The organism is Brevundimonas sp. TWP2-1 (assembly GCF_049897645.1).
In the GTDB taxonomy this organism is placed as follows: domain Bacteria; phylum Pseudomonadota; class Alphaproteobacteria; order Caulobacterales; family Caulobacteraceae; genus Brevundimonas.
Window position 1 is genome coordinate 445,354 of sequence record NZ_JAFCWR010000002.1, and the last position, 220,050, is coordinate 665,403.

Consider the following 220,050-nt stretch of genomic DNA (forward strand, 5'->3'; position numbering starts at 1 on the left):
GCGGGCTCCGCTCGGCTTGCGGCGGATATTCACGCGCAGTGATGGCACGATGCTCGCCGCACCATCGGGTTCGTTCGTCCGTAAACAGCAAGGTGTGCGAACCAAGCTCATCCTGGGCCCGGGCGCCGAGGTGGAGTTCGTGCGTCGAATATTCGCGCTCTATCTTCGTCCGAAGGCGACCACTGTGAGCGTCGCGCGAAAACTGACGGCAGATCCGGGCGCGAATGCTGAGTGGGGTGATTGGTCAGCCAGACGAGTGCGGTACATCCTCGATAACCAGGCCTATATCGGCAAACTCATCGGCGGGCGTTACTCCAGACCAGTCGGCGTCAAGTCTGGGGGCGCCCTGCCTCGCGCCGACTGGATCGTCGTAGATGACGGCGTCCCCCCGATCGTGACAAAGGATGTCTTCGAGGCCGCACAACGAAAGCGGCAGCGCAACCGAACTCCTGTTGCTTGTAAAGCCGCGCTCGCAGATCTGCGGCGCGTTGGCGCCGACCATGGCTACATCAGTCAGGGCCTCATTCGACGCTTCGGCCGATGGAGCCCCGGCGTTTACTACCGGCAAGTCGGCCCTATGCCGGTCATTCGCGATCTACTGAACCTGCCTATGCCGTCCAAGTTCGCGAACCATCACCTTTTTAAGGGCGACATGAACCGCCACGGTCGAGGCAAGCCGAGATATTCGATGGAGGATTTGCACCAGCACCTGAAACGGGCCTTTGCCGAGCATGGCAGCCTGTCGCGTGAGATACTGGACGCTTACGGTACGCCCAGCACCTACACGATCTACCGTCGCTACGGCTCAATGGCCGCCGCGTATCTGGCCGCTGGTTATCAGCCGAGTGGGCTTCAACTCCAGAAAATGGCGGAGCATCACTCCTCGGAAATCCTGACCGCCCGCGCGAGGCGAGCAAGTGCGGCAGCAAATGCCGCCTCCGCAGCCTCCGGGGCTATCCCAAGATGCGATCCGATCTCGCCGTAGGTGAGCCCCCCGAAACGATGGAGAACGAACACGTCGCGAAGGTTGGTAGGCAGTCGCAGGATCGCCGCCTTAAGGACATCCGCAGAGCTTCTTGCACGTCGGCGTTTTGGCCGGGACTTCGGCGTTGTCATCCCGCTCGTCCTCCAGTCGATTCCTATGATGGCTCCATCATTAGCAGCACGTAGTCGATCGCCTTCCGGCTAGGCGTTCAACAAGTTCCTTGGGAAATCGCGATGAGGTCCATCCGCGATCTCGTGATCATTGCGTGGGCCTCCGGATGGTCCTCGGGCCAGACCAGACGCTCAACGACTGCCAGCCGCGCAACGATCGCCTCCAAGGTCGCCGCGCTGGAATCAGGGATCGCCTCTAGAAGACGCTCACGCTTGTCGAATAGCGTGGCCAAGATGCCGTCTATGTCGCGAAGCTCTTTGGACCATGGCAAAGCCTGCTGTTCAGTCGGCGTGAGGTTGCACCACGAATGCTCCCGGATCAGCCAGCCTTCCAGCTTCGCCCAACGGGTCTGGAGACGCTCTATCTGGTCATCGACGGCCAGCCAGTTTCTGCACCGCCGCGTCGCTACGTCCGAAGCGGCATCGGCGGCGGGAATCAGGGCAGCGGAAGCGGCAGCCGGATTGGCGGCCCCAAACGCAACGGCCGATGTGCCGGCGATGAGCGCGCGCCTGGAAAGTGCAGGCAGGCGCGCGTCCTCGATGCCCGTCTTTCGACGCGAGCCCATGACTAAAGCCTTCTAATCACCTATGATTATTTCATGATCGCCGAAGGCAAGTATCGCGTCAATAGAAAATAGTCTTTCATGATAATAAAATCATCATCGCTGTGCTGACATCCCCACAAATCAAGGCCGCGCGCGCCCTCCTTAGTTGGAGCCAGCCTTCGTTGGCGAAGGCGTCGGGCCTCTCGCTGCCCACCATCGTGCGTATGGAGAGCCAGCTCGGTCCGGGGCGTAGCTCTGCCGCTAATGTCGAAGCTGTTCAGCTGGCTCTTGAAACCGCTGGGGTCACCTTCCTGGAAGGGACAAGCGAGTCGGGGCCGGGAGTGCGCCTAAAACGTGGACTTGAAGGATCATGACTTAGTTAGACGCCGCTGGAAGGAGACCTCCCTTCTGTCGTCTACGGGTGGTTTGCGGACATGGGCTCGAACCATGATCAAAGTCGCCTATGCGCCAGATTCAGACATTGGCGACACGCCGGAAACACGACATTCAGATGGGCTTCAAAGGCCCGATTCCAAGCCCAATGCAAAAGTCGTCGTCCGACACATATCGGACCTTAGCGGCGTCGCTTTTGAAACAGACGCTAGTGTCTAGCAACCACCTACAAGCTTAAGCGTTTGGAGCTTGCTGCAACCGTGGAGCTGCAAGACGCCGCCATGCGCAGACAGTCGTCTTTTCGGTTGCTCCAGCGCATCCCGAACGAGCGCGAAATGGATCGGATGAAGTCCGACCACCCCTTCTAGGGCGTCTTTGCCTCGGACCTGATGGGTTTCACGATATTCGACGTGCGCTCGGAACAGACTCTCGCGATCAACGATCGCTTTCTCGCTATGACCGGTCACACTCGGGCAGACTTTGAGGAAGGTCGGCGGGATTGGCGTGCCTTCACACATGACGAATACCCTGTCACGCCTCCATCGCGGCACGCGGACAATGCGCCCACGTAGTCGCACCCGGCCAGCTCTTCATAGGGCAAATGGAACCCCTCCCATCATGCTCGACCAACTCCTGCCGCTGGCCTGATACTTTTGCTTGGCACACGGACAACACGTGCCTGTGTCAATTAAGGTCGCTGCCCGGCCGCCCCCCGCGGGGAGCTTCGGCCGGGTGCGAACCGTAGGTCAGTTGGGCTCGAGGTTGTCGATGCAGGTCTGCGGGTCATCGGTGCTGAAGCAGGCCTGGTAGTCGATCTCATTCTGGACTTCGGCGGGGGTCGGCTCGCCCAGTGAGGGGAAGCTGAACAGGGCGGCGAGGAAGCTGAGCAGGAACATGGTTTGTCTCCATTGCTAAGGACCGGTGTTCCGGTCCCATGAACCTCTAGTCAGCGACGCGGCAATCGGATGCGGCAGGAGCGCATTATTTAGTCCCCTGGGCGCGGCCGGAGGTTTGTCACAACAGCGAGCAGTTCCTGATGCTGACCGTGCTTTGGTTTAGCACATCACGGAACAATGTTATCAACAAAGCGGCGTGGACTATCAACGAAGCGGCGTGGACAAGGTGTCTGATCCACAGTCGGATTGACGCGATCAGGATGAAGCCCGGGAGCTCATCCGTTGGACCGGGCATCTCGGCGAGGGCCGGGGCACTGTCCCGGCTGCCCACCGACCGCCCCTCTTTCGGCCGTCACCGCCAAATCCACATGGCCGCTGTCGTATAGAGGGCGATGCCGATGGTCAGATTGAAGGGGAAGGTGATGGCCAGGGAGGCCGTGACGAACACCCCCGTATCCGCCTGGGGCGCGGCCAGCCGCATGGCGGCGGGCACGGCGATATAGGAGGCGGAGCCTGCCAGGATGGTCATGAGGGCGGCATCTCCGACTTCCAGCCCTATGACGCGCGACAGGCCCAGAGCCAGTGCGGCCGACAGCAGGGGAAACCCGATCGCGAAAGCGACGATGCCGACACCGAGTTTGCGCCCGCCTTCCATCAGCCTACGGGCTGCGATCAGACCTGTGTCGAGCAGGAAGACGCACAAAGCTCCCTGGAAGAGCGGACCGACGAAGACATCGAGCTTGGCCATGCCGGCCTGACCTGAGATGACCCCAACCAGGAAACTGCCCAGCAGCATCACAGTCGCAGCCCCGACGAAAACTTCGCGCAGGATGGTGCGCCGCCGCCCCGGCTCGCCGCGCGCCGCGCCGTTCAGCAGGATCAGGGCGGTCAGGATGGCCGGCGTTTCCATCAGCGCCAGCACGGCGGCCATATAGCCTCCTGATGCCAGCCCTAAGCTCGCCAGATGCTGCTGGCCGGCCGCGAAGGTGACGACCGAGACCGACCCGTAGGTGGCCGCCAGAGCGCAGACCGTGCTCCGGTCGATGCGCGGGATCCGCCGCAGGAGCCACACCGCCAGAAGCGGCATCAGGGCGCTGAGCGCGATCCCCAGAACCGCAGCCGACAGAAAGTCACTGTTCAGCCCTGCGGCCCGGGCCTCGACCCCGCCCTTGAAGCCGATGCAGAGCATCAAATAGAGCGACAGCGCCTTGGCCACGGGCTCCGGGATCGTCAGGTCCGATCGCGCGAAGGCGGCGGCGGCCCCGATGAAAAAGAACAGGATGGCGGGCGAGGTCAGTAGGGCCAGACTGGCCGAGAAATCAGGCATGAGGGGGTCCTTCGGGGCGCGGACCTTTCGTCTCGACCGTCATAGCAATCCAGTTTAATGGCGTTATGCAACCCATAACGGATGCTGATGACCGTGAGCGGACGCCTGACCAATCTGGACATCGACCTGCTGCGGACCTTCGTGGCCGTGGTCGAGAGCGGCAGTTTCACACGAGCCTCGGCGGAGCTGGGGCGGACGCAGCCAGCCGTGAGCCTGCAGATCCGGCGCCTGGAAAGCCAGCTGCAGGCGCCTCTGATCGATCGCGGCGCCAAGGGCATGGGGCTGACCACGGAAGGCGCCGCCCTTCTGCCGCAGGCGCGCAAACTCCTGCGGGTCAATGACGAGATCGTCGCGGCGCTCGGCGAGGGCGACCTGGAGGGCGAGGTCCGGTTCGGCGCACCGGAGGATATCGCCACCATGCATCTGCCCGGCATACTCGGGGCCTTCGCGCGCAGTCACCCGCGGATCCGGCTGTCGGTGATATGCGACTACACCGCCAATCTGCTCGACCAGATGTCGCGCGGCATGCTCGACCTGGCCCTAATCAAGCGAGAGCCGGTCGGGCCGGATCTGGGCGTCCGGGTCTGGCGCGAGCCTCTCGTCTGGGTCGCCCTGGATGCCTCGATCGTCGAGCTGGAGCCGCTCCCGCTGATCGTCGCACCGGCTCCTGATATCTATCGCAAGCGCGCGCTCGGCGCGCTCCAGGACGCGCAGATCGCGTTTCGCGCCTCCTTCACCTCGCCGAGCCTGGCCGGCCAAATGGCGGCCCTGCGCGCGGGGCTGGGGGTGGGCGTCCTGCCCTCGGCCATGGCCCCGCGCGATCTCACCGTCCTGGGGGAACCCCTGCCGCCGTTGAGCGAGAGCGAGATCGCCCTGGTGTCCGCGCGGGGTGCGAGCGGGCCGACGGGCCTTCTGGCCCAGGAGGTGCTGCGAAGCCTGGAGCGCGGGCCGGCACACCCATAAGCGAACCTTATGGCCCGCATGAACGCTTCTGATTGGCGGGATGGGGCTGGCGGGATCAGTGTCTTGGAGCGGCCCGGGCCCCTCTGACGATCGATGGCGATCGTGATGTCGGACCGCATCGGGTGCGCTCGATAACGGGGTCCGCGTTTCAGACCAGATCGAACCGGATGCCTTGTCATAAGGCGCGCCCCTTCAGAGATGGAGAGGCTCAATGTCTATTGTACTTGCGAACCGTCTGCGGGGCGTTCACGCCCTGCTCGAGATGGCCCTGAAGGACGAGCGGGCGCGTCCTCGCCCGGACGACCTCACCCTGGCACAGATCCGCAAGAAGAAGCTGGCAATTAAGGACCGGCTGGCGATCTTCGAGCGATCGCTGGCCTCGGCCGCGTCCCGGTAGAGCCCGGGCGCTGCCTCACCGCGGTCAACGTGCCCTCCTCCCTCTTGCATCCCACGTCCATCGCGAACCGATGGCGGACAGGACAGACATGCCCAGATCTCTCAAACACCACCGCCGCCGTACCATCCATCCCGACGATGTCTGGACGCCCGGCGACATGGTTCAGATGGACGCCGTGGTGGCCGCCTGTGCCCTGGTCGCCCAGGCGGACGGCTGGGTCACACCGAGAGAGCGCAACCGCATGGTCGAGCGCATGCGGCAGGCCTCCGCCGTCAGCTTCTTCGGAGCGCACGAGGTCATCGATGCCTTCGAGACCCTGAACTTGAGGTTCGAGCGCGATCTGGACGATGGCGAAGCCACCGCCCGAACGGCGGTCAGCCGGTTGCGCGGGCACGCGGGACCCTCGCGTCTCCTCGTCGAGACCGCCTGTTCGGTCGCTGCGGCCGACGGCGGCTTCGATTCGGAGGAACGCGCGGTTATCCTCGATCTGTGCCGCTGGCTCGGCCTGAACGCCGCAGAATTCGACCTGGTGCCCGAGCCGGCCCGGCCCCCCCGATGAGAGTGCCCCCCAGCCAGGGTGCCGGCCAGGCTTGGGCGACCCTCCTCGCTCAGACCACCTGCCGCGTGGCGGCCCACCGCAGCAGCCCCACCGACAAGCCGGTCACGGCACCGGACGCGGTATCGGCCGACACCGTGACGCGGCCGCCGAGCCGCCACACCTTCGACATTCGCGTCTGAGCGACGCACTGACAACGGATTGATCTCTATGGAATTTCTGACCCAGGACTTCCTGACCAAACCGGTCTGGATGTGGGCGGCCTTCCTCACCCTCGTCGTAGTCCTTCTCGTGCTGGACCTGGGCGTCCTGCATCGCAAACACCGCGAGATCGGTGTGCGCGAGAGCCTGCTGATGTCGCTCGGCTATCTGACCCTGGGCGTCGCCTTCGGCGGCTGGGTCTGGTTCAGTCTGGGCCAGCAGTCCGGCATCGAGTATCTGACCGGCTTCGTGGTCGAGAAGTCGCTGGCGATGGACAATGTCTTCGTCATCGCGATGATCTTCAGCTATTTCGCCATCCCCCAGAAATATCAGCACCGGGTGCTGTTCTGGGGCATCCTGGGCGTCATCGTCCTGCGCGCTATCATGATCGCGGGCGGCGCGGCCCTGGTCTCCGAGTTCGGCTGGGTCCTGTACATTTTCGCCGCCTTCCTGATCCTGACCGGTATCAAGATGATCGCCATGGCCGACAAGAGCCACGACATCGGGGACAATCCGCTGCTGCGGCTGCTCAAACGGCGCCTGCGCGTGACTGATCAGCTGCATGGCGAGCGGTTCTTCGCCAAACTGCCGGACCCCAAGACCGGTCGGCTGGCGACCTATGTCACCCCGGTGTTCCTGGCCCTGGTCATGATCGAGATCGCCGATGTGATCTTCGCCGTCGATTCCGTCCCGGCCATCTTCGCCATCACCACCGATCCCTACATCATCTACACCTCCAACATCTTCGCCATCCTGGGCCTCAGGGCGCTGTATTTCGCCCTGGCCGCGATCATCCACCGCTTCGCCTATCTCAAACAGGCCTTGGCGATCCTGCTGATCTTCATCGGCTCCAAGATCTTCGTTGCCGATCTGGCGGGCTGGGAGAAGTTCCCGCCCGCCATCTCCCTGGGCATCACCTTCATCATCCTGACCGCCGGCATTGTCTGGTCTCTGTGGCGGACGCGCGCGACATCGCCGGACCAGGTGGCGCCATGACACTGCCACCGGACGATCCGCTGGTCGTGGGCTATCGCCGTTTCCGCGCTGGCCATTGGCCGGCACAGGCGCGGCGATACGCCGGACTGGCCAAGCGGCGCCAGGCACCGACGACCGCCGTCATCGCCTGCTCCGATGCCCGCATCGATCCGCAGACCATTTTTGATGCAGCGCCCGGCGAGCTGTTCGTGATCCGCAACGTGGCCGGCCTGGTCCCGCCCTATGCCCCGGACGGCGGGTGCCACGGCACGAGTGCGGCTCTGGAGTATGCCGTCAAGATCCTCAAAGTCCGGCGGATCGTGGTCCTGGGCCACACCAACTGCGACGGGGTCCACGCCATGATCCACGGGCCCCTGCGCCATGCCCAGGACTTCCTGGGCCCCTGGATGGATATCGCCGAGCCGGTGATGTGGCCGATGCCCGAACAGGGTGCCGGTCAGGCTTTCGAAGCGACGATCGAGGACGCGGTGCTGCGCCTGTCACTCACCAATCTGAGGTCCTTCCCCTGGATTCGCGATGGCGAAAAATCAGGACATCTGACACTTCAGATCTGGCGGTTCAGCATCGCCACCGGCGAGCTGCAGACCCTGTGAATGGCCAGGGTCAGCGTGTCCGGCGTCGGCCGCACGATTGTGCGGCATGCACCAGAGGCGCGGAACCGAAAGAGGACGCTGATGGCTTGCCCCCGCTGCGAGCAAACGGTCCGCCATGAACCTGTATGCTTGCACCGGCCACCATCGACCCGGACTTGGGCCTCATCAAACCGCGGTCACAGCGACCGCCGGTTTAATGGGATACGCCGTCAGACTAAGTGTCGATGTCTCGACGGTCACGGAAGCCCGTCACTTGACTTGATGCGCCGCGGTCCCGGAAAGGGCCGCCCTCTCTTTAGCCGAAAGCCTCGCGCCCGTGTTTAACGATACCCTGTTGCTGCTCATTGGTCTCGTCCTGCTGATTGCCGGCGGTGATCTTCTTGTCCGGGGGGCGGTTCGGATCGCCGAGCGACTGCGTCTGTCGCCCATGCTGATCGGTCTGACCGTCGTCGGCATGGGGACCTCGATGCCGGAGTTGGCCGCAAGCCTGCAGGCCAGCTTCGCCGGATCTCCAGGCATCGCGATTGGCAACATCGTCGGATCGAACATCGCCAATGCCTTGCTGATCCTGGGGACCGCGGCGGTCATCTCGCCGATAGCTGTCAACGCTCGAACGCTGTGGCGCGACGGTGGCGTAGGGTTCTTGGCAGCGCTATTGCTGCTGGCCGCGGGCGCGACAGTCGGTCTGTCCCGAGAGGCGGGTCTTGTCTTCCTGTTCCTGATGGTCGGCTATGTGTACCATGCCTACCGGCAGGAACGCCGCGGGGCGCCTCACACCGCAGCCTACGATCGGGCCGTGGCGATGGAAGAGGTCGATCCCGACTTTGTTCCGCACGATCGACCTTCGGGACGTCTCGGGGTCGCTCTCGTGCTCTTCGTGCTGGGGCTCGCCCTGATCGTCGGCGGGGGTAGCCTGCTCGTCGATGGAGCCATCGGGATCGCACAACAGCTTGGCGTCAATGATGCGGTCATCGGGCTTACGATCGTCGCGGTCGGCACCTCCATGCCGGAGCTGGTCACCTCCGCCGTGGCGGCCTGGCGCAAGCAAGGTGATATCGCCCTGGGCAATGTTCTGGGCTCCAACATCTACAACATTCTGTTCATAGGCGGACTGACCGGCGTCATCGCTCCGACAACTATACCGGCCACCATGATGGCGTTCGATCTCTGGGTCCTGATCGTTGTGTCCGTGGCGGTGATGCTCCTCGCCCTAACAGGCCGACGCCTGAGCCGGGGAGAAGGCCTTCTTCTGGCTGTCGGCTATCTCGGCTACGCCGGTTACACTGCGGGCCTGATCTAGGCCGGTCGCCGCCTGTCGACGCCGAGCGCCGAAAACCGCCTAACACCGCGCGCGGACCGAGGCCGGGGTCATGGCCCGATCAAGGTCTAATCCGAGGGGGCAAGCGGGCTTGATCTCAGCTCCCGTTGCGGTCACGACCAGGTGGCTGCGACAGACGACGCCGCCGATCCGGGCCCCGCGATGTCGTCATCCGCGCGCTTCGCGCCCCGCGGTTACCCATGTCGTGCCGTTATCGGCCGCATGACCATTCCTCATTGGCCACCGGATCAAGGCCCTGGCAATCTGCTCATGCGGGCCGGGCCCCTCTGGCGATCATGGGATCGCGATGTCGGACCGCATCGAGCGCGCTCGATGCCGGGTCCCAACGCCACCCCCTTCGGCCCGACCATCCGGTGCTCTCTTTGATAGGAGGAGAGGCCAATGACCTACCGTACCCAACGCAAGTTCCGGCGCTACAGCACCATCATGGCGCTCAATCTGATGACGGCCTGCCTGCGGCTGGCCCGGTTCTTTCGCGCCTTGCGACCGCGCCCGTCGCGGCGCGCGTAATCCCCCTTCCCGCTTCCCATCGTTCCGCCCAGGAGACACGGTCCCGATGAACGCCTTCGACACCCCCTACAGACCGCGCCGGACGGTGAGACCCGACATGGCCGTCGATACCGGGCTGCGCGACTTTATGCTCGGCGTCTATAACAAGATGGGCTTGGGCCTGCTGGTTTCGGCTGGCCTGGCTTGGGCCAGCGCCGCCTACGGTCCTTTGCGCGACAGTCTTTTCGTCATTTCTGACGGCCGGCTGACCGGCTATACGCCGCTCGGCCTGGCGCTGACATTCGCCCCGCTGGTTGTGCTCCTGGGGTCGGCCCTCCTTTTGCGGAATGCCACGCCTCGCCTGGCCAGCCTACTGTACTGGTGCGTGGTGGCACTCATCGGGGCATCGCTGGGGGCCCTGGCGCTCCGCTACACCGGCCAGAGTCTGGCCTCCACCTTTCTGGTGACGGCCGCCGCCTTCGGCGCGCTCAGTTTTTACGGCTATACGACAAGGCGCGATCTCAGCGGACTGGGGACGTTCCTGATCATGGGGGTGATCGGCCTGATCCTGGCCGGACTGGTCAATCTGTTCCTCCAGTCCTCAATCCTGATGCTGGTCATTAGTGGCCTGGGCGTACTGATCTTCGCCGGACTGACGGCGCACGACACCCAGCGGCTCAAAATGACCTACTACCAGCTAGGTGGCGACCGGGCCGCCCTCGGCTCAGCCACCAGTTTCGGCGCGCTGAGCCTGTATCTGGATTTCATCAATCTGTTCCAGTTCCTGCTCGTCTTCCTGGGCCAGCGCCGCTGACCCTCCGCCCCTATCCCACGGAGATCCTTCATGCCCCTGCTGCTCTGCCCCAACGACAATGCCGCCATGAGCACCGTCACCCGAAACGGCATCGAGTTCGACATGTGCCCGACCTGCCGGGGCGTCTGGCTGGATCGCGGTGAACTCGAGAAACTGATCGAGGCCGGCTCGGGCCCGGGCGCTCCGCCGCTGGCCCCAGCCAGCCCGCCGCCTCACTACTCCGACCGGAACGATCGGCACGGTCGGGACGACCGCTACGACCGGGATGACGGTTACCGCAAGAAGAAGCGGCGGGACATCTTCGACATCTTCGACTGACCCTTCGTGCGATTACGACCGTGATCACCGCCTCCCCCCGGCGACCGCCACCAGGAGCCTCGACAGGATCCGGAAATACGAATCGATGAGCGAGACCCTGTTTGCCGAACTGATCCTTGACAGCGAATGTCATACCGCAACCTACACGCCAGAGGGGTACATCCTGTCCTGCCGTCGCGGTCAGGCGAGGGCCTTCACCACCATGATTGATGACGCCATAGACCAGCTTGGGGATGACTATGTGTTGTTTCCCAGTGACATCCGCATCGGCCAGGACGGATACGATCATGCGATCCTGACGCGGCTCGCCGAGCCTTGAGCTCTAACGGCCGGGTGAGGGCCGGGCCGGGTCCCGGGAGGATCAACCGCCGCTCTCCCGCTGCTGGCCGAAAGCGGATGGGGCCAGACCGTGATAGCCGCCGGGAAACACGCCCATCGGCTAGGCCATCCGGCATAGGCCACAGAGGTATGCCGGGCAGCCGACGTCGCCAGCGCGGCATGGACGTAAACAAGGAGGGTCACTGGACGCACGCGCCCCCGCATCGCGCCAATCCTGGCCCCACCGTCACCCAAGGATGCCCATAATGAAGTTTACCTCCCCGCTGGCCGCCATGGCCTTGGCTCTGCCGCTTATGGCGGGCGCCCTGCCCGCCCTGGCCCATGCCAATGACACCTATGCTTCTGCCAGCCTCAACACCTCAGCCGTCGCGCCAATTACCACAGCCGAGGTCGAGGCCGCCCAGCGTGCTTGGGGCGATGCGCTCGTGGCCATCTCCACCGAATATGAGCGAAACGGCCAGGAGGCGGCCAAACGCCTGGCGGGACAGGTTATCGACGCCGCCTATGGCTATGATCTTGGGCCCGTCGCCTTCAAGCCCACCCTGGCGGCCGCGCCCCAGACCTTCCGCACGACTCGAGAAGGTGCTCTGGCGTATTTTGTCGGCGGCGACGCCCGCTTCGCGGCCGACACGGGCTTCGCGCTGAAGAGCTGGCGCGCCTATGAGATCGACAACGCCGCCATCGTGATCAACGGCACCACGGCCATCAGCACCGGAAACGTCATGTTCACCAACGCAGACGGCGTTGTCACGACCGTGGACAAGACCTGGGGCTATGTGCGGGACGCCGAAGGCAAGCTGCGGATCGTGCTGCACCACTCCTCGCTGCCTTACAGCGCCAACTGACCGCCACACCGAACGGCGGCGGGACAGGCCCGCCGCCGTTCATTCAATTCACCCCCCAGCTTCTGTGGTCACACACCGGTCTTTGGGGCCGGTCGCCCCGCTAGGGGTGGCAAACCCACGGCGCCGTGACTTTGCCGGTAGCCCGACGGGCGGGTCTTCCGCAGGTCGCGCATGCCCTGGTCCTGTTCCGGGCCGACGTCGGACTCGACTGCGAACGGGCGCGTACGAAAGCCATCGGCCGCACCGAACCATCGGGACCAGGACCAGCGGGTCCGCAACGGCAACGCTGCGGACCCCAGCCTGATCGAGTCAGGCGTGCAGCCCCTCGCTTGCCGCCTTCAACTCCATGGCCCGCACCCGATCCTGCAGCTCAAGCTTGCGCTTCTTGATCCGGGCCAGGGTGACGGCATCCGGCACCGGTCGGCGCTGCTCCTGTTCCAGCGCCGCTTCCAGCAGCGCGTGGCACCTGCGCAGTCTCTGCAGGAAATGACCATTCATGGTTTACTCCTCTCGTTGCCCATGGAACGCATCTCTCTGCCGACCGCCGCAGCGGAATCTACTTCAAGATGCGCCAACGGAGTCCGACATCAAGATCATTGAGATCGTCAGAGGGGCCCGGACCCCGTCATAGATTTGCGGGCGCTGACGCCGACAGCCAATGAAAAGGCGCTATATCGCCGATAAGGGTGGATGATGGAGCGCACGAGCTGATGGTGGTCCTCTTCCTGCTCGCGGTGCCTCTGCTGCGCGGGTGGGATCAGGAAGACATCGGCTGGCGGCGCGGTTTTCGGGCGACCTTCGCCTTCCCCAGTGCCTGGACCCTTCCGATGGTGCCTCTGTCCGGGTGGTTCTATGACACGGGTCCTGCGGGCATGGTGACGGCTATCATCATGGTCAGCGTGTCTATGGCGCTGTCGATCACAATGTATGCGGCCCGTCTGATCGACATGGTGCTGGTTCTGAGCATCGCGATCCTGGGCGCCCGGTTCCCGGGCTACCGATCCATGACGTCCCGGTGTCTGCATCGCGCGTCGCGCGGGCCCGCCCGCGAACCGCGGGAACTCCAAGCCTTGCGCTCGCCGTCACGCGCCCCGCGGCGAGAAGGTCGGGTTCCACCGAGGGAGTCCCGATCGTCGTGGCCGGATCCCTGCGACAGGTCGGTCGCTTTGTGCCCGAATCCAGCCAGCCCCTAAGTCCCCGATTGCAATCGCCGGTAAAGCGCGCCGGTTTCCAGCACATTCGTCACACGCAGCATGACCTCGATCAGGTCCAGCGGTTTGGTCAGGAAATCCTTGGCGCCCAGGGCCAGGGCGCGGTGCCGCGCCGTCGGCGTCCGATCGGCAGTCAGCACGATCACGGGCTGGAACCGGTCGGGCGGGGTCAGCCGGCGAAGGGCATCCAGCAGCTCGTAGCCGTCGGTCCCCGGCATCATCAGATCCAGCAGGATGAGATCAGGCTGGAGCGCGACGACCCGGTCGATCACCTGGGCGGGGTCGGTCACGCCGTGAAGCTGGGTCAGACCCTCGCGGCGCATCAGGGTCTCGAGCAGAAGCACGTTCGCCGGCTCGTCGTCTACGATCAGGATGCGGCTTTCGGACAGGTCGGGCGGGGTCATGGATTCGCGGCGTCCGGGTCAGGGTTCGGGGTCGATTCGGCGCGGCGGAGCCGGATCCAGAAGATCGTACCCTCCCGGCCGTCCGGCCGGGGTCCATAACCGATCGCGCCCTGCATGGCCTCGACCAGCTGTCGCGACAGGGCCAGGCCCAGACCGGTGCCGCGCACCGCGCCGATCCGCTCCTGACCGAGCCGGTCGAACGGCGAGAATGCCCGCTCGGCGTCGTCGGGATTGAGCCCGGGGCCCTCATCCGAGATTCGCAGGGTCACGTCTTCGGGTCCGGCCTTCACCTCCAGGTCCACCCGGCCGCCCAAGCGATTGTATTTCGTGGCGTTGGAGACCAGGTTCAGCAGAACCTGCAGCAGGCGCCGCCGATCCGCCAGAACGGACAGGGATGAAACCGGTTCGAGGTCGATCGTGATGCCGCGCGCGTCCGCCTCACCGCGTGACAGCGCCACCACCTCGTCCACGACGCCGGCGAGGGCGACGGATCCAACCTGGAGTGCCACCTGTCCGGACTCGACGCTGGATATGTCCAGGACATCGTCGATCAGGGCTTCGAGATGCCGGCCAGCGGCGCGGATCTGATCTACCGCCACGGTCTGCTCGGAGGTGAGCGTGCGCCGATCCATGTCGAGGAGCTGCGCGAAGCCGAGGATGGCGCCGAGAGGTGTCTGGAGCTCATGGCTGGTGCGGGACAGAAAAGCGGACTTGGCGGCATTAGCCGCGACCGCCGCCGCCCGGGCTTGCAGCAGGCCCTCCTCGGCGCGCTTGCGGTCGGTCATGTCGCGGGTGACCTTGGAGAAGCCCCGCAGCCGGCCGGTCTCGTCGCGCAGGGCCGTGATCACGACATTGGCCCAGAATCGGCTACCGTCCTTGCGCCGCCGCCAGCCCTCGTCTTCGGCGCGGCCGTCTGTTCGCGCGCGCTCGAGCAGGCGGGGCGGCAGGTGGCGGCGCGTTTCGGACGGATAGAAGGTCGAGAAGTGATGGCCCAGGATCTCGTCCGCCGACCAGCCCTTGATCCGCTCCGCCCCGGCGTTCCAGGAGACGACATGGCCTTGGGGATCCAGGGCGAAGATGCCGTAGTCACGCACCCCCTCCACCACGAGCCGGAACCGTTCCTCGCTCTCGCGCAACGCCTGTTCGCGGCCGCGCAGGAGACGTCCCGCCTCGTCCATGCGCCGGGCCAGCCGTCCCAGTTCGTCTGCCTCCTCCGGCAGGCTTTCCAGCGGCTCGCCGCGCTCCAGGCGGCCGGCGTTGATCTCCAGCCGACGCACCCGCCGGACGATCCCCACGGTGAACAGATAGACCGCGCCCAGACTGCCGAGAATCCCCAGCACGGCGCACAGGGCGGTCAGCTGCAGGCTGCGGTCACGGAACCGGTCAGCCCGTTCCAGTCTGGCGTTCAGCAGGGCCGCCTCGCGCGTCTGCATGGCATCGATCTCCGCCCTGAGCAGATCCAGCACGGCCTTGTTGGCGTCCAGGCCGACCTGCAACGCCGCCGGATTAGGCGCCCGGCCCTCCTGGGCCTCGGCGAGCAGTCCGGACAGACCCTCGCGCTTGCGCAGCGACAGGACGCGGACCCTCTCGAAGCGGCGGCGGATTTCCGCGTCGCGGATCTGCCGGTCCAGACGCTCGAGGGTGGCGGGCAGGCGCGCCTCCGCGTCCCGGTATGGCGTCAGGAACCGGTCCTCCCGACTCAGCAGATAGCCCCGGACGCCGCTGGCGGCCTCCGCCAGAAGGGCATGGACCTCGTGGATGTCGCGCTGGATGGCGACGGCGGCACGGACGTCGGCCTCGGCGCGCGCCTCGGCCCGGCCCGCCCAGTGTAGGGCGAACAGGGCCAGCAAGAGAACGGCCAGCGGCAGGGCCACCACCACCAGCCCCTTGATGGCGAGCGGCTGGTCGGCCCATAGGCCTCGCACACCCGGCCTGGAGCGGGACGCCGTCACGCGGGGCGCAGAGCCCGCGTGACCAGCACCGCAGCCTGGGTCCGATCGGTGACACCCAGTTTGCCGATGACCCGCTCGACATGGACCTTGACGGTGCCGGGGCTGATGCCGAGCGCCCGGGCGATGGTCTTGTTGGTGGCACCGGAGGCGACGAGGTCCAGGATCTCGCGCTCGCGCACCGTCAGCCGCGCCAGGCGCGCCGTATCGGTGTCGACGGACCGGACCGGCGAGGCGAGGGCCTGGGTCACCAGGTCCATGGGGAACACCGGCCGCCCGGCCAGGACGTCCTCGATGGCCGCGACGAGGTCATCGACGCGCGCGTCTTTCAGGACATAGCCGGTGGCTCCGGCCTCGACGGCCGCGCGCACATAATCGGCCGTGTCGTGCATCGTCAGCATGAGGATCCGGGTCGCGGGGCTCTGTTGCCGGATGCGGCGCGCGGCCTGCAGGCCGTCGGGCCCGGAGCCCAGACGAATGTCGAGCAGGACCAGGTCCGGCCGCAGCGCCGTGCACAGCCGCACCGCCTCCTCGGCATCCGGCGCCGATCCCACGATATCCAGCGCGGTCCGGCGCGACAGGACGGCCCGCAGACCCTCGCGCGCCAGGGGATGGTCATCGACGATGACCACGGTGCTGGACGTCATCGCGGCATCTCCCGGGGAATTTCAGCCGTAATCTGGGTGCCCCCGCCGGGAGCACTTGTGACGCCAAGCGATCCGCCCAGAACGGTCATCCGTTCCTCCATGACTTGGAGACCGATCCCGTAACCCGGCTCGGCCGAACCATCCCCTGGCGGGACCGGGGCGAACCCGCGCCCCTCGTCACGCACCCGCAGCCGATAGCCATCGGGCAGGGTCTCCAGCGACAGGACGACGGCGGTCGGGCCGGCGTGTTTGCGAACATTGGCAAGCGCCTCCTGGGCGACCCGGTACATCGCGGTCTCGACCAGATCCGGCCAGCGGTCCTGCACGGCCAGCGTCAGGGTCACCTCAAAGCCGTCCGCGATCAGCGGCTCGGCCAGGGCCTTCACGGCCGTCGCCAGTCCCAGGTCGTCCAGCGCGGTCGGGCGCAAACCCGAGATAACGGCACGCAGCTCGCGCATCAGCGTCAGCGACGTGTGGGTCGCCGGCTCCAGCTTGGCGCGATCCTGGGGCTCCAGATCGTGGGCGCAGGCCTCGATCTGGCGGAACAGAGCCCCGGCCAGTTGGGCCACCCCGTCGTGGAGGTCCTGTGAGACCCTGCGGCGCTCGTCCTCCTGACTGGTGAACAGCCGGTCCAAGACACGCTCGAGACGCGCCTCCCGGTCCCTCAGCAGCGCCAGCAGAGCCGCGCGATCGCGATCGCGTTCGACCCGATCGATGGCCGCCCCCATGCCCTGCATCAGTACCTCAAGGACCCGGCCGTCCTCGGGATCGTCGTCGCCGACGCTCGCCTCGCCGTCGGCCGGCTCGAACACGAGGCGACCCACGATCCGCCCTTGCGGCCCCGGGGCGGACAGCGCCCGACCGACGAACGCGTCGGCGTCCCGGATGACCCGCCCGCGGGTCCGGCCCATGAAGACCGCGCCACGCTGAGCCGCCAGCGACAGCACCGCATCCAGACCCTCCGGCGCGGCCTCGGCGAGGTCGCGAGCGGTCTCCAGCAACAGGCGCAGACGGGTCCCTCGCGCTTCCGCGTCGCGGAACATCGCACGCAGCGTGCCCACCGTGTCGGGCAGGCCGGTCAGGGGAGCGGGAGCACCATCCATGCGCCGACCCTTAGCAGCCTCGCAGGCTCTGGGCATATGCCGTCCGGCCTAGGCCGGACGGCCCGCCGGACGGCAGACGCAGCCAACGCACGCGCTCGGCAGGTTGCCGCTGACCGTATCGCAACTCCGAGAGACTGGCCCTTGATGATCAGACCCCTTGTTCTTGGCCTTGTGGTCGCGTGGTCTTGTGTGGCCACGTCCGCCCGGGCCGACGACACCGAACTCTGGCTCAATCCGCGCGCCTCGACCGAGCTCCGGAACGGTCTGGGGCTCGAACTCGAAACGGCCCAGCGGTTCCGCGCGGAGCCGCGCCAGGACACGGTGTACTTCCGGCTCTGGGTTCACAAGCAGGGTTCGTCCGGGCTGAAGTACAGCGCAGGGGCCGAACAGCGGTTCAACGGCCCAGACGAGCGCGAGACGCGCCTGCTGCAGCAGGTCAGCTACGGCTGGGGGCCGGTTGACCTGCGCACCCGCGTCGAACAGCGCGATGTCTCCTCGGACGACCGATGGGGCCTTCGCGCGCGCCAGCGCGTGGGCACGACCATCCCGCTGACCGATGACGAGACCGGCTGGTCCATTGCGGTCAATGCCGAGGCCTTCGTCACCGCCCGCAGCACCTCGGTCGACGGGGACACCGGGCTGACCGGACTGCGGACCTTCGTCGGGCTGGAGCGTCCTGTGGGTCGGGCCGAGCTTAGCGTCGGCTATCTGCGCCAGCAGGACATCCGTCCCGGGCGCGACCGGGTCGCCCATGCCCCCTTTCTGGGCCTCAATCTGACCTTCTAGATCTCAAGGACCGTCGCATGCTGACCGCTCTCGTCCTCTCGGTGTCGCTCGCCGCCGCATCCGCGGCATCGGACCCGCACCCCGCACCGCGACTGGAGGGCGCGCCGGGCGCGGTCCCCTGCCCCGCGCTGTCCAGGCAGCTGAGGACCTTCGATCGCTTGGACCGGGACCGGGACGGCGTCCTGACATCCCAGGACACCCAGCGGCGCCAGGTGGGCCGCGATCGCGGCCGACGCAGTCTTCATGATCCCCTGTTCAGGCCGCTCGACCTTGATGGCGACGGCCGGGCGACCCGCGCGGAGCTGACGGAACCGACCGCCTGCGCGGGTTCTGCCATGGACCCGGCACAACCCTGACAGCGGGCCTGTCTCGTCGCGCCTGAACGCGGTGTGGCGAGCCCCTGATCTGGCTTGGCATCCACCCCGGCGCGGTGCCAGATAGCCGCGCGACCGCAGTGGTCGGACAGTGAGAGGGCCCGCCGGGTTGAGCTTAGCCGCGAGCATCAGGACATCCTCGACGCGGCCGGGCCGTCAGGGGCCTATCCCTGCGGTCCAGACCCCTAGGTCTCGCCGGCGCGGCGCGCTGCGTCTGCTCCGTATCGGCTCCCGCGGCTCGTTCTGGTCTGCGATCAGCCCCGTTTCCTGCTGTGGGAGCCGGACCGAACCCCCTCGCCAATCCCGCTTCAGCTTGGTCAACAGGCCAGAAAGCGGTCATTGCCAACCGCCGCTATGAGTCAGTCACGGACCTCCAGACCGACTCCCCGGAATGGCCGCATCGGGTCGATGTCAGTCATGTTTATCAATGCCCGAAGCAGACTTCTGCCAAGCCCCTAAGAGATTACGGGTGGCAGCACTAGGCTGCTACTCTGATAGCGGTCTGCTACCGAATCCTTCGGCGGCGCCACCGTCACCGTGCACCGCTGCACCTTCCCGCTATCGATCGCCGCCGCCCGGCACGCCTCAAGGGCGTCCCGGTTCTCGTCGGCAAGCCGGGCGTCCGCGACGATCCGAGCCCAGCCCATCGGGTTCGCCGCCCGCATTAACGCTCCGCCGGCCGTCCAGCGATCCTCCCGCATCACCAGAGTCGCCACTCGTGTGTTCAGCTCGAACGGCAAGACGCCGGCGAGGATCGGCGAAAGCAACAGCCCGACCGCGAACGCCAAGCCCCCGATCCAGCCCAGCAACCGGGCTTGCATATCCTTCGCCCAGGCCTGACCGATGAGGCCGGAGAGCCGTGACCGCTCGCGCTCCGCCTCCTGCGCGGCGCGGTCCAGCCTCTGCGCCGCCTCCCGCACCAGCGCCGAACCCGCCCTCGCGATACCTTGGCCCTGCTGCTCAGGCGTGAGGTTAAGCGCAGGCGAGGTCAGCACCGTCTCCAACGACTGACCGATCTCGTCGAGACCCTTGCCGAGTATCGCGAGATCCTGACTGTAGTCAGGCGGCCGGTTCTCCCGGATCGCCGCTGGAAGGCCCTCGATCGCGCGGCGCAGCACCGAGACCTCGGCCCGCAGGTCCTCGAACGCCTGGGCCGGGTCGCCCGCCTGATCCTCCGCCATCCTCGCCTCCTGACTTCGTTACAACGACAGGCCCCGATACAAGTCCCGCCTGATCTGCTGGGTCGCCTGCTGCACGCTACGCGCCGAGATCACCCGACCGAGGGTCGAACTCTGGCCCATTCCCAAGTCCTGCGCCCGCGACCGCACCAGTGATGCCAGCTGCGGATCGCGCTTCAGCGTGCCCGCCATCGCCTTCATGCGCGCTTCCACGCGTTGGCGTTCGCCTCTGTGCCGCCACCCGTCCAGCCGGTCATGCTGCGTTTCCAGCCGCTTCCAATCCTTCACCAACCGGTCGGCCTTCAACATCGGATCATGCCGGACCCGCGCTTCGCGGCGGATGGCGCCCGCCAGCTCGGCACCGCGTTCAGACCCGCGAAGATCCCGCATGGCGAGCCAGGTTGAGGGCTCATGACGCAAGGCGTTATGCAGGTCGCGCGTCGCCCCCGGCCTCGTCTGATCCAGCACCGCCCCGGCCTCGCGCAGTTCGCGCTTCTGATATTCAAGCACGGGCAGCTTCTGGGCGCGCATCCGCTCGGTATCGTCCATGGCCCGCGCAAAGCGCTCCACCGAAACCTCCAACGTCTGCGCGAGAACGGGAGCCGTTCGCCCCGGCCCGGACGACGACAAGCCTTCCACGCGGCTGAACTGCGGCGGTGCCGCGCGCTTGTTCAGGGTCAACCCGTCGAACAGGCCCCGTTTGCGAGATTCGGCGTCGTGACCCGTGGCGCGGGTCGGCGCTTCGAGGCCGCGCCGTGCGGCATAGTCCAGCGTGGTTTCCTTGAGCCCCGTCCGCGAAAGCCGCGCCGACAAAGCGTCCAGATCCTTGAACTCATTCCGGTTGGCATAGAGCGTCACTGCCTCCCGGTGGCGGGTCATGGCCACATAGGTCAGGTGCCGGTCCATCGTGGCGGACGCCAGCACATAGGTTCGATCCACCGTCGCGCCCTGAGCCTTGTGGATGGTGGTGGCGTAGCCGTGATCCACGGCGGCGTAGTCCGCCATAGACACCGAGACCGCGCGGCCCTGGCCCGGCTTTTTGGCGCTGTCCAACCGCACCTCCAGCCGACCGGCCTCGGCCCGTTCCACTGTGCCCAACATGCCGTTCTTCACCCCGAGGTCGCGATTGTTCTCCCTGAACAGGATCCGGTCCCCGGTGGCGAAGGCCCGTTCGCCCTCGGTCGTTTGGTAGAGGTGCTCGCCGCGAAGCTCGCCCCGGTCCTGCCGCGCGGCCCGGATCGCGTCGTTCAGTTCCGCCACGTCCAGACGGCGGTGCGCCAGCACCAGCCGCGAGCCGTCCGGCCGGGCGACCATGTCGGCGATCACGTCGGCGACGATCGCCTGATGCGCCGCGCCCGTGTCGGCCTCGAAACGGACCGCACCGCGCTCGGCATAGGCGGTCAGACCCTCATGGGTGCGGTGCCGCGCGAGGTTCACGGAGGCGTCGCGCTGCCAGTTCTCGCGCTGGCGACGGATCTCCCCCAGCTCCACAAAGCCAACGCGTTCAGCCACCGCACGGAACGCCGCGCCGGGACCGATCGGCTGGAGCTGCTCGGGATCGCCCACCAGCACCACCTTGGCACCGGACCGGTCGGCCTCTTTCAACACGCGCGAGAGCTGGCGGCTCCCCACCATCCCCGCCTCGTCGATCACCAGCACGCTGCGAGGCCCGAGGGTGTCGCGACCGCGCTCCCAACTCCGTTCCCAGCTCGCGAGCGTCCGCGAGGCGATCCCCGAGGACTCCTCCAGCCCTTCAGCCGCCTTGCCCGCCAGCGCCGCGCCCATCACCCGGTAGCCGTCGGCCTCCCACGCCTGACGCGCGGCGCTGAGCATGGTGCTCTTGCCGGCGCCCGCCATGCCGACCACGGCCCCGATCCGTTCGGGACCGGTGAGGTGTCTGACCGCCTGGCTCTGCTCCCCGGACAGGAAGGGCCGCTCGACGAGGGCGCGCTCGGTGTGCTGTCGGCCGACGCCGAATGTCCGGCTGTCCGCCATCCGGTCGGCGCTGTCGGCCATCGACTGTTCGACGGCGATCATCTCCGTGGTGGAGTAGCTCGCCGGCTTCAAAGTCCGGCCGAACTCATCCCTTTGCTCGGGGCGCAGTTCGACCAGGGCGGGCGACGCCATGGCTCTGGCGAAGGCCCGCTGGAAAGCGTCGGGATCATCGACGTAGCGGTGAATTACCCTGGCCACATCGGTGCGGTCGAACACGCTCTTCTCGTTCGTGACCAGGGTCAGCGCCTGCTCGGGTTTCTCGCGGATCAGTCGGGCGTTGCGCTGCTCCTGTTCAGCGTCCTGACGGGCGCGCGCCACGGACTTGCCGCGCCGGTCCATCTGGGTGGCGTGGACGCCCATATGCTGGGTCGGTTCGATCTCCAGACCACAGGCCTGATGAGAGCGATGATCGATGCGCAGGTCGTGACCCGCCAACGCCAGATGGCGGTTGGCCCGATCCTCCCAATCCAGACGCAAATCGCGCAGCTGATCGTGCGAGGTCGGCAGGCCGAGCGCGATCAGCCGCTTGTTCTCCAGCTCCATCTCGGACTTCTCACCGAGGCCCTCGCGTTCGACCTTGCGGGTGGTCAGCAGAATGTGGGCGTGGTGGTTGCGCACGTCGGTGTCGCCGTGCGGACTGTGGATCGCAAAATCCACTGCCACCCCGTAGCGATCGGCCAGCCCTTGAGCGAACTCCCTTGTCAGCGCGAGCCGCTGCTCGGGCGTCAGTTCATGCGGCAGGGCGACCTCGACTTCGCGGGCCACCCGGGCGTCCTTGCGGTTTTCCGCGAACTCCGCCGCATTCCACAGGGTCGAACGGTCCTGCGCCCACGCGACGTCCACGCCGTCCGGCAATACGATCTCGGTGTGCTCCACGCCGCGACGGGCCGTAAAGTCGTGGGTCTGGCCGTCGCGTTCGTTGGTCAGCTTCTGCGAGGCGCGATAGGCCGCTGCGGCGACGGCGCTGCGCCCGCTCGAACGGCTGATCGGCTTCATCGCCAGATGATAGATCGCCATGGCGACCTCCAGGGAACCGCCGTGAGGGCGGCCAGACTGGCGGGCCGAGGAAACGCAAAGCCACGCCGTCGCCCGGGTCCGTCGATGGGAAAATATCAAGCCCTGAGTTGCACAGCAACTCGTAAGTGCGCCCTTCGCCAATCTTCACTTCGCTCGATAGGCTCGGTGAGGCGCGCTTGTGAACAAGCGATGTAGGAAATCTAAGCCGCCATTCAGCAACGGGTGGACAGCCGCCAAGCGAATCGGTTCGCCAGCTTTGGGTGAGCATGGCGAGGCTTGCAATCCGCCGCAATGACGCGGGGAAGACCGGGGTGTTGCTGGAACGTTGCTGGACGGTACGCCGGGGTGCCTCGCTGGAAACGATGACGGCTCGGTGCTCTTGTGCTACCTTGGGTTTCTGCAACGGAGTGGCGACACGGAGGAAACGATGGCGAGGCGGTCAATCGCCGAGCGGCTGGCTCAACTGGAGGCCCAGCGAAAATCGCTACAGACCAAGCTCGGCAAACAGGAGCGGGCCAGAGATACGCGCCGCAAGATCCTGCTCGGCGCCTTGGTCCTGCACCGGCTGGAGAAGGGGCAGGACGCCTTCTCCAAAGAGCATCTTCCCCACTGGCTGCGGCGCGAGCTCCCCGGCTTTATCACCCGCGACGACGACGCCGCCCTGTTCTCCGATCTGATCGGCGAGAGTGGCGCGGTGCCGCTGCCCGACAAGACCTGATCGGGCGCTGAGGTGCTGCGCCGGCTCTTCGGACTCGTCGGGCTGATCATCACCCTGATCAGTGGCTACCTGATGGGCACCATCATCGGTCTGGTCTTCATCATCCCGTTCATCCTGATCCGGCACACCAATGAGACTGAGCAGAACTGGCTTTTGCTCGCGGCCGGATCGGCGGGAGCCCTCATCGCCTGGCTAAAACGACGGGCGCCGGGCGCGGGACTCGAAGACACTGGCGACGTGCATGGCTCGGCCCGATGGGCGAGCGAGCGGGAGGTCCGGGCGTCGCTGGGCGGGGCGGACGGGTTGATCGTCGGGCGGGAGAACCGGCGGGGCGGCCAGCTTCTGCGCTACGATGGCGAGCAGCATCTGATCACTATCGCGCCTACCCGGTCTGGCAAGGGCGTCGGCGCCATCATTCCCAATCTGCTGACCGTCAACCGATCGATCCTCTGCATCGACCCCAAGGGTGAGAATGCGCGGCTCACCGTGCGGGCGCGGCTCGGCTTCGGGCCGGTTGAGGTGCTGGACCCGTTCGGTGTGTCGGGTATGCATTCCGCCGCCTTCAATCCGTTGGACTCTCTCGATCCGGACAGTCTGGAGCTGGCCGAGGACGCCGCCCTGCTTGCGGACGCACTGGTTTACGATCCGCCGGGCCAGACCGGCGAGGCGCACTGGAACGAAGAGGCCAAGGCGCTGATCGCCGGCGTCATCCTCCATGTCGTCTGTTCCGAACACGCTGGCGCCCGCAACCTTGTCACCGTGCGCGACATGCTCACCAGCGCCCCCGAGGCCTTCGACAAGATGCTGGCGGTAATGCAGAAATCTAAGGGCGCCGGTGGCCTCGTCGCGCGGGCAGCCAATCGTCATCTGAGTAAAAGCGGTCGGGAGGCGGCGGGGGTGCTGTCGTCGGCCCAGCGCCACACACACTTCCTGGACAGCCAACGGATGTCGGCGGTCTTGAGGCATTCGGATTTCCGGTTCGAGGATTTGAAGGCTGAGGTCTGCACGGTGTTTTTGGTCCTGCCGCCCGAGCGGCTGAGCACGCATGCGCGCTGGCTGCGCCTGCTCGTGGCCCAAGCCATCGGCGCACTGGCCAAATCCACAGAGCGACCGGACGGGCCGGTCCTTCTTCTGCTGGATGAGTTCGCAGCCTTGGGACGGTTGGAGCCGCTGGAACAGGCCTTCGGTCTGATGGCGGGTTATGGCCTGCAACTCTGGCCGATCCTCCAAGATCTGCACCAGCTGAGGAGCGTCTACGGAGAACGCGCGGGGACGTTTCTGTCGAACGCCGGGCTGATCCAAATCTTCAACGTCGGTGATGTCGAGACCGCGAGCTGGGTTTCCCGGTCGATGGGCTCGGGGACCGTCGCATACCGAACGGCGAGCAGCGGAGAATCGCAGTCGCCGGGGCCGATGATGTTCTCGCAGACATCCACCAACACCTCCACGACAGACCATCTCGTGAAGCGCGAACTGCTCACGGCCGACGAAGTGATGCGGCTGGATTCCAGTTTGGAGATCCTGCTGCGTCAGGGCCAGGCGCCGGTCGCCGCACTAAAGGTGCGATATTTTTCTGATCCGGAGTTCGTTGCTATTATCGACTAGACGGAAAGGCGTCAGCGTTCCGTAGGCAATGAGTTAGTAGCCGCCTAGCATCTCCTTGGAGCAGAACCCTTCGACGCTATCCAGCTCTAGGGGCCTATTTAGCGATGTCTCCTGTTCGCCAAGCGCGGACATCAGAACGCCGCCCGATAGCAGACACGAGGTCGCCACGTGTCTGGCGGCCGTCTCGGCTTTGCCGGGGCTCGCGTTCCTCTCCATCGTCGGCTAGGCAGGGGCCTCTTTTAGCTCAGGAACGTCAGCCCTCTCAATGTCGATGAACACGTCGGAACGGCATCTCGAAGAGACGTTTCTCGCCAAACTGCGCGACCTGAAATATGAGTTGCGGGCAGATATCCGTGATCGAGCCGCACTTGAGGCGAACTTCCGGGAGAAGTTCGAAGCGTTGAATCAAGTCGCGCTGACAGACAGCGAGTTTCAGCGGCTTCTCGACGAGATCGTGACGTCGGATGTCTTCACGGCTGCGCGGACCCTACGTGAGCGCAATCACTTCACACGCGATGATGGAACACCGCTCAACTACACGCTCGTCAACATTCGGGACTGGTGCAAAAACTCGTTTGAGGTCGTCAGTCAGCTCAGAATGAACACCCAGAACAGCCATCATCGCTACGATGTGATATTGCTGATCAATGGCGTTCCGGTCGTTCAAATCGAGCTGAAAACGCTGGGTATAAGCCCTCGCCGCGCGATGGAGCAGATCGTTGAATACAAGAACGATGCGGGCAACGGCTACTCAAACACTATCATGTGCTTTCTGCAGATTTTTGTGGTCAGCAACCGGCACCACACCTTCTATTTCGCGAATAACAATGCACGGCATTTCGCGTTCAATGCCGACGAGCGGTTTCTGCCGGTCTACGAGTTCGCCGACGTGGACAACAAGAAGGTCCTTCATCTCGATAGCTTCGCGGAGAGCTTTCTCGCAAAGTGCACTCTAGGCCAAGCCATCTCCCGCTACATGGTTCTCGTCGCCAGCGAGCAGAAGCTTCTGATGATGCGACCGTACCAGGTATATGCGGTCAAGGCGATCGTTGACTCCATCGCCCAAGACTGCGGAAACGGCTACGTTTGGCACACAACGGGCAGCGGGAAGACGCTGACCTCCTTCAAGGCCTCGACACTTTTAAAGGACAACCCTGACATCCAAAAGTGTCTCTTCGTTGTGGACCGCAAGGACCTCGATCGGCAGACGCGCGAGGAGTTCAACCGGTTTCAGGAAGGCTGCGTCGAGGAAAACACCAACACCGCATCCCTGGTTCGACGCCTCTTGTCAGATGATTACGCCGACAAGGTCATCGTCTGCACTATCCAAAAGTTGGGCCTCGCGCTGGACGAGAACAGCAAGCGCAACAAGCAGCAGAAGGCAGCTGGCAGGACGAGTTTCAAAGAGCAGCTGGCACCGCTCCGTGACAAGCGCATCGCTTTTATTTTTGACGAGTGCCATCGGTCGCAGTTTGGCGAAAACCATAAGGCAATCAAGGATTTCTTCCCGCGCGCCCAACTCTTCGGGTTCACCGGCACGCCAATCTTCGACCAGAATGCCGCCCAACAGAAAATCGAAGACGCCCAAGGCAGCATGAAAACGACGGAAGATCTCTTCCAGAAGCGCCTTCACACCTACACCATCACCCACGCGATCGAGGACGGAAACGTCCTTCGTTTCCACGTCGACTATTTTAAGGCGCAAGGCAAAACGGTTCCAAAACCGGGCGAGCCGTTAGCGAAACGAGCGGTCATCGAAGCCATCTTGTCCAAGCACGACGCCGCCACGGGTCATCGGCGGTTCAATGCTTTGCTCGCGACGTCGTCGATCAATGACGCCATTGAATATCATGCGCTGTTCGAGACCATGCAGGCCGAGAGGCAGATCACGGATCCCGACTTTGAGCCTCTGAACATCGCGTGCGTATTCTCTCCGCCTGCGGAGGGTAATCCTGACGTGAAGCAGATTCAGGAGGATCTTCCAACTGAGAAGGAAGACAACGCTGTCGAGCCGGAGAAAAAGAAGGAGGCGCTAAAAGCCATCCTCTCGGATTACAACGTACGCTACGGCACCAATCACAAGATCAGCGAATTCGACGCCTATTATCAGGATGTGCAGAAACGCATCAAGGACCAACAGTGGCCCGAAGCCGACCTCAAGAAGGCCTATCCTAACTTCCCGCACCACAAAATAGACATCACCATTGTCGTGGACATGCTGCTAACGGGTTTCGATTCTAAATTCTTGAACACGCTCTACGTCGACAAGAACCTAAAGCATCACGGCCTGATCCAGGCTTTTTCGCGCACCAACCGCGTGTTGAATGCGACAAAGCCCTACGGAAACATCCTGGACTTTCGTCAGCAGCAATCGGCTGTTGACGCCGCCATTGCGCTCTTCTCCGGCGAGGCCGCCGGTGAGAAGGCGCGCGAAATCTGGCTGGTCGACAAGGCCCCGGTGGTCATACAGAAGCTGGAAGCCGCAGTGGGCAAGCTAGACGCCTTCATGGCGTCGCAGAAGCTCAACAGCGCTCCCGACGCCGTACCCAACCTCAAGGGAGACGCGGCGCGCGCGGCCTTCGTCGAGCATTTCAAGGAGGTTCAGCGCCTCAAAACCCAGCTCGACCAATACACCGATCTGACGCCTGAGAACGCCGAGACCATCGAAAAAATCTTGCCGCGCGAAAACCTGCTGGGCTTTCGTGGCGCCTATCTGGAAACCGCCCAGCGGCTTCGAGCCCAACAGGGCGGAGGGGACGGCAAACCAACCCAAGAGGTGGACCAGCTGGACTTCGAGTTTGTCCTCTTTGCCTCCGCCGTTATCGACTACGATTATATAATGGGACTCATCACCCGCTATTCCGAAGCCACCCCCGGCAAGCAGAAGATGACCCGCGAGGAACTGATCGGCCTTATCCAGTCCGACGCCAAGTTCATGGATGAGCGGGAGGATATCGCGGCCTATATCGCCACCCTGAAAGCGGGCGAAGGTCTAAGTGAGACGACCATCCGCGAAGGCTATTCCCGGTTCAAGGCCGAAAAGAATGCGGCGGAACTGGTCGCAATCGCAGCCCGCCATGGAATCGTCCCGCATGACCTTCAGGTCTTTGTCGACGCTATCCTGCAGCGCATGATCTTTGACGGCGATGCGCTTACCGACCTGATGGAACCGCTCGGCCTTAACTGGAAAGCGCGGCGGGTGACGGAACTGGACCTGATGGCCGATCTGATGCCGCTTTTGCACAAACGCGCCGACGGCCGCGAGATTTCGGGGCTAAGCGCCTATGACCAGTGAGGGGGGACCGGCACACCGGCCCAGGAACCGTGGGGCCACACTGGCCCCCAAGTTGCGCTTTCCGGAGTTCGAGAACGCAGACGGCTGGAAGGAGTCCCCGCTTCATAAGTTGGCCCGTCCCGTAACCGAGAGGGCGACTGACAATGACGCGGATATGGTTCTCACGCTCTCCGGGGAGCACGGGCTTGTGCTGCAGCGCGAATATTTCGGCAAGAAGATCGCTGGCGACTCCACCGATCGCTATCTGAGAATTCTAAGAGACGACTTCGTCTACAACGACCGGACGACAAAAGCGTCAAGCTTCGGAACGATCAAACGCCTTTCCAGATACCCGGCCGGAATCGTCTCACCCATCTACAAATGCTTTCGCTTCCAGCCGAGCGAGAACGCAGCTTTTTGGGAATGGTATTTCGAGTCTGGGAGCCATGACCCGGCATTGGGAAGGCTGATCAACGAGGGTGCCCGAGCAGGCCGCTTCAACATCTCCGTCAGCCAGTTCCTGACTACCGAGGCATGGCGACCGACGGAGCAAGAACAGCAAAGGGTCGCCGACTGCCTGGCCGCTACAGACGCGGTTGTTCGTGCGCAGGCGCAGAAGGTGAAAGCGCTTAGCGCACATAGAAGAGGTTTAAAGCAGAAGCTCTTCCCCCTCAAAGGCGAAGCTGTGCCGCGACTGCGGTTCGGGGAGTTCGGGGGCTCGGGAGATTGGGAGGAAACGCCGCTGTCGGCTCTCGTGAGCGCGTTGAACGCGGGCGTCAGCGTAAATTCAGGTGACCGGCTCGCCAATGGAGATGAAATCGGCGTGCTCAAGACGAGCGCGGTCACCAGTGGCGTTTTCGATCCGCTGGAGAACAAGGTTGTATACGACGATGAAGAAATCAGCCGCGTGAAAGAGCCAGTACGCGCCGACACCATAATCATAAGCCGCATGAACACGCCCAAGCTAGTCGGCGCCAGCGCTTACGTTGAGCGCGAGTTTCCCAACCTTTTTCTCCCTGACCGGCTTTGGGCGGCCAAACCACGACCGTCGACCTGCATGCGCTTCTTAGCTTTCGTTTTGGGGTCCGATGTGGGGCGATCGGCCCTGTCGAACTTGGCGGGAGGAAGTTCGGGCTCGATGAAAAACATCTCCAAGCCGGACGTTCTGGCTATGACGATTAGGGTTCCTTCCCCGTCGGAACAGCAACGCATAACCGACTGCCTGATGTCTCTGGACAACCTCATCGCCGCCGAGACCCGCAAGCTCGAAGCTCTGAACGTCCATATGAAAGGACTGATGCGGGAGATTTTTCCTCGGATGGGGGACGTCGCCGCATGAGCACTTACAAGACCCTAAACACGCTCGTGGGAAGACTTCGCGACGATCTCAACAACCCCACCAAGCCGACCTCGCTGATCCTGATCTACGCCTTCAATAGAACCGGCAAGACACGACTGTCGATGGCGTTCAAAGATGCCGGCAAGCGCAAGAGCAAGAAGAACCCGAACGGCGCGTCCGACACTCTTTATTTCAATGCCTTCACCGAAGATCTATTCATCTGGGAGAACGATCTCGAAGGCGACAGCGTGCGGCACCTGCAGTTGAACGATAAGTCTTCGTTCTTCAACGCGATGACGGAGCTCACCCTGGATCAGACCATCGCCAGCTATCTGTCCCGGTACGCCGATTTTGAGTTCGACTTCGTTTACAAGGACGTCCCGCAGGGCACAGAGACAATCTCCAAGCCGGATTACGTCAGCTTCCGGAAAGGCGACCAGATCAACATCAAGGTGTCGCGGGGTGAACAGAACCTCTTCATCTGGTGCACTTTCATGGCGATCTGCGAACGGATGCTGGATGGCCATGTCTCCTACCAAGGTAAGAAGTACCTTTATATCGACGATCCCATTTCATCGCTGGATGACAACAACGCCGTCTCTGTTGCCTGCGATCTTGCCAAGCTTCTGCGCAGAACAGCCTCGCGCAAGGACGCCAACGGCGAGGCTGCCCCGATCAAGGTGATCTTTTCGTCGCACCACGCACTCTTCTTCAACGTCATGTGCAATGAAATCGGGCGGAAAATTGATGACTCGCCGTCAGTGAACCATAAGCGCTACTTCCTGCACCGCCCGGTTGACGAGGGAACCTACAAACTCCAGCCGACCGGAGACACGCCTTTCTTCCACCATGTCGCAACCCTCGCGGAGCTACAGCGTGCGGCGGATCCCACGAAGGGGACGCTGTACACGTTCCACTTCAACGCCCTGCGCAGCATCATGGAAAAGACGGCTTCCTTCTTCGGGCATTCCAGCATTGCATTTTGCCTCAAGGCGCTCGACAACGATGTAGATCGTGCGCTGTTCAATAGGGCTCTCAACCTGCTGAGCCACGGCGCCTACGCCATCCATGAGCCGACTGAAATGGGCGAGGACAACAAGCAGTTGTTCCGCCGCATCCTGAGTGCATTCATTACCCGATTTGATTTCGCACTTCCTGGCGTGGTGCCCGCGTCGCCCTCCGCTACCCTCGTGCCTGGGCCGCCGCCGACGCCCGCATCCGCGCCCGTGCCCGTCCCCGTGCCCGTGCCCGTGCCATAGAAGTAGCCGCTCAATGAACGACCAAACTCAAAAGCGACTTGGCAAGACCCTTTGGAACATTGCCGACCAACTGCGCGGAGCAATGAATGCGGACGATTTCCGCGACTACATGCTGTCCTTCCTGTTCCTCCGCTACCTCTCAGGCAACTACGAGGCTGCGGCCAAAAGGGAGCTAGGGGCAGACTACCCAAGGCTCCCGACCGATCTGCCAGACACAACTGGAGCAAGCACGCCGTTGCAGGCGTGGTACAAAAGCAATCCGGACGATGTCGCCGAATTCGAAAAGCAGATGCGTCGAAAGGTGCACTACGTAATTCAGCCGCCCTTCCTGTGGAATAACATCGCGCATTTAGCGCGCACACAGAGCAGTGAGCTTCTGCTAACTCTGCACGAGGGCTTCAAATATATTGAGAACGAGTCCTTTCAGAGCACCTTCAGTGGTTTGTTCTCAGAGATTAATCTTTACTCGGAAAAGCTGGGCAAGACCCAGACCGACAAGAATAAGAAGCTCTGCTCGATCATTGCCGAGATAGCTAAAGGTCTGAATGAATTCTCGTCGGAGCTAGACGTCTTGGGTGACGCCTACGAATACCTCATCGGCCAGTTCGCCGCCGGGTCTGGCAAGAAGGCCGGTGAGTTTTATACTCCGCAGCAGGTCTCGGACATCCTGTCGGCAATCGTGACCTTGGATAGTCAGGACCCGGCCACGGGCAAGAAAGAACGTCTCGCCAGCGTCTTCGACTTCGCATGCGGGTCGGGTTCGCTCTTGCTCAATGTCCGAAAGCGCATGGGTCAACACGGGATCGGCAAGATCTTCGGGCAAGAGAGCAATATCACCACCTACAACCTAGCTCGCATGAACATGCTGCTGCATGGGGTAAAGGACAGCGAGTTCGAGATTTTCCACGGCGACACCCTCGCCAATGACTGGGATCTCTTGCGCGAACTCAACCCCGCCAAGAAGCCTGCGTTCGACGCCATTGTGGCGAACCCGCCCTTCAGCCTGCGCTGGGAGCCCACCGATGCGATGGGTGACGATGTACGGTTCAAGAACTATGGCCTGGCTCCCAAGTCAGCGGCCGACTTCGCCTTCTTGCTGCACGGCTTTCACTACCTGAAAGACGAGGGGGTGATGGCCATCATCCTGCCTCACGGTGTGCTTTTCAGAGGTGGAGCGGAAGAGCGCATCCGGACGAAGCTGCTGAAGGACGGCCACATCGACACCGTCATCGGCCTGCCCGCGAACCTGTTCTATTCGACCGGCATCCCCGTGTGCATCCTTGTCCTAAAGAAGTGCAAAAAACCGGATGACGTCCTGTTCATCAACGCAGCCGAGCACTTCAAGAAGGACAAGCGTCAGAACCAGCTTACTGACGCGCACATCGACAAGATCATAGAGACGTACCAGTTCCGGAAGGAGGAAGAACGCTACTCCAAACGCGTGAGCCTGGACCGCATCGCTAACGAAGGGTTCAACCTCAACGTTTCTCGCTACATCAGTACGTCGATCGGTGAGGAAGAGATCGATTTGTCTGCGACGCAGGCCGATTTGGTTTCGATCGAAGGGAGAATTACGGACGCGACGGTCAAGCACAACGAATTTTTGATGGCCCTCGGCTTACCGCTTTTGCCGGTACGCTGACAGCGTCGCATTAGAGGAATCCAATCCTCCGATTTAATAGCGTAATCGGTGTTCGAATACCTCCGCGAGCCAGACGGACTCGTGCGCTTCGAGCACGGGCCGCTTAAGCGCCCGACCGGCGCCCCTTCCCCCGGCGGCGCGCGGTGAGCTCCATCTTCATGATCTTGTTGAACTGAAACTGCCAGTCGGCCGCGTGGACTACCCGGTCAAACTTGGCATCGTGATCGCGCAGGAGGTCGAGACGTGAGCGCTTCGAGATGTCGTCCCAGTCATCGTATAGGATGTACAGAGCGTTGCCATATCGGAGGTTCTCAAACACGACGAGGTCGTCAGCAAACTTGGCACCGAAGTACGAACCGAACTGCCCTGAGCCGCGGATGTAGGACACCGGTTGGAGCTTGTTGAAGGCCGCCGTCCGATCCCGGAGGTGCTTATCGAAGTCCGTAGCTCGCAATCCGGAGCTCGGTTTCGAGGTGTACCATTCCACGACGTCGTCAATTGTTCCGGGCGGGAAGATGTCCCAGTCGAGCTGGATGGTGCCGAGGAAGTCTTCCTTCGTGGCCGTGCTGGCGAAAACATCCGCCACGCCGGTGTTCTCCTGCAGGACATTCACCGCCCAGAGGAGCATGAGCTCAAACTCCGGCTGACTGCGGCTTAGAAGCGGCATCAGCGCGAACTTGACGACGACGTAGTCAGCGGTTGTTTGCGACATGATCACGGGCTCAATCTCCATCCCCTGCGGTTCGAAGACTTGGTGTTGGTAGACCTGTCTCGTCTGATAGTGGGTATGGGTCCCGTTTCTGGCCGCGTCGCCAAAGTTCGGTGACTCGAAGACAAAGCTCTTCGGGGCCATGGGAAGGTCGGGGCGCTTTCGGTCCCAGCCCCGCGCGTTGCGGTACGACCATTTCCCCGCATCCTCCGGCGGCTGCCTTGGGCCATCAGCCTTGGCGGAGCCATCCAGCAAGTCAATATTTAGGCCGAGGTGTGAGTACAGACCGGCCTCAACATCAGCAACGCGAACTGACTTCACGGCCGCAACCGCGACGAGGTCGCCGTCAATCCTGTCCAGTTCGGCCCGGACCTTCGGCGGGATTTTAAGGAAGTTGCCCTTCCACGGAAAACGCTTCTCACCCATGACGATGCCCCCTGCAGCCAAGCTTCAACTATAGATGGGTTCGGTTTAGTTAACGCGCAAGCCACAGGTTGTCCGGTCGGGATGTAGGACCATTGACGCGCACCACGATCTCGCTGACGTTTAGTTCGGGCGAGGGACGAGACATGGCGAGAAGTGCAGCACCGAAAGCGGAAGCCGCTCCCGCGACAGCGGCAGAGAAGACGGCGCGGCGGAAAATTCCGGGCGGGCTTCCGTACACGTCCAGCGCCGGAGTGCTCCGGCGAGTCCTTGGCAAGATTCCCACTTCGGAGAAGCCGAGCATCTTCACAAGCGACTTTCTTGGGACCGTCCTGAATGCCACGGGCGGTGCCGCCCGCCCCATCATCCCGATCCTCAAGTCGACCGGGATGCTTAATCAGAATGGCTCCCCAACCGAGCTTTACTCGCAATTCCAGACCGAAAGCGGCCGACCGACTGCGGCTCTCCAAGCCCTTCGCAACGGTTACGGCGAGATATTCAAGCGCAACACCTACGCGCACAAAGCGGACGAGGCGGCCCTTACCGACGTCATCGTCCAGGTTACCGGCCTGCCCGGAACGGATCAAATCGTCCGATACATCTACTCAACCTTTCAAGCGTTTCAGGAGCTCGCCAAAGGCGCCAAGGAAGCGCAAGGCGATGAAGCCGCCGGGGACGGCCGGACTGGCGGGGACGATAATGATGGGGTCAGCGAGCGCAGTCCGGAAGTTCGGAACGGGAAGCTCAATCTGGCCTACAACATCAACGTTGTTTTGCCCGAGACCACCAATGTCGAGGTCTACAACGCGATCTTTCGGAGCATCAAAGGGAATCTCTTAGGGTGACAGACACCCACACGGTCGAGCTTTTCATATTGAAGTGCGCTGTCATTGAGACGGAGCTGCGGACGAACGTAGCCGCCTCGCCAGACCTCCATGTCCAGTCCCAGTTGCTAGACGACGACCGGATAGACCCGTTCATTAAACAGTTCTCGCTGGAGAACCGGGTGAATGCGTCGAAGATGGCCCGGTACTACGAGATATTCTATATGCTGGAGAACGACATCCGCCGGCTCATTGTTGAGACGATGGAGGAACAGCACGGTGCCGACTGGTGGGACACACACGTCTCACAGCCCGTGAAAGAGGAAGTCCGCAAAAACAAGAGCCGTGAAGCGCAAGCGGGTGTCACGGCGCGCTCCGAAGCGGAGATCGACTACACCACCTTCGGCCAGCTCTCGGACATCCTGAAAGACAACTGGGATACTTTCGCCGGCATGCTCAGTACACAGCCTGCAGTAATGAGGGTGCTTTGGGGGCTCAACATGCTCCGGGGCACGATAGCGCACTGCGGGCTCCTCGCGGACGACGAGGTGGATCGGCTGAAGCTCGCGATCCGAGACTGGTTCCGGGTTCTGGAAGGACCGAAGTAGGTACGGCTGACCCTACCAGGACTAGATCAAGCCTTAACCGCCCGGTTTTTGCATTCAGAGTCAGCTATCAGAGTCAGCTATTCGCGATATCGCCGATCCCTGATCCCCGACGACGTATAAAGCCTTGCTACGCCCCCTCCAAGAGCGCCACGGCGCGCGGGAGCATCGCAGCGGAAGACGCAGGCCGCCGGGCCGCATCGAACTCGACGCGGCTTATTCCACCCGCCTGCTTTGCCAGACGGCCGATCAAGAGCGCAGGCTGCGCATCGGACCTATGGCAGAGGCGCAGACCAGCCTTTCGCCACCAGCGGCGCACCGAACTCGGCGCGTGATCCTCGGCGGCGAAGGGCTGGACATCAATGAGGGTTGCGCGGTTCCGTGCTGATCTTTGCACGCGCGTTTCGTTTGACCTGGATAATTTGATTTTGGTCGGTCGGTGCCAACTCCTGTGGCTCCCAGTCACTCATGCCCTGCAACACGAGGTCGGCATGTTTGATGGTGTCCACGTGGCCGTAGTGCTCCTGAATCATCTGCACTGAGGTTCCCATTTGCTCTGCCAACAGCAGTTCGCTGACGCCTTCCGTCAGGCGGATGGTGGCGTAGGTATGACGGAACGAATAGGTCGAGCGCAGAATGCCGGACGGCCCGACGCGCAGATTGGCGTCTTTCAGAAGGTCGGCGATGAAGGCCTTGTAGAGGGTGCGTTCTATCGTGCCGGTCGCACTGCTGAACACCGGAGCCTCAGGCGCGGTGCTCACCGCGATGGCGCGGATACGGTCGAGGTATTTTCCGACGTTTCCGCTCGGCGCCACAAGCTGGCGGGACTTGCCCTTGCCCCGCACGGACAACACCGTCACCGGCTGACCGTTCTTGTCAGTCGCCTCCATCACGTCGCGCCAACGCAGGTTACGCGCCTCTGACGGCCGCATGCCGGTGTTGCACATGATCAGGACGAACTGATAAACCATGGCCCGGTACCAGTGGGCAGTTACTGTCTTCGCGGCATCCACCCACTTGGTGCGGGCGTGGGTATGGAGGCGACGGTATTCTTCCAGCGAGAAGGCATCCCGGCGCTGCTTCTCCAGCGAGGGCATTCCCTCGATCCGGTGATGAGGCGGGGCCTCCTGTTTTGAAACCGCGTCATTAATGATGGCGCGGTAGATCTTCATCTCGAACCGGATGGTGGCGTCGCTGACGATGATCCAGTCCGTCTGCTCCGCTTTGGTGTTCGCGTTGGGCTCCTTGTCGCTCCGGCGCCGCTTCTCCGCAGCCTTACCCTCGGCGACCTCTTTGGCGGCAGCGCGCTCCACCTCCGTCATGGGTCGCACATTGCCGTGGCGGGTCATGCGGCCCTGACGGAGCGACCGCCGCCAGGACGGATAGTTCTGCCAACGGTCCAGCGCGATCAGGTCGATCTGCGTCTTGCCGACATAGGGGTTGAGTTGGTTCTTCACGACCGACTCGATGAGCTTCACACGGCCCAGCGTGATTTCGCCGCGCTGGGCGCGCAATCTCTGTTCGGCGATATAGTCCTTCGCCACAGCGGAGAACGGGCGATTGAACACCGGCAGATTGCGCTTCAACGCAAAGCGAACTTCGCTTTCGTGGTCGTAGGCAAGGGTGCGCGCCGTTGTGATGTCGGGCGTCTTCAAGGCGATGGTCTTGTAGCGCGTCGCCTTCGGCAGCCGAACGCGGCAGTACCAATCCCGAGTCTGCAAATCGCCTCGCCGGAAGATTACCAATCCAGGCTTCAGCTCTTCCTTGTCCGTGACAAACGCCATGACAGCCTCCATCGTCGTGCAGGTTTCGTGCACATCGCGGCGCTAAGTCATTGATCTGCCGTGACGTGCATACATCGTGTATAAACTTCATAGCATAGAATGTTGTTGTATTCTAGTAAGTTAACACTTTTGCCTTATCCCTCTGGGAGAGGGAGCGCCATCACATCACATCAGCTCGCGCTGAACCTCATCACCTTGATCGCGTCGAAGTTCTGCACCCCGCCCCCGACCCTCTTGGTCGTGTAGAACAGCACATAGGGCTTGGCCGAATAGGGATCGCGCAACACCCGCACCCCCGCCCGATCCACGATCAGATACCCCCGCTGGAAGTCCCCGAACGCGATCGACAGGCTGTTCGCCGCCACGTCCGGCATGGTCTCGATCTCGGTCACCGGATAGCCCAGCAGCGACGCCGTCTCGCCCAGCCGCGTCGCCGGCTGCCAGATGTAGTTGCCGTCCGCGTCCTTGAACTTGCGCACGGCCGAGACCGTCTTGCGGTTCATCACGAACCGCCCGTTCGGCCGGTACTGGGCCTTGGGCGCATAGACCAGGTCGATCAGACGGTCCGCCGGACTGGTCGGGGCGAACCCGCCCGCCGCGCCCGACGCGACATAGCCGATCTGACCCCAGCCCTGGCCCGCATCCGCCACGGTCGGATAGGTCAGGAAGCCCTTCGGCTTGTTCACCCCGTCGCCGTTGACGAAAGCCTGGGTCTCCTGCGCCGCAAAGGCGTCCTCGACCTCGGCCGCCAGCCATTCGTCCAGATCGACCATGGCGTCGTCCAGCAGGGCCTGGGTCGCCGCCGGATTGGCGTACAGATCGGCCGACGGAAACTCCAGCAGGGCCAAGGTCGCCGGGTCCGTCTCCGGCCGCGCGGCCGTCTCCGCCACCCAGCCGCAGGCCACGCCCGCCGTCGACACCGGCTTTCTGAACACCCCCTTCGCCACCGTCCGCACCGTGGCGATCTCGCGCATCGGCGAGGCCGCCATCAACCGACGCTCGATGGCCCGCTCGGTCTCGTACGGCACGACATAGCCGCCCGAGGTGGCGCCGCCCGACAGACCCGCCTTGACCTCCAGCGCGCCAGACTGACCCGTCTTCAGATAGCCGTCCCACGCCGCCTTCGCCTCCGGCGCAGACGCCGGTTCGACCGGCTCGCCGCCGATAGTCGGTCGCCTGTTCTGGCTCATCACGCGATCCAGCCGCGCCTGAGCCGCCGCCATTGCCTGGTCGATGCGCGCCACCTTCTCCTCCAGCAGCACATCGGCCGCCGCCTTCTTCTCGATCTCGTCCAGCCGGACGTCGTTCGCCCCTTTGAACGCCTCGAACGCCGCCATCATCTCATGCACGACAGCGCGCGCCCCATCACTCGCAAGAATGGGCGAGCCGGAAGCCTGTTTGGTCTCTTTCATGGTGTCTCCGGTGAATGCGTCCTCAGAAGACGCGATGATCCGGGCCAGCGCCCGAAACCTGTGATTGAACGGCTGGCAGGCCCGCGAAACCATGCTACCGATCCTGATCTCTCAAGGATCGTTCACATGCTCACGCTTGCTCTGGCCCTTTCAGGCGCGCTTCTTGCTCAGTCGCAACCTGATGTTTCCAACCTGCCTCCCGAACAGGCGGCGCAAGTGAGTCAGGTCTTCGGCGGCATGACCCGATTGTTCGAGACGCTGGGCACTTGCGAGCGTCAGTTCCCGCCCGAAGTCGGCGCGCAGGTGCGGGCGGCTATGGCGAACGAAACCGACCCGCAAAAGCGGGCGGCTTCGGCCTTCCTTCTGTCGGCCTACGACAAGGGCAAGACTTCCGAACGAGCGGAGACGATCACCCAGGAGCAATGCAATACTGAGATTGAAGCCATCTCCAACGAAATGCAGGCGCTCAAGACCGAGATGTAAAAGACAGTAGGCGCCCAAACGGACTGACGCCTGATGTCCCACCTCACGCCGCTCGAAAGCGCCGTCATGGACGCCATGGTCTGGCAGATGGGCGACAGCGTTCCCGATCTGGCGGCGCAGGCGGCGTCCAGCTCGCCGGGCCTGCGTCGCAACACCGGCGCCGGCCTCTATTCCCGGATGATCGTCGATGCGAACCGCGCGACCCGCAATCCGGACGCCACCGGCCTGTTCGGCACAGTCCATGTCATGGTCGGCGACCTGCCCGCCCCCATCGGCTTCCAGATCGAGCTGCGCCAGGGCCGGCTGACGGCCCTGCACGGCCAGAGCTATGGCCAGGACACCCGCGCCATCGACTTCTCCAGCACACCCTTCGGCGAGGTCTTCACCGTCGACGCCCGTGGCCAATCCGTCCTCTACCGCCCTGCCTGGCGCGCCCCCGATCCCGTCGCCCGACCAGCCCCCCAGGCCCAGACCCCGGCCAAGCCCCCGGTCTCCGCCGCCCAGCCTGCAGACCCCGCCCCGGCGTCCGCCGCCGCGCCCAACCTGACCGAAATCCTCGCCAGCGCCTCCAACCCCACGGCCTCTCGCGCCGGAAAGCTGGCCCTGGTCTATCTCGCCGCCTATGCGCTGGCGGTGCTGTTCGTCCTGTTCGCCCAGTTCGTCCTGCATCTCGGCTGGGTCTTCGCCGCCATCGTCGCCGCCTGGGCGATCCGCTACATCCACAGCGCAAAGGGCCGCGCCCAGATGGCCGACCTCACTGACCTTCTGGACCGCAACGGCGCCTTCGAAGCCCTCAAGCCAAACTGAACCTAAAGTTGCGACATCATACCAAAGACGCTTGAAAGCCCGACTTCGCTCCCCAACTCAAGCTTGCAAACTGGGAGGCTGCTGTGTTCGGACTGTTCTTTCATCCAAGACGCTCCGACCCCGGCGGGGCGGTCGCGGTGCGTGTCGTTGCTGGCCACCATTGCGGTGAGACCACCGATGCGCCCCCAATCGTTGTCGCCCATGATCCTGCTCAAACCAAACTGAACCGCGCGCCCGGCAGCATCGGAAACGTCACCAGCGACACCTCCCACAGTTCGACCGCGCTCAGCACTCTCAGCCGCCCCTGACGCCGGGCCCGCGCCGTTCGGTATCCGATCGACAGCCCATCCATCGCCGCCGCCCGGCTCAGGGCGCCGGCGAACCGCGCTTCCGCCGACCAGTCCTCGATCCGTCCGCGCACGAACAGGCCGCGCGCATCCTCGACGATCTGCTCCCAGACCCCGACCGGCGCCCGCGCATCGTGCTGGTTCAGCATCCGCACGCCCTCGGCGCCGGTCTTCGCCAGACTGTTCGCAAACGCCCCCGCCTGCACCACATCCCCGTTCAGATCCGCCACGCCCCACAGCGAGGCGTAGCCCTCGATAAGGATTGGCGAGTGGCGAGTAGCGAGTGGCGAGCGCTTCTCACCTCGCTCTGCTTTCTGGCCACTCGTCACTCGCCACTCGCCACTCATTTCGCCCCCTCCAACCGCCGCTCGATCCGCTCCACCGCCGCCGCCGTCGCCTCGCCCTGGACCTCCAGCCGCGCCAGCCGTTCGGCGACCAGCCTCTGCTCTCCGACCCGCTGCTCCAGAGTCGCGATCCGCGCCGCCGCCCCGCCGGCCCAGACCAGACCGCCGACCGTCTGCACGACCACGGCGATCAGCAGCGCCGTCGGCACGCGCCGGATCTGATGTTCGGTCATCCCCCCCACCCCCGCCATCCGCCTGCGCTCCTCGTCCGTCAGGAAGCTCGCCCCCTCCAGCCGCGCCCACAGGGCGTCCCGCTCAGGCTGCAAGGCCGCCACCGCCTCCAGGTCCGCCCGCACCTCACACCCCGCGAACCGCTCGCCCAGCCAGCCCGTCATCGCCCCCGCCGCCTTCCTGACCAGCGGGATCACCGTCTGTCGCCAGAAGGCCGCGTTGGCCTCGCGATAGTTGGCGTAGGTCGCGTCGCCGGGGATACCCAGCAGCTGCGGCGGAACCCCGAACGCCAGGGCGATCTCGCGCGCCGCCGCATGTTTGCCGGCGGTGAAATCCATCTCCGCCGGCGTCAGACTCAGCGGCTTCCAGTCCATCCCGCCTTCCAGCAGGATCGGCCGCCCGGCGTTCGTCGCCCCGGCATAGACGTTGGACAGCTGGTCCTTCAGCGCCTCGAACTGCCCGTCCGTCAGCCGCTCGCCGTTGCGCGCCCCATAGACCAGCGCCCCCGACGGCCGCGCCGCATTGTCCAGCAGGGCCTTGTTCCAGGCGCCCGCGGCATTGTGCGCATCCACCCCTTGCGCCGCCGCCTCCATCGGCGACAGCCCGTACCAGTCGTCGAGCGGGTGCCACAGCTTCAGGTGCATCACCGGCGCCCAGCCGTCCGCCGCCCGCCCGATCCGAACCGAACGTCCGTCCACGGAATAGTCCCACGCCTCGGGCCAGCCGGACCGGCCGGGCACTACCTTCACCCGGTCCGACCGTAACGCCCACAGCTCGTCCGGCGCCCCGTCCCCGTCCGCATCGCCGGTCGCCTCGACATAGGCGTTGCCCGACACCTGCAACGCCCCATAGACCGCCTCCATCAGCTCGGCCCCCGACTGTTCGGAGTTGGGCCGGCGGATCAGTTTCGCCAGCGGATGCGCCTCGTCGCGCACCCCTTCCACGAACACCGCGAACGGCGCCGCAGCCGCTGCCTCGGCGATCATGCGGATGCAGCGATAGGCCACCGCATTCTTCTGATACCCCTCGCGCGCCAGGCTGGCGTAGTCGTTGGGCGTCCAGCGCGGCCGCCCCACGCCCGACAGGGCGATCACCCCGCCCGCCCGGCTCTCCTTAGCCTCAGGCGCACGCACGCGCCCCGCCTGGCCGAACGGCCACCGGATCGAAACCATCGCAATCTCCTCAGAATTCTCGTCCCTTCTCCCGTTGGGAGAAGGTGGCTCGAAGAGCCGGATGAGGGTCGGTCGGTGGGCCAGTTCGCACCACCTGCCCCTCACCCTTTCGCGTTGACCGATCGCTACGCTCTCGGACGCTCAAGCCCTCTCCCGCCGGGAGAGGGTCGCATCAGCCGCAATAACGGCCGCTCGATCCACAGATGCACCACCACCCCCGCCGCCAGACTCGCCACCACAGTCAGCACCACCACCGCATCCCCCGGCATGGCGACCACACCGCTCTCGAACAGCCGCCCCAGCGCCCGGATGACCAGCACATGCGTCAGATAGATCGAATACGACGCATCCCCCATAAACGCCGCCGCCCGCTCCAACCGCCCCGGCGCCGCGTCCGTCCGCTCCATCCGCACCACGCCGAACACCAGAAGCGCGCTGGGTGCCCCCCACATCACCACCCGCCTCAAGCCGTTCCACGGATCGTTCAGCGCCCGCACATCGTCGATCCCGCCATAGCCGACGACCAGGCTCAGCCCGAACCCGGCCAGCGCCAGTCCGACCGCCCAGGGCCCCGTCCCTCGCGGCGTCCTCCGCCACACCGACGCGATCCCCACGCCCAGCAAGAACTCCAGAATGATCGGCGCGCCCCAGAACCTCAGAACCGGCGCGGCCACGACCAACCCGGCCGCCAGCATCGCCGCATAGGCCCCGACCAGCCCCCAGCCGAGCCGCTTCCCGCCTGCCATCGCCAGGCCGAACCCGGCGTAGAACAGCATCTCGAAACACAGGGTCCACCCCGCCCCCAGCGCCGGAAACGTCATCTCCAGTCCGCTGAACGGCCAGAACAGAAAGGTCGCCGCCGCCACCTCCGGGCTCAGCGTTCCGCCCCGCGCCATCCCGATCAGGATCGGCAGCGACAGCAGCCAATAGATCGGCGCCACCCTGCGAAACCGTCGCCACAGGAACGCTCCGGCCGCGCCGACACCCGTCTGCCCCCGAGTCGTCGTGGCGATGATGAAGCCGCTGATGACGAAGAACACGTCCACGCCCACGGCGCCGAAATCCTCCAGCGTCCCGCCGGCCAAGGCCGTCTCCAGCCCCAGCCGCGTCCCCGCCAGATCCAGCGCATGGGCGACGACCACCGCCGTCGCCGCCACGAACCGCAGCGCCTGCACCCCGTAGAACCGCTCCCCCATCCGCCACGGTTAACACCGCGCGCGCAGAACCGACAACCTCAGATCATCACCCGCGCCCGCACCGCCTCGGCGATCCTGTCCTGCCCCGCCGCATTGGGGTGAACGGCGTCGAACATCAGTCCGCTGGCGAAACCGCCGCCGAACAGAGCCGTCGCGTCGATGGGCGTCGCCAGTCCCCGCACCGCCGCCACATCGACTGCCGCATCCCGGATCGCACCCTGGGCGGTATAGCTCGCCTTGCCCTGCGCGGGATCCGACGGACATCCCGTCATCAGCAGCACGTCCCCCGTCGTCAGGCACCGATCCACCAGCAGCCCCAGCCCGGCCTTGTAGGTCGCCACCGCCGTCCCCGCATTCCAGTCGTTGATCGTCAGGCACACGACCGACAGATCGGGCGCCGCCGCCGGGATCGACCCATAGGCCCGGTACGGCTGGTCCGTCGTGATCCAGTCCGCCACCTTGGCCCCGCCCCATCCGGCGTTGATCACCCGCGCCCGCCGCACGTCCGACCGCCACGCGACCCCGCCCGCGATGAACACCGCCCCGCCCGAGGCCCAGCGCACGCTCACCGGCCCGGCCGTCTCCGGAAAGGCCATGGTCGCAACCTCCATCGACGCCGGCTTGGTCGTGTTCACGCTCGCGCGCACCACCCCATCCGTCTCGACCGTCATCACCCCCAGCGCCGTATTGGTCACGGCCCACAGGTCGAACCGATCGACCGGCCCGTCGGGCTGAAAGCTCCAGACGCCGCCAGACGCCGCCGCACCCGAGAACAGCTTGCCGCCCATCCCCGTCAGCGTATTGACGCCCCACCCGGCGCCCAGCGTCACGCGCGGATCATAGGCCGAATAGCCGCCGCTCGCCCCGTCCGCTGCACCGGCCCCCGCGACCGACGCCGCCGAGGCCGGCAGGCCCCGCCCGCTCATCAAGGCCGCCAGCCGTTCGGGCCAGGCTCCCGCCCGACCGCTCGGCGTCCAGCCGCCGCCGACCCCGCCATAGCCTTGCGTCACGCTGTCGCCTATGCACAGCAGCCGCGCCTCGCGCCCGCCCGCCTGCATCGTCCGCACCGCCGCCGACCAGACCGGCAGGTCGCTCACCGCGAACCCAGACCGCCCCAACACCCCGCCCGGCGCCGCCGTCGCCGCCCCGATCTCGACGCCCGACATCAGTCGAAGGCCGCCACGATCTGTGTCGCCGTCGTGCCGGTCGCCAGCACGCGCCGCACCTGCACCGGCAACCAGCCCACCGGATGATTGGCGAAGGTCACGGCGTCGGCATCCTCGCCGCCAACCGTCAGCACACGGACATTACCCGCCGCGCCGACATAAAGCGCCTTGGCATAGGCTGTCAGATCGACCGTGTCGCTCGGCGTCACCGCCGCCGCGCGCCGCGCCGGCCCGCTCGCATCGCGCCCATGGTTCAGCAATCCGTCCCGCTCGGGAATGGCTGGCATGTCTCTCTCCTGTCGTTGAAATCTCAGGCCCTAGAGCCTGGTGATCCTCGGTCCCGCCGACTGCGGTCCCAGCATCAGCCGCGTGATCGCCCACACCAGGGCGTCGGCCCGATCGGGACTGGGTCCGCCCTCGCACCCCAGGGCCAGCATCTCTTCCTCCAGCGCGGGAAAGGCCTCGCAATGGACCACCCGCCCCTGTTCGTAGAGCAGGGCCACCGGCTCGGCCCGCGCCGCCTTGGACCGCGAGGCATGCACCATCTCGACCGGCGCGGGACAGTCGTTGGTCCTCAAGACCGCCCGCACCATGTCCCCGCCCTGGTTGCCCTCGGCGACCACCTCGTGCGCCCCGAAATCCCGCGCGGCCTGACAGACCGCCGAGGCCCAGCCGCCCGGCGACAGCCCCCGCACCGTCCGGTCCGCCAGCACGAAGGCCTGCCGCCCCTTGCGACCGACCACCACGATCCCGCAGGCGTCGCCGCCCGCCGTCGCCGGCGGATCGACCGCCACCACCACCCGCTCCAGCTCGACCGGCCGCGCGCCCCTGGCCCGTTTCAGATCCTCGATGCGGAACAGGGCCCCTTCGCCCTCGACCACCAGGCCTTCCAGCTCCTGCGCCGCCAGCCGCGTCCCGCCATAGACGTCGTTCAGATGCGCCAGAAATCCGGGCGACAGGTTCTGCGCATTCAACGCCGTCGCCGCCCGCTCCGTCACCGTCCCCGCCTCGGCCATCAGCCGCCTCAGCGCCGGGATCGGCCGGGGCGTCGTCGTCACCGCCAGCAGCGGCTCGTCCCCCAGCCGCAACCCGAAGCGCAGGTTCGACAGCACCATCTCCGGCTTGCGCCAGGCGCAGAACTCGTCCGCCCAGGCCGCATGGAACTGCGGCCCCCTCAGACTGTCGGGATCCTCGGCCGAGAACGCATAGGCCGCCGACTGATTTTTCCACACCAGCCGACGCCGCCCCGCCTCCCAGCGCGGACGGTCGCCCGGTTCCGCCAGCGCCTTGATCCCCGACGCCCCCTCCACCATCACCTCGCGCACGTCGTGCAGGGCGGGGCCGACCAGGGCGATAGTGATGCCCGACAACTTCCGGGCCATCTTGTCGACCCAGACTGATCCGGCGAAGGTCTTACCCGAACCTCGCCCACCCAGCAGGAGCCAGGTCCGCAGGTCGAGATCACGCGGCTTGTGTTGGTGGTCCAGCAGGCGCGCATGATTGCGCTTCAGCCTTAACTCTTGCCCGCTCAGCCGCCTCAGCATCCTTTCTCTCGATGATGCTGTCGAGCCGCTCGTATTCGACGAGCAGTTCTCCTCGGATTCGCTCGTCTTCTGCGGGGTCGTAGGTTCGTCCACCCATCTCGTCCTCTTCTTTGTCGCTAAGGCACATCAGCCGCATCGCCTCGACCGCCTTGGCCGAGCGCGCGATCACGCCGATCTGGCGCGCGACCTTTTCGGCTGCGCCGGCTTCCTTGACGTCCGTCTCGCAGACGCTTTCGGTCGCCTCTTCGATCTTGGCTTTCATCTTCAGAAACAGGGGCTCCATCCACCCGGCGCAGGACGCAGCCGTTGCGCCAGCGCCGCCGCAGCCGCCCTCTCCGTCATCCCGATTTCCCGTCATGCCCAAACCATAGCGCAGCAGCGTCCTCAGGCCGGAAGAACGCCCACATAATTCGCCAACGATTTGTTTTCTAAAGACTTCAACCAGCGTCATTGCGCTGGCTAGAGGGGCCTACCCTAACAGCCTCAGCCCCGCTCCAGCATCCATTCCGGCGCCTCGAAGTCCAGCGCATCCTCCGGCTGGGCCAGCGACAGCTCGGAAATCGTCTGCCCCCGCACCGACACCCCGGCCGTATGCACCGTCTCGCGACTGCCCGAGATCAGATGATGCCACCCCGCCAACGGCCGCCCCTCGTGCAGCCGGCGATAGGCGCACGACAGGGGCATCCACCCCAGCGCCTGGATGTTTCCGGGCGTCAGCTTGATGCAGTCGGGCACCTGCGCGTTGCGGTTCGCATAGTCCGAGCACGAACAGGCCTGGGAATCGAACAGCTTGCAGTGCACCCGCGTCGGAACGACGTCGCCCGTATCCTCGTCCTCGAACCGGATCACGCAACACAGCCCGCACCCATCGCACAGCCCCTCCCACTCGGAAGGCGACATCTCGGCCAGGGTCTTGGTTTCCCAATAGGGCTGCATGGCGCGCCTCATACGCGCCGCGTCGCCGCTTGTCACAGCCTCAATGCCCCACCGTCTTGGAGAACAGGTTGATCACCACCACCCCGCCGACGATCATCGTCAGGCCCGCGATGGCCGGCAGGTCCAGCCGCTGGCGAAACGCCACCGTCCCGATCACCGAGATCAGCACGACGCCCAGCCCGCTCCAGATGGCATAGGCGATCCCCACCGGCATCTGTTTCAGCGCGATCGACAACAGATAGAAGGCCAGGCCGTAGCAGGCCGCCATCCCCGCCGTCGGCCAGATCCTGGTGAACTGCTGCGAGGCCTGAAGCAGCGTCGTCCCCGCCACCTCCAGCGCAATGGCGCCCAGCAGCGCCGCCCAGGTCACGGGACTCATGCCACGGGGCTCATGCGTCGTTCGCGGTGATCGGATGGCCGGGCGTCAGCAGCGACAGCAGCGCCCTCCTTTGCTCAGCGGACACCTCGTGCAGCCCGAACAAATCCGACAGCCACAGCCCGTCCGCAATCAGTCTGAGCATCAGGGCGTCGTCGGCGCCGACCGGATCGCCCGGATCGTCCACCTTCACCCGATCGATCCAGCCGCCCCAGCGCTTCGCCAGCGACGGCTCTATGGCGCAGGCGGCCATGATCACCCGGCCGATGCTGACATCTTGCGGCGTCACCGGCTCCGTCACCGTCGAGCGCAGATAGGCCCGTGCATTGCGGCCATAGGGTTCGGGATCGCGCGCCGCCTCGGCCAGGATGCCGTCGGTATGCATCTGCCCCAGATGATCGACCATCCCCTCCAGCAGGGAGAGCTTGCTGGGAAAATGATGCAGCAGCGCCCCCTTGCTGACGCTCGTCCGCGCCGCCACCGCATCCAGCGTAAAGCCCGACGCCCCCAGTTCGGCGGCGACCTCCAGGGCCTTGTCGATGATCTCGGCGCGGGTGTCGTCGGGCGCGCGGCGGCGTGTAATCGTGTCCATGGCCGCTACATACCAACCGGACGGTAACTGTCAATATCGGCGCAAATCCTCCCCCGCCTGCGGTGGAGGGGGCGAACGTCCCACCGATCTTTACGCCTAAAAACCGCTCCCTTTCGGACGCCTGCGATGCGTCCGCCCCCTCCACCACGCTACGCGCGGTCCCCCTCCCCCGCTTCGCGGGTGAGGATCGGGCTGGCGTCATCGCGCCACAACCCTTAAATCCCCCATTTCCGCCCCTCCCCGCGTCCCGCGCGATCTCCTCCCCATAGGGAGGATCGAAAGTCACATGGCAGCCAGACCCCCCCTCGTCGCACTCAAGGACGTCCGTCTTCAGGACGGCCAGCGCCCCCTCTTCGACGGCGTCGACCTTGCGGTCGAACCGCGCAGCCGCGCCGCCCTCGTCGGCCGCAACGGCGCCGGCAAGTCCACCCTGATGAAGGTCGTCATGGGCATGATCGAGCCCGACAGCGGCGACCGCTCGGTCCAGTCCGCCGTCCGCTTCGCCTATGTGCCGCAGGAGCCGGTCATCACCGGCGAGACCCTGCTGGACTACGCCTCGTCCGGCGAGGCCGAGAGCTGGACCGCTGAATCCTGGCTGGCCACCTTCGGCCTGAACCCCGAGAAATCCACCCAAGGCCTGTCCGGCGGCGAGACCCGCCGCGCGGCGCTCGCCAAGGCCTTCGCCGAAGAGCCCGACCTGCTGCTGCTGGACGAGCCGACCAACCACCTCGACATCCTGGCGATCGAATTGCTGGAGAACGAGCTGATCCAGGCCCGGTTCGCCCTGCTGGTCGTCAGCCACGACCGCGCCTTCCTGAACCGTGTCACCAACACCGTCCACTGGCTGGAAGGCCGCCGCGTCCGCACCCTGAGCAAGGGCTTCGTCGAGTTCGACGAATGGTCCTCCAAGGTCATGGAGGAGGAGGCCGAATCCCTGCGTCGCCTGACCAAGACCATCGAGCGCGAAACCGCCACCTTTTACTCGTCCATCACCGCCCGCCGCAGCCGCAACGAGGGCCGCGCCCGCTCGCTGAACGCCCTTCGCGCCGAACGCGCCGAAAAGATGAAGGACGCCCCGCGCGAGCTCTACCTGGGCGTCGATTCCGGCGGCACGTCGGGCAAGCTGGTCGCCGAGATCAAGGGCGTGTCCAAGGGCTTCAACGGCCGCACCCTGTTCAAGGATCTGACCACCCGCATCATCCGCGGCGACCGTCTGGGCATCGTCGGTCCCAACGGCGCGGGCAAGACCACCCTGGTCAAGACCCTGCTGGGCGAACTGCCGCCTGACGAGGGCACGGTTCGCATGGGCTCCAACCTGGAGTCCGTCTATCTGGACCAGTCGCGCGAGGGGCTGAAGTCGGACATGACCCTTTGGGACGCCCTGACGCCGGGCGGCGGGGACTCGATCCTGGTGCGCGGCGTGTCCAAACACGTCGCCGCCTACGCCAAGGATTTCCTGTTTTCAGAAGCCCAGCTGCGCCAGCCGATCTCGACCCTCTCGGGCGGCGAACGCAACCGCCTGCTGCTGGCCCGCGCCCTAGCCAAGCCAGCCAACCTGCTGATCCTCGACGAACCGACCAACGACCTGGACATGGACACGTTGGACAAGCTGGAAGAGCTGCTGGAGGGCTATGACGGCACCCTGATCCTCGTCTCCCACGATCGCGACTTCATCGACCGCCTGTCCACCTCGACCCTGGCCCTGAACGGGCGCGGCGACATCGTCGAGACCCCCGGCGGCTGGACCGACTTCATCCGCCAGAACCCCGGCTTCCTCCAGCCCGGCTCCAACCCCCGCCCCCAGGACAAGGCCGCCGCCCAGCGCGCCGCCGAGGCTGCACCGGCCGCCGTCGCCCCCAAGAAGGCCGGCAAGCTGACCTTCAAGGACGCGCATCGCCTGAAGGAGTTGGAAGCCCTGATCGACGCCCTGCCCGCCACCATCGCCAAACACGATGCTGCGTTGGCCGACCCCGCCCTCTACGCCCGCGACCCCAAGACCTTCGACGCCACGATGAAGGCCGCCGACAAGGCCCGCGCCGACCTGGAGGCCGCCGAACTGGAATGGCTGGAACTGGAAGAGAAGAAGGCGGCGCTGGCGGGGTGATCAGGCAGTCTGGCCCGTTCTTTCGTCGGCCCAGACCTTGAACGCCTGATCGGCGGCGCTCACCGACCCGCCCATCTGGCGGCCGGCGGGATCCTGGGCGAACCACGGCTCCACGTCCCCGCCTTGGCGGAGATGGATCGTCAACCGGATCAGCGCCGCGTGATCGCCCGTCTTCGCCTCCATGAAGTCCAGGAAGGCGCGCACCCGCGTATAGAAGGCGGACGCCGCATTGATGTCGGTGCCCGTGCGACGCTGGAACTCCTCGCCGCTCATCGTCATGACGCGCGGCCCCGCCCCCGTCGCCGCCCCGTCCGTCAGGGCGGCGGCAGACGCACCCGACGCAAAGGCGGGATGGGTCTCCGCCAACAGCGAGGAGACGGCGTCGGCGCGCGGATTCTCGTTCCACACCTTCTGGAAGGCGGCGCGTCGCGACTCGGTCAGCCCCTCGCCCTCCATCAGGACGGCCGCGGCCTCGTCCAGCCAGTCGGGGGCGGCGCTTCCATAGGCGTCGCCGCCTTGCGCGACCCCGGCCCAATAGGTCTCGATATACCAGAGGTGCCCCAGCTCGTGCGCCATCACGCCCGGCTGAGAGGCCTTGACCACGCTGGCCTCGATCTGCGGCGCCGCGCGCTGGACGGCGGCGGTCATCAGGGCCTCGGCCTGACCGGCTGTCGCCTGTTTCGCCACGGCGTCGCGCACCGCCTGCTCCATCGCGCCGCGACGCGCCGATGCGCTGATCCAGGGCAGGACACGCGAGGCTCCGACGGCGCGCACGTCCTCGACAGGCTGCGCCCCGTCCAGCACCACGGCATAGGCCGGCGGCCTTGCGCCGAACGCCTCGGCCCATGTCGTCTCAGCCATGCTCGCCTCATCGGCGGCCTGCGTCACGGCCTCTTCGGTCGGCCCCACCACGAGGCCGTTGGGCGTCTCGCGACAGGGGGCGGTCGTCGCCAGGGCGCTGCACCGCAGCCTGGGCGACCCTGGCTCTTCAGCCGGCGCCGCGCCCAGAGGCGCGATCAGGGACAAGGTCAGGACAAGGTCTAGCAACGGCATGAACGGTCTCTCTTTTTTTGCGAGCATCTCTGCGCGCCCCGGCGCGTGCAACTTAACTTCCGGTCATGTCCGCCGATCGAACAGGGCCGGCGTCGTCCGGCGCTTCGCCGCAACCCGGCTTTGCCGTAAGCGTTTCGTCTTCCAATCTCGTCACAGTAATCGGCCGTTCGTCCTCCCATGACCCTGCGCACCCACCTCGTCGAGTTCGCCCCGCCCCAGCAGGCGGCGGTGCGGCGGATCAACGCCGTCCTGGCCCGCGCCCCGCGCCTGCGCACCGACGGCTGGCGGATCGATGCGGGTCAGCGGCTGTCGCTGTGGCTGGACGCCGCCGCCGGGCGGGTCACGGTCCCCCGCCTCAGAAAGCGCGGCGTCACGGTCGAGATCATCCAGACCGACGGCGACCATCCCGTCCCCTTGCGCATCCTGCATCCCACGGGCACGCCCCGCGCCGTCATCCTGGACATCCACGGCGGTGGCTGGGTGCTGGGCAGCGCGGGGCTGAACGACCGGCTGAACGCCCATCTGGCGCACCACGGCTTCTGCGTCGTCTCGGTCGATTACCGCCTGCTGTCAGAGCGTCGCCATATCTATGTCGACGCCGCCATCGCCGACTGTCTGGCGGCCGCCTACTGGACCGTGACCAATGTCGATCGGCTGGGCGCCTCGACCCTGTTCCTGACGGGGGAATCCGCCGGCGGCCATCTAGCCGCCCTGACGGCGGTGGCCCTGCGCGACCAGGGGCTGATCGACCTCGTGAAGGGCTGCGTCTTCACCTACGGCGTCTTCGATCTGTCGGGCACCGAGAGCGTGCGTTCGGCCGGTCCCGAGACCCTGCTGTTCAACGGCCCGACCATGCGCGCCGACCTGGCCCGGCTGGCCCCCGACCGGGACGAGGCGGGCCTGCGCCGGCCCGATGTCTCGCCTCTCTATGCCGACCTGACCGGCCTGCCGCCCGCCCTGTTCATCGCCGGCGAGGACGACCCCCTGTTCGAGGACAGCCTCTTGATGGCCACCCGCTGGGGCGAGGCGTCGCAGGCCGACCTGATCCGCGTCCCCGAAACCCCGCACGGCTTCCTGCATTTCGGCGGCCCGGCGGCTCGGGGCGCGCGCAGAGCGATCCGCGCCTGGCTAGATGCGAAACTCTAGGGCGGCCCAGAAGGCGTTCACCACAACGCGCACAACGAGATCACGACGGGAGCGAACCCGCGTCGGCTCCCCGACTCCATGGCCAAGCTGTCGATCACTCTGCGGCTTCGCCGCCGCAGGCCGTCAAGATTTTCCGATCCAGCATAACGCCGTCGTGCTCGCTGTGATCTCGTCGTGACCGCTGTGATCCCCCTTTTCGTCAACTCAGCCGAGTTCTCTAGCTTTCTATCAACTCGCGAATCCGGCTGCCCAGGGCCTCCATGCCGAAGGGCTTGGTCATCACGTGCATGCCGGGGTCCAGGTGCCCGTTGCCGACCACCGCATTCTCGGCATAGCCGGTGATGAACAACACCTTCAGGTCCGGCCGCTCCAGCCGCGCGGCGTCCGCCATCTGACGCCCGTTCATTCCGCCGGGCAGGCCCACGTCGGTGACCAGCAGGTCGATCCGCGCCTCTGAGTTCAGCAGCTTCAGACCCGCCGCCCCGTCCGAGGCCTCGATGCACTGATAGCCCAGCTCGTGCAGGATTTCGGCGACCAGCATCCGCACCGTCGGCTCGTCGTCCACGACCATGACCGTCTCGCCGGCCTGGGCGCGCGGGGCCTGTTCGACCTCGGGAACGGCTTCGCCCTCGTCCACCGCGCCGTGGTGGCGCGGCAGATACAGACAGACCATCGCCCCCTGACCCGCCTCGGAATAGATCCGCACCTGGCCGCCCGACTGGCGCACGAAACCATAGATCATCGACAGCCCCAGCCCCGTTCCCTCGCCCAGCGGCTTGGTGGTGAAGAAGGGCTCGAATGCGCGCGCCGCCACGTCCGGCGCCATGCCGCCGCCGGTGTCGCTGACGCAGATGGAGACATACTGGCCGGGGTCCAGGTCCTGGGCCTTAGCCGTGCGTGCGTCGATCCAGCGGTTGCCGGTCTCGATGGTCAGCCGCCCGCCGTCCGGCATGGCGTCGCGCGCATTGATGCACAGGTTCAGCACCGCGTTTTCCAGCTGGTGCGCATCGATCAGGACGGGCCACAGGCCGGTGCTGGCGATCACTTCCAGATGGACGCTCGGCCCCGTCGTGCGCCGGATCAGGTCCTCCATCCCGCGGATCAGCCGGTTGGGATCGGTCGGTTTTGGATCCAGCGTCTGACGCCGCGAGAAGGCCAGCAGCCGGTGTGTCAGGGACGCCGCCCGCTTCGCCGCCCCCTGGGCCGCGGCGGTGAACCGTTCGACATCACTATACCGACCCTGGGCGATCCGGTTGGTGATCAGCTCCAGACTGCCGCTGATCCCCGCCAGCAGATTGTTGAAGTCGTGGGCGATGCCACCGGTCAGTTGACCGACCGCCTCCATCTTCTGGCTCTGGCGCAGCGCCTCCTCGGCCTTCATCAGGGCGCTGGTGCGTTCGGCGACCTGGTCTTCCAGCGTCTCGTTGAACCGGGCCAGTTCGGCCGACTGGCGACGCAGTTCCTCGATGTCGATGTTGGAGCCGACCCAGCGGGTGATCCGGCCCTCCTCGTCATGCACCGGCTCGGCCCGCACCATGAAGGTGCGATAGACGCCGTCGTGGCGAAGGATTCGGAACTCCGCCTCATAGACCTGACCGCTCGCCAGGGCCTGCGACCAGCGCGCAGTCGCCTTCTCCCGGTCATCGGGATGGACGATCTGGCCCCACCCGTCCGTCCCGTCCAGCGCGCCCTCGATCAACCCGGTATAGGCATAGACCTGGGGGTTGAACCAATACAGCGAACCGTCGGCCCAGCTGGCCCATATCTGGTTCGGCGTGGCCTGGGCGAAGACCCGAAACTGGGCCTCGCTGTCGCGCAGGGCGGCCTCGCTGCGGGCGCGCTCGGTCGCCATCCGCACCCGTTCGGCCACGTCGCGCATCAGCTGCAGATCGCTGTCGGTATAGTGACGCGCCGTCGCGTGATTGACGAACACCAGGGCCACGACCCGACCCTGTTCCATCAGCGGCATGTTGACGAACGATCCGGCGCTGATGGCCTTCAGGGCTTCGGCGGTGTCGGCCGTGCGAGGATCGCGCGTGACGTCGTCGATCGCCACCGTCTCCCCGCGCTTGATGTTCTCGATGTAGGATCCATAGTCGCGGAAGGACAGGACGCCGGCCAGGCTGGTCACCCCCGGCTGATTGAAATCCCGCGCGATGGTGATGGTCTCGGCGAGAGTATCTATGGTACCGTAGCCCGCGCGGCTGACGCCCATCGTCTGCGCCAGCACCTCGGCGGACGCCTGGGCGATCTCCTCGGCGTCGGTCAGGTCGCGAATGGCGTCGTTCAGCTCCAGCAGGGCGTTCTGGCGCGCCTCGCTCTGTTTGCGCTCGGTGATGTTGTTGAACAGGATCGCGACCTGGTAGGCGCCCGGCTGACCGATCCTCAGCGCCTGCACATCGTACCAGCGGCCGAAGATGTCGGCGGGATTTTCAAACCGCGCCGGCTCGCCCGTGCGGGCGACGCGGCCGTACAGATCGAACCAGTGCTGCTCCAGCCCCGGCGCGATCTCGCTGACCCATTTGCCATAGGGATCGACTAGGCCCGTCATCTCCTCGAAGGCCTGGTTGCCCTCGACGATACAGTAATCGATGGGGCGATCCGCCTCGTCGAACTTCATTTCGATGACGCAGAACCCCGTCGCCATGGCCGCGAACAGGGCGCCGTATCGCGACTCGCTCGCCGCCAGGGCCTGGTCGGCGCGGTGGCGATCGGTGACGTCCATGCCTTGGATGAAGATGCCCCAGACCTGACCGTCTTCCTTCAGGGGCTGGAAGACGAAATCGACGTAGCGGTCCACGACGTCGCCGCCGGGTTCGGCCTGAACGGCGTAAAGCGCGCTGTCGGCCCGATGCGCCTCGCCGGTGCGATAGACTTGATCAAGAAGGTCTAGATAGCCTTGCGCCACCGCATCGGTCAGCATCTCGGCGACCGTCCGCCCGATCACCTCGCGATGGCCGATCACCTTCTGATAGTTCGGATTGGTCAGCTCGAACCGATGCTCGGGTCCCGTAACCAGCGCCATGAACCCCGGCGCATGGGCGAACATATGGGCCAGCTGCCCGCGATTGATACCGTTAGACAAGGCGTGGCCAGACCCGGTGATGGACAAACATTTCCCCCAAGGACTCTCATCCGCTGATCACAGAACCCAAAGCGCGCCGGGCGGTTGCAGCGCAATGTGTCCGCCGCCGAACATAAGCCCGCATCATCGTCTTCTTGTGGACAAGACAAACCGCTGATCCGCCAAAGCGAATTTGATCCGTCCACCGATGTTCACAGGCTTGTCCACCGCCGCCGGGCCAGCCGTGCACATCGGGGCGAGATAGGGCGCTTGCCTCATAGCCGCTTTCGTCCGAACGTCAACAGGCCAAGGGACACGGCGGCGCGGAAATCCAGGGGAGACCCCGGACATCAAGCGAACCGGCCCGGCTCTCCGACCCGGCGCGATCGGGCGATCTTCGGATCGTAACGTGCGACAGGCGGGATCCAGGCTCCAGTCCTCGACGGTCTCCGGATCGACGAGGAACGAGAGAACCGGATCGGGATCGACGGACGACGCGGACGCAATGCCGTGGGACGCCCAAGACCAGGAGCGCGACAGGACACAGCCGACCGCCCTTTCGGGTTCGCTCGAAACGGCGCTGACGCCAAGGCCCTGACCCGGACGGCCAAGTCCAACCCGGACTTGGCGAGGGGACGAAGCGCACGGGCTTGCCCGCACGCTTCGTCCCCTCGCTCAATTGGGCGTCGCTCAACTCGGGGGTTGAGTTCACAGACTTGCGCTAGACAGCCGCTCCGACATCTGCATCCATACCGTGCAGTTGGAGACAGTCATGCGTGCAATCCAGACCGCGCTTTGCGCCTTCGCCGTCGGCGTGATTTCAGCGGGTTCGGCCCACGCCGATCAACAGCCCGAGTATGTCGGGCCGCCCATCATCACCCCGACGCCTCCACCCCCTCCGGTCGCCGTCAGGTTCGGCGCTCTGGGCCAGCCGGTCGAGAACACCGTCCTGCGTCTGCCCGAAACGGAATCGACGTGCGAGGGCCTTGCGGTGCAGCCCCTCTACAGCGAGACCCTGCCGGCGCAACAGGCCGCACGACAAGGCCAATCCGACCCCGAAACGGTCCTGGCGTTTTCCGTCGCGGGGGACGGGCGGACGGTCGATATCCGGCCCGCCGACGCAGCGCCTATAGCCTTCGCCAATCTCCAGGCTAGCCTCGCCGTCTGGCGCTTTCCTGCGCGGGCACGAAAGGATTGCCGCCTGACGATCCGCTGGCGCAGTGTTCGACTGGACGAGGCCGAGACGCCGGACCTGTTGAACTATTTCGCTATCAACCGCGATCGGGGCGCCCTGCGCGATGCCGTGGCGAAACGCTTGGGCGGAGAGGGCGCCGACTGCGGCGACCGGTTCGGCGGCCGCCAGCCGGACACTGTCGTGTTTCCCGACTTCGAAAAGGGGCGCAAGCCCGCGCCCGGCGGTCGCAGCTGGTCCGTGACCCGATGGAACATAGACGCCGAAGGCCGCGCGACCGACGTCGAGACCATTGGCTCGTCCGGCGATGCCGACCTGGACTCCGAGGCTCGTCGCGCGACGGCAGAGACGCGGATGCGTCCCGGCCCGGCCAGGAAGGGCTGCGTCTACAACCTCTATCGCTCTGGCGAGACCTTGGCGGCTCCACCCGTGACGCCGGAGGATCAGCGTGAAGACCCGCTGCAGCAATGCCCGGCGACCATCGGCGACCGGTTCTCCGTTCGCGCCAATCCCGTGTTTCCGACCGTCTTCCGCGATCGCTCGGTCGAGGGCTGGGCGCTGATACGCTTCGATATCGCCCCCTGGGGCCAGATCGGCAACGCGTCGGTGATCGAGGCTCAGCCGGCCGCCGCCTTCGGCGTCGATGCCCTGCGGCTGGTGCAGACCAGCCAGGCCACGCCGGGGTTCGAGGCCGGCGTCCGATGCGTGGTTCCGGTGCGCTACAAGCTTCAGGACACCGACAAGCCTGTGGACGCGGATCAGAACTGAACCCGCGCCTTCCCAAGGCCCCTATCCCCCCGTAAGTCAGGCGCATGACTATGCTGGGGAATCGCCTGCTGACCCGCCGCCGCGCTCTGATCGCGGGCGGTGCGGCCGTGGCGGCGGGGGCCGTGGGGCTTCGGGCCTGCGGGCGGGTCGAGGCGCCGGTGGACGAACAGGGTCGCGTGCGCCTGCGTTTCGCCACCGATTGGCGCGCCCAGGCTGAACAGGGCGGCTTCTATCAGGCCCTGGCCAGCGGGGCCTATGAGAAGCGCGGGCTGAACGTCCAGATCGTCCAGGGCGGTCCCGGCGTGAACGTGCCGCAACTGCTGGCGTCCGGCGCGGTTGAACTGGGCATGGGCTCCAACAGCTTCATCCCCCTGAACCTGGTCGCGGCCGGCGCCCCGGTGAAGGCCGTCGCCGCCTTCTTCCAGAAGGACCCCCAGGTCCTGATGGCCCATCCCGATCCGGCGCTGGAGACCATCGCCGACCTGACCGGCCGGCCCTTCCTGCTGGCCGACACGGCGATCAGCACCTTCTGGGTTTGGCTGAAGGCCCGCTACGGCTTCACCGACGAGCAGCTGCGCCCCTACGCCTACGACCCCGCCGCCTTCATCGCCAACACGCGCGCGGTGCAGCAGGGCTATCTGACCAGCGATCCCTACGCCATCGAACAGGCGGCCGATTTCGACCCGCGCGTCTTCCTGATGGCCGACGAGGGCTATCCCTCATACGCCGCCATGGTCCTGGCGCCCAACGCCTTCGCCCGCGACAACGCGGCGGCCCTGCGCAGCTTCATCGCCGCCTCGGCCGAGGGCTGGCGCGACTACATCCGGGGCGACGCCTCGGCCGCCGACGCCCTGATCCGCAAGGACAATCCGGACATGACGCAAGCCGTGCTGGACCAGGCCCGCGACAAGCTTCGTGACAACGCCATCGTCGACGGGGGCGACGCCGCCCTCTACGGCCTGGGCGCCCTGACGACTGAACGCTGGCAGGCCTTCTTCGACGTGACCTCCCAGGCCGGGGTCTATGAGGCGGACCTGAACTGGCGCGACGCCTTCACCGACAACTATCTGCCCGGTCGCGGCTGATACGCCTTCGTTGTCGCAACCTGCCTTGGCGTTAGCGCGGGATTAAGTGGTCGAACCCTAGTGTGCGGGCTGCAATTCCTTACCGGAGAGCCGCCTTGCGCAGCGCCCTCGTCCTTTCGACCCTCCTGACCGCCGCCAGCCTCGTGGCGAGCGGCGCTGTCGCCCAGCAGGCGTCGACCAATCCGTCCGGCCTGCGCTACCTGTCGTGGCCGGGCAAGCCGCCGGTCGCCGCCCGGCCCGCCCCGAGGCCCGCCCCGAGGCCCGCCCCGAGGCCCGCCGTGACGCAGCCTGAGGCCCCGCAGCCGACCGTCGTCGCCGCCAACCGCACCATCCCCGGCGCCATTCCCCTGGCCCGCCTGGCGCCCGCCGCCACCACGCCGCGCAGCAACGGCCTGACGCCCGCCAGCGTCTGGATGGGCCAGCCCGCCCCCGCCCCGACGCAGGTCGCTCCCGTGCAGTCCGCCCCTGCGCCCTACACCCCCGCGCCTCAGCCGCAGGCGCCCGAGCCGGTCCAGAGCCAACCGCAACCTCAACCGCAAGCCGAGGTCGCGCCCGCTCCCGCCCCGCAGCAGACGGTCCAGGCCGCTCCCGAACCCCAGCCAGAACCCCAGCCGCAACCGACCGAAGCCGTCGCCGTCGCCGACCCCATGGCCCCGCGACGCGACGCCCCCATCTATCGCCTGCAACGCCCCCAGGCCGGCGTCCCCCTCGACGGCGCCGCCATCGCCGCCAATCAGCAGGCGGCCCAGATGGCCCCGACCGGCGACAGCAGCGCGCGCTATTATTCGGTTCACCGCCAGGCCGGCCGTCACCCCGACGCCATCCAGGCGCCGCAGCAGACCTATCTGGACGCCCTGCCGGTCGAAATGACCCAGACGCCGCGCTCGAACGACCTGGCCCAGCCGGACGGCCCGCCGGCCCTGATCCGCAACGCCAACGGCTCCCTGCGCGCCGTGCCCCAGACCGAAGCCGACAACCTGCCATGACCGATCAAGTCGTGATCGAACCTGCCGTGATCCCCGGCTCGCGCCTGCCGCAGCTGATCGCCCTTGCGGCTGAGGAATCCAGCGAGAAACGCCGCCTGTTGCTGCGCGAACTGACCGACCACTTCTTCGGCGTTCCCGACCACAACGCCAACGAGACCGACCTCTATGGCTCGGTCCTGGCCAAGTTGTCCGACGAGATGGAGCTGGCGGTCCGCGCCGAACTGGCCGCCCGTTTCGCCGAGGCGCCCAACGCCCCCCACAGCCTGATCCGCCGCTTCGCCGACGACGAGCTGGAGGTCGCCGAACAGGTGCTGCGCGCCTCCAGCGTCCTGACTGACGAAGACCTGATCCACGTCGTGCGCAGGCGCGGCCAGGGCCATCTGCGCGCCGTATCGGAGCGGGCCACCGTGTCCGAGGCCGTGTCCGACATCATCATGGAACGCGGCGACGACGACACCCTGGACGCCCTGTTGCGCAACGACGGCGCCCGCCTGTCGCGCGCGGCGTCCGAGACCGCCGTCGAACGCGCCAAGGCCAATCCGGCCCTGCACGCCGCAACGGTCGAGCGCCAGAGCCTGCCCGCCGACCTGCTGAACGAGATGTATTTCGTCGTCGAGGCCCGGCTGCGTCATCAGATCCTGGAACAGAACGCCCGCATGGATCCCGACCTGCTGGAGGCGGCCCTGGCCGCCGGCCGCACGCGGGTCGCCACCGACGACGGCGCCCTGCCCGCCGACTATGCCGAGAACCTGGCCTATGTGGACGAGCTGAAGGCCGCAGGCCAGCTGACGCCCCAGGTGCTGATCCGATTCCTGCGCTCGAACGGCCGCACGCCCTTCCTGATCGCCCTGTCGAAACTGGCCGACATCGACTTCCACACCGCGCGCGGCATCGTCGAGCGCAAGGACCTGGACGCCCTGTCGGTGGTCTGCAAGGCGGCCGACATGGACCGCGCCGTCTATCTGACCTACGCCGTCGCCGTCCTGGGCTCGGAAGACAATCCGATGGGCAAGGCCGCCGCCTATGGCCGGATGTACGGCGAACTGACTCGCGACGCCGCCCTTCGCACCCTGCGCTTCTGGCGCATGCGCCGGACGGCACAGGCGGCCTGACTGGAATTCTCCCTCCCCTTCATGGGGAGGGACGGCGAGGACATAGTCCGAGCTAGGGTGGGGCAGTCAAAAACCCGCTCTCGCATACTCGACCCCACCCCGATCGCTGCGCGATCACCCCTCCCCATAAAGGGGAGGGAGAAGCAAAAACGCCCGCCTCCTTTCGGAAGCGAGCGTCCCTTTACCGGAAATCTCCGGCTTATTTCTTGGCGCGAGCCGTCGTGGCGGCGCGGGCGGGCTTGCGGCCGCCTTGGCCCAGGCCCATCGACTTGGCCAGTTCCGAACGCGCCTTGGCGTAGTTCGGGGCGACCATCGGATAGTCTTTCGGCAGACCCCATTTGGCGCGGTAATCTTCGGGGCTCATGTCGTATTTGGTGCGCAGGTGGCGCTTCAACGACTTGAACTTGCGACCGTCTTCCAGACAGATCAGGAAGTCGGGCGCGATCGACTTGCGGATCGGCACGGCCGGCTCCTTGGGCTCGGGCTCGACCTCGACCGGACCATTGGAAACGCCCGACAGGGCGGCGTGAATATTGGAGATAAGCGCCGGCAGAGCGTCTGCCGAGACGGAGTTGTTGCCGACATAGGCCGACACAATGTCCGCAGTCATCTCTAGCAGTTCGGGCTTATCTTCCATTATCGACATCGCTTTCATGATCCATATGCGCGCGACTGATTCTCCAGTCGAGTCATCCTTATACCGTCATAGGGTTGTTTTGGCCCGATAGCAAACACGCGCCCAAGCGGTGCGATATGCACGTTACTGAAAATACATGTAGTGGTTAAGATCAGCGGCCGAAGTCTTCGGCCAGCACCATCATCGCCGCGCGCTCGGGCGCCGAATATTCGTCGACCGCATCATCCTCGCCGTCGCGGATCGCGCGCAACAGGCTGGGCGTCAAAGCCGACGACAAAGACCAGTTCCAGTATCGCAACACCGTCTGCGCCCGGTCGACCGCCAGCATCTCATAGGTGATCTGCACCCGCTCCCAGTCGGGATGGATCTTGCCGTCCGCCAGGGTCTCCGGCCGACGCATCGAGCGCCACAGATTGGTCAGGTCCACACGCGACATCCCCGTCGCCTTGCACAGGATCGCCAGCGGCTCCCCGCCCGGATCGCCTAGCAGCTTGGCCCCCGTCAACGGCTTGACCCCCGCCAGGAAGGCGATCTCCGACGCCGTCTCGCGCGTCAGCCCGTCGCGCGCGGCGACCATGACGGCCTGTTCCAGACTGTCGAACGGGCTCTTTTCAATGGCGGCGCGGTTGCGCTGGCGGCGCTCGATGAACTGCAGCGCCTTGCGCGCCACCGGATCGGCCCAGCCCTCTTCGGCGGCCATGGGGAAGACGTCCTCGGACGCCTCCTGCATGACTTCACGCGACACGGCGAACCGCTGCAGGATGGTGCGACGATCCTCGGGCGCGCACCACCAGAACATGACATAGGCGCCCGACGGCCTCAGCTCTGGCCGTTTCAGCAACAGGCCGCACAGACCCGGCGACTGACGGCTCAGGCCCACCACCGCCTCGACCCCGACCTGCGACAGGCGCGCGGTCTTGTTGCGCAACACCGCCTCGATCACCTCCATCTCGCCGAAGGTGAACAGGGTCTCGGTCACGATCTCGGACAGGCCCCGCCGCGCCGCGATCAGAAGCCGATGCTCGAAGCTGGCGTCGCGCGCACAGCCGACGATGTCGGCGTCGCTCAACGACGCGCACTGTTCGATCAGCAGGCCGGCGATCTCCGGCTCGTCGCGCAACAGGATGCGCGCCACGCTGTTGGGCAGTTCAGCCAGAGGCGCCAGGCGCGAGGCGACCCGCCGCCGCTCCTCGCGCGACGCCAGACGCAGCATCTCGACCAGCAGATCGCCGGTGACGGCCCGCTCGAAGGCGTTGATCCGGCTGGCGGGAAGCGACACGACATCGGCCAGCCGCTTCAGCAGCGCACGGCGTGCGCGCAGCGGCGTCTCCGGCGTCGCCTCTTCCCCCATCATGGCTGACAGTTCGCCCATTCGCCCACTTTAGCGAGCAGCGGTTAACCGGGCGTGTGCCGCTTAAAGCCCTTCGAACAATGCCGTCGACAGATAGCGTTCGGCGAAGGACGGGATGATGACCACGATGGTCTTGCCCGCATTCTCGTCCAGGGCTGCAAGCCTGAAGGCGGCGGTCAGCGCCGCGCCCGAGCTGATGCCGACGGGGATGCCTTCGACACGGGCGGCCTTGCGCGCCATGTCGAAACTGTCGTCGTTCGAGACCTGTTCGACCCCATCGACCACCGACGGATCATAGATGGCGGGCGTGAAGCCGGCGCCGATGCCCTGGATCTTGTGCGGTCCGGGCGCGCCGCCCGACAGCACCGGCGAGGCCTCCGGCTCGACCGCGATCATCTTCACCGAGGCCTTCTTCGCCTTCAGCGCCTGGCCCACGCCCGAGATGGTGCCGCCGGTGCCGACGCCGGCGATGACGATGTCCACCGCCCCGTCCGTGTCGTTCCAGATTTCCTCCGCCGTCGTGACCCGGTGGATGGCGGGGTTGGCCAGGTTCTCGAACTGCGACGGGCTGACCGAGTTTGGCGTGGTCTCCAGCAGTTCCTGCGCGCGCGCAATCGCGCCCTTCATGCCCTTTTCGGCCGGGGTCAACTCCAACTGGGCGCCCAGCAGGGCCAGCATCTTGCGACGCTCGATGGACATGCTCTCGGGCATGCACAGGATCAGCTTCAGCCCCTTGGCCGCCGCCACGAAGGCCAGGGCGATGCCGGTGTTGCCGCTGGTCGGCTCGACCAGGACCGTATCCTTGCTGATCTTGCCCGCGTCCTGCAACGCCTCGACCATGGCCACGCCGATCCGGTCCTTGACCGAGGCGATGGGGTTGAAGAACTCCAGCTTGGCCAGCACCGTGGCCTTGGCTCCATACTCCGCCGACAGACGCGGCAGCCGCACGATGGGGGTGTCGCCGATGGTATCGACGATCGAGTCATAGACCTTGCCCCGGCCCTTCTTCAGGTGGCGGGACGCGTCGTAGCTGAAGTCGGTCATGGGGAAGGTCTCCGTGAATCTGTGGCCCGCAAAAGATAAGGCCTCGCTCCACCGCGCAAGGGGGCGAACGCGATCATTTCTGCGCGAGCCTTTCAGAGCGGCTATGTAGGCCTATATGACGCCGTCGCGCGAACCGAGATTTTCTCCCTTGCCCCACACCCGCCCGCCTTCCGACACCGGCCTGACGCCAGAGATCGCCGAACTGGTCGCGGAGGTGTGGGCCGACACGGCCGCAGAGACCCAGATCCGCATGGACGAACCGGTCGCGCCAAAGGTCGAGGCGCCCCCGACGCCCGAGATCCGCTCGACGGCCGACGAACTGCGCTATCGCCTCAAGCAGCAGTCGCTGCTGGCGCGGTTCGGCGAAGTGGCCCTGCGCGAGCGGGACCGCCAGGCCCTGCTCGACGCGGCCTGCGAGGTTTGCGCCGACGGGCTGGAGACGCCGCTTTCCAAGGTGCTGATCCACAACGAGGCGCGCGACCGCCTAGTCCTGGTCGCCGGCGTGGGCTGGAGCGGCGAGGTCGAGGGCCGCGTCTCGCTGGGCGTCGAGCTGGATTCCCCGGCCGGCTACGCCTTCCAGACGGGCAAGCCCCTAATCTCCAACCATCTGGACATCGAGGACCGGTTCCGCACGCCCAAGCTTCTGGCCGACCACGGGGTGCGGCGCGCCATCAACGTGCTGATCCGGCCAGAACTGGACGGCGAACCCTGGGGCGTGCTTGAGGTCGACAGCCCCGACGAGGGTCAGTTCGACGCTCGCGACGCCCTGTTCCTGGACGCCTTCGCCGCCGTCGTCGGCGCCGCCATCGCCCGCCAGCAGACCGAGCAGCGGCTTTTGGCCGCCATCGAGCACCAGGCCCTGCTGACGCGCGAGGTCAGCCACCGCGTCAAGAACAGCCTGTCCCTGGTCTCCAGCCTGTTGTCGATGCAGGCGCGCGGCGCCGCGTCCGACGACGTGCGCGCCGCCCTGGCCACGGCCGGGTCGCGCATCCAGGCCATCAGCCAGGTCCACGACCAGCTGTGGCGCGGCGCCGACGTCCAGACCGTGATCCTGTCCGACTTCCTGTGCCAGCTGTGCGCGGCCATCGACACCGGCAGCGATCGTCACGTCATCACCTGCGAGGCCTCCGACGCGCCTCTGGGCGCCGACATCGCCATTCCGCTGGGCCTGATCGTCAACGAACTGGTCACCAACGCCATCAAATACGCCTATGGCCCCGATGGCGGCGGCATCACCGTGACCGGCCGGATCGCGGATGGGCGCCTGACGGTGACGGTGGCCGACCAGGGCAAGGGCTTCGACCTGATCGCCGCCCGCAGCGACCGCAGCCTGGGCATGCGCGTGATCGACAGCCTGGTGCGCCAGATCGGCGGGACCATCGTGAACCAGGCCCCACACTCCGGGAAAGACGCCGGGGAAGGCGAAGGCGTCGGCGCGATCCTGGTGGTCGAGGCCTCGGCGACCTAGGTCCGCCCCTAGAACTCTTCCCAGCCGTCGGCCTGCGCCGTCGGCGCCAGCGCCGCGCCGCCGCGACCCACCGTCTTCATCGCCGTGACCGTGCGCTGTGCGGCGGGTGCGGCATGTCTCGCCGGAGCCGGCCGCGCCGCCTGGCCTTGAGGCGACCCGACCTGGAACCGGGCCACCGCCGCGTTCAGGCTGTCGGCCTCCTGCGACAGGGAATGGCTGGCGGCGGTGGATTGCTCGACCATGGCCGCGTTCTGCTGGGTCATCTGGTCCATCTGGTTGACGGCCGTGTTGACCTGCTGAAGGCCCGTTGCCTGTTCGGCCGCCGAACCCGAGATGTCCGTCACCAGGGTTTCGATCTGGGCGACATGGGCCGCGATCCGCTCCAGGCTCGCGCCGGTTTCGCCGACCAGACGCACGCCCGATCCGACCTGATTGGCGGACTGGGTGATCAGGGACTTGATCTCCTTGGCGGCCTGGGCCGACCGTTCCGCCAGCGCCCGGACTTCGGACGCGACGACGGCGAAGCCGCGCCCGCTGTCGCCCGCCCGCGCGGCCTCGACCCCGGCGTTCAGGGCAAGCAGATTGGTCTGGAAGGCGATCTCATCGATCACGCCGATGATCTGGCCGATCTCGTTGGACGACCGTTCGATCTCGCCCATGGCCGTGATGGCGTCGCGAACGACGTCGCCGCTCTTGTCGGCGTCGCCGCGGGCCGCCTGGACGGCGCCAGCCGCCTGAACGGCGCCCGCCGCGGTCGCCCGCACGGTGGCGGTGATCTGATCCAGGGCGGCGGCGGTTTCCTCCAGAGACGCGGCCTGCTGTTCGGTGCGGCGCGACAGGTCGTCGGCGGCCTGGGCGATCTCTCCGGCGCCGGCGTTGATGGCCCCGGCGTTGAAGGCGATCGAGCCGATGGCCTCCTGAAGCCCGTCCAGGGCGGCGTTGAAGTTCGACCGCAGCTGCTCATAGGCGGCGGGGAAAGGCTGGACGATCCGGTAGGTCAGATCGGCGGCGGCCAGCGCCTCCAGACCCTGGCTCAGGCCGGTGACGACCGTGGCCTGCTCGCGAGCAGAGGCCTGACGCGAGTGCTCGCCAGCGATCCGGTCCTCATCCTCCTTGAGGCGCTGCTGTTCGGCCTGGGCCGCTTCGGCCTCGGCGCGTTTGACGATCAGCGCCTGAATGCCGACCACGGCGCGGGCGATGTCGCCGACCTCGTCCTTTCGCCGCGCCTCGCTCAGTTGCACCTCGGTCTTGCCCTGGGCCATGGCGCGCAGGTCGGCGGTCAACCGCCGGATCGGCGCGACCACGCCGCGCGTCCCGCCCAGGATCAGGCCCAGGCTGATCAGCAGGCTCAGGATCACAGCCCCGATCATGACCATTCGACCACTGGCCGCCGACGCCTCTGCGGCGTCGTGATTGCGCAGGGCCTCGGCCTCGATCTTGTCGGCCGCCGCACCCATGGCGGTCTCCAGCGTCGTGAACTGGGTCAGGAAGTCGGGCATCAGCCGCTGCGCCTCAGCCGTATCTCGCCCGGCGGCGTCGATCACATTCCCCGCCGCCTCGACATAGGTCGTCAAGGGCGCGTCCACCGACTCCAGGGCCGCCTTGATTTCAGGGTCCGTCACCAGGGCGGTGTTGTCCGCCACCGATTTTTCGAAGATCGCGCGGTGTTCGGCCAGGGCTGCTCGAACATCGTCCAAGGCGACGCCGTTGGCAGGATCGGACGAGAGCAAGGCCGCGAACACATCCGCCCGCAAGGCGTCATGCATCATGTCGGCCTGCATGTGGTTGCGCAGAATGTCGGACGATACCGACGCCCGATCCAGCGCGCCGCCCAACTGGGTGTTCATCATCAGGCCGACGCCTGCCGTGCCGACGGAGAGCAGCAGCACGCCGAGGCCGGTGGCCGTGACTTTCTTGCCTATGGTCCAGATCATGATCGCACTCCCGATACAGGTCGAGAACGTCGATAGCCGAATTATGGTTAAGGCTTCGCTTTCGTGGCGGCGGGCATGACCGGCCTTCCGATAGGCCGATCTTCACCTTTTCGGATTACGACGATTTCCGATAGACGGGAGACCCGGCCATGCAGAACGCTAAGCCAAAAGCCACGACATATCTTTCCGCCGCGCTCGCGCTCGGCTTCGCCCTCCTCGCTGCACCAGCTGATGCCCGCGTCGCCGATCCAGCCTGGACGGTCTCGGCGGAGTACACGGCCGACGTTTCCGGCGTGGTCTCGGGCGGCGTCTCGCGCGCTGGCCGCTACCTGGACAATCTGTTGGTCGCGCTGGACGGCGACCTGGAACAGGCCGTCGGCTGGCGTGGTGCACGGCTGCATGTGTCGGGCCTCTATAACGGCGGCGGCGAGCCCAACGCCCTCGCCGGCACCCTGCAGGGCGTCGACAACATCGAGGTGGGCGCCCAGGGCGCGCGACTGTTCGAGGCCTGGATCGAACAGGACCTGGGCGGATCGGCCTCGCTTCTGGCGGGCCTGTACGACCTCAACAGCGAATTCTACGCCACCGAGGCGTCCGGCCTGCTGCTCGCGCCGCCGTTCGGCATAGGATCGGAACTGGCCTCGACCGGCCCCAACGGCCCGGCCATCTTCCCGTCGTCGTCTCTGGCGGCGCGGCTTCGCGTGGGCGACAGCGAGGCGCTGTACGGCCAGGTCGCGGTCATCAACGCCGACGCCCGGACCCTGGGCGACCACGGCGGGGTGGACACCAGCCTGGACGAAGGCGTGCTGGGCATCGCCGAGGCGGGCGTCGGCGGCCCCGTCCGCTATGCGTTCGGCGTCTGGCGCTATGATCAGCGTCAGGAGGACATCCGCGACCTGACCCCCGCCGGCGACCCCGCCCACAGCCGGGCCCAAGGCGCCTATGCGCTCGCCGAGGGCCGCATCTACGGCGCCGCCGCCCCGGACGGACCCCAGATCGACGCCTTCGCCCGCCTGGGCCTTTCGGACGGCGACACGACGGATTTCAAGGGCGGCTGGCAGGCCGGCGTCCTGATGCGTCAAATCTTCGCGTCACGGCCTGAGGGTCAACTGTCTTTCGGCCTCCACCAGGGATGGCTGTCGGACAAGGCGCGCGCCAACTTCGCCGACGCCGGCCTGAATCCCGGCCGCCACGAAGAGGGACTGGAACTGACCTATGCCGACACCATCGGCCGGTTCGGCGTCCAGCCTGACATCCAGTTGATCCGCAATCCCGGCGGTCTGCGCGACGCCGACAACGTCGTGGTCGTCTCGTTGCGCGTCACCGTGCCCCTGTTCTGAGGCCTCAACGCTCCAGCACGGCGCGCGCTGGATCGAAGCCGACCACCTCGCGGATCACGATCATGCTCTTGAAGCCGCGCACGCCCTTTTCGGGGATCAGTTCGCGGATGCCGAACGCCTCGTAGTCCTGCATCGAGCGGACGGCGACCGTCAGCAGATAGTCGGTCTCGCCGGTCACGTCCCAGGCGCCCTGGACCTCGGGACTGGCCTTCATGGCGCGCTGAAAGTCGTCCATCACCTTGCGGTCCTGGGTGTTCATCTCGACCTGGACATGCAGGACGATGCGCGGCTCGACGCGGGCGGGATCGATCACGGCGACATCGGCGGCGATGACCCCTTCCGCCCGCAGACGACGCAGCCGGCGCAGCACGGCGGATTCCGACAGGCCCACCGCCTCGGCCGTCACCCGCGCCGGCTCCAGATTGTTGCGCCGGACCCGCGCCAGCAGCCGATGGTCGAAATCGTCGAGGGTGACGAAATTCGTCATTGCATGGCCTTTCGCGACGATTTCCGGCGCATTCAAGCGGAAAATCGCCGGGAAGCGCAAGCCGCATTAGAGTAGTTTTACGCCATGACTTCCGTGGCCCTGAAACAGCACCTGACCTCCCCCTTGGCGATGCGCCTGATCCCCTATCTGGCGCTGTTCGCGGGCATGGTGACGCTGGCGGGCGGCACCTCCTTCGCCAAGACCCTGTTCCCGATCATCGGGGCGGAGGGGACCTCGGCCTATCGCGTCGGGATTTCGGCCCTTGTGCTGGTCGCGGTGTTCCGGCCGTGGCGGTTCCGGCTGGCCCGCGCGGACCTGGGCGCCATCGCCCTTTACGGCGTCGTGCTGGGGGCGATGAACCTCAGCTTCTACATGTCGCTGCGCACCATTCCGCTGGGCCTGGCCATCGCCATCGAGTTCATGGGGCCGCTGACCCTGGCCCTGATCCATTCGAGGAAGCCGATCCATTTCGTCTGCATCGGCTTTGCGGTCGTGGGGCTAGGCCTGCTGTTGCCGTTGAAGGCCGGCGCCGGGGCGCTGGATCCTGTGGGCATGGCCCTGGCCGCCGTCGCCGGCCTGTGCTGGGCGCTCTACATCGTGTTCGGCAAGCGGCTGTCGCACATCCACGCGGGACAGTCGGTGGCGCTCGGCATGACTGTCGCGGCGTTCGTCGTCGTGCCGTTCGGCGTGGCCCATGCGGGCGCGGCCTTGCTGAACCCGGCCATCATCCTGGCCGGCGTGGCGGTCGCGATCTTCTCCAGCGCCCTGCCCTATTCGCTGGAGATGGTCGCCCTGCGCAGCATCCCCAAACGCACCTTCGGCGTCGTGCTCAGCGCCGAACCGGCCGTCGGCGCCCTGGCCGGCCTCTTGATCCTGCACGAGCACCTGACCGGCCAGCAATGGCTCGCCATCGCCGCCATCGTCGTCGCCTCGGTCGGCGCAATCGCGACGACGCGGGAACCGAAGGTGGGGCCGGAGCCGGTTTAGACTTTTCTCTTCCGCTCATCCCCGCGAAAGCGGGGACCCAGCGCTTTGGGCGTTTGACCGCTCAAGTCCGGTCAATTCGCTGATCCCACGCACCCGGCCCCCGCGAAAGAACTGGGTCCCCGCTTTCGCGGGGATGAGCGGAGTTGGGGAGGTCAGAACTCCTCCCACCCCGACGCCGCAACCCCGCCTCCCGCATAGGCGCGGATGCGGGCGCGTTCGCGGGCTAGGGGAACCGGACCGCCCCCCTGCGACAGGTCGTGAACCCGCGTCTGAACCGGCGCCTCGCCGGTATCGAACCGCTCGACCAGTTGGGCCAACTGCTCGGTCTCGGTCTTCAGGCTCATGGCGGCGGCCGTGGTTTCCTCGACCATGGCGGCGTTCTGCTGCGTCACCTGATCCATCTGATTGACGGCGCTGTTGACCTCGCCCAGGCCCGTCGCCTGTTCCTGGGCGGAGGCCGCGATTTCGGAGATCAGGGCGTCCATCTCCGCCACCTTGACCGCGATGGCCGACAGGGCCGCCCCCGTCTCGTTGACCAGGTTCACCCCTTGCGCCACCTCCTGGCCCGAGGTGGTGATCAGGGTCTTGATCTGTTTGGCCGCCTCGGCCGAGCGCTGGGCCAGCGCCCGCACCTCGGACGCCACCACCGCGAAACCCCGTCCCATATCGCCCGCCCGCGCCGCCTCGACCCCGGCGTTCAAGGCCAGCAGATTGGTCTGGAAGGCGATCTCGTCGATAACGCCGATGATGTCGCTGATCTGGGTCGAGCTGCGCTTGATGCCGTCCATCGCCGCAATGGCCTGGCGCACCACTTCGCCCGAGCGGTCGGCCTCGGCTCGTGCGCCCACGGCGGCCGATGAGGCCTGTCTGGCGCCGTCCGCGCTGCGTTTCACCGTGGCGGTGATCTGGTCCAGCGCCGCCGCCGTCTCTTCCAGGCTGGCGGCCTGTTGTTCGGTGCGGCGCGACAGGTCGTCGGACGCACTGGAGATTTCGCTGACCCCGCCCCTCAGGCCCGCAACGGCCTGCAACGCCTGACCCAGGGTCTGACGCAGGCTTTCGACGGCGGCGTTATAGTCGTCGCGCACCCGGATATGCGCGCCCTGCACCGGCGCATCGATCCGCGCCGTCAGGTCGCCCGCCGACAGCCGCGCCAGGGCGCCGGCCAGGGCCTCTACCAGCAGGTTCTGCGCCTGCTCCGCCTCGATCCGCTGCGTCTCGCGGCGTGCGGCCTCCTGCTCCTCGGCCGTGATGTCGATGGCCAGCTTGATGACTTTCGTGGGCCGCCCGTCGGGACCGAAGACCGGGTTGTAGGAGGCCTGCAACCAGACCTCGCGTCCGCCCTTGGCCAGCCGCCGGAACTTGCGCGCCAGAAACTGGCCCGCGTTAAGATCCCGCCAGAAGGCCGCGTAGTCAGGCGACGCCACCCTTTCCGGGTCCACGAACAGACGGTGATGGACGCCGCGGATTTCCTCCAGCGTGTAGCCCATCGTGTCCATGAAGTTCTGGTTGGCGTCGATGATCGTGCCGTCCAGATTGAACTCGATGACCGCCTGGGACCGGCCGATGGCGGCCATCTTGCCGTCCAGGTCGATCAGCCGGTTATGCAAATCCGATGATTTAGGTTTACGCGCGAACATAGGCACAACCTCTTCGCAATCGGCCGGCCCCGCCCGCCTCGGTTGCAAGATTAACATCCTAATTGGTTGCCAAACCGTTTCTCGCTTGAGTTGCAAGCGAGACGCAAAAACCACCCTTTTGTGCACTGCATTCAAAGCCGGCTTCACCGCTCGTTAACCACGATGGCGCATCTCTCAACCCCTGTTCCTGGGGTCTGTTTTTGCGCAATCTCGTCGCCGCCGTCGAAGCGATCGATCCGCTGGTCGTCACCGGCAAGGTCGCGGGCGTGTCCGGCCTGCTGATCGAGTCGCGCGGCGGCCTGTCGCGCCTCGCCGTCGGCGCCCGCGCCGAGATCAGCCGACGCGGTCATTCCCCCCTGCCGGCCGAGGTCGTCGGCTTTCGCGATTCCAAAGCCCTGCTGATGCCGTTCGGCCCGGTCGAGGGCGTGGCCCCCGGCGCCGACATCCGCATCATCGACCAGGCCGCCAGCGTGCGCCCGACCACCGCCTGGCTGGGCCGGATCATCGACGCCTTCGGCCAGCCGATCGACGGCAAGGGTCCGCTGCCTCAGGGCCCTGCCCCCTACCCCCTGCGCGCCCCGCCGCCGCCCGCCCATTCGCGCGGTCGGGTGGGCGAGCGTCTGGACCTGGGCGTGCGGGCCATGGACGTCTTCACCACCACCTGCCGGGGCCAGCGCCTGGGCATCTTCGCCGGTTCGGGCGTGGGCAAGTCCGTGCTGCTGTCGATGCTGGCCAAACAGGCGACCTGCGACGCCGTCGTCGTCGGCCTGATCGGCGAACGCGGCCGCGAGGTGCGCGAGTTCGTCGAAGAGACCCTGGGCGAAGAGGGGCTGAAACGCGCCATCGTCGTGGTCGCCACCTCGGACGAGCCGGCCCTGAAACGCCGCCAGTCGGCCTATATGACCATGGCCATCGCCGAATATCTGCGCGACCAGGACCTGGAGGTGCTGTGCCTGATGGACAGCGTCACCCGCTTCGCGATGGCCCAGCGCGAGATCGGCCTGGCCGCCGGCGAACCGCCGACCACCAAGGGCTACACCCCCACCGTCTTCACCGAACTGCCCAAACTGCTGGAGCGCGCCGGGCCGGGTCCGGTGCGGCCCGACGGCACGACGGCGGCGCCCATCACCGCCCTGTTCACCGTCCTGGTGGACGGCGGCGACCATGACGAGCCCATCGCCGACGCCGTGCGCGGTATCCTCGACGGCCACATCGTCATGGACCGCAAGATCGCCGAACGCGGCCGCTTCCCCGCCATCGACGTGCTGAAGTCGGTCAGCCGCACCATGCCCGCCTGCCAGACCCCGCCCGAGCGCGAGTTGAACAAGCGTGCCCGCCAGTGCCTGTCGGCCTATGCCAATATGGAAGAGCTGATCAAGATCGGCGCCTATCGCACCGGCGCCGACCCCATCGTGGACCGCGCCATCGCGCTGAACCCCGCGCTGGAAGATTTCCTGGGACAGGACAAGGACGATCACACCCGTCTTTCCGATTCCTTTACCCGGCTGGAGCACATCCTCAATCAAGGCATGATCAGGGAGTAATGATTTAAATGACCGCTTGGGCCCAATCCCTGATCCGCATTTCCAACTACGAGGTCGAAACGCTGCAGAAGCGCCTGGCCGAGATCACCGAACGCCGCGCCAACGCCGAGATCCGCATCGCCGTCCTGGACGCCGAGGCTCAGAACGAACGCGACCGCGCCCGCATGGACGCCGAGGCCGGAATGATGCTGGGCGCCTATCTGAACGGCTGGAAATCCCGCAAGGCCAAGGCCGAGGGCGACCTGACGGTGCTGGACGCCGAGGAAGCCGGCGCCCGCGACGCCCTGACCGGCGCCTTCGAAGAGCTGAAGAAGTTCGAACACGTCGCCGAGACCACCCGCCTGACCCAACTGGTCGCCATCGCCAAACGCGAAACCGCCGCCTTCGACGAGCTGGGCCTGCGGAAACGTGCGGTCTGACATGCAAAAATCTCCCTCCCCTTCATGGGGAGGGGTGATCGCGCAGCGATCGGGGTGGGGCCCGAAAGGGCGCGAGCGCGGTTCTGACCGCCCCATCCTGGCTTCGCTCCGCTTCGTCGTCCCCCCCCATGAAGGGGAGGGAGAGGCATGACGCCGACCCGCCGCACCCTCCTCGCCTCGTCGCTCGCCGCCCCCATCGCCCTTTCCTTGAGCAACTTGGCCGCCTGCGACCGCTTCGCCTCGGCCGAACCCACCCCGCCGAACGTCCCCCCACTGAAATCCATCGCCCCCGCCCCGTTCGGCACGGCGATCAAGGCGATGCAGATCGACGACCCCGACTGGGTCACGCTTGCCCGCGCCAACGTCTCCCAGCTCACGCCCGAGTGGGAGATGAAGATGGAATACATCCTGGCCAATGGCCTGGGCCGCCCCAACTTCGACCGCACCGACCGCATCGCCGCCTTCGCCCAATCCAACGGCATGGCGATGCACGGCCACACCCTGATCTGGTATTCGCAGGGTCAGGAGGCGTTCGCCGGTCTGGATAACGCCGCCTTCGACCGCGCCTTCGACGGCTATATCGCCACGGTCGCCGGTCGCTATCGCGGCAAGGTCCGCAGCTGGGACGTGGTCAACGAGCCGATCCTGGACGACGGCTCGGCCATGCGCGACTGCCACTGGTCACAGCGCTATGGCCAGGACGGCTATATCCTGCGCGCTTTCGAAAAGGCCCGGATCGCAGATCCCGAGGCCGTCCTCTTCCTGAACGAATACAATCAGGAAAGCGTCCCGGCCAAGGGTGCGCAGTTCCTGAAACTGGTCGAGCGCCTGCTGAAGGCCGGCTGCCCGCTGCAAGGGCTGGGCCTGCAATCCCACCTGTGGATCGACATCCCCGAGGGCGTCATCGCCGCCTATATGCGCGAGGTCGCCCAGCTCGGCCTGCCGATCCATGTGTCGGAACTGGACTGCACCCTGCGCACCGAGAACCGGCTGGATCTGCGCAGCCAAGCCGACCGGATCGCCGCCCAAGGGGCGCGCGTCACCGAACTGGCCTCGGCCTTCGCCGCCCTGCCCAAGGCCCAGCAGTTCGCCTTCACGGCCTGGGGCCTGCGCGACACCGACAGCTGGTATCGCCAGGGCGACAAGGACGACGGCAAGGACAAGCCCCTGCCCTTCGACAGCTTCGGCCGCCCCAATCCGATGGCGGCGGCCATGGCGGCGGGGTTCGCGGGATAATCTCCCTCCCCTTCATGGGGAGGGACGGCGAAGCGGAGCGGAGCCCGGGTGGGGCCGTCAGAACCTCGCTCTCGCCCTTTCGGGCCCCACCCCGATCGCTACGCGATCGCCCCTCCCCCATGAAGGGGAGGGAGAAACGCAAAACGCCCGCCGTCGCCGGCGGGCGTTTCGAAATCAGTGGATCGAAGATCGATCAGGCGGCGACGGTGACGACGCTTTCGGACGGGTCGCGCAGGACGTAGCCGCGACCCCAGACGGTCTCGATGTAATGTTTGCCGTCGGCGGCGGTGGCCAGCTTCTTGCGCAGCTTGCAGATGAAGACGTCGATGATCTTCAGCTCGGGCTCGTCCATGCCGCCGTACAGGTGGTTCAGGAACATTTCCTTGGTCAGGGTCGTGCCCTTGCGGAGCGAGAGCAGCTCCAGCATCTGGTATTCCTTGCCCGTCAGGTGAACGCGGTGACCGTTCACCTCGACCGTCTTGGCGTCCAGGTTCACGGCGATCTCGCCGGTGTGGATGATCGCCTGGGCGTGACCCTTGGAGCGACGGACCACGGCGTGGGTGCGCGCGATCAGCTCGTCCTTGTGGAAGGGCTTGGTCATATAGTCGTCGGCGCCGCCGCCGAAGGTCTTGACCTTGGTCTCGATCTCGTGGCTGCCCGACAGGATCATGACCGGGGTGTTGACCTTGCCGACGCGCAGCTGGCGCAGGACTTCCAGGCCGCTCATGTCCGGCAGGTTCAGGTCAAGCAGAATGAGGTCGTAGTCATAGATCTTGCCCAGATCGATGCCTTCTTCGCCCAGGTCCGTCGTATAGACGTTGAAGCCTTCCGACTTCAGCATCAGTTCGATGCTTTGGGCGGTTGCGTGATCGTCTTCAATCAACAGGACGCGCATACGTGCCCCTCCAGGCAAAAGCTTTGCGGTAACCACCCCGACGAACGTCTGGGTAACCTTGTTCGCAAGTTAAGACGTGAAAACCTTAAGAAGGGTTAACGCCATCCGATTGAGTCGAATCTAGGCTGATTTGCGAATCGCCGTCGAGTGGCCGGAGTCAACGATTCGAAATTTATTAACCATGTTGCGCAGCTCGCCGCCGCATGCCCCCTCGCTTTGTCCCCTCCATCCGCCGACATCCGACATAGGGTCGCCTGCACAACCTCAAGGCGGGCAAGGCGTCACGTCCGGTTTTGACGTGCAGTAGGACTTTATTCCTATCTCAAGGTCGGCGGCCCTCTATGCTGTCGTCATCGATTTCGAGAGCGGGAGGGTTTCGCCATGGAGGACTACAGGGTGCCGGTCAGCGAGGAGGACCGGGTCAAGGCGGGGCTGGCCATCCATCTGGTCGCGGCGCGCACCGGCGCGCAGCCGTCGCAGATGATCGGCGGGGGCCGGATGCACCCGCGCGCCGCCCGGCCGCGCTGGCTGGCCATGTATCTGTCGCACGTCGCCTTCGGCTGGACGCTGGAGCGGGTCAGCCACGTCTTCGGCGTCAATCGCGCCAGCGTCGGGACCGCCTGCCGCTGGGTCGAGGACGAGCGCGAACGGCGTCCCGTCGACGACCTGCTGAACGAGCTGGAGACCTGTATCCAGGGCCTGTACCAGACCCCGCGCCTGGACCTGGTCCAATGAGCCGGCTGCTGGAACGCGCACGCGGCCTGATGGCGCGGCCCGGCGCCTGGCTGGGCGCGGACGGCGGCGTCTATGTGCTGCGCCTGTCGGCGGATCGGCGCAGCCGCATCAGCCTGACCCTGACCGAGGCCGAGTTCCGCGCCCTGGTCGATCAGCCCGGCCTGCGCGCGCGACCGGGCGGCGGCTGGACGGCAAGAACGACGGCGGACGAAACCGCGCCCCCTCCCCCCGGCCGCCCCGGCTTCGTCGCGGGCGAGCGGGACGTGATCCAGGCCGACGGCCGCATCGTGCGCTGCCGCGCCAATCTGGGCGAAAGCCCCATCGCCTGGCTGGCGCGGCGCAAGGACGCCTCGGGCCGGCCCTGGCTCACCCCGGCAGAGGCCGCCGCGGGCGAGCGTCTGCGTCGCGAGGCCGAACAGGCGATGAAGGGCCCGTCCCTGACCATGCGCTGGGACGCCCTGCCCCACAGCGGATCGGGCACCTCCGCCCGGATGGAGCCCACCGACCGCGCCCTGTCGGCCGGCCGCCGCGTCGAGGGTGCCTTGACCGCCGTCGGTCCGCGCCTGCGCCCCATCCTGACCCGCATCTGCATCCACGGCGACAGCCTGCAACTGGCCGAAACTGGCCTGGGCCTGCGCCGCCGTCAGGGCAAGACGGTGCTGAAACAGGCGCTCCAGGCTCTGGCCGACCATTACGGGATCGGCTGATTTGAGACGAAGTGCACAGATTGCACCCAAAAAATCGCGCTTAACCATAACGAGGATTTTCGAAACCAAATCGGTCGTGGCATCGTTTGCGGCATGTCCTGACAATCGGAGATCGTCCCATGTCCCGTCCCCTGGCCTGCGCCCTGTCCACCCTGATGCTGGCGACGGCGCTGCCGGCGTCGGCCCAGACGCCCTCTGCGCTCAGAGACCTCGTGGGCGCACGCGCCGGTCAGGCCGAGGGCGAGCTGAACCGGCGCGGCTATCAGGCCACGGATCGGTCCGAGGTCGTCGGCGACGGACGCATGACTTACTGGCGGAACGGCAACGACTGCGTGTCGATCATGACGCGCGACGGCCGCTACGCCTCGATCAACCAGGCGGGCCGCAGCGAGTGCGGATCGGGCGGCTCGAACAGCTCAAATGCGACGGCCATCGCGGCCGGGGTCGCCATCGTGGGCCTCGCCGCCGCCATCGCCGCCCACAACAACCGCCACCGCGACGCTGACGCCGACCACGACCGGGAATATCAGCGCGGCTACGAGGCGGCCCTGCACGGCGCCGACTATGACGCCAATCACGAGACCGAGGGCTATCACGAAGGCTTCCTGGCCGGCGAGGACGAGGGTCAGAACCGCCGCCACGCCAACAGCGGCTGGGTGCAGAACGCCCCCTATGCGGCGCGTCAGGCCTGCTCGCGCCGCGCCGACGAGTTCCAGAACCGCCCCTATGGCTCCAGCGTGCCCATCGGGGTGCGCGACCTGGGACGCGGCGATTTCGAGCTGACGATGGCGACCGGCTCGTATCGTTCGCGCTGCACCGTCTCGGCCTCCGGCGACGTGCGCTCGATGGACCCCGGCTGAGGCGTCAGATCAAGGCGATGGGGATCAGGATCGCCTGCAGGTAGATCAGCGCCCGCACGAGGGCCAGGACCGCTATCCTGGCCCCCTTGCCGACGGAGACGTTCAGTCGCCGCGCGAACCAGTGCGACTGCACGAACAGGAACCAGCACGTTCCGCCGATCATGATCGCGGCGCCGACGGCGTTGGGCAGTTCGGGCCTCTGGAAGATGGAGCCCCCTATCGAGACGAAGGCGGCGCAGACGGCCGCCAGATAGCATTGGGCATAGAAGGGCGGGCGCAGGGTCTCGCGGCTGATCCGCTTCTTCTCGTGACGCAACAGGGTCACGGCGGCGACCAGCGGAATCAGGCTGAAGGCCAGGGAGCGGAACAGGATCAGGTTCTGTTGCGAGGCGAACAGCGTCCTGGTCACCGTCGAGACCTCAGGCGGCGGCGGCACATGCAGGGCCATGCCGATCAGATTGGCCAGGACGACGGTCGCCAGCAGGAACAGGGGCGGGCTGAGCGCGTCGTCGTAGCGATGCTCCTCGCTGTCGCTCTGCTCGCGGTCAGAATAGTCCATCGCCGCCAGCGGCCCGCGCAGGATCCGCCACAGGGTCAAAGGATAGAAGACCAGCCAGCTGACGGCCTCGAAGAGAAAATCCTCGAAACTGCGCAGGATCTTCAGCAGGTCCATTCGGCGTCCCTCGTCCACATCCCGCGATGGTGGGTCGTCGGGCCGCCGGAGGCAAGGCCGTTAAGCCAGGGCCGCCTCGCGGATGCGGCCGACCATGCTGTTCAGGCCGTTGGCGCGCTGACGCGTCAGGGCCGACGGCAGGCCCAGCCGATCCAGCGCCGCCCGCGCGTCAAAGGCCAGGATCTCGGCCGGGGTGCGGCCGGAATAGAGTTTCAGCAGCAGGGCGATATTGCCCTTGGACAGGGCGCTGTCGCTGTCGGCGGCGAACCAGAGCCGATCCTCGGTCGGCTTCACGGCCAGCCAGACCTGGGCGGCGCAGCCCGGCACCTTGTTGGCTTCGAGCCGGTCGGCGTCGTCCAGCGGCGCCAGCCCCTTGCCCAGTTCGATCACATATTCGATCCGCTGCTCCCAATCGCCCAGCAGGTCGAAATCCTCGGCCAGTTCGGCCAGGGTCTGGTCAATGGTCTCGGTCGGAGGGGTGCGCGCGCTCATGGCCGCCAGATAGGCCGCCGGGCCGTTAACGACAACCGGCCGTTTTGTCCCCCGATATTCATGGTGAACGCCGCGATGGGGTTCGCCTTACGGGGGAGCGGCCTCGCTCCGACTCAAGGCGGGGACTAGTCTGGACGCAGACAGAACAACGGCCCGCTGCTTGAAATCCGACGCCCACACCAGATTACAGGACGACCGACGCTCCCACGATCAAAGTGGCGCGCCGCTGGTCGCCCTGTGGCACGCGATCTGGGCCGTGGCGATCAGCCTGACGGCCCTGGCGGCCCAGATGATGGACGGGCTGAAGGACGCGCCGCTGGCGGCCCTGCTGATCATGGCCTTCCCCGGCATCTTCGGCGTGGTGCTGATGGTGCGCGACACCGCCGGCCTGCGGTTCGCGACCATGGCCGGCTGGCTGCTGGCCGCCACGGCGTCGGCGGGGCTGACGGGCGGGGCGACCGGGGCCTTGCCGGGGCTGATCCTGATGCCTCTGGCCGCCGGGATCGCCCTCGATCACGGCAGGACGGGCGCCGACCGGCTGACGCGGCTGGGCGCCTTTGCGGTGGCCTTGCCGCTGCTGTCGGGCCTGATCTCGACCTGGCTGAACGGGCCGGAGGCGCAAGCCCCGCTGCTGGCCGCCGTATCGGGCCTGCTGGCCATGGGCGCCATCATCGCCGCCATGCGCCTGACCTGGAGCGAACGCCAGCGGCGTCTCGCCGACGCCGAAGACGAGGCCGCCCGCATCGCCGCCCTCCTGGAAGACCAGCCGGCCCTGACCCTGCTGCTCGATCCGTCCGGCCGCGCCGTGGCGACCTGGGGCAATCCGCCGCCCGCCCTGTCGGTGCTGGCGCTCAGCGAGCAGGGGCTGATCTCGGTCGTCCATGCGCCGGACCGCCCGGCCGTGTCCGCTGCGCTTGCCCGCGCCCTGTCGGGCCAACAGGTCGAGGTCCAATTCACCCCGCGCATCGCCCTGGACCGCCGGGTGGTCATGATCCTGGGGCCGTTCCACAACGACGGCGATCACCCTCGCCTGATCGCCCAGGCCTTCGACGGCACAGCCCAGTTCGCCCGCGAGCTGGGCCTTGAGACCGCCCGCGTCGAGGCCGAGGCCCAGTCCGCCGGCAAGACCCGCTTCCTGGCCAACATGAGCCACGAGCTGCGCACCCCCCTGAACGCCGTCATCGGCTTTGCGGACATCATGCGCCAGAAGCTGTTCGGCCCCCTGCCCGACCGCTACGCCGGATACGCCGACGCCATCCACCAGGCAGGCGGCCACCTGCTGGACCTGATCAACGACGTGCTGGACCTGTCCAAGATCGAGGCCGAACGCTACCAGCTGGTCATGGAGGCCTTCGACGCCCGCGACGCTGTGTCCGCCGCCGTCGCCCTGGTCCGGCTGCAGGCCGACGACAAGGGCGTGGACCTCGCCGCCGTCCTGCCGTCCGAGCCGGTGAAGGTGCGCGCCGACGCTCGCGCCCTGAAGCAGATGGCGCTGAACCTGCTGTCCAATGCGGTCAAGTTCACCCCCGCCGGCGGCTCGGTCACCATCACCCTGGACGCGGATGGTCCGGATCTGGACCTGGTCGTGTCCGACACCGGCGTCGGCATCGCCCCGCAAGACCTCAAACGCCTGGGCCGCCCCTTCGAACAGGCCGGCGGCGCGGATCAAAAGGCGCAAGGCACCGGCCTGGGCCTGTCCCTGGTCCGCTCCCTGACCGAACTGCACGGCGGCCGCATGACCATCGACAGCACCCTGGGCGAAGGCGCCGCGGTGATGATCCGGCTGCCGGTGATGGTGGTGGAGTCAGAAGCCGAGGCTGTCGAGATCGCGCCGGTCACGGTCGAGGCTTGACGGCTGCAGGCTCAGCTTTCGGGTTAGAGGGAGCAAGGAATGACCCAGCCAGATTCTCAAGCTCTCTACGTGATGCAGAACGAGTTTGGGCTGATCAAAATAGGGCGCAGCCTTAATCCTGAGCTTCGCCGCAAGAACCTACAAAGCAACGAACGATGCGCTATCGCCATCGTCGCAGTGCTGGAGAAACAGGGGCACTTAGAAGAGGCGATCCATCTCAGCCTGATGGATCACGCGATAGAGGGAGAGTGGTTTGACGGCACTGCTGCGGCACGAGCTGCAGTCATTCGTGCAATCCCAACTCTCGGCGCATGTGATTGGCCTTTTGAGCATTGCGCCAACGGCGCGGCAGAGTGGCTTGATGAACTTTACGAGCGCCGCGATCAACGCTCGGTCGAGAAACTGTATCGGCGAATCCTCCAAGTCCACTTGCAGCAAAGCAAGCCGGGACCAGACGCAGACGGCGCGATCTGTCACCTAATATCGATCATCGAAACCGGTCAGACTGCCTCCTTAATGTACGAGCGGCTTAAGGGGGAGAAAGTCGTTTACGTTTGTCACCCCGGATCAAGGGACCGGCAGCTTGCGCCCCGCTACACCACAAACTTGGCACTGGCATTGGCGTTGCGGCCTGACGATATCAGGCCTGCGGTTTGGGAAGGAGCGGCCTATGACTGCGCGATCGCAGCTATGGCTGCTCGTCATCACCAACTGCGTTAGCATCATGCCTGAAGCGGGCTGAGCCGGCTTCAGTGACGGGACGAACACACCCTAAACCTGCCCCATCGCCAGGAACGCCCTACCGGCCGCAAAATCCCCGGCCTCGAAGGTGGAGCGGGCGATGCTGCCGTCGCGGAACAGGAATTCGACGGTGAAGACCTCGCGCGGGTCCAGCGCCGACAGCGTGTCGGCGGCGGCGGCGGGGAACAGCCAGGCCTGACCGGCCGGACGGCCTTCGGACAGCAGCATGGCGTCGGCGCTGGTCACCCCGGCGGCCCAAAAGGCGCGGCGCTGGGCGACCGGCGGCAGGTCGTGCGCCAGCCATGGACGGGGCGCCACCGTGTGGTCGCGCATCACCACCCGCACCCCGGTCGGACGCGAGCGCCCCTGCCAGGACACCACGGCCGCCAGTTGATCGGGCCGGTCCATGCCGCCCACGACGCCGAACCGCACCGGCGAGGCGCCGGTCACGGTCGCCTGCATCAGCCGCCAGGTCGGGCGGGCATAGGCGGCGCGGTCCGCGCTCCAGCCTGTGCGCTCGCCGGGAAACTGCATCTTCGTCACGCGCGACCAGCCGGAAAAGGCGGTCTGAACCCGGCCGCTGACCGTCTTCAAATCGGCCGAGCCGCAGGGCGTCGATCCCGCCCGCGCCCGCGCCCGCTGCGCCGTCTCGGCCAGCTGCCGGTCGTTGGCGCCCGCGCGCAGGGCCGCGCCCCGCGCCTGATAGGCGGCGGCGGTCAGGGCGGCGGTCAGTTGCGGTTCGAACAGTCCGCAGCGGTCGTTGGCGGCCAGCACGAAGCTGCGCTCATAGAAGCGGTCCTGCGGCGCGGCGAGCGCGACGACAGGCGTCGCCGCGATCAGCACGGCGGACATCAAGGCTCTGGCGCGCCGGGGGGAAAGGCCTATCCTCATGCCGCCACCCTAGCCCGCCAGGGTTGGGGTTCCGTGTTCGAGCAGGGTTAGCGAATTGCTTCTTTCCAGCGACCTGTGGGTCAGCGCCCTGATCCGCCGCGCCCAGATCGAGGGCGCCTATGCGACCGTGGTCGCCAAGGGCGACGACCGCGCCGGCTCGGTCATCGTCAAGGCCTATGACACCTCCAACCGCACCGCCCGCCTCTACACCGAGGCCTTCGGAACCCACGGCGACCGCCTGTGGATCCAGCCGGTGACCTCCGACAGCGAAAGCGAACTGGACGCCTACATCGCCCGCCAACGCGGCTACGACCCCGACCTGTGGGTCGTCGAGATCGAGGACAAACAGGGCCGGCATTTCATCACGGAGAAGGTGCAGGCCTAGGTGGCGAGGCGTGCGGGATTGACCTTCAGCGTCACGATCAGCCCCTCTTCCGCCCAGTCATATTCGATGGACCCGCGAAGGTGGCCAATGACGCTGCGCTCGACCAGCTTGCTGCCATAGCCCATGGTCCCCGTCGGCGCCTCGACCTTGGGTCCGCCGCATTCGGTCCACACCAGGGTGATCGCCTCGTCCTGGGCCGAGCAGGAGACGTCCAGCGTGCCTGTATCGGACGACAGCGCCCCGTATTTCAGCGAGTTGGTCGCCAGTTCGTGCACCACCAGCGCCACGATGGTGATGGAGGTTTCGCCGACGCTCGTGCGCGGCACGGACACCCGTATGCGCCCAGTGAAGGCGCCCAGATCGTCGTAGGGCGCCAGCAGCACGGACAGCAGGTCGCCCAGCAGGGCCGAGGGGGCTTCGGTCTGTCCCGGCACCGGTCGGACCAGGTCGTGCGCGCGCCCCAGGGCGGTCAGCCTGAGGGTCAGTTCGTCGGCCATCTCCTTTGTGCTGGTGGTCGAGCGCGAGGTGATCTTGGCCAGGCCCGAGGCGATGGTCAGCAGGTTCTTGACCCGGTGGCTCATCTCGCCGGCCAGAAGCTCGCGGCCTTCCTCGGCCTGTTTGCGATCGGTGACGTCGATGAAGATGCCGAACATCAGCCGGTTGACGATGCCGAAATCGTCGCCCTGACCGCGGGCCGAAATCCACTTCAGCTCGTCGCCGATCATGATCCGGAAATCGATCTCATAGGGACCGACCAGCGAGCGGGTCGCATTGAAGGCCGCACGCACCCGGTCGCGATCCGCCGGATGGATATGGGCGGACAGATCCTCGAAACACACATCCTTGCGATGAGGAATGCCCCACAGGTCGTAGGCGGCGTCGTCCATCGCCAGAGCGTCGGTATCGACGTTCCAGGACCACAGGGTGACGCCGGCGGCCTTGATGGCGCGCACCAGGTTCCGGGGCTCCCAGAGAAGCGGCTTCAGATCATCGGCGGTCTTGGTCATTGATTATCGAGAGCCTTCAAAACGCGCGCCCGAAGCTGCGGACGCACTTGCCGCGCGGCCACGCGACGTTGGGCCCATTAGGGGGTGCGCCGAGCTTATGGCAAGGCTGCCGGGTTCGGCGGCGGCGGCGTCTACCCCTTGCGCCCATCGAACGCGGCCCGCGCCGTCTCGATGCGGTCGATGTTCTTCTCGGCCCAGGTCCAGACGCCGCAGAAGGCCTCGGCCAGGGTGACGCCCAGGTCGGTCAGGCGGTATTCGACCTTGGGCGGGATGACCGGGTGGACGGTGCGGATCACCAGGCCGTCGCGCTCCATCTGGCGCAGGGTCTGGGTCAGCATCTTCTGGCTGATGCCGCCGACCAGCTCGCCGACGCGGGTGAAGCGCTGCTCGCCGTGTTCGGCCAGGACCTCCAGGATCAGCATCGTCCACTTGTCCGCCACCCGGCCGATCACGTCGTTGACCAGAGCCTCGACGCGAGGGTCGGCGCATTCGCCGGTCTCGGGATGAGAAATTCTTGCGGGCGGAACGGCCGTCATGTCCAAATCTTTCGCCTGGGTAAGTATGGCAGTTCCTGGTGCCTACTTTCTAATGGAGAGCGTAAGCCATAGTTCATCGCCATCGCTAACGCACCCCTGAAAGGCGCCCGAATGAAGATCACCGGCAACACCATACTGATCACCGGCGGCGGCACCGGCATCGGCCGGGCCCTGGCCGAAACGCTGCACGCGCGCGGCAATCAGATCATCATCACCGGCCGTCGCGAGGCCGTGCTGAAGGAAACGGCCGCCGCCAATCCCGGCATGGCGTGGGCGACGCTGGATGTGGATGACGCCGCCGCCATCGCCGCCTTCGGCGTGCAGGTGGTCAAGGATCACCCCGGACTGAACGCCGTCATCCTGAACGCCGGCATCATGAAGCTGGAGGACATCAAGGCCCAGCCCTTCGACCTGGCGACCGCCGAAGCGACCATCACCACCAACCTGCTGGGGCCCATCCGCCTGACCGCCGCGCTTCTGCCGCACCTGACGGCGCAACCCGAGGCGACGATCATGACGGTGACCTCGGGCCTGGCCTTCATCCCGCTGACGGCGACCCCGACCTACAATGCGACCAAGGCGGCGATCCATTCCTGGACCCAGTCGCTGCGTCATCAGTTGCGCGACACCGGCGTCGAGGTTCTGGAACTGGCGCCGCCCGGCGTGGCCACCGACCTGATGCCGGGCCATGCGGACAACCCCGCCTACATGCCCCTCGCCGACTTCACCGCCGAGGTGATCGGCCTGATCGAACGCGGCGAAACCCCGCGCGGCGAAATCCTGGTCGAACGGGTCAAGCCCCTGCGCTTCGCCGAGGCGAACGGCTATGAGGCCGTGTTCGAGCAGTTGAACGGCGCGCACTGACGGCGCGTCAGCGCTCCTCGATCGCGGTCGGATCGGGCGACAGTTGCGCAGGCTTGGTTATCGTCGAGGCCTATGACGCCTCGACCCGCGCGCCTCTACACCCAAGCCTTCAGACCGAGGTCACCGGCTGTGTATCCAGCCGGTGACCTCGGACAGCGAAAGTGAACTGAACGCCTACATCGCTCGCTAGCGGGGGGATGACCTCGAACTGTGGGTCGTTGAGATCAAGGGCAAACAGGGCGGGCACTTCATTACGGAAAAAAGTACAGGGGTAAGGGGACGGTGAGGTCGGCGGGTTTGTAAGGAGCAAGGCCGTTCGAATCCCCGTAAGGAGAAACTGCTACACTCAATACGTGAAACTGAATTGTTGTGTTCCGCTTATGTTCCTGGTAACTTTAAGGCTCATTAACCTTCGCATGACGTTATTCGTGAGACACGATTGGGGCGCAGCATGACCGACTTTGTCTCAGTTTTTTCGGGCGCAGGCGGCCTAGACATTGGGCTTCAACGTGCCGGATGGGACTGCCTTTACGCGACCGATTTCGACAAGAACGCGATCGAAACGCTTAAGCTCAATGCTGCTGCTAGGCGTCATCACAGCGGCTGCGCCATCAGACAGGCGGACATTCGCGATCTGACGGGCGATGAGATGCTGTCTGAAATTGGCAAGCGTCGTGGAGATATCGCCTTGCTGGCAGGCGGTCCGCCCTGCCAATCTTGGAGTAGCGCAGGCCATCAACTCGGCTTCAACGACCCACGCGGACGACTGTTCGAAGACTACCTCCGCGTTGCGAAGGAGTTAGACGTCCGCTGGCTTCTGTTCGAAAACGTGCGGGGACTGATCACTGCTCGCGGGTCGGATGGCGTTCCAGGCAGCGCACTCGCAGCTATCCGTCAGGCCCTATTCAGCGCCGGCTGGCAGACGCGAGTCGAACTATTCAATGCGGCCGATTACGGCGCACCCCAACGACGGGTGCGGGTGGTTCTGATCGGCTACCGCTTCGGCGATGAGCCGCCCATGCCGACGGCATCGCATAGCGACGGCGCCCATTCGGGCCACACGGCTTGGGTATCGATGGCCGACGCCTTGGCAGCCATATCGCCGATTGAAGCCGACGAGATCATCCGCCCCTCTGGAAAACTGGCGGTGGAACTCGAACAGATTCCTGCTGGTTCGGGCGTCAAAAGTCCGGGAAAGCGCGAAACGACCCGACCGGGGGGGCATTGGGGTTATAAGCAAGGTGCATTCGTTGCTGATCTGAAGCGTCCAGCGAGAACGGTCACGGCTAATGCCCAGCAAGATTGGATTCGTGATCCAATCCATGGTCTGCGGCGGCTTTCGCCGCGCGAGTGCGCCGCACTACAGACATTCCCTGCGGACTGGATTTTCGCTGGAAAGCGCGTCGATCAATATCGGCAGATTGGAAACGCAGTACCGCCGCTGTTGGCAGAGCGGATTGGTGAAACACTTCGGGCGCATGTAATCAATGCACCCATCGCTTCAGACATTGGAGCGGGTAATGTCAGCACCTTGCCTGCACGTCTTCAAGCTGCAATCGATTATACGATACGTGAGCATCGGCGAAATGGTGATTCCCGTTTGGCCGCGCCTGCTCGCAGGAAGGCGAAAGCTGCTTAGTGTCGGTATCTCCAGAGATTGAATGCTATCATCGTGAGCAAACAGCCCACGCCCTAGAACTCTACAAATCAAATTTATCCGCTTCCAAAGGCGCTTCTGATTGGGAGCAGTTTGTTAAAAGTTCTCATCAAACTATCGAAACAGCACTTGAGGGAACAGATTTTTTACTGGCAATTGAAACTGCTTTGAAGCGTTCCGGCCGGTCTTCGGTTCTTCTACGTTATCTAACAACGCCGCCAAAAAGTCAGGCGCAGTTCGAACATATCTGCAAGCAATATAGTACGTCGGCTGAAAATTCGGGATCAGGGATAACGACTGCAAAAGCGGAGGCTGTCGCTGCTGCGTTTGACGAATGGCGTGACCGATCCATAACGTCTTGGCTTGATCAGGAACGCAGACCGACTGAGTCTGAGATCGATCAACTCATACGCCATGTCACGCCAATGATGGCACTGCAAAAACTTATGACCTTTCAACGAATGAGCGCTTCTGCTGCTCAAGAACTTGCTGTTGCCGAGATGCTCGTCGATGCCGGTTGGGTACACCAGAAGGGCCGAATTATTGATCGAAGCATCCAAGCGTATCGCTTCATGCGGAAGGCGCGTTTCGTTGCCGACAGACAAACTAAAGAAGTTGATGTCGCAATAGGTCTCGGTCGAACATTCGTGCTGGCGTTGGAGTGCAAGGTCTCAAACGATGTCACGAATTCGAAAAAAAGGATCAATGACATCCGCGAAAAGGCAGCAGCGTGGAAGGAGGAATATGGCCGGTCTTTGAGGTCAGGCGGCCTGCTTCAAGGCGCATACAAAGCAGAAGACGTTTTAGGTTTGGCGAGCAGCGGCATTGAAGTTTTCTGGTCCCATGACCTTGATCGACTTCGAGATTGGGTAATATCCGAGGCCAATAAGAACGGGTCGTAACCCCTCAATCGTCGTCCATCTTCAGGGCGGCGATGAAGGCTTCCTGCGGGATTTCGACCTTGCCGAACTGGCGCATCTTCTTCTTGCCGGCCTTTTGCTTCTCCAGCAGCTTCTTCTTGCGCGTCGCGTCGCCGCCGTAGCATTTGGAGGTCACGTCCTTGCGCAGCGCCCGCACGGTCTCGCGGGCGATGATCTTGCCGCCGATGGCCGCCTGGATCGGGATGACGAACAGGTGGGGCGGGATCAGTTCCTTCATCTTCTCGACCATACCCCGGCCGCGCGTCTCGGCGCGGGCGCGGTGGACCAGCATGGACAGGGCGTCGACCGGCTCGGCGTTGACCAGGATGGACATCTTCACCAGGTCGCCGACCTTGTATTCGGTGATCTCGTAGTCGAACGAGGCATAGCCCTTCGAGATCGACTTCAGCCGGTCGTAGAAGTCGAACACCACCTCATTCAGCGGCAGTTCGTAGACCACCATGGCGCGGGCGCCGACGTAGGACAGTTCGACCTGCGAGCCGCGGCGGTCCTGGCACAGCTTGATCACGCTGCCGAGATATTCGTCGGGCGTCAGGATGGTGGCCTTGATCCAGGGCTCGGAAATGGTCTCGATCTGCATCACGTCGGGCAGGTCGGCCGGATTGTGCAGGTCCATCTCGGAGCCGTCGCGCAGGCCGATCTTGTAGACCACCGACGGGGCGGTCGCGATCAGGTCCAGGTTGAACTCGCGGCTGAGCCGTTCCTGGATGATCTCGAGGTGCAGCAGGCCCAGGAAGCCGCAGCGGAAGCCGAAGCCCAGGGCGGCGCTGGATTCCATCTCATAGGTGAATGACGCATCATTCAGCCGCAGCTTGCCGATGGCGGCGCGCAGGTCCTCGAAGTCGGCGGCGTCCACCGGGAACAGGCCGCAGAAGACCACCGACTGGACTTCCTTGAACCCCTTCAGCGGTTCGGCGGTCGGCTTTCTTTCATCGGTGATGGTGTCGCCGACGGCGGCGTGGGCGACTTCCTTGATCTGGGCGGTGATGAAGCCGACCTCGCCGGGGCCGAGCTGGTCCACCGGGGTGTTCTTGGGCAGGAAAACGCCGACCCGGTCGATCAGGTGGGTCGAGCCGTTGCGCATCATCTTGACCCGCATGCCGGTCTTCAGCACCCCGTCGAAGACGCGGACCAGGACGACGACGCCCAGATAGGGGTCGTACCAGGCGTCCACCAGCATGGCCTTCAGCGGCGCGTTCGGGTCGCCCTTGGGGGCCGGAAGCTTGGTGACGATGGCTTCCAGCACGTCCTCGATGCCGATGCCGGACTTGGCGCTGCACAGGACCGCTTCGGAGGCGTCGATGCCGATCACGTCCTCGATCTGGGCGCGGACCCGCTCGGGCTCGGCCGCCGGCAGATCGACCTTGTTCAGGACGGGGACGATCTCGTGATTGTTGTCGATGGCCTGATAGACGTTGGCCAGGGTCTGGGCCTCGACCCCTTGCGACGCATCGACGACCAGCAGCGAGCCCTCACAGGCGGCCAGCGAGCGGCTGACCTCATAGGCGAAGTCCACGTGGCCGGGCGTGTCCATCAGGTTCAGGACATAGTCCTGGCCGTCCTTGGCCTTGTAGTTCAGGCGCACGGTCTGCGCCTTGATGGTGATGCCCCGTTCCTTCTCGATATCCATGTTGTCGAGCACCTGCTCGGACATCTCGCGCGCGGTCAGGCCGCCGGTGTACTGGATCAGTCGGTCGGACAGGGTCGACTTGCCGTGGTCGATGTGCGCGACCACGCTGAAGTTGCGAATGTTCGAGATAGGGGGAGTCGTCATCCGCGCGCCCCTATCACGCGTAGAGGGCGGGGACCAGCCGCACGGCCGATCCCGCCCGCGCCTTAAGTCACATTAAGCCTTCGCAATAAACGCCTTCGCCGTTTGAGAAGGTTTCGCGGACGCGGTATGGGACAAGCCTCTCGATAACCGGCGCGAGCCGGCGATCCGCTTCGCCTGCAACCGAGGAAATCCCCCGTGTCCAAGACGACCCGCACCGTTCTCAACGTCGGCGCCATGGCCCTGTCGGCCTTCCTGCTGGCGAGCTGCGGCGGACATGGCGAGGAAAAGACGGACGAAAAGGCCGCAGGCGGCTCGCGCCAGACCGTCAGCGCCGCGACCGTCGCCCAGACCAGCCTGAACCGCACCGTCACCGCCTCGGGCACAGTCTCGGCCTGGGAAGAGGTGCCGGTGGCGGCCGAGACCGGCGGCCTGACCGCCGTCGCCGTCTATGTGGACGAAGGCTCCTACGTCCGTCAGGGCCAGGCCCTGGTGCAGATGAACGACGTCCTGCTGCGCGCCCAGCTTCAGCAACAGCAGGCCCAGGTCCAGCTGGCCCAGGCCAATGTGGCGCGCGACGACGCCGCCCTGGACCGCGCCCAGCAGTTGAAGGAGCGCGGCTTCCTCAGCCAGGCGTCGCTGGACACGGCCCTGGCCAACCAGCGCGCCTCCAACGCCAATCTTGCGGCGGCCCGCGCGACCCTGGCCCAGACCCAGACCCAGCTGTCCCAGGCGACCATCCGCGCGCCCGTCGGCGGCCTGATCATCAGCCGCAGCGTCACCAAGGGCCAGATCATCGCCGCCGGGACCGAACTGTTCCGCATGGTCCGCGACGGCCGGCTTGAGCTGGACGCCCAGGTGCCCGAGACCGAACTGGGCCTGATCCGCGCCGGCCAGTCGGCGACCGTGACCTCCAGCGAGGCGGGCGAGACCACCGGCTCGGTCCGCATCGTCACGCCCGAGGTCAACGCCACCACCCGCCTGGGGCTGGCGCGCATCTCGCTGTCGCCCGGCGCCCAGCTGCGTCCCGGCATGTTCGCCCGCGCCGACATCGCCGTCGGCGACCAGCCCGCGACCACCGTGCCGACCGGCGCTGTGCTGTATCGCGAGAACAAGCCCGGCGTCTTCGTCGTGAACGGCGACAGCACGGTCCACTTCCAGCCGGTGACCATCCTGTCGCGCACCGAGACCCAGACGGCCGTCAGCGGCGTCGCCGTCGGCGTCCGCGTCGCCGTGGACGGCGCCGGCTTCCTGAACGAAGGCGACCGCGTCAACGTCGCCCAGGCGGTCGGCAATGCGCCTGCAGCCCCCGCCGCCCAGCCGGCGGCCCCGGCGGCCAAGAAGTAGGACCGACGACCATGAATCAGATGTCGTCCTGGGCGATCAAGAACCCGATCCCGATCATCCTGCTGTTCCTGCTGCTGACGCTCGGCGGCGTGGTCGGCTTCATGGGGATGCGGATCAATCAGAACCCCGACATCGACTTCCCCCTGGTCGCCGTCACGGCCGCCCGCCCCGGCTCGGCCCCGGCGGAAATGGAGGTTCAGGTCACGCGCCTGATCGAGGATTCGCTGGCCGGCCTGTCGGGCGTGCGCCACATCACGTCGAACATCACCGACGGCGTGTCCTCCACGACCATCGAGTTCGAGCTGGGCACCGACACCGACCGCGCGACCAACGACGTGCGCAACGCCATGACCGGCCTGCGCGCGTCCTTGCCACAGGACATGCAGGAACCGGCGGTCCAGCGCATCGACATCACCGGCGACGCCCTGATCACCTACGTCGTCCGCTCGCCGACCATGACGCCGGAAGAGATCAGCTGGTTCATCGACAACGAGGTCAGCCGCGGCCTGCTGGCCCTGGGCGGCGTGGGCGAGGTCAACCGCTCGGGCGGGGTGGATCGCGAAATCCGCGTCGAGCTGGATCCGCAACGGCTCGCCGCCTACGGCGTCACCGCCGCGGAGGTCAGCCAGGCGCTGAACAACGTCAACAACAACCTGCCGGGCGGCCGCGTCACCATCGCCGGGTCCGAGCGCGCCGTGCGCACCCTGGGCGCCGCGACCTCGGTCGAGCAGCTGAGCGGCACCCTGATCCCGCTGGGCGACGGCAAGGCGGTGCGTCTGGATAATCTGGGCAAGGTCGAGGACAAGTGGAGCGAACCGCGCCGCCTGGCCCGCTACAACGGCCAGGAGGCCGTCACCTTCAACTTCCTGCGCTCGCGCACCGCCTCCGAGGTCAAGGTCGCCGAACGGGTCCGCGAAGAGGTCAAGAAACTCGACGACGCCCACCCCGAACTGACGATCAGCCAGGTCACGGCCAGCGTCGAACAGATCGAGGAATCCTATCTCGCCTCGCTGGAGGCCCTGCTGCTGGGCGCCGTGCTGGCGGTCATCATCGTCTTCATCTTCCTGCGCGACTGGCGGGCCACCTTCATCGCGGCGACGGCCATGCCGATGTCGCTGATCCCGACCTTCGCCATCCTGGGCCCGCTGGATCAGTCGCTGAACGTGGTGACCCTGCTGGCCCTGTCGCTGACCATCGGCATTCTGGTCGACGACGCCATCGTGGAGATCGAGAACATCGTCCGCCACATGCGCGACGGCAAGCCGCCCTATGACGCCTCGCTGGAGGCGGCCGACGAGATCGGTCTGGCGGTCGTGGCCACCACCGCCACCATCATCGCCGTCTTCGCGCCCGTCGGCTTCATGCCGGGCATCATCGGTCAGTTCTTCAAGGCCTTTGCGCTTGCGGCCTGCGTCTCCGTGGCCTTCTCGCTGCTTGTGGCCCGAACACTGACGCCGCTGATGGCGGCCTTCATCCTCAAGCACAGCCATCACGAGGACAAGGATCCGTTCTGGATGGGCGGCTATCTGAAGGCGCTGCGCTGGTCGCTGGGCAACCGCTGGAAAGTGTTCGTCATCGGCATCCTGTTCCTGGTCGGATCGGTCGGAACGGCCATCGTGGCCAAGATGTCGTTCGAGTTCATGTCGCCCGGCGATACGGCCCGCGCCGCCTTCCAGGTCGAACTGCCGCCCGGCTCGACCCTGCGCCAGACCGACGCCGTGGTGCAGCAGGTCACCCGCAGGCTGGAAGCCCGCCCCGAGGTCACCTCCGTCTATGCCGCCATCGGCGGTCAGGACGTGACCCAGGCCAATGTCTATGCCGACATGGTGCCCAAGGGCGACCGCGACCTGAGCCAGCAGGCCTTCGCCCGCGCCATGGTGGACGAGCTGAAACAGATCCCCGGCGCCCGCATCCGCGCCGGCATCGCCCAGCAGGGCGGCGGTCCCGGCGACGGCACCAGCTACACCTTCTCGATCCTGAGCGATAACCCGGACGCCCTGAACGCCGCGGCGCGCAAGGTCGAACAGGAGATGCGCGGCGTCCCCGGCCTGGCCAACGTCGTCAACTCGGCCGCCATCGCCCGTCCCGAAATCCTGGTCACGCCGCGCCCCGACGAGGCGGCCCTGGCCGGCGTCTCGGCCGGCGCCATCTCCCAGGCCGTGCGAGTCGCCACCATCGGCGACGTGGATCAGAACCTGCCCAAATACAATCTGGGCGACCGCCAGATCCCGATCCGCCTGCAGCTGACCGAGGAAGCCCGCGAGGATCTGAGCGTGCTGGAGAACCTGCGCGTGCCGGGCAACGGCGGAAACTCCGTGCCGCTGAGCGCCGTCGCCGACATCCAGTTCGGCGCCGGTCCCGCCACCGTCACCCGCCAGGACCGGTCGCGGATCGCCTCGATCAGCGCCGAGCTGGACGGCATCGCCACCGGCGCGGCAGGCGCAGCGGTCAACCGCCTGCCCTCGGTCCAGAACCTGCCCGCCGGCGTGCGCCAGGTGCCGGCCGGCGACGCCGAGTTCATCCAGGAGATGCTGACCGGCTTCGCGATCGCCTTCGCCTCGGGCATCCTGCTGATGTATGCGGTTCTGACGCTGCTGTTCAAAAGCTTCGCCTATCCGATCACCATCATGGCGGCCCTGCCCCTGGCTATCGGCGGCGCCTTCATCGCCCTGGCCATCGGCGGCGCCAACTTCTCCATGTCGGCCCTGATCGGGGTGCTGATGCTGATGGGGATCGCGGCCAAGAACTCCATCCTGCTGGTCGACTACGTCATCATGGCCGAGCGGGACGGCATGCCGCGCCACGAGGCCATCATGGACGCGGCGCACAAGCGCGCCCGCCCCATCCTGATGACCACCTTCGCCATGGGGGCGGGCATGGTGCCCATCGCCATGGGGGTCGGCGCCGACGTCCAGTTCCGCTCGCCCATGGCCATCGCCGTGCTGGGCGGACTGATCTCCTCGACCTTCCTGTCCCTGCTCTACATCCCCGCCATCTTCACCATCGTCGACGACATCGCCGGCTGGGGCCGCGGCATCCTGAGCCGCTCAACGGCGGGACAGCGGGAACTGGCGAAGCCGAGACCGGGGACTGTGGTGGAGTGAGGTCGATCAACCCTTTGCGGATCCTCGGTGGGTCCGCGAAGGGTGGAAAGCGGACATCGTCTGAGCCACACTAACTTCGGACATTGAAGGTACAGATTGTTGATCGCTTCTGCTCTCGCTTTGGTTTTACAGACGGCGGGCACGCCGTGCGAGACCATCACCCGCCCGGCCAATCATTGGGGCGCTTTCACCAGCAGCTTCATCTTGGCTGACCTCTCCGTCCGGGTGACAGAAGGCCTGACTGCGTGCACCTTCAATCAGGCGGGCGGCGGCAACTGTTCCCTGATCAAGCCGAAGACCCTCGTCGTGACGCAAAGTGGGCGGGAGACGTGGTTCGCTGTCCCCAACGACAAGGGGGCGGACCTCCAAATCAGTCGGCGAGGCGTGACCTGCACCGTCCGGCCCTTGATCAGAATGGACTGATACTTCGCGACGATCTTCGTAAAGGTCCGCAACGCAGTATTTTCGGTCTTGCCCTATTTGCCAATTAGGACGGAGGCTGAGCCATCGGGCGGTCGCATTTGGCGTTAGGGCGGTGAGAGACCCTGCCTTGCCGAGACTTCGCAAGCGTCTGGTGTGCGATCACTGATTGCGAGGTTGTCGGATGAAGCTGCTGCAGTCGTTTAAAATTCTGGCCGGAGCGGTCTGTTTAATCGGCGGTCAGGTTCACGCCCAAACAATCCTCGAGGCTCCTCAAGCCCCGTCAGCGACGCAGCTTGACGATGTTGTTGTCACAGGTGAGCGGCTTCAAGCCCAGGCGGAAGCTTTCGTGGCGTCTGTCGGAGCGCCCGCCAATGGGCGAAAGCTGGCAACATGGACAGGTTCGATCTGTGTTGGAGCAGCAGGCTTGGCGCCTGACGCCGCCCGAGCGATGGTCGATCGCATCCTTGATTGGGGTCACAGCCTGGGTTTGCGCATCGGCGCACCCGGATGCCACCCAAACATTCTGATCGTTTTCGGCGAAGATGGGGACAAGACAGCGCGTGAAATCGTTAGGGCACGCCCATTAGAGTTCAATCCGGGTGTCTCTGGCCTGGATAGAGGAAGGCGCGCATTGCGTGCGTTCCAGAACTCCGGTCGTCCGGTCCGGTGGTGGCATATGAGCTTGCCTGTGGATCCAGACACTGGAAATCAACTCGTACGGCTTCCGGGCGATGCTCCGTTCAGTATATCAGGCGAGATTACAAGGCCGAGCGACCTCGGAAGTTTCGGCCAGATCGTCATGGGGTCGCGTCTTTACGACGACTCTCTCGACGCCTTGAAGTCGCTCGTGGTGGTCATCGACGCTCAGGCGCTTGAGCATACTGGCTTTGCCCAGCTTTCTGACTACGTCGCCATGATCGCTCTTGCGCAGATCGAGCCGGACACCCGCCCCGCTGCAGCGTCTATCCTGAACATCTTCAATGATGACGGCGTTGCCGAGCCCACGCTGACGTCGTGGGATCGAGCTTTCCTGGAAGCGCTTTACCAGACCCGGCCGCGGAACGTGCGGCCTAAGTCGGATGGAGATCTGATCGCCCAAGGCATGGTCCGCAGGCTGCAGCGGTCGAGCCAAATACAGATGGATCCATAGCAGAACATCTTCGACGGTTTTTGCTCGACGATCGGCCCGAGCGCCTTCCTAGTTGGCCACAACGGGTCGAAAGCCGAATCTGAGAGCGGACATTCCCACACTCGCCTGAACACACGCCCGAGAAAAAGGGCCGGCCGGTTGCCCGGTCGGCCCTTCGTCGTTCAGCCCTGAAGGCTGACGATCAGTATCTGACCTTCAGCGTCACGCCGTAGGTGCGCGGGGCGCCGAGGTAGGCGTTGTAGGTCGCCGTGTCGGTGGCGATGTTATAGAAGGTGCCGTCGGCCTGAGGCGTGGCGACGTTGGCGAAGGCCGTGCCTTGCAGCGGGGCGGCGAAGCCGACCTGGGTGTATTCTTCTTCCAGCAGGTTCTGGCCCCAGACCTCCAGGGTCCAGCGCTCATCCGCCGAACCGATCGAGACCCGGCCGTTGACGACGGTGAAGGCGTCCTGGTTCTTGTAGGGCAGCAGGTCCGAGCCGGTGTTGTATTCGGTCGAATATTTGGCCGACAGGTTGAACCCGCCGCGCAGGCCGCCGCCCAGTTCGCGGTCGAAGGCCAGGGCGCCGGTGACCGACCATTCCGGAGCGAACGAGGCGCGCGCGCCCGGCAGCAGCGACAGCTGCGGGAAGCGGCCGGGGCTGGACAGGTCGCCGGCGCCGAACACACCGTATTTGGCGTCGGTGTAGGTGACGCCGCCCTGGAACGACAGGCCCTCGACCGGGGTGAACCAGACCATGTCCGCATCGACGCCGCGCGAGGTCAGCTCGGGGATGGATTCCACCACGAAGGCGGTGCCCAGGAAGGTGTTGAGCTGGAAGTTCTCGAACTTCTGATCGAAGTAGGTCAGGTTCAGTAGCATGGTGCGGTCGAACAGGGTCGTCTTGACCCCCGCCTCATAGCTGTCGACCGTCTCGGCGGCGAAGAACAGCGAGGCGTCCGGCGTCACGCCCGTCTGCACCCGATCCATGTTGTAGCCCGCGCCCTTGTAGCCGCGCGCATACGAACCATAGACCATGATCGACGGGTTGAACCGGTAGGACGCCTTGATGGTGCCCGACAGGTCGGTGTCGCTGAACTTCTCCTGGATCCGGCGATTGTCGTAGAGCGGGTTGGACCAGGGCAGGCACAGCAGGCCCAGCGCCGCCGCCGGGGTGGCGACGTTTGCGGTGCCGGGGATCGGCGAGACCGTGCGGTTCGCCGGGTTCTGGTTGGCCAGGGCGCCGCCGCAGGCCGCGCCGTTGCTGCCCAGATTGTCCTGAACGCCCAGCAGACGCTTGCTGTCATAGGTGTAGCGCAGGCCCAGGTTGATATCGAAGGCCTCGGTCACCCGGTAGGTGTTGTTGGTGAACAGGGCCACCGATTCCGAGCGCTGCGAGTAGTGGTCCTGATACGCCTTGCCGGCCGAGAAGGTCGGGGCGGCGGCGCTGGGGGGCACAGCGCCGATAACGCACAGCGGCTGGCCCGCAGCCGCGCCGGCCGTGCCGACAAGGAAGCCGTTCGGGTTGGTGAAGCAGCCCAGGCGCGACGGGCTGGGACCGCCGACGGAGGCCGGCAGCGTCGCCGTCAGAAGGAAGGAGGCGAAGGCGTTGTAGTCCGCGCCATAGACGTAGCTGTCGTCGCGATAGACGCCTTCCTTGGTGGCGAACAGGCCGACCAGCCAGTCGAACTTGTCCGTCGTGCCCGCCAGGCGGAACTCTTGCGTCAGGTTGTCGACGCCGTAGCCGTTGGAGCCGTCGTTGGCGCGATACAGGATGTCGGCGCCCGTGTAGTCCAGGTCCATCCCCTGCTGGAACGACCAGTCGCGCCACGAGGTCTGCGACGTCAGGGTGGCGTTGATGCTGGGGAAGTCGATGGTCGCTTCCGCCGACAGACCCATGTCCTCGATCTCTTGCGGGGTCTCGCGGTTGGAATAGGCCAGGCGCGAGAAGGGCACGGTGCCGAAACCGGCGGCGGGCGGCGTCTGGCCTGGGCCGTTCGGTGCGGTCAGGGCGGCGATGAAGGCCTGGGACGGGCCGACGCGCGTCTGCACGGCGGAGCAGCAGTACTCGTCGCGCTTGGTGTAGTCCGCGATCAGGCGGACCGAGACGTCGTCGCTGGGCAGGATCAACAGCTGGCCGCGCCCGGTCCAGTAGTTCTGGGTGTTGTCTTCGGTCTTGCTGTTGGGGCCGTCGCCGGTGTTGACGTCGTAGAAGCCGTCACGCTCGCGGTGCGCCACGAACAGGCGACCGGCGATCTGGTCGGTCAGGCCGCCCGTGACGGAGACCGAACCGCCGATGGCGCCGAAGTTGCCGCCGGTCAGTTCCGCCGAGATGGACGGGTCGAACGACGGGCGTTCGGTGATGATGTTGATGACGCCGGCCGAGGTGTTCTTGCCGAACAGGGTGCCTTGCGGACCCTTCAGGACCTCGATGCGGCTCAGTTCGCCCAGGTCGCCGAAGCCGACCGAGTTGCGCGAGCGATAGACGCCGTCGATCACCACGCCGACCGAGCTTTCCAGGCCGGGGTTATCGCCCACGGTGCCGGCGCCGCGGATGCGGACGGTGGTCGAGGCTTCCGACTGGGTCGAGGTGACGGTCAGGCCGGGGGTCAGGATCTGCAGATCCTTGATGTCGCGCACGCCGGCGCCGTCAAGCAGTTCCTGCGACAGGGTCGTGACCACGATCGGCACGTCCTGCAGGCTCTGTTCGCGCTTCTGGGCGGTGACGATGATGTCGTCCACGGTCGCCGGGGCGTCCTGCGCGGCGGCGACGCCGGCGAAGCCCATAACGGCGGCGCCCATGACGGCGGCGGACACAGTGGTTCTGAGTTGAAGATTGCGGCGCATAGGCGTCCTCCCGGCTGAAGCCACGTTCGCACAGAGCGATCGCGGCGTTTCCTGTCCCAATCGACGTCCCCTTCTTGGGGGATCGTTCGTTATCGCTAGGCTAAGCGCGCTTCGGCCCCACGGACAAGCGAGCGTTGTTACCCGCGACGATTTTTCGCCGCGGATTGGCCTTTGTGTGTCAGGGAAGAGACAGAAAACGCTGACGCTAGGTCAGTTTTTGCCCGCTTTTCGGTCCCAGAGGCTCGACTTCAGGCTGCAAGGCGGCCGGGTCGGTCTGGCGGTGACGACCGGCGAATCCCAGCACGAGAGCCGCCGCGATCGCCGACAGGATCGAGCCGCCGATGACGCCCAGCTTGACCTCAACCTGTTCAGGCGAATCGACCGCGCCGGGGAAGGCCAGCACGCCGATGAACAGGCTCATGGTGAAGCCCACGCCGCACAGCAGCGAAACCCCATAGACCTGAAGCCAGCTGGCGCCCGTCGGCCGCGCCCCGATCTTCAGCGCCGAGGCCAGCCAGGCCATGCCCATGACCCCGATCTGCTTGCCGAAGAACAGGCCCAGGGCGATGGCGATGACGAGGGGGGCGAACGCCTGCTCCATCGACAGACCGGCGAAGGACACGCCCGCCTTGGCGAAGGCGAACAGCGGCAGGACCAGGAAGGCGTTCCACGGATGCAGGTCGTGCATCGCCTCCTTCAGCGGGCTCTGGCGATCTTCCTTGCGCGCAGCGATCGGCACGATCATGGCGAAGGCCACGGCGGTCAGCGAGGTGCTGAGGCCCGACAGAACCGTCAGGTACCAGACCGCCGCAAAGCCCAGCACCCAGAAGGGCGTCGGAATACGCATCAGGCGCGCGATCACCCCACCGACGGCGATCAGGCCCAGGGCCCAGAACAGCGGCGCCCAGTTGGCGCCCTCGCTGAACAGGACGGCGATCAGGGCGATGGCGCCCAGGTCGTCGACGATGGCCAGCGTAAGCAGGAAGACCCGCAGCGACGACGGCAGCCCCTTGCCGACGAAGCCGAAGATGGCGAGCGCAAAGGCGATGTCGGTCGCCAGCGGAATGGGCCAGCCCGCGTGCGGCGCCCCCATGGTCGCTGACAGCAATAGATAGACGGCCGCCGGCCCGGCCATACCGCCCAGGGCCGCCAGCACTGGCGTCGCCAGCTTGCGCGGATCGCTCAGCTCGCCGCGCACGATCTCGTATTTTATCTCCAGCCCCACCACGAGGAAGAAGATCGCCATCAGACCTTCCTTGATCCAGTCGGAGATCGACTCCTCCAGCCGGATCGGACCGATCTGAAGTACGTGATAGCTCTTCAGCCAAGTGAAATAGTCCCCCGCCCACGGCGAGTTGGCGACCGCCACGGCGGCGATGGCGGCGAGCGCCAGGGCCGAGCCGGATGCGGCCTCGGTCTTGAGGAAATCGAGTGTCAGTTTGCGCGCCACGGCGGCCTCCATCGGAATACTGAAGCTGTCGTGACGCCAGGTTATCGACGGGCGTCGGACCGGATTCGCCGCCCCTTTCGGAGCGCGCCGGCCTGGCCGCGCGAAGCGACCTGATGGCTGAAGGCAGAATAGAGGATGCGGCCCGCCAAGCCAACCGCTGTCCGGACGAAGAAGAGAGGTTGCGCTCCCCCCTTCGGACACGCACCTAGCCTCCCATGCCCGTCTCCCCCGCCTACCGCCCCGAACCGCGCTTCTTCGATCTGGGCGCCGACTACGCCGATGCGGTTCAGGCCGCCGACTTCCCGCAGACGATCCTGCGTTTCCGCAACGACCGCGCCGCCGGCGAAGTCGGGCTGGAGGGGTTGAGCGAGGCGGAATGGATCGCCGCCTTCGGACGGTTCGCGCCCCTGCCCGGCCAGCCGGGGCCGATCGCCATGCGCTATCACGGCCATCAGTTCCGCCACTACAATCCCGACCTGGGCGACGGGCGCGGGTTCCTGGCGGCGCAGATGCGCGAAACGCCTCAAGCAGGCGCGCTCCGCGAGCGCGGCGATAGGCAAGCAAAGCCCTCGGGCCGGTTGCTCGATCTGGGAACGAAAGGCTCCGGCACGACGCCCTGGTCGCGCAGCGGCGACGGGCGGTTGACGCTGAAGGGCGGGGTGCGCGAGGTGCTGGCGGCGGCGATGCTGGAGGCCCAGGGCGTCCCCACCAGCCGCGCCTTCTCCCTGATCGAGACAGGCGAGGCGCTGGAGCGTGGGGACGAGCCGTCGCCGACGCGGTCCGCTGTCCTGGTGCGCCTGTCGCACAGCCATGTGCGGTTCGGGACGTTCCAACGCGCCGCCTATCTGGGCCGGGTCGATCAGATCGAGGCGCTGATCGAACACGTTCGCACCCTGTATCATCCGACCGTTGCGGCGGGCGACGCGCCCGGCCTGCTGGCCGCCATCGTCGAGGCATCCGCGAAACTGACCGCGCGCTGGATCGCGGCGAGCTTCGTGCACGGGGTGCTGAACACCGACAATCTGAACGTGACGGGCGAGAGCTTCGACTATGGCCCGTGGCGGTTCCTGCCGGAATACGACCCGGCCTTCACCGCCGCCTATTTCGACCAGACCGGCCTCTACGCCTTTGCGCGTCAGCCGGAGGCGGTGTTTTGGAACCTGACGCAGTTGGCCGGCTGTCTGAAGCTGGTCGCCGATGTCGAACCGTTGACCCAGGCGCTGAACGGGTTCGGCCCGGCCTATATCCGCGAACTGCGCGCCGCCTTCCTGATGCGGCTCGGCGTGTTGAGCCTAGGCGAGGCGGCGGATCAGAGACTGGTCGATGCGACCCTGGCCCTGTTGCGGGAAGGCGGGGCGGCGATGCGGTGGGAGCCGCTGTTCTTCGACTGGTTCGGCGGCTTCGCCTCGTCGGCCCGCGCCCTGTCCGGACCGCGCGCCAAACTCTATCAGGGCGAGGCCTTCGACGCCTTCCGCTTCGCCCTGATGGAGCACGAACCCGGCCGAATCGAACGGCTGGAGCATCCGATGTTCGCCGCCCGCGAACCCGAAGAGATGCTGATCGACGAGGTCGAGGCCATCTGGGCCACGATCGCGACCGACGACGACTGGGGGCCGTTCCAAGCCAAGCTGGCCCGGCTGGAGGCCGCCCGCGTCGCCTGGGGCTTCAGCGCCTGACGCCGAACCTTACGAAAGCTTCATCTCGTTTATCGATAATGTTCTTGCTCGTTTATCGATAAATCCATATCGATAGTCACCAAGGCGGTCGCGGAGGGCGACCCGATTGGAAGGGCTATAAAGATGAAACTCGTGGGCAAACGGTCCGCCGCCAGCGTCCTGCGCTGGGTTTTGGGCTTTCTCAACGTCTTCGTGATGATCGGCGCAATAGCGGTTGGATGCGTCCTGATCGCCAGCATGATCGTCGGCGTCGATTGGATGGACGCGCTGCGAGATGGGGCAGCCCCTGATGGCGACATCGAAATCACGGGCCGCCTTACCCTGCTGGGGGGCTTCCTGGCCTGCGGCTTCACCTGGTGGATCATCAACCGGCTGCGGCGCATCCTGTTGTCGGTCAATCAGGGCGACGCCTTCGAGTTCGCCAACGTCAAGCGGCTTCAGGCCGTGGGTTTCGGCCTGATCGGCATTCAGTTGACCGCCTTACTGCTGGTCTTGGTCGCGCCTCAAGCCATCGGCCAGTCGCCGTCCGACTATGACTTCGACCTGGGGTCCTGGCTGGGCATTCTGGTGGTCTTCATCCTGGCCGAGGTGTTCCGGCAGGGGTCGGCCATGCGCGACGAACAGATGACCACGGTCTGAGAGGGGCGCGCCATGATCATGATCCAGCTGGACCGGCTGCTGCTCGAACGCCGCATGTCCCTGACCGAACTGTCCGACCGCGTCGGCGTCACCCTGGCCAACCTGTCGATCCTCAAGACCGGCAAGGCCCGCGCCGTCCGCTTCTCAACCTTGGACGCCCTGTGCCGCGAGCTGGATTGCCAGCCCGGCGACCTGATCGTCCAGACGCCGGGGGTGCATCCCGAAGACTAGGTCGAGGTCCGACAGCGTTGCGGGGCATTGGGAATCGGCCCAATGCCCCCGGCCCGTAACACAAAGTCATCGGCTGATGTCATCAGTTGATGTCATCGCCTGATGACAAATATCGAAAGCGCCGCTATATCCCCTCTTGCGAACGGCGATCCCCAATCCGATATCGCGACTGTTACGAAATCAGGTTCCTCCCCCGATGACCACCTCAACCTTCACCACCGCCCCCTCGCGCAGCCGCGCCGCCTACGCCAACATCGCCCTTTGGACGCTGCAGGGCTGGATCGCGATGTTCTTCATCGCCGCCGGATACGCCAAGCTGACCGAGCCGATGACCAACCTCATCAATCTGATGGGCTGGCCGGCGGTGGCGCCCGAGAACATGGTGCGCGGCCTGGGCGTGGTCGAGATCGTGCTGGCCATGGGCGTGCTGAGCCCGCTGATCTCGTGGCGCATCGGCCGCCCGCTGCTGATGTCGGCGGCGACAGGACTGATCGTGCTGGAATCGACCATGCTGGTCGTTCACGCCCTGAGCCAGGACGTGGGTCTGGCGGCGGTCAACGCCATACTGCTGGCCTTCACCGTCCCGGTCCTGCTGGGTCGTCGCAAGGCCTTCTGAAAGAGATCGAACGTCGGACCCCTCTCCCCCCTGCAGTCCGGCGTTTGCGCCCGGAACCTCCCCCCAGGTTCCGGGCTTTTTCATGCCCGATTGCGGACGGGACGGCCCCTCCGCAAAAGTTGACCCTTACGTGCGCGTAAAGCGCTTCCCTTTACGCGCACGTCAAGTTATGTTGGGTCATGGCCACCGCCGACGACCACCGCACCTATTCCATCCGCCAGCTCTGCCGCGAGTTCGGAGCCACGGCGCGCGCCCTGCGATTCTATGAGGACAAGGGCCTGCTGACTCCTGCGCGCAAGGGCCAGACCCGCGTCTATGATTCCCGCGACCGCGCCCGGCTGAAACTGATCCTGAGGGGCCGCCGCATCGGCTTCACCCTTCAGGAGATCCAGGACATGATGGATCTCTATGATCAGAAGGACCACAACGTCCATCAGATGGCGGTGGCCCTGGTGCGTCACCGCGCCCAGATCGCGGCGCTGAAGCAGCAGCTGGAAGACATCGAAGGCGCCATCGAGACGGCCGAACAGGCCTGCAACTGGATGGAATCCAAGCTTTCCGAACACCGCCCCGACCTGCTGCCGGGCGCCGAAGACTATGAGAAGCTGCTGCGCGCGCGTCTCAACCACGACCATCACCACCCCTTCAAAGCAAGAGCGTAATCCATGGCCTACAAGGCGCCTGTCCGCGACTTCACCTTCATCCTGAATGAAGTGCTGGAGATCGACCGCTACACTAACCAGCCGGGCTTCCAGGACGTCTCTTCGGATCTGGTCAGCCAGATCCTGGAAGAGGGCGCCAAGTTCGCCGACGAAGTGATCGCCCCGATCAACAATCCGGGCGACAAGGAGGGCTGCCACTGGTCCGAGGGCGGCGTGGTGACCGGTCCCAAGGGCTGGAAGGAAGCCTACAAGGCCATGTCCGAAGCCGGCTGGATGGCCCTGGCCGCCGACCCGGCCTACGGCGGTCAGGGCATGCCCAGCGTCGTCGCCTCGGCCTTCGGCCAGATGACGGCCGGCGCCTCCGCAGCCTTCTCGATGTATCCGGGCCTGACGGCGGGCGCCTATGCGGGCATCCACGCCAATGCGTCCGATGAGTTGAAGCAGAAATACCTGCCCAAGATGGCGACCGGCGAATGGTCCGGCACGATGAACCTGACCGAGCCCCAGTGCGGCACGGACCTGGGCATGGTGCGCACCAAGGCCGTGCCGAACGGCGACGGCTCCTATTCGATCACCGGCCAGAAGATCTGGATCTCGGCGGGCGAGCACGACTTCGCCGACAACATCATCCACACGGTGCTGGCCCGCGTCGAAGGCGCGGTTCCGGGCATCAAGGGCCTGTCGCTGTTCGTCGTGCCCAAGTTCCTGGTCAATGACGACGGCTCGCTGGGCGAGCGCAATACGCTGGAATGCGCCGGGCTTGAGCACAAGATGGGCATCCACGGCAACGCCACCGCCGTGATGCAGTACGACGGCGCCAAGGGCTGGCTGATCGGCGAAGAAGGCCGCGGCATGAACAACATGTTCGTGGTCATGAACGAGGCCCGCCTGGGCACCGGCCTGCAAGGTCTGGCCATCGGCAACGCCGCCTATCAGGCCGCCGTCGAGTTCGCCAAGGACCGCCTGCAGGGCCGCAGCCTGACCGGACCCAAGAACCCGGAAGGCCCGGCCGACAGCATCATGGTCCACCCCGACGTGCGCCGCATGCTGCTGGAGGCCCGCGCCTTCGTCGAAGGCGGCCAGGCCTTCATCCTGTGGACCGCCCTGCACGCCGACCTTGAGAAGTCGGAAGACGAGGCCGTCGCCACCAAGGCCAAGGATTACATGGGCCTGCTGACGCCGGTGCTGAAGGCCTATCTGACCGACAAGGGCTTCCACGTCGCCTCGCTGGGCATGCAGGTGCACGGCGGCTCGGGCTACACCGAACACTTCCCCGCCTCGCAGTATCTGCGCGATGCCCGGATCACCATGATCTACGAAGGCACCAACGGCATCCAGGCGCTGGACCTGGTCGGGCGCAAGCTGCCCGCGGCCGGCGGTCGGGCCATCATGACCTGGTTCGGCGAGATCGACGCCTTCGTCGCCGAGAACGGCGGCAATGAAGCCATCAAGCCCTTCGTCGACGGCCTGGCCGACACCAAGGCCAAGCTGCAGGACGGCACCATGTGGCTGATGCAGAACGGCATGGCCAACCCGGACAACGCCGGCGCCGCGTCGACCGACTATCTGAACCTCTTCGGCCTGACGGCGATGGCCTATATGTGGGCGCAGATGGCCAAGGTGGCTCAAGGACAGGTCGAGGCCGGCTCGACCGACCCCTACTACGCCACCAAGCTTCAGACCGGCCGCTACTTCGTCGAGCGCATCCTGCCCGACGCCGGGGCGCACCTGGCCAAGATGAAGACCGGCGCCGACGTGCTGATGGCCATGCCGGCCGAGGCGTTCTGAGGAGCCACCCTCTCCCAGAGGGAGAGGGCTTGAGGCTCGGAGAGCGCAGCGATCCGCAAGCCGAAAGGGTGAGGGGTTAGCCCCTCACCGTCTCCCACTGTAACCCCTCACCCTTTCGCGCAAGGACGACGGCTGTCGCCGCCGTGCGCTCAAGCCCTCTCCCTCTGGGAGAGGGTCACGAAAAGCGGAGTTAACCGATGAACGTGCTGGGCAGCCCCGACCCCGATTTCATGCGCGAAGAGGAGATCACCCTCTTCTCCGACAGCGTCGGCAAATGGATCGACGAGCACGCGCCGCCGGAGAAGGTCCAGTCCTGGATCGCCAACTCATCCGTGCCGCGCGACCTGTGGACCCAGGCCGGCGCCGACGGCCTGCTGGGCCTGTCGATGCCGGAAGAAGACGGCGGCATGGGCGGCGATTATCGGCATGAGGTCGTGCTGATGCGCCAGCTGGGATGGAAGGGCGCGGACCATTTCGGCATCTCGCTGCACAACGCCATCGTCGCCCCCTACATCTGGCACTATGGCACGCCGGAGCAGAAGGCGCGCTGGCTGCCCCGGCTTCAGTCCGGCGAACTGGTGGGCGCCATCGCCATGACCGAACCGGGCGCGGGCTCCGACCTGCAAGGGGTCAAGACCACGGCGGTCAAGTCCGGCAACGGCTATGTCGTCAACGGTTCCAAGACCTTCATCACCAACGGGCAACTGGCCAACTTCATAATCGTGGTGGCCAAGACCGACCCGGCCGAGGGCGCCAAGGGCACCTCGCTGATCGTGGTCGAGACCGACGGGGCGGAAGGCTTCGAACGCGGCCGCAACCTGCACAAGATCGGCATGGAGGGGAACGACACCTCCGAACTGTTCTTCAATGAGGTGAAGGTCCCCGGCGACAACATCATCGGCGGCGGCGAGGGCCAGGGCTTCGTCCAGCTGATGCAGCAACTGCCGCAGGAACGGCTGAACATCGCCGTCCAGGGCGTCGCCGCCGCAGAGCGCGGGCTGGAGGCGACGCTGGCCTACGTCAAGGAACGCAAGGCCTTCGGCAAACGGGTTATCGACTTCCAGAACACCCAGTTCAAGCTGGCCGAGATCAAGACCAAACTGACCGTCGCCAAGGTCTTCGTCGATCACTGCATCGGCCTGCACCTGAAGGGCCAGCTCGACGCCGCCACCGCCTCCATGGCCAAATACTGGGTCACGGACATCCAGGGCGAGACCATCGACGAGATGCTGCAGCTCCACGGCGGCTATGGCTATATGAACGAATACGCCATCGCCCAGCTGTACAAGGACGCGCGGGTCCAGCGCATCTACGGCGGCACCAACGAGATCATGAAACTGCTGATCGCGCGGACGCTTTAGGGCGACGACAGAACGATGGCGCTGATCGAGAAGGGGCCGTTAGAACGCTTTCGCGACTGGCTGGAGCAGCGACTGAAGCCGGTCGCCAAATCTGTCGCCACGCCCTTCGTCCGCCCGCCCAGAGACATCGTCTGGCGGCAGGAGGGCGCGGGGCCGGGCGAATGGACCGAACCGGTTCGCCGCTCCGACGGCCTCGACAGCTTCGCCGACTGGAAGTGACAAACGGTGTCTGCGCCGAGGATCGCCCCTTGGGCGACGGAGTTCGCCGTCTTTGAGTCCGGCCTCTACGGGACCGAGGATGAAGCGCGCCAGGCGATGATCGATCGCATTCAGAGGCTGACGTGACCGTCCACATGAGCGCGCTTATCAATGGGAAGCACTGACCGCGACACACGCCAAATAATGACTTAAGGTTGCGTATGGCGACCATGAAAAAAGGCATGCTCACACCTCCCAACGAATGGTGGAAACACCTTCGATGGGCGAAACGCGCCTTCTGGAAAGGCGAACGCAAGGCCGCCAAGGCTCAGGCTTCGACCCACGCCGACGACAACTGACACCCAACCTCCGCTCATCCCCGCGAAAGCGGGGACCCAGTCCTGTCGGGGCGCACGCCGATGGCCTTCTTCACCTACATCGTCGCCAGCCAGAGGAACGGCACTCTCTACACAGGCTCGACCGAAGACATAATTCTGCGCACCGCGCAGCATCGAGACAAACTGTTCAAAGGCTTTTCCGCAAAGTATGGCTGCGCCACCTTGGTCTGGTTTGAAATGCACGCCAGCCGCCACGCGGCCTTCGTGCGCGAGCGTCAGATCAAGAAATGGAACCGCGTCTGGAAACTGGAGCTGATCGAAAGAGCGAATCCAGGCTGGCGCGATCTGTTCGACGACCTGTTCTGAGGCTCTCACTGGGTCCCCGCTTTCGCGGGGATGAGCGGATTTGAGATGATACGTTTACATGTAAAGTCGGCATTGACTGCTGGGTCGGCCGTCGCGCCGACACTGGACCAGTCCCGCTATCTGACCCAGGTCATGCGGCTGAAGGTCGGGGACGATCTGCTGGTGTTCAACGGGCGCGACGGCGAATGGCGCTGTTCCGTAGCCGAAATCCTGAAGAAGGGCGTCATCCTGCGTGCCGAGGAACAGGCAAGGCCGCAGGTCCATGGCCCCGACCTGGATCTGATCGTCGCCGTGGTGAAGAAGGCGCGGGTCGAGACCATCGTCGAGAAGGCCGCCGAACTGGGCGTGCGGCGCGTGCGACTGGTCCTGACCCATCGCACCAACGCCGACCGCATCCGCCTGGACCGGCTGGACGCCATCGCGGAAGAGGCCGCCGAACAGACCGGCCGCCTGGACGTGCCCGCCGTCGATGATCCGATGAAGCTGGACGCCCTGCTGGACGCCTGGGAGCCCGACCGCCGCCTGATGTTCTGCGACGAGACCGGCGGCGCCCCGGCGATGTCGGCGCTGGCGGCGGAGGGCGCCGGGCCCCAAGAGCAAAAATGGTCCATCCTGATCGGGCCGGAAGGCGGTTTCTCGCCCGAAGAAGGCGAACGCCTGCGGTCCCTGCCCTTCACCACCGCGGTGTCTCTGGGCCCGCGCATCCTGCGCGCCGACACCGCCGCCATCGCCGCCATGACCCTGTGGCAGGCAGCTGTCGGCGATTGGGAACGATAAGTTCGCCCCTCAAGCAGCGAGCCGCCGCGCGGCGAGCGTCAGGGAAAGAACAAAGCCCTCTTGAGCCACGCCCCAATCTTGCCCATCTAGCCGCGACACACGGTCGCTCACGATGCGCCCGAAGGGACTGACGCATGACCGCAAACGCGCCGCTGAGCCGGACCGATCTGATCGAGACCATGTCCAAGGGGATCAAGCCCAAGGATCATTGGCGCATCGGCGCCGAGCACGAGAAGTTCGGCTTCGACAAAACCACCCTGGCCCGCCCTGCCTATGACGGCCCGAACGGCATCAGGGCGATGCTGGAGGGTTTGCAACGCTTCGGCTGGTCACCGGTCGAAGAGAACGGTTTTCTGATCGGGCTTGAGCGTCGCAACCCCGAGGGCTTCATCGCCTCGGTCAGCCTGGAGCCCGGCGGCCAGTTCGAGCTGTCCGGCGCCCCGCTGAAGACCATCCACGACATCTGCAACGAGACCGGCCAGCATCTGATGGAGGTCAAACAGGTGGCTGATCAGTTGGGCGTCGGCTTCCTGGGCGCCGGCTTCGATCCGCTGTGGACCCGCGAGCAGGTGCCGGTCATGCCCAAGGGCCGCTACGACATCATGCGCGCCTACATGCCCAAGGTCGGGACCCTGGGCCTGGACATGATGCTGCGCACCTGCACCATCCAGGCGAACCTCGACTTCGACTCCGAAGCCGACATGGTGGCCAAGTTCCGCACCTCCCTGGCGCTGCAGCCGATCGCCACCGCCCTGTTCGCCTGTTCGCCCTTCACCGAGGGCCGGCCCAACGGCTTCCTGTCGGCGCGGGCCAATGTCTGGACCGACACCGACGCCGACCGCACCGGCATGCTGGGCTTCGTGTTCGAGGAGGGATTCGGCTTCGAGCGCTACGCCGACTATGCGCTGGACACGCCGATGTATTTCGCCAAGCGCGACGGCCATTATGTCGACGCCTCGGGCCAGTCGTTCCGCGATTTCCAGGCCGGCAAACTGCCCGCCCTGCCGGGTCAGTTCCCCACAATCAAGGACTGGAACGACCACCTGACCACCCTCTTCCCCGAGGTGCGGCTGAAGGCCTATCTGGAGATGCGCGGCGCCGACGGCGGTCCGTGGAGCCGGATCTGCGCCCTGCCCGCCCTGTGGGCCGGCGTCCTTTACGACGCCCCGTCGCTGGCCGCCGCCTGGGACCTAGTCAAGGACTGGGACATCGCAGACCACGAACGCCTGCGCCGCGACGTCACCCGCCTGGGCCTGAAGGCCGAGGTGGCGGGCCGGTCGGTGCGCGACATCGCCGTCGACATGGTCAACATCGCCAAACAGGGCCTGAAGAACCGCGCCCGCTTCTCGGGCGGCATGGTGGACGAGCGCGGCTACCTGTCGGAACTGGAAGACATCGCCGACAGCGGCATCACCCCGGCCGAACGCCTGCTGGATCTGTATCACGGCGCCTGGCAGGGCGATGTGAAGCGAATTTACGCGGACTTCGCCTACTAGGGCACGGTGTAGTCGGAGCAATCCGGCAGCGCGCTGTCCGGGCGGTATTCGCCCGCCGCCGCGTCGAAGGTGAAGCGGCGGCTGTAGCTGCATTTCTGATCGCGCACCGTGACCAGGTCGGCGGGCTTCAGCGGCGGCTTCTCCAGCGAGTCCTCGGAACGGGACGCGCCGCGCGGATAGGCGGTCGCCGTGGTGACATAGTCGAACACAGGCATATCGCCCGCCTCGCCTGCGGCCGTCAGCGTGGCCTCGAACCCGTATTCGTCGTGACAGGCGCCGGCCCGCTGTTTCATGTCCTCTTCGCTGAAACAGGCGCGGATCGTCAGCGAGCCCCGGATCGGCACGGCCAGGACAGGCGTGGCCCCATGCTCGCCAGCTTCAGCCTCCCCGGCTGAGGTCAAGCGATATAGCCGCAGTTCCGACGCATGCCCCTCGCCGCCGGAATACATGGTGCTGGCGTCTGCCTCGACGCCGGCCAGAAAGCCGCCGTCCGCCAGTCGCACCAGTCCTGTCCACGGCTGATAGGTCTCGGTGTCACCCGCCTTGATCTTATCCCCCGTCGCCGCATCACCGGCGGCCCGCACGAGCGGCGCGACCACGATCTCGCCCTCCCACACCTCCTCAACTAGGCTGACACACCATGCCCCATCCGCCGTGCAGGCCCGGTCATCGGCGAGGGTCAGCGGCTCCAGCCGGTCAGACGGGACGGCCTGAACGGCGGCGATCAGGAGAAGGGCTGAGATCATCGCCACATCCTAACCGACATCGGTCCATGCGCCAGCGCAGACCGGCGTTCTCTGCAAAGGTGAGGTTAACCGATAGACCCTAGGGTGATCTCCAGTTCGAGAGAGTGCGTCATGACTTGTCTGTCTGTTACGGCCCAGGCCTTCCCCGCCGCCGATGTGGATCTGGACACCTTCTTCGATGTGTCCCTGGACCTGCTGGTGGTGCGCGAACTCGACGGGCGGGTGGTCAAGGCCAGCGCCTCGTGGTTCACCGTGCTGGGCTATCGACCCGACGAGATCGAGGGTCGCGGCCTGCTGCGGCTCATCCATCCCGACGACCTGCCTGCGACGCGCCAGAGCATCGTCGAGGTGGAAAACCGTCGCCCCGGCGATCCGGTCCTGGGCCAGATCAACCGCTATCGCCACAAGGCCGGCCATTACGTCACCGTGGAATGGCGCGCGCACAGGCTGGGCAATCGCGTCTATGGCGTAGCGCGTGACGTCACGCAGAAGGTCGCCGCCGAGCAGGCCTTGCGCGAGGCCACGGCCGCCGCCGAGGCCGCAAACGCCGCCAAGTCTGACTTCCTGGCCAATATGAGCCACGAGATCCGCACGCCCCTGAACGGCGTGATCGGCATCGTCGACGCCCTGTCGCGTACCGACCTGACCCCCGAACAGGCCGAGATGGTCTCGCTGATCGCCAGTTCGGGCGTGACGCTGGAACGGCTGGTGTCCGACATTCTGGACGTGTCCAAGATCGAGGCCGGCCACCTGGATCTGGAAAGCCGCCCCTTCGATCTGGACGAGGCCCTGGCCGCGCCGCTGGACGTCATGCGCCTGCGGGCCGAGGCCAAGGGCCTGAGCTTCGACATCCGCCGCGACGCCGATGCGCGCGGCCTGTTCGTCGGCGACAGCACCCGCATTCGCCAGGTGCTGGAAAACCTGTTGTCCAATGCGATCAAGTTCACGCCTCAGGGCTCGGTCGCCGTCGCCATCGCCATGGACGAGGATTCCGACGGCCTGACCAAGCTGACGCTGCGGGTCGAGGACACCGGCGTCGGCTTCTCGCCCGACCACGCCGCGCGCCTGTTCGACCGGTTCAGCCAGGCGGATGCGACCATCACCCGGCGGTTCGGCGGCACGGGCCTGGGCCTGTCGATCTGCCGGTCTCTGGTCGAGCTGATGGGCGGTCGGATTTCCGCCGCCTCGACGCCGGGCGTCGGCAGCCGCTTTACGGTCGAAATCCCGCTGGTGCGCGCCGCCTCCCTGACGGACCACGATGCGCGACAGCGCGCCCGCGCGACCGAGGCCGAACGGCCCATCGCCGCCCTGCGCGTGCTGCTGGCCGAGGATCACCCCGTCAATCAGCGCGTGGTCCAGCTGATCCTGGCGGCCCATGCCATGACGGTCGTCACCGTCGCCGACGGCGAACAGGCCCTGGCCGCCTTCCAGGCCGAAACCTTCGATCTGGTGCTGATGGACATGCAGATGCCGTGCATGGACGGCCTGACCGCCACCCGCGCCATCCGCCGGCTGGAGGCCGAACGCGCCGCCCAGGCCCGCACCCCCATCGTCATGCTCAGCGCCAACGCCATGGCCGAACACCGCGACCAGGCCCAGGCCGCCGGCGCCGACCTCCACGTCCCCAAACCCATCACCGCCGCCAGCCTGCTGGCCGGGATTCAGGCGGCGATGGCGGGGTAGGCCTTTCTCTACGCCACAGAGAAGGTCGGCGCGGGCAGGCTCAGCCGCGTGTCGCTGACGGGCTCTTCCTGGAAGAAGCAGACGAGCAGGGCCTGCACCTGCGGATGAGCCTCGAAGACATTGTGGCCGGCGTTCTCGACCAGCACCTGGGTCTTGTTCTGGAACTGGGCGATCACCTCGGCCTGCTCCTCCAGAGGCGTACGACCATCCAGGGAGCCCGCGACCAGCAGGGCCGGGGTCTCGATGCGGATCGGCTGACGGAACGCCTCGCCCAGATCGACGCCGGGGATCGAACCCAGCAGATGCGGCATGGGGAAGTTGAAGACGTCGCCCAGCACCGCCGTCTTCGCCTCCTGCGCGATGATCGCCAGTTTTCCCGGCGAGACGCCGGACGCCAGGTCCATCGCCTCCGGCATGCCGGTGATCCCGAAATAGCGATGCGGCGGCGGGAACAGCGACGCCAATACCTCGGTCTTGCCCGCATCCAGCGCCAGATAGATGCCCGGCAGCATCGTCAGGGTGGGCGGATTGGCCACCATGCCGGACGCCATCAACTGCACCCCGAACCCGCCGATGCTCAGATCGACGGGCCCGGCCTCTCCGGCCATGGTCACCGTCGCCGGCTGGGCTTCCAGCCGGTCGTGAACCCGCCGCATTAGCGCCGAAAGGTTGGGAACGGCCGCGCGAACAGCCGGGTCCTGGCCCATCAAACCATCCACGCGGTCCAGATAGGCGTCGATCCGGGCGGGCCGCTTGATCGTCTGATCCTGACCTTCCAGGCTGGCCAGGGCGACGCGGCCGATGCGTTCGGGATGTCGCTTCAGCACCGACAGCGCCAGGTGGGTGCCGTAGCTGATGCCCCACAGGTTGATGGTCTCTGCGCCCAAATGACGGCGCAGGTCGTCGATGTCGTCGGCGCTCTGTTCGGTATTGTATCCCGTCATGGCCACGCCGGCGCGGGTCCAGTCCACCCAGGCCTTCTGCATCTCATCGCGATACCAGGCGGTCATGCCCTCATGGGTCATGACGGGCCAGGTCGTGGGCGCGGGCCGATCCGGGATGTGGGCCGACAGGCCGGTCCCGCGCTGGTCGAAGGCGATGACGTCGGCGACTTCGCGCAAGGCCATGAAGATCGGGAACCGCGGCCCCATCGCCGTGCGCACGCCGGACCCGCCCGGTCCGCCGGCCAGATAGACGATGGGCGGCCCCGGATTGGGCGAGGTCGAGGCGAACCGCACATAGCCGAGGCGGATGCGGCGAGAGCCGGGGATGCGTCGATCCTCCGGAACCTCGAAGAAGCCGCGCTCGGCGTCGGTCTCCTGCCCGTCCCCGGCGGTGAAGCGGAAGGGACCAGCGGCTTCCTGCGCACGGGCGGCGTCGGCGAACGCCAGACCCGGCAGGGCGAGCCCGGCGGCGGCAAGGCCCGCGGTGGTAAGCATGGAGCGGCGGTTCAATGAGATATGGGTCATGGCCAGTGCTGAAGCAGGCCCGGCCGCCGCACGAAACGCCGCCTCGGTGAACGGCGTGTCGGCGTCGGTGAACGGCGGGGCTTTCCGGCGAACGACACGCTAAGGGTCTTTTTCATGTGGCGCATTCTTCTCCTTGCGATTCTCCTGTCCGCGTTTCCGGCGTCGCTTAGCGCGCAGGTTCAGGCGCCGAACTGGCAGGCGTGTCGCCATGCTCCCGGCGCCGTGGGGCCAGCCCTCACGGACTGCCGTCCGGTCGAGGGCGTCATCGACCCTCAAGGACGCGACCTCTGGCTACGCGCTGTCGTCAGCCGCCCGTCCGGCGACGATCCCGTCGCTCTGTATGTCGTGGGCGCGGCGTCGTCGGAGGTCTGGCTCAACGGCCGACGGCTGGGCGCCAACGGACGCCCCGGCGCGGCGGCGTCGACGGAAACGCCCGGTGTTTATGAGGCGGCCTTCCCGATCTCCGACCGTCTGTGGCGCCCGGCCGACAATGTCGTCGTGATCCACATGTCGTCGTTCCACGGCCTGGTGCGGCTGGACAGCCCCATCGCGGGGATCGTCGTCGCCCCCTACCCCTGGCCGTCGCGCACCGCGCTTGTGGCCATCGCCTTCGTCGCCGCCGGCGCCCTGTTTGCCGCCGCCTTCGGCTTTGCGGTGATCCATGGCCTGCGCCGCACGGGCTCCAGCCTGACGCTGGCGGCGCTCGCGGGCGTGTCCGGGCTTCAGGCGATGCTGGAAAGCCTGCGCGCGTTGACGCCCTACGCCTATCCCGTCCACGGCCTGCGGCTGGTGGGCATCTGGGCGCTGACGGCGGCGTTCGCCGTGCTGCTGGTCTCCTATGTCGTGTCGCGGTTCTGGCCTGGGGCGCGTCGGTCACTGATGGCCGCGACCGTCGTCGCCGTGATCGCCACCTGTCTTGCGCCGGGCTTCGACATGAAGACCGTGCTGGCGCTGATGGTCGGTCTGGGCGTGTCGGTCGCCGTCGCCGCCGTGGCCGTCTGGCGCCGTCAGAAAGGCGCGCGCGCCACCCTGGCCTATCTCGCCGTCTTCATGGCCGTCGGCATGGCCTTCCCGACCTGGCTGGTCGATCTGTCCTACTTCCTGTTCGCCGCCGGCCTGCTGCTTCCGCTACTGATGGTCGAGGTCGTGCGGCTGGGCCGTGACGATCAGAAGCGCGAGGGCGCCCTGGCCCGCGCCGTCGCCCGCCCCCACTGCCTGACCGTCGCCTCCGCGCGCGGGGTCCAGCTGGCGCCGCTTTCGGACATCGTCGCCATCGTCGGAGCCGACGACTATGTCGAGTTGCGGATGAGCGACGGCCGCCGTCTGCTGCACGCGGCGCGTCTGGATCGGCTTGAAAACGACCTGCCGCCGACCTTCCTGCGCATCCACCGTTCCGCCATCGCCAACCTGTCCCACGTCAGCGGCCTGGAGCGCGACGGCGGCCGAAGCCGTCTTCTGATGCGCGACGCCCCGCCCTTGCCGATCAGTCGAAACCGCCTCCCCGCCGTCCGCGAAGCCCTCGATGCGGCGACCCTCGTCTAGCGACAGTGGCGGCGGCTCCGAAATCCTGCGATCAAGACGTCGGCAGGAGGATCGAAATGGCCAATGCAATCAAGGTCGGCGTCGGCGGCTGGACGTTCGAGCCGTGGCGAGGGGTCTTCTATCCCGAGGGCCTGGTCCAGAAGCGCGAGCTGGAATATGCGGCGTCGAAACTGACCTCGATCGAGATCAACGGCACCTATTATTCGACCTTCAAGCCCGACAGCTGGCGCAAATGGCGCGACGAGACGCCGGCGGATTTCGTCTTTTCGGTCAAGGCCAGCCGCTACTGCACCAATCGCAAGATCCTGTCCGAAGGCGGCGAGAGCTTCGACAAATTCCTGTCCCAGGGCCTGACCGAGCTGGGCGACAAGCTGGGGCCGATCAACTGGCAGTTCATAATATCCAGTGCGATTCACAAGGTCGTTGCGGGAATAATGAAAGTCGCGGTCCTTCCTGATAAATTTGGGTATGATCAGCCAAGCCGAACTCCACGACCGCCTTCACTATTGCCCCGATCTTGGGATCATGTGGTGGAAGCCGAAGGCGCCTTCGACGCGCGCTAACCGGTCGTGGAACACGCGCTTCGCCGGTCAGATCGCCGGGACGCGGGTCATGGGCTATGGCTCGATCAACATCGGCGGCAAACCTTACTATGTCCACAGGCTGGCTTGGTTTTACATGACCGGCGCGTGGCCTGACGATCAGATCGACCATCGCAATGGGTGGAGGTTGGACAACGCCTTCGCCAACCTTCGCGAGGCGACGTGTTCGCAGAACAACTCCAATCGGAAACCGTCACGGGAAGGTCGGTTGAAGGGCGCCTACAAGGTTGGCAATCGCTGGAAAGCCCAGATCAACCTCAAATCAGGTTGGGAATATCTCGGCTATTTCGACACCGAGCGCGAGGCTCATGAGGCATATGTCCGCCGCGCCACCGAGGCATTCGGAGAGTTCGCGCGACTGAACTGACGATCCACAGAGAATAAGAACGGATCAGGAACGTCGTCCTGACGAATCGGTTATGACCGCCGTGGGTCGGTGGCGTTCAGGTTAGAGTTTCACCGTGGGTCACAACCCTCGCTTCGCCCTATGGCGACAAGAGAACTGGCAAGGCTACGCGCCGACCATCCACGACATGGCTCGCCGAGGCTGGAGCCTGACGCTTCATTGCAGCCGGTGTCGCTTCGCCACCCACGCCGATGCTGACAAGATCATCCGGCTTAAAGGTCGTCAGTGGTCGCCATGGGGAAAGTCAGCCAAGTGTCCCGCGCTCTACTGCGGAGGTCGCATGACGATGCGCGGCTACGATCCGAGGTCGAACCACACCATCGACATTTAACCGCGTGACGTGGCCAGCGTCAGTTGAAGCTCTTCGTCCGTGACGGCGACGTTGTAATCCGCCGCAAGGTTCAGCATCGGTCGTTCCCCGGAGAAATCCGAGAACGGGTTGTGGAGGGTGCTGGACTGGAGTTCTGGCGTTGCGAAGCCGGTCACCGAAACCGGCGAGAACATCACCGCATCGACATGAGGAAAACGCGCGCTGGCGAAAGCCTCTCGACTGACCGTGGCCTTGTCTCCCCGTGGAATGGTCGCGCTGAAAAGGTGGCGGGCCTCGCCAGCCTTCGGCGGCTCGCTGAAATCGCGCGGGACGGTGATCGGAACCGAGAGCGATCCGATGGGGAGGAACGCGGCGGCGTAGTCAGGCGGAAGGCCGGTCGGCGAAGCCGTCCAGTGCATTTCGGCCGATATGCGCGTCCCGCCGAGGGCGATCACGCGATAGTCGCCGGTCCTGACGTGACCCTCTTCCATGGCTTTGAGGACGATCTTGGACTTTTCGTAGAAGCCACCAGTCAGACGGGTCATGGCCGCGTCGCGGCTGGCCTGATCGAATGACCGCAAAGTCCCGCCGTCGAACTCGGTCTCTTCCCACGCGCTGCGATCCGGCGGCGCCGGGGTCGTCACCTCGATCAGAACCCGCCCGTCGAAGTCGGGCCGAGTGAAGGTGAAGTCGAACCTTGTCGTCCGACCGGTCAGGGTCCAGCCCGCCCGGATCATGGCCATCCCGAACAAGAGTTCCGAGGCCGCTTCCGGGGTCTCTTCGCGGAAGCGTTGGGCGAAGTTCGGATCAAGCGACGGGCGAAGAGCCTCGAAGGCTTCCTCGCAAGCCTGTTTGAAGGCGGTGCGGACGCCGAAGGTGTCTTCGTTGCCGTCCTCGGTCACAAGGTTCCTGAACCAAATGTGGTCGGTCGGCTTGGCCGGATGGGAGGTCAGGGTGGTCATGACACCACCCTACCACTGTTAGGCCAGTTCGAAGTGAGGCCGGTCAGGCTTCGACCAGTCGCCGCCCCATGTGATCTTCACGCCCTCCATCATCGCGGCGCGCTTCATGGCGGCGGCGATGTCGTTGAACTTTTTCAGCGATTCCCAATCGACTGGCGCGGGACACAGATCGACGGCGTGACCGTAGCCGGATTTCTGGACGAAGTGGTTCGATTGGAGAGTCCAAGTCACCTTCGGACCCGGAGTCGTGCGGCCTTGGGCGTAGAGTTGCCGCTGACGCTCCGGGGTGCGGACGCCTTCGGTGACAAGGAAGTCTTGTTGGGTGATCTGGATCGCCCGTTTGACGACGCGGACCATGTTGGGGTGGACACCCTTGAGAGCGTCCAGCGAGCGTTGGGAGAGCGTGTAAGCCATCCCATATTTATTTGACCGGAGCCAACGCGGTCGGGGTGACCCGGCTCCGGCTTCGATACGCGGTCAGAACCCCGATACTTCCGCGCCGAAACCTTCCGGCCAGACACAGTTGGGTGTCTCTCGGATCATCACGCCATCTTCGATCAGATCGTTGGCGCGCTCTCGCCGGTGATCGCGGTCGGCGACTTCGACCGCTCCGGCCGGTGCGGTCCCCTCGGCCTCTTGCCGCCCAAGGACCACCATTGCGTCACGATGGGCGGCGTCCATGGACACCCGCGAAGCCATGACGCGCTGGATCGAGGTGTAGAGAGCGTCGGCCTTGCGTTGAGCGCGAGCCACCGTGTCGGCGTCGAACATGTCGAGACGTTCGGCGGTCAGTCCCGCGATCTCGGTCAGGCATTGCGCCGACTGGCGCGGCGGCTCTTGAGCGAACGCCGGAGTGGCCAGCGCGACCAGAGCCGGGATGATGATCCGTTTCATTTCTTGGTCCTCCGAAGTTCTGCGGCGGTCAGGTGCAGCTTGTGCGGTCCATCCGCCAAGGCTGCATCAAAATCTTGATTTGGGTCGATGCTGGAGAGGATCACATGGGTCACAAAGCCTCCACCAGACGACAATGGAACGGTCTGACGCATTTCTTCGTAGCCGATGACCCAATACACCTTGCCGCCGATCCTGAACGGGGTGAGGTGCGGGAACTCTTTCCACGCCTCGCGGACGGCGGGTGTTTGGCGGCTCAACCAGTTGAGCGTGGCGGCGTTCGTCATGCGGCTTAATCCTTGATGATAAGGGCCGACCGGCGCGACGTGCGCCCGGCGTTGGCCGAGGTTTCGAAGTGGTCGTAGTTGATGCCGAGGCGGTCAGCCGCCGCGACCAGTTCGGCCCGGATCGCTGGAGTGCGACGAAGGTAGAGATACCGACTGACGCCCGCCCACGACCGGCTCTTGGCGATGGCGATGGCCAACCGGTCGCCGTGAATGATGACGGTCACGGCGCATCCTTTCCGGTGACGTGAGCCAATGCGGCTTCGAGATAGATGACCCGATCCTCCAGTTTGGCTTTCTCGGCGTGGAGGTCAGCGTTGCGGCGGATGATCTGGTTGATCTCCCACGCCAGTCGCTTGGTCCAACGGTCGGCCACGTCCTGATCGGTGTCCATAGTCTCGGTCGTCCACCGCCATGTGTGACCTTCGGGAGCGTGGCCGCCCCGGCTCTCGGCGAGGCGTTTCACAACGTCCTCTCCGGCCTTCGACCACACGCGGCTGATCGAGCGGGCTTCGTCACGCTCTTTGATCTGGTTCTTGAGAATGTCGTAGCGGTTGGTCGCGGACGTGCTTCCGTTCATCCCGACAGAGTGAGGATCGACGCCGAGGCCCTTCACCTTGCGCTGTAGACCACGAACGTCAGCGAGGATCGCCACGTCATCCGTCGCTACCAGCACCCGGCGAAGGATGGTGGACAGGATCACTTCATTGTCGCCGGTCATGCCGCCACCCCTTCCGCACCGGCGACCAGAGCCAGCAAGCGGGCTTCATCGAACGGCTTGTTCAGGATCGCGACGGGCATGACCGAGATCATCCGGCCACGGCTCTTCGGGTCTTGGTGAGCCGTCTGGAAGATGATCTGGGTGGACGGACTGACGCGCATGATCTCGCGCGCCGCGTCCACGCCATCGGGGCGACCGTGACCGAGGTTCAGGTCGAGGATCGCGACGGTCGGTTGCTCCAGCCGTGCGACCTCGACGGCGCCTTCGGCCGTCTCGCTGGTGGAGACGCGGTAGCCGCGCCCCTCCAGCATCATCGCGAGGTCCATTTGCAGGATCGGTTCGTCTTCGAGGACAAGAACGCGCATCATTGATCTCCGAACATCTTGAGAAGGGTTCCGGCGCGCTTGGCCCAATCGACATAGGCGTCAGCGTCTCCCCGGATGATCTCGATGGCGAAACACCAGCGGTTAACGCCGGGGTTGAAGGTCGGGACGCTATAGCGTTCCCCCGCATCGTATTGCGGGACGCTCACCTCGAAGGTGTCGCTCGCGAACTTGAAATCCGTGAAGAGCGTGGTGTGATCGACAGTGACGGTGGCGCCTTTGAATTTCGCCTCGGTGACACCCTTGAAGGGTTCTTCCGGGTCGAGGCGACCGTCGTAGGTCACCACTTCACCGTGGACACCGGCGTCATGTTCCGGCCAGACGGCCTTGGCGAGCGCGGTGATCTGTTCATCTTCTTCCCGGTGATCGAGACCGAGAAGCGTTTCGATCAGATCGTGGGTGGTGGCCACGGCGGGATGGTTGGGGTCAGTAATGTAGGTCATGGTTAGAGGTCTCCTTCATCCAAATCGTGGGTTCATCGCGTCTCCAGAAGCTCCATTTCGATGACCCAAGACTCTCCGAAAACATGATGTTTCACAAGCCCTTGGCCGGATTGCCCGGCGCGGGCGTTCGCGAAGTCCTCGCGTCTCGGAGGGGTGGTTCTCGCAACTACTCACCCGACCGCCGGGCGCGTTTCATCGACCCCGCGAAATCCTCGCGAGCCGCCGTTGCTTCGAAAATAAATTCTGTAGTTAGCCGGTAGTCAGGACCGATCCGCCGTGGGTCCGCCGCTGGCCGAGCGGTGACCCCGTATCTTGCGATCCGAACTACAACTGGATCGTCTCATGGAAGCCGGATCGGTCAACCATTTCTGGCCGGGAAATCGTGTTAGACGTGTCCTCAACGTCGGAGGGACATCACATGCGGTCTTTGATCATCGCGGCGATCATGGCGATCAGTGCGCCAGCGGTCGCCCAAGAGTTCCCGACCACCCCGGCCGAACACTATGAGGTCGGCCAGACGTTCGCGAACTGTAGTGCCTATTTCAACTACGGCGCCGGGGTCGCCCGGTCGGCTGGTCTGGAGGATAGCGCGGTCGCTATCGAGGGCATGGAACGCGGGTGGACGCTGGCTGGAATGTTCATCTTGCTCGATGGCCTCGATCTGTCGCGCCAGACCGAGACCCAAGAGACCTTCCTGAACATGCAACAGATCAAGGTCGATCAGTTGAAGGCTCAACGGGAGATGGGTCGGGCGACCGGCAACGATGACCCGGAAGCTTGGATCGCCGCCTATCAGGCCGAGTGTGGACCGTGGCTCGATCTCCAGAAGGCGATCATCCAAGCCATGCGATCCGCACCGAACAACTAACGTCGCTCGATGTCCCTGACGATTTCGCGATGACGATCTCCGGCGCCGAGCCGGGCGGTGCGCTCGCATCGGAACGCCTCATAGCCAGCCAGATCGTAGGACGACGCCTCTTCGTCCGTCCCGGCGACAATGTGGTCAGCTTTCTTCGGCCAGCTACAGAGAGCCGGATCGAAGAACGCGGCGTCGATCTGGACCGGGACGTAGACCGTGCGGACGCGGGTTGACCCACACCCGGCGAGGGTCAGGGCGACGGTGGCGAGGATGATGGCGCGGATCATCCCCTATTTAGGGGTGCTTGCGAGCGTCGTCCGTAATCGCCTTGTAGACCGCCCATATGATGGTGATCTGCCAAAAAAGACCGGCGGCGATCCCCTGCATAATCGCGCCCCCGCGATCCCCGCCGTCCTCCGGCCGGTTAGGATTGATCGAGCATCGGTAGACATGCCGACCGAAGAGCCACCCGGTAACCGAGCCGACGACGACGTAGGAAATGATTTTCTGCCAGTCCATGAATTTGGAATGGCCCACAGTGACCCTCAAGGCAAACTTTCGGCCGAAACCCTCTCCCGCTCCAAGGTCTCGATCTGGTCGATGGTCGCTTCCTTGACCGGCGAGATCGTCCCGTTCGGAAGCTCGCCGTTGACGATCCGCTCTTGGATGGTGACGCGGCTGGCCTGAATCCTCGCGGCCATGTCGGAGAGATCGCCTCGAAGCTCTTGCACGGCGGCTTCGCTCTTGGCCGTCTGGTCGCGTTGGAAGACCAGATCGGCTTGAGCTTGGGCGAGGTCTTCGGCCAACTGTTCAGCGGCCACTTCCTCGCGAACGTCGGCGCGAATGTTCGCTTCCCATCGAACGATCCCGAACCATGCCGCGCCGATCAGGATCACCGCGACGGTGGCTCCGATGGTGTAGCGGTTCAAGGGGATCATCGTGGCGCGATCTGCTGGACCACCGGCGCGCGGTCGCGCTCAACGTGGATGTTCGGCTTGATCACGACGATGGCGATCAGGGCCGAGAGGACGGCGATCAGGACGACGCCACAGGCGCCGAAGACGACCTTCCCCATGAAGCTGACTTCTTTCTGGTCGGCCTTGGCTTCGATTTTCTTCTCAATCGCCATGAGTTTCTGATCGTAGTTCGCTTTTTCGTGGCGGGTGCGGTTAGCGGCCTCGGTGCGGACTTCATCAATCCGGCGTTCTGCCGCTGTGATCCGCTGGTCGTTCAGCGTGATCAGGGAATCCAGCTTGGTCTCAACGCGGACCAGACGTTCGGAAGTGTCGTCCATGCTCACAGGTCTTTCACCGCGACGCGGGCCGCACGGTTGAAGCGGCGACCGTCCACCAGCGTCACTTCGCAAGCGAGCGTGTAGGTCTTGCCGATGGTCCCGCCTTCGAGGTCCACGGTGACCGTCTTCGGTCCGACCAGCTTCCCGACGATCTCCAGATCATCGCCGCCATCAACCACCTCAACGGTGGCGTCTTGGATCACGCCGTCTTCGATGAAGTCGGTCCAGTCGAAGGTGTTGTCGGAAAGGTCGCGAGGATCGCGGTCAGGGAACTTGAGACGGGCCAAGGGTCACTCCGGGGTAATCAGAGCGACACGCTCTTCGTTTGGGATATTTAGGCTCCGGGCCTCATTCGACGGCGCGACGACACGGTTCTCGCCAGCCACCAGAACCGTCCGCTGGCCGTGGGTCGGGAGGGTCAGGGCGCGACCCGTCACAGACGGCGATCCGAGGACCACCGAGCCTTGGGCGTAGACCGTCGAGAGATCGACGTAGATGTCCCCTTCGACCTGAACGCCGAGCAAGACGGCGCCCGCACCATGAACCAGACCCGGCTCCAACGATCCGACGACGGCCGGAGCGGCGAGCGAGATCGCACCTTCACCGGCGACGCCGTGATCACCCTGACCGTCCGTTCGGGCCGTCAGTGAGATCATCCCCGACGATCCAACCGAGTGGATCAGACCAGCGTTGACGCGCATCGCCAGCGGGATCGCGCCCGACGATGCGGTCCCGTGATCGCCGTCAGCCGAAACGACCGGAGCCGGGATCGAAGGGGCGCCTTGGCCGGTCGCGCCACGGTTTGCGATCCCCGTAGCGAACGGTCCCGTGAGATTGATGACGCCATTGGTCGAGACGCCCTGAGACGCTTCCGACGCGGCCATGGGCGTCCACAGACGGATCGGAGCGTAGCCAGCCTGAGACGCTTCGCCCACGACCTTGGGAGCCGTCAGAGCGACCGCGCCTTGGCCTTGTGGTTGAAGCGCGCCAGAAGCCTCCACGGACGGTCCCGTGACGGTGATGGCTGACGATGCCGCGACGCCATGCGAAGCGGCTCCAGTGGTCGCCGGAGCGGCCAGACGGATGGTCGAGAACGCGCCAGTGATCTGTGAAGCGTCCGCATCCACGGCCGGGGCCGAGACGGTGATTTGACCTTCCGCGATGTTGCCGCGCGCCGCGTCAGCGGAGACGACCGGAGACGCCAGCGCGACCGTGGCCTGACCTTCGTTGAAGGTCTCGGCGTAGGCTTCCACGGACGGTCCATCGAGCGAGATCGCACCCTGACCGGCGATGCCATGATCAGCCGAGCCTTGAGCGGACGGGCTGGAGACGATCACCGCACCGTTCGCACCAACCGCATGGGTGGCGGTCGCGGCAAGCTGGCCAGCCGTCAGGGTGACGGTCGCGGCCGAGAGCGCGCCGCGCGAGGCGTAGGCTTCCACGGTCGGTGAACCGAGCTTCACCAGACCGTTCGCGCCGACCTTGTGTTGACCATCCGCCGAGACGACCGGGACCGAAAGCGAGACGACGCCAGAGCCGACGCGCGTGTAGGAACCCGCGCCCACGGTAGAGGGAGAGGTCAGGCTGATCGTGGACGAACCTTCGACGCCATGGGCGCCCGAACCGTTGGTGGACGGTTCGATCAGGGTGACCACGCCGGAGCCGACGCGAGTATGAGAACCAGCCGCCGAGACGGCCGGGACGCCGAGTTGGATCGCACCGGTGGAGGACGACCCACGGAAGGCTTGAGCGACGGTCGCCGGAGCCGTCAGGGAGACGGTGGCGATGGCTTGAGTGTTCTGACCAGCGTCGGCGGAAGCCAGCGGTCCCTTGAGGCTGACGACGCACACAAGCCAGTTTCCGTCGATTGATCCGGCTTCGACGTAAGACGCGACGACCTGACCGCCCGCCCCCGCGCCGGATTGTTGACCGTTTTGGCCCTGACCCCCGCCACCCCCGCCGGGGAAGCCACCGTCAGACCAACGCTTGGCATGTTGCGAGTTCCCGCCCGAATGGCCACCGGCGCCGCCGAGAGGGTTACTCTCTCCGTCAATCATTAGAGTGAAGTAGTCGGGAGCAATCGTTTTCGCTCCACCACCCGGACCAGCCGCGCCACCATCTCGGTAACTACCATGTTGACCATTGCCAGTCGGGGAAGCCGCGCCCCCGGCGCCCCCGGCTGAACCATACTGACCGCCACACCAGCCGGAGCCGCCGGAATAGCGAACCGAGCCAATACCATTGTTTGCGTTACCGCCCGCACCGCCGAAACCGATACCGTCGTTGTAGTCCAGCGGCGGCGAACGGCCGAGTCCGCCTTTACCGCCCGGAGCCAGCAAAACGATAACGCCGTTCACGCGGACGATGGTGTCGCCACCATCCGCTGCGACCGGATCATTGGAGTCGCCCGGCATAGCCGCGCCCCCCTGACCGACCGTGATCTGGACCAGATCGCCCGGAGCGACAGTTACGGTCACACCGGAGAACGCACCGCCGCCACCCCCGGCGCCGGAGTTCTGTGTCTGGCTCTTGTATCCAGCACCACCGCCCCCGTGACCGGCGAAGGTCATGGACGCGATGCCGGGACCGACCGTGAAGGACGTGGAGGTGGAGTAGGTAGTGTTGACCGGATCACCAGAGCCACCGACGCCTTGGGGCGGCGCCCCGTGCTGAGCGAAAGTCGAGAGAGCCGAAATCGAAGGCAAGCGAAGGGAGACGCCAGCCGCGCCTTCGACCGGGATCACGGACTGGCCGAGGCCAGCCGTCCGAGGCGCGAGCGCGATGGTCCCCGCACCCGTGCGGGTCGGTTGGGTGAAGGTCGAAGAGGCTTGGAGCCGACCGGCCGTCAGGTTGATCGCTGAGGTCGCGGTTCGACGGGCGATGAACGTCCCCGATGCCGCGACGCGACCAGCCGAGAGCGCAACTGCGCCGACGCCCGCCGGGATGACCGCTTCTTCTTCGTAGAAAAAAGTCAGACGGATTTGGCCGCGACCACCGTTGCCGCCAGCACCACCACCGCCGCCCGGTGCACCGCCAGCGATTGAGGCGGACGTGGAGCCAGAGCCACCACCGGTTCCGCCTTCGACGTCGGAAATCCCGGTTCCGCTTCCGCCTTGGCGCGTTCCCGAGCCACCACCGTTTCCGTTTCCAGAAGCAAAATTGTTTGCGTCCCCACCGCCTCCGAGAGGGTGCGCGGACCCACCACCACCACCGGGGAAGCCGACCTGTTGCATCCAAGATCGGTCACCGAGACCACCAAGGAAAACCACGTCGCCGTAGTGTCCCGAGCGATGCCCGCCACCTTGTGCGAGGACGGTCGTCATCGAGCCGAACCAAGTGTGCCCGCCGTTGTTCTGCTGATATTGTGCGCCCGCACCACCGGCGCCGACATTGTAGGTGAACGATGCCCCGGCGGTGACCGGCAAAATCGAGCGAGCGTAGTTGCCGCCATCGCCACCACCGTTGTAGCTCATGCCGCCTTGGCCACCTGACCAGCATTCGACGCGGACGCGGTTGTAGCCAGCCGGGACGTTCACCGATCCCGCGCCGACCGTCGTGATTAGTTGGACGATGGGTTCGGGAGCCGCCGCCTCATAGACGACCGTCAGCGTCGGTGCGTAGCCGTCTTCGAAGCCGAAGAAATAGATTTCGTCGTCGGACCCCGTGGGATCGCCCAACAATCCCAGCGCGCCACCGCTCGCCCAGCCGGGTCGCGAGACGATCTCTTGCACAATCGCGGTGACATTGAGCGTTGAGTGCAAATTTGCTTGCGTGATCGGTGTCGCCGCGTCCGTGTAGGGAAGGCTCGCACGGCTCACACCGCGAGCGGGGCATGTGTCGAGGTCGATCCCTTTCAGCGTTCCCCACTTCGTTCCATAGGCGGTCTGAACCTCCAGACCGAGGGTGGCGGAAGTGATAGTCGCGCCTTGCGGGATCGCGACGTTCAGAAAACGGATGAAGGCGTAAGTGGACTGGCCGCTGTAAATCCCGGCTCCGAACGTGAAGCCGGAGTTTCCGCCGGTGCTGCTGTAGCTGCCGTCGTCGGCTCCCGAGGTAACGGCGAGGTTGAGGGTCGTGGCCATCCCGTATTTACCCCGCAACGACGAAAGGCCGCCCCGGAGGACGGCCTTTCAAAGTCTCTGATCAGGATCGGATTAGGCCGAGTAGGCGACTTCCGAAACGGTCAGGCTGGTGATCTGAACCGGGCCGCCGGAGACGATGGCCGTGGTGTTCATGATGACCGAGGCGCCAGCCGTGCCAACGTCCACGTCCATGATCGCCGTCCCGCCGGAAGTGGCGATGCGAGCATAACCAGCCGTGCCAGATGCGACGGCGTTGGCCTGAGTGATAGCCGCTGCGGTGATGACGCCGCTGGTCGCCGTGCCGAAGCCCGAAGAGCCGCAAGTCAGCGTTGCCAGAAGCGTCCCGGTGACCGCCGTATCCGGGTTAGCCGGTTGGGCGCCCGTGTAAATTTTGATCGTCGCGTTCGCACCGATGGCCGTGTTGAGGGCCGAAGCGCGGGCCTGCTTTTGAGCGGCCGAGAGGTTTGAGTATGCCATGAGGAAATCCTTGGAACGGGTTTCCTCTATTTATTTGGACCCCTCGTTTTGCCCGGTCTTAGGCGAGGAAAGTCGCCGCAAACTCGGCCGCTTCGTCCCCCTGATCATCGGCGAAGACGACGTGGAAGGGAGCGTGAAGCGCGCCTTGGTAGAAGGACGGGTTGAAGCCGTAGTTCTGCGGGAGATCGACCAGAATCTCCGGGCGGATCAGCGGGCTTTCGATCCAGTCGGCCAGATCACGCTTCTCGAAATCGTCGTGGTCGAGGCGCGTGTTGACGTGGCGGATATAGCGAGCCTCCGGTTTCGTCTCGGCAAAGCGGGCGTCGATCCAGTCGGCGATTTCGGCGTAGGTCGAGACGTAGGCTTCGGGGAGCGTGTGGACGATCATTGGCCTTCACCTTCGGTCTGAAGTTCGAAGAGACGATTGATCTCGGCGATCCGGTGAGTGGCGTGACGGTCGATTTCGTCCAGAACCATCGGGAGACCGCCGAACCAAGTTTCGGGACGGCTGGCCAGAACGGTGCGGAGGTTGATCAAAGCGTCGCGGATTTCCGCGCCGTGGAGTTGCTTGGTCTCTTTCGAGCCGGGGTCAATAGTGTCGGTCATGGGAATATTTAGTCTCAATACGGGTCGAGAATGATTGGCCCGCCACCGCCACCGCTGTTCCATTGGTCGGTGTAGGTGCCGTTGATCTGGAGCGTGTCGAGAACCCCTCCGAGCGATGCCGAGACGGTCAAATAGAGGGTCTTGGACGCGCTGGTGTAGGTCGTCCACTGGTCGGCCGCGAAGCCAACCACCGACGCCCGGATGGCGATGGTGTCACCGTTCTGGACGGTCACCGAGTTGGCGTAGGAACTATCGACCGAGCCGGAGTAGTGGTTCGAAACCACCGCATCGCCTTGGTAGACGCCGTTCTTGATGAAACCCGCGCCCATGAGCGCGTCCCCACCGTCTGAGTAGCCGGAAAGGCTCAAGGTGGCGGTCTGGCCGGGAGCCAATCCAGCGATGGTTTGCGCGCCGTTCTGGTTCCAGTTCGGGGAGCTTGAGCCGCCGTTGGTGTTGTTGGAGTAGACCCACACGTTTTCCCAATCGCGGGGAGACACGCCACCAGAGCCGACGTTGTAGTTGTTGTCGTTATCGACGACGAACGATTGGGTGGCCGAGGCGAACTGACCGCCCGCTCCCGTGATGCTCCAAAGGACCAGACGACAGGTCGCGGACTTGCGGCCGGAGTTCGTGATCGCGTGAGGGTTCACCGCGACGCGCGTCCCGTTCACGACATTCCCGATGTCCAGTTTGCGAAGACCGTCAGGCCCGGCGACGTGAGCGGCGAAATAGCCGTGATGGGTCCAGCCACCGGCGCCCGGCGGCCATGTGAAAACGTCCATGTAGAGGGCGTCGAGATTGCCGCTGTAATCGTAGACTTCGGCCCGGAGCGTGATCGGCTGGTTGATGCCGTTGACGTAGTGCGGGCCAGACCAGTCCGTGGACCACGAATAGTCGTTCTCGTTGACCACACCGTTGATCGACGGCCAGTTCGTGATCGTGTCAGGCGTGGTGTCGGCGTTGTTGTAGTTGTTGTCCGCATCCACCGTGCCAGACACCGTGATCGAACCGAGGCTGACCCCGGCCGTGGTGTTCGTGATGAAGGCGGTGAAACTGGTGTCCCCGCGCCCGGCGGCCGTGTCCATGTAGGCGCGCATGATGATGCGGTCGCCGTTGTTCACGGCGATGTTCGCGACACCCTGCGCCCCCGCGCCGATGAAATATTCGGTCCACGACGCGCCGTTGTTCACCGAGTGGTAGATGAAGAGACGGCGGGTGAAGATGCCGCCGGAATCCCACTGATTGCCGCGCGTGAACTGGAGATTGATCGTCTGGTTGATGCCCCAAACGCGGAAGTCACAGTCGTTCGTGTAGCCACTCGGCTCGTTGGTGTAGAGGCTGATATTGGTCAGCGCGAGCGGGTCGGGCGTGATGTCTACCGAGTAGGCTTGAGCGACGTGTTCGAACGTCACGTCAGGCGAGAACCCGACGAAACCAGCCGCGTCAGTCACGCGGCAACGGTAGATCGCCCGGCGGATTGAACCCGCCGGTTGGCTGTAGGTGGTTGTCGCGAAAGTCGCTGAGTTCGCCCCGATCAGAGAAAGGTCGGTGGAGCCGCTGACGTATTGCCAGACGTAGGAATAAGGCGCGGTTCCGCCCGACACGCTGGCCGTCACCGAAGGCGTGGTGGATTGGCTGATCGTCTCGGCGCCGCCGGTCGTGACCGAGCGCGTCGTCGCGTTGACGCCGACATTGATGATCGTCGGGCTGATCCCACCGGCCGACGTGAAATTGGTCACGTCGATAATCAGGTGACGGGCCTGACCGTGAACGTCGTTGTGCGGCGTCGAAGAGGCCGGTTGCCAGCCGAGGTCAAAATTCTCGAAGCGAGTGATCCCCACTTCGATGGTGTTCGCGCCGGTGTAGCCGCTGGTCGCTTGGTAGCTCTGGAGAGCTTGCTGACGCCAACGGTAGAACCCGCCGCCGCCATCACCGCCATCCGCGTCACGGATCGGAATGTTCGGCCGGGTCTCCGAATTCGAATAGCCGCCGGTGTCGTAGGTCAGGAACTGGAAACACCCGGTCGCTTGAGCGATGGCGTAGGTTCGCCCAGACGGGACGTTGATCGTCGTCGTGTCGTTCAGGTTGACGATGTTTCCGTAGGGAATTTCGCTCGAAGGCTTGGCCGTCTCGATGGCGTCCACGACGCGCATGGCGGCCATGGTCGCGTCGAAGGTGACCACGCCATATTCGTCCCTGATCTCGGCGACGATCCCGGCCATGGTCGGGTCTTTGATGCTCGATGCGGCGGAATCGAACACCCAATATTGGAGGCCGATGGCGTTCGAAGATTGGGCGCGCAAAGCGAAGGCGTAGTTCGACCCGCTGACAGAAATCCGTTCGACATTGATCCGACCGTTGGCCTTGAAAGCGAGGACAGGGTTGGCCCCCGTGACATTGACCGTCGTCACGACCATCGGTTGGGGATGGGTCTGACCGTCGTTGTTCATGGTCAGGGCGCCGGTCGCGGAAAGGCCGTAGCCAATGCCGCCTGAACCGGTGACCTGTAGCCGTCCAGAGTTGGACAGGATTTCGATAATTGCTTCGCCAGCCACGGAATATTTAGGCGCGGACGCCGTAGCCGAGCCGGATGGGCTGGTTGTAGTTCGCGCCGCTGACCTTGAACGTCCAACTGATCCCCGACGTGGAGATCACGATGTCGGGGATCGTGAAGCTGGTCCCGGCCTCCGGCAAAGCGGAGATGATCACCGGGAGGCCGCGCGCGAAAAGCGGGTGGCTGATCGAGCCGTTCGACTTGCCGGTGGAGACGAAGCCGATGGCCGTCACGTTCGAAGTGTCGGGACCGAAGAGGACAGTCGTCCCGTCCGGTCCCCAAATCCAAAGACCGGGTTCAGCCATTACGCGAACCCGATCATGATCCGGCGGACGCCGTTCTTGAACATTTTCAGGCCCGACGTTCCAGTCAGTTCGATCCGGTCACCGGGGTTGCCGGGCGTCAGAAGATTGAACGTGTTGGCGTTGACGTTGAAGGCCGAGGTCGTGCCGTTGTTGACGGACGAATAGCCGGAGATCAGACCATTCACGTCGAGGACCACGCCTTGGATCGCCGAGGCGCGACCGTTGGCTTGAGCCGCCACGTTGGCCGCCGAGGTGATCCGCGCATCGAAGCCGCCGACGCTCGCCGAAAGGTCACTGACCGATTGAGCCGAAGCCTTGCCAGCCAGCCCGTCAACGATGCTGTTGTTGACTTGGGTGAAGCGGGCCGAGAGCGAACCCTGACCGCCGCGAGCGTTCGTGATCTCGCTCTGGAGATCGAGGACCGATTGCGAAGTTGCGCGAAGGTTAATCGCGTCCGTGAGCGTGGTCTGGAGACCGTCGATCCGGCTCTTGAGGTTGGTCCCGCCGTTGCGTGCCGCCACGATCTCGTTGGAAAGCGTGTTCACCTGACTGGTGGTCGCACGACCCGCGACATCGCTTTCAACGGTCGTCAGACGACCGGCGTGGCCGGTGATCGTGTTCTCGGCCGTGCCGACACGGCCGGTCAGGTTCGTGAGATCGCTGACGCTCGCTTTGCCAGCCAGACCATCGGTCGTCGTCTGTCGCATGGTCGAGAGTTGGGCGCCGAGGTTCGCCGACCCGTTGCGGGCACCGTTGATCTCGCTTTGGAGGTTGCCGACCGACGTGGCCGAAGCCTTGCCAGCCACATCCGTTTCCACGGTGTCCAGACGGGTGTTAGTCGCCGTGATGTCGCCCTCGGCCGTGGTGACGCGGGAGCCGAGATTGGTCAAATCGGAGACGCTGGCCTTGCCCGCGATGTCGGTTTCAGCCGTCGTCATCCGGGTCGAGAGACCCGAGATCGTGGTTCCGTGATTGGTGACCTGAGACTGGAGGCCGGAGACGGTGGACGCCTTGGCGTAGGTGCCGTCAAGGCTGGTTTCCAGTTCGTCCAGATCGGTGATCCGGGCGAGGGCTTGGCCACCGGTTCCGTTGACGATTTGCTCCAGACCCGTGACGCGGGTGACGATCTCGGAGGTGTCGCCCGTCGCGTTCTCGACAAGCTCCAGCACCGTCCGACGAAGGCCGGAGCCATCGTTCTCGCCGACGACCGCCCACACGCCATCGAGACGGGAGACGGCGTTCGCCACCGTCCCGGCCGTGGTGTCCAGAAGACCATCCAGATCGGTGACCCGACCTTCGAGATCAGTGACCGCGTTCCCAAGGTTCTCCAGACCATCGGTGATCGCGGCATTAGCCAGCCGTTCCAACTCGGCCAGACCAGCCAGATCGCGAAGGATCGGCGGGACGTTGATGATCACGGTCGGGTCGTTGAAATCGAACGACAGGTTGCCGGTTGCGCGTCCGCCATAGACCAGACGCGGTGAGGTCACGCCGAGGTTCGACCGATAGCGGATAGCGATGTCGTAGGTCGAAGATGGCGAAACTTCGCTGACGATCAGGCGCGTTGAGTTGGGCGCCGCCTCGAAGGCAACGGACCACCCGGCGTCTTGTCGGGCCTCATAAGCTTCGTCGGTTTCGCCAGCGATCCGGTCGGCCCGGTGCTGATCGAACTCGCGCATTTCAACGACGATGGCCGAGATCGAAGGTTCGGTTGCCTCACCTTCAAAAACGAAGGCCGGGGTCGTGACCGGTTCGTATACCGGAGGCGGCTCTTCGCCTTCCTCCAGTTCGACAGGCGCGGGCGGTTGCTGGATGATCTGGTTGGCGACCAACGTCCAATCGGTCGGATCGGGAGCCGAAGGGTTGAGGGCGGCGTAGGATCGCAGTTGCGCCGGAGCGGGCGCCGTGGCGGTGCGGCCGAGGGCGAAGTCGTGTTTGCCCGGCGTCTCCGACACCAGCGTCATCGCGACCGTCTGGCTGGCTGCGTCGAAGCTCCAGTTCTTCACGATGAAGTTCTGGCTCTCGATCCCCGCAATCGGGAAATCGAGCGTGATCATGTCGCCGCGTTCAACGGCCAGAGCTTCGGCCGTCGTGGTCACGTCAACTTCGTATTCGCGCCCGTTGACCAGTTCGTAGGCTGCGATCTGGTGAGCTTGGGTCGCTTGCTGGATCAGCGGATAGGTGGTCTCGGTCGTGCGGAGACCGCCGTCGAGAGCGACATAACCGGCGTCGCTCACCTCTTGGCCGGTGATGATTTCGTAGTTCGAATTCGGCTCGCGGTATTTGACCAGAATCCGGTTGAAGCGATCCTTCATCGGACGGGTCGCGCGGATCACCTGATCGCCCACCAACATCGTCTGTTTGAGCGTGAAGGTGCTGACCTTCGGCTCGTTGACGAAGACGCTGATTTGCGGGCCGGGTAGATACTGGCCAGCACCGCCGACCAGAAGGTTGGACAGAACCGCGTCCTTGTTGTCGTCGGTCGTGACCATGCCGCCGATTTTCCAACCGTTGGCGTCGGCGACGTTCGCTCCGTGGACGAAGGCGGGAATGTCCACGTCCTCTTCGTCGGCTCCGATGCCCCACATTTTGTGACCGGTCGGGCCGGTTGCTCCGAGGGCGTAGGCGAGCGCGATGATGTAGGGATTTTCGCTCCAGCCCCACGTCAGGGGTTGGTCGATCCGTTGGGGTCCGATGCCGCCGGGGAACGTCGAGTCCTTGCGCGGATCGTAGGTGTAGACACCTTCGACCACGGCCTGAATGTCGTCAGGAAAACCGGCCGGGAAACGGAGGTTCTTGGAGCCGTCCAGTTCGTAGACGTTCACGATCCGGGCGAGACCAGCCATCCCGTGGATCGCGCTGATCTTCGGAAGGTATGCGTCCCCGGTGATCGTGCGGAGGGTGCGATTGTCGTTGTGTTCGCCGAGGATGAAGGCGGCGCGAACGCCGTCTTTCCAGACACTCGACTTGGGATCGAAACCGGCGACCGAGCGACAGATCGAGACGCCCGACGAAGAGCCGGGGCGCGTGGGATCGCGATCCCAACCGATGGCGTGACCGGTCAGGGTGTAGTTGCTGATCGACTTGATCGGCCCGACCGAAACGACCGATTCAAAACAGAGCTTGTTGTTCTTCGAAGAGTTGTGAACCGCGTCGGGATAAGCCTCCCGATAGGTGATGAACCCTTGGACGCCAGTTCGACCGAAGATGATCGGTAGGGGCGCGTTTGGACCGGCTGGCTGGAGGTTCACCTGAACCCCTGCCGAAGGGAGACCCGGCGGCTTCATGAGCATGGACGCGCCCATGGCGGTCCACATTGCGATCTTGCCCCACGTCGCGAGGGTGATCCCCAAGACCTTGACCGCGCTGATCACGGCGACGGCGCCTTTGATGGCTGCGAAGGCTGCGGCTGCGGCCGGGATAAGCTGCGGCATTACGCAACCCTCCAAGCCACGGTCTCGCTACCGGCGGCGCCGGAGAAGACGATCACTTCGAGAAGGTTGGCCGTCCCTGCGAAAATACGGCCTTGGTGTTCGATGAAGCCCAAGAACTTATTCGGACCCACGACCACGCCGAGGCTCCATCCGCCGATGAAGTCGGGCGCGCGAACGGCGATCAGATCGCAAGGAAGAGCGGAAGCCGCGCCAATGCGCTGGAGGCCAGTCGAGTCCACCGCCTCGGCCAGATCAGTGAAGCCAGCCTTTTTCAGAGCGCGAGCGGCTTGAATTACGGTCTTGAACTTGACCGTCTGTTTGAGCGGGTGACGGATGCCGAAAGCATCCAGAACCATCGCGGCCAGATGCGCGCAATCGCGCTCGCCGTAGATCAGGTCAGTGTTGTTGTATTCATCGACGACCGCTTGGGCGATCTGCTGACGTTGGATGGAAGAGTGAGCCACCCCATATTTAGTAGAGGTTGGTAATCACACCGCCGTCGTAGTAGCCGCCACCACCGCCGCCGCCACCGCCGCCACCGCCCGTGAACCCGCCGCTTCCGGGGTTGCCCGTTGTCGGGTTGTTGCGGATCGCGTCGTTGCCCCAGAACGGTTGTTCCATGGCGTCCACGTTGAAGGCCAATCCTTGCTGATTGAAGTGGAGCTTTTGCCAAGCCACCGTCAGCCGCTCGCCTTCGTTCTGCAACATGAGAAGATCAGTCGGCGTCACCACGTCCAGATCGACACGCATCACCTGACCGCTGGCCACCGTCTGAGTGTCGATCTTACCCTTCCAAAGGCGGTGAGCGTTGATGACCGAGCCGGTCGCCGGGTCGATCACAAGGGTCCAGTATTGCACCGGCGAGCCTTGGGCTTGAGGCGAACAAAGAGCCGCCACCGCCGCCGGTGAGTTCGGCAACATCGACATTTTCCAGATCGGCGATGAAGCCTCCATCGAGAAGCCTACGGTTCCGACCGAGCCGATGCGGCCGAACTCTGGATCGGAGCCGGTGAAGGTTGTGAGGGTCGTCCCTACGATGAAGCGGACTACGCCAGAGCCAGTGATCAGGTTCAGGGTGGTGTCGGGGAGTTTGATCTGGACCGCCTCGGTCGTCGTGTAGTGCGAAGCGGAGACCGCCGAGGCATGGGCGGAGGCGAGGCTCATTATTCGGCCTCCATGATCTGGAAACCGACTTCGATGAGGTCGAGATAATCGGCCGACCATTCGGTCACCGATCCGGCCAGATAGCCTTCAATGATCGGCGCGTTGACGTTGACCGCATCCCCGACGTTCAGTTGGGTTCGGATCATTGGGGAGACGTTCAGGCTGACCGTCCCGCTCCCGTTGGCCGTAGCGTCGGCCCTGATCTCATGGAGGTAGCTGACACCGTTCACGGCCATGATGCTGACCATCTGGCCACATGTCATGACGTAGCCAGCCGGGAGGCCGGAAAGGTTCAGCGCGTTCCCGCCGGAGACCGCCGTCGCCACCGTCACCGAGCCGGGGACATGCGTGTAATCGACCGGCTGGTTCACCGGCATTCGCACCTTGTCGGATCGGCCAGCATTCAGCTTGGCGACCAGCGGACGCACCTGAGAGGCGCGGCCTTTGATCACCAGCTTGTAAGCGAAACGGTCGCCAAGACGGTTGATGCGCTTCGTTGGACCACCATAGGCGGGTTGGTGGTCCATCGAGTTGCTGACGTAGCTGAGTTCGGTTTTCCCTCGCGGGCCTTTGGGTAGATTGATCACGCCAATATTTATCGGCGGACGGCTCCACGCTGCTGGCTGACCATGTTTTGTTGCATCAGGTTCACGGCGTTGTTCGTCGCCGTAATCTGAGACGCGGCGATGTCGTTCCTGATCTGGCTGGCCAAGACCGTATCGTTCGCGTGAACCGTCGTCTGGAAGTTGAAGACAGGCGCACCGTTGCGGCCCCCGGAAGTGCCGTTGCGGAGCTTGCGAACGTCCCCGTTCGGCAAGACCTGAGTTCCCTTCGGAAGGTTCAGAAGCTCCGGTCCAGACTCTCCAACAAGCGTCATCCCGCCTTGGCTCATGTTCGTCCCGATGGCCTTTTTCGCCGGGGTCTTGCCGATGCCGAAGAGGCTCATGAAGCCACCGCCGTCGCCGAAGCCGAGCATGTTAGCCAGAGGGCCGATCACGGCTTTCTGGACCGCGATCCGCATGAGGTCGGCCACGATTTGCTTCGACACGTTGCTGAACATGTCACCCAAATCCTTGGTCCGCATGATGACATCGGTCAGGTCGTCGCCGAGGGTTTCCAAACCTTCGGACATCGAGGTCATGACGTTGGCTTGCCAGTCCTTGGCCGCGTCCACATGCTTCGCGAACGGGTTCTTGCTGCGCTGGTCGTTGTCGAAACTTCCTCGCTCGCTGGCTTGGAATGCTTCGAACGCGGCGGCTTCACCCTGACGACGACGTTCGGCCTCGGCGTCGATGGCGCCGTTCAGACGCTCGCGAGCGCGGGCCTCTTCATGGCGAGCTTCCATCGCCGCTTTCTCGGCGGCTTGGTAGGCGGTGAACGCCTCCCGCTCGATCTCCAGTCGTTCGGCAAGGGTGTCAGCCTGACCCGCGCGATTGCGGGCCGTGGCGTCCAGAATGCGAGCGATGTTGTCTTCGTAAGCGGCTTGTTCGCGAAGGGCGTCGATCCGCTTCTCTTCGATCTCGCGAGCGCGGGCGGCGTTCTGAACTTCAACGCCACGGTCATGAGCGGTCTGGATCGCGGCCTTCGCCGAAGTCGCGGCGGCTTCGGTGATCGCCTTGTCGGAGAGTTGCTGATCGACCGCACGGGTCGCGTCTTCCCGCTCCCACTCCAGACGCTGGAGCGCGAGTTGGTGACGGGCCTCGGCGGTGTTCGCCAGTTCGGCTTGAAGCTCTGTGATCCGGCGGCTGGTGGACCGCTCAAGCTCTTCGGAGTTGCGGCGGACTTCATCGGGATCGGGTGCGTTGTCAGAGCCTCCCGAAGAACGCGATCCGCTCCGATCACTACGGGTCGTCGGCGCGGTGACAGTAGCCACCGGAGGCGGCGCCTTTGCCTCGGCGTCGATTTCCTTCAGGTCAGCTTCAGCGCGAGCGAGTTCGCGTTCATAGCCCGTGACAACGGTTTGCGCGTTGTTCACGTCCGCCTGACGACCTTGGGTCACCGAAGCGCGGCTGGCCGCGCCGACCATGCCGCCACCGGATTGGATGGCCACACCGGCAAAACTGTTCATGTAGTTTTCGGAGGCGACCTGACGGGCGCGAGCGGAGGCCAACGCCGCACGGGCGTTTTTCAGTTGCTCTTTGGTGTTGGCGATAAGCTGGATCGTTTCCTGACGCCGCGCTTGCGCCAGTTCCAACGCCGCCTTCTTCGCCTCGCCATTGGCCTGACGGGCGAGATCGACAGCCTCGCGATATTTGTCAGCCGCCGTCGTGTTGAGTTCGGTTTGCTTCTTGAGTTGCTGCATCGCTGCGGAGCCTTCGTCCGAGCGTTTCTTCAAGAGGTAGACCGCCGCCGCGATGGCGAGGATGGCGACACCAAGAGGCCCGCCGAAGAACGCCATGGAAGCGTTCAGACGGGTCATCGCCGAAGACGCGAGCAACGTCGCCCGGCTGGCGCCGGTCATGCTGGCCGTCATTCCAGCTTGGAAGACGGTAAGGCGCGCGGTCGCGATTTGAGCCGCAACCGTCTGGCCGACATAGGCCGCCATGCTGGAGACGCCGCGAGCGACGATGACCGCGCCGACGATGGCGATAGCCCCGGCGACAGTCCCGATGTTTTCACCGAGCATTTTGATTGCGAACGAAAGCTTCTCGGTCGCGCCGAGGCTCTGATCAGCTTGGCCGACGTATTGGACCAGCGAGGTCTGGAGGTTCTGGAGACTGGCTTCGACGGTCAGCGGTGCCTTCGCGGCCTTGTTGACCATTTCGTCGCTCATGCGCGTCAGCGCGGGGATCAGAACGTCAACTGTCAGCTTGCCGTCGAGCATCGCCTGACGAAGGCGACCAAGGCTTCCGTTCACGCCGGGGATTTCCTTGGCCAAGCCTTGGAAGACGGCCGGGCTGGCGTCGATGATCGAGTTGTATTCTTGAGCCGTCAGCTTGCCGCTCGCAATGGCCTGAGAAAGCTGGAGGATCACAGAAGAGGCTTGAGCCGCGCCCGCGCCCGACACCTTCAATGCCGCTGCGACGCCCTCGGTGATCTTGATCAGGTCGCCTTGGCTGGTTCCGAGGTCACTGGTCGCGGTCGTTAGAGAGCCGAAGAGTTCGGCGACGCTGACGATCTCCGAGCCGTTCGCCTTCGCGATGGCGAATAGCTTCTCTTGCGTCTCGGCCATGTCTTTGGCCGCGACGTTCGCGTTGATCAGCTTGGCTTCGAATCGGGTGAAGGTGTCCGCGAGACGGATCGCCTCTTGGGTCGAGAACGCGGCGGCGAAAGTCCCCGCCATGCTGGACAGAGTGCGGCCGAGGTTCGCCGTCGTCCGGTCGATTTGCTGGACGCTGTTCTGGACAGCTTGCATCGAGCGCGCTGAACGCTGCGCGAACTTGTCGATGCGATTATCAAGTTGAGCGAGGCGGCGTTCGATGTCCCGCGTATCAGCGGTGAACTTGGTTTCTACCCGTGCAGTCATCCCGTATTTATCGGGACGCCTAAATACTCGGTGACTTCACCAAATGGCTCGCGGACTGCCAAAGTCCGCCGCATGGTTGGCGACAACTACTACGATTTGAAAATGGATTTTGACGGCCTTGTTGAGGTTCAGGAAGCGTGTCTACTGAACGGACAAGAGGTCGGCCCCCAATATGTCTTGAACCGCCTTCGAGAGCTTGAGGCGACCGGCGGCGGCTTCCAATCGGTCGGCCGATGGAACCCGATGTGGGTTTATGAGGTGCTTCGCATCGCCCTTGTGCGCGGCGGGCTGGAGCCTCGAAAAGCGATCAAGCTCTGTGATCGCTACATTCGGGAAGGCTTCGTCATGGACTACATCGACACGGCGGCCGATGCCCTGTTTGTCGGTCTCTACGGCCCCGATGACGAACCGGTTGAAACGCCGGGGGAGACGATGACGGAGGCGACCAGCCCGACGCCTTCGGACGAATCAAATGGGGCGTCTTCTATGAGTTCGCCGGATCAGTCGGACTAAACCCTGACACCATGGGGCGAATGAGCCTCTGGCAAATCATGAAGTATCGTCAGGGCTATGTGGCCTCGAAGACGGTTCAGACCGAAGAAGAGAAAGCCAAGGCCGATCTTCAAGCTATCTCCGACGACGATTTCTTCGCGGCGATGGATGCTGAGATCAACGAAGGCGAAGCTATCTCCGAAGAAGAGTTCATCGTTGCAATGAAAAAGGGAGCCTGAGTTTCAGGCTCCCTCTTCTTTTAGACGTTCTTGACGTAGGTCAGTTCGCCCGCTTTTTGCCAAGACATCTGGCAAGTCGCGATTTCCTTGTAGGGACCGTCGATGCCGAAGTTCTGCATCGCAAACGGGCCGGTAAGGGTGAAGCCGTTCTCGCCCAGCATCTTGAACTTAGCGTTGACGATCTGGCCAGCGCGGTCGCCGACGTGAAGGTCAAGGATCATGTCGATGTAGCGAGCGTCGATCTTACCCGCGCCCTCAACCGAGAAATCGCGGCTGACGATCTTACGAACGATATCGTAGGGATCATCGAAGTTATCGAGGTTCGGAACCGAGTCTTCCGAGACGTTCTGAGTGAACGACGCGCTGAGGTTGGTGTTGACCAGACCAACGCGGGTGAAGACTTCCGGGGTTGCACCGTCGCCGATTTCGATGACGAACTGGTGGCCATTAGTCGATTGTAGGTTATTGCGAGCCATTTGTATTTCTCCGAATGGGATTTCGAAGAGTATTTATTCGGATGGCCTCGTTTTACTGATCTTCGAACAAGCTCTCGCCCGCACTCACCAAGTATCGGAAAGATGCCTCTCCCATTTGGGTTTCGTTGTTGTCCTCTTGGAAATAGGTCACGTCTTCGAGACCCCATTCGTCGGTGTCGAAACCCTCGATCTCCAGATAACCCTCCAGAGCATCAATGACCGCTTCGCCAAGCCGCTTCACCGCCGGGCGGCCGGTGGACTTGGTGAACCACTGGAGGTCCACAAAGCATTCGTGTTGCCAGAGGGCGCGGGTGAACGCCTCGTTGGCGAGGACGATGTAGGGGAAAACCGGTTTGGTCGGGACGTGATCGTAGACCCGGCCTTGGACGATGGCGTTGACGGCTTCGTTGGCTTTGAGGGTGTCGATGATCGCCTTTTGAAGAGGAAGAGCGGGGTGTGTCATCGTGTATTTACCCGCTGTGAGCCTTGGCGATCTTCGTCAGGCGGGAGCGGATGCGGCGGTTGTAAGCCTTACGGACTTTGGATCGCGCGGGGTTGATGTAGGGCTGCGCCGGGATGTTCATCTGCGGGGCGCCGTATTCCTGAATCTTGGCGTAATCGACCGGCTTACCTTTGCGCGGACGGCCCGATTTCATGACGTAGGTCCGCGTCCCGACTTTTCGGGTGGTCGCTTCACCGCCGACGTAAACGGCGAAGCCGCCGGTGACGGCGACGACATCAACCGACCGTTCGATCCCGCCCTTGTCCTTGGGGGCCACGGCGCGGATTTTCGCGGCCAGAGCCTCGGCTGAGACTTGGCTTTCTCGCTGGATCATCGCCTCAACTTCGCGGGTGTATTGGCGGGTCGCGTGTTTGAACGGACGGGCGTCTACGGTCACGCGCATCAGCGCACCGCCTCGCACGTCAGCGTCAGATCGCCATTATCCAGATCGAGAATGTGTTTGATCAGGTAGACGGTCTTGGAGCGGACGTTCACCAGCCGGTCGGATGGCTCGATCTGGAGCGTCGTCGGGTTGCGGCGGATCGTGATCTCGAAGGGCGACACCTCGGCCAAGCGAGCTTGGCGAACTTGCTCGCCACCCTTCATCGGCTGGACGCTGGCCGGGATCGAGGCGAAGCGAACACGCCACTCGCCGGTGTGGTTGCCATAGCCGTCATCGACCGTCCGCTGACGTTCGACCGTGATCAGTTGTCGAAGTTTCCCGGCCGCGATCATGCCTTGGTCTTCCAACGCTTACGCATGGTCGTGCGGGTGACCTTTGTCACCGGAGGTTCGAAGTAGTCGTCGGCCAGATCGTCGGGATCGGCGAGGATATCGTCAGGGACGACTTCGCCCACGCCGAGATCGAGCATCATCGCCACCACGTCGTCGGGGACGTGCGGATAGGTGTTGTCTTGAAGGTAGGCGACGGTCCCGTTTTTGACCGGGAAATCCATGTCGCGGAAGAAAGTGACGGTCTTCATGGCCGCACCTCAAAACCGCTTGAGTTGCGCCAATAGGCGCGACACGCCGATGGGCGTTTCGCGGACGCTGGCTTCGGTGGAAGCCTCTCGATTCTTGAACCACTCCCCGACCAAAAGGCGAACCGCGTGGCGGGCCTTGGCCGGGGTCTGAGACGGGTCGCCGTAGCCAGCGACGAAGGTGACCTTCACCGAGCCGGGGACGCGGGCGGGGACCGGCGGCGAGTTGTAGAACGCGACCATTGCGGGGTGGCGGTCAAAGTCGGTGTGGTAGGTCGCGGGGTCGATGGTCTGAACCACCCCGGCCTGATCGACGTAGGTGATCGCCGTGATCGACTGGATCGGGCCGAGCGGGATCGAGAAACACGACGGAAGGTGATCGAGGGTCGCGCGCCAAGTCTGGCTGACGAACACCGCGCCCGTGGATGACGGGCCTTCGATGGTGTCGGTGGCGGCTTCGACCAGCGTGGTCAGGAAGTCGTCCACTTCGTCGTAGTCGGAGGCGCCGACATGCGCCTTCGCATCGTCCAGCGAGATCAAAGGATCAGCGGGCGGGGTGATGCGGGTCAGGTTGTTCCACGGGATCGTCGTCATCCAGTATTTAGGCGGACATGACAAAGCCCCGGCGCGGACGCCGGGGCCTGTCAGTTCTTTCGATCTGATCGAAACGCTTAGGCGTTCGGGACCAGAAGGATCGAGGCGTAGGGATTGACGATTTTCGCGTCATACGAAGCGAAGCCAGCGACGCCTTCCATGTTCTTGCGGAAGAACACTTCTTGCGAGGTCTTGATGTAAAGACCGCCGACCTGACGGACCCATTGGGTTTGACCGAAGTCACCCAGAGCCACTTCGTTTTCCGCCATCAGGTTGTTGATGACGTAAGGGCGGCCGAGGATCGTGGCCGGGACGCCTTGCGAGTAGTTGCCTTGGAAGACGACCGGGGCGCCGTCAGTTGCCTTGAGCAGACGGAGCTTGTTCAGCGTCTTGCGCGACAGCATGTAGGACGACGTGGCCAGATAGGCTTCGTCCAGTTCCTCTTCGAGGTTCATGAGGTCTTCGAAGGTCGGTGCGGTGCCAGCGGCTTCAACGGTGCGGGTGGCCGTCTTCAGACCCGAGATCAGGCCCTGCGGTTGGGTCGTGCCGTTGCCGTTCGTCAGACGCTGGTTCAGGAGGCGAGCCATGCGGACGCCGAACTGACGGGTGACGTAGCCGTTCAGGTCGAACGTGCCATCGCGCTTCATCTGCGACGTGATCGCGACAATACCGGTGCCGTATTCGTGGGCGCCGAAGCGAACCTTGTCGAAGTTGAAATCGGTGTCGGGGTGTTCACCGGCCTCGGCGACTTCGTAGGCCAGACCTTCACGGTCGTCGGCGGTCGGAATGTCGAAGTCGTTGCCCGACGCCGAGTTCCAGATAAAGCCAACCTTGCCCGAGAGCATCGGGCCGGTCGAAGCGATGACTTCGATGATCTTGTCTGAGAGGGTCGTCGGGACGAACACGCCACCGGCTTCCGGGGTCAGCGTCGATTGCGGGGAGGCGTCGCGAAGTGCCGACTGGTCGCCCGTGTTCAGGTAGGTGCGGAAAGCCTTGGCTTCGCGGACTTCGACCGATTGCTCTTCCGAGCGATCTTCCGTCTTCGCGATTGCCGGGCGGCTGACAGCCGAGGCGCCCAGAGCGGCCTTGCGGGTCGCAATCTTGTCAGCGGCGTCAGCGCGAGCTTCGAGAGCTTCGGCTTCGTCCTTGAGAGTCGTGGCCTTCGCCACGTCTTCGGCCGAGGGAGCTTCCGAGGTCAGGATAGCTTCGGCTTCGTCGTATTTCTTCGACGCATCAGCGCGAAGTTCGTAAGTGTTGAGGGCCATTGAATAGTTCTCCGAATGGGGTTTCGGTTTATTTATTCAACGGCCCCAAGTAGACGGACTTAGGCCAACTTGGACTTGAGGCGGCTCTTCTTAAGCTGGATCAAAGCAACCTGCGCGGAATAGTCGGCGCGAACCTCTTCAACGATTTCCTCGGCCGGAGTCTGTTCAGCTTCCCACTTGTCATAGGAGCGGACGGCGGCTTCGGTCGCCGGGTATGCCGGGAACACGACCGGGCTGATCTCGAAAAGGTCGATGTCGGTGATCGTGCGGACGCGCGTCCCGTCTTCGCGGCGCGACCATTCGTCGTCGCGGGAGACCATGCCGAATGACATTTGGACATCACCGTCGCGGGCGGCGGCCAACATCATCGGGTCCATGCGCTCAAGGCTCATGGAGAAACGAAGGCCGACTTCATCCTCGGTCAGGATCAAATTGTCGGCGCGCGTCGATGCCAGCGGCTTCGATGTGTCATGGCTCCAGAAGGCCACGATGTGATCGCCGTTGGCGACACCAGCCAGCGAACGGGTGCAGCTACCGGGCGCCATGCGTTCGATGAACTCTTCACCGCGATCCCACATGAGAACCGAGTCCGAATTCCAGACGATGGCGTAGCCTTCGAGGCGCGGCGCGCGGGTCTCGGTTGCCTCGCCTTCACCGACTGTCTCCGGCTGGAGGAAGCGGTATTCGGCGATTTTGAAGTTGCGGATTTCCTTGGTCATTGGGCGTCTTCCTCGGCCGGTTCCACCGGCGCATTGGGGGTGTTGGGTGCGACGGGCGCGGGAGCCGGTTCGTTGGCTTTCTTGATGGTCGCGGCGGCCAGATCGCTCGCCATGGAAAGCGGGACGGTGGCTTGCTGGACGAAGAGTTGATCGCCGCCGTCCAACGGCTCGCGGCCTTCAAGGGCGCGGGCTTCGTTGGGCGTCAGGAACCCGCCCTGAACACCCGTGCGGTGGCCTTCCATGCGGGTCGAGTAGTCGGCGCGAAGGAAGCCATCGACGTTGACGCGAAGGGTCTGTTGTTTGCCGACGAACTTGGCGTTCATCTGCGCTTCGAACTGCCGAATGATCGGCATGAGCGTGTTCTGGACCAGAACCCGAGCTTGTTGTTCGGTGTTGCTGAACGTCCCGGTGGAGAGGTCTTGAAGGAAGACCGGCGGGAGGTTGAACACCCGTGCGATCTCCACGATCAGGAACTTGCGAAGCTCCAGAAGCTGGAGGTCGCCGGGACGAACGCCGATCTCTTTCAGTTCGAAGCCGGGGACGTTGCAATAGAACTGCGCGTCGGTCTCGGCGGCTCGTTTGAGGCCGTCCACGGCCGCGCGCCAAGCTTGTTCGATCTGCGGGCCGGTGATGGATTCCGGCGGGAGGCTGCAAACCAACTGCATCGGAACCATGCCGCTCTTGAACGTGCGGGCGGCGTATTTCTCGGCTGCGATGGCCAAACCGATGGTGTGGCGGTTCATCACGACCGGCGACGGGCGAAGGGTCACCGGATCGGGAAGACGAACAAGGTCAATGACGTTGCGAACGTCGTATTCGTGAACCTGACCGTTGGGGTCGGTATAGGCGAAATAGCGTTGTTCGCGTGTCAGACCAGTCCCGGTCGTCACCGACCGAACTTTGACGGCCAGCTTGTCGGGATCGAGCGGCCATAGGTTCAGAATGCGGTCATCGTTCGCGCGCTCGATCAGCGTCGAAGCCCGACCCTTGGTGTAGTAATGAAGGATCAGACCCTTCAACCAATCGACCGCCGTGGTCCCATCTTCGTTGATGGTCCCGCCGTCACGAACGAAGCTGGCCTCATGGCTCTCGTTGTCCCGGCTGGTCTTGCCAGCGCGGGTCTTCTCAATGTGGATCGGAAGCTGACAAAAAGCGTCAGCCACCGCATTGAGTGCGCTGGAGAATGCCGTGATCTCCATAGCGTTGACTTCATTCACACCCTCGCCGGAGTGGCTGACGGTGGAATGACTTGCCAGATCGCTCCAAGTCTTCGGATCGCGAAGGTTGGGGCGTTGAAAGTCGTTTGCTGACCTTTTCTCGAAAAAACCGAAGAACATGCGGGTATTTATCGAGAACGGTTCAGAAGACCGGGATTTGGAAGCCTTCCTTGAACGGCAAGAACGCGACCTTCTCTTGATCGCGGTCCACTTGCTTCATGGCCATGGCAATCGACAGAGCCACCGCGCCGTCGATGCGGGCCGTGGCGCGCGGCTTGATCAGGCGTCGCTTGTCTTGCTCTTCCTTCACCACGGCGTTCGCCAGACACATGTTCATGACCGGATTGCCGTCCAGACGGACATTGCGGGTCAGGAAGGCGTCACCGATGGCGTTGACCGCCTTGGTCCCGTCGTTGCCGCCGTTGCCCCATCGGACGCCGAGGATGTCGAACGTCCCGTCCTTGCCGACCGTCTTACCCTTGAGGCCGACGTGGCGGATCACGTCGTCAGCGTGGTTGAAGTCGTAGACCAGAGCCTTGACCCTGTAGCGCGTGGCCAGTTCCACGATCAGGTCGGCGATATCTTCGCCGGGGACCGTCTCGCCTTCCGGCGTGATGATCCAGCCAGCCTTCGCCCATTCGGCATAGGGGCGATGGTCTCGCTTGCCGTGGCTGGCGATGGTGGTCTTCGGCTTGAAGAACCACGCCTTCACACGGTGCGGATAGTCCGCCGAGAGTAGAGCGAGGGCCGTGAAGTCCGTCCGCTTGGCCACGTCGAGACCGATGTAGACTTCTTCGCCGTCCTTGAAGGTCGCGGCCAGTTCTTGGGTCAGGGTCGGAGCCGGAGCTTCCCCGTTCGGGTTTGCCGCGAGGATGATGTCAGATCGGAAGAACTGGCTCTCGGCCGAGACGCGCTGATTGAGGTAGCGGAGGCGGAAATTGGCTTCGAGTGATGGGTCGTTGATCGCGTCGGCTGCCGCCGTGGCGATACTGGCTTCCTTCTTCCAACTCGCCAGCGCGGGGTTCGCCGCAAGCCATGCTTCACGGTCGTCCAGAGCGCACCCTTCCGGCGCCGAGTAGACGTGAACGACGTTGTGAGCGACCGGGTTGGCCAACTGGTTGTCGATCATCTTGGTGAAGGGGTGCGACGGGTCGTCGTTTTGGGTCGAGATCGCCGTCGCCAGCGGGTTCGCCCGAAGCTGCTGACTGTCGAAGAGAACGTCCCAAAGGGCGCGGTCGCTGGCCTCGCCGAACTCGTCGTAGACGAAGAAATCGGCGCCCAGACCGTGCTTCGATTTCACGACCGCCGAGAGAGCCTTGTAGGTGGACTTGTAGGAGCCACGGTTTTCGTCGGTGACCTCGATGATCGACACATGGTCACGGACCCAAAGCGACCGCTTCAGCCACGGGGTCATTTCGATGATGTCCACGACCATCTTGAAGACGACGCGGGCCTGATCCCGGTCCACGGCGGCCGAGTAGATTTGACCGTTGAAGACCGACGCCGGGCCGATCAGGTGAGCGAGGATCAGGCCAGCGATCAACGCGGTCTTGGCGTTCTTTCGCGCACAAGACAGGATCGCCGAACGGACCACTCGGCGACCGTCCGGTTTGACCGGCTCATAGACATCTCTGATCCATGCCTCTTGCCACGGGTCCACCGTGAACGGCTGGCCAGCGGCCTCACCATCGGTGATCGGGAGCTTGCGGAGGAAGGCAATGATCTTGTCCGCCATCGTGGGATCGCGGACGACGGTCATGGAAGAAGGTCATCCAGATCGTCGGGGTCGGAGTTGGCCTTGGCCGGTTCAGCCGCGAGCGCGCCCTTGCGGTTGGCGAGGGCTTGGGTGGTCTGGTTGATCAGGCGGATCGCATCGGCCTGAATACGGACGGCCGGGTGTTGGATCAGTTGGCCTTGTGAGCCGACCGAGAACAACGACTTGTTCTCTTTGAGAGACTTGTTCGCGTCGCGAAGATTGCAGATCGCCGAGACCAAGGACTCCAGCGACGGCATGTCAGCGGCGTCGTAATAGTCCTTCGGCTTGGCGTCGATTACCTCGATCCAGACCTTCTTTGCGGCGGGGGATAGATGCGCGGGCGGCTTGTTCGGCCCTGCGTTATTTGAACTCATCCAGTATTTAGGAGAGCAAAAAAACTTTGAGCGGAGGCAAACTCTCTACGGAGGGGGGCGTGTGGTGTTTGGACCGGGCCTTCGCCAGCGATCAGACCACCCCCTCCCTCTCCGAGATCGACCGGCGGGACATGGGCGAACCCGCCGGTCGTGCGCTTCTCTGGAGGACGGACGGTTCGTCACCGCCCACTTCTATTTAGTCAGGATCGCCGTGATCTGATCCCTGACGCTGACCTTCGGCCAAGGGTCTTTGGAGAGGTTCACCGTCATGGTTCGACGCCGACGATAGGTCGGGTCTTTGAAGTCGGTGGAAGCTTCGAACGCATCGCAAGCCGCCGCGATTTCGGCTGGTGTCATTCGCTTCATGATCGCTTGTTGAAGGGGTGGTTCGGGTCAGTAGGGAAGCCGTCCAGTCCTACCGCTTCATGATGGCCACGGCTCTCGATCTGCTTCTTCAGGCTGTTGTGACAGGGGTTGCACAACGGTTGCCAGTTGGTCCGTTCCCAGAAGAGTTTCAGGTCGCCTCGGTGCGGCTGGATATGGTCCACACATTGAGCCGCAACGGTGCGGCCTTGGTCCTCATGGAACCGGCATAGGGGATGCTGATCGAGGAACGCCTTGGCCGCCTTAGCCCAGCGGTGATCATAGAGGTGATGGTAGGATCGGGACTGTAGGTGCACCGAGTATTTAGGGGTGTCACCCCAACCAGCGGCGCACCCACGACAACCACCCATCGGCCATTCGACCCCGCGACTTTAGGGTGGCGTTGGTGTCCATCCAGTAGATCACCACACCGCTCACGACGGGCTTGGTTCCCGGCGGTCCTTCGACCCACTGGTTGGTGGCGGGACAGACGAAGCGCGGACTCATTGGCCAGCCCTCGCGATCAGGGCCTCGGCCACGTTGTCCACGATCTCGATCTCGCCGGTGTCGTCGGTGAAGGTCTCGCCTTCTTCCACCCAAACGACCCGCTTCCCGTTCCCGTCGTTGATCGAGAACGGACGGTCGAAGTTGGTGATCAGCGGCGCCAGATTGACGCCTTGCTGGAGAAGGTAGGGGCGAACGGAGGCGTCGAAGACCGGCGTGTTGTTGTCGTCCAGAACGACGACGGAAGTCCCGAACGGGGAGTGTCTGAAGGTCAGCATTATTGACCCTTCCAGTGTTTGAGATTGTAGGCGCGAAGGGCGTCGTGATCGCCGCCGGTCGCTTCGATGGCCTTGGCCAGATACTTGGCCACCCACGGTTCGTCTGGGTCCGCCATCGGCATTCCGATGGAGGTCATGGCGCGGGCGATGGCGAAGAGTTCTTCCCGGCGGCGATCTTCGTAGGTCGCCACGAACTCGGCGAAGAGTTCTTCGTAGGCTTCGGCGATCTCGGCGGGCGTGTCGGCGTGGGCCATCACTTACCGCCTTTCTGAACCGCCCTGCTGACGGTCTGGACGACCTTCACGACGTTGGCGACGGCCAGACCGAGGGCGACCGTGGCGTAGGTGATCAGGACGGCGCCGGTGGCCTTCAGACCGACGTTGAGGACCAGATCGTTGTCGAGGGCGAGACCCGACAGGGCCACCAGAACGGTGGCCCCACCAAGGGCGAGAAGACTATCTCGAAGGTCGTGGATCATTTCGCACCGCCCTTCGGAGCGCGGGGCTTGCGGGGTTTGGCAACCTTGGCTTCGGTATTCTGCCGTTCAGCGATCAGATTGTAGGCTTCGGCCCGAGCCGAGGCGGCCTCATCATACGGGTCGATTGCAACCATCTTCGCGGTGCGATCACCGCGAATCTCCAGAGCGATCCCGCCTTGATCGAAGAGAGCCTTGCGAAGGTTCGGTTCGCCGGTCTTGGCCGCTTCCACGTTCGCCACGGCGTTGGAGATCGTGGAGCGGATCGAGGCGCGAGTTTCCTCGGCGGATGCCTCCAGAGCGGCTTGGTAATTCTCGACAAGCTCCAGTCGGGCGCCGAGGTCGCTGGCCACGATGGTCAGGTCACCACGGGTCGGACGATCAGACAGGCGTTCGTTGATCAGCGAGATCGCGACGTTGTTCCCGTCTTGGAAGACCAGAACGTCGCCTTGGAGGGCCTTGAGGTCGCGGCGGGTGGCGCCGAGTTCGGCGCGAGTGGCCGTAAGGGCGAGGCTGGACGCCTTAGAGGCCAGATCGCTTTCGATGCGATCCAGTTGATTGACCTTCGCGAAGAGGGCCGTGAAATATCGTTGAATGAAAGTCATGAAGTATCTCCAGAAATGAAAATGGACCGGAAGCTCTGCCAAGCCATCCGGTCCATTCTCCTTCGCCGCTGTTCAGAGCGAAGCGTTCTGGTGAAAGATGGCAGTCTTTCGAATCTCATTTCTATTTAGTCTGGAGCGTCGAAGTGCTGACACACGCCACCTTTTGCGGCCGTCCCTGCCGGTCGGCGTGTCTTCGGCTTGGGTCTTGGACATCTGGGACTTGGAACCACAAGATTCAGTCCAACTCCCCGCTGTATGTTGTTCCCTTCAACCTTTTTCCTTCTTTTTCAATTCTTACCCCAAGAAGTCCAAGAAAGAAGAAAAAGGGTAGTGGTGATAATGATTTACCGATTTTCGATCCCCAAGATGAAGTCCCAGATTTCTTGCTGATCTTGGGGTAATTGCGAAGTGCACCGGCATGGACGCCGATTAATAATGACGGCGGATCGAACATCGGAGATAAATACAGAACAACCTGATCTCGGCGGGGACTAAACGCTGCGTCAGGGCCGATCTCAAGCGCGATAAATATCGAGCCGGGTATATTGCCGGTTTCGGTAGTCGTTGCTGCAAGGCCCTTGCGAGTTAGTCCCTCGCAGGGGCCTTTTTATTGGACTACCCATGTTTCAACTCAATCCCGCGCTGAATATCCAGCGTCTCAACGAACTGGCCGTCAGCCAACCCGCTCTTCTCACCGAACTCGGAATCCTCAAGCCGGAACCCACGGCCGACGATCTGATCAAGTTCCCGCCGCCGGTGACCGGCTTCACCCTCCGCAAGATCATGACCGGCCAAGCCTCGATCTTCGAGAATGGGTCGCTTCGTCTGGAGTTCTGGACGACCCCGCAATTCGATTTCAACGTCAAGGAATGGGCGCGAAGCGTCGTTCTTGACGACCAAGGCAAGGCCGAGGTCGATGGGATCACGGTGAGCGTGGTGGACGGCGTTTGCACGCTCCAGCACGGAACCGACAGGCTCCAACTTCCCCCGTTCGCGAAAACCTACGCCAACGACCGGTTGATGGCCAAAAGCGTCCTCGGCAACGCTCGTTTCAGCAATCGCCCCGGCCGTCAGAAATGGGTCACCGGGCCGATGGTGTGGCTGTGATCGTCGCGTTCTTCGAAAACACTTGGTCCAAGGACGCCCAGATCGTCCCCACGACCTTCGCTGAACTGGCCGAGACCCTTCGCTTCGGCTCCAGCCTGACCATGCCCCGCACGGACAAGGAAAAGGTCATGTGCGTGGTCCCGGCCGCGTTCGATCCTCCCCAACGGCTCAAGGCCAATGTCACCGCCCGCTATGCCTTCACTGGCGACGTGGATGGCGACACGGATTTCGTCCTGACCTTCGAGGAAATGGTCGCGGTTCTCCGGTCCAAGAACCTCGCCTTCATCGTCCACACGACCACCAAGTCCACGGTTCACCAGAACCGTTATCGGGTGATCATCCCCTACGCCCGTCCCCTGACGGTCGCCGAGAGCGAGGCCGCATCCTCCAGCATCCACCAGATGTTGGGCGAGGTGTTCGACACCAAGACCTTCGACGCGGGCCGTCTGTCGATTTTCCCGCAAGCGTGGACCGGCGCCCCGCCGAACGCCTTGGCGTGGGATGAAGCGGACACCCACCACGCTTTCGCGGTGAACGTGGACGGCGCCTCGCTCGATGCTGACCAGATCATGGCGGACTATCCGCCAGTGATCCGGGCCGAGGTCGAGAACAAGGCTTCGGTGGCCGAGGTGGAAGCCTTCATCGAAAGCCGCCCGATCAGGACTAACGTGGATTTCGTCACCCTGACCGATCTGGACGCTTCACCGATCATCCGCCCGGAGTTCGTGGAAGCGTTCCTGACCAGCGCGCCGGGAGGACGGTTCTTCCGCTTCCTCAACCGGGTGGCTGGCCGAGCCTTGGCCAAAGACTACCCCATCGACGCCCACGCTCTGGTGGCCATCGGAAAGGCGATGGACGCCCGCGCCGGGGTCCGTGGCCGAACCGGGATCGTCCGCGAAGCGCAACGCGCGCTCGCCTTCGCCATCCGGCAACACCAGACCCGTCCCGCTGCTGACGACCAACACAACGCACGACTTGAGAAAGAAATGGCCCGGCTTGCCCGCCGCGCTTGAGACCCACCCCTATGTTTGAGACCCTGACTGACAAATACGCGCAAGAGCGCGAGACCTTCGTCCTGAACCCCATCGAAATGGCCGAACTGACGCTGGCCGCAAAAGACAGCCGACACGTCCACCCGGCCGTGTGGGCGAAGTTCAAGGCCGTCCTGACGAAACACTCCGGCTGGAAAGCCACGGCGGTCGCGGCTGAGTTCCGCGAATGCCGCATCACGTCCGATCTCGATGGGGTCTACCCCTATTCGGTCGAAGAGTTCGTCCCGGCCTTCCTCAAGAGCCGTGGCTACTCGATGAATTTCGGCGGCGAGTTCGGCAACGAGAGCGACGCGGCTTTCATCATGAACAAGATGAACCAATGGTCTCATGAGATCGTCGGCGGGCGCCCGGTCTATCCCGAGAGCCTGATCCGTGGAGCCTTCGCCAATTGGCAAGCGATGGAGCGCACCCGCATGATGCGCGCCAGCTACGCCCGCGTGATGTTCGACCCTTCGGCCGACAAGACCGAACTGGCTCGTTTCGCCGATTTCATCACGATCAAGACCGGCGACGATGAAGCTGACCGCCGGAATGCCCGTGCGGCCGAAGTCGCGCTGGCCAACTTCATCTTCCGAGTGAAGAACCACATGCGCGGTGTGTGGAAGCACGGCGTCCACATGATGCCGATCCTCTACGGACCCCAAGGCTCCGGCAAATCGACGGCGGTGGACAAGTTCTTGTCGCCCCTGACCGATCTGTCTTCGAAGGTCGGCTTCGACATCTTCGAACACGACGGCAAGATGTATGCGCTTTCGACCACCCCGATCATGTTCTTCGATGAACTGGCTGGCGTGACCAAGGCCGAGGTCGAAAGGATCAAGGACATCATGCTGGCCGACCGCCGGGAGCTTCGGAAGCTCTATGCGGACCCGGCGACGCGAACCCTGATCACCACCTTCATCGGATGCTCCAACCGCGACGTGTCCACCATGATCAAGGACGAAACCGGCAACCGCCGTTTCCTCCAGATCGACACGCCGGTCAGGCTCAACCTCACCACGATCAAGGGCTTCGACGCTCTGGCCATGTGGCGTTCGGTCGATGAAGACGGCGACGCTCCGCTCTACGCCAACGCGGCCGATCTGGCTGACGTTCAGAGCCTCCAGAGCGAACAACGCCACCTCTCCAGCGTGGAGGTGTGGATGGAGGAAGACGTGTCGATCCCGAAGGAAGCGCAAGCGGCCAGCGATCTCTTCGACGCGAGTTTCATCCCGTGGCTCTCGCGCATGTATCCCGGCCAAGAGCGTTTCGAGAACCTGACCAAGTTCGGGCGCGAACTGAACCGGCTGATCCGCGCCAACCACCCGCGCTTGAGCGTCAAGAACGGGACATCGAAGAAGCTCTACTCGATCATCCCAACCGACCCGGAGAGCTACGTTCGCCGTCGTGAAGTCGTCCAGTTGGTGACCGTGAAGGGAGCCGCGTGATGACCGGTCTCCCTCCACCGTTGAAAGATATCGTCGCCGGAATCGGGGGATGGTAGATTGAGGGCGTCGGGGAGTTTTTGATCTTTCGACCCGACACTCACTGAACTGCTCACGTTTAAGGAAGGCCCGACCGGTTCGCCCGGCGGGCCTTTTCTCATTCTTGGATCACGGTCATAAGCGTCGCCATAACAACCGGTGATCATATGCCCGACGCAGTTGCGACCAGTGCCATTGTCCGCGCTCTGGAGAAGTTCTTTGCCGCCTACCTTCGCATTTTCTCGGCCATGTTCGGGATCAAGATCGAACCAGTCATCACGCTTCTGGACGATCTAAAGAAAAGCGGCGCCAATCCCGACCACACGCTGATCAAGTTGGACGAAGCCAAAGAAGCTATGAGTTCGGCTCTGGTCGCGTTGAGCGCGGTTCGGACGGAAGCGGAGATGCGCGTTGTCGAACTTGAGGAAGCACGAACGGCCCTGAACGCCGTCCTCGCCAGCAAGGCCGAGAGCGAAGAGAAGCTTCGGGAGATTCAGAAGATCGCCAACGCTGACTTAGCGACGTTCAGAAAAATGGCGGGAGTCACCAGCCCGGTCGTCGCGTTTTTCAGCGGCGTGTTCGCCTCTATCGTCGCCGCTGTCCTCGGTTGGGGTGCGGTCAAGCTCTGGAACATCGTAGCGGCGGCCATTGCCGCCGGTTAGCCCTACCGGTCTCGACCAGCGAGCGCGCTGGTGCATTCCGCCCACTGGTTGGCTTGTTCATCGGTGAGGGTCACGGGGAAGGTCGTAGGCATGGAACCGCCTTCCATCGTGTAGGCGATATCCAGCCGACCTTCGTAGGACATGCGGGTCATCGCGTTCATCGTCTCTTCGCCGGTGAAATCGTAGACGAAGAGCCGGAAGTTTGGGTCTTCCGCTTCGATGTTCGCCTGTTGCTCCGATAGGTTCGTCTTGTAGCCGTTCACGACGTAGGCGTTCGCGGGCGGGCGCCAGCCACCGTTCTCGACAGCCAGAACGCCGAGCTTCATTCCGATGAAGACGCGGCTCTGATCTGGCCAGTTATAGAAGGTGAAGCTGCCCGACACGGCGACCGGCTGGCCTCGGAAATAGGCCGTGTCCACAACGTAGGCGTCGAAGCTGGCCTCACAGGCGAAGTGAACGCCGTCCCTGAACTTCGGGCTGACGACAACGGTCTCGGTTTGAGCTTGAGACTGGAGCGAGAGGATCGCGAGGGCGGTGGCGAGGATGGTCATAACGCCGATCTGTAGATCAACCGAGGCGGGTTGTCGCCGGGCCTAAATATCCGGTGACGCCCCCTGACTGGATTTTCCCGCCCCTCTTCGATGACGATCAACTGACGCTCTACGTCGGATTCATCTACGTCATCACCAACACCGCCACCGGCCGGTTCTACGTCGGGAAGAAGAACCTCATGGCCAAGCGCGGGAAGAAGATCGTCCCGTCGAACTGGCGCAAATATTGGGGATCGTCCGAAGCCCTCTTGCTGGACATCAAGGCTCACGGCCACGGCCAGTTCAAGCGCGAGATCGTGGCGTTCTGTCTGACCAAAGGCTCGCTGACCTACGCCGAGGTCGAAGAGCAAATCCGCCGGGACGTTCTCGGCGCGAGGCTCGCTGACGGCTCCCCGGCCAGCTACAACCGCAACATCGCCGGGAAGTATTGGCCGACCGTCATTGGAGGGATCGTCCGATGATCAGCCGATGGTTTGCCAAGTGGACCAAGCGTCTGATCTCGGCCCTGACATGTTTCCTCCAGAACCCGCTTCGGGCCGTCGCGGCGGCTGGCCTCGGTTTCGGGGTTTTGTTCGTGATCCTGACCGCGATCCTCACCGCGACCATGTTCGTGAAGACGGCGCCGCTGGCCGGGACGGTCGCCCCGTTGCTCCACAACGTGATCCTCGGCGTCCTCGCCCTGATCGGGATCATCGCCCTGACCTTCCTCGGCTATCGGAACGTCAGCGCATCCTTCGCCGGAGCCACGGTCACCGTCTCGGCGGAAGACGTGAAAGACGCCCGTGGGAGCGCGCTGGACGACCTTGAGAAGGTGGCCGAGGCTCTGACGCCCGACGACCCTTCCTGACGCCCTACGCCGCGTCCAGAGCCGGGATTTCGCCGATGATTTCGGTAAGGCTCGCGCCGGTGATCGGCTGACCCTCTTCGAGGAAAGCGGGGAATGTGATCAGGTCTTCTTCGACGTATCGGAACTTGTCCCCTTGACCGAGGAAGATTCCACCCTTGGCGGTCGGGATGATCCAGTCGAACACGTCGGTAAGGTGCGAGTTGGCTTTTGCCCGCGCCCGGTAGAGTTCGTCGCCGGTCAGGTCTTTCATCGTCCGCATCCACTGGACGGCTTGCATCATGGCTTCGCTACGGTTGACGTGGCTGACGGCCCGTTCGTCCTTCTGGAGTTCGGAAATCGAACGGTCGATCTCGACCATTTCCAGTTCGCGTTCCCGAAGCCGCCCGGCGACTGCGCTCGATCCAAGTTCAAGCTGATCGACCAGAGCCGCGATCCGGCGTTCAACCTCGGCCTTACGATCCACTAAGGCGACCATTTCGACACGCGCTGACGACGGTTGTTCGTTGTCGGCTTGAGCGTTGATCAAAAACCACTCCAGAGCCGCTTCAATAGGCGCGGCTTTGTATCGAGTTTTGTTCTCGCAACGGTGGTTTCGGCTGGACGCATAGCAGCGGAAGAACCGCGCGGTCGGTGAATTGGGCGCGTTGCCGAGGACCAGCGTCCCGCCACAGACCTCGCACCGCCCAAGGCCAAGGATCAGATTCGGGAAAGCTTTCCCACGCCGACCGCTGCCACCGCCGCGCTTATTGCGGCGATGGATGATCCCTTGGACTTTCTCGAAGAGTTCGGGCGAAATGACTTCGGGATAGTAGCCGGGAATGTCCTCGCCATCATGTTGGCGGACGGCTCTCTCACCAGCGGTCTTCGACCAGAAGGTCGGCTGATAGAAACCCATCACTGATCGGCTTTTGAGGATCGTCAAAACGAAACCGGGATGCCATCCGTCAGAGCCTTTGACGAACGGCTCCACACCATCGGCGTTCAGGCGCGCGGCGATGGCCGTTCCACCAAGACCGTCGATGGCCTCTTGGAAGATGCGCCGAATGATCTTGGCGCGATCCTCGATCAGATCGAACCGCTTGGTGGTCTCGTTGAACTCGGTCCACGACGGACCTCGGCGGGAGAGGATTTCACCGTTCTCACGAGCGCGGCGTTTCTTGTCCGCCCAAGCGGCGGCGAGTTTCCTCCCACGGGCCTTGTTCTCTTCATGGGCGCGGCTCATGACGATGATGGCGCGCATCAAATCCATGGCGTCAGATTTGTCGTCGTAGACATAGCCATCAGTCAGGGTGACAACCTTGATCCCGGCCAGCGTGATCGAGGTCAACAAGTTCACCGCGACCGTTTCGTTCTCGCGAGATAGGCGGTCGAAACTTTCGACAAGGAAGTAGGAACCGCGTTCGATTTGGCCGTTCTGAACCCTCGCGAGGAACGAAGAGAGCGCGCCCTTGACCCGGTGTTCGCCCTTGAAGGCCGAGACGCCGAGGTCGCGAGCGGACGTGTCCAACTCAATCTCTGGCCGTTCCGCCGCCCACTCCATCGCCGCCTTAAGCTGACGCCGAAGGGAGTCCCCTTCGGCTTGGGCGGCCGACGAAAAGCGAAGATAACTGTAAGCCTTGACCGTCATGACCACGTTGTAGCTCCGACCTTGTGAATCGAACGCTACCTTATGGGCACGAAGAAGTTCGATCCCGACGACTTCCAAGGCTTCCTGAAGCTTCTGCCCAAGGAAAAAGATGGGGTGCGGCTGCGCCATGCGCTGGAGGTTCGCAACCCGACCTTCGCCACGGAACAGTTCTATGACCTGGCCCGCCAATACGGTGCGGCCATCGTCTATGCGGTCGATGACGAGGAGCTGACCTGGCCCCAGATCGACGAGGCGACCGCCGACTTTGCCTACGCCCGGCTGATGTCCAGCCGCGAGGACGAGCCGACCGGGATGACGGCGGCCGAGCTGGACGCGGTGGCGGAGCAGGCCAGGGCGTGGGCGAAACGCGGCGAGGTGTTCGCCTATTTCATCTCGGGCGCGAAGGTGCGGAACCCGGCGGCCGCCCAAGCGCTGATCGGCAAGCTGAAATAGCGGTCCGTACGCTTGCGGACCTGCGCCCGCCGCCTCATCTGAGGCCGGCTCACTGCAAAGCCTGAAGGACTTCCCCAATGCCGATCGCCACACGCGCCTTCGCCGCGACCGCCGCAGACAAGCCGCTGACGCCCTATAGTTTCGACCGACGCGATCCCGGCCCCGACGACGTGCTGATCGACATCAAATACTGCGGCGTCTGCCACTCGGACCTGCATGCCGCGCGCAGTGAAAGCGGCCGTTCGACCTACCCGCTGGTGCCGGGTCATGAGATCGCCGGCCTGGTCAAGGCGGTGGGCGCCAACGTCACCCGTTTCAAGGAGGGCGACCGCGTCGGCGTCGGTTGCATGGTCGACAGCTGTCGCGAATGCGCCTCGTGCCAGGAAGGCGTCGAGCAATATTGCGTCCCCGGCTTCACCGGCACCTATGGCGGCCAGGACAAGAAGGGCGGCACGAACGAGACCATCACCCAGGGCGGCTATTCCGACCATATCACGGTCGATCAGCATTTCGTTCTGTCCATCCCCGACAGCCTGGCGCTGGATGTCGCCGCGCCTCTGCTGTGCGCCGGCATCACCACCTATTCGCCGCTGAAGGAATGGGGCGTCGGATCGGGCTCGAAGGTGGCGGTGATCGGCCTGGGCGGCCTGGGTCACATGGCGGTCAAACTGGCGGCGGCCATGGGGGCGGAGGTCACCGTCCTGTCCACCTCGGACCGCAAGAAGGCGGACGCCGAGCGGATGGGCGCCAAACACTTCCTGATCAACTCCGACAAGGACGCGATGAAGGCGGCGGCCGAAAAGTTCGACCTGATCATCAACACCGTCTCGGCCACGCACGAGATCGCCAGCCACGTCCAGCTTCTGGCGCGCGACGGCACCATGATCATGCTGGGTCTGACGACAGAGGGCCTGCCGGTCTTCGCCCTGCCGCTGCTGTGGCGTCGTCGCCGCATCGCCGGCTCGCTGATCGGCGGCATCAGGGAAACGCAGGAAATGCTCGACTTCTGCGCCGAGCACGGCATCGCCTGCGACATCGAGACCATCGCCCCGGACCAGATCAACGAGGCCTATGAGCGGATGCTGAAGTCCGACGTGCGCTATCGCTTCGTCATCGACATGGAAAAGCTGGCCGCCTGATCGCGTTCTGCGCGACGGAAGCATGAAACTTCCGTCGCGTCAGATTCACGCCTTGCGCCTGCCGCTTCCGACGTTAATCCTGAGACCCGACAAGGCCTTCCAAGGGCCGGCATAGGGACAGGAGACGATATGACGCGCGTAGCTTTCGTGACGGGCGGGACCCGCGGCATCGGCAAGGCCATCGTTCAACGCCTCTCGGAAGACGGCTTCAAGGTCGCCGCCGGCTATTCCGGCAATGACGAGGCGGCCCAGGCCACGGCCAAGGCGCTGGGCGTCATGGTGGTGAAGGGCAACGTCGGCAGCTTCGACGACTGCGCCCGCGCGGTGAAGGATGTCGAGACCGAGCTGGGTCCGATCGACATCCTGGTCAACAACGCCGGCATCACCCGCGACGGCTTCTTCCACAAGATGAGCCACGACCAGTGGTCCGACGTAATCCGCGTCAACATGGACAGCGTGTTCAACATGACGCGCCAGGTCATCAACGGAATGCGCGAACGGGGCCACGGCCGCATCGTCAACATCTCCTCGATCAACGGTCAGAAGGGCCAGATCGGCCAGACCAACTATTCCGCCGCCAAGGCCGGGATGATCGGCTTCACCAAGGCGCTGGCGCTGGAGAATGCGCGCAAGGGCGTGACCGTGAACTGCATCGCGCCCGGCTATATCGACACCGAAATGGTCGGCGCCATGGACCCCAAGGTGCTGGAAGGCATCATCAGCCACATCCCCGTCGGCCGCCTGGGCAAGGGCGAGGAGATCGCCGACATGGTGTCCTGGCTGGTGGGCGAGCGTGCCGGATATGTCACAGGCTGCACACTCTCGTTGAACGGCGGTCAATACCTGGTCGGTTGAGCCGGTCTTCGCCCAAAATCCGCCGCGCGCGGGTTTCATCAAAACAGTCATGAACTTGTTGGGATCGGTCACGGCGAAAAAATCGCCACGCGTGACTGTGATGGCCGTCGCCGCCATCGCAGTCATCGGCGTGAGCATCGTCGCGCCTGTGGTCATCCCGTCCGAAAGCCACGCCCAGTCGCGTCGCACGGTCCCGCCGACCGCCCGTTACGTCAGCAGCAACGGCCAGGGTTTCATTCTGGACACCTCGGGGTCGCGGCCGCTGATGCGGCTGGAGCGTTCGACCGAGGTCTGGGTGCTGCGTCCCACGCCGGCGCCGCGCGGCGACATCATCTATCGCAACGACAATGGCGATCAGGTGCTGCGCGTCACGCCCGACGGCGGCGTGACCCTCTATACGACCACCGCGCCGCAAGGCTCGCCCGCCTCGCGCGTCGGCGACGCCCAGGGCCTGGCCAGCGCGGCCATGACCGGCGCCCAACTGGTCGATTATTTCATGCGCCAGAGCTACCGCGCCAGCCAGGCGATGGGGCGGTTGATCGTGATCGACGTGGACATCCAGCCCGGCTCGGAACAGGTCGCCGCCGACGCCGTCTCGGCCGCCAGCGACGCCATCGTCCGCATGGCGCGGTCCTCCAACCTGCGCTCTCAGGTCGAGCGTGTGCGCCGTGTCGTCGTGTCCGATCAGGGGCGTCCGTCGGTCACCCTGGTCCAGGGCACGTTGCGGATCGTCATCGACGCCGACGCCGGCATCGCCGGTCGCCCGTCCTCCGCCCGGATCGTGCGGGTCGTGGGCGGCGAAGCCCTGAACCGTTAAGACCTAGAAGGCGTCCTTGCCCGCCCGGCGCGCGGCGAACTGATCCGCATCCGTCGCGGTCATGAACGGATTGAACCGTTTCTCAATCCCAATCGTGGTCGGCACGGTCGGCTCGCCCCGGTCGCGCGCCGCAAAGATCGCGTCGGCATGGGCGGCGGTCTCGGGCCGGTCGTCCAGGCTCAGGGTGAAGCGGGCGTTCGACGCCGTATATTCGTGCGCGCACCAGATCACCGTCTGATCGGGCCAGGCCTTCAGGCTCTGCAGGCTGGCGAACATCTGTTCGGGCGTGCCTTCGAACAACCGCCCGCAGCCCAGGGCGAAAAGGGTGTCGCCGGTGAAGGCCAGCTCATCCGCCGGTGCGTGGAACACGACATGGCCCAGCGTGTGGCCCGGCGTCGCCGTGACCTCGAACCGCGTCTCGCCCACCATCACCACATCGCCGTCCGCGACCACGCGGTCCAGCGGCGCGACCTTTCGCACCTCCTCCGGCCCCACGATCTCGCACCCCGTCTCGGCCTTCAGCCGTTCATTGCCCTCGGTGTGATCGGGGTGCCAGTGGGTGTTCAGGATCAGGTCCAGCCGTCCCCAGCCCAGGCCCTGCAGCTCTTCCAATATCCGCGCCGCATCCGGCGTATCGACCGCCGCGACCACGCCCGTCGCGGCGTCGCGGATCAGGAAACCGTAGTTGTCGCTGCGGCAGGGGAACAGATGAACATCCAGGGTCATGCGGCCATCCTAGCAGCAGGGCCGCCGACAGGCCTATAGTGCGTCCATGCGGCGCAGCATCGACGAGCTTCGAACCTTCTACGGCGAGCCGACCGGGGCGCTTGCGCGACGGCTGGTGGCGCGACGCCTGGACGACGCCTGGGGCGAGGCGGCCGATTGCGACGTGCTGGGCATCGGCTATGCGACGCCGTGGCTGGACGCCTTCGTCGGCGCCCGGCGCGTGGTCGCGGCCATGCCGGGCGGGCAAGGCGTCGAACACTGGCCGACCGTTGGGCGCAATCGCACCCTGCTGGTGGACGACCGCCGCCTGCCCTTCCCGGCCGGATCGTTCGACCGCATCCTGCTGGTCCATGCGCTGGAGGAGGCCGACGATCCCGCCGCCCTGCTGCTGGAGGCTGTGCGGGCGCTGTCCCCGACCGGGCGGATCATCCTGGCGGCGGCGGCGCGCGGCGGCCTGTGGGCGCGGGCCGACAACACCCCCTTCGGTCATGGCCGACCCTTCACCCGGCGTCAGCTGGAACGGCTGGTGCGCGACGTGGGGCTGGAGCCGATGGCCTGGTCCCAGACGCTGTATGCGCCGCCCTGGGCGCCGATGCTGAGGTTGGCCGACGGGTTCGAACAGGTGGGCCGCCACGTCTTTCCCGGAACCGCCGGCCTGATCCTGCTGGAGGCCTCGCGCCAGAACTATGCCCGCATCCGGCCCAGCGGCCATGCCCAGCGCGTCGCCGCCCCGGTCCTGACGCCCCAACCGGCGACCCTGTCGTCGCGACGAAAGCCGCACAGCTGACGCGGAGTTGACCCCCGCGCCATCTGGTCGGCGAGGCGAAACCGCCTTATGGCGAAGATCATGCACCGACTGATCCTGATGCGGCACGCCCAGGCCGAAACCTCCGCCCCGTCCGGCGGCGGCGACGAAGCCCGCCCCCTGTCCGCCGCCGGCCGCGCCGAGGCCCTGCTGATGGGCCGCGCCCTGGCCGAGCGGGGGCTGAAGCCGGACCTGGCCCTGGTCTCCGGCGCGGTGCGCACCCGTCAGACCTGGGAGCAGATGCACGACGCCTTCGGCGATGTCGAAGTGCGCGACGAAACCGCCCTGTACAACGCCCCCTCCGACGTGATCCGCCGCTTCGTCGAAAACAGCGAGGACGAGGCCGGCTGCCTGCTGATCTTGGCCCACAATCCGGGCGTCCATGTGCTGGCGGCCGAATATCTGATCGAAAGCGCCGCCTCGCCGGCCGTGGTGGACAAGCTGTCGGGCGGTTTCCCGACCGGCGCGGCCGCCCTGTTCACCGTCGATGTCGCGGGCCGCTGCACCTACGAAGGCTTCCTGACGCCGCGTGCGCTCGGTGCGCCGTCCGCATGAAACACATCGCCTACAAGATCGTCGACGCCGCCGAATGGCGCGCGGCCGTCGCCGAGGGTCGCTATGACGGGGCGCCGGTCGATATAGCCGACGGCTACATCCACATGTCGACCGAGGCGCAGCTGGCCGAAACCGCCCGTCGCCATTTCGCCGGGCGCAGCGACCTGCTGTTGCTGACGGTGGACCTGAGCCGTTTCGGCGACGACCTGGTGTGGGAGCCGTCGCGCGGCGGCGACCTGTTCCCTCACCTTTATGCCCCCCTGCCCGTCGCTGCCGTCATGGCGTCGCGCACCTTCTCGGTCACGGCCGACGGCGAGATGGCGTTCGAGGACGACAAATGAGCCTCACAGATATGGGCGCCGCCCTGCTGCGACGGCTCGACCCGGAACAGGCGCACCAGCTGGCGATCAAGGGTTTGGCGCTCGCCCCCCTGCCTTCACCGCCAGCCGACGATCCGATCCTGCATACGCGTCTGGCGGGTCTGGACCTGCCCAATCCGGTCGGTCTGGCGGCGGGTCTGGACAAGAACGGCGAGGCTCTGCGCGGCCTGTCGCGGCTGGGCTTCGGCTTCGTTGAATGCGGCTCGGTTACCCCGCGCGCCCAGGCCGGCAATCCCAAGCCCCGCCTGTTCCGCCTCAGCGAGGACCGGGCCATCATCAACCGGATGGGGTTCAACAACGCCGGACTGGACGCCTTCGCCGCGCGGCTGGACCACCGCCCCTCGGGCGTGGTCGTCGGCGCCAATCTGGGGGCCAACAAGGACACCGAGGACAAGGCGGCGGACTATGTTGCGGGCCTGGAGCGACTGGCCGGTCGCGCCGCCTATTTCACCGTCAACATCTCGTCGCCCAATACGCCCGGCCTGCGCGCGCTTCAGGGCCGCGAGCAGCTGGACGACCTGCTGGGCCGCATCGACGCCGCCCGACCCGCCACAGGCCCCGACCGCGTGCCCGTCTTCCTGAAGATCGCGCCCGACCTGATCGCCGACGAGATCGGCATGATCGTCGAGGCCTCGCTGGCGCACCGGATCGACGGCCTGATCGTGTCCAACACCACCTTGGAACGGCCCGACACCCTGCGCTCGCCCGACGCGCACGAGACGGGCGGGCTGTCCGGCGCGCCCATCCGTCCGTTCGCGGAAAAGGCCCTGATCGCGGCGGCCGAGGCAGCGGCCGGCCGCCTGCCCCTGATCGCGGTCGGCGGCATCGACAGCGGGGCCGAGGCCTATGCCCGCATCCGCCTGGGGGCCACGGCGGTCCAGATCTATTCCGCCCTGATCTACGAGGGGCCGGGCCTTGTCGCCCGCATCAAGCGCGACCTGGCCGCCCGTCTGCGCGCCGACGGCTTTTCCACAGCAGCGGAGGCGGTCGGCGCGGCCCGTTGACAGAGCGTTAGGCTCGATCGGCGTAATCTCGCCGATGCGAACGACCGGCGTTCGTCATACGAGGGCCTGCATGCAATCGACCGTCGTCGATACGGGTGAAAGCGGCTGGACCGCCGCCGTGCGCCAACGCCGCGGCGCGCTTCTGCAACGCCTCGCCTCGGCCTGCGCGGTCGCCTTGGTCGTCACGCCCATGGTGGGCGTCTGGTTCAGCCTGAGCTGGGTGGTCCTGTACATAGCCTGCCAAGGCGTCGAGCTGGTGGTCTTCGGTCCCGTCGCACGCGGCGACAAGGGCGAGATGTCAACGGCGCGCAAGGTCGTCGGCTGCATCGCCTTGGCGGTCAGCGCGACGGTTTTCGGCGGCCTGTCTTTGGTGATGTGGCAGACCGGCGGCCCTCTGGGCGGGGTCTGCGCCGCCCTGATGTTGCCCGCGATCATGCTGTCGTCGATGACGACCGCCGCGCGCTGCCAGCCGATGATGATCGCCAGCCTGGCGCCGCAGATGCTCTATCTGCTGACGATGCCCTTCTTCGCCTATGCGTTCGGCGCGACGGCGTCGCTGGTCATGACCGCAGCGGCGACGGTCGTCCTCTATGTGTTCTACGTCGTCATCACGTGGCAGCGGATAAGCGACACGACGACCAACCTGATCCGCGCCCATGCCGAGGCCGACGACCTTCGCCTCAGGGCTGAACGCAGCCTGGCCGATCACACCGCCTTCCTGGCCGCCGTGGGACACGACCTGCGCACCCCCATCGGCGCCATCCTGACCGGCGCAGCCGAGCTGCGTGCGCCCGATCCCCAGTCCCGCGCCAGCGCCAACCTGATCACCGACGCCGGCGTCATGATGAAGGCGCTGCTGGACGACCTGCTGGACCACACCCGCATCGGGGCGGGCCGGATGACGGTCGAGGTCAGCGATTTCGACCTGCGCCAGATGCTGGCCCAGACGCTTCAGCTGTGGCGCGGCCTGGCCGACGCCAAGGGGCTTAGGCTGCGGGTCGAGGGCGCCGCCTTCGTCCCGCGCCACGTCAAGGGCGACGTGATGCGCATCCGCCAGGTGCTGAACAACCTGATGTCCAACGCCATGAAGTTCACCGAAGAAGGCCAGATCACCCTGCGGGTCCAGGCCTGGCCGGAAGAACCGTCGGGCTACGCCCTGCTGTTCGAGATCGCCGACACTGGCCCCGGCATGACGAACGAACAACTGGCGCGCCTGTTCACCCCCTTCGACCAGACGGCAGACGGCGTCAGCGCCCGCTATGGCGGTTCGGGCCTGGGCTTGGCGATCAGCCGCAATCTGATCGACCTGATGGGCGGACGCCTCACGGTGCGCAGCACGCCCGGCCAGGGGTCGCGCTTCACTGTCTCCCTGATCCTGCCCAAGGGCGAAGACGCCGAGCCGATCGCGGAAATCGTCGAGGAAAGCCGTCTGGATATCGCCCGGTCGCTGGCGTCCTTCACGCCCGCAGTCCAGGCCGTCGTCACACCTGCGCCCGCACCCACGCCTGAACCTGCGGCGGCCGAAGCTGAAGCGGAACCCGACCACGCCGACGACCAGCCCCTGCGGCTGCTGGTCGTGGACGACCACGACATCAATCGCCGCGCCGTGCAGTTGATCCTTCAGCCGCTGGGCTGCGAGATCACCACCGCCGCCGACGGCCTGATCGCGCTGGAACGCTGCGACGAGGCGGTGTTCGATGTCATCTTCATGGATGTCCGGATGCCCGAACTGGACGGGCGCGAGACCACGCGTCGCCTGCGTGCGGGCAATGGCCCCAACGCCCTGACCCCCGTCGTCGCCGTCACAGCCGACACGGCGCCCGAGGATGTCGCGGCGTGTCAGGCGGCCGGCATGGCCTATTTCGTCTCCAAGCCCCTGACGCCCACGGCCCTGATCGGCGCCCTGCAGCACGTCCTGAACGATACCGCCGCTCAGGCGCGGACCGAGGCCGCCTGACCCTTCACGGCGGCGACCAGGGCCGTCGCGAAGTCGGGGCGCCGCATCTCGCACTCCCACACCATCACCACCCGCCAGTGCGCGGCCTCCAGCGCCTGAACGCTTGCGGCGTCGCGGGCGCGGTTGCGGTCGATCTTTGTCATCCAGTAGTCGGCGTTGGTCTTGGGCTGGCGTGATCCGCGCGCGCAGTCATGGCCGTGCCAGAAACAGCCGTGGACGAACAGGGCGACGCGGCGGCCCTTCATCACGACATCCGGCCGACCGGGCAGACCCGCCCCGCCCAGCCGATAACCGATCCCGGCCGCGCGCAGGATTCTGCGCACGGCCAGTTCCGGCGACGTGTCCTTGCCCTTCACGCGACGCATCACGGCGCTGCGCTTTTCGGGGCTGAACACGTCGGTGGTCATAAAAGTCGGGCCGCGCTCAAGTAGCGAAGCGATAGAGCGGCCCGACAAACATCAAAGCTGCGCCAGCAGATGCTCGGCCGAGGACACCTTGAACTCGCCGCCCTGTTCGATGTTCAGCTGGGTGACCGTGCCGTCCTTGACCAGCATGGAATAGCGCTGCGAACGCTCGCCCAGGCCAAAGCCCGAACCGTCCAGCACCAGGCCCAGGGCCTTGGTCAGTTCACCGTTGCCGTCGGCCAGCATGACGATGCTGTCGTCGGTGATGTCCTGGCTGTCGGCCCAGGCCTTCATGACGAAGGCGTCGTTGACCGAGATGCAGGCGACCGTATCGACGCCCTTGCCCTGGATGTCGGCCAGATGATCCTTGAAGCCCGGCAGGTGGCGCGCCGAGCAGGTCGGGGTGAAGGCGCCGGGCACGGCGAACAGGGCCACGGTCTTGCCGCCGAAGATGTCGGCGGTGCTGACGGGCTTGGGCCCTTCGGCGGTCGCCTGGGCGAGGGTCGCGTTCGGGATGCGATCGCCGATCTGGATGGTCATGATTGTCTCGCTGAGTTTGGGGCTGACGGGGTAGGAAACACCGCCTGCGACACATAGAGAGCGCCGCCCGGACCGCAAGCACCGGTGCGGCTTGCTTGCGCCGCTTTCACGACGGATGATGGTCGGATCATGAGCCAAGCCTCCCCCCTGACCGGTCGTCTGCTGGTCGCCATGCCAGGCATCGACGACCCTCGGTTCGAACACGCCGTCATCCTGATCTGCGCCCACGGGCCGGACCATGCGATGGGTCTGAGGCTGGACCGACCGGCGCCGGGTGTGGATCTGAAGACGGTGCTGGACAAGCTGGACGCCCCGGCGCCGGACCAGTCGATCGGCCGCGCGGTCCTGATGGGCGGGCCGGTCGAGCGCGAGCGCGGCTTCGTGCTGCATACCGACGATTGGATGATCGGGGACGACAGCCTGCGGTTCGGCGACGGCCTGGCCATGACCGGCACGCGCGAGGCCCTGGCGGCGATGACCGATGCGGTCTCGGGGCCGAGCCGTTCGGCCCTGCTGCTGGGCTATGCCGGCTGGGGCGAGGGGCAGTTGGAGGAGGAGTTGGCCGAGAACGTCTGGCTGACCGCCGACGCCGATCTCGATTTGATCTTCGACGGCGAACACACGTCGAAATGGACGCGCGCCCTGGCCCAGATGGGCGTCGACGCGGCCATGCTGTCCAGCCAGGGCGGCCGGGCTTGAACCCAGCCGCCCGCTTTGAGGCCTAGAAGCGGTAGTTCATGCCGATGCGGAACATGTGGGTTCCGAACTTGCCGTTGCCGCGCACCATGTCGGTGCCCGTGGTGTTCGGGGCCAGGATGAACGGATTGGCGGCCGGGGTCGTGCCGGTGTTGCCGACGCGGATCACCGGGCTGTCGACGTCCAGCGACGTGTACAGATATTCGCCATTGACGGTCAGGCCGCGACCCAGGGCGTATTCCACGCCGCCGCCGGCCTGCCAGCCGTCGCCGTCATCGCCTTCGCTGGTTTCGGTGAAGCTGTTGGCCTGGTTCGAGGTGCGGAACTTGTTCTCGAACTTGCCATAGGCGTAACCGCCGGTGCCGTAGATCAGAGCGGGGCCGTAGGCGTAGCCCAGTTTCAGACGGGCGGCCGCCGTGCTCTCCAGCTCGCGCGTGAAGGTGTAGAAGGCCGGGGTGGTCGAGAAGCCCGTCACCGAGTCCTGGACGTTGTTGACGCTGTATTCCGCCAGGGCGCCGACGACGAAGTTGCCGAACTGCAAGTCGTAACCGGCGCGCACGCCGGCTTCGACGCCGTCGTTGTCGTCACGGCAGCCCGTGGTGGGAACGGTGCTGGTCGAGGCGCCGCCGCAGAAGCCGGGGCTGAAGGCGTTGGCGCCTACGGTGGCGCCGGCGGCCGGGGCGGTCGTGACCTGGTCGCCGTAGTTTCCGTCCAGGTTGCGGTCGAAGCGCAGGATCTCGTCGCCGTCGTCGTTCGACTGGTTATAGCCGCCGAAGATGCCGATGTAAGGGCCGGACCAGTCGGGAGCGACCGATTGCGCCAGGGCGGGGGTGGAGACCATGGCGAGGGCCAGGGCGCTGGAAGCGAGGGTCTTGATCATGGGGAGGCTTTCGTGCCGAAAGTGCGGGCGCGACGTCCCCGCTCGCCGTCACAAAAGCCAAAGGCGGCCACAGGTTCCCGCTGTTTGCGCCGCTAAATGCCGCACATCCAAAGCCCTGGTTTGAACGTATGGGGGGCCTTAGCGTGTGGTCATCGACACCAGCAATGCGAGCAGGAGCAGCAGGCTGACCCCCTGCCAGAATCGTACCGGATCCCGCTCGATCAGGGACAGTTGGCGCGGTGGCGGGGCGGCGACGGCGCTGCCGGTTTCCAGCACGTGGATCAGCTCCTCCACATCCTCGAACCGCTCGTTCGGATCGACGGCGACGGCGCGCATGATGGCCGCCTCAAGCCAGGCGGGCATGTCCGGGCGGCGCCGCGTCGGCGGCACGGGCGCCCGGTCGAAGCGTGGCGCATCGGCCGGATCGACCTCGCCCCACGGATAGGTGCGGGTAAACAGCCGATACAGCGTCACCCCCAGGGCGAACTGGTCGGTGGCGGCGTTGCCGCTCTCGCCCGCATACATCTCGGGCGCCTTGTAGCCGGCGGTGCCGGGCGCCTCGGCCTCAGCGAACTCCTCGGCCTGCCGCAGGCGCGCGACCCCCAGATCGACCAGCTTCAGCCCGCCGGTCGTCTCCAGGATCACATTGTCCGGCTTGATGTCGCGGTGTGTCACCCCCGCCCGGTGCAGGGCCGAAACGGCGCGCGACAGCCGCAAGGCCACGCCGATCCCTTCGGCGATCTCGAACGGTCCTTCCTCAGCCAATCGCGCATGCAGGGTCTGACCGGCATGGAAGGGCTGGGCGATATAGAGCCGGCTCTGACGGCCGGCGTCCAGGCTCAGCACCTTGCCGACGAACGGGCTGTCGATGCGGCGGCCGATGAAGGCCTCGCGCAGGAAGGCGGTGCGCGCGCCGCGCTCGGACACCACGGCGGGCTTGGGAAACTTCAGCACCACCGTCCCGGCGTCCCCCAGCGTGTCCTTGGCCAGGAACAACCGCGTATATCGCCCGTCCGCGATCAGCCGCTGCAGGGCGAAGCCGTCGACGTTGTCGCCCACGGCGGGCGGCGGCAGGATGGCCAGCCCTTCCGCCTCGGCCGTGATCGCCTCCCAATCCGGCGCGCCGGTGCGGACCACGTCGATGACGATGGCGGTGGCGTTGTCCCGCGCGCCCGCCGCCTCGACCTCGGCCAGGATCGCCTTTGCGTCCGCATCGGGCGAACTGCGCCGCCCCAGCAGGCCGGCGATCACCGCATCGGTCAGCACCCCATGCACCCCGTCGGTGGTCAGCAGCAGCCGGTCGTGCGGTTCCAGCCGCACCTGACGCACGTCCAGCTTCACGTCCGCCTCGATGCCCACGGCCCGGTACAGCACATGGCTGAGCCCCTGCTGGGCGCGCGTATGGTCCTCGGTCAGCCGCGTCAGCACGCCGTCGCGGAAATGCCAGGCCCGGCTGTCGCCGACATGCAGGGCCGTCGCCTCGCGCCCCCGCAGGATCACCGCCGTGAACGTCGTCGCCGCCCCCTCCATGGCCGGATCGATCTTGCCGCGCGAATGGAGCCAGCGGTTGAAGCCTCTCAGCGCCTTGATCCCGTTGGCGGCGATGCCGTTCAGCGGGTTCTGGTCCAGATAGCCGTCGATAAAGCTGCGCGTCGTCAGCTCCGCCGCCATCCGCCCGGCCTTGGAACCCGACACCCCGTCGGCGATCACCGCCACGACCCCATGCTCGCGCTGCTCGGCCGCCGTGCCGATATGGACGCCGCCGAAATCCTGATTGTCCGCCTTGGGCCCCTGCAAGGTCGCAAAGCCGGCGGCGATCTCCAGTCTGGCGTCGGTCATGGGCGCACTGTGTGGGATCACAGCGCCGATGGCTAGGTGGAAGCGCGGCCATATATGCCGCCACAGATAGCGCCGCTTTCCGAAGTCGGTTAGGAGCGCGCTATGAACTCCCTAGATGCAACCGACCGTTTCAGATCTTACTTGGCCGCAGACGAAAACGTTCTATGGGCAGGGCAGCCTAAACAAGGGCTGATGGTCAGCGGCAAGGACATCTTCCTGATCCCATTCACCCTGCTGTGGGGAGGCTTTGCAATCTTCTGGAATGCAATGGTGTGGATTCTGCCGGGCGGCGAACAAGCGGGCCTCTGGTTCTTTCGCCTGTGGGGCCTGCCATTCCTCGTCGTCGGCCTCTACATGATCGTCGGCCGGTTCTTTCACGACGCGATGATCAGAAAAACCCAGTTCTACGCCGTGACGAACCAACGCGTTCTGATGTTGCGGGGTCGCAAGCAGCCTAAGCTTACGTCTCTTGAGATCCGGCGCTTGCCGAAGCTGGAACTTTCGGAGCGCAGCGACGGAACGGGCAGCATCGTTTTCGAAGGCAACTGGATGACGTCAGCCGTCGCCATGAATGGGTTTGGACTCTGGACCCCGTCACTCGGCGGCTCTTCGCAGTTCCTGCAAATCAGGAATCCGAGGCAGGTTTACGACCTCATCAGAGCGCAGGATCGCCCCGTCTAGATAGCGACGGGCAGAGGCATTAAGCGCCGGCCCGCTGAACAGAGAGGGATTCAGAGTGCGAGGATCGCACGAACCGCGACATAGGCGGCGACCACCAGGATAAGCCCGGCGAACAGGGCGCGGCCCAGCGCCACATTGGCGCCCAGTCGTCGCGCCAGCGGCAGGCCGGCCGCCGTGCCCGCCACCCCGCCCACGGTCATGGCCGCGACCAGACCGGGGTCGATCCAGCCGGACAGGGCGTAGTTGCCGGCCGTCGTGGCTCCGAAGGCCGCCACGCTGAGCAGGGACGTCGCCTGGGCAGTCGCCAGGCTCATGCCCGTGGACGCCATCAAGCCGGGCACGATCAGAAAACCGCCGCCGATGCCGAAGAAGCCCGCCGCCGATCCGACCCCCGCCCCGGACAGGCCGACCCTGGGCGACATGGCCCAGTTGAGCCGGGGCTCGGGTCGCACGACCACAGGCTTGGGGCGGAGCATCGACAGGCCGACCGCCGCCATGGCGACCGCGAAGATCAGCAGCAACTGATGACCGTCGATCATCTTGGCCAGGGATGAGCCGAACCAGGCGCCCGCCGCCCCGGTGACGGCGAACAGGATGGCGCAGGGCCAGCGCACCCGCCCGGCCTTTGCCTGGCCGGCCAGGGCCGTAAGGGCGTTCAGCGCAACCCCCGCCGCCGAGACGCCGATGGCGACATGCGGATCCTGGACGCCGACGAGATAGAGCAGCAACGGCACCGCCAGCACCGACCCGCCGCCGCCGAACAGCGTCAGCAACAGGGCGACGACGCCGCCGCTGAAGGCGGCGAGGCTCAGGGCCAGCAGGTCGGTGGTCATGGCGTCAGGCGATCCCTGCCGCGCTTCGGTTCCAGGGCATGACGGCGAGCAAACGCGCCATGCCGCAGAAGCCGGTGGCCCCAGCGACGAACAGGCCCGCGCCGACGAAGGCGGACAGGCCCCAGAAGGCGGGATGCACCAGCATGCCCAACGCCGCCCCGGTCAGGATCAGACCCCCGGCCGTCATCTGCACCTGCCGCATCAGCTCGATGGGCTTGGACCGGTCGGTGCGGGTCGCCAGGCCGTGCTTCTTCCAGGCGTCCAGACCGCCGTCCAGGACGAAGGCCTGACCCGGAACCTGGGCCGCCAGGCGGTCGCAGTTGACGCCCGTCCGGTTTCCGGTCCGGCAGGTGAAGATCACGTCGCGCCCGTCCGCAAGGGTGCGCGCGGACTCATCGAAACTGGACAGGGGGGCATGGACCGCGCCCGCGACATGTTCGCGTACGAACTCGTCCTGTTCGCGAATGTCGATCAGGACGGCGCTGTTTTCCATCAGGCGGCGCGAAACCTCGGCGGGGGACAAGGGGGTCAGGACGGTCATCGGGATCATTCCTTTTCGGGAGCAAGAGGGGGACAGTAGATTTCAGCCAGGACGGCGATCACCTTCAGCACGGCCGGATCGGCGATGCGGTAGAACACCGCCGTGCCGTCGCGCCGCGTGGCGACCAGGGCCTCGTCCCGCAGCTTGGCCAGATGCTGGGACAGGGCCGACTGCGACAGGCCGACCAGGGGCAGAATCTCGCCGACCGACATCTCGCCCTCGCCCAGTTGGCACAGGATCATCAGCCGTTTCTCGTTGGACAGGGCGCGCAGCATCGCCGCCGCCTCGCCCGCGCTGGCCTGGAAACGCTCAAGTCCGATGGTGTGAAGGTCGATCATGAGCCGCAATATATTCGCACTTGCTAAATTAGCAATACCTAATATGTTGAGGCGCGAAAGGAGCCTTCCCCATGGCCCACATCCCCGACGTTCGCGGCTTCTTCGACCCCGCGACCCATACCGTCACCTATCTGGTCAGCGACCCGGCCACCGGCATGGCGGCGATCATCGACCCGGTTCTGGATTTCGACGCCGCGTCCGCCCGCACCTCCACCCGATCCGTCGACGCGGTGATGGCGGCGCTGGAAACGGCGGGTCTGACCTTGGCGATGGTGCTGGAAACCCACGCCCATGCCGATCACCTGACGGCGGCCGCCCATCTTCGACGCGCGACGGGCGTCTCCATCGGGATCGGCGCCCATATCACCAAGGTGCAATCGACCTTCGCTCCCCTGTTCGGCGCGGACGACGTGCGCAGCGACGGTCGGGTGTTCGACCACCTGTATGGCGACGGTGACTCATTCGCTCTGGGCGAGCTTTCGGTCGAGGTGATCCACACCCCGGGCCATACCCCCGCCTGCGTCAGCTACAGGATCGGCGACGCGGTCTTCACGGGCGACACCCTGTTCATGCCGGACTACGGCACGGCCCGCACGGACTTCCCCGGCGGCGACGCGCGCACCCTCTATCGGTCGATCCAGCGCCTGCTGGCCTTGCCCGACGACACCCGCATCTTCGTCGGTCACGACTATCTGCCCCAGGGCCGCACCGACTACCGGTTCGAAACCACCGTCGCCGATCAGCGCGCCCATAATATCCACGTCGGCGGCGGGATCTCGGAGGAGGACTTCGTGGCCATGCGCGAAGCTCGCGACGCTGCGCTGGGCGCGCCCCAGCTGATCCTGCCGTCGCTCCAGGTCAACATCCGCGCCGGCGACCTTCCGCCGCCCGACGCCGGCGGACAGCGCTATCTGCGCCTGCCGCTAAACGCGATCTGACGCCTTAAGCCGACCGCTGCTTCAGCGGCGCCGTCCCGTCCGCCAGGCTCTCGGCCAGATACACCTCGGCCTCCTGGGCCGGGAGCGCAGGCGCGTAGCCGAAGCCCTGGCCGTAGTGGCATTGGGCTTCCAGCAGCAGGGCGGCCAGTTCGGCGTTCTCGACCCCTTCGGCGACGACCTCCAGCTCCAGATCGCGGCCCAGGTTGACCACCGACTTGACGATCTTGGCCGAGCCCTCGTCCTTGTTCATCGTCAGCACGAAATAGCGGTCGATCTTCAGCGTATCGAACGGCAGGCGCGCCAGATAGGACAGGGACGAGAAGCCGGTGCCGAAATCGTCCAGCGCCAGCGAAGCCCCAACGTCCTTCAACGACTGCAGCACCTCGGCGGCGCGCGCGGTGTCGCGCATGATGTCGCCCTCGGTGACTTCCAGCTTCAGCGCCCCCCTGGGCAGGCCGCTCTCCTTGATGATGCGCGCCACGTCCTCGCACAGGTGCGGGCGTTCGATCTCGCCGACCGACAGGTTGACGCTGCAAAACATCTTGCCCGCCAGCGGATGGCGTTCGATCCATTCGGCCAGCTGACGCGCCGACTGGGTCATCATCAGCAGGCCCAGGTCGTTCATCATGCCCAGGTCGGCGGTCAGACCCAGGAACTCGTCCGGCGGCACCAGGCCGCGTCGCGGGTGACGCCAGCGCGCCAGGGCCTCGAAGCCCGCCACCGCCCCGGTGTTCAGGTTCACGATGGGCTGGAAGAAGGGCACGATCTCGCCGCGCACGAAGGCGTTGCGCAGGTCCGCCTCCAGCGCCAGACGGCTGAGGCTGTCGCTTTCCAGCGCCCGGCCATAGGCGGCCGATCCGCCGCGCCCGGCGCCCTTGGCCGATTCCACCGCCAGCTCGACCCGGCGCAACAGTTCGGCGGCGTCAGGCGCGTCCGGCCCGCCCTCCACCATCACCGCCCCGATGGAGACGGTCGGATAGATGTCGAAGCCCGCGACCCGTAGCGGCTGCTCCAGCGCATCGCGCACGCGGTAGCTGGTGTGAGAGGCGGTCCTGGGCACGATGATGGCGAACTCGTCCTCGCCGATCCGCGCCGCCGAGGCGTCCTTGTTGAAGGCGGCGGCCAGGCGCGAGCCCAGGGCCGACAGCACCAGGTCGGTGCGCTCATGCCCCAGCGCCTCGTTCAGGCGCCGCAGACGGTCGACGTCGCCGACCACGATCTCGTATTCACCGGGCTGGGTCAGCACCTCGCCCACGCGCGCGATGAAGGCGCGACGGTCCAGCAGGCCCGTCAGCGTATCGCGATCCGATCCGGCGAACTTGGTCTCCAGCGCCACGACGCCGGCGGCGCGCAGTCCGTCCTCCAGCCAGACGCCGCGCCACAGGCAGGTCTCGGACCCGCGCATCCGCAAACGCACGGCGACCTCGGCCCCCTCGTCCTGCGGTTTCAGCATGCGTTCGGCCAGGCTGCGATCCTGGGGCATGGCCAGGGCGACGAAGCCGGCGGCCGTGCATTCCGGGGCCAGCGGCCCCAGGCCCAGCGACCGCGTCGCGCCGGTGAAACGCAGCTCGTCCGTCGCCGGCGTCCAGACCCACAGGGCCGTGTCGGCGGCCGCCAACGCCTCGATGGCGGTCGTGGCGTCCCAGGCCAGCGATCGGGATCGTGGTGTCACGCGTTTCGCCCCTTTAGACGGCCCCCGGCCGTCAACGCTCGTCCTCGACCAGGCCGAACAGCAGATGATCTGCCCACTCGCCGTTAATTTTCAAATAAGCGCGAGCTCGACCTTCGTTGCGAAAGCCCGATTTCTCCAGAACCCGGCGCGATCCGTGGTTGGTGGGCAGGCAGGCCGCCTCCAGCCGGTGCAGCTTCAGCTTGTCGAAGGCGTATCCGACCACGGCCTGCACCGCCGCCGTGGCCACGCCCTGACCGGAATGGGGCTGGCCGATCCAGTAGCCCAGCGTTCCGGTCTCGGCGACGCCGCGTCGCACGTTCGACAGGGTCACCGCCCCCGCCAGGGTCTTGCCCCCGTCCACCAGCACGAAGAAAGGCCAGGCGTGGCCCAGCTCCATCTCGCGCGCATAGATGGACAGCCGACGCCGGAACGCCGCCTTGGTCAGGTCGTCCTCGGGCCAGGCCGGCTCCCACGGCTGAAGATAGTCGCGCGACCCGTCGCGCAGCGTGGACCAGGCGGCGTAGTCGCCCGCGCGCGGCGGCCGCAGCAGCACGCCGTCCCCACGGACCACCGGCCCGGCCACATCGCTCATCCAGTCCAGCAGGGCCATGACGCCTCATACAACAGGAGGATTGTGGCCTGAACTCACGGTTCCGCCAAGACAGTCGCCGTCAACTTCAACGCCAGCTCGCGCCCCAGACCCTCGGGCGCACCCAGCATCGGCGTCAGAATGTCGCCGATCAGCCCCTCGGCTAACGCCATATAGGCCGCCGTCATGACCAGCGACCGCGCCCGTTCGGCCGCCCTGGGATCGTCGGGCGCCATGGCCGCCAGACGGTCGGCCAGATCCCGCACCACCCCGCCGAAGCTTTCCGCCCTCCCCTGTTCGCGCGCCAGGGCCAGCCAGGCCGCCATCTGCGACGCCCCGCCCTTGCCGAAGGCGTCGAAGACGACGGTCATCAACCGATCCGGCTCCACCCCCTCGCGCCCTTCGCCCGATCCTTCGTTCAGGCCGGCTTCGATCCGTTCGGCCAGATCGCGCACCATCGCGTCCATCAGCGCGCCCTGAAGCCCGGCCGCCGAGCCGAAATGGTGGATCAGATTGGCGTGGCCCACGCCCATCCTCTCGCCCACGGCCTTCAGCGTCACCGCCGCCGGGCCGCCGGACAGCAGCAGGTCGCGCGCCGCCTCCAGCGCCTCTTCGCGCGCCACCGCCCCGCGTCGCCGCTTCACCGGACCATTAGTTGACATTGATGTCAGTTAACTCCATCTTCCTCTCGACATCGAGGAGCAGACCCATGGCCAAATCCGCCACACCATCCGACCTCCAGATCAAGCCGCGCGACCTGCATATCGACCGCGAGGCCCCGACGCCACGCTGGTGGCTGAACGGTGACCCGTTCGGCACGGCCGTGATGAACGCCCTCAGCCTGACCTTCCCCGACGGCGAGCGGTTCTTCATCCAGTCGGTCAAGCGGTTCGCCAAGGATACGCCCGCCAACCTGGCCGCCGACATCCGCGCCTTCACCGTTCAGGAAGGCGCCCACACGCGCGAACACATGGCCTTCAACGCCATCACCGCCCGGGCCGGCTATGAGACCGCCGAGATCGAGGCCTATGTCACGGCCCGCCTCGATCTCGCCCGCGCCCGCCCGGCCATCGCCCAGCTTGCGGCCACGATGGCGCTGGAGCATTTCACCGCCGCCTTCGCCCATCGGCTTCTGGCCGACCCGGACCTGCTGAAGGGGTCGCCCCCCGACCTGGCCCGTCTGTGGCGCTGGCACTCCATCGAGGAGATCGAGCACAAGGGCGTGGCCTATGACGTTTTCCTGCACGCCACCCGCGAGATGTCGCCGCTGAACCGCTGGCGGCTGCGGCGCTGGGCCATGTTCCTGACGACCCTGCTCTTCACCAGAACGGTGCGCGAGACGACCCTGATGCTGCTGAAACAGGACGGCATCGTCGGCTGGAAGGCGCGCCTGGGCCTGTTCCGCTGGCTGTGGCTGAAGCCGGGCCTCTATCGCCGCATGATCGGAGACTATGTCGCCTTCTACAAACCCGACTTCCACCCGTGGCAGGTGGACGACCGCGACCTGATCGCCGACGCCGAGGCGGGTCTGGCCCAGCCCGCCTGATACGGGCCGCCTGACCCAGCCCGCCTGACCCTTTGATCCGATCTCGCGACGGAGTTTTCGCCTCGATGCGTTACACTCTGCGAGGACGGACGAGGAGAAGGCCATGGCTTCATCACCGACCGACGCCGCCATCGCCCTGACCCGCCTGGGTCTCGGCGCCAGGCCCGGCGAGATCGAAAGCGTCGCCGCCGATCCGCGCGGCTGGGCCACGGCCCAGATTCGGCCCCAGGGCGCGCCCCAGCCGTCGGGCCAGTTCGCCGACACCGCCCAGCGCGTCGCCCAGTATGTCGACTATCAGAGCGACGCCGGTCTGGTCCGTCGTGATCGACGCTCTGCGCCACAGGCCGGCGCCACGTCCACGCCAATGGCGCAGACCGCGCCCGGCCCCGATGCCGATCCAGACGCCGTCGCCCGGCGCGAAGCCCGCCAGGCCGCGCGTCGAGAGATCACCCAGGACACGGCGCAGGAGTTCCTGGCCCGCGCGCAGTTGGGCGCGAGCACCGACGACGGTTTCGCCGAGCGGTGGGCGCTGTTCTGGGCCAACGCCGTCACCGTGTCGGCCGTCAAGTTCGCCAGCGGCGCCTTCGTCGGCCAGTACGAGCGCGAGGCCATCCGCCCCCACGTCTTCGGCCGGTTCGAGGACCTTGTCCTGGCCGCCGAACAGCATCCCGCCATGCTTCTGTATCTGGACCAGGCCCGCTCGGTCGGTCCCGACAGCCTGGCCGGCGCCCGCCGCAACGCCGGGCTGAATGAAAACCTGGCCCGCGAGATGATGGAGCTGCACACCGTCGGCGCCGACGGCGGCTACACCCAGGCCGACGTGACCGAACTGGCCCGCGCCCTGACCGGCTGGTCGATCCCCACAGCGCGCGATCAACGTCAGGCCGCCCGCCCAAGAAGGGCGCGCATGGCGGCCGCACAGGCCCAACCGGAGGCGAACGGCTTCGTCTTCCGTCCCAATGTCCACGAACCGGGCGACCGCACGGTGATGGGCAAGACCTATCCCGCCGCCGGCCTGGCCCAGGGTCAGGCCATCCTGCGCGACCTGGCACGACATCCGGCGACCGCCAGACGCCTGTCGCACCGCCTCGCCGCCCATTTCGTCGCCGACGATCCGCCGCCGTCCCTGGTCGCCCGGCTGGAAGACGCCTGGACCCGATCCGGCGGCGACCTGGCCCAGGCCGCCCGCGCCCTGATCGAGGCGCCCGAGACCTGGACGCCCCAGCCCGCCAAGATCAAGACGCCGTATGAGTTCGTCGTCTCCACCCACCGCGCCCTGGGAACCCGGCCCCAGCGGATCCAGCCCCTGCGTCAGGCCTTGCTCGACATGGGCCAGCCGCCGTTCGCCGCCCCCTCGCCCGAGGGCTGGCCTGACGCCGCCGCCGACTGGGCCGGTCCCGACGCCCTGGTCAAACGGCTGAACTGGTCGCGCACCGCCGCCGACGCGGCCCAGGCGGCCAACCCTAGCGCCGTCGCCGCCTCGGCTCTCGGGTCCCGCCTCAGCGACCGCACCCGCCTCGCCGTCGCCCGCGCCGAAAGCCGGCCCGAGGCCCTCACCCTTCTCTTCATGTCGCCGGAGTTCCAACGCCGATGACCGCCCCAAAAACGAATCTGCATCTGAACCGCCGCCATCTGCTGGCCGCCGCCTCGGCCGGGGTCGGCCTCGCCTTCGCCGGACGGGTCGCCGCCCAGACCAACGGACCCGCAAACAAGCTGGTCGTCGTCATCGCGCGCGGCGCCATGGACGGCCTGTCCGTCACCGTCCCCTATGGCGACCCCAACTACGTTCCGCTGCGTGGCGGCCTGGCCATCCCCGCCCCCGGCGAGGCGAACGGCGCCCTGGCGCTGGGCGAAGGCTTCGGCCTTCACCCCGCGCTGGCCGGCCTGCACGACCTGTATGGTGCCGGGCAGATGCGGTTCGCGCCCGCCGTGGCCCTGCCCGTCCGCATCCGCTCGCACTTCGACGCCCAGGACGTGCTGGAGAATGGCGGCGAGGGTCTGCGTCAACAAACCGACGGCTGGCTGAACCGCGCCATCGTGGCGGCGGGCGGCGCGTCGCTGAAGGGCCTGTCGATCGGCGCCCAGACGCCGTTGATCCTGCGCGGCGACGCCCCCGTCTCCAGCTGGGCGCCGGGCGGCCAGGTGCGCGGCGGCGACCGCATCGCCTCCCTGCTTCAGGATCTCTATGTCGAGGATCCCATACTGGGCCAGAACCTGGCGCGCGGCCTGGCGACCGAGGAACTGGTCGGCCAGGGGCAGAACATGGACGGCGAGGACGGCCGCCTGCGCCGCAACGACGTTCAGGGCCTGGGTCGCGCCGTCGCCCGACTGATGTCTGGCGCCGAGGGGGCCGACATCGTCGCCGTCTCGCTGGACGGCTGGGACACCCATGCGGGCCAGCGCGCGCAGCTTCAGACGCGGCTGACCGGCCTGGATCAACTGGTCACGGGTCTGAAAGACGGGCTGGGCGAAACGTGGTCGCGCACGGTGGTCGTCGTCGCCACCGAGTTCGGCCGCACCGCGCGCGCCAACGGCACGCAAGGCACCGACCACGGCACCGGCTCATCTCTGTTGCTGGCGGGCGGGGCGATCAAGCGCGGCGGCCCCATCGGCGACTGGCCGACCCTGGCCGACAACCGTCTGTTCGAGAACCGCGATCTGGCGCCGACGATGGACATCCGTTCGGTGTTCAAGGGCGTGCTGCGCGATCATATGGGCGTCGATCGCGCCGCCCTGGACGCCCGCGTCTTCCCCGGCAGCGCTGCAGAGGCGCACGCGATGGACGGTCTGGTCTAGCCCAAACCCCGCCGCGACACTTGCTTTTTGCGGCGCAACATCGCATCAGGACGCCATCACCTTGGACCCGGCCCTGTTCGCAGGCGACGGGTGGCTATCCCCGCCGCCGATCCGCTGGGAAACCGAGCCCCAAAAACCGAAGCATCGGTACGGCTCATCCAGATGAAATCCTGAAATGTCCATCATCGCCTCCGCGCGCCAGCAATGGCTCGCCAATCCTCGCCGCGACCTGCTGGCCGGCACCGTCGTCGCCCTGGCCCTGATCCCCGAGGCCATCGCCTTTTCCATCATCGCCGGGGTCGATCCCGCCGTCGGCCTCTACGCCAGCGTGGTCATCGCCGTGACCATCGCCTTCGTCGGCGGGCGTCCGGCCATGATCTCGGCCGCCACCGGGGCCATGGCCCTGTTGATGGTCACGCTCGTGCGCGACCACGGCCTCGAATATCTGTTCGCCGCCTCGCTGCTGTGCGGGGTGTTCCAGATCGTCATCGGCCTGCTGAAGCTGGGCCGCTACATCAAGTTCGTCAGCCGCAGCGTGATGACCGGCTTCGTCAACTCCCTGGCGATCCTGATTTTCCTGGCCCAGATGCCCGAGCTGATCGGCAGGGGCTGGATCACCTACGCCCTGGTCGCGGCGGCCCTGGTCGTCATCTATGGCTTTCCCCGCATCACCAAGGCCGTGCCCTCGCCCCTGGTCGCCATCGTCGCCATCAGCGCGGTGGTGATCGTGCTGAAGCTGGACGTGCGCACCGTCGGCGACATGGGCCAGATGCCCACGACCCTGCCGATGTTCCACCTGCCCGCCGTGCCCCTGACGTGGGAGACCCTCGTCATCATCGCCCCGATCTCGGCGACCCTGGCCTTCGTGGGTTTGCTGGAAAGCCTGCTGACCGCCAATCTGATCGACGACATCACCGACACCCCGTCCGACAAGGACCGCGAGACGCGCGGCCAGGGCATCGCCAACATCCTGTCGCCCCTGTTCGGCGGCATGGCCGGCTGCGCCATGATCGGTCAGTCGATGATCAACGTCGGGTCCGGCGCGCGCGGGCGGCTGTCCACACTGTGGGCCGGCCTGTTCCTGCTATTCCTGATGCTGGTGCTTCAGGACTGGGTCGCGCAGATCCCGATGGCGGCCCTGGTCGCGGTCATGATCATGGTCTCGATTGGGACGTTCGACTGGAGCTCGTTGCGGAACCTGCGCAGCCTGCCCTTCCAGTCGTCGCTGGTGATGATCGCCACCACGGTCACGGTCGTCCTCACCCATGACCTGTCCAAGGGGGTGATCCTGGGCGTGCTGCTGTCGGCGGTCTTCTTCATGCGCAAGGTCGGCAAGACCATCACGGTCACCGAGATCGAGACGCCAGAGGAGGGCGTGCTGCGCTACCGGGTCTCAGGCCAGCTGTTCTTCGCCTCGGCCGACCTGTTCGCCGCCAGCTTCGAGCATCACGGCCATCCCAAGCGCGTCGAGATCGACCTCAGCGACGCCCATCTGTGGGATCTGACCGGCGTCGCCGCCGTGGACAAGGTCGTCTTCCGCTATCGCCGTCAGGGCGCCCAGGTCGAGGTTGTGGGCATGAACGACGCCGCCCGCACCCTGGTCACGCGGGTGGGGCGGTTCGAGAAGATGCATTTGCCGGACGGGGCCGGCGCGCATTGAGGGGGCGTCAGGCGGCGTCGGACGTCTGTTCGGCCTCGGCGTTGGCGGCGTCCGGCTTGGGCATCTTGCAGATGCGGTTCAGGTCGGCGCGGATCGAACTGCCCTGGAAATGCGAGATCTCGGCGCCCGAATAACCCTCGCCGGACAAGGCCTTGACGACGTCGCCGGTATTCAGACAATCGGGCGAACGGGCGAGCTGGTAGGCGCGCTCCACGACGTGGGTGCGGTTCATGATGGGAGCCTTTCGTGCGCCTTAACAACGTCCGCCAAGCTAAACCGTTCCGACCGTTGAATTTCCTTCACATGAGTCACTCTTGCATCCACCGCAAATATCTGCGCACATATCGCTCGTCGATCTCTCTGCGTAACGCCCACTCTCTCTGCGAACGCACGAGTCAAGGCCGCTCCCATTCAGACCCGACAGGCCGAACGGACGTTCCCTCGGTCAATTTCTAACGGAGGTCTCAAAATGGCTACCGGCACTGTTAAATGGTTCAACCCCACCAAGGGTTATGGCTTCATCCAACCCGACGACGGCGGCAAGGACGTTTTCGTCCACATCTCGGCCGTTGAAGGCGCTGGCCTGCGCGGCCTGGATGAAAACCAAAAGGTTTCCTACGAGCTGGAACGCGACAAGCGTTCGGGCAAGGAATCCGCTGGCCAGCTGCAAACCATCGGCTGATTTCAGCTTCACAGCTGATATGGCGACGGCGGCTCCTCACGGAGCCGCCGTTTTCAATTCTGGGTCAGAACGCCAGCGGCGGCCTCAGCCAGCCTTATCTTGGGGCTCAAGACTGCAATCTTCGGCCCAAACCTCTTTCTGATCCACGTTGAGATCGGTCGTGACCCGATCGCCCCGCCTCAAGCCCATACCCAGGCTGTTGAGCAGCGGTACGAACAGGTCGCGGAAATCTAGAACCTGATGGTCGAATTGATCTTCATCGTAATAGCTAGGCACATGGGTTCGCGTCCAATAACGCTGTTCCCCATATCAGCGCTCTGGGAAGAATTTTGTTCCATTTTACTTAGACATAGGGAAATAAAAATCCCAGACCGCCTGTCATTGGGCGCTATGGCCTTGATATCGACGACGCAATATTTTCGGCCGGAAAACAAGTCGGCGGAAGATTTGAAAACTCTTCAAAATAAATACTGAACCAGTATCAGGCTCTGGACAGGCCCGACTATAAGAATATTCTGCCTGACCAGACAGAATATCGGCTGATGCTTAATTGGCGGCGACGACTCCTTACGAATCCCCGCCTTGGTTTCCGGTTCTGATCCGAAGCACCGTCTGCCGCCCGCTATCGCCCGAAGCAGGTCCGTTCGATGAAGCTCTGCGCAGCAGCCGAGGCCTCGGACGGATTGTGCCCGCCGTCGAACTCCAGCGCAGCGAACAGCGCCTTGGCGACGCGCAGCGCCTCGTCTTTCAGTCCGCGCGATAGTCCGCGTCCGTTCCCCAACGCGCCGATTACACCCCTGTCGGCGGGAAGCCGTGCCACGGCGCAACAAAGGCGATCAGCCCTTCGTCTTGTCGATCCACTTGGCGAACGCATCGGTGAAGCTCTTCAGGAACGCCCTCGTATCGTCCTTCTTCAGCTTGCCGTCGTCGTCCAGCAGGTCTGCGACATTGCCGATATAGGCCTCGGGCTGCTGCATCGTGGGCATGTTCAGGAAGACCAGCGGCTGGCGCAGGTGGTGGTTGGCGCCGAAGGCGGCCAAGGCGCCGGGCGAGACGCTGACGATGGCGGCGGGCTTGCCCTGCCAGATACTGTGGCCATAAGGGCGCGAGCCGACGTCCAGAGCGTTCTTCAGGGCGCCGGGGATGGAGCGATTGTATTCCGGCGTCACGAACAGCACGGCCTCGGTCGTCTCGACCTCCTCGCGGAACCGTTCCCAGGCCGGCGGCGGGCTGTCCGTCTCCAGGTCGGGATTGTAGAGCGGCAGGTCGCCGATCTCGACCGACTCGATCTCCAGTCCCGGCTCGGCCAGCGCCTTCAACTCCATGCCGATGGCGCGCGAATAGGAGCCTTTGCGCAGGCTGCCGACGATCAGGGCGACACGGACGGTCATGGAAGGTCTCCGGGCTGGACGGGATCAAGCGCCAGCATAACCAATCCCGGCGGTCGGATGTTCCGTTTAACCCGCCCAGCCGTTCACCTGCGCACAAAGCGGACATTGCGAAGGACTGCTACGGGTGGGAAGCAGACCTTGATCAAGTCATACTGGACCGAAGCGGCTCTGGGCGAGGGATTTTATGGAAGCGGAATACAGACGGCTGAAGTCAGCATGGCAGAGCGGGCTGTACTCGCGAGAAGAGGCGCTGCATCTGCTCTACTTTGCTTGGTATCACTGGGCAGACCCGCAGTTCGTCACCGGGTTGGAATACGATCCGGATGCAAATGAGCTTTGGCTGGAAATCTTCCATTCCTTTGGCGGAGAACAGTCCAAAGATGCCGAGTTTCTCTACGTGGCTTCTTTGATGGCGGGACTTTTTCCGGAATGCCTTGGCGATGTAAGCGAATGGACTGCCCGAGCTGAGAGGATGGAAGCTCGTTACAGCCGACTGCGACCGGAAGGATTCTCCCAGGAGCACTTTGACGGGCGTGGCGACTACGGTGAGTATTTTGCGAACCATGCACGTGCTCGACAAGCGCGCCCGATTGGGCGCGATCTCCATTCCTCCGGCCTGCGCGGCTGGGTCATCAACGTCGCCCAACGCTTGTTCGGCTTGACGCGTCCAGTGTCTTCTTAGGGTCGTGAAAAGAAGTTTGCCTCTTGCCCTGATCCGGACATTCAGACGGCCGCCGCTGAGACAATCTGCCGTTGAAACTCCGCGCGAGAGCGACGGCGCGACCAAAGAACAGCCTAGAAGCCTACCCCCCCGAACAGAGCCGCCGCGAACGCTTCGCCCGCCGGTGCGGCCGACTTGGGCCCCAGCACCGCGCTGGCCGCCTTGCCGCCCGCCAGCAACCGCCCGCCAACCGCCCGCACGTCCGCGACGGACTGGGCTTCCAGCTGTTCGGTCATCGACAGGCTGGACCGAGGGGCGCCGAAGATCAGGGTCTGGGCCGCGTTGCGGCCCGCCCGGCTCATCGGGTTTTCGTCCGACATCCACAGGCCCGCCTTCATCACCGCCTTGGCCCGCGAAAGCTCCTTTTCGGTCGGGCCGGCCTCGGCCATGGCCCGCACCTCGCCCGCCGCCACCTCGGCCAGTTCCTTGGCCCGATCCGCCGCCGCCCCGGCGTAGATGCCCAAGACGCCCGTGTCCTCATACGGCTCCTGATAGGCGTCGATGGCATAGGCCAGGCCCCGCTCCTCGCGCGCGCTCTGGAACAGGCGCGAGGCCATGCCCCCGCCCAGGATCTCGCCGAACAGCCGCATCGCCGACAGGGCCGGATCGGTCGCCGAAAGCGCCGGCAGCTGGAACACCAGATTGGCCTGTTCGATCTTGCGCGTCAGCTTGGCATGACCGCCGACGAAGGCCGCCGGGGCCGGGGCCTCGACCGGGGTCGCGACCGCATCGCCGAACCAGCGCTCGGCTAACGCCAGCAGTTCGGTCTCGTCCACCGCGCCGGACACCGACACCACCATCCGGTCCGGCGAATACAGCCGCGCGCGCCAGGCCTCGACGCTGGCCTTGTCCGCCGGCTTCAGGCTGGCGATCGAACCCAGGATCGGCCGGCCCAGCGGCTGGCCGGTGAAGGCGCGGGTCTGGACCATCTCGAACACATGGTCGTCGGGCGTGTCGAAGGCCTCGGCGATCTCCTGGGCCACCACGTCCTTCTCGCGCTCGATTTCGGCGGGGTCCAGGGTGGGGCGGAACACCAGGTCCGACAGCACCTGCATGGCCAGCGGCAGCGAGCCGTCCAGGCCGCGCACCTCGAAACTGGTCCGCTCATAGCCGGTGGAGGCGTTGATCGTGCCGCCCTCGGCCTCGATCCGCTCAACGATCTCGCGCGCGGCCATGTCGCCGGCGCCCTTGAACACCAGATGCTCCAGCAGGTGCGACCAGCCGGAGCGATCCTCCGCCTCCCACCGCGCCCCGCCCTTGACGGTGACGACGACGGCTAAAGTCTTGAGCCCCGGCATGGGATCGCAGATGACGCGGACGCCGTTGGACAGGGTGTGCAAAGAAGCGGTCAGGACTTTTCTTCTTTCCTATCGCCTCGCACGCGGTGCGAGGCTGCTTGAGGAGCGTCTTTCTTGGTTCGGCGCCGAAGCAAGGCCACATAGAAACCCACAAGCGCGATCGCCAGTCCGAACCATGTCATCGCATAGCCCAGATGGTTGTTCGAAAAGGCCGCAGGCGGCGCGGACGGCCTCAGGGCCGGGAACTCGGGGTTGACGGCGGTGACGGCGAACACGGCCTCGGGTCGCACCGGCCCCGTGACGTTCAGCGCCTTGGCCATGGCGGCGGTGTCGCGGGCGTAGAAGCGGCCGTCCCTCGGTGCGGGGCTCATGGCGCCCGGCTTGTCGAAGGTGCGGAACTCCCCGACCATCACCAGCGGCAGGGTGGTCTCGACCTCGCGCGGCCGCGCGGTCACCCCGTCGCCGACGAAGCCCCGATCGATCAGCAGACTGAAGTCCGCCCCCGCCGGCTTGCACGCCGAGATCAGCCGCACGCCGGCCTCCCCGTCATGGATGGATTGCAGCTCGATGAAGGGCGCGCTGGCCAGGCCCGGACAGACCATCAGCGCCTTGCGGAACTCCAGATTGCCTTCCGCCAAGACCTGATCCAGCGGCGCGGGCGGTTTGGACGCCGCCGCATCGGCCGCCGCGATCAGGCCTTCCTTCCACTTCAGCCGCTCGACCTGCCATACGCCCAGGCCGATCAGCAGGATCAGGGCCAGGACCGTCAGCACGGTCAGTATCCAGGGAAAACGCTTCATCGCTGATTCCGGTATTGCAGGCCGATCATCAGCCCCCGCCCCGGCCGCATCAAGGCCAGCGACAAGGCGACGACCAAGGGCAGCCAGACGATCAGATGCAGCCACATGGGCGGATGATATTTGATCTCGACGAACAGGGCCGAGAACCCGACGATAAAGCCGGCGATCTGCATGATGAAGCTGGCCGGGCCGTCGCCTGTCTGGATGGTCGAATAGTCCAGGCCACACGCCTCACAGGCCGGCGCCACCTTTAGAAAGCCCGCAAACAGCGCGCCCTGCCCGCACCGGGGACAGCGCCCGCGCAGGGCCGCCCTGACCGGCGTGTCGGAAACGACGACGGCGCGGGACGATCCCTCGTCCCGCGCCGTCTTGAGGTCTTCAGGACCGTCTTGGATCAACCGAAGACGACATAGACGAAGGCGAACAGGAACAGCCAGACCACGTCCACGAAGTGCCAGTACCAGGCCGCCGCCTCGAAGCCGAAATGCTTCTGCGGGGTGAAGTCGCCGGCCAGCAGGCGGATCAGGCAGACCGCCAGGAAGATGGTGCCGATCAGGACGTGGAAGCCGTGGAAGCCCGTCGCCATGAAGAAGATCGAACCATACAGGCCCGAGTTCACGGCCTCTTCGTTGAAGAACAGGTGCTCGTGCAGGATGTGATGATACTCATAGGCCTGAACGCAGGTGAAGATCACGCCCAGCGCCACGGTGATGGCAAGGGCGATCTTGGCGCCCTTGCGGTCGCCGACCTGGATCGCGTGGTGCGCCCAGGTGACGGTGCAGCCGCTCAGCAGCAGGGTCACGGTGTTCAGCAGCGGCAGTTGCCAGGGGCTCAGGACCTCGACGCCCTTGGGCGGCCAGGTCGACCAGGCTTTGGCGGTGTCGGCCCAGGCGCCGACTTCCGGCGTCAGCGCCCGCGATTCATGGAACAGGGCCATGTCGAAGAACATCCAGAAGAAGGCGACGAAGAACATCACCTCCGACGCGATGAACAGGATCATGCCGTAGCGCAGGCCGATGGACACGACCGGCGTATGGTCGCCCGCCTTGGATTCCTTGATCACGTCCGCCCACCAGCCGAAGGCCGAGATCAGCACGCCCGCCAGACCGGCGAAGAAGACGCCCGACTTGCCCTCGGCCAGGAAGTTGGCGGCGATCGGACCGTTCTCGGCCGGGGCCAGACCCTTCATCCAGATCACCGCGCCGATGAACATGATGGTCGCCGCAACGGACGACAGCAGCGGCCAGGGGCTGGGCGGCACCAGATGGTAGTCGTGCTGCGGAGTGGCGTGGGCGTCAGCCATGTATCGCGTCTCTTCGTCGGCCAGAGTCGGTTGTTATAGCGGCTATAGCGTCCCCATTTGTCCGACGCCAGAGCCACGCCGTGTTTCGGCCTTGTTCAGGGTCGCGAATGGGGTTCAGGCCTTGCGCGACGGCGGATCGGCGGGCTCGTCAGGGTTTGAGCCCATGCCGCCGCCCATGCCCATTCCTCCCCCCATGCCGCCCCCCATGCCGCCCCCCATGCCGCCTCCGCCTCCGCCGCCTCCCCCGCCGCCGGCCCCGCCGCCCCGGCCTCCGCTCGACGACGGCCGTGTCGGGCCTTGCAGCGGAATGTCCGCCCCGGTCGGAACCGGCGCCAGGTCCAGCGCCTGGCGGATGAAGTCGCGCAACGACACGACCAGCTCATGCGTCCGCACCGGCCGCCCGGCGACCAGTTCGCGCGCCGCCTGCTGCGCCAGTCGCACCTGCTCTTCGGTGCCCAGCAGGATGATGTCGGCCAGCGACGCCTCCACCGCATCGCGGATGCGCCGGGTGCGGTCCGACCCCGCCGTCGCCTCGGCGCTCAGATCCAGCCCCGCCTCCCCGGCTGGCGCACCACGGCGGCTCAGATCACGCTTGTGCGTCGGATCGACGGTCAGGTCGCCGGTAAACGACCCGCCCAGCACCTTGTAGGCCGCGATCAGCGTCTTCAGCCGTTCGTTGATCTGGCGGTTCATCCGCTCGCGCCGCTGCTGGATGGTGAACATCATCACCAGCCGGATGCCCATGCCGATCAGCGTGACCAGCGCCAGCCCCAGCAGGGTGAGCAGCAGGTTCTGCCAGGAACTGAAATCCAGACCGCGCAAATCCCGTCTCCGTCATTTCACCGTGCAAAGCGGCACGCTGGAACGGAACGCGCGCCGACGCAAACGGCCCCTCCATTCCTTCGTCACCCTCGGGCTTGTCCCGAGGGCCCACGCCGGATGCGATCTTAAGCGAACAGATGGGTCACGAGCGGCGATCCAGCGGCGATGCCGAGACAGATCAACGGTGGGCCCTCGGGACAAGCCCGAGGGTGACGGCGGTGGTTATTGCGCCGCCAACGCTGCAAACGCCTTGGCCGAAAACGCCGACAGCGGCTGGGGCAGGTCGTTCAGATCGAACCAGCCGATCTCCGACAGCTTGTCCGGCTCTGTCAGCGTCGCCTCGCCGGTGAAGTCGCGCGTGACATAGATCAGCGACACCCAGTGCTGGCCGTCGGCGGGAATGACTTCTTCGGCTACGCACAGGAAGTCGACGGCGCCGATCTTGAGCCCGCTCTCCTCCTCGGCCTCGCGGCGGGCGGCCTCGGCGGACGGCTCCATCAGGTCGACCTTGCCGCCGACGATGTTCCAGAACCCGGCCTCGGGCGCCCTCAGCCGTTTGCACAGCAGCACCCGCCCGTCGGCCCGCTGGATCACCAGCCCGCAGCCGACGCCGGGAAAGTCCACGCCGGGCCCACCTTTTCTAGCTTGGGGCATCAGGCTTTAGGGGCGTCCACAGACGGATAGAAGGTGTAGCTAAGGGTGATGTCGCGCGCGCCCTTGGCCTCGCGGTCGGTGGCCAGTTCGGGGGCGATGAAATACTGCATCGGGAACTGGCGCGTCTCGCCGGCCGCCAGCGTCTGGTCGGTGAAGCAGAAGCATTGCAGCTTCTGGAAATACGGCCCCGTCTGTTCGGGCGAAACGTTGTAGCTGGCCCGCACCTGGATCGGCTTGTCCGAGGTGTTGGTCACGTCGAAATAGGCCAGGCCCGTCTCGCCGATCCGCACGCGCTGCGTCGATTGCTCGGCCTTGAAGGTCATCGGCAGGCCGCGGACATTGGTGTCGAACCGCACCAGCACCGTCTCGTCCAGCACGATATCCGAGGCCTTGTCCGCCTTCATCGTCGTGCCGCCGAAGCCCGTAACCTGACAGAACATCCGGTACAGCGGCACCGCCGCGAACGCCGCCCCGGTCATCCCCATCACGCCGAAGACGCAGACGATGGCGATCAGATTCTTGCGGTTCGCGTTCATTGCGCCGTGGTCCCCGTCGCCGCCTCCAGCAGCGCCCGCTCGCTCGCCTGGTTCTGCTGCAGCCGCAGGACGGTGGTGGTGAAGACCAGGACGATGAAGGCGACCAGGGCCGCCGCGATCCAGACATTGCGACGCTTGCGCGCGCGAAGTTCCTCAGGCGTCAGACGCATGGTTTTACGCTCCCAGACCGGACAAGGCCTCGACCAGAAGGGCCGAGAACAGGGCCATCAGATAGAGGATGGAAAAGGCGAACAGGTCTCGCGCCGGTTTGGCCTGGGCGCGCACATCATACAATGCGGCCTCGCGTCCCACAGCCTCGGCCTTGTCGGGTTCATCGCCCGCGCGGGACCGGTAGAGACGAAGCGCCAGGCCCAGGAAGCCCAGGCCGCCGGCAACCGAGACCACCAGATAGATCAACCCGCCAAGGCCCACGAAGGCCGGGGCGATGGCGATCGGCACGAAGACCAGGGTGTAGAGCAGGATCTGCAACCGCGTGGACTTTGCGCCCTTCGCCACCGGCATCATCGGAATGCCCGCCTTGGCGTAGTCGCCGGCCGAATAGAGCGCCAGCGCCCAGCTGTGCGGCGGGGTCCACAGGAAGATGATGGCGAACAGGAGCCAGGCCTGCCACGGCGCCTGGCCCGTCGCCGCCGCCCAGCCGATCACGGGCGGAAAGGCGCCCGCCGCCCCGCCGATGACGATGTTCTGGGGCGTCCTGCGCTTCAGCAGCAGGGTGTAGAAGCCGGCGTAGTAGACGATGGTCATGGCCAGCAGACCAGCCGCCAGCCAGTTGGTGTTCATGCCCAGCAGCATGACCGAGAACAGGCTCAGGATGACGCCGAACGCCATCGCATCGTTCTTCTTGACGCGTCCTGCCGCCACCGGCCGGCCGCGCGTGCGCCGCATCAGGGCGTCGGTCTCGCCTTCCAGCGCCATGTTCAGGGCGCCGGCCGCGCCCGCGCCCACGGCGATGCACAGAACGGCGATGGCCGCCACCAGCGGATTGATCGATCCCGGCGCCACCACCAGGCCCGTCGCGGCGGTGAACACCACCAGCGACATCACGCGTGGCTTCAACAGCTGGAAGAAGTCTTCCGGCTGGGCGGTCGAGATGGCGGGTGTGTTGAGGTCTGTCGGGGTCACGATGGTCATCTTCTACACCGTCACCCTCGGGCTTGTCCCGAGGGTCCACGTCTCCACGATACGAAAAAGGGCCTCGAACATTCCGCCCGAGGCCCTTCGCAGTCTTTTGAATCCGCTTCCGCCGTGGGCCCTCGGGACAAGCCCGAGGGTGACGGAAGAGGTTTAGTGTTCGTCGCCCTTGACCACCGGCAGCTCGTTGAACTGGTGGGTCGGAGGCGGCGAGGACAGGGTCCACTCCAGGGTCGTGGCGCCTTCGCCCCACGGGTTGGCGACGCCCGGACGACGACGGATCGCCGCCTCGGCCAGCATGATCAGGAAGACCAGCACGCCGAAGGCCGTGATCGCATAGCCGACCGACGACACCTGGTTCCACAGGGTGTAGGCGTCCGGATAGTCGATGTAGCGACGCGGCATGCCCTGCAGACCCAGGAAGTGCTGCGGGAAGAACACCAGGTTCACGCCCACGAACATGATCCAGAAGTGGGTCGCGCCCAGGAACTCGTTGTACTTCACGCCGAACATCTTCTCGAACCAGTAGTAGAAGCCCGCAAAGATCGCGAAGACGGCGCCCAGCGACAGGACGTAGTGGAAGTGGGCCACGACGTAATAGGTGTCGTGCAGGCTGTAATCGATGCCCGCGTTGGACAGGACCACGCCGGTCACGCCGCCGACGGTGAACAGGAAGATGAAGCCGATCGCCCACAGCATGGGCGTCTTGAAGCTGATGGACCCGCCCCACATGGTGGCGATCCAGCTGAAGATCTTCACGCCCGTCGGCACCGCGATGATCATGGTGGCGGCGATGAAATAGGCGCGCAGATTGATGCTCATGCCGACCGTGTACATGTGGTGAGCCCACACGATGAAGCCGACGAAGCCGATGGCCACCATGGCGTAGGCCATGGCCAGATAGCCGAACACGGGCTTGCGGCTGAAGGTCGAGACGATGTGGCTGATGATGCCGAAGCCCGGCAGGATCAGGATGTACACTTCCGGGTGGCCGAAGAACCAGAACAGGTGCTGGTACATGACCGGATCGCCGCCGCCGGCGGGATCGAAGAAGTGGGTGCCGAAGTTGCGGTCCGTCAGCAGCATGGTGATGGCGCCGGCCAGGACGGGCAGGCTCAGCAGCAGCAGGAAGGCGGTGATCAGCACCGACCAGGCGAACAGCGGCATCCGGTGGATCGTCATGCCCGGCGCGCGCATGTTCAGGATGGTGGTGATGAAGTTGATCGCGCCCAGGATCGAGCTGGCGCCCGCGACGTGCAGGGCGAAGATGGCTAGGTCGAACGCCGGACCGACGTGGCCCGTGGTCGACAGTGGCGGATAGGCCGTCCAGCCCCCGCCAAAGCCCTTGCCCGGTCCCCCGTCGACGAACATCGACAGGACCAGCAGGCACCAGGCCGCGACCAGCAGCCAGAAGGAGATGTTGTTCATGCGCGGGAAGGCCATGTCCGGCGCGCCGATCATGATCGGTACGAACCAGTTGCCGAAGCCGCCGATCATGGCGGGCATGACCATGAAGAAGATCATGATCAGGGCGTGGGCCGTAACGGTGACGTTGTAGCCGTGCTTGGACTGCTCCACGAGACCCAGCAGTTGGATCGACGAGCCTTCCCGGAACAGTTGGATGCCCGGCTCGGCCAGTTCCCAGCGGATCAGGCCCGACAGGGCGCCGCCCACGATGCCCGCCATGATGGCGAACATCAGATACAGGGTGCCGATGTCCTTGTGATTGGTGGACAGGAACCAGCGGGTGAAGAAGCCCACCTTGTGGTCGTCGTGGTGATGGTGGTCGTGAGCGTGACCGAGGTCGGTCGCGTCGCGGGTTACGGTAGCGTCAGCCATATGTCTGTTCGCCTCTTACTGGGCGGCCGGCGCGGCGGACGCCGCGGCGGGAACGGGTTGGTCGGCGGTGGCGCCGACGGGTGCGGCGACCGGAGCGGCCTCGGCGGCTTCACCGGCGGCCGCCGCGCCGGCTGCCGGAGCGGCGGCCGGCGCGGGCTCGGCGACCTTGGGGGTCATCGATCCGCCCTTGGAGGCGATCCACTGTTCGAACTGGGCCTGGGTCACGACCCGGATCTCCAGCGGCATGAAGGCGTGGTCGACGCCGCACAGTTCCGAGCACTGGCCATAGAAGACGCCGGTGCGCTCGGCCTTGAACCAGGTGGTGTTGATGCGGCCGGGAACGGCGTCGGTCTTCAGACCGAACGCCGGCAGGGCGACGGCGTGGATGACGTCGGATGCGGTGATGACCAGTTGCACGGTCTTGCCGACCGGCACGACCATCGGCTCGGTCGCGGCCAGGCGATAGGGCACGCCCTTGGCCTTGGCTTCCTCTTCCGGGAGCATGTTGGAGATGTATTCGGCGACGCCCTGGTCCGGGTACTCATAGGCCCAGTTCCACTGGTTGCCGGTCACCTTCACCGTCACGTCCGGCGTCGGCATGTCGTGATAGGCGAACAGCAGGCGGAACGAGAACAGGGAGATGAAGACCAGGATCACCACCGGCAGCACGGTCCAGATGATCTCGACCGTGGTGTTGTGGCTCCAGCGCGCGGGCGTCGGATTGGACTTCTTGTTGTAGCGGAACACGATCCAGGCCAGCAGGCCCAGCACCAGCAAGGTGATGGCCGTGATGATCGGCATCAGGATCACGTCGTGGAAGAAGTGCGCATCGTGCTTCAGCGGCGACGCGGCCGGCTGCAAGCCGATGCCGCCCGGCGTCGGCTGGCCCATCAGGTCCTGCGCCCACGTCGGCGACGCGGCGAACATCGCCAGTCCGGCGCCCAGAACGATCGAAGACGCAGAAGCCGAAGCCCCTTTGAGCGTCCCTAGGGCTCGCTTGCCCATCCCCATACGAGACTTCCCCATAAAACCGTTTTGCAGCAGATACTTGCGAATGGCTCGCAAGAGATCACGCTGGCGCGATTCCCACGCCCGGCGATGTCGGTCACCTATCGGATCGCTTTCGGCTTGCCAAGCGATCAACGCCACAGAGGCCGCAAAGCCGCCGTCAACCAGCCTCGATTAAATCGCTGTCATGTTTCGCCAGCTACCTTGCATCAACAGATACCTTGCCGTAGTCAATGGACATCAACAGGAGAGCCGAGGTGCCTGAAACCATCGAGATACAGCTGAAGAAGGGAGTGCTTGGACTGTGCGTCCTGGCGCTTCTGAACCGGGCGGACAGCTACGCCTACGAGATCGCCAGCCGCCTGTCGGATGCGATCGATATGGGGGAAGGAACCATCTACCCCCTGATGCGCCGCATGCAGTCCGACGGACAGGTGGAGACCTATCTGGTCGAATCCTCCGCCGGGCCTTCACGCAAATACTATCGACTGACCGAAGCGGGCCGGGGGGCCCTCGCCGCCCAGACTGCCGAATGGTCCGCCTTCACCAAGGCCGTCGACGCCGTCGTGGCGAACGACGCCGATCAGGGAGCCGCACAATGACGCGCGCCGAGTTCATCGATCGTCTGAAGGAAGGCCTCGTCGGCCTGCCGACCGCGACCGCCAACGACATCATCGCCGACTATCAGACCCATTTTGACGACGGCATCGCCGCCGGCCGAACCGAGGCCGAGGTCGCGACCGCCCTGGGCGATCCGATCCGCCTGGCCCGCGAGCTGAAGGCCGAGGCTGGCATCCAGCGCTGGCATCAGGAGAAGAACCCCTCCGCCGCCGCCGCCGCCGTCTTCGCGGTCCTGGGCCTGGGCGCGCTCGACATCCTGATCCTGCTGCCCCTGCTTATGGGCGTGGTCGGGACCGTGTTCGGCTTCTTCATCGCCGCCATCGCCCTGTTCATCTGCGGCGGCGTGATCATGGTCGCCGGACCCTTCGCCGGCTTCCCCGGCGGACCGTTCGCGGCGATCCTGATGGGTCTGGGCCTGATGGCCGGCTCCGTCTTCATCGGCGCCCTGCTGGCCATCTTCACCATCTGGCTGGTCAACGGGATCGTTTGGTTCGCCCGCCTGCACTATCGCCTGCTGAAGCCGGCGCTGGAGTCCTCGCCCACCCAATCCACACCTGTCTCGGGAGTTTCGGCATGATCCGCACATTGTTCATCATCGCCGGCGCCGCCCTGGTGCTGTGCCTGGTCACCGTCGGCGGCGCCCTCGCCATCGGCGGCCACGACCTCCAGCGCCACGGCTGGACCTGGACCTTCAAGGACGACAACGGCGAAAGCGTCCGCTTCGAGCGGGTCAAGGGCGGCGGAACCGACGACCTCGGCCCCCTCACCACCCGCACCCTCCCCTGGACCGGCGGCGAGAGCCTGACCGTCGATTCCAGCATCGACGTCGAATACATCCAGGGCGACGCGAACACCGTCGTCATCACCGGGCCCAAGGGTCTGACCGACCGGGTCCGCCTGGTCGATGGCCGGCTGGACCTGGGCGACGGCGACGAGCGGGTCGTGTTCGGCTGGAGCAGCGGCAACTTCACCGCCCGCTCCGAGCGTGACGAGCTGAAGGTCGTGATCACCGCCCCCAAGGTGAACCGCTTCAACGCCAATGGTTCGGGCGACCTGCTGATCAACGCCTATGACCAGCCGTCGCTGGCGTTGGACATCGCCGGCTCGGCCGAGGTCACGGCCTCGGGTCGCACCGACGATCTGAAGGTGGACATCGCCGGCTCGGGCGACGCCTCCCTCGGCGACCTGACCACCCGCGACGCCTCGGTGGACATCGCCGGCTCCGGCGACGCCCGCATCGCCCCGACGGGCCAGGTCAAGGTCGTCATCGCCGGCTCCGGCGACGTCGCCCTGGCCACCCGCGCCGCCAATGTGAACAGCACCGTCACCGGCTCGGGCGAGGTCTATCAGGACTGATCGACGCGACGTCGTCGAACCGAAGGGGGCTGGTCGAACCAGCCCCCTTTTTTCTTCCCTCTCCCACGACCGGGAGAAGGATATTTGTCCGCCCTTCACCCCCCGCCCCATTCCCGCTAAGTCACCCGCATGACTTTCGCCCCCCTTCCCGACGCCGGCGCCAACTGGGTGGATCGCCATGCGCCGGAAGGGTTGAAGCCGTGGCTGAAGCTGGGGCGGTTCGACCGGCCCATCGGCATCTGGCTGCTGCTGCTGCCCGGGTGGCAGGGGATCGCCCTGGCGCTGGCGCAGTATCGCCAGCCGCCCGGCCTCTATGACCTGTGGCTGTTCGTCGGCTTCGCCATCGGCGCCTGTCTGATGCGGGCGGCGGGCTGCGCCTTCAACGACATCGTGGACCGCGACTTCGACGCCCAGGTCGCCCGCACCGCCCAGCGCCCCATCCCTTCGGGCCGCATCACCGTGAAACAGGCCTGGGCCTTCGTGGTGGCGTGCAGCCTGATCAGCCTGACGATCCTGCTGACCCTGCCGACCGTGGCCATCCTGCTGGGCGTCGGGTCGCTGGCCCTGGTCGCGGCCTATCCCTTCATGAAGCGGATCACCTGGTGGCCCCAGGCCTGGTTGGGCCTGACCTTCAACTGGGGCGCCCTGATGGGGTTCGCCGCCGCCCTGCCGCTGGCGGCCGCGGCCCTTCTGCTGCCCCCCGACATCGCCGGCGAGTTCCGCCCCTTCCTGTGGTCCCCGACCAGCGACAGCGGCCATGCCATCGCCCTGGCCTGGCAGGCCTACATCCCCGCCGTCCTGTTATGGATCGGCGGCGTCTTCTGGACCCTGGGCTACGACACCATCTACGCGCTTCAGGACATCGAGGACGACGCCATGATCGGCGTCAAATCCTCGGCCCGCCGCCTGGCCTCGGCCGTTCGCCCCGGCGTCGCGGTCTTCTATGGCCTCAGCCTGATATTCGCCGCCTTAGCCGGCCTAAACGCCGGCCAGGGGCCGCTGTTTTGGCTGGGCCTGGTCGCCTATGCCGCCCATCTGGCGCGTCAGGTCGCGCGCCTCGACCGCAACGACGGCGCCCTGGCGCTGAAACTGTTCAAGTCCAATCGCGAGGCCGGCTTCGTCCTGCTGGCCGCCATCGCGCTCGGATCCCTGGTTTGATGAAGGAGCCTCTCATGTCTCACCCCGCCCGCATCCTCCTGCTGTCCGTCGCCGTCGCCGCGACCCTGGCCGCCTGCCAGCGCAAGGAAGACAAGGCCCCGGCACAGGCCAAGGCGCCGCCCGCCGCCGCCGCTACGCCTGCGTCCAACACCCCCGTCGGCTATGACAGCAAGACCCCCTACGCCACCGTCAAACTGACCCTGCCCCAGACGGTCAAGACCACGCCCGCCCTGCACGCCGCCCTCTATGCCGACATGGTGCGCGACCTGAAGCAGTTCGAGGAAGGAGCCCAGGCCGATCTCAGCGAGGCGGGCGGCGGCCCCAACCCCTATGAGAAGACTATCGCCTTCGCCCCCGGCGCCGAGACCGGCAAGCTGGTCAGCTTGGCCCGCACCGATTTCGAGTTCACCGGCGGCGCCCACCCCAACACCAGCTTCGCCTCGGTGATCTGGGACAAGACGACCAACAAACGGCTGGGCTTCGCCGACCTGTTCCGGCCGGGCGCCGATCTGTCTGTGCTGGACAAGGCCCTGTGCGCCGCCGCCAACGCCGCCAAACAGGCCCGCTCGCCGGGGTCGGAAACCGCGACCCTGGACGGCAAGATGTGGACCTGCCCCAAGGCCGTCTCGACCCCGTTCGTCCTGACGCCAGGCACGACGCCGGGCAAGGCGGGGGGCGTCACCTTCCTGATGGGACCGTATCAGATCGGCCCCTATTCGGACGGCCCCTACTGGATCGCCCTGCCGCAATCCGCCTTCCGCGCCCTGCTCGCCCCCGCCTACGCCGACCAGTTCGACGGCGCCCCCGCCAAGGCCGGCGACGTGACGCCCAAGAACGGCTGACGCTCAGAAATCCTCCCCCGCCTGCGGGGGAGGATCTGCATCACTCCGCCAGAAACGCATCCACCAGTTCGGCGAACCGCTCCGGCTGGTCGGCCATGATGAAGTGCCGCGATCCATCGACCCGGATCAGCGTCACGCCAGGCAGGGCCGAATACTCCCGCCCCCACATCCCGTCGGCCAGCGCCGCCGGCGGGCCGCCGTCTGCATCGGCGGCGTAAAGCGCCGTCACCGGCGTCGTCATGGCCGCCAGGCCCGGCCGCGCGTCGGTGGTCATCACATCCTTCATCGCGGACGCCATCGCGCGCCGGTCGGTCGCCATCGACCAGGCCACGATCCTCGCCTGTTCCGACGGCGTCCGCGACAAGGTCTGCGCCGTCGCCTCCTGCTGGGTGCGGAAGCTCGCCTCGTCCGCCCCCAGGATCATGCCCGCCGCCTGTTCCGAAAACGGTCGCGCGCTTTCGGCGGTCGCGGTCGGCCCGAACATGGCGCTGTAGAAGGGCAGCGAATCGACCGTCATCACCCGTCCGACCAGACCCGGTTTCTGTTGCGCCAGCAACAGGCCGCTCAACCCGCCCATCGAATGACCGATCACCGCCGGTCGGTTCAGTCCGGCCTCGCGGATGTAGCGCGCCAGTTCTTCGACCTCTGGCTGGACGAAGGCGCCGTCGTCATGGGTCCAGGGCTCGCCGGCGAACCCAGCCAGCTGCACCAGATGCACCCGGTGCGTCGCCTTCAGCCGATCCGCCGTCGCCCGCCACACCTCGCGCGAGGAGGCCAGGCCGGGGATCAGGATCACGTCGGGGCCCTGGCCCACCACCTCGACCGACAGCCGGTCCGACACAAAGGGCGCAGCCGCAACCGTCTCGGCTCGCGCCGCAGCGACCGTCGCGCCGGACGTCAGAGCGACGGCCGAGGCCAGGAACAGGGCGCGCAGCATCGGGCGCGCGCCCGAACGGACGTACATCATCGTCAACTCTCCAATTGTAAGGTTATTCTGACTTTTTGGTCAGCCCGCGTGCGGGTTCTCGAAAATCTCTTCCACCGGCCGTTCGAACACGGCGGCGATGCGGTAGGCCAGGTCCAGCGACGGATCGTGCCGCTCGGTCTCCAGGGCGATCACCGCCTGGCGCGACACCCCCAGCGCTTGCCCCATCTGTTCCTGGGTCCAGCCACGCTCGACCCGCAGAAGCTTCAGACGGTTCTTCATCGGCTGGTCTTTATGAAGGGCGACACCACGCCGTACATCGCCCAGAACAGCGGCACGATCAGCCAGGTCTGAATATGCGGCGCCCCGGCGAAACTCTCGCCAAAGCCCCAGAACGTCGCCACGGCCATCGCCAGGCCCGCCGCCACGATGAACTGTTTGGCGGTCACGCCGCGCACGAACTCATCGCTCTCGCGCATCAGGGCCAGGGTCGCCCAGATCTGACCGATCACCGGCGCCGACAGCACCGCCGCCAGCCCCCAGGCCGCCGGCGTGCCCACGACCTGATCGAACGCGTCCGTCGTCATCATCGATACGCAGATCGCGACATAGGGCACGGAAAACGCCATCGTGCGGATGATATAGCGTCGGTGCGCGGGCGTTCCGTCTTTCCAGGCAGCAAACATATTGGCTCTCCTTGTGTAATGATAACCTGACACCAACCCAATGTCATGTCAACCTGACTTTTTGTCATGCCTGCCCCACATTTCGCCTGCGCTTTTCCGCCATCCTTCGGACCCGTAGGATGCGGTCATGACCTTCCTCGACCCCGCCGCCTTCATCCGCGCCAACACGCGGCTCCAGCCCGTGCCGCATGCGCCGGAGATCTCGTTGTGGTTGGCGGACGAGATCACGCCGATCTGGCGGCTGACGGAAGAGGAGCTGGGCGAGATGGGCGTGCCGCCGCCGTTCTGGGCCTTCGCCTGGGCGGGCGGGCAGGCGCTCAGCCGCTATGTGCTGGATCATCCGCACGAGGTGGCGGGCAAGCGGGTGCTGGACTTCGCCGCCGGCTCGGGCCTGGTCGGGGTGGCGGCGATGCAGGCCGGTGCGACCTCGGTCCTGTGCGCCGACATCGATCCCTTCTGCCGGGCGGCGGTGGACGCCAATGCAAGGGCCAACGGGGTGACGCTGGACTTCACCCAGACTAATCTGCTGGACGCCGCCCCGCCGGATGTCGAGGTCATTTGCGCCGGCGACATCTGCTACGAACGCCCGATGACCGACGCCGTCCTGGCCTGGCTGGCCCAAGCCCGCGCCAGGGGAACGCGCGTCCTGATCGGCGATCCGGGGCGCACCTATTTCCCGCGCACGGGCCTGGATTTTTTGGCGGAATACCGCGTCCCGACCTCGCGCGAGTTGGAGGACCAGGAAATCAAGCGGTCCTCCGTCTGGGCCATGCCCTAGGTAGACTGGCCGTCATGCCGCCCTTCGCCGAATTCCTCGATCATCTTGGCGTTGAAGGCCGGGATGTCGTCGGGCTTGCGGCTGGTGACCAGACCCCGATCCACCACCACCTCTTCGTCCACAACGATCGCGCCCGCGTTCTTCAGATCGGTGCGGATGCTTTCGAACGATGTCATCGTCCGCCCCTCGACCACGCCCGCCTCGATCAGCAGCCAGGGCGCGTGACAGATGGCGGCGACCGGCTTGCCCGCGTCGAAGAAGGCCCGCACGAACTTCACCGCATCCGCATCGGCCCGCAGCAGGTCCGGGTTCACCACCCCGCCCGGCAGCAGCAGGGCGGAGTATGACGCCGCATCCACCGCCGCCACCGCCTTGTCCGCCGTCACCTTGTCGCCGGGCGTCAGATGGTCGAAGCCCTGGAAGTCGCCGGCCTGCAGCGACACGATCTCGACCGCCGCGCCTGCATCCTTCAGCGCCTTCATCGGTTCATTCAGTTCGATCAGCTCGACGCCGTCGGTCGCCAGGATGGCGACGGTCTTGCCGGAAAGGGATTGGGCCATGAGAAGGTCTCCATTCGAGAAAGGGGTTCGGCGCGATGAACCCACAGAAACTCAAAGGGTTGCGGCTCCGCTTGGCGCGACCGGCCGGCGCTCCCACATCCCTTCCATGCGACGCATCCTGACCCTGACGGCCCTTCTGGCGGCGACCGCGACGCCCGCTCTGGCCCAGACCTACCCCCAGCCCGGTCGGCCCTACGGCGCCTATCCGGGCGGCGTTCCTGCGGCCATCGCCGACCAGCATCGCTATGAAAACGACCGCCTGCGCGCCCAATCCCAATCGAACGCCGACCAGGCCCGCCAGCAACAGATCGAGACTCAGCTTCGTCTGCGCGCCATCGAGTCAGCGCGTGAACCGGTCGCGACTCAGGCCCTGCCACCCCGCCCGCTCTACAGCCCCGAGCAGGAACGCGCCCTGCGCCAGTCCGCCGCCGAACGCCGCCAGCAGACCGCCCAGGGCATGAGCCAGATCGACGACTGGCTGGCCCGTCCTCAGTAAAGGCCACAATGAAGCGCGCGACCTGACGCATCTCTTCCCTTGCCCCTGCGTTCCGGCCTAGCTTATCGAGGATCGGGCGGAGAGAGACGACATGCGTTGGCAGGGTGGACGGACAGGCGGCGGCGTCGAGGATCGGCGTGGAATGGGCGGCGGCGCCATCGCGGGCGGCGGTTTGGGCGTGGGCGTCCTGGCCATCATCGGCTATTTGGTTTTCGGCATTGATCCTTCGACCACCACCCAACTGGCCAGCCAGTTTGGCGGCGTGGGTGCGGAACAGCAGCAGGGCCAGGTCGGCACGCCTGAGGACCAAGCTGGACGCTTCGTCGATGTCATCGGCAGCAATATCGATGATGTCTGGACGCAAAAGCTGAACGGCTATCAGCGTCCCAATGTCGTCATTTACGAACAGGGCACATCGACCGGCTGCGGCTATGGCCAATCCGCCATGGGCCCCTTCTATTGCCCGAGCGACAAGACCGTCTATCTGGACCTCGGCTTCTGGCAGGAAATGGAGACGCAACTGGGCGCCTCCGGCGCCGACTTCGCCCGCGCCTATGTCATCGCCCACGAGTTCGGCCATCACGTCCAGACCCTGACCGGCACCTCGGCTCAGGTCCGCGAGGCCCAGCAACGCGCCCAGGGCGAGGCCGAGGCCAATCAGTATTCCGTGGCGCTGGAGCTTCAGGCCGACTGCTACGCCGGCGTCTGGGCCAAAAACGCCTCGGCCGTCTCGAACGGCCAGGTCTCGCTGGAGCCGGGCGATATCGAAGAAGGCATGAAGACCGCCCAGGCCATCGGCGACGACGCCCTGCAGCGTCGCGGCGGCGGACGGGTCTCGCCCGAAAGCTTCACCCACGGCTCCTCGGCCCAGCGGGTCGAATGGCTGCAACGCGGCTATCAGTCGGGCGACCCCGCGTCGTGCGATACCTTCGCCGGCGCCTGATCGCCCCTTTTTCCCGACAACGATTGATTGACTGACGATGCATGATCGCGCCGGTACGACCGCTCGCCCCGAAGACCTGATCGACCTCGACGCCCTGCTCGGCGCCTACGAGGCCGTGCGGCCGGACATGACCGACCCGATGCAGCGGGTGGTGTTCGGCACCTCGGGCCACCGGGGCTCCAGCCTGGACGGCGCCTTCAACCGCCCGCACATCTTGGCCATCGCCCAGGCCGTCGCCGAATACCGCGCGGCCCAGGGTATCGACGGGCCTCTGTTTCTCGGTCGTGACACCCACGGCCTGTCCGAGCCCGCCTTCCGCACCACCCTGGAAGTCTTGATCGCCAATGGGGTCGAGGTGCTGATCGACGCCCGCGACGGCTTCACCCCCACCCCGGCCGTGTCCCACGCTATCCTGGGGTACAACCGCGCCAATACGCGTCAGGCCGACGGAATCCTGATCACTCCGTCGCACAATCCGCCGCGTGACGGCGGCATCAAATACAATCCCCCCTCCGGCGGTCCGGCCGGCGGCGACGCCACGGGCGCCATCGCCGCCCGCGCCAATCAGCTGATCGAGGGCGGCCTAGCCGAGGTGAAGCGTGTGCCGTTCGACAAGGCCTACGCCGCAGCGGGCCGGTTCGACTTCCTGAACGCCTATATCGACGACCTGCCCAGCGTGCTGGACCTGGACGCCATCCGCGACGCCGGGGTCCGCATCGGCGCCGATCCTCTGGGCGGAGCGGCCGTGGCCTATTGGGGCGAGCTCGCCGACCGACACCGGCTGAACCTGACCGTGGTCAATGACGCCGTCGATCCGCGCTGGGCCTTCATGCCGCTGGACGCCGACGGCAAGATCCGCATGGACTGTTCGTCGCCCTGCGCCATGGCCGGTCTGATCGGCATGATGAAGGGCGGCGCGTCCTACGACGTCGCCTTCGGCAACGACGCCGACGCCGACCGCCACGGCATCGTTACCCCCGACGCCGGGCTGATGAACCCCAATCATTTCCTGGCCGCCGCCATCGCCTATCTGTTCGCCAACCGCCCCGGCTGGGGCGCGGACGTGGCGGTGGGCAAGACCCTGGTCTCGTCATCGATGATCGACCGCGTCGTCGCCGGCATGGGCCGCCGCCTGCTGGAAGTCCCCGTCGGCTTCAAACATTTCGTGCCCGGCCTGCTGGACGGAACCGTCGGCTTCGGCGGCGAGGAATCGGCCGGCGCCTCATTCCTGCGCCACGACGGCACGGTCTGGACCACCGACAAGGACGGCCTGCTGCTGTGCCTGCTGGCCGCCGAGATCCAGGCCCGCACGGGAAACAGCGCCAGCCAGCTCTACGCCGGACTGACCGACCAGTACGGGGCGCCCGTCTACGCCCGCGTCGACGCTCCGGCGAACCGCACGCAAAAGGCCCGCCTCGCCGCCCTCAGCCCGTCGGACATCAACGCCACCACCCTGGCCGGCCAGCCCATCACCGACATCCTGACCAAGGCCCCCGGCAACGGCGAGGCCATCGGCGGCCTCAAGGTCGTCACCGCCGACGCCTGGTTCGCCGCCCGCCCCTCGGGCACCGAGGACGTCTACAAGATCTACGCCGAATCCTTCCTCGGCCCCGACCATCTGGCGACCGTCCAGGCCGAGGCCAGGGCCGTGGTGGCGACGGCCCTGGCGGGCTGAAGTCTATGAGCGTCCGCCGCTTCGAAATCTTCGCGGACTATTTCCAGTTCTACGTCTGCGACGAAACCTACGTCACCGACACCGCCGCCCTGTGGAGCCCGGCTGGCGACCCCATGCTGGCGGTCGGCCCCGATTTGATCGCCATAGGCACGGCGCGCAACATGCTGGTGCCGGTCGAACTTGAAATCCTGCCCGCAGAGCCGACGCCAGACCCGGACGCCTGGGATCAGGTCCGCGACTGCGGCCTCCGCCTCGCCAGCGGCACGCTGATCGTGTTCGGCTGCACCGACGATCCCGATCAGGCCGAGCGGATCGACTTGCCCGCCGGCGACTATGCCGCCCGCGTTTCGCACGGCGGACTGGACACCCTCTCCGAAGACGGCCTGGACGGCGACGACCGCTATCGCATCCAGCTCTGGCCCGGCGCGGTGCGTCCGGTGACAGTGATCAAAGGCCCCGCCTAGGCTTCAGACCAGGCCCTCGACCCACGCCCTCAGCGGGTTGGCGGGATCGGACAGCAGCTTGATCACCATGCCGATGCAGATCACCACCAGCAGCGGCCGGATCAGCTTCGGTCCGAACCGCATGGCCGCGTGCGATCCCAGCCAGCCGCCCAGCACCTGACCCACCGCCATGATCAGACCGATGGCCCACAGCACATGGCCGCCGATGGCGAACACCACCACGGACACCAGATTGCTGGAGAAGTTCAGCGCCTTGGTATGGGCCGTGGCGCGGGTCAGCCCCATCCCCATCAGGGTCACAAGGGCCAGGGCGAAGAAGGACCCCGCGCCGGGACCGAAAAAGCCGTCATAGAAGCCGATCCCGCCCGCCACGGCCCCAAAGGCGAAGGGCGTCAGACGCGCATGGACATCCTCGTCGCTCGCCTTGGGTCCGACCAGAAAATAGACCGCGATCCCCGCCAGCAGCAGCGGCAGCAGCACCATCAGCCACGTCGCATCGACGAAACTGACCACCACCGCGCCCAGGGCGGCGCCGATCACCGTGGCGATCAGCGGCCATTTCAGCAGGGCGAAATCGATCCGCCCCTTGCGCCAGAAGGTCCAGGTCGCGGAGGCCGTGCCGAAACTGCCCTGGATCTTGTTGGTGGCGATGGCCGCCACCGGATTGATCCCGACCGCCAGCAGCACGGGCACGGTGATCAGGCCGCCGCCCCCGGCGATGGCGTCCACGAACCCCGCCGCCACGGCCGCGGCGAACAACAGGGCGATGATTTCCGGGGCGAACTCGATCATGGCGCGGACCTAGGCCGTTGTTCGCCGCCGATCCAGCCTCGATTTATTCAGCCCCCGACCGTGATCTCCATCGGCCGTTCCACGAACAGGCCCGGCCCGCCCAGGTCCAGCGCCAGACGCCGGTTCTCGAACGCCGCCATGCCCACCAGCGCCTTGGGAAAGCCCGGCACGGCGACGTCGTCATATATGGCCACCGCCGCCTGGCGATACAGTTCGTCGCCGATCGTCAGGGTGCGGACGATGACCGTCTCCGCCCTCACGACGCCGCCCAGGACGATGCTCTGGCCCGCCGTCCGTTCGCGCCCGTCCAGCAGCCCCGCCGCCTGCGCCGTCTCGCGCGTCACGGCCAGCACCGCCGAGGCGCCGGTGTCGATCACCGCATTGACCGTCGCCCCCTCGACTGTGATCGCCGCCTGCAGCGCCTTGCCCGCTCGCGTCACGGTTATGGGCGCCAGCGACGACGGCGGCGTCCAGCCTTCGCGCGCCAGGAACCGCATCCGATGCCCGGCCGTATCCAGCTCCAGCACCAGTTCGCGCAGCACGTCCTGACCCAGGATCAGCGCCGCCCCCAGCCCCTGTTCGCTCGCCAGCGGTCCCAGCGCCAGGATCGCCGCCCGCAACCCGTCCAGCCGCAGGCCGCCGGATGCCCCCCCGATAGCGATGTCCAGGGTCGTCCCACGCCCGACCTGCGCATCGCCGCCGACGCCGTAGGCCACCATCGGAATATTGAAGACGTTCGTCAGCCCCAGCGTCTCGAACAGCGACCGGTCGATTACGGAATACTGCGCCCCGGAATCGATCAGGGCCCGCACCGGCTTGCCGTTGACCGTGACTTCGACCGTCGGCGTCGGCGCGCGCGGCTCGGCATAGGGCAGCCAGCCGGTCGATCCGCCCGCCGCAAAGACGACCGACGGCCCCTTCCACACCACATGGTCGCGCAGCCACCAGGCCCCGCCCACACCGCCGGCGACCAGCCCCAGCCGGATCAGAAGATCGCGTCGTCTCATGCCCCAGACATGGACCGTCGCGACGACCGACGCCAGCGGGGGAATGGTCGCAACGCCCTTTGGGCAAGAACATGCGCTCAACGCCCGTCAGAAGTCGAAGCCCGGCGACCAACGCGCCACAGCCTGCGAAAACCCGACAAAATCATCCCTGATGCAGGCAGAAACCGGATGACGCCGCCGCCCCGTCTGGTTACGACCTCAACTATCATGAGCACCTCCAGCGCCCGCTACATCTCGACCCGAGGCCCAGTCTCGGACTTGGCGCCCGAAACCGATTTCGCCGACGCCCTGCTGCGCGGCATCGCCCCCGACGGCGGCCTCTATATGCCGACCGCCTGGCCGAACCTGTCGCCCGCAGCCTGGACCGGCGCGGCCGACTACAAGTCCATCGCGCTCCAGGCCATCGCCCCCTTCATCGGCGAGGCCCTGCCCGCCGGCGCCCTGGACCGTGCGCTGGATCGACTGACCGCCGGTTTCGACCATCCGCTGGTCACGCCCCTGGTCGAGCTGGAGCCCGGCCTGTTCGTGCTGGAGCTGTTCCACGGCCCGACCGCCGCCTTCAAGGACCTGGCGATGCAGCTGGTCGCCAGCCTGACGGACGAGGCTCTGGCCGCCTCGGGCGAGCGCCTGACCATCCTGACCGCCACATCGGGCGACACCGGCGCCGCCGCCGTGCGCGCCTTCGCGGGCGCCAAATCCGTCGATCTGGTCGTGCTCCACCCGCTGGATCGCGTCTCGCCGGTGCAGCGCAAACAGATGACCACGGTCGAGGCCGACAACGTCCTGAACCTGGCCGTGCGCGGCGATTTCGACGACTGCCAGCGCCTGGTGAAAAGCCTGCTCGCGGACGAAAGCCTGCGCCAACGCGGCCGCCTGTCCTCGGTCAATTCGATCAACTGGGCGCGTCTGGCGGGCCAGATCCCCTACTATGTCTCCGCCACCGCCCAGCTGGGCGAGGCGGCGACCTTCGTCGTTCCGACCGGCAACTTCGGCGACGCCTTCGCCGGCATCGCCGCCACGAAGATGGGCCTGCCGTCCAACGGCTTCGTCGCCGCCGTGAACCAGAATGACGCCCTGGCCCGCGCCATCAACGACGGCCTCTATTCGCGCCGCGCGGCGGTCGAGAGCGGCAGCGTCTCCATGGACGTCCAGGCCCCCTCAAACTTCGAACGTCTGGTGTTCGAGGCGACCGGCCGCGACGCCGAGGCCACGCGCGCCGTGTTCGAGACCTTCGCCCACGATGGCGCCGTCGCCTTCGATCCCGCGCTGCTGGCGGCTTTGCGCGCCCAGGTCTCGGCCGTCTCCATTGACGAGACCGAAACCCGCGCCGAGATCGCCCACGCCTATGAGACCTGGGGCCGCGTCGTCTGCCCGCACACGGCCGTGGCCCTCGCCGCCGCCCGTCGCCAGGACCGCTCCAAAGGCCCCGTCGTCGCCCTGTCCACCGCCCACCCGTCCAAATTCGGCGCCTTCGTCTCCGACGTCCTCGGCTTCGAACCCGAACCCGCAAACGTCATCGCCGCCCTAGGCGACAAGCCCGAGCGGTTGACGGTGATCGATGGGACGATGGAGGCGGCGGTGAACGCCGTGGCGGCCTTTTCAGGCCGCCACTAAACGCTTCTAGCGACGACCGCCGCGGGTCAGCATGCCCAGCAGCATCAGGCCGACGCCGGCGACCGACAGGGTGGTGACCAGCGGGCGCTTGCGGGCTTCGGCGGCGACGGTGCGGGCCTTGTCGCGATAGTCGGCGGGAACCTTGTCGACCAGGCGATCGACCGAATCCATCGCCTTGCCGAAGGTTTCCAGCGAGCGGCCCTTGGCGTCGTTATAGGCGCCTTCGACCTGCATCTTCTGATCGCCGACCAGATTGCCGAAAGCCTTTTGCGTCTTGCCTTGAGCTTGCGAGGCGGCGCCGTTGATTTGTTCGTCGGTCATGGTGTCATCCTTGGGGAGAGAGCGGCGATCTCGCCGTTGCTGCATCAAAGCCCGGTGACGCTTTCGGTTCCAGCGACGCACGGACGCAGGGCGCTGCGCGACCGGGTGGGGGCTGCCCGGCAGGGACGCAGCGGCTGGATCGGCAATAGATCTGTGGAAGGTCACTCGGCCGCCCCCACCCGACCTCGCCTGCGGCTCGGCCACCCTCCCCGAACGGGGAGGGAGAGGAACGTGCATCCCTCCCATTTCTGGAAACAGAACATCGTGATTTCCATCACTTACCGGCCTCCAGCGACATTCGACCATCCAGTCCCAAAACCGTGAGACACTGTCCTTCCGGTCTTGACATCGCCGCCGCGCCCAATTGCACTGTCTTGCACTTTGCACGCACTTTCCGGATGCAGTGCAATTTCCCAGATTGAGACGAAGTGCACACATTGCACTGTGTTTTTCACGTAGACCTCAGGCCGGCTCCACCGCCCGCCAGTGGTCCATGCGACGCAGGAAGACCGCCGGATCCTTGGGCGTCACGAGGTTGGCCGGGTCGTGAAAAATGCGGTCGTGCAGCCGCGTCACGGTGAACCGCAACGCCGCCGCCTCGCCCAGGCGCGGCAGGGCCGCCCGCTCGGCCGCGCTCAGCGGCCGCACCGTCTCGTAACCCCGCTGGAACGCCGCCAGGGCCTCGGGGATCGCCCGCCCCTCGGCGTCAAACCCCCAGGCCGACAGGGCGATGGCCAGGTCGTAGGCGAAGGCGCCGGTGCAGCCGAAATAGAAGTCGATCACCGCCGAAACGGCGCCGTTCTCGAACAGGATGTTGTCGGGGAAATAGTCGGCATGGATCGCCCCGCCGGGCAGATCATCAGTAAACGGATCACCCAGCCTTGCTAGCGCCGCCTCGACCCGGTCCAGCAGCCCCCGATCCTCGACTGACGCCCTCGCCGCGCCCCCCGCACAACGATCCGCCAGCCTGCGCCACATGGCCGGCCCAACCGGGTTGTCGCGTCCCAGTTCGAAGTCGGCCGCCATCAGATGCAGCCGCGCCAACACCGCCCCCGCCGCCGCCTGATCGGCCGCAGACGGCGAGCGCAGCCAGGCGCCGGTCTTCCACTCGATCACCGCCGCCGCCCGGCCGTTCAGCCGCCCCAGCCAACCGCCCGCCCGGTTCTCGATGGGCGTGGGGCACGCAAAGCCACGCGACGCCAGATGCGCCGTCAGCCCCAGGCAGAAGGGCAGCGACGCCTCGTCCGTCCGCCCCTCGAACAGCGTCAGGACGAACCGGCCTAGCGTGGTGTCCAGTCGATAGTTGGTGTTCTCCACCCCCTCTGCGATGGCCGTCAGTTCGACCACCTCGCCGATGTCGTATGCGGACAGAAACGCACTGGCCTGGGCCAGGGAAACGGGGGTGAAGACGGCCATGGGTCTAGTTTAGGCCGGCATCGGCGCGGCGCGCACGCACGATCTCGGCTAGGTCCGCCATGATACTCTCGGTCGTGGCCCAGCGGCCGGCGCCCCGGCCCCGGCAGCGCCACACACGACCGTCTGCGCCGTAGACCTTCAGCGCATTGCCCTCGCCGCGCAGGTTGGAAAACAGCGGATCGCCATGGTCCGCATTCAGCGACACCGAGGGGCTGATCACCCCGTCCTTCAGGTGGGCGGCGCCGATCTGGCGCACTCCGCCCTCGGCAGAGGTGGCCTCGGTCAGGTGGTCGCGCGGCACCTCGCCGTCGGGCGAACGGCCGAAGGCCTCGTGGCACAGCAGCCGCACCTTGGCGGCCGCATCCAGGCCTTCCAGGTCCGACGAGGGGTCCTCTTCCGCAAAGCCCGCCGCACGGGCGTCGGCCAGGGCCTCGTTGAAGGCCGCGCCGTCGCCCAGCCGCTCCAGCATGAAGTTGACCGTGCCGTTCAGCACCGCCTCGAACCCGACCACCTCGCCGGCCGCGCGCGCCGCGCGCACCGTCTCGATCATCGGCGATCCACCCCCGACAGAGGCCGACCAGAAGATGCGCCGGCCATGCGCCTGGGCCAGGGCCTGCAACCCGCCCGGATCGCGGGCGACCGCCTGTTTGTTGGCGCTGGCCACGTCGCAGCCGGCCTCCAGGGCGGCGCGGATCACCGCATGACCGGCCTCGCCTTCCGACAGGGCCTCCAGCACGATGTCGGGCTTCTTCGCCCACAGGTCGTCGGCGTTCGCCGTGAACAGGGACGCCGGACAAGCCACGTCGCGCGCCTTCTTGGGATCGCGCACCAGCACCCCGACCACGTCATAGCGCGGATCGGCCAGCAGCCGCCCCAGCACCCCGCCGCCCACCACGCCGCAGCCCGCGACCGCCACCTTCAGCGGCGGCAGGGCGGGCGCCGGGCCCGGAGGCGCCGACTTGTCGCCGATAACCGTGCCGTCGGCCCGGTCCAGCGCCGCCACCTCGATCTCGACCCCCCGGCTTTCGCCCAGGTCGATGGCGTCATGCTGCACCAGCGCCCCGCCCAGCTTGCGCGCCACGTCCCATGACGCGCGGCGATAGCGCAGGGCCGGGGCCGTATTGTCGTTGGGATCGTGGTCGTACAGGCCGTCCACATCCTTGACCAACCGCACCCGCTTCAGCCCCAGTTCGGCCGCCAGGAAGACCGCCGTCAGGTCCGATCCGCCGCGTCCCAGCAGGGCCACCTTGCCGTCGGGCCGCACCGCGCCGAAGCCCGGCACCACCACCACCTCGTGCCGGTCCAGCGCCTGTTTCAGATGATCGGGCCGCAGGCCGCAGGGGCGCGAATGCTCGGGCTCGCCCTCGGCGACGATGCCAAGCTCCCGCACCGACAGGGCGCAGGCGTCCAGACCGATCCGGTCGCAGGCGATCGCCACCAGGGCCGCCGACTTCTCCTCGCCCAGGGCCACATAACCGGGCAGCAGGTCGTTGGAATGGGCCAGGCCCAGCGCCCGCGCCTCGCCCAGCAGCCGGTCGGTAGCCCCGCCGAAGGCCGAGACGACCGCCACCACCTTCCGCCCCGCCCGCACATGACCGTAGACAGCCGAGGCGACCAGCGGCGCCTCCGCCGGACTGCGCAGGATGGACGAGCCGAACTTCAGCACCACCACTTCGGGGGCGGCCAGGCCTGGTGAGGGCTGACTGCTGGGATCGAGGCTCTCGGATTTCTCTACGACGGCGAGGGTGGCGGACATCAGGGTTCTCGGAAAAGTCGGGATGGGGTGGGGTGAAATAGAAAAACCCCGCCAGGCGGACCGGGCGGGGTTCGGGTTCTGCGGTTGCCGGGGTTCGGCGCGCTAAACTCGTCCCGCCCGTGAGGGCATGGTGATGGTGGTGGTGCCGGTGGTCCCAATAATCATGCCGAAACGCGTCGCGGCGAGGCCGGCGACGGTGGAAAGTTCGGCGATGAGCGAGCGCTGTTGCACAGGGCAGGTCCGGTTGAAATCTGAGCCTAGGGTGATCGGACCACCCCCATCCTGTCAAGCAGAGATGGATGATTTTTTCACGACAGGTCGCTTTTCGCTCATTTCACACCCGGTCGCGCCTGCCAACAGCCGCTAATGGCATGAATTTTCCGCTTGACCGGTGCCGCCTGTTTGATCAACGTAAAGTCACTCATCAAGACCAGCCGAGGGATTAGGCCCTTTGACGCTGGGGCAACCATCGGGTCTCACAACTCGAAACGGTGCCAACTCCTGCGAGATCCTTTGGGATCGCGAGAGATGAGTGGAGCATCGGCGAGACGACGCTCCACGATCTGTCACCGCATCGAGCCTTGCTGAGCGAGAACGATGCGGAACGACGATGACACTGGCTGAAACCTCCCTGTTCGAAGACCCCGACTGTCGCATCGCGACAGCCGAGCCGCTTGGCCGCGCCCCCAACCGTGAACGCGGCGGCGCCCGCGACGTCATCGTGCCCATTCCCGCCGACTTCCGCCTGGCCTCGGGCGAACGGCTGAACCAGCCCAATATCGTCGGCCGCCTGCACGGCCGGATCGGCGCACCCGTCGTCGTCGTCGCCGGCGGCATCTCGGCCGGCCGTTTCGTCCACCGCACCGAGACCAATGGCCTGGGCTGGTGGTCGGGCGCCGTGTCGGTGCGCGGGCCCATCGACCTGAGCCGTTTCCAGGTCCTGGCCGTCGACTTCGCCCCCGGCGCCGAGTTCCTGGAAACCCCCGTCACCATCACCACCCACGACCAGGCCCGCCTGCTGGCCCTGGTCCTGACCCATCTGAAGATCGAGCGCGTCTCCGCCTTCGTCGGCTGTTCCTATGGCGGCATGGTCGGCCTGGCCTTCGCCGAACTGTTCCCCGACTGGGCCGAGCAGCTGATCGTGGTCTCCGCCGCCCACCGCGCCCACCCCCAGGCCACCGCCTGGCGCGGCATCCAGCGCCGCATCCTTCAGTTCGCCGTCGCCGCCGGCCGCCCGGAAGAGGGCGTCGCCCTGGCCCGCGAGCTGGCCATGACCACCTACCGCACGGCCGAGGAATTCCACGACCGGTTCGAGACCACGGCGCCCCAGGCCGTCGGCGGCGCCTATCCCGTCTGCGACTATCTGACGGCGCGGGGCCAGGCCTACCGGACCCACACCACCCCGGCGCGCTGGCTGTCGATGTCCGATTCCCTGGATCGCCACAGCGTGACGCCGGAAGCCATCACCACCCCCGTCACCCTGATCGGCTTCACCTCCGACCGGCTGGTGCCGATCGACGACATCCGCGAACTGGCCGCGCGGCTGCCGACCCTGTGGCGCTTCGTCGAGGCGCACTCCCTGTATGGCCACGACGCCTTCCTGAAGGAGGACGCCTTCGTCGGCGACATCCTCCGCGCCGCTTTCAAGGACATCAAAGCATGACTGCCCGCCGCCCCGCCGACCCGCACACCATCGCCGCCCGCACGGGCGTGGATACGGACACGGCCCATGGCGCGGTCATGCCGCCGCTCTATCTGTCGTCGAACTATTCCTTCGCCGGCTTCGAGCAGAAGCGGAAATACGACTACAGCCGCTCGGGCAATCCGACCCGCGATGTCCTGGCCGAAACCCTGACCGAGCTGGAGGGCGGCGCCGGAGCCGTGATCACCGCCACCGGCATGGCGGCGGTCGACCTGCCCCTGGCCCTGCTGGAGCCGGGCGACCTGCTGATCGCCCCGCACGACTGCTACGGCGGCACCTGCCGCCTGCTGAACGCCCGCGCCAGGAAGGGCCATTTCGACCTGCTGCTGGTCGATCAGGGCGATCCCGTCGCCTTCGAGGCGGCCCTGGCGCTGAAGCCCAAACTGGTCCTGGTCGAGACCCCGTCCAACCCCCTGCTGCGGCTGGTGGACGTCGCCGACATCTGCACCCGCGCCCATGCGGCCGGGGCCAAGGTGGTGTGCGACAACACCTTCCTGTCGCCGGCGCTGCAGAACCCGATCAAGCTGGGCGCCGACTTCGTCGTTCACTCCACGACCAAGTTCATCAACGGCCATTCCGACGTGGTCGGCGGGGCGGTGATCTCGGCCGATGCCGAAGATCACCAGACCCTGGCCTGGTGGGCCAACTGCACGGGCGTGACCGGCTCGCCCTTCGACGCCTATCTGACCCTGCGCGGCGTGCGCACCCTGTTCGCCCGGATCGAGCGGCAACAAGCCACCGCCGGCCGCATCGCCGAGCTGCTGGACGCCCACCCGGCGGTCAAGGTCGTCCACTATCCCGGCCTGAAGTCCCACCCCAACCACGCCCTGGTCGCCGCCCAGCAGGCCGGACCGGGCGCCATGCTCAGCTTCGAACTGGAAGGCGGCACGGACGCGGTGCGCGACCTGGTCGAGGCGCTGGAGATCTTCACCTTGGCGGAATCCCTGGGCGGCGTCGAAAGCCTGATCGCCCATCCCGCCACCATGACCCACGCCGCAATGACGCCGGAACAGCGCGCGACCGCCGGTATCGGCGACGGCCTGGTGCGGCTGTCGGTCGGACTGGAGCATGTCGAGGACCTGATCGCCGACCTCTTCCCCGCGCTGGACGCCGTCATCCCGGCGAAGGCGCAGGCCGCGTAATTTTTCACTTGCAGGAGGGGCCGAACCGGGGCAAATGCGCCGCCCCGGCCGCGGTCCCTTCGTCTATCGGTTAGGACGTCAGGTTTTCAACCTGAAAAGAGGGGTTCGACTCCCCTAGGGACTGCCACCGGGATGAATAGTTTAGAATCGAGCACCTAAGCCAAGAGGTTTGGGCTTTCTACTATCGCTTCAACAAACCGGTTGATGGCTTCTTTCACCAGCAAAGCCGATATATCGTCGGTTCATGCGAAAGCCGATTCACGGTGAAGAACATCATTGGTTCCCGATCGGCCTCATGAAGGCCGCTTGGATTGGACCCGATGGCCGAGTGGAGCGCACCAACAGTTGGGGCGATACAAAAAGGTTCTTTCCGGGCGGCACCGCCTACCGTCCAGACGGCTTCAATGTTCTGTCCGAGGGGGGAAGCCCTTGGGATATGACGTATGAGCCTGCGTTCGACTTGGCTGACCGTTCGTTCCCAGGCCTGATCGCCTGGCTATCGGATCAGGCGTCCGCACATCGCGGGCGAACCCAAGGGCTATCCATCAGAGAGCCCTACCGTTCACAGCTTGCCGAATGCTTGGCATCGCTTGTGGTACGGAGCCCGCGTATGCGCGCGCAAACCGAACGTTACATCGCGCATCGTCAGGTTCATTGGGCAGGTTTCGCGGAGCCGAGGAACGTCGAGTTTACGGCTGGAGGCGCTCTCTCACAGCTTCAAAAGCCGTTTGCCACTGCAATGCGGACAGGTGGTAAGATTGGGATCTTGATAGCTCCTACGCCTAGCTTCCTGTTCGGCGACGGCTTCATGCACAACTTCCATGACAACTCGCACATTCCACTGCGCGCCATGGCAATGGTCGCCTTAACGCCGACGATTGCCGTCCTTTGGTTCTGTCCCGGAAGCTATCCAATATACCCGGAGGGAGTCACGCTCGCGCTTTCGGTGTCGGAAGTCGCGTCCTTCAATGATCTCGTTCAAATCTATTCTCGCGACGCTATCTATCACGTCGAAAAGCCTGCCGAACTACATGAGAGCTTCCGTGCAAGGGAGTTCCACATCGCAGTACAAGGGGACCGGCGACATTCCGCAAGCGCCGTAGATGGCTGGATGGCTGAGGTATTGAATATGCGGTGGCCTGGGTAGGGTTGGCCGTGTTCGCGCTTCAGCGATCACATTGACGGAAGATAGTCAGGAGCCGCCGTCGGTCCGTCGAGCGATCGCTCCGAGCTCGGATTAAGATTTCAGTAACTATTTTGTTCGGAACCGGGCAGTAAGCCCTTCGATTCACGGACTTTTTTCGGACGCACTCAGGAACTATCCACAGAGCCTGTGGTTAACCCATCGTTAGCTCGGCGCAGAAGCGCCTCTCCCCTCCTGAACCGAGACACCCATGTTCATCGCCATCGCCCGCCCGGCGGTGGAGCCCCAAGGCCCCGACGCCGTCGCCGTCCCCGGCTCCCCCGCCATCGTCGAAATGTCGCCCCGCGCCCTGCATGCGCGCCTGCTGGAAAACGCCGCCCTGCGCCGGATGCGCGGGCAGGAACGTCGTCGCGAACAGCGGCTCGAAGACGCCGACTACTGGCTGCACGCCGCGCCCATGGCGGTTCGTAAAGCCAGCGCCCTGCGCGAAGAGCGCAGCTTCGCGCCCCTGCCCTAAGCCGCGAGAGTGATCAGCGCAGTTCGGGCGTCCGGCGCCGCAGAGAGGCTTTCAGCTTCTCCAGCTTCTGGCCCGCCGACTTGGGCCGCACGCGCTTGCGGTGCTCCAGCCCGCCGCCCCACAGGGCATGGACCGGCGCATCAAGATGCGGATGGCGGTCGTGCTGGTGGACGATGGGGCTGAGGCTTCCGTCGGGATTGATCACCTTGCCGTCCGCAAAGGTCAGGGTGTCGCCGGGCGTCAGGCCCAGGGTGGCCACGCGGCCGTAGTTGGGTCGGATCGACGCGCCGACCAGCCCCTGATGGATCGCCATGTTAAAGCCCGCCTGATCGGCGCCGAAGGCCCCGCCGAACTCCGAACGCGGCGTCGCCGCCAGCGACAGGATCAGCCGCGAAAGCCGCGAAACCTCAGCACGCGGCCCCAGGATCGTGCCGACGCACAGGCAGGCCTTGTCGGCCAACGACGCCGCGATCCCCTCGCCGAACAGGGCGCGCAGGTATTTCATGTTGAAGGCGTGATCGGCCAGCGGCGTCTCGGCCTCGACGAAGGCCTCCAGACCCTCGGGCGCCGGCGCGAACGGCGCGGCCTGAAAGATCACGTCGCGCACGTCGCAGGCCAAGGCCGCGCCGGGACGATCCCCCAGCAAACCGGCGAAGGCCACGAACCGCTGCATCACTGGATGGGGAGCCCATCCGCGCCAGACGGGCGCATCGACGGCGATAACTTTATGCTGGGCCAGGAAGGCGCGCAGGGCCGGCTCGGCGTCCACCACCAGGGCGACCGGCCCGTCGAACACGGCCCGCAGAGACAGGACGAAGGGCGCGATGTCGGCGGCGTCGTATCCGGTGGCGTAGCCGACCACCACATCGCCGTCCGGAAGCGGCTCGAACCGACGTCCGACCTCCAGCGCCTCGGCCAGCCAGTCCAGATAGTCCGACCGCACCGCCCCCTGTTTCATGGCGTCAGCGCGGGCTCATCAGGTCGGCGAACCGGTCGAACAGATACAGGCTGTCGGCCGGGCCGGGCGAGGCCTCGGGGTGGTGCTGGACGCTGAAGATCGGCTTATCCTTGACGGCGATGCCGCAGTTGGTGCCGTCGAACAGGCTGACGTGGGTTTCGGTGACGGCGTCCGGCAGACTGTCACGATCGACGGTGAAGCCGTGGTTCATCGACACAATCTCGACCTTGCCGGTGGTCAGATCCTTGACCGGATGGTTGGCGCCGTGGTGGCCCTGTTCCATCTTCACCGTCTTGGCGCCCAAGGCCAGGGCCAGCATCTGGTGACCCAGGCAGATGCCCATCAGGGGCTTGCCGCTGGCGACCAGTTTCTGGATCTCGGGCACCGCGTATTCGCCCGTCGCGGCCGGATCGCCCGGACCGTTCGACAGGACGACGCCGTCCGGATTGCGGGCCAGAACCTCTTCCGCCGTCGTCGTGGCGGGGACCACGGTGATCTTGGCGCCCGTCGAGGCCAGGGCGCGCAGGATGTTGCGCTTCACCCCGTAGTCGATGACGACCACCTGCTTGCGGCCTTCAGTCTTCGGATGACCTTCCGGCCATTCCCACAGGCCCTCGTCCCATTCGAACGCCTGCAGCGTCGAGGCGGGCTTGGCCAGGTCCAGGCCGACCAGGCCGGTCCAGGCGCGCGCCTGGGCGATCAGGGCGTCCAGGTCGAACTGGCCGTCCGGATTATGGGCGATGACCGCGTGGGGGGCGCCCTTGTCGCGGATGATCTTGGTCAGGGCGCGGGTATCGACGCCGGCCAGACCCACCACGCCGCGCCGCTTCATCCAGTCGTCGAAACTGGCGTCGGACCGATAGTTGGCCGGATCGGTCGGCGCGTCGCGGAAGATGGCGCCCCGCGCCGAGGTGTCCGACCCGCCGCCGATCTGTTCGATGTCTTCGACGTTCGTGCCGGTGTTGCCGACGTGCGGGAAGGTGAAGGCCAGGATCTGGCTCATGTAGGACGGATCGGTCAGGATTTCCTGATAGCCGGTCATGGCGGTGTTGAAGACCACCTCGCCCAGGGCCGAACCGACGGCGCCGACGCCGATCCCCTGCAGGACCGTGCCGTCGGCGAGCGCGAGGACGCCCGTGGCGCCCGGAAGAATCTTCGTCGTCATGGGCGCGCTCCTACACACGAATCCGGCCCGAAAGGCGGCCGGAGGCAAACGGCGGCGTCGTTAAGCCCTGCAGTCGCCTGGGTCAACGACCATCGGTGATGGAAGCCGGTCCGATCAGCTGGAAAGTCGCCGTCGCCCCGCCCTGGGCGTGCGGCGCCAGCCACACGTCGAACAGGCCCGGCTCGATGCGCCAGGTCTCGTCCGCCCCGATGAAGCCCAGCTGGCGCGGGTTCAGGGTGAAGGTCACCTTCTCGCTCTGGCCCGGACGCAGCGACACCCGCTTGAAGTCCTTCAGCAGCCGCCCCGGCTGGGTCAGGCTGGCGACCCGGTCGTGGATATAGAGCTGAACCAGCTCCTCGGCCGCGCGCGATCCGGTGTTGGTCACGGTCACCGCGACGTCCAGCGTGCCGGCCCACTGGAGCTTGTCGCTTTCCATCTCGATCGGCCCATAGCTGATCGCGCCATAGGTCAGGCCATAGCCGAACGGATAGAGCGCCGTATTGGGCGTCTCGCGATAGCGGGACTTGTATTCCTCGGTCGCCAGATCGGGATTGGCCGGGCGGCCGGTCGTCTTGCGGTCATAGGAATAGGGCTGCTGACCCGACTTGTGCGGGAAGCTGACCGGCAGGCGCGCCGACGGGCCGTGATCCCCGAACAGGACGTCGGCGACGGCATGACCCATCTGTTCGCCCAGGAACCAGGTCACGACGATGGCCTGGGCGTTCTTCACATTGCCCTCCAGCGCCAGGGCCCGGCCGTTGCGCAGCAGGATGACGATGGGCTTGCCCAGGGCCGTCATGGCGTCGACCAGCGCCATCTGCGGCGCGGGCACCACGATCTCGGTGCGCGACTGGGCCTCGCCCGACATATTGGTCGCCTCGCCGATGGCCAGGACGATGACGTCGGCGTCGCGGGCGGCGGCGATGGCCTGTTCGATCCCGCCGGCCAGCGGCGCCTCGACGCCCGCCCCGCGCGCGATGGTCAGTTTTTGCGGGTCGCTCATGGCCGCACGGAAGCCGGCCTCCAGCGAGACGCGACGCTCGGGCGCGCCCCAGATGGTCCACGGCCCCCAGACATTGTCCACGTCGTCGGCGAACGGGCCGATCAGGGCGATCTTCTGGCTCTTGTTCAGCGGCAACAGGCCGCCTTCGTTCTTCAGCAGCACGACCGACTTTCGGCCCGCCTCGCGCGACAGTTCGATATGCTCGCGCGCGCCCACGACGGCCTTTTCACGCACCGGATCGGTGCCGCGATAGGGATCGTCGAACAGGCCCAGCGCCGCCTTGGTGTTCAGGACGCGGCGCACCGCCTCGTCCAGCCGCGCCATCGACACCTCGCCCGAGGCGACGAGGCCGGGCAGATGCTCCAGATACAGGCCCGACACCATCGACACGTCCACCCCGGCGTTGAACGCCAGACGCGCGGCGTCGCGGCCATCCTCGGCGAAGCCATGGGCCACCAGCTCCTGCTCGGAGGTGTAGTCGGAGACCACGAAGCCCTCGAAGCCCCATTCCCCGCGCAGGATGTCGGTCAGCAGCTTGCGGCTGCCCGACGCCGGCACGCCGTTCACGTCATTGAAGGCGCTCATGATCGACAGGGCGCCGGCGTCCACCGACGCCTTGAACGGCGGCAGGAAGACCCCGCGCAGCGTCTGCTCGCTCATGTCGGTGGTGTTGTATTCCATCCCGCCGACGGCGGCGGAATAGGCGGCCATGTGTTTGGCGGTGGCCAGGACGGCGTCGCGGTCGTCCAGCCCCTTGTCGCCCTGGAAGCCGCGCACCCGGGCGGCGGCCAGCAGATTGTTCAGCAGCACGTCCTCGCCGGCGCCCTCGACGTTGCGGCCCCAGCGCTGATCGCGCGCCACGTCCACCATCGGCGCATAGGTCTGGTGCACGGCCGAGGCCGCCGTCTCGACCGCCGCCGCTCGCGCGGTGCGCCGCGCCAGTTCGGTGTCGAAGGCCGCGGCCTCGGCCAGCGGCACCGGGAAGATGGTGGACAGGCCGTGGATCACGTCCGCCGCGAACAGCAGCGGGATCTTCAGCCGGCTTTCCTCCATCGCCACCTGCTGGATGCGGCGGCCCGTCTCGGCGCCGATGCCGTTGAACAGGCTGCCGACCTTGCCTTCGCGGATCAGGGCGGTGACGCGTGCGGGGTCCCCCGTGCCGTCCAGCGGGTTCACCGCCGTGGGCATCCACCGGAACGGATCGGCCAGCAGATTCAGCTGTCCCGCCTTCTCCTCGACCGTCATGGCCGCGATCAGATCCTCGATCTTCTGGCGGTGACGCGCGACGGTGCGGGACGCTTGGGCGGATACAGGCATGGGGAAAACTCCGGCGCCCATCAGGGCCAAAAGCCCCAGGCCAGACAAGAAATTTCTACGGGAAGCCGCAGGCTTGAGAGGTCGCGTCATACGGGTGGCGCTCCTTGCGGGGGACTAATCGAGCAGCGAGAGCGCAGGCCTAGCCTCTCGCCCCCGGCGGCTTCAACCCCCGCCCCCGATGTAAATCGATGTAACGCCTCGGTGCGCGGTCACGCCGCGTTTCAGGCGCGGGCTTTACCCCAGGGCGATGTCCAGGAACATCATCCCCACCAGGCCGATCATCAGACCGATCATCGACCCCTCGCCCTTGGACTTCTCGCGGGTCTCGGGAATGATCTCGGCGGTGACG

232 protein-coding genes, 1 tRNA gene, 2 pseudogenes, 1 riboswitch and 1 other annotated feature (2 of these 237 cut by a window edge) are annotated in these 220,050 nt (G+C 65.6%); of the genes and pseudogenes, 108 read left to right on the forward strand and 127 right to left on the reverse strand.

The annotated features are described in order from the left end of the window. Positions 1 to 985: the 3' portion of a recombinase family protein gene (locus ACP7BH_RS12375; RefSeq protein ID WP_425985612.1), read on the forward strand. The gene continues 485 nt to the left of window position 1, outside the view; 985 of the gene's 1,470 nt are visible here — the last part of the coding sequence; its start codon lies off the left edge, out of view; it ends in the stop codon at positions 983 to 985. Here ACP7BH_RS12375 and ACP7BH_RS12380 read toward each other — a convergent pair. The 4 genes from ACP7BH_RS12380 to ACP7BH_RS12395 form a co-directional block, all read right to left on the reverse strand. Then, positions 877 to 1,116, reverse strand: a complete 240-nt coding sequence (locus ACP7BH_RS12380; protein ID WP_370650367.1) for an RNA polymerase sigma factor — start codon at positions 1,114 to 1,116, stop codon at positions 877 to 879. The two genes, ACP7BH_RS12375 and ACP7BH_RS12380, sit on opposite strands and share 109 nt — an antisense overlap. A 77-nt stretch (positions 1,117 to 1,193) precedes the next feature. Next, on the reverse strand, positions 1,194 to 1,721 hold the full coding sequence (locus tag ACP7BH_RS12385) for a helicase (RefSeq protein ID WP_425985614.1): 528 nt from the start codon (positions 1,719 to 1,721) through the stop codon (positions 1,194 to 1,196). Positions 1,722 to 2,839: 1,118 nt separating this feature from the next. Then, entirely contained in the window at positions 2,840 to 2,989 is a 150-nt protein-coding gene (locus ACP7BH_RS12390; protein ID WP_425985615.1) for a hypothetical protein, read from the reverse strand. A gap of 352 nt (positions 2,990 to 3,341) precedes the next feature. After that, positions 3,342 to 4,316 carry a sodium-dependent bicarbonate transport family permease gene (locus tag ACP7BH_RS12395; protein ID WP_425985617.1) on the reverse strand — a complete coding sequence of 325 codons (975 nt, stop codon included), beginning with the start codon at positions 4,314 to 4,316 and terminating at the stop codon, positions 3,342 to 3,344. A gap of 81 nt (positions 4,317 to 4,397) precedes the next feature. Between ACP7BH_RS12395 and ACP7BH_RS12400 the strand changes: the two genes are divergently transcribed. The 12 genes from ACP7BH_RS12400 (at position 4,398) to ACP7BH_RS12455 (ending at position 12,166) form a co-directional block, all read left to right on the forward strand. Then, positions 4,398 to 5,279 carry a LysR substrate-binding domain-containing protein gene (locus ACP7BH_RS12400; protein ID WP_425985619.1) on the forward strand — a complete coding sequence of 294 codons (882 nt, stop codon included), beginning with the start codon at positions 4,398 to 4,400 and terminating at the stop codon, positions 5,277 to 5,279. Positions 5,280 to 5,490: 211 nt separating this feature from the next. After that, the gene (locus tag ACP7BH_RS12405) at positions 5,491 to 5,676 is read left to right on the forward strand and encodes a DUF465 domain-containing protein (RefSeq protein ID WP_425985621.1); all 186 of its coding nucleotides are present in this window, start codon (positions 5,491 to 5,493) and stop codon (positions 5,674 to 5,676) included. Positions 5,677 to 5,764: 88 nt separating this feature from the next. Further along, the gene (locus ACP7BH_RS12410) at positions 5,765 to 6,235 is read left to right on the forward strand and encodes a tellurite resistance TerB family protein (RefSeq protein ID WP_425985624.1); all 471 of its coding nucleotides are present in this window, start codon (positions 5,765 to 5,767) and stop codon (positions 6,233 to 6,235) included. Then, the gene (locus ACP7BH_RS12415; protein ID WP_425985626.1) at positions 6,232 to 6,414 is read left to right on the forward strand and encodes a hypothetical protein; all 183 of its coding nucleotides are present in this window, start codon (positions 6,232 to 6,234) and stop codon (positions 6,412 to 6,414) included. Before ACP7BH_RS12410 ends, ACP7BH_RS12415 begins: the two co-directional genes overlap by 4 nt. Before the next feature lie 28 nt (positions 6,415 to 6,442). Next, the gene (locus ACP7BH_RS12420) at positions 6,443 to 7,429 is read left to right on the forward strand and encodes a TerC family protein (protein ID WP_425985627.1); all 987 of its coding nucleotides are present in this window, start codon (positions 6,443 to 6,445) and stop codon (positions 7,427 to 7,429) included. Then, complete coding sequence (locus ACP7BH_RS12425; protein ID WP_425985629.1) at positions 7,426 to 8,022, forward strand: carbonic anhydrase; 597 nt, start codon at positions 7,426 to 7,428, stop codon at positions 8,020 to 8,022. Before ACP7BH_RS12420 ends, ACP7BH_RS12425 begins: the two co-directional genes overlap by 4 nt. A 316-nt stretch (positions 8,023 to 8,338) precedes the next feature. Beyond that, positions 8,339 to 9,322: a calcium/sodium antiporter gene (locus ACP7BH_RS12430; RefSeq protein WP_425985631.1), complete on the forward strand. Its 984-nt coding sequence runs from the start codon at positions 8,339 to 8,341 to the stop codon at positions 9,320 to 9,322. Positions 9,323 to 9,742: 420 nt separating this feature from the next. Then, positions 9,743 to 9,871: a hypothetical protein gene (locus ACP7BH_RS12435; RefSeq protein WP_425985634.1), complete on the forward strand. Its 129-nt coding sequence runs from the start codon at positions 9,743 to 9,745 to the stop codon at positions 9,869 to 9,871. A gap of 46 nt (positions 9,872 to 9,917) precedes the next feature. Continuing rightward, positions 9,918 to 10,664: a Bax inhibitor-1/YccA family protein gene (locus ACP7BH_RS12440; protein WP_425985636.1), complete on the forward strand. Its 747-nt coding sequence runs from the start codon at positions 9,918 to 9,920 to the stop codon at positions 10,662 to 10,664. 30 nt (positions 10,665 to 10,694) lie between these two features. Further along, positions 10,695 to 10,982: a zf-TFIIB domain-containing protein gene (locus ACP7BH_RS12445; RefSeq protein WP_425985638.1), complete on the forward strand. Its 288-nt coding sequence runs from the start codon at positions 10,695 to 10,697 to the stop codon at positions 10,980 to 10,982. An 85-nt stretch (positions 10,983 to 11,067) separates the two neighbouring features. Continuing rightward, the gene (locus ACP7BH_RS12450) at positions 11,068 to 11,301 is read left to right on the forward strand and encodes a hypothetical protein (RefSeq protein WP_425985640.1); all 234 of its coding nucleotides are present in this window, start codon (positions 11,068 to 11,070) and stop codon (positions 11,299 to 11,301) included. A 265-nt stretch (positions 11,302 to 11,566) separates the two neighbouring features. Further along, entirely contained in the window at positions 11,567 to 12,166 is a 600-nt protein-coding gene (locus tag ACP7BH_RS12455) for a phosphoribosyl-AMP cyclohydrolase (protein ID WP_425985642.1), read from the forward strand. Positions 12,167 to 12,475: 309 nt separating this feature from the next. On the opposite strand, the gene ACP7BH_RS12460 is transcribed toward ACP7BH_RS12455, so the two are convergent. The 5 genes from ACP7BH_RS12460 to ACP7BH_RS12480 form a co-directional block, all read right to left on the reverse strand. Further along, on the reverse strand, positions 12,476 to 12,664 hold the full coding sequence (locus ACP7BH_RS12460) for a YdcH family protein (protein ID WP_425985644.1): 189 nt from the start codon (positions 12,662 to 12,664) through the stop codon (positions 12,476 to 12,478). Positions 12,665 to 13,355: 691 nt separating this feature from the next. Further along, positions 13,356 to 13,781: a response regulator gene (locus ACP7BH_RS12465; protein WP_425985646.1), complete on the reverse strand. Its 426-nt coding sequence runs from the start codon at positions 13,779 to 13,781 to the stop codon at positions 13,356 to 13,358. Beyond that, a complete protein-coding gene (locus ACP7BH_RS12470) occupies positions 13,778 to 15,733 on the reverse strand; it encodes a PAS domain S-box protein (protein WP_425985648.1) in 1,956 nt (651 codons plus the stop codon). Before ACP7BH_RS12470 ends, ACP7BH_RS12465 begins: the two co-directional genes overlap by 4 nt. Beyond that, on the reverse strand, positions 15,730 to 16,377 hold the full coding sequence (locus tag ACP7BH_RS12475) for a response regulator (protein ID WP_425985650.1): 648 nt from the start codon (positions 16,375 to 16,377) through the stop codon (positions 15,730 to 15,732). The genes ACP7BH_RS12470 and ACP7BH_RS12475 overlap by 4 nt, the downstream gene beginning before the upstream one ends. Further along, the gene (locus ACP7BH_RS12480; protein ID WP_425985652.1) at positions 16,374 to 17,480 is read right to left on the reverse strand and encodes a sensor histidine kinase; all 1,107 of its coding nucleotides are present in this window, start codon (positions 17,478 to 17,480) and stop codon (positions 16,374 to 16,376) included. The genes ACP7BH_RS12475 and ACP7BH_RS12480 overlap by 4 nt, the downstream gene beginning before the upstream one ends. 144 nt (positions 17,481 to 17,624) lie before the next feature. Here ACP7BH_RS12480 and ACP7BH_RS12485 point away from each other — a divergent pair, with 144 nt between their 5' ends. Then, a complete protein-coding gene (locus tag ACP7BH_RS12485) occupies positions 17,625 to 18,266 on the forward strand; it encodes a DUF2490 domain-containing protein (protein ID WP_425985654.1) in 642 nt (213 codons plus the stop codon). A gap of 17 nt (positions 18,267 to 18,283) precedes the next feature. Beyond that, positions 18,284 to 18,622: a hypothetical protein gene (locus ACP7BH_RS12490; protein WP_425985656.1), complete on the forward strand. Its 339-nt coding sequence runs from the start codon at positions 18,284 to 18,286 to the stop codon at positions 18,620 to 18,622. A gap of 473 nt (positions 18,623 to 19,095) precedes the next feature. Here the strand turns inward: ACP7BH_RS12490 and ACP7BH_RS12495 are convergent, their stop codons facing one another. Together ACP7BH_RS12495 and traA are read right to left on the reverse strand one after the other, a co-directional pair. Then, positions 19,096 to 19,821, reverse strand: coding sequence for a DUF6118 family protein (locus ACP7BH_RS12495; RefSeq protein ID WP_425985658.1), 726 nt, complete (start codon positions 19,819 to 19,821; stop codon positions 19,096 to 19,098). 18 nt (positions 19,822 to 19,839) lie between these two features. Continuing rightward, complete coding sequence (traA, locus tag ACP7BH_RS12500) at positions 19,840 to 22,830, reverse strand: Ti-type conjugative transfer relaxase TraA (protein WP_425985660.1); 2,991 nt, start codon at positions 22,828 to 22,830, stop codon at positions 19,840 to 19,842. A gap of 427 nt (positions 22,831 to 23,257) precedes the next feature. Between traA and ACP7BH_RS12505 the strand changes: the two genes are divergently transcribed. From ACP7BH_RS12505 to ACP7BH_RS12530, 6 genes are all read left to right on the forward strand, one after another. Further along, complete coding sequence (locus ACP7BH_RS12505) at positions 23,258 to 23,548, forward strand: mobilization protein (protein ID WP_425985662.1); 291 nt, start codon at positions 23,258 to 23,260, stop codon at positions 23,546 to 23,548. A 12-nt stretch (positions 23,549 to 23,560) separates the two neighbouring features. After that, positions 23,561 to 25,153 (forward strand): type IV secretory system conjugative DNA transfer family protein, encoded by a 1,593-nt coding sequence (locus ACP7BH_RS12510; protein ID WP_425985664.1) that lies wholly within the window; start codon positions 23,561 to 23,563, stop codon positions 25,151 to 25,153. Between the two features lie 265 nt (positions 25,154 to 25,418). Then, positions 25,419 to 28,448 carry a type I restriction endonuclease subunit R gene (locus ACP7BH_RS12515; RefSeq protein WP_425985666.1) on the forward strand — a complete coding sequence of 1,010 codons (3,030 nt, stop codon included), beginning with the start codon at positions 25,419 to 25,421 and terminating at the stop codon, positions 28,446 to 28,448. Between the two features lie 154 nt (positions 28,449 to 28,602). Then, entirely contained in the window at positions 28,603 to 29,766 is a 1,164-nt protein-coding gene (locus tag ACP7BH_RS12520; RefSeq protein WP_425985668.1) for a restriction endonuclease subunit S, read from the forward strand. Continuing rightward, positions 29,763 to 31,025: a hypothetical protein gene (locus ACP7BH_RS12525; RefSeq protein WP_425985670.1), complete on the forward strand. Its 1,263-nt coding sequence runs from the start codon at positions 29,763 to 29,765 to the stop codon at positions 31,023 to 31,025. Before ACP7BH_RS12520 ends, ACP7BH_RS12525 begins: the two co-directional genes overlap by 4 nt. A 13-nt stretch (positions 31,026 to 31,038) precedes the next feature. Then, positions 31,039 to 32,667, forward strand: a complete 1,629-nt coding sequence (locus ACP7BH_RS12530; RefSeq protein WP_425985672.1) for a type I restriction-modification system subunit M — start codon at positions 31,039 to 31,041, stop codon at positions 32,665 to 32,667. Between the two features lie 103 nt (positions 32,668 to 32,770). Here the strand turns inward: ACP7BH_RS12530 and ACP7BH_RS12535 are convergent, their stop codons facing one another. Then, positions 32,771 to 33,802: a hypothetical protein gene (locus ACP7BH_RS12535; protein ID WP_425985674.1), complete on the reverse strand. Its 1,032-nt coding sequence runs from the start codon at positions 33,800 to 33,802 to the stop codon at positions 32,771 to 32,773. Positions 33,803 to 33,894: 92 nt separating this feature from the next. Between ACP7BH_RS12535 and ACP7BH_RS12540 the strand changes: the two genes are divergently transcribed. Continuing rightward, entirely contained in the window at positions 33,895 to 34,644 is a 750-nt protein-coding gene (locus ACP7BH_RS12540; RefSeq protein ID WP_425985675.1) for a DUF5343 domain-containing protein, read from the forward strand. Next, positions 34,641 to 35,231: a Swt1 family HEPN domain-containing protein gene (locus ACP7BH_RS12545; RefSeq protein ID WP_425985677.1), complete on the forward strand. Its 591-nt coding sequence runs from the start codon at positions 34,641 to 34,643 to the stop codon at positions 35,229 to 35,231. The genes ACP7BH_RS12540 and ACP7BH_RS12545 overlap by 4 nt, the downstream gene beginning before the upstream one ends. A gap of 356 nt (positions 35,232 to 35,587) precedes the next feature. On the opposite strand, the gene ACP7BH_RS12550 is transcribed toward ACP7BH_RS12545, so the two are convergent. Continuing rightward, on the reverse strand, positions 35,588 to 37,012 hold the full coding sequence (locus ACP7BH_RS12550; protein WP_425985679.1) for a tyrosine-type recombinase/integrase: 1,425 nt from the start codon (positions 37,010 to 37,012) through the stop codon (positions 35,588 to 35,590). Positions 37,013 to 37,182: 170 nt separating this feature from the next. Continuing rightward, positions 37,183 to 38,424, reverse strand: coding sequence for a phage major capsid protein (locus ACP7BH_RS12555; protein WP_425985681.1), 1,242 nt, complete (start codon positions 38,422 to 38,424; stop codon positions 37,183 to 37,185). Positions 38,425 to 38,550: 126 nt separating this feature from the next. Between ACP7BH_RS12555 and ACP7BH_RS12560 the strand changes: the two genes are divergently transcribed. After that, on the forward strand, positions 38,551 to 38,907 hold the full coding sequence (locus ACP7BH_RS12560; RefSeq protein WP_425985683.1) for a hypothetical protein: 357 nt from the start codon (positions 38,551 to 38,553) through the stop codon (positions 38,905 to 38,907). Between the two features lie 33 nt (positions 38,908 to 38,940). Beyond that, entirely contained in the window at positions 38,941 to 39,714 is a 774-nt protein-coding gene (locus ACP7BH_RS12565; RefSeq protein WP_425985685.1) for a hypothetical protein, read from the forward strand. 211 nt (positions 39,715 to 39,925) lie between these two features. Here ACP7BH_RS12565 and ACP7BH_RS12570 read toward each other — a convergent pair whose 3' ends face one another. The 10 genes from ACP7BH_RS12570 to ACP7BH_RS12615 all read right to left on the reverse strand — a co-directional run bounded on the left by ACP7BH_RS12570 (position 39,926) and on the right by ACP7BH_RS12615 (position 47,618). Continuing rightward, the gene (locus ACP7BH_RS12570; RefSeq protein ID WP_425987067.1) at positions 39,926 to 40,324 is read right to left on the reverse strand and encodes an HK97 family phage prohead protease; all 399 of its coding nucleotides are present in this window, start codon (positions 40,322 to 40,324) and stop codon (positions 39,926 to 39,928) included. Positions 40,325 to 40,404: 80 nt separating this feature from the next. Beyond that, positions 40,405 to 41,808, reverse strand: coding sequence for a phage portal protein (locus ACP7BH_RS12575; RefSeq protein ID WP_425985686.1), 1,404 nt, complete (start codon positions 41,806 to 41,808; stop codon positions 40,405 to 40,407). 125 nt (positions 41,809 to 41,933) lie between these two features. Continuing rightward, positions 41,934 to 43,004 carry an acyltransferase family protein gene (locus tag ACP7BH_RS12580; protein ID WP_425985688.1) on the reverse strand — a complete coding sequence of 357 codons (1,071 nt, stop codon included), beginning with the start codon at positions 43,002 to 43,004 and terminating at the stop codon, positions 41,934 to 41,936. Between the two features lie 38 nt (positions 43,005 to 43,042). After that, complete coding sequence (locus ACP7BH_RS12585; protein WP_425985690.1) at positions 43,043 to 44,170, reverse strand: SGNH/GDSL hydrolase family protein; 1,128 nt, start codon at positions 44,168 to 44,170, stop codon at positions 43,043 to 43,045. Further along, the gene (locus tag ACP7BH_RS12590) at positions 44,170 to 44,457 is read right to left on the reverse strand and encodes a spike base protein, RCAP_Rcc01079 family (protein WP_425985692.1); all 288 of its coding nucleotides are present in this window, start codon (positions 44,455 to 44,457) and stop codon (positions 44,170 to 44,172) included. The genes ACP7BH_RS12585 and ACP7BH_RS12590 overlap by 1 nt, the downstream gene beginning before the upstream one ends. Before the next feature lie 30 nt (positions 44,458 to 44,487). After that, positions 44,488 to 45,714: a DNA-packaging protein gene (locus ACP7BH_RS12595; protein WP_425985694.1), complete on the reverse strand. Its 1,227-nt coding sequence runs from the start codon at positions 45,712 to 45,714 to the stop codon at positions 44,488 to 44,490. Then, positions 45,632 to 46,165: a hypothetical protein gene (locus tag ACP7BH_RS12600; protein WP_425985696.1), complete on the reverse strand. Its 534-nt coding sequence runs from the start codon at positions 46,163 to 46,165 to the stop codon at positions 45,632 to 45,634. The genes ACP7BH_RS12595 and ACP7BH_RS12600 overlap by 83 nt, the downstream gene beginning before the upstream one ends. 32 nt (positions 46,166 to 46,197) lie before the next feature. After that, positions 46,198 to 46,650, reverse strand: coding sequence for a YcgN family cysteine cluster protein (locus ACP7BH_RS12605; protein WP_425985698.1), 453 nt, complete (start codon positions 46,648 to 46,650; stop codon positions 46,198 to 46,200). Between the two features lie 40 nt (positions 46,651 to 46,690). Beyond that, the gene (locus ACP7BH_RS12610) at positions 46,691 to 47,029 is read right to left on the reverse strand and encodes a DMT family transporter (protein WP_425985700.1); all 339 of its coding nucleotides are present in this window, start codon (positions 47,027 to 47,029) and stop codon (positions 46,691 to 46,693) included. A 10-nt stretch (positions 47,030 to 47,039) separates the two neighbouring features. Continuing rightward, entirely contained in the window at positions 47,040 to 47,618 is a 579-nt protein-coding gene (locus ACP7BH_RS12615) for a TetR/AcrR family transcriptional regulator (protein ID WP_425985703.1), read from the reverse strand. Positions 47,619 to 47,904: 286 nt separating this feature from the next. Between ACP7BH_RS12615 and ACP7BH_RS12620 the strand changes: the two genes are divergently transcribed. Next, complete coding sequence (locus ACP7BH_RS12620; protein WP_425985705.1) at positions 47,905 to 49,722, forward strand: ABC-F family ATP-binding cassette domain-containing protein; 1,818 nt, start codon at positions 47,905 to 47,907, stop codon at positions 49,720 to 49,722. On the opposite strand, the gene ACP7BH_RS12625 is transcribed toward ACP7BH_RS12620, so the two are convergent. Then, positions 49,723 to 50,775, reverse strand: coding sequence for a hypothetical protein (locus tag ACP7BH_RS12625; RefSeq protein WP_425985706.1), 1,053 nt, complete (start codon positions 50,773 to 50,775; stop codon positions 49,723 to 49,725). Positions 50,776 to 50,952: 177 nt separating this feature from the next. Here ACP7BH_RS12625 and ACP7BH_RS12630 point away from each other — a divergent pair, with 177 nt between their 5' ends. Further along, positions 50,953 to 51,921 (forward strand): alpha/beta hydrolase, encoded by a 969-nt coding sequence (locus ACP7BH_RS12630; RefSeq protein ID WP_425985708.1) that lies wholly within the window; start codon positions 50,953 to 50,955, stop codon positions 51,919 to 51,921. A 217-nt stretch (positions 51,922 to 52,138) separates the two neighbouring features. On the opposite strand, the gene ACP7BH_RS12635 is transcribed toward ACP7BH_RS12630, so the two are convergent. Next, positions 52,139 to 55,006 carry a PAS domain S-box protein gene (locus tag ACP7BH_RS12635; RefSeq protein WP_425985710.1) on the reverse strand — a complete coding sequence of 956 codons (2,868 nt, stop codon included), beginning with the start codon at positions 55,004 to 55,006 and terminating at the stop codon, positions 52,139 to 52,141. A gap of 751 nt (positions 55,007 to 55,757) precedes the next feature. On the opposite strand from ACP7BH_RS12635, the gene ACP7BH_RS12640 reads away from it, so the two are divergent. The 4 genes from ACP7BH_RS12640 to ACP7BH_RS12655 all read left to right on the forward strand — a co-directional run bounded on the left by ACP7BH_RS12640 (position 55,758) and on the right by ACP7BH_RS12655 (position 60,128). Continuing rightward, the gene (locus tag ACP7BH_RS12640; protein ID WP_425985712.1) at positions 55,758 to 56,945 is read left to right on the forward strand and encodes a TonB family protein; all 1,188 of its coding nucleotides are present in this window, start codon (positions 55,758 to 55,760) and stop codon (positions 56,943 to 56,945) included. Between the two features lie 44 nt (positions 56,946 to 56,989). Continuing rightward, on the forward strand, positions 56,990 to 58,030 hold the full coding sequence (locus ACP7BH_RS12645) for an ABC transporter substrate-binding protein (RefSeq protein ID WP_425985714.1): 1,041 nt from the start codon (positions 56,990 to 56,992) through the stop codon (positions 58,028 to 58,030). A 95-nt stretch (positions 58,031 to 58,125) separates the two neighbouring features. Next, on the forward strand, positions 58,126 to 59,016 hold the full coding sequence (locus ACP7BH_RS12650) for a hypothetical protein (RefSeq protein WP_425985716.1): 891 nt from the start codon (positions 58,126 to 58,128) through the stop codon (positions 59,014 to 59,016). Next, complete coding sequence (locus tag ACP7BH_RS12655; protein WP_425985718.1) at positions 59,013 to 60,128, forward strand: DUF2336 domain-containing protein; 1,116 nt, start codon at positions 59,013 to 59,015, stop codon at positions 60,126 to 60,128. The genes ACP7BH_RS12650 and ACP7BH_RS12655 overlap by 4 nt, the downstream gene beginning before the upstream one ends. Before the next feature lie 199 nt (positions 60,129 to 60,327). Here ACP7BH_RS12655 and ACP7BH_RS12660 read toward each other — a convergent pair whose 3' ends face one another. The 3 genes from ACP7BH_RS12660 to cysK all read right to left on the reverse strand — a co-directional run bounded on the left by ACP7BH_RS12660 (position 60,328) and on the right by cysK (position 63,160). Continuing rightward, entirely contained in the window at positions 60,328 to 60,765 is a 438-nt protein-coding gene (locus ACP7BH_RS12660; RefSeq protein ID WP_425985720.1) for a MucR family transcriptional regulator, read from the reverse strand. Positions 60,766 to 60,916: 151 nt separating this feature from the next. Continuing rightward, positions 60,917 to 62,137 (reverse strand): DUF2336 domain-containing protein, encoded by a 1,221-nt coding sequence (locus ACP7BH_RS12665; RefSeq protein WP_425985722.1) that lies wholly within the window; start codon positions 62,135 to 62,137, stop codon positions 60,917 to 60,919. A gap of 42 nt (positions 62,138 to 62,179) precedes the next feature. Beyond that, positions 62,180 to 63,160, reverse strand: a complete 981-nt coding sequence (gene cysK, locus ACP7BH_RS12670) for a cysteine synthase A (protein ID WP_425985724.1) — start codon at positions 63,158 to 63,160, stop codon at positions 62,180 to 62,182. Between the two features lie 148 nt (positions 63,161 to 63,308). On the opposite strand from cysK, the gene ACP7BH_RS12675 reads away from it, so the two are divergent. Then, positions 63,309 to 64,628, forward strand: coding sequence for a sensor histidine kinase (locus ACP7BH_RS12675; RefSeq protein ID WP_425985726.1), 1,320 nt, complete (start codon positions 63,309 to 63,311; stop codon positions 64,626 to 64,628). Positions 64,629 to 64,636: 8 nt separating this feature from the next. On the opposite strand, the gene ACP7BH_RS12680 is transcribed toward ACP7BH_RS12675, so the two are convergent. Then, entirely contained in the window at positions 64,637 to 66,562 is a 1,926-nt protein-coding gene (locus tag ACP7BH_RS12680; RefSeq protein WP_425985728.1) for a methyl-accepting chemotaxis protein, read from the reverse strand. Between the two features lie 149 nt (positions 66,563 to 66,711). On the opposite strand from ACP7BH_RS12680, the gene ACP7BH_RS12685 reads away from it, so the two are divergent. Beyond that, positions 66,712 to 67,902 (forward strand): carbohydrate porin, encoded by a 1,191-nt coding sequence (locus tag ACP7BH_RS12685; protein WP_425985730.1) that lies wholly within the window; start codon positions 66,712 to 66,714, stop codon positions 67,900 to 67,902. A 4-nt stretch (positions 67,903 to 67,906) separates the two neighbouring features. Here the strand turns inward: ACP7BH_RS12685 and ACP7BH_RS12690 are convergent, their stop codons facing one another. Then, entirely contained in the window at positions 67,907 to 68,389 is a 483-nt protein-coding gene (locus tag ACP7BH_RS12690; RefSeq protein WP_425985732.1) for an Lrp/AsnC family transcriptional regulator, read from the reverse strand. Positions 68,390 to 68,473: 84 nt separating this feature from the next. Here ACP7BH_RS12690 and ACP7BH_RS12695 point away from each other — a divergent pair, with 84 nt between their 5' ends. Next, complete coding sequence (locus tag ACP7BH_RS12695; protein WP_425985734.1) at positions 68,474 to 69,376, forward strand: EamA family transporter; 903 nt, start codon at positions 68,474 to 68,476, stop codon at positions 69,374 to 69,376. A 152-nt stretch (positions 69,377 to 69,528) separates the two neighbouring features. Here ACP7BH_RS12695 and ACP7BH_RS12700 read toward each other — a convergent pair whose 3' ends face one another. Beyond that, positions 69,529 to 71,013 carry a methyl-accepting chemotaxis protein gene (locus tag ACP7BH_RS12700; RefSeq protein WP_425985736.1) on the reverse strand — a complete coding sequence of 495 codons (1,485 nt, stop codon included), beginning with the start codon at positions 71,011 to 71,013 and terminating at the stop codon, positions 69,529 to 69,531. A 200-nt stretch (positions 71,014 to 71,213) separates the two neighbouring features. Here ACP7BH_RS12700 and fliI point away from each other — a divergent pair, with 200 nt between their 5' ends. From fliI to ACP7BH_RS12715, 3 genes are all read left to right on the forward strand, one after another. Then, the gene (gene fliI / locus ACP7BH_RS12705; RefSeq protein WP_425985737.1) at positions 71,214 to 72,557 is read left to right on the forward strand and encodes a flagellar protein export ATPase FliI; all 1,344 of its coding nucleotides are present in this window, start codon (positions 71,214 to 71,216) and stop codon (positions 72,555 to 72,557) included. An 8-nt stretch (positions 72,558 to 72,565) separates the two neighbouring features. Next, on the forward strand, positions 72,566 to 72,976 hold the full coding sequence (locus ACP7BH_RS12710) for a flagellar export protein FliJ (RefSeq protein WP_425985740.1): 411 nt from the start codon (positions 72,566 to 72,568) through the stop codon (positions 72,974 to 72,976). Between the two features lie 147 nt (positions 72,977 to 73,123). Continuing rightward, positions 73,124 to 74,212 (forward strand): endo-1,4-beta-xylanase, encoded by a 1,089-nt coding sequence (locus tag ACP7BH_RS12715; protein ID WP_425985742.1) that lies wholly within the window; start codon positions 73,124 to 73,126, stop codon positions 74,210 to 74,212. A 193-nt stretch (positions 74,213 to 74,405) separates the two neighbouring features. Here the strand turns inward: ACP7BH_RS12715 and ctrA are convergent, their stop codons facing one another. Beyond that, positions 74,406 to 75,107 carry a response regulator transcription factor CtrA gene (ctrA, locus tag ACP7BH_RS12720; RefSeq protein WP_135193504.1) on the reverse strand — a complete coding sequence of 234 codons (702 nt, stop codon included), beginning with the start codon at positions 75,105 to 75,107 and terminating at the stop codon, positions 74,406 to 74,408. A 381-nt stretch (positions 75,108 to 75,488) separates the two neighbouring features. On the opposite strand from ctrA, the gene ACP7BH_RS12725 reads away from it, so the two are divergent. The 3 genes from ACP7BH_RS12725 to ACP7BH_RS12735 all read left to right on the forward strand — a co-directional run bounded on the left by ACP7BH_RS12725 (position 75,489) and on the right by ACP7BH_RS12735 (position 77,409). Next, on the forward strand, positions 75,489 to 75,842 hold the full coding sequence (locus tag ACP7BH_RS12725) for a chromosomal replication initiator DnaA (protein WP_425985744.1): 354 nt from the start codon (positions 75,489 to 75,491) through the stop codon (positions 75,840 to 75,842). Then, positions 75,839 to 76,549: a DUF6456 domain-containing protein gene (locus tag ACP7BH_RS12730; RefSeq protein WP_425985746.1), complete on the forward strand. Its 711-nt coding sequence runs from the start codon at positions 75,839 to 75,841 to the stop codon at positions 76,547 to 76,549. The genes ACP7BH_RS12725 and ACP7BH_RS12730 overlap by 4 nt, the downstream gene beginning before the upstream one ends. 119 nt (positions 76,550 to 76,668) lie before the next feature. Then, positions 76,669 to 77,409, forward strand: a complete 741-nt coding sequence (locus ACP7BH_RS12735) for a hypothetical protein (protein WP_425985748.1) — start codon at positions 76,669 to 76,671, stop codon at positions 77,407 to 77,409. A gap of 4 nt (positions 77,410 to 77,413) precedes the next feature. Here ACP7BH_RS12735 and ACP7BH_RS12740 read toward each other — a convergent pair whose 3' ends face one another. Next, entirely contained in the window at positions 77,414 to 78,082 is a 669-nt protein-coding gene (locus tag ACP7BH_RS12740; protein ID WP_425985750.1) for a hypothetical protein, read from the reverse strand. A 60-nt stretch (positions 78,083 to 78,142) separates the two neighbouring features. After that, a complete protein-coding gene (locus ACP7BH_RS12745; RefSeq protein WP_425985752.1) occupies positions 78,143 to 78,574 on the reverse strand; it encodes a SufE family protein in 432 nt (143 codons plus the stop codon). 256 nt (positions 78,575 to 78,830) lie between these two features. On the opposite strand from ACP7BH_RS12745, the gene ACP7BH_RS12750 reads away from it, so the two are divergent. Together ACP7BH_RS12750 and ACP7BH_RS12755 are read left to right on the forward strand one after the other, a co-directional pair. Next, positions 78,831 to 80,426 carry a sensor histidine kinase gene (locus tag ACP7BH_RS12750; RefSeq protein ID WP_425985754.1) on the forward strand — a complete coding sequence of 532 codons (1,596 nt, stop codon included), beginning with the start codon at positions 78,831 to 78,833 and terminating at the stop codon, positions 80,424 to 80,426. A 39-nt stretch (positions 80,427 to 80,465) separates the two neighbouring features. Beyond that, the gene (locus tag ACP7BH_RS12755) at positions 80,466 to 81,146 is read left to right on the forward strand and encodes a GIY-YIG nuclease family protein (protein ID WP_425985756.1); all 681 of its coding nucleotides are present in this window, start codon (positions 80,466 to 80,468) and stop codon (positions 81,144 to 81,146) included. Between the two features lie 51 nt (positions 81,147 to 81,197). On the opposite strand, the gene ACP7BH_RS12760 is transcribed toward ACP7BH_RS12755, so the two are convergent. Further along, positions 81,198 to 82,019, reverse strand: coding sequence for a hypothetical protein (locus ACP7BH_RS12760; RefSeq protein WP_425985758.1), 822 nt, complete (start codon positions 82,017 to 82,019; stop codon positions 81,198 to 81,200). Positions 82,020 to 82,113: 94 nt separating this feature from the next. Here ACP7BH_RS12760 and ACP7BH_RS12765 point away from each other — a divergent pair, with 94 nt between their 5' ends. Then, positions 82,114 to 82,443, forward strand: coding sequence for a DUF1491 family protein (locus tag ACP7BH_RS12765; RefSeq protein ID WP_425985761.1), 330 nt, complete (start codon positions 82,114 to 82,116; stop codon positions 82,441 to 82,443). Here ACP7BH_RS12765 and ACP7BH_RS12770 read toward each other — a convergent pair. After that, positions 82,440 to 83,450 (reverse strand): sensor histidine kinase, encoded by a 1,011-nt coding sequence (locus ACP7BH_RS12770; RefSeq protein WP_425985763.1) that lies wholly within the window; start codon positions 83,448 to 83,450, stop codon positions 82,440 to 82,442. The two genes, ACP7BH_RS12765 and ACP7BH_RS12770, sit on opposite strands and share 4 nt — an antisense overlap. Before the next feature lie 131 nt (positions 83,451 to 83,581). Continuing rightward, positions 83,582 to 83,986: a winged helix-turn-helix transcriptional regulator gene (locus ACP7BH_RS12775; RefSeq protein WP_425985764.1), complete on the reverse strand. Its 405-nt coding sequence runs from the start codon at positions 83,984 to 83,986 to the stop codon at positions 83,582 to 83,584. A gap of 111 nt (positions 83,987 to 84,097) precedes the next feature. On the opposite strand from ACP7BH_RS12775, the gene ACP7BH_RS12780 reads away from it, so the two are divergent. The 3 genes from ACP7BH_RS12780 to ACP7BH_RS12790 all read left to right on the forward strand — a co-directional run bounded on the left by ACP7BH_RS12780 (position 84,098) and on the right by ACP7BH_RS12790 (position 87,409). Continuing rightward, positions 84,098 to 84,850: an SDR family oxidoreductase gene (locus tag ACP7BH_RS12780; RefSeq protein WP_425985766.1), complete on the forward strand. Its 753-nt coding sequence runs from the start codon at positions 84,098 to 84,100 to the stop codon at positions 84,848 to 84,850. Positions 84,851 to 85,301: 451 nt separating this feature from the next. Then, the gene (locus tag ACP7BH_RS12785; RefSeq protein WP_425985769.1) at positions 85,302 to 86,489 is read left to right on the forward strand and encodes a DNA cytosine methyltransferase; all 1,188 of its coding nucleotides are present in this window, start codon (positions 85,302 to 85,304) and stop codon (positions 86,487 to 86,489) included. Next, positions 86,489 to 87,409 (forward strand): XamI family restriction endonuclease, encoded by a 921-nt coding sequence (locus ACP7BH_RS12790; RefSeq protein WP_425985772.1) that lies wholly within the window; start codon positions 86,489 to 86,491, stop codon positions 87,407 to 87,409. Before ACP7BH_RS12785 ends, ACP7BH_RS12790 begins: the two co-directional genes overlap by 1 nt. A 4-nt stretch (positions 87,410 to 87,413) precedes the next feature. On the opposite strand, the gene lepA is transcribed toward ACP7BH_RS12790, so the two are convergent. After that, on the reverse strand, positions 87,414 to 89,222 hold the full coding sequence (lepA, locus tag ACP7BH_RS12795) for a translation elongation factor 4 (protein WP_425985774.1): 1,809 nt from the start codon (positions 89,220 to 89,222) through the stop codon (positions 87,414 to 87,416). Between the two features lie 195 nt (positions 89,223 to 89,417). Here lepA and ACP7BH_RS12800 point away from each other — a divergent pair, with 195 nt between their 5' ends. From ACP7BH_RS12800 to ACP7BH_RS12815, 4 genes are all read left to right on the forward strand, one after another. Next, positions 89,418 to 90,566: an efflux RND transporter periplasmic adaptor subunit gene (locus ACP7BH_RS12800; RefSeq protein WP_425985776.1), complete on the forward strand. Its 1,149-nt coding sequence runs from the start codon at positions 89,418 to 89,420 to the stop codon at positions 90,564 to 90,566. Between the two features lie 11 nt (positions 90,567 to 90,577). Further along, the gene (locus ACP7BH_RS12805) at positions 90,578 to 93,670 is read left to right on the forward strand and encodes an efflux RND transporter permease subunit (RefSeq protein ID WP_425985778.1); all 3,093 of its coding nucleotides are present in this window, start codon (positions 90,578 to 90,580) and stop codon (positions 93,668 to 93,670) included. A 96-nt stretch (positions 93,671 to 93,766) separates the two neighbouring features. Beyond that, on the forward strand, positions 93,767 to 94,093 hold the full coding sequence (locus ACP7BH_RS12810; protein WP_425985780.1) for a hypothetical protein: 327 nt from the start codon (positions 93,767 to 93,769) through the stop codon (positions 94,091 to 94,093). A gap of 181 nt (positions 94,094 to 94,274) precedes the next feature. Beyond that, the gene (locus ACP7BH_RS12815) at positions 94,275 to 95,243 is read left to right on the forward strand and encodes a hypothetical protein (protein WP_425985782.1); all 969 of its coding nucleotides are present in this window, start codon (positions 94,275 to 94,277) and stop codon (positions 95,241 to 95,243) included. A 181-nt stretch (positions 95,244 to 95,424) separates the two neighbouring features. Here the strand turns inward: ACP7BH_RS12815 and ACP7BH_RS12820 are convergent, their stop codons facing one another. Next, positions 95,425 to 98,064 carry a TonB-dependent receptor gene (locus ACP7BH_RS12820; protein WP_425985784.1) on the reverse strand — a complete coding sequence of 880 codons (2,640 nt, stop codon included), beginning with the start codon at positions 98,062 to 98,064 and terminating at the stop codon, positions 95,425 to 95,427. 205 nt (positions 98,065 to 98,269) lie between these two features. Then, the gene (gene nhaA / locus ACP7BH_RS12825; RefSeq protein WP_425985786.1) at positions 98,270 to 99,514 is read right to left on the reverse strand and encodes a Na+/H+ antiporter NhaA; all 1,245 of its coding nucleotides are present in this window, start codon (positions 99,512 to 99,514) and stop codon (positions 98,270 to 98,272) included. Positions 99,515 to 99,729: 215 nt separating this feature from the next. Here nhaA and ACP7BH_RS12830 point away from each other — a divergent pair, with 215 nt between their 5' ends. The 11 genes from ACP7BH_RS12830 (at position 99,730) to ACP7BH_RS12880 (ending at position 109,662) form a co-directional block, all read left to right on the forward strand. Beyond that, a complete protein-coding gene (locus ACP7BH_RS12830; RefSeq protein ID WP_425985789.1) occupies positions 99,730 to 101,190 on the forward strand; it encodes a protein adenylyltransferase SelO in 1,461 nt (486 codons plus the stop codon). A gap of 123 nt (positions 101,191 to 101,313) precedes the next feature. Continuing rightward, positions 101,314 to 101,829 (forward strand): DUF2975 domain-containing protein, encoded by a 516-nt coding sequence (locus tag ACP7BH_RS12835; protein ID WP_425985791.1) that lies wholly within the window; start codon positions 101,314 to 101,316, stop codon positions 101,827 to 101,829. Positions 101,830 to 101,841: 12 nt separating this feature from the next. Then, positions 101,842 to 102,060, forward strand: a complete 219-nt coding sequence (locus tag ACP7BH_RS12840) for a helix-turn-helix transcriptional regulator (RefSeq protein WP_346494896.1) — start codon at positions 101,842 to 101,844, stop codon at positions 102,058 to 102,060. A gap of 196 nt (positions 102,061 to 102,256) precedes the next feature. Further along, entirely contained in the window at positions 102,257 to 102,676 is a 420-nt protein-coding gene (locus ACP7BH_RS12845; RefSeq protein ID WP_425985792.1) for a DoxX family protein, read from the forward strand. Between the two features lie 179 nt (positions 102,677 to 102,855). After that, entirely contained in the window at positions 102,856 to 103,338 is a 483-nt protein-coding gene (locus ACP7BH_RS12850; RefSeq protein ID WP_425985794.1) for a MerR family transcriptional regulator, read from the forward strand. A 3-nt stretch (positions 103,339 to 103,341) separates the two neighbouring features. Then, complete coding sequence (locus tag ACP7BH_RS12855; protein WP_425985796.1) at positions 103,342 to 105,126, forward strand: acyl-CoA dehydrogenase C-terminal domain-containing protein; 1,785 nt, start codon at positions 103,342 to 103,344, stop codon at positions 105,124 to 105,126. Between the two features lie 197 nt (positions 105,127 to 105,323). Then, positions 105,324 to 106,487 carry an acyl-CoA dehydrogenase family protein gene (locus tag ACP7BH_RS12860; RefSeq protein ID WP_425985798.1) on the forward strand — a complete coding sequence of 388 codons (1,164 nt, stop codon included), beginning with the start codon at positions 105,324 to 105,326 and terminating at the stop codon, positions 106,485 to 106,487. 15 nt (positions 106,488 to 106,502) lie between these two features. Then, the gene (locus tag ACP7BH_RS12865) at positions 106,503 to 106,706 is read left to right on the forward strand and encodes a hypothetical protein (RefSeq protein WP_425985800.1); all 204 of its coding nucleotides are present in this window, start codon (positions 106,503 to 106,505) and stop codon (positions 106,704 to 106,706) included. A 398-nt stretch (positions 106,707 to 107,104) separates the two neighbouring features. Further along, positions 107,105 to 107,389, forward strand: coding sequence for a GIY-YIG nuclease family protein (locus ACP7BH_RS12870; RefSeq protein WP_425985801.1), 285 nt, complete (start codon positions 107,105 to 107,107; stop codon positions 107,387 to 107,389). Positions 107,390 to 107,434: 45 nt separating this feature from the next. Further along, the gene (locus tag ACP7BH_RS12875) at positions 107,435 to 108,166 is read left to right on the forward strand and encodes a 16S rRNA (uracil(1498)-N(3))-methyltransferase (protein ID WP_425985803.1); all 732 of its coding nucleotides are present in this window, start codon (positions 107,435 to 107,437) and stop codon (positions 108,164 to 108,166) included. Positions 108,167 to 108,300: 134 nt separating this feature from the next. Further along, positions 108,301 to 109,662, forward strand: a complete 1,362-nt coding sequence (locus tag ACP7BH_RS12880; protein WP_425985805.1) for a glutamate--cysteine ligase — start codon at positions 108,301 to 108,303, stop codon at positions 109,660 to 109,662. Here ACP7BH_RS12880 and ACP7BH_RS12885 read toward each other — a convergent pair. Further along, on the reverse strand, positions 109,659 to 110,408 hold the full coding sequence (locus ACP7BH_RS12885) for a hypothetical protein (protein WP_425985807.1): 750 nt from the start codon (positions 110,406 to 110,408) through the stop codon (positions 109,659 to 109,661). The genes ACP7BH_RS12880 and ACP7BH_RS12885 overlap by 4 nt on opposite strands. A 111-nt stretch (positions 110,409 to 110,519) precedes the next feature. Here ACP7BH_RS12885 and ACP7BH_RS12890 point away from each other — a divergent pair, with 111 nt between their 5' ends. Then, positions 110,520 to 112,091: an ATP-binding protein gene (locus tag ACP7BH_RS12890; protein WP_425985809.1), complete on the forward strand. Its 1,572-nt coding sequence runs from the start codon at positions 110,520 to 110,522 to the stop codon at positions 112,089 to 112,091. An 8-nt stretch (positions 112,092 to 112,099) separates the two neighbouring features. Here the strand turns inward: ACP7BH_RS12890 and ACP7BH_RS12895 are convergent, their stop codons facing one another. Further along, on the reverse strand, positions 112,100 to 113,530 hold the full coding sequence (locus ACP7BH_RS12895) for an alpha/beta fold hydrolase (protein ID WP_425985811.1): 1,431 nt from the start codon (positions 113,528 to 113,530) through the stop codon (positions 112,100 to 112,102). A gap of 252 nt (positions 113,531 to 113,782) precedes the next feature. Here ACP7BH_RS12895 and ACP7BH_RS12900 point away from each other — a divergent pair, with 252 nt between their 5' ends. The 3 genes and pseudogenes from ACP7BH_RS12900 (at position 113,783) to ACP7BH_RS12910 (ending at position 116,071) form a co-directional block, all read left to right on the forward strand. Further along, positions 113,783 to 115,102 (forward strand): LytTR family transcriptional regulator DNA-binding domain-containing protein, encoded by a 1,320-nt coding sequence (locus ACP7BH_RS12900; RefSeq protein ID WP_425985813.1) that lies wholly within the window; start codon positions 113,783 to 113,785, stop codon positions 115,100 to 115,102. Positions 115,103 to 115,158: 56 nt separating this feature from the next. Next, positions 115,159 to 115,500: pseudogene (locus tag ACP7BH_RS12905) on the forward strand (DUF72 domain-containing protein); the annotation flags it as partial. Between the two features lie 214 nt (positions 115,501 to 115,714). Beyond that, positions 115,715 to 116,071: an HNH endonuclease gene (locus ACP7BH_RS12910; protein WP_425985814.1), complete on the forward strand. Its 357-nt coding sequence runs from the start codon at positions 115,715 to 115,717 to the stop codon at positions 116,069 to 116,071. 366 nt (positions 116,072 to 116,437) lie between these two features. On the opposite strand, the gene ACP7BH_RS12915 is transcribed toward ACP7BH_RS12910, so the two are convergent. The 8 genes from ACP7BH_RS12915 to ACP7BH_RS12950 all read right to left on the reverse strand — a co-directional run bounded on the left by ACP7BH_RS12915 (position 116,438) and on the right by ACP7BH_RS12950 (position 120,104). Beyond that, complete coding sequence (locus ACP7BH_RS12915; protein WP_425985816.1) at positions 116,438 to 117,382, reverse strand: hypothetical protein; 945 nt, start codon at positions 117,380 to 117,382, stop codon at positions 116,438 to 116,440. Positions 117,383 to 117,400: 18 nt separating this feature from the next. Beyond that, complete coding sequence (locus ACP7BH_RS12920) at positions 117,401 to 117,796, reverse strand: M15 family metallopeptidase (protein WP_425985818.1); 396 nt, start codon at positions 117,794 to 117,796, stop codon at positions 117,401 to 117,403. 63 nt (positions 117,797 to 117,859) lie between these two features. Continuing rightward, positions 117,860 to 118,276 carry a hypothetical protein gene (locus ACP7BH_RS12925; protein ID WP_425985820.1) on the reverse strand — a complete coding sequence of 139 codons (417 nt, stop codon included), beginning with the start codon at positions 118,274 to 118,276 and terminating at the stop codon, positions 117,860 to 117,862. Continuing rightward, positions 118,273 to 118,560: a hypothetical protein gene (locus ACP7BH_RS12930; RefSeq protein WP_425985821.1), complete on the reverse strand. Its 288-nt coding sequence runs from the start codon at positions 118,558 to 118,560 to the stop codon at positions 118,273 to 118,275. Before ACP7BH_RS12930 ends, ACP7BH_RS12925 begins: the two co-directional genes overlap by 4 nt. 5 nt (positions 118,561 to 118,565) lie before the next feature. Further along, complete coding sequence (locus tag ACP7BH_RS12935) at positions 118,566 to 118,784, reverse strand: hypothetical protein (protein ID WP_287899222.1); 219 nt, start codon at positions 118,782 to 118,784, stop codon at positions 118,566 to 118,568. Then, entirely contained in the window at positions 118,781 to 119,278 is a 498-nt protein-coding gene (locus ACP7BH_RS12940; RefSeq protein WP_425985823.1) for a hypothetical protein, read from the reverse strand. The genes ACP7BH_RS12935 and ACP7BH_RS12940 overlap by 4 nt, the downstream gene beginning before the upstream one ends. Further along, positions 119,275 to 119,643 (reverse strand): response regulator, encoded by a 369-nt coding sequence (locus ACP7BH_RS12945; RefSeq protein ID WP_287899228.1) that lies wholly within the window; start codon positions 119,641 to 119,643, stop codon positions 119,275 to 119,277. Before ACP7BH_RS12945 ends, ACP7BH_RS12940 begins: the two co-directional genes overlap by 4 nt. Beyond that, positions 119,643 to 120,104, reverse strand: a complete 462-nt coding sequence (locus ACP7BH_RS12950; RefSeq protein WP_425985825.1) for a hypothetical protein — start codon at positions 120,102 to 120,104, stop codon at positions 119,643 to 119,645. Before ACP7BH_RS12950 ends, ACP7BH_RS12945 begins: the two co-directional genes overlap by 1 nt. A 418-nt stretch (positions 120,105 to 120,522) precedes the next feature. On the opposite strand from ACP7BH_RS12950, the gene ACP7BH_RS12955 reads away from it, so the two are divergent. Continuing rightward, a complete protein-coding gene (locus tag ACP7BH_RS12955; RefSeq protein ID WP_425985827.1) occupies positions 120,523 to 120,972 on the forward strand; it encodes a hypothetical protein in 450 nt (149 codons plus the stop codon). On the opposite strand, the gene ACP7BH_RS12960 is transcribed toward ACP7BH_RS12955, so the two are convergent. From ACP7BH_RS12960 to ACP7BH_RS13035, 16 genes are all read right to left on the reverse strand, one after another. After that, positions 120,969 to 121,250 (reverse strand): hypothetical protein, encoded by a 282-nt coding sequence (locus tag ACP7BH_RS12960; protein WP_425985829.1) that lies wholly within the window; start codon positions 121,248 to 121,250, stop codon positions 120,969 to 120,971. The genes ACP7BH_RS12955 and ACP7BH_RS12960 overlap by 4 nt on opposite strands. Before the next feature lie 7 nt (positions 121,251 to 121,257). After that, complete coding sequence (locus tag ACP7BH_RS12965; RefSeq protein ID WP_425985831.1) at positions 121,258 to 121,500, reverse strand: hypothetical protein; 243 nt, start codon at positions 121,498 to 121,500, stop codon at positions 121,258 to 121,260. Between the two features lie 8 nt (positions 121,501 to 121,508). After that, positions 121,509 to 121,901, reverse strand: coding sequence for a hypothetical protein (locus ACP7BH_RS12970; RefSeq protein WP_425985833.1), 393 nt, complete (start codon positions 121,899 to 121,901; stop codon positions 121,509 to 121,511). Continuing rightward, a complete protein-coding gene (locus ACP7BH_RS12975; protein ID WP_425985835.1) occupies positions 121,898 to 122,257 on the reverse strand; it encodes a hypothetical protein in 360 nt (119 codons plus the stop codon). The genes ACP7BH_RS12970 and ACP7BH_RS12975 overlap by 4 nt, the downstream gene beginning before the upstream one ends. A 2-nt stretch (positions 122,258 to 122,259) precedes the next feature. After that, positions 122,260 to 122,544 (reverse strand): hypothetical protein, encoded by a 285-nt coding sequence (locus tag ACP7BH_RS12980; RefSeq protein WP_425985836.1) that lies wholly within the window; start codon positions 122,542 to 122,544, stop codon positions 122,260 to 122,262. A gap of 3 nt (positions 122,545 to 122,547) precedes the next feature. Further along, complete coding sequence (locus ACP7BH_RS12985; protein ID WP_425985838.1) at positions 122,548 to 126,339, reverse strand: glycine-rich domain-containing protein; 3,792 nt, start codon at positions 126,337 to 126,339, stop codon at positions 122,548 to 122,550. Positions 126,340 to 126,411: 72 nt separating this feature from the next. After that, positions 126,412 to 126,816 carry a hypothetical protein gene (locus tag ACP7BH_RS12990; RefSeq protein WP_425985840.1) on the reverse strand — a complete coding sequence of 135 codons (405 nt, stop codon included), beginning with the start codon at positions 126,814 to 126,816 and terminating at the stop codon, positions 126,412 to 126,414. A 58-nt stretch (positions 126,817 to 126,874) separates the two neighbouring features. Further along, the gene (locus ACP7BH_RS12995; RefSeq protein WP_425985842.1) at positions 126,875 to 127,204 is read right to left on the reverse strand and encodes a hypothetical protein; all 330 of its coding nucleotides are present in this window, start codon (positions 127,202 to 127,204) and stop codon (positions 126,875 to 126,877) included. Then, entirely contained in the window at positions 127,201 to 127,422 is a 222-nt protein-coding gene (locus ACP7BH_RS13000; protein ID WP_425985844.1) for a hypothetical protein, read from the reverse strand. Before ACP7BH_RS13000 ends, ACP7BH_RS12995 begins: the two co-directional genes overlap by 4 nt. A 14-nt stretch (positions 127,423 to 127,436) precedes the next feature. After that, positions 127,437 to 129,977, reverse strand: a complete 2,541-nt coding sequence (locus ACP7BH_RS13005; RefSeq protein WP_425985845.1) for a hypothetical protein — start codon at positions 129,975 to 129,977, stop codon at positions 127,437 to 127,439. A gap of 7 nt (positions 129,978 to 129,984) precedes the next feature. Beyond that, positions 129,985 to 130,281 (reverse strand): hypothetical protein, encoded by a 297-nt coding sequence (locus ACP7BH_RS13010; RefSeq protein WP_425985847.1) that lies wholly within the window; start codon positions 130,279 to 130,281, stop codon positions 129,985 to 129,987. Beyond that, positions 130,281 to 133,715: a phage tail protein gene (locus ACP7BH_RS13015; RefSeq protein WP_425985849.1), complete on the reverse strand. Its 3,435-nt coding sequence runs from the start codon at positions 133,713 to 133,715 to the stop codon at positions 130,281 to 130,283. Before ACP7BH_RS13015 ends, ACP7BH_RS13010 begins: the two co-directional genes overlap by 1 nt. Further along, on the reverse strand, positions 133,715 to 134,179 hold the full coding sequence (locus ACP7BH_RS13020) for a DUF6950 family protein (RefSeq protein WP_425985851.1): 465 nt from the start codon (positions 134,177 to 134,179) through the stop codon (positions 133,715 to 133,717). The genes ACP7BH_RS13015 and ACP7BH_RS13020 overlap by 1 nt, the downstream gene beginning before the upstream one ends. A 7-nt stretch (positions 134,180 to 134,186) precedes the next feature. Beyond that, on the reverse strand, positions 134,187 to 134,879 hold the full coding sequence (locus tag ACP7BH_RS13025) for a hypothetical protein (protein WP_425985853.1): 693 nt from the start codon (positions 134,877 to 134,879) through the stop codon (positions 134,187 to 134,189). Next, a complete protein-coding gene (locus tag ACP7BH_RS13030; RefSeq protein ID WP_425985855.1) occupies positions 134,879 to 135,466 on the reverse strand; it encodes a hypothetical protein in 588 nt (195 codons plus the stop codon). The genes ACP7BH_RS13025 and ACP7BH_RS13030 overlap by 1 nt, the downstream gene beginning before the upstream one ends. An 8-nt stretch (positions 135,467 to 135,474) precedes the next feature. Continuing rightward, positions 135,475 to 138,345, reverse strand: coding sequence for a tape measure protein (locus ACP7BH_RS13035; protein ID WP_425985856.1), 2,871 nt, complete (start codon positions 138,343 to 138,345; stop codon positions 135,475 to 135,477). 72 nt (positions 138,346 to 138,417) lie between these two features. Between ACP7BH_RS13035 and ACP7BH_RS13040 the strand changes: the two genes are divergently transcribed. Together ACP7BH_RS13040 and ACP7BH_RS13045 are read left to right on the forward strand one after the other, a co-directional pair. Further along, positions 138,418 to 138,858: a hypothetical protein gene (locus tag ACP7BH_RS13040; protein WP_425985858.1), complete on the forward strand. Its 441-nt coding sequence runs from the start codon at positions 138,418 to 138,420 to the stop codon at positions 138,856 to 138,858. Positions 138,859 to 138,896: 38 nt separating this feature from the next. Beyond that, positions 138,897 to 139,076: a hypothetical protein gene (locus tag ACP7BH_RS13045; RefSeq protein ID WP_425985860.1), complete on the forward strand. Its 180-nt coding sequence runs from the start codon at positions 138,897 to 138,899 to the stop codon at positions 139,074 to 139,076. A 20-nt stretch (positions 139,077 to 139,096) separates the two neighbouring features. Here the strand turns inward: ACP7BH_RS13045 and ACP7BH_RS13050 are convergent, their stop codons facing one another. The 19 genes from ACP7BH_RS13050 to ACP7BH_RS13140 all read right to left on the reverse strand — a co-directional run bounded on the left by ACP7BH_RS13050 (position 139,097) and on the right by ACP7BH_RS13140 (position 149,638). Further along, positions 139,097 to 139,552, reverse strand: coding sequence for a phage tail tube protein (locus tag ACP7BH_RS13050; RefSeq protein ID WP_425985862.1), 456 nt, complete (start codon positions 139,550 to 139,552; stop codon positions 139,097 to 139,099). Between the two features lie 52 nt (positions 139,553 to 139,604). After that, positions 139,605 to 140,015: a DUF3168 domain-containing protein gene (locus tag ACP7BH_RS13055; protein ID WP_425985863.1), complete on the reverse strand. Its 411-nt coding sequence runs from the start codon at positions 140,013 to 140,015 to the stop codon at positions 139,605 to 139,607. A gap of 7 nt (positions 140,016 to 140,022) precedes the next feature. After that, on the reverse strand, positions 140,023 to 140,457 hold the full coding sequence (locus ACP7BH_RS13060; RefSeq protein WP_425985865.1) for an HK97 gp10 family phage protein: 435 nt from the start codon (positions 140,455 to 140,457) through the stop codon (positions 140,023 to 140,025). Continuing rightward, positions 140,457 to 140,789 (reverse strand): head-tail adaptor protein, encoded by a 333-nt coding sequence (locus ACP7BH_RS13065; protein WP_425985868.1) that lies wholly within the window; start codon positions 140,787 to 140,789, stop codon positions 140,457 to 140,459. The genes ACP7BH_RS13060 and ACP7BH_RS13065 overlap by 1 nt, the downstream gene beginning before the upstream one ends. Next, complete coding sequence (locus ACP7BH_RS13070) at positions 140,786 to 141,037, reverse strand: hypothetical protein (RefSeq protein ID WP_425985870.1); 252 nt, start codon at positions 141,035 to 141,037, stop codon at positions 140,786 to 140,788. The genes ACP7BH_RS13065 and ACP7BH_RS13070 overlap by 4 nt, the downstream gene beginning before the upstream one ends. 9 nt (positions 141,038 to 141,046) lie before the next feature. Then, the gene (locus ACP7BH_RS13075) at positions 141,047 to 141,628 is read right to left on the reverse strand and encodes a head-tail connector protein (protein WP_425985872.1); all 582 of its coding nucleotides are present in this window, start codon (positions 141,626 to 141,628) and stop codon (positions 141,047 to 141,049) included. A 77-nt stretch (positions 141,629 to 141,705) separates the two neighbouring features. Continuing rightward, positions 141,706 to 142,893, reverse strand: a complete 1,188-nt coding sequence (locus ACP7BH_RS13080) for a phage major capsid protein (protein ID WP_425985874.1) — start codon at positions 142,891 to 142,893, stop codon at positions 141,706 to 141,708. Positions 142,894 to 142,952: 59 nt separating this feature from the next. Further along, the gene (locus ACP7BH_RS13085; RefSeq protein ID WP_425985876.1) at positions 142,953 to 143,612 is read right to left on the reverse strand and encodes an HK97 family phage prohead protease; all 660 of its coding nucleotides are present in this window, start codon (positions 143,610 to 143,612) and stop codon (positions 142,953 to 142,955) included. Further along, positions 143,609 to 144,811 (reverse strand): phage portal protein, encoded by a 1,203-nt coding sequence (locus ACP7BH_RS13090; RefSeq protein WP_425985879.1) that lies wholly within the window; start codon positions 144,809 to 144,811, stop codon positions 143,609 to 143,611. The genes ACP7BH_RS13085 and ACP7BH_RS13090 overlap by 4 nt, the downstream gene beginning before the upstream one ends. A gap of 160 nt (positions 144,812 to 144,971) precedes the next feature. Further along, positions 144,972 to 146,588 (reverse strand): terminase TerL endonuclease subunit, encoded by a 1,617-nt coding sequence (locus tag ACP7BH_RS13095; protein WP_425985881.1) that lies wholly within the window; start codon positions 146,586 to 146,588, stop codon positions 144,972 to 144,974. Beyond that, positions 146,585 to 146,959 carry a P27 family phage terminase small subunit gene (locus tag ACP7BH_RS13100; RefSeq protein WP_425985883.1) on the reverse strand — a complete coding sequence of 125 codons (375 nt, stop codon included), beginning with the start codon at positions 146,957 to 146,959 and terminating at the stop codon, positions 146,585 to 146,587. Before ACP7BH_RS13100 ends, ACP7BH_RS13095 begins: the two co-directional genes overlap by 4 nt. A gap of 192 nt (positions 146,960 to 147,151) precedes the next feature. Further along, positions 147,152 to 147,325: a hypothetical protein gene (locus tag ACP7BH_RS13105; RefSeq protein ID WP_426043345.1), complete on the reverse strand. Its 174-nt coding sequence runs from the start codon at positions 147,323 to 147,325 to the stop codon at positions 147,152 to 147,154. After that, on the reverse strand, positions 147,322 to 147,693 hold the full coding sequence (locus ACP7BH_RS13110; protein WP_425985888.1) for an HNH endonuclease: 372 nt from the start codon (positions 147,691 to 147,693) through the stop codon (positions 147,322 to 147,324). The genes ACP7BH_RS13105 and ACP7BH_RS13110 overlap by 4 nt, the downstream gene beginning before the upstream one ends. Continuing rightward, positions 147,656 to 147,829, reverse strand: a complete 174-nt coding sequence (locus ACP7BH_RS13115) for a hypothetical protein (RefSeq protein WP_425985890.1) — start codon at positions 147,827 to 147,829, stop codon at positions 147,656 to 147,658. The genes ACP7BH_RS13110 and ACP7BH_RS13115 overlap by 38 nt, the downstream gene beginning before the upstream one ends. Beyond that, positions 147,826 to 148,104, reverse strand: a complete 279-nt coding sequence (locus ACP7BH_RS13120) for a hypothetical protein (protein WP_425985892.1) — start codon at positions 148,102 to 148,104, stop codon at positions 147,826 to 147,828. Before ACP7BH_RS13120 ends, ACP7BH_RS13115 begins: the two co-directional genes overlap by 4 nt. Then, on the reverse strand, positions 148,104 to 148,358 hold the full coding sequence (locus ACP7BH_RS13125; RefSeq protein WP_425985894.1) for a hypothetical protein: 255 nt from the start codon (positions 148,356 to 148,358) through the stop codon (positions 148,104 to 148,106). The genes ACP7BH_RS13120 and ACP7BH_RS13125 overlap by 1 nt, the downstream gene beginning before the upstream one ends. Beyond that, a complete protein-coding gene (locus tag ACP7BH_RS13130; RefSeq protein ID WP_425985896.1) occupies positions 148,358 to 148,582 on the reverse strand; it encodes a hypothetical protein in 225 nt (74 codons plus the stop codon). The genes ACP7BH_RS13125 and ACP7BH_RS13130 overlap by 1 nt, the downstream gene beginning before the upstream one ends. After that, complete coding sequence (locus ACP7BH_RS13135) at positions 148,579 to 149,226, reverse strand: hypothetical protein (RefSeq protein WP_425985898.1); 648 nt, start codon at positions 149,224 to 149,226, stop codon at positions 148,579 to 148,581. The genes ACP7BH_RS13130 and ACP7BH_RS13135 overlap by 4 nt, the downstream gene beginning before the upstream one ends. 193 nt (positions 149,227 to 149,419) lie before the next feature. Further along, positions 149,420 to 149,638 carry a hypothetical protein gene (locus ACP7BH_RS13140; RefSeq protein WP_425985900.1) on the reverse strand — a complete coding sequence of 73 codons (219 nt, stop codon included), beginning with the start codon at positions 149,636 to 149,638 and terminating at the stop codon, positions 149,420 to 149,422. A gap of 110 nt (positions 149,639 to 149,748) precedes the next feature. Between ACP7BH_RS13140 and ACP7BH_RS13145 the strand changes: the two genes are divergently transcribed. From ACP7BH_RS13145 to ACP7BH_RS13160, 4 genes are all read left to right on the forward strand, one after another. Further along, positions 149,749 to 150,291, forward strand: coding sequence for a hypothetical protein (locus tag ACP7BH_RS13145; RefSeq protein WP_425985902.1), 543 nt, complete (start codon positions 149,749 to 149,751; stop codon positions 150,289 to 150,291). Next, positions 150,282 to 151,304, forward strand: a complete 1,023-nt coding sequence (locus tag ACP7BH_RS13150) for a hypothetical protein (RefSeq protein WP_425985904.1) — start codon at positions 150,282 to 150,284, stop codon at positions 151,302 to 151,304. Before ACP7BH_RS13145 ends, ACP7BH_RS13150 begins: the two co-directional genes overlap by 10 nt. 11 nt (positions 151,305 to 151,315) lie before the next feature. Next, positions 151,316 to 152,770 (forward strand): VapE domain-containing protein, encoded by a 1,455-nt coding sequence (locus tag ACP7BH_RS13155; protein ID WP_425985906.1) that lies wholly within the window; start codon positions 151,316 to 151,318, stop codon positions 152,768 to 152,770. A gap of 203 nt (positions 152,771 to 152,973) precedes the next feature. Next, positions 152,974 to 153,468 carry a hypothetical protein gene (locus tag ACP7BH_RS13160; RefSeq protein ID WP_425985908.1) on the forward strand — a complete coding sequence of 165 codons (495 nt, stop codon included), beginning with the start codon at positions 152,974 to 152,976 and terminating at the stop codon, positions 153,466 to 153,468. Between the two features lie 2 nt (positions 153,469 to 153,470). On the opposite strand, the gene ACP7BH_RS13165 is transcribed toward ACP7BH_RS13160, so the two are convergent. Beyond that, complete coding sequence (locus tag ACP7BH_RS13165; protein WP_425985910.1) at positions 153,471 to 154,019, reverse strand: hypothetical protein; 549 nt, start codon at positions 154,017 to 154,019, stop codon at positions 153,471 to 153,473. Positions 154,020 to 154,072: 53 nt separating this feature from the next. Here ACP7BH_RS13165 and ACP7BH_RS13170 point away from each other — a divergent pair, with 53 nt between their 5' ends. Together ACP7BH_RS13170 and ACP7BH_RS13175 are read left to right on the forward strand one after the other, a co-directional pair. Further along, entirely contained in the window at positions 154,073 to 154,480 is a 408-nt protein-coding gene (locus tag ACP7BH_RS13170; protein ID WP_425985912.1) for a hypothetical protein, read from the forward strand. Continuing rightward, entirely contained in the window at positions 154,477 to 154,866 is a 390-nt protein-coding gene (locus ACP7BH_RS13175) for a hypothetical protein (RefSeq protein WP_425985915.1), read from the forward strand. The genes ACP7BH_RS13170 and ACP7BH_RS13175 overlap by 4 nt, the downstream gene beginning before the upstream one ends. 4 nt (positions 154,867 to 154,870) lie before the next feature. On the opposite strand, the gene ACP7BH_RS13180 is transcribed toward ACP7BH_RS13175, so the two are convergent. Continuing rightward, entirely contained in the window at positions 154,871 to 156,493 is a 1,623-nt protein-coding gene (locus ACP7BH_RS13180) for a recombinase family protein (protein WP_425987069.1), read from the reverse strand. 42 nt (positions 156,494 to 156,535) lie between these two features. Here ACP7BH_RS13180 and ACP7BH_RS13185 point away from each other — a divergent pair. The 4 genes and pseudogenes from ACP7BH_RS13185 to ACP7BH_RS13200 all read left to right on the forward strand — a co-directional run. Further along, positions 156,536 to 156,946: pseudogene (locus ACP7BH_RS13185) on the forward strand (DUF72 domain-containing protein); the annotation flags it as partial. 77 nt (positions 156,947 to 157,023) lie between these two features. Continuing rightward, a complete protein-coding gene (locus ACP7BH_RS13190; RefSeq protein WP_425985917.1) occupies positions 157,024 to 158,085 on the forward strand; it encodes an NAD(P)-dependent alcohol dehydrogenase in 1,062 nt (353 codons plus the stop codon). A gap of 129 nt (positions 158,086 to 158,214) precedes the next feature. After that, the gene (gene phbB, locus ACP7BH_RS13195; protein ID WP_135193544.1) at positions 158,215 to 158,940 is read left to right on the forward strand and encodes an acetoacetyl-CoA reductase; all 726 of its coding nucleotides are present in this window, start codon (positions 158,215 to 158,217) and stop codon (positions 158,938 to 158,940) included. Positions 158,941 to 159,040: 100 nt separating this feature from the next. Next, positions 159,041 to 159,757 carry a DUF4908 domain-containing protein gene (locus ACP7BH_RS13200; RefSeq protein ID WP_425987071.1) on the forward strand — a complete coding sequence of 239 codons (717 nt, stop codon included), beginning with the start codon at positions 159,041 to 159,043 and terminating at the stop codon, positions 159,755 to 159,757. A 3-nt stretch (positions 159,758 to 159,760) separates the two neighbouring features. Here the strand turns inward: ACP7BH_RS13200 and gloB are convergent, their stop codons facing one another. Then, positions 159,761 to 160,483 carry a hydroxyacylglutathione hydrolase gene (gloB, locus tag ACP7BH_RS13205; protein ID WP_425985919.1) on the reverse strand — a complete coding sequence of 241 codons (723 nt, stop codon included), beginning with the start codon at positions 160,481 to 160,483 and terminating at the stop codon, positions 159,761 to 159,763. A gap of 46 nt (positions 160,484 to 160,529) precedes the next feature. Here gloB and ACP7BH_RS13210 point away from each other — a divergent pair, with 46 nt between their 5' ends. The 5 genes from ACP7BH_RS13210 (at position 160,530) to ACP7BH_RS13230 (ending at position 165,184) form a co-directional block, all read left to right on the forward strand. Then, on the forward strand, positions 160,530 to 161,270 hold the full coding sequence (locus ACP7BH_RS13210) for a methyltransferase domain-containing protein (protein ID WP_425985922.1): 741 nt from the start codon (positions 160,530 to 160,532) through the stop codon (positions 161,268 to 161,270). Between the two features lie 48 nt (positions 161,271 to 161,318). Then, positions 161,319 to 161,843 carry a SixA phosphatase family protein gene (locus ACP7BH_RS13215; RefSeq protein WP_425985925.1) on the forward strand — a complete coding sequence of 175 codons (525 nt, stop codon included), beginning with the start codon at positions 161,319 to 161,321 and terminating at the stop codon, positions 161,841 to 161,843. Then, positions 161,840 to 162,184, forward strand: a complete 345-nt coding sequence (locus ACP7BH_RS13220) for a DUF952 domain-containing protein (RefSeq protein WP_425985927.1) — start codon at positions 161,840 to 161,842, stop codon at positions 162,182 to 162,184. The genes ACP7BH_RS13215 and ACP7BH_RS13220 overlap by 4 nt, the downstream gene beginning before the upstream one ends. After that, entirely contained in the window at positions 162,181 to 163,227 is a 1,047-nt protein-coding gene (locus ACP7BH_RS13225; protein WP_425985929.1) for a quinone-dependent dihydroorotate dehydrogenase, read from the forward strand. The genes ACP7BH_RS13220 and ACP7BH_RS13225 overlap by 4 nt, the downstream gene beginning before the upstream one ends. Positions 163,228 to 163,297: 70 nt before the next feature. Next, positions 163,298 to 165,184: an ATP-binding protein gene (locus ACP7BH_RS13230; RefSeq protein ID WP_425985931.1), complete on the forward strand. Its 1,887-nt coding sequence runs from the start codon at positions 163,298 to 163,300 to the stop codon at positions 165,182 to 165,184. Here the strand turns inward: ACP7BH_RS13230 and ACP7BH_RS13235 are convergent. Next, positions 165,160 to 165,591 (reverse strand): very short patch repair endonuclease, encoded by a 432-nt coding sequence (locus ACP7BH_RS13235; RefSeq protein ID WP_425985933.1) that lies wholly within the window; start codon positions 165,589 to 165,591, stop codon positions 165,160 to 165,162. The genes ACP7BH_RS13230 and ACP7BH_RS13235 overlap by 25 nt on opposite strands. A 51-nt stretch (positions 165,592 to 165,642) precedes the next feature. After that, positions 165,643 to 166,128, reverse strand: coding sequence for a peroxiredoxin (locus ACP7BH_RS13240; protein WP_409718113.1), 486 nt, complete (start codon positions 166,126 to 166,128; stop codon positions 165,643 to 165,645). A gap of 129 nt (positions 166,129 to 166,257) precedes the next feature. On the opposite strand from ACP7BH_RS13240, the gene ACP7BH_RS13245 reads away from it, so the two are divergent. Further along, positions 166,258 to 166,827 (forward strand): YqgE/AlgH family protein, encoded by a 570-nt coding sequence (locus ACP7BH_RS13245; RefSeq protein ID WP_425985935.1) that lies wholly within the window; start codon positions 166,258 to 166,260, stop codon positions 166,825 to 166,827. Positions 166,828 to 166,849: 22 nt separating this feature from the next. Here ACP7BH_RS13245 and ACP7BH_RS13250 read toward each other — a convergent pair whose 3' ends face one another. Both ACP7BH_RS13250 and ACP7BH_RS13255 read right to left on the reverse strand, forming a co-directional pair. After that, positions 166,850 to 167,704 carry an outer membrane protein gene (locus ACP7BH_RS13250; RefSeq protein WP_425985936.1) on the reverse strand — a complete coding sequence of 285 codons (855 nt, stop codon included), beginning with the start codon at positions 167,702 to 167,704 and terminating at the stop codon, positions 166,850 to 166,852. Between the two features lie 138 nt (positions 167,705 to 167,842). Then, a complete protein-coding gene (locus ACP7BH_RS13255; RefSeq protein WP_425985938.1) occupies positions 167,843 to 169,543 on the reverse strand; it encodes a bifunctional protein-serine/threonine kinase/phosphatase in 1,701 nt (566 codons plus the stop codon). Between the two features lie 102 nt (positions 169,544 to 169,645). Here ACP7BH_RS13255 and ACP7BH_RS13260 point away from each other — a divergent pair, with 102 nt between their 5' ends. Next, positions 169,646 to 170,224 carry a hypothetical protein gene (locus ACP7BH_RS13260; protein ID WP_425985940.1) on the forward strand — a complete coding sequence of 193 codons (579 nt, stop codon included), beginning with the start codon at positions 169,646 to 169,648 and terminating at the stop codon, positions 170,222 to 170,224. 50 nt (positions 170,225 to 170,274) lie between these two features. Here the strand turns inward: ACP7BH_RS13260 and ACP7BH_RS13265 are convergent, their stop codons facing one another. Genes ACP7BH_RS13265 through ACP7BH_RS13275 form a run of 3 tightly spaced genes read right to left on the reverse strand, consistent with a single transcriptional unit; the run spans position 170,275 to position 171,936 of the window. Continuing rightward, entirely contained in the window at positions 170,275 to 171,057 is a 783-nt protein-coding gene (locus ACP7BH_RS13265) for a sulfite exporter TauE/SafE family protein (protein WP_425985942.1), read from the reverse strand. A gap of 4 nt (positions 171,058 to 171,061) precedes the next feature. Next, positions 171,062 to 171,598: a rhodanese family protein gene (locus ACP7BH_RS13270; protein WP_425985944.1), complete on the reverse strand. Its 537-nt coding sequence runs from the start codon at positions 171,596 to 171,598 to the stop codon at positions 171,062 to 171,064. Positions 171,599 to 171,603: 5 nt separating this feature from the next. Continuing rightward, a complete protein-coding gene (locus ACP7BH_RS13275; protein ID WP_425985946.1) occupies positions 171,604 to 171,936 on the reverse strand; it encodes an ArsR/SmtB family transcription factor in 333 nt (110 codons plus the stop codon). A 71-nt stretch (positions 171,937 to 172,007) separates the two neighbouring features. Between ACP7BH_RS13275 and ACP7BH_RS13280 the strand changes: the two genes are divergently transcribed. Then, the gene (locus ACP7BH_RS13280; protein WP_425985948.1) at positions 172,008 to 172,874 is read left to right on the forward strand and encodes an MBL fold metallo-hydrolase; all 867 of its coding nucleotides are present in this window, start codon (positions 172,008 to 172,010) and stop codon (positions 172,872 to 172,874) included. Between the two features lie 4 nt (positions 172,875 to 172,878). Here ACP7BH_RS13280 and ACP7BH_RS13285 read toward each other — a convergent pair whose 3' ends face one another. Genes ACP7BH_RS13285 through ACP7BH_RS13295 form a run of 3 tightly spaced genes read right to left on the reverse strand, consistent with a single transcriptional unit; the run spans position 172,879 to position 175,797 of the window. Further along, positions 172,879 to 174,546, reverse strand: a complete 1,668-nt coding sequence (locus ACP7BH_RS13285; RefSeq protein WP_135193559.1) for a putative bifunctional diguanylate cyclase/phosphodiesterase — start codon at positions 174,544 to 174,546, stop codon at positions 172,879 to 172,881. A gap of 31 nt (positions 174,547 to 174,577) precedes the next feature. Continuing rightward, on the reverse strand, positions 174,578 to 175,156 hold the full coding sequence (locus ACP7BH_RS13290; protein ID WP_135193560.1) for a GNAT family N-acetyltransferase: 579 nt from the start codon (positions 175,154 to 175,156) through the stop codon (positions 174,578 to 174,580). 35 nt (positions 175,157 to 175,191) lie between these two features. Beyond that, entirely contained in the window at positions 175,192 to 175,797 is a 606-nt protein-coding gene (locus ACP7BH_RS13295) for a TetR/AcrR family transcriptional regulator (protein ID WP_425985950.1), read from the reverse strand. A 47-nt stretch (positions 175,798 to 175,844) separates the two neighbouring features. Here ACP7BH_RS13295 and ACP7BH_RS13300 point away from each other — a divergent pair, with 47 nt between their 5' ends. The 4 genes from ACP7BH_RS13300 to ACP7BH_RS13315 all read left to right on the forward strand — a co-directional run bounded on the left by ACP7BH_RS13300 (position 175,845) and on the right by ACP7BH_RS13315 (position 181,137). Beyond that, positions 175,845 to 176,681, forward strand: coding sequence for a metal-dependent hydrolase (locus ACP7BH_RS13300; RefSeq protein ID WP_425985951.1), 837 nt, complete (start codon positions 175,845 to 175,847; stop codon positions 176,679 to 176,681). A 103-nt stretch (positions 176,682 to 176,784) separates the two neighbouring features. Then, the gene (locus ACP7BH_RS13305; RefSeq protein ID WP_425985953.1) at positions 176,785 to 178,275 is read left to right on the forward strand and encodes a DUF1800 domain-containing protein; all 1,491 of its coding nucleotides are present in this window, start codon (positions 176,785 to 176,787) and stop codon (positions 178,273 to 178,275) included. After that, positions 178,272 to 179,477 (forward strand): DUF1501 domain-containing protein, encoded by a 1,206-nt coding sequence (locus ACP7BH_RS13310; RefSeq protein ID WP_425985955.1) that lies wholly within the window; start codon positions 178,272 to 178,274, stop codon positions 179,475 to 179,477. The genes ACP7BH_RS13305 and ACP7BH_RS13310 overlap by 4 nt, the downstream gene beginning before the upstream one ends. A 60-nt stretch (positions 179,478 to 179,537) precedes the next feature. Beyond that, positions 179,538 to 179,601: a sequence feature (sul1 is cis-regulatory element that is thought to sense ions involved in sulfur or methionine metabolism; They are found in Alphaproteobacteria), on the forward strand. 51 nt (positions 179,602 to 179,652) lie between these two features. After that, entirely contained in the window at positions 179,653 to 181,137 is a 1,485-nt protein-coding gene (locus tag ACP7BH_RS13315; protein ID WP_425985956.1) for a SulP family inorganic anion transporter, read from the forward strand. Between the two features lie 7 nt (positions 181,138 to 181,144). On the opposite strand, the gene ACP7BH_RS13320 is transcribed toward ACP7BH_RS13315, so the two are convergent. Next, positions 181,145 to 181,369, reverse strand: coding sequence for a hypothetical protein (locus tag ACP7BH_RS13320; protein ID WP_425985958.1), 225 nt, complete (start codon positions 181,367 to 181,369; stop codon positions 181,145 to 181,147). Positions 181,370 to 181,606: 237 nt separating this feature from the next. On the opposite strand from ACP7BH_RS13320, the gene ACP7BH_RS13325 reads away from it, so the two are divergent. Further along, complete coding sequence (locus ACP7BH_RS13325; RefSeq protein ID WP_008260410.1) at positions 181,607 to 181,819, forward strand: cold-shock protein; 213 nt, start codon at positions 181,607 to 181,609, stop codon at positions 181,817 to 181,819. A gap of 84 nt (positions 181,820 to 181,903) precedes the next feature. Here ACP7BH_RS13325 and ACP7BH_RS13330 read toward each other — a convergent pair whose 3' ends face one another. From ACP7BH_RS13330 to ACP7BH_RS13340, 3 genes are all read right to left on the reverse strand, one after another. Next, positions 181,904 to 182,095 (reverse strand): hypothetical protein, encoded by a 192-nt coding sequence (locus tag ACP7BH_RS13330; protein WP_425985960.1) that lies wholly within the window; start codon positions 182,093 to 182,095, stop codon positions 181,904 to 181,906. A 346-nt stretch (positions 182,096 to 182,441) separates the two neighbouring features. After that, entirely contained in the window at positions 182,442 to 182,600 is a 159-nt protein-coding gene (locus ACP7BH_RS13335) for a hypothetical protein (protein ID WP_409718149.1), read from the reverse strand. A 55-nt stretch (positions 182,601 to 182,655) separates the two neighbouring features. Then, on the reverse strand, positions 182,656 to 183,210 hold the full coding sequence (locus ACP7BH_RS13340) for an NADPH-dependent FMN reductase (RefSeq protein WP_425985962.1): 555 nt from the start codon (positions 183,208 to 183,210) through the stop codon (positions 182,656 to 182,658). A 184-nt stretch (positions 183,211 to 183,394) separates the two neighbouring features. Between ACP7BH_RS13340 and ACP7BH_RS13345 the strand changes: the two genes are divergently transcribed. After that, the gene (locus ACP7BH_RS13345) at positions 183,395 to 183,892 is read left to right on the forward strand and encodes a hypothetical protein (RefSeq protein WP_425985964.1); all 498 of its coding nucleotides are present in this window, start codon (positions 183,395 to 183,397) and stop codon (positions 183,890 to 183,892) included. A gap of 113 nt (positions 183,893 to 184,005) precedes the next feature. Here ACP7BH_RS13345 and ACP7BH_RS13350 read toward each other — a convergent pair whose 3' ends face one another. The 11 genes from ACP7BH_RS13350 to coxB form a co-directional block, all read right to left on the reverse strand. After that, positions 184,006 to 185,229, reverse strand: a complete 1,224-nt coding sequence (locus ACP7BH_RS13350; RefSeq protein ID WP_425987072.1) for a M16 family metallopeptidase — start codon at positions 185,227 to 185,229, stop codon at positions 184,006 to 184,008. A gap of 50 nt (positions 185,230 to 185,279) precedes the next feature. After that, a complete protein-coding gene (locus tag ACP7BH_RS13355; protein ID WP_425985967.1) occupies positions 185,280 to 186,029 on the reverse strand; it encodes an SURF1 family protein in 750 nt (249 codons plus the stop codon). Continuing rightward, positions 186,026 to 186,424, reverse strand: coding sequence for a DUF983 domain-containing protein (locus ACP7BH_RS13360; protein WP_425987073.1), 399 nt, complete (start codon positions 186,422 to 186,424; stop codon positions 186,026 to 186,028). Before ACP7BH_RS13360 ends, ACP7BH_RS13355 begins: the two co-directional genes overlap by 4 nt. Further along, positions 186,424 to 187,332 (reverse strand): cytochrome c oxidase subunit 3, encoded by a 909-nt coding sequence (locus ACP7BH_RS13365; RefSeq protein ID WP_425985969.1) that lies wholly within the window; start codon positions 187,330 to 187,332, stop codon positions 186,424 to 186,426. Before ACP7BH_RS13365 ends, ACP7BH_RS13360 begins: the two co-directional genes overlap by 1 nt. Positions 187,333 to 187,446: 114 nt before the next feature. Continuing rightward, entirely contained in the window at positions 187,447 to 188,154 is a 708-nt protein-coding gene (locus tag ACP7BH_RS13370) for a hypothetical protein (RefSeq protein WP_425985971.1), read from the reverse strand. Between the two features lie 222 nt (positions 188,155 to 188,376). Continuing rightward, positions 188,377 to 188,778 (reverse strand): NUDIX domain-containing protein, encoded by a 402-nt coding sequence (locus ACP7BH_RS13375; RefSeq protein WP_425985973.1) that lies wholly within the window; start codon positions 188,776 to 188,778, stop codon positions 188,377 to 188,379. Between the two features lie 29 nt (positions 188,779 to 188,807). Continuing rightward, positions 188,808 to 189,344, reverse strand: coding sequence for a cytochrome c oxidase assembly protein (locus tag ACP7BH_RS13380; RefSeq protein ID WP_135194795.1), 537 nt, complete (start codon positions 189,342 to 189,344; stop codon positions 188,808 to 188,810). Then, the gene (locus ACP7BH_RS13385) at positions 189,341 to 189,514 is read right to left on the reverse strand and encodes a hypothetical protein (protein WP_409718172.1); all 174 of its coding nucleotides are present in this window, start codon (positions 189,512 to 189,514) and stop codon (positions 189,341 to 189,343) included. The genes ACP7BH_RS13380 and ACP7BH_RS13385 overlap by 4 nt, the downstream gene beginning before the upstream one ends. 4 nt (positions 189,515 to 189,518) lie before the next feature. Beyond that, a complete protein-coding gene (cyoE, locus tag ACP7BH_RS13390) occupies positions 189,519 to 190,496 on the reverse strand; it encodes a heme o synthase (RefSeq protein ID WP_425985975.1) in 978 nt (325 codons plus the stop codon). A gap of 153 nt (positions 190,497 to 190,649) precedes the next feature. Further along, positions 190,650 to 192,335, reverse strand: a complete 1,686-nt coding sequence (gene ctaD, locus ACP7BH_RS13395) for a cytochrome c oxidase subunit I (protein ID WP_425985977.1) — start codon at positions 192,333 to 192,335, stop codon at positions 190,650 to 190,652. 15 nt (positions 192,336 to 192,350) lie between these two features. Then, the gene (gene coxB, locus ACP7BH_RS13400; RefSeq protein WP_425987074.1) at positions 192,351 to 193,346 is read right to left on the reverse strand and encodes a cytochrome c oxidase subunit II; all 996 of its coding nucleotides are present in this window, start codon (positions 193,344 to 193,346) and stop codon (positions 192,351 to 192,353) included. 254 nt (positions 193,347 to 193,600) lie between these two features. On the opposite strand from coxB, the gene ACP7BH_RS13405 reads away from it, so the two are divergent. The 5 genes from ACP7BH_RS13405 (at position 193,601) to ACP7BH_RS13425 (ending at position 197,320) form a co-directional block, all read left to right on the forward strand. Continuing rightward, positions 193,601 to 193,945: a PadR family transcriptional regulator gene (locus ACP7BH_RS13405; protein ID WP_409718184.1), complete on the forward strand. Its 345-nt coding sequence runs from the start codon at positions 193,601 to 193,603 to the stop codon at positions 193,943 to 193,945. Continuing rightward, complete coding sequence (locus tag ACP7BH_RS13410; protein ID WP_425985978.1) at positions 193,942 to 194,541, forward strand: DUF1700 domain-containing protein; 600 nt, start codon at positions 193,942 to 193,944, stop codon at positions 194,539 to 194,541. The genes ACP7BH_RS13405 and ACP7BH_RS13410 overlap by 4 nt, the downstream gene beginning before the upstream one ends. Beyond that, entirely contained in the window at positions 194,538 to 195,320 is a 783-nt protein-coding gene (locus tag ACP7BH_RS13415) for a GIN domain-containing protein (RefSeq protein ID WP_425985980.1), read from the forward strand. The genes ACP7BH_RS13410 and ACP7BH_RS13415 overlap by 4 nt, the downstream gene beginning before the upstream one ends. Before the next feature lie 129 nt (positions 195,321 to 195,449). Then, positions 195,450 to 196,478 (forward strand): UbiA family prenyltransferase, encoded by a 1,029-nt coding sequence (locus tag ACP7BH_RS13420; RefSeq protein ID WP_425985982.1) that lies wholly within the window; start codon positions 195,450 to 195,452, stop codon positions 196,476 to 196,478. Positions 196,479 to 196,492: 14 nt separating this feature from the next. Next, a complete protein-coding gene (locus ACP7BH_RS13425; RefSeq protein WP_425985983.1) occupies positions 196,493 to 197,320 on the forward strand; it encodes a DUF3298 and DUF4163 domain-containing protein in 828 nt (275 codons plus the stop codon). A gap of 40 nt (positions 197,321 to 197,360) precedes the next feature. On the opposite strand, the gene ACP7BH_RS13430 is transcribed toward ACP7BH_RS13425, so the two are convergent. The 3 genes from ACP7BH_RS13430 to ACP7BH_RS13440 are packed head-to-tail and all read right to left on the reverse strand — an operon-like array spanning position 197,361 to position 198,931. Next, entirely contained in the window at positions 197,361 to 198,287 is a 927-nt protein-coding gene (locus tag ACP7BH_RS13430) for an alpha/beta fold hydrolase (protein ID WP_425985985.1), read from the reverse strand. A gap of 39 nt (positions 198,288 to 198,326) precedes the next feature. Beyond that, positions 198,327 to 198,527: a helix-turn-helix transcriptional regulator gene (locus ACP7BH_RS13435; RefSeq protein ID WP_039244155.1), complete on the reverse strand. Its 201-nt coding sequence runs from the start codon at positions 198,525 to 198,527 to the stop codon at positions 198,327 to 198,329. Continuing rightward, the gene (locus ACP7BH_RS13440) at positions 198,524 to 198,931 is read right to left on the reverse strand and encodes a hypothetical protein (protein WP_425985987.1); all 408 of its coding nucleotides are present in this window, start codon (positions 198,929 to 198,931) and stop codon (positions 198,524 to 198,526) included. Before ACP7BH_RS13440 ends, ACP7BH_RS13435 begins: the two co-directional genes overlap by 4 nt. Before the next feature lie 127 nt (positions 198,932 to 199,058). Between ACP7BH_RS13440 and ACP7BH_RS13445 the strand changes: the two genes are divergently transcribed. Beyond that, positions 199,059 to 199,709, forward strand: coding sequence for a class I SAM-dependent methyltransferase (locus tag ACP7BH_RS13445; RefSeq protein WP_425985989.1), 651 nt, complete (start codon positions 199,059 to 199,061; stop codon positions 199,707 to 199,709). Here ACP7BH_RS13445 and ACP7BH_RS13450 read toward each other — a convergent pair. After that, entirely contained in the window at positions 199,706 to 200,269 is a 564-nt protein-coding gene (locus ACP7BH_RS13450) for a type 1 glutamine amidotransferase domain-containing protein (protein ID WP_425985991.1), read from the reverse strand. The genes ACP7BH_RS13445 and ACP7BH_RS13450 overlap by 4 nt on opposite strands. 106 nt (positions 200,270 to 200,375) lie before the next feature. Here ACP7BH_RS13450 and ACP7BH_RS13455 point away from each other — a divergent pair, with 106 nt between their 5' ends. From ACP7BH_RS13455 to ACP7BH_RS13470, 4 genes are all read left to right on the forward strand, one after another. Next, complete coding sequence (locus ACP7BH_RS13455) at positions 200,376 to 200,765, forward strand: hypothetical protein (RefSeq protein WP_425985994.1); 390 nt, start codon at positions 200,376 to 200,378, stop codon at positions 200,763 to 200,765. Positions 200,766 to 200,856: 91 nt separating this feature from the next. After that, positions 200,857 to 201,708, forward strand: a complete 852-nt coding sequence (gene ypfJ / locus ACP7BH_RS13460; RefSeq protein ID WP_425985997.1) for a KPN_02809 family neutral zinc metallopeptidase — start codon at positions 200,857 to 200,859, stop codon at positions 201,706 to 201,708. Between the two features lie 37 nt (positions 201,709 to 201,745). Beyond that, positions 201,746 to 203,383 carry a phosphoglucomutase (alpha-D-glucose-1,6-bisphosphate-dependent) gene (pgm, locus tag ACP7BH_RS13465; protein ID WP_425985999.1) on the forward strand — a complete coding sequence of 546 codons (1,638 nt, stop codon included), beginning with the start codon at positions 201,746 to 201,748 and terminating at the stop codon, positions 203,381 to 203,383. A gap of 5 nt (positions 203,384 to 203,388) precedes the next feature. After that, positions 203,389 to 203,847 carry a hypothetical protein gene (locus ACP7BH_RS13470; protein WP_425986002.1) on the forward strand — a complete coding sequence of 153 codons (459 nt, stop codon included), beginning with the start codon at positions 203,389 to 203,391 and terminating at the stop codon, positions 203,845 to 203,847. Between the two features lie 3 nt (positions 203,848 to 203,850). On the opposite strand, the gene ACP7BH_RS13475 is transcribed toward ACP7BH_RS13470, so the two are convergent. Further along, positions 203,851 to 204,639: a TSUP family transporter gene (locus ACP7BH_RS13475; protein ID WP_425986005.1), complete on the reverse strand. Its 789-nt coding sequence runs from the start codon at positions 204,637 to 204,639 to the stop codon at positions 203,851 to 203,853. A gap of 47 nt (positions 204,640 to 204,686) precedes the next feature. Further along, on the reverse strand, positions 204,687 to 205,646 hold the full coding sequence (locus ACP7BH_RS13480) for a retropepsin-like aspartic protease (protein ID WP_425986007.1): 960 nt from the start codon (positions 205,644 to 205,646) through the stop codon (positions 204,687 to 204,689). 207 nt (positions 205,647 to 205,853) lie between these two features. Here ACP7BH_RS13480 and thrC point away from each other — a divergent pair, with 207 nt between their 5' ends. After that, positions 205,854 to 207,260, forward strand: coding sequence for a threonine synthase (gene thrC, locus ACP7BH_RS13485; protein WP_425986010.1), 1,407 nt, complete (start codon positions 205,854 to 205,856; stop codon positions 207,258 to 207,260). 6 nt (positions 207,261 to 207,266) lie between these two features. Here the strand turns inward: thrC and ACP7BH_RS13490 are convergent, their stop codons facing one another. The 3 genes from ACP7BH_RS13490 to ACP7BH_RS13500 form a co-directional block, all read right to left on the reverse strand. After that, positions 207,267 to 207,581, reverse strand: coding sequence for a CsbD family protein (locus ACP7BH_RS13490; protein WP_346494133.1), 315 nt, complete (start codon positions 207,579 to 207,581; stop codon positions 207,267 to 207,269). Positions 207,582 to 208,043: 462 nt separating this feature from the next. Further along, the gene (thrB, locus tag ACP7BH_RS13495; RefSeq protein WP_425986011.1) at positions 208,044 to 208,997 is read right to left on the reverse strand and encodes a homoserine kinase; all 954 of its coding nucleotides are present in this window, start codon (positions 208,995 to 208,997) and stop codon (positions 208,044 to 208,046) included. Between the two features lie 4 nt (positions 208,998 to 209,001). After that, positions 209,002 to 210,753: a Gfo/Idh/MocA family oxidoreductase gene (locus ACP7BH_RS13500; RefSeq protein WP_425986013.1), complete on the reverse strand. Its 1,752-nt coding sequence runs from the start codon at positions 210,751 to 210,753 to the stop codon at positions 209,002 to 209,004. Between the two features lie 418 nt (positions 210,754 to 211,171). Then, positions 211,172 to 211,288, forward strand: a riboswitch (SAM riboswitch). Positions 211,289 to 211,363: 75 nt separating this feature from the next. Between ACP7BH_RS13500 and metX the strand changes: the two genes are divergently transcribed. The 5 genes from metX (at position 211,364) to ACP7BH_RS13525 (ending at position 215,258) form a co-directional block, all read left to right on the forward strand. Next, positions 211,364 to 212,416, forward strand: a complete 1,053-nt coding sequence (gene metX / locus ACP7BH_RS13505) for a homoserine O-succinyltransferase MetX (RefSeq protein WP_425986015.1) — start codon at positions 211,364 to 211,366, stop codon at positions 212,414 to 212,416. Beyond that, positions 212,413 to 213,597, forward strand: coding sequence for a cystathionine gamma-synthase (gene metB, locus ACP7BH_RS13510; protein ID WP_425986017.1), 1,185 nt, complete (start codon positions 212,413 to 212,415; stop codon positions 213,595 to 213,597). The genes metX and metB overlap by 4 nt, the downstream gene beginning before the upstream one ends. 52 nt (positions 213,598 to 213,649) lie before the next feature. Then, a tRNA-Glu gene (locus tag ACP7BH_RS13515) sits at positions 213,650 to 213,724 on the forward strand. Positions 213,725 to 213,841: 117 nt separating this feature from the next. Continuing rightward, a complete protein-coding gene (locus ACP7BH_RS13520) occupies positions 213,842 to 214,744 on the forward strand; it encodes a hypothetical protein (protein ID WP_425986019.1) in 903 nt (300 codons plus the stop codon). Between the two features lie 247 nt (positions 214,745 to 214,991). Further along, complete coding sequence (locus tag ACP7BH_RS13525) at positions 214,992 to 215,258, forward strand: hypothetical protein (protein ID WP_425986020.1); 267 nt, start codon at positions 214,992 to 214,994, stop codon at positions 215,256 to 215,258. A 13-nt stretch (positions 215,259 to 215,271) separates the two neighbouring features. On the opposite strand, the gene ACP7BH_RS13530 is transcribed toward ACP7BH_RS13525, so the two are convergent. The 4 genes from ACP7BH_RS13530 to ACP7BH_RS13545 all read right to left on the reverse strand — a co-directional run. Then, the gene (locus ACP7BH_RS13530) at positions 215,272 to 216,216 is read right to left on the reverse strand and encodes a hypothetical protein (RefSeq protein ID WP_425986023.1); all 945 of its coding nucleotides are present in this window, start codon (positions 216,214 to 216,216) and stop codon (positions 215,272 to 215,274) included. Positions 216,217 to 216,220: 4 nt separating this feature from the next. Then, positions 216,221 to 217,381 (reverse strand): glutamine-hydrolyzing carbamoyl-phosphate synthase small subunit, encoded by a 1,161-nt coding sequence (gene carA / locus ACP7BH_RS13535; protein ID WP_425986025.1) that lies wholly within the window; start codon positions 217,379 to 217,381, stop codon positions 216,221 to 216,223. Between the two features lie 82 nt (positions 217,382 to 217,463). Next, positions 217,464 to 219,701, reverse strand: coding sequence for a glycoside hydrolase family 3 N-terminal domain-containing protein (locus ACP7BH_RS13540; RefSeq protein WP_425986026.1), 2,238 nt, complete (start codon positions 219,699 to 219,701; stop codon positions 217,464 to 217,466). A gap of 234 nt (positions 219,702 to 219,935) precedes the next feature. Beyond that, on the reverse strand, positions 219,936 to 220,050 hold the 3' end of the coding sequence (locus ACP7BH_RS13545) for a ZIP family metal transporter (RefSeq protein ID WP_425986028.1). The gene runs 665 nt beyond the window's last position; the window shows 115 of its 780 coding nt (coding positions 666-780); the start codon falls outside the window, past its right edge; its stop codon occupies positions 219,936 to 219,938.

Bases quoted from the DNA above. Each gene is read 5' to 3' on its own strand.
- ACP7BH_RS12775 (WP_425985764.1), bottom strand. From the start codon at position 83,986: ATGACGGCCGTTCCGCCCGCAAGAATTTCTCATCCCGAGACCGGCGAA.
- ACP7BH_RS13125 (WP_425985894.1), bottom strand. From the start codon at position 148,358: ATGGCCCACGCCGACACGCCCGCCGAGATCGCCGAAGCCTACGAAGAA.
- ACP7BH_RS13130 (WP_425985896.1), bottom strand. From the start codon at position 148,582: ATGATCCACGACCTTCGAGATAGTCTTCTCGCCCTTGGTGGGGCCACC.
- cysK (WP_425985724.1), bottom strand. From the start codon at position 63,160: ATGACCGACTTCAGCTACGACGCGTCCCGCCACCTGAAGAAGGGCCGG.
- ACP7BH_RS13075 (WP_425985872.1), bottom strand. From the start codon at position 141,628: ATGACGACGATCCCGTGGAACAACCTGACCCGCATCACCCCGCCCGCT.
- ACP7BH_RS13105 (WP_426043345.1), bottom strand. From the start codon at position 147,325: ATGAAGCGAATGACACCAGCCGAAATCGCGGCGGCTTGCGATGCGTTC.
- ACP7BH_RS12440 (WP_425985636.1), top strand. From the start codon at position 9,918: ATGAACGCCTTCGACACCCCCTACAGACCGCGCCGGACGGTGAGACCC.
- ACP7BH_RS13230 (WP_425985931.1), top strand. From the start codon at position 163,298: ATGCAATCGACCGTCGTCGATACGGGTGAAAGCGGCTGGACCGCCGCC.
- ACP7BH_RS12415 (WP_425985626.1), top strand. From the start codon at position 6,232: ATGAGAGTGCCCCCCAGCCAGGGTGCCGGCCAGGCTTGGGCGACCCTC.
- ACP7BH_RS13215 (WP_425985925.1), top strand. From the start codon at position 161,319: ATGGCGAAGATCATGCACCGACTGATCCTGATGCGGCACGCCCAGGCC.
- ACP7BH_RS12660 (WP_425985720.1), bottom strand. From the start codon at position 60,765: ATGGAAGATAAGCCCGAACTGCTAGAGATGACTGCGGACATTGTGTCG.
- ACP7BH_RS13530 (WP_425986023.1), bottom strand. From the start codon at position 216,216: ATGAAACAGGGGGCGGTGCGGTCGGACTATCTGGACTGGCTGGCCGAG.
- ACP7BH_RS12975 (WP_425985835.1), bottom strand. From the start codon at position 122,257: ATGGACGACACTTCCGAACGTCTGGTCCGCGTTGAGACCAAGCTGGAT.
- ACP7BH_RS13220 (WP_425985927.1), top strand. From the start codon at position 161,840: ATGAAACACATCGCCTACAAGATCGTCGACGCCGCCGAATGGCGCGCG.
- ACP7BH_RS12680 (WP_425985728.1), bottom strand. From the start codon at position 66,562: ATGATCTGGACCATAGGCAAGAAAGTCACGGCCACCGGCCTCGGCGTG.
- ACP7BH_RS13015 (WP_425985849.1), bottom strand. From the start codon at position 133,715: ATGCCGCAGCTTATCCCGGCCGCAGCCGCAGCCTTCGCAGCCATCAAA.
- ACP7BH_RS13115 (WP_425985890.1), bottom strand. From the start codon at position 147,829: ATGAGTCCGCGCTTCGTCTGTCCCGCCACCAACCAGTGGGTCGAAGGA.
- ACP7BH_RS12495 (WP_425985658.1), bottom strand. From the start codon at position 19,821: ATGGCGGAGGATCAGGCGGGCGACCCGGCCCAGGCGTTCGAGGACCTG.
- ACP7BH_RS13010 (WP_425985847.1), bottom strand. From the start codon at position 130,281: ATGGCTGAACCCGGTCTTTGGATTTGGGGACCGGACGGGACGACTGTC.
- ACP7BH_RS12600 (WP_425985696.1), bottom strand. From the start codon at position 46,165: ATGACGCTGGTTGAAGTCTTTAGAAAACAAATCGTTGGCGAATTATGT.
- ACP7BH_RS12735 (WP_425985748.1), top strand. From the start codon at position 76,669: ATGTCCCGTCCCCTGGCCTGCGCCCTGTCCACCCTGATGCTGGCGACG.
- ACP7BH_RS13440 (WP_425985987.1), bottom strand. From the start codon at position 198,931: ATGTTTGCTGCCTGGAAAGACGGAACGCCCGCGCACCGACGCTATATC.
- ACP7BH_RS12530 (WP_425985672.1), top strand. From the start codon at position 31,039: ATGAACGACCAAACTCAAAAGCGACTTGGCAAGACCCTTTGGAACATT.
- ACP7BH_RS13415 (WP_425985980.1), top strand. From the start codon at position 194,538: ATGATCCGCACATTGTTCATCATCGCCGGCGCCGCCCTGGTGCTGTGC.
- ACP7BH_RS13140 (WP_425985900.1), bottom strand. From the start codon at position 149,638: ATGTTCGATCCGCCGTCATTATTAATCGGCGTCCATGCCGGTGCACTT.
- ACP7BH_RS13090 (WP_425985879.1), bottom strand. From the start codon at position 144,811: ATGGAGATCACGGCATTCTCCAGCGCACTCAATGCGGTGGCTGACGCT.
- ACP7BH_RS12855 (WP_425985796.1), top strand. From the start codon at position 103,342: ATGGCCTACAAGGCGCCTGTCCGCGACTTCACCTTCATCCTGAATGAA.
- ACP7BH_RS12835 (WP_425985791.1), top strand. From the start codon at position 101,314: ATGAAACTCGTGGGCAAACGGTCCGCCGCCAGCGTCCTGCGCTGGGTT.
- ACP7BH_RS12595 (WP_425985694.1), bottom strand. From the start codon at position 45,714: ATGCTGAGGCGGCTGAGCGGGCAAGAGTTAAGGCTGAAGCGCAATCAT.
- ACP7BH_RS12690 (WP_425985732.1), bottom strand. From the start codon at position 68,389: ATGACGAATTTCGTCACCCTCGACGATTTCGACCATCGGCTGCTGGCG.
- ACP7BH_RS12770 (WP_425985763.1), bottom strand. From the start codon at position 83,450: ATGACCAAGACCGCCGATGATCTGAAGCCGCTTCTCTGGGAGCCCCGG.
- ACP7BH_RS13345 (WP_425985964.1), top strand. From the start codon at position 183,395: ATGGAAGCGGAATACAGACGGCTGAAGTCAGCATGGCAGAGCGGGCTG.
- ACP7BH_RS13210 (WP_425985922.1), top strand. From the start codon at position 160,530: ATGCGGCGCAGCATCGACGAGCTTCGAACCTTCTACGGCGAGCCGACC.
- ACP7BH_RS13055 (WP_425985863.1), bottom strand. From the start codon at position 140,015: ATGACACACCCCGCTCTTCCTCTTCAAAAGGCGATCATCGACACCCTC.
- ACP7BH_RS13455 (WP_425985994.1), top strand. From the start codon at position 200,376: ATGCGACGCATCCTGACCCTGACGGCCCTTCTGGCGGCGACCGCGACG.
- lepA (WP_425985774.1), bottom strand. From the start codon at position 89,222: ATGACGACTCCCCCTATCTCGAACATTCGCAACTTCAGCGTGGTCGCG.
- ACP7BH_RS12585 (WP_425985690.1), bottom strand. From the start codon at position 44,170: ATGTCGGGCGTCGAGATCGGGGCGGCGACGGCGGCGCCGGGCGGGGTG.
- ACP7BH_RS12990 (WP_425985840.1), bottom strand. From the start codon at position 126,816: ATGGCATACTCAAACCTCTCGGCCGCTCAAAAGCAGGCCCGCGCTTCG.
- ACP7BH_RS13295 (WP_425985950.1), bottom strand. From the start codon at position 175,797: ATGTCAACTAATGGTCCGGTGAAGCGGCGACGCGGGGCGGTGGCGCGC.
- ACP7BH_RS13340 (WP_425985962.1), bottom strand. From the start codon at position 183,210: ATGACCGTCCGTGTCGCCCTGATCGTCGGCAGCCTGCGCAAAGGCTCC.
- ACP7BH_RS13040 (WP_425985858.1), top strand. From the start codon at position 138,418: ATGGTTGGCGACAACTACTACGATTTGAAAATGGATTTTGACGGCCTT.
- ACP7BH_RS13420 (WP_425985982.1), top strand. From the start codon at position 195,450: ATGACTTTCGCCCCCCTTCCCGACGCCGGCGCCAACTGGGTGGATCGC.
- ACP7BH_RS13380 (WP_135194795.1), bottom strand. From the start codon at position 189,344: ATGAACGCGAACCGCAAGAATCTGATCGCCATCGTCTGCGTCTTCGGC.
- ACP7BH_RS13365 (WP_425985969.1), bottom strand. From the start codon at position 187,332: ATGGCTGACGCCCACGCCACTCCGCAGCACGACTACCATCTGGTGCCG.
- ACP7BH_RS13525 (WP_425986020.1), top strand. From the start codon at position 214,992: ATGTTCATCGCCATCGCCCGCCCGGCGGTGGAGCCCCAAGGCCCCGAC.
- ACP7BH_RS12995 (WP_425985842.1), bottom strand. From the start codon at position 127,204: ATGATCGTCCACACGCTCCCCGAAGCCTACGTCTCGACCTACGCCGAA.
- ACP7BH_RS12830 (WP_425985789.1), top strand. From the start codon at position 99,730: ATGCCCGTCTCCCCCGCCTACCGCCCCGAACCGCGCTTCTTCGATCTG.
- ACP7BH_RS13410 (WP_425985978.1), top strand. From the start codon at position 193,942: ATGACGCGCGCCGAGTTCATCGATCGTCTGAAGGAAGGCCTCGTCGGC.
- ACP7BH_RS12525 (WP_425985670.1), top strand. From the start codon at position 29,763: ATGAGCACTTACAAGACCCTAAACACGCTCGTGGGAAGACTTCGCGAC.
- ACP7BH_RS12405 (WP_425985621.1), top strand. From the start codon at position 5,491: ATGTCTATTGTACTTGCGAACCGTCTGCGGGGCGTTCACGCCCTGCTC.
- ACP7BH_RS12555 (WP_425985681.1), bottom strand. From the start codon at position 38,424: ATGAAAGAGACCAAACAGGCTTCCGGCTCGCCCATTCTTGCGAGTGAT.
- ACP7BH_RS12520 (WP_425985668.1), top strand. From the start codon at position 28,603: ATGGTTCTCACGCTCTCCGGGGAGCACGGGCTTGTGCTGCAGCGCGAA.
- ACP7BH_RS12560 (WP_425985683.1), top strand. From the start codon at position 38,551: ATGCTCACGCTTGCTCTGGCCCTTTCAGGCGCGCTTCTTGCTCAGTCG.
- thrB (WP_425986011.1), bottom strand. From the start codon at position 208,997: ATGGCCGTCTTCACCCCCGTTTCCCTGGCCCAGGCCAGTGCGTTTCTG.
- ACP7BH_RS12875 (WP_425985803.1), top strand. From the start codon at position 107,435: ATGATACGTTTACATGTAAAGTCGGCATTGACTGCTGGGTCGGCCGTC.
- ACP7BH_RS12515 (WP_425985666.1), top strand. From the start codon at position 25,419: ATGTCGATGAACACGTCGGAACGGCATCTCGAAGAGACGTTTCTCGCC.
- ACP7BH_RS13300 (WP_425985951.1), top strand. From the start codon at position 175,845: ATGGCCAAATCCGCCACACCATCCGACCTCCAGATCAAGCCGCGCGAC.
- ACP7BH_RS12730 (WP_425985746.1), top strand. From the start codon at position 75,839: ATGAGCCGGCTGCTGGAACGCGCACGCGGCCTGATGGCGCGGCCCGGC.
- ACP7BH_RS12475 (WP_425985650.1), bottom strand. From the start codon at position 16,377: ATGACGTCCAGCACCGTGGTCATCGTCGATGACCATCCCCTGGCGCGC.
- ACP7BH_RS12915 (WP_425985816.1), bottom strand. From the start codon at position 117,382: ATGACCACCCTGACCTCCCATCCGGCCAAGCCGACCGACCACATTTGG.
- ACP7BH_RS13095 (WP_425985881.1), bottom strand. From the start codon at position 146,588: ATGACCGTCGTCCGCGATCCCACGATGGCGGACAAGATCATTGCCTTC.
- ACP7BH_RS12740 (WP_425985750.1), bottom strand. From the start codon at position 78,082: ATGGACCTGCTGAAGATCCTGCGCAGTTTCGAGGATTTTCTCTTCGAG.
- ACP7BH_RS13315 (WP_425985956.1), top strand. From the start codon at position 179,653: ATGTCCATCATCGCCTCCGCGCGCCAGCAATGGCTCGCCAATCCTCGC.
- ACP7BH_RS12580 (WP_425985688.1), bottom strand. From the start codon at position 43,004: ATGGGGGAGCGGTTCTACGGGGTGCAGGCGCTGCGGTTCGTGGCGGCG.
- ACP7BH_RS13235 (WP_425985933.1), bottom strand. From the start codon at position 165,591: ATGACCACCGACGTGTTCAGCCCCGAAAAGCGCAGCGCCGTGATGCGT.
- ACP7BH_RS13270 (WP_425985944.1), bottom strand. From the start codon at position 171,598: ATGACCGTCCTGACCCCCTTGTCCCCCGCCGAGGTTTCGCGCCGCCTG.
- ctrA (WP_135193504.1), bottom strand. From the start codon at position 75,107: ATGCGCGTCCTGTTGATTGAAGACGATCACGCAACCGCCCAAAGCATC.
- ACP7BH_RS12605 (WP_425985698.1), bottom strand. From the start codon at position 46,650: ATGCAGCCCTATTGGGAAACCAAGACCCTGGCCGAGATGTCGCCTTCC.
- ACP7BH_RS12435 (WP_425985634.1), top strand. From the start codon at position 9,743: ATGACCTACCGTACCCAACGCAAGTTCCGGCGCTACAGCACCATCATG.
- ACP7BH_RS13290 (WP_135193560.1), bottom strand. From the start codon at position 175,156: ATGGCCCTGCTGGACTGGATGAGCGATGTGGCCGGGCCGGTGGTCCGT.
- ACP7BH_RS12645 (WP_425985714.1), top strand. From the start codon at position 56,990: ATGACTATGCTGGGGAATCGCCTGCTGACCCGCCGCCGCGCTCTGATC.
- ACP7BH_RS13385 (WP_409718172.1), bottom strand. From the start codon at position 189,514: ATGCGTCTGACGCCTGAGGAACTTCGCGCGCGCAAGCGTCGCAATGTC.
- ACP7BH_RS12535 (WP_425985674.1), bottom strand. From the start codon at position 33,802: ATGGGTGAGAAGCGTTTTCCGTGGAAGGGCAACTTCCTTAAAATCCCG.
- coxB (WP_425987074.1), bottom strand. From the start codon at position 193,346: ATGGGGATGGGCAAGCGAGCCCTAGGGACGCTCAAAGGGGCTTCGGCT.
- metB (WP_425986017.1), top strand. From the start codon at position 212,413: ATGACTGCCCGCCGCCCCGCCGACCCGCACACCATCGCCGCCCGCACG.
- ACP7BH_RS12620 (WP_425985705.1), top strand. From the start codon at position 47,905: ATGGCAGCCAGACCCCCCCTCGTCGCACTCAAGGACGTCCGTCTTCAG.
- thrC (WP_425986010.1), top strand. From the start codon at position 205,854: ATGAGCACCTCCAGCGCCCGCTACATCTCGACCCGAGGCCCAGTCTCG.
- ACP7BH_RS13425 (WP_425985983.1), top strand. From the start codon at position 196,493: ATGTCTCACCCCGCCCGCATCCTCCTGCTGTCCGTCGCCGTCGCCGCG.
- ACP7BH_RS13175 (WP_425985915.1), top strand. From the start codon at position 154,477: ATGATCAGCCGATGGTTTGCCAAGTGGACCAAGCGTCTGATCTCGGCC.
- ACP7BH_RS13000 (WP_425985844.1), bottom strand. From the start codon at position 127,422: ATGACCGACACTATTGACCCCGGCTCGAAAGAGACCAAGCAACTCCAC.
- ACP7BH_RS12480 (WP_425985652.1), bottom strand. From the start codon at position 17,480: ATGGATGGTGCTCCCGCTCCCCTGACCGGCCTGCCCGACACGGTGGGC.
- ACP7BH_RS13310 (WP_425985955.1), top strand. From the start codon at position 178,272: ATGACCGCCCCAAAAACGAATCTGCATCTGAACCGCCGCCATCTGCTG.
- ACP7BH_RS13180 (WP_425987069.1), bottom strand. From the start codon at position 156,493: ATGACGGTCAAGGCTTACAGTTATCTTCGCTTTTCGTCGGCCGCCCAA.
- ACP7BH_RS12395 (WP_425985617.1), bottom strand. From the start codon at position 4,316: ATGCCTGATTTCTCGGCCAGTCTGGCCCTACTGACCTCGCCCGCCATC.
- pgm (WP_425985999.1), top strand. From the start codon at position 201,746: ATGCATGATCGCGCCGGTACGACCGCTCGCCCCGAAGACCTGATCGAC.
- ACP7BH_RS13435 (WP_039244155.1), bottom strand. From the start codon at position 198,527: ATGAAGAACCGTCTGAAGCTTCTGCGGGTCGAGCGTGGCTGGACCCAG.
- ACP7BH_RS12920 (WP_425985818.1), bottom strand. From the start codon at position 117,796: ATGGCTTACACGCTCTCCCAACGCTCGCTGGACGCTCTCAAGGGTGTC.
- gloB (WP_425985919.1), bottom strand. From the start codon at position 160,483: ATGACCCTGGATGTTCATCTGTTCCCCTGCCGCAGCGACAACTACGGT.
- ACP7BH_RS12615 (WP_425985703.1), bottom strand. From the start codon at position 47,618: ATGGACACGATTACACGCCGCCGCGCGCCCGACGACACCCGCGCCGAG.
- ACP7BH_RS12970 (WP_425985833.1), bottom strand. From the start codon at position 121,901: ATGATCCCCTTGAACCGCTACACCATCGGAGCCACCGTCGCGGTGATC.
- ACP7BH_RS12890 (WP_425985809.1), top strand. From the start codon at position 110,520: ATGACTTGTCTGTCTGTTACGGCCCAGGCCTTCCCCGCCGCCGATGTG.
- ACP7BH_RS12950 (WP_425985825.1), bottom strand. From the start codon at position 120,104: ATGACCTACATTACTGACCCCAACCATCCCGCCGTGGCCACCACCCAC.
- ACP7BH_RS13080 (WP_425985874.1), bottom strand. From the start codon at position 142,893: ATGGCCCTCAACACTTACGAACTTCGCGCTGATGCGTCGAAGAAATAC.
- ACP7BH_RS13445 (WP_425985989.1), top strand. From the start codon at position 199,059: ATGACCTTCCTCGACCCCGCCGCCTTCATCCGCGCCAACACGCGGCTC.
- ACP7BH_RS12710 (WP_425985740.1), top strand. From the start codon at position 72,566: ATGACCGCTTGGGCCCAATCCCTGATCCGCATTTCCAACTACGAGGTC.
- ACP7BH_RS13100 (WP_425985883.1), bottom strand. From the start codon at position 146,959: ATGAGTTCAAATAACGCAGGGCCGAACAAGCCGCCCGCGCATCTATCC.
- ACP7BH_RS13065 (WP_425985868.1), bottom strand. From the start codon at position 140,789: ATGATCGCGGCCGGGAAACTTCGACAACTGATCACGGTCGAACGTCAG.
- ACP7BH_RS13255 (WP_425985938.1), bottom strand. From the start codon at position 169,543: ATGACCGACGCCAGACTGGAGATCGCCGCCGGCTTTGCGACCTTGCAG.
- ctaD (WP_425985977.1), bottom strand. From the start codon at position 192,335: ATGGCTGACGCTACCGTAACCCGCGACGCGACCGACCTCGGTCACGCT.
- ACP7BH_RS12575 (WP_425985686.1), bottom strand. From the start codon at position 41,808: ATGGTTTCGATCCGGTGGCCGTTCGGCCAGGCGGGGCGCGTGCGTGCG.
- ACP7BH_RS13260 (WP_425985940.1), top strand. From the start codon at position 169,646: ATGAACTCCCTAGATGCAACCGACCGTTTCAGATCTTACTTGGCCGCA.
- ACP7BH_RS13070 (WP_425985870.1), bottom strand. From the start codon at position 141,037: ATGAAGACCGTCACTTTCTTCCGCGACATGGATTTCCCGGTCAAAAAC.
- ACP7BH_RS12960 (WP_425985829.1), bottom strand. From the start codon at position 121,250: ATGATCCGCGCCATCATCCTCGCCACCGTCGCCCTGACCCTCGCCGGG.
- ACP7BH_RS13050 (WP_425985862.1), bottom strand. From the start codon at position 139,552: ATGGCTCGCAATAACCTACAATCGACTAATGGCCACCAGTTCGTCATC.
- ACP7BH_RS12895 (WP_425985811.1), bottom strand. From the start codon at position 113,530: ATGCTTACCACCGCGGGCCTTGCCGCCGCCGGGCTCGCCCTGCCGGGT.
- ACP7BH_RS13490 (WP_346494133.1), bottom strand. From the start codon at position 207,581: ATGACCGACGAACAAATCAACGGCGCCGCCTCGCAAGCTCAAGGCAAG.
- ACP7BH_RS12785 (WP_425985769.1), top strand. From the start codon at position 85,302: ATGACCGACTTTGTCTCAGTTTTTTCGGGCGCAGGCGGCCTAGACATT.
- ACP7BH_RS12815 (WP_425985782.1), top strand. From the start codon at position 94,275: ATGAAGCTGCTGCAGTCGTTTAAAATTCTGGCCGGAGCGGTCTGTTTA.
- ACP7BH_RS12865 (WP_425985800.1), top strand. From the start codon at position 106,503: ATGGCGCTGATCGAGAAGGGGCCGTTAGAACGCTTTCGCGACTGGCTG.
- ACP7BH_RS12505 (WP_425985662.1), top strand. From the start codon at position 23,258: ATGGCGAGGCGGTCAATCGCCGAGCGGCTGGCTCAACTGGAGGCCCAG.
- ACP7BH_RS13165 (WP_425985910.1), bottom strand. From the start codon at position 154,019: ATGACCATCCTCGCCACCGCCCTCGCGATCCTCTCGCTCCAGTCTCAA.
- cyoE (WP_425985975.1), bottom strand. From the start codon at position 190,496: ATGACCATCGTGACCCCGACAGACCTCAACACACCCGCCATCTCGACC.
- ACP7BH_RS12850 (WP_425985794.1), top strand. From the start codon at position 102,856: ATGGCCACCGCCGACGACCACCGCACCTATTCCATCCGCCAGCTCTGC.
- ACP7BH_RS12400 (WP_425985619.1), top strand. From the start codon at position 4,398: ATGCTGATGACCGTGAGCGGACGCCTGACCAATCTGGACATCGACCTG.
- ACP7BH_RS12420 (WP_425985627.1), top strand. From the start codon at position 6,443: ATGGAATTTCTGACCCAGGACTTCCTGACCAAACCGGTCTGGATGTGG.
- ACP7BH_RS12665 (WP_425985722.1), bottom strand. From the start codon at position 62,137: ATGGGCGAACTGTCAGCCATGATGGGGGAAGAGGCGACGCCGGAGACG.
- ACP7BH_RS12885 (WP_425985807.1), bottom strand. From the start codon at position 110,408: ATGATCTCAGCCCTTCTCCTGATCGCCGCCGTTCAGGCCGTCCCGTCT.
- ACP7BH_RS13225 (WP_425985929.1), top strand. From the start codon at position 162,181: ATGAGCCTCACAGATATGGGCGCCGCCCTGCTGCGACGGCTCGACCCG.
- metX (WP_425986015.1), top strand. From the start codon at position 211,364: ATGACACTGGCTGAAACCTCCCTGTTCGAAGACCCCGACTGTCGCATC.
- ACP7BH_RS12630 (WP_425985708.1), top strand. From the start codon at position 50,953: ATGACCCTGCGCACCCACCTCGTCGAGTTCGCCCCGCCCCAGCAGGCG.
- ACP7BH_RS13120 (WP_425985892.1), bottom strand. From the start codon at position 148,104: ATGCTGACCTTCAGACACTCCCCGTTCGGGACTTCCGTCGTCGTTCTG.
- ACP7BH_RS12385 (WP_425985614.1), bottom strand. From the start codon at position 1,721: ATGGGCTCGCGTCGAAAGACGGGCATCGAGGACGCGCGCCTGCCTGCA.
- ACP7BH_RS12845 (WP_425985792.1), top strand. From the start codon at position 102,257: ATGACCACCTCAACCTTCACCACCGCCCCCTCGCGCAGCCGCGCCGCC.
- ACP7BH_RS12755 (WP_425985756.1), top strand. From the start codon at position 80,466: ATGACCCAGCCAGATTCTCAAGCTCTCTACGTGATGCAGAACGAGTTT.
- ACP7BH_RS12565 (WP_425985685.1), top strand. From the start codon at position 38,941: ATGTCCCACCTCACGCCGCTCGAAAGCGCCGTCATGGACGCCATGGTC.
- ACP7BH_RS13480 (WP_425986007.1), bottom strand. From the start codon at position 205,646: ATGAGACGACGCGATCTTCTGATCCGGCTGGGGCTGGTCGCCGGCGGT.
- ACP7BH_RS13350 (WP_425987072.1), bottom strand. From the start codon at position 185,229: ATGCCGGGGCTCAAGACTTTAGCCGTCGTCGTCACCGTCAAGGGCGGG.
- ACP7BH_RS13245 (WP_425985935.1), top strand. From the start codon at position 166,258: ATGAGCCAAGCCTCCCCCCTGACCGGTCGTCTGCTGGTCGCCATGCCA.
- ACP7BH_RS13520 (WP_425986019.1), top strand. From the start codon at position 213,842: ATGCGAAAGCCGATTCACGGTGAAGAACATCATTGGTTCCCGATCGGC.
- ACP7BH_RS13160 (WP_425985908.1), top strand. From the start codon at position 152,974: ATGCCCGACGCAGTTGCGACCAGTGCCATTGTCCGCGCTCTGGAGAAG.
- ACP7BH_RS12860 (WP_425985798.1), top strand. From the start codon at position 105,324: ATGAACGTGCTGGGCAGCCCCGACCCCGATTTCATGCGCGAAGAGGAG.
- ACP7BH_RS12930 (WP_425985821.1), bottom strand. From the start codon at position 118,560: ATGACGAACGCCGCCACGCTCAACTGGTTGAGCCGCCAAACACCCGCC.
- ACP7BH_RS12485 (WP_425985654.1), top strand. From the start codon at position 17,625: ATGATCAGACCCCTTGTTCTTGGCCTTGTGGTCGCGTGGTCTTGTGTG.
- ACP7BH_RS12925 (WP_425985820.1), bottom strand. From the start codon at position 118,276: ATGAAACGGATCATCATCCCGGCTCTGGTCGCGCTGGCCACTCCGGCG.
- ACP7BH_RS12390 (WP_425985615.1), bottom strand. From the start codon at position 2,989: ATGTTCCTGCTCAGCTTCCTCGCCGCCCTGTTCAGCTTCCCCTCACTG.
- ACP7BH_RS13500 (WP_425986013.1), bottom strand. From the start codon at position 210,753: ATGTCCGCCACCCTCGCCGTCGTAGAGAAATCCGAGAGCCTCGATCCC.
- ACP7BH_RS13280 (WP_425985948.1), top strand. From the start codon at position 172,008: ATGGCCCACATCCCCGACGTTCGCGGCTTCTTCGACCCCGCGACCCAT.
- ACP7BH_RS13155 (WP_425985906.1), top strand. From the start codon at position 151,316: ATGTTTGAGACCCTGACTGACAAATACGCGCAAGAGCGCGAGACCTTC.
- ACP7BH_RS12380 (WP_370650367.1), bottom strand. From the start codon at position 1,116: ATGACAACGCCGAAGTCCCGGCCAAAACGCCGACGTGCAAGAAGCTCT.
- ACP7BH_RS12880 (WP_425985805.1), top strand. From the start codon at position 108,301: ATGACCGCAAACGCGCCGCTGAGCCGGACCGATCTGATCGAGACCATG.
- ACP7BH_RS13470 (WP_425986002.1), top strand. From the start codon at position 203,389: ATGAGCGTCCGCCGCTTCGAAATCTTCGCGGACTATTTCCAGTTCTAC.
- ACP7BH_RS12745 (WP_425985752.1), bottom strand. From the start codon at position 78,574: ATGAGCGCGCGCACCCCTCCGACCGAGACCATTGACCAGACCCTGGCC.
- ACP7BH_RS13060 (WP_425985865.1), bottom strand. From the start codon at position 140,457: ATGCGCGTGACCGTAGACGCCCGTCCGTTCAAACACGCGACCCGCCAA.
- ACP7BH_RS13305 (WP_425985953.1), top strand. From the start codon at position 176,785: ATGGCTTCATCACCGACCGACGCCGCCATCGCCCTGACCCGCCTGGGT.
- ACP7BH_RS12450 (WP_425985640.1), top strand. From the start codon at position 11,068: ATGAGCGAGACCCTGTTTGCCGAACTGATCCTTGACAGCGAATGTCAT.
- ACP7BH_RS13110 (WP_425985888.1), bottom strand. From the start codon at position 147,693: ATGGGTGGTTGTCGTGGGTGCGCCGCTGGTTGGGGTGACACCCCTAAA.
- phbB (WP_135193544.1), top strand. From the start codon at position 158,215: ATGACGCGCGTAGCTTTCGTGACGGGCGGGACCCGCGGCATCGGCAAG.
- ACP7BH_RS12695 (WP_425985734.1), top strand. From the start codon at position 68,474: ATGACTTCCGTGGCCCTGAAACAGCACCTGACCTCCCCCTTGGCGATG.
- ACP7BH_RS12610 (WP_425985700.1), bottom strand. From the start codon at position 47,029: ATGAGTCCCGTGACCTGGGCGGCGCTGCTGGGCGCCATTGCGCTGGAG.
- ACP7BH_RS12715 (WP_425985742.1), top strand. From the start codon at position 73,124: ATGACGCCGACCCGCCGCACCCTCCTCGCCTCGTCGCTCGCCGCCCCC.
- ACP7BH_RS13035 (WP_425985856.1), bottom strand. From the start codon at position 138,345: ATGACTGCACGGGTAGAAACCAAGTTCACCGCTGATACGCGGGACATC.
- ACP7BH_RS12625 (WP_425985706.1), bottom strand. From the start codon at position 50,775: ATGCCGTTGCTAGACCTTGTCCTGACCTTGTCCCTGATCGCGCCTCTG.
- ACP7BH_RS12655 (WP_425985718.1), top strand. From the start codon at position 59,013: ATGACCGATCAAGTCGTGATCGAACCTGCCGTGATCCCCGGCTCGCGC.
- ACP7BH_RS13475 (WP_425986005.1), bottom strand. From the start codon at position 204,639: ATGATCGAGTTCGCCCCGGAAATCATCGCCCTGTTGTTCGCCGCGGCC.
- ACP7BH_RS12820 (WP_425985784.1), bottom strand. From the start codon at position 98,064: ATGCGCCGCAATCTTCAACTCAGAACCACTGTGTCCGCCGCCGTCATG.
- ACP7BH_RS13200 (WP_425987071.1), top strand. From the start codon at position 159,041: ATGGCCGTCGCCGCCATCGCAGTCATCGGCGTGAGCATCGTCGCGCCT.
- ACP7BH_RS13045 (WP_425985860.1), top strand. From the start codon at position 138,897: ATGAAGTATCGTCAGGGCTATGTGGCCTCGAAGACGGTTCAGACCGAA.
- ACP7BH_RS12780 (WP_425985766.1), top strand. From the start codon at position 84,098: ATGAAGATCACCGGCAACACCATACTGATCACCGGCGGCGGCACCGGC.
- ACP7BH_RS12490 (WP_425985656.1), top strand. From the start codon at position 18,284: ATGCTGACCGCTCTCGTCCTCTCGGTGTCGCTCGCCGCCGCATCCGCG.
- ACP7BH_RS12955 (WP_425985827.1), top strand. From the start codon at position 120,523: ATGCGGTCTTTGATCATCGCGGCGATCATGGCGATCAGTGCGCCAGCG.
- ACP7BH_RS13355 (WP_425985967.1), bottom strand. From the start codon at position 186,029: ATGAAGCGTTTTCCCTGGATACTGACCGTGCTGACGGTCCTGGCCCTG.
- traA (WP_425985660.1), bottom strand. From the start codon at position 22,830: ATGGCGATCTATCATCTGGCGATGAAGCCGATCAGCCGTTCGAGCGGG.
- ACP7BH_RS13450 (WP_425985991.1), bottom strand. From the start codon at position 200,269: ATGGCCCAATCCCTTTCCGGCAAGACCGTCGCCATCCTGGCGACCGAC.
- ACP7BH_RS12640 (WP_425985712.1), top strand. From the start codon at position 55,758: ATGCGTGCAATCCAGACCGCGCTTTGCGCCTTCGCCGTCGGCGTGATT.
- ACP7BH_RS12725 (WP_425985744.1), top strand. From the start codon at position 75,489: ATGGAGGACTACAGGGTGCCGGTCAGCGAGGAGGACCGGGTCAAGGCG.
- ACP7BH_RS12550 (WP_425985679.1), bottom strand. From the start codon at position 37,012: ATGGCGTTTGTCACGGACAAGGAAGAGCTGAAGCCTGGATTGGTAATC.
- ACP7BH_RS13240 (WP_409718113.1), bottom strand. From the start codon at position 166,128: ATGACCATCCAGATCGGCGATCGCATCCCGAACGCGACCCTCGCCCAG.
- ACP7BH_RS12455 (WP_425985642.1), top strand. From the start codon at position 11,567: ATGAAGTTTACCTCCCCGCTGGCCGCCATGGCCTTGGCTCTGCCGCTT.
- ACP7BH_RS12700 (WP_425985736.1), bottom strand. From the start codon at position 71,013: ATGTTCGCGCGTAAACCTAAATCATCGGATTTGCATAACCGGCTGATC.
- ACP7BH_RS13265 (WP_425985942.1), bottom strand. From the start codon at position 171,057: ATGACCACCGACCTGCTGGCCCTGAGCCTCGCCGCCTTCAGCGGCGGC.
- ACP7BH_RS13275 (WP_425985946.1), bottom strand. From the start codon at position 171,936: ATGATCGACCTTCACACCATCGGACTTGAGCGTTTCCAGGCCAGCGCG.
- carA (WP_425986025.1), bottom strand. From the start codon at position 217,381: ATGACGACGAAGATTCTTCCGGGCGCCACGGGCGTCCTCGCGCTCGCC.
- ACP7BH_RS13250 (WP_425985936.1), bottom strand. From the start codon at position 167,704: ATGATCAAGACCCTCGCTTCCAGCGCCCTGGCCCTCGCCATGGTCTCC.
- ACP7BH_RS12410 (WP_425985624.1), top strand. From the start codon at position 5,765: ATGCCCAGATCTCTCAAACACCACCGCCGCCGTACCATCCATCCCGAC.
- ACP7BH_RS12805 (WP_425985778.1), top strand. From the start codon at position 90,578: ATGAATCAGATGTCGTCCTGGGCGATCAAGAACCCGATCCCGATCATC.
- ACP7BH_RS12870 (WP_425985801.1), top strand. From the start codon at position 107,105: ATGGCCTTCTTCACCTACATCGTCGCCAGCCAGAGGAACGGCACTCTC.
- ACP7BH_RS13430 (WP_425985985.1), bottom strand. From the start codon at position 198,287: ATGATGTACGTCCGTTCGGGCGCGCGCCCGATGCTGCGCGCCCTGTTC.
- ACP7BH_RS12590 (WP_425985692.1), bottom strand. From the start codon at position 44,457: ATGCCAGCCATTCCCGAGCGGGACGGATTGCTGAACCATGGGCGCGAT.
- ACP7BH_RS13025 (WP_425985853.1), bottom strand. From the start codon at position 134,879: ATGAGCCTCGCCTCCGCCCATGCCTCGGCGGTCTCCGCTTCGCACTAC.
- ACP7BH_RS12945 (WP_287899228.1), bottom strand. From the start codon at position 119,643: ATGCGCGTTCTTGTCCTCGAAGACGAACCGATCCTGCAAATGGACCTC.
- ACP7BH_RS12910 (WP_425985814.1), top strand. From the start codon at position 115,715: ATGGGCTATGGCTCGATCAACATCGGCGGCAAACCTTACTATGTCCAC.
- ACP7BH_RS12460 (WP_425985644.1), bottom strand. From the start codon at position 12,664: ATGAATGGTCATTTCCTGCAGAGACTGCGCAGGTGCCACGCGCTGCTG.
- ACP7BH_RS13320 (WP_425985958.1), bottom strand. From the start codon at position 181,369: ATGAACCGCACCCACGTCGTGGAGCGCGCCTACCAGCTCGCCCGTTCG.
- ACP7BH_RS12465 (WP_425985646.1), bottom strand. From the start codon at position 13,781: ATGACCCCGCCCGACCTGTCCGAAAGCCGCATCCTGATCGTAGACGAC.
- ACP7BH_RS13540 (WP_425986026.1), bottom strand. From the start codon at position 219,701: ATGCCTGTATCCGCCCAAGCGTCCCGCACCGTCGCGCGTCACCGCCAG.
- ACP7BH_RS12445 (WP_425985638.1), top strand. From the start codon at position 10,695: ATGCCCCTGCTGCTCTGCCCCAACGACAATGCCGCCATGAGCACCGTC.
- ACP7BH_RS12685 (WP_425985730.1), top strand. From the start codon at position 66,712: ATGCAGAACGCTAAGCCAAAAGCCACGACATATCTTTCCGCCGCGCTC.
- ACP7BH_RS12840 (WP_346494896.1), top strand. From the start codon at position 101,842: ATGATCATGATCCAGCTGGACCGGCTGCTGCTCGAACGCCGCATGTCC.
- ACP7BH_RS13190 (WP_425985917.1), top strand. From the start codon at position 157,024: ATGCCGATCGCCACACGCGCCTTCGCCGCGACCGCCGCAGACAAGCCG.
- ypfJ (WP_425985997.1), top strand. From the start codon at position 200,857: ATGCGTTGGCAGGGTGGACGGACAGGCGGCGGCGTCGAGGATCGGCGT.
- ACP7BH_RS13085 (WP_425985876.1), bottom strand. From the start codon at position 143,612: ATGACCAAGGAAATCCGCAACTTCAAAATCGCCGAATACCGCTTCCTC.
- ACP7BH_RS13325 (WP_008260410.1), top strand. From the start codon at position 181,607: ATGGCTACCGGCACTGTTAAATGGTTCAACCCCACCAAGGGTTATGGC.
- ACP7BH_RS12760 (WP_425985758.1), bottom strand. From the start codon at position 82,019: ATGTCCGCCGTGCTGATCGCGGCGACGCCTGTCGTCGCGCTCGCCGCG.
- ACP7BH_RS12940 (WP_425985823.1), bottom strand. From the start codon at position 119,278: ATGACCGGCGACAATGAAGTGATCCTGTCCACCATCCTTCGCCGGGTG.
- ACP7BH_RS12985 (WP_425985838.1), bottom strand. From the start codon at position 126,339: ATGGCCACGACCCTCAACCTCGCCGTTACCTCGGGAGCCGACGACGGC.
- ACP7BH_RS12425 (WP_425985629.1), top strand. From the start codon at position 7,426: ATGACACTGCCACCGGACGATCCGCTGGTCGTGGGCTATCGCCGTTTC.